The following is a 226,630-nucleotide window of genomic DNA, read 5'->3' as shown; positions in this document are numbered from 1 at the left end:
GTGCGCCGCGTCGGCCGCGACGAATCGCGCATGTTCATCGAGGCGAACAAGCCGGTGTCGGTGCATGACCTCGTCTACGGGATGATCATCCAGTCGGGCAACGACGCCGCGATCGCGCTGGCCGAACTCGTCGGCGGCAGCGAAGGGCAGTTCGTCACGATGATGAACGACGAGGCGCAGCGCCTCGGCATGAAGGGCACGCACTTCGCCGACGTGAACGGCATGCCCGACCCGAACCACTACACGACGGCCGGCGACCTCGCGAAGCTGTCCGCGCACCTGATTCGCGATTTTCCGCAGTACTACGGGATCTTCTCGGAGAAGGAGTTCAAGTACAACAACATCCGTCAGGGCAACCGCAACCGGCTGCTGTGGCTGGATCCGACGGTGGACGGCCTGAAGACCGGGCATACGCAGGCGGCGGGCTTCTGCCTGATCGCATCGGCGAAGCGCGCGATCCCGGGTGTCGACGGCCAGCGTCGCCTCGTGTCGGTGATGATGGGCGAGCAGAAGGAAAACGACCGCACGCAGGACAGCATGAAGATGCTGAACTACGGCTACAGCGCGTTCGACGCGGTGCGCCTGTTCAAGGGCGGCCAGGCGATGTCGACGCCGCGCGTGTACAAGGGCAAGGAGAACACCGTGCAGGTCGGCGTGAAGGGCGACCAGTGGGTGACGGTGCCGCGCGGCCTCGGCGACAAGGTCAAGACCGAAGTCGACGTCAACGCGCCGCTGATCGCGCCGCTCGCGGAAGGCCAGCAGGTCGGCACCGTGAAGATCGTCGCCGACGGCAAGACGCTGTCGGAGTTCCCGGTCGTCGCGCTGCAGGCAGTGCCGGAAGCGGGTATCTTCGGACGTATCTGGGACTCGATCCTGCTGATGTTCAGCAAGAAGAAGTAAGCGCGACGGGCCTTTGTTTTCACGACTTCATCCCCATCTGGTATAGCCATGAGCCAAGCCGAATTCGAACCGATCGTCTACCTCAGCGTGTCGTCGCAGGAGGAACTGGTGCCGCTGTCGCAAGCCCGTGTGCCGGTGCTCGACCGCGGGTTCATCTTCGGCGATGGGGTGTATGAAGTTGTCCCCGTTTATGCGCACGACGGTGCGCACGTGCCGTTCCGGATCGAACAGCATCTGGACCGGCTCGCGCGCAGCCTGAAGAAGATCGGCATCACCGACCCGCACGATGCGGCCGGCTGGCGCGCGCTGATCGAGCGCGTGGTAGCCGCGAACGCGGAAGGTCTTGCGGGCGGCCACGCGCTCGTCTATCTGCAGGTGACACGCGGCGTCGCGAAGCGTGGTCACGCGTTTCCGGCGAACGCGGTGCCGACGGTGTTCGCGATGACGAGCCCGCTGCGGCTGCCGTCGGCGGACGAGCGCGCCAAGGGCGTGCGCTGCGTGACGGCCGAGGATCGCCGCTGGCTGCATTGCGACATCAAGTCGATCTCGCTGCTCGGCAACGTGCTGATGGCGCAGCATGCGGCCGAACGCGATGCGTTCGAGACGATCCAGCTGCGCGACGGCAACGTGACCGAAGGGTCGTCGTCGAACGTGTGGGTCGTGAAGAACGGCGAACTGTTCGCGCCGCCGCGCAGCAACAGGATTCTCGAAGGGATCCGCTACGCGCTGGTCGAGCAGCTGGCCGACGAATGCGGCATTCCGTTCGTCGCGCGCGAGATCGGCGAGGTCGAGCTGCGCGCTGCGGACGAGATCATGATCACGTCGGCCACGAAGGAAATTCTTCCGGTCACGTCGCTCGACGATCTGCCCGTGCAGGGCGGCAAGCCGGGCCCCGTGTTCGCGGCGTTGTACGACGCGTACCAGCGTGCGAAGGCACGCGAGTTTGAACAGTTTGACCTAACCCGGAGAAAGTGATGAGCGAACCGACCAAAACCATCGAGGTCACCGGCGCGGTCGATGCCCGGAAGGAGTCGCTGCTGGAGTTTCCGTGCGATTTCCCGATCAAGATCATGGGCAAGGCGCACCCGGAGTTCAAGGACACGATCTTCAAGGTCGTGGCCGTCCACGACAACGAGATCGACGTCGAGAAGATCGAAGAACGCGCATCGAGCGGCGGCAACTACACCGGCCTCACGATCACCGTGCGCGCGACGAGCCAGGAACAGCTCGACGACATCTATCGTGCACTGACCGGCCATCCGATGGTCAAGGTCGTGCTGTAACGGGCCGTTGCGGCTGTCCGGGGATCAGCGCAAACGGCCGCTGATCCCTTTCCATCCTCCGTCCAGCGCGCACTCGGCCGGGCATTTCCCCGCCGCGCGTCGCGCATCCAGTTCGTCGCAGAGCTTCTTGAACTCCGCGACTTCCTCGAGAATCCACGTCCTGAACGCCTGCACGCGCGGCGTATCGAGCAGCGGCGGCGGGCACACGAAAAAATAGTGCCACGGGCTCTGCCCGTCGATGTCGAACAGGCGCACGAGGCGCCCGTCGAGCAGGTCGTGCACCGCGAGCGAGCGACGTACCAGCGCGATACCCTGGCCTTCGATCGCGGCCAGCAGCAGGTTCGACGAATCCTGATACAGAATTCCCCGTTTCGGCTCGGTCAGCGTATCGACCCCGGCTGCGTCGAACCACGGGCGCCACAGCTCGTCGTCAGAGCGCAGCAGGTTGTAGTGGACGAGATCGGCGGGCGTTTGCGGCAGCTTGCCGCCGTTCAGCGCCGGCGAACACGCCGGAAAAAACACCTCGTCGAACAGCGGCTCGACGTGCAGCCCCGGATAGCTGCCGGAACCGAAGCGGATCGCGAGGTCGACGTCGTCGCGCGCGAAATCGGTCAGCGAGTTGGTGGACTGCAGTTCGACGTCGATTTCCGGATGCCGCTCGATGAACGTGCCGATGCGCGGCGTGATGAAGCGCGCGGCGAACGACGACAGCATCGACACCACGAGCCGCCGTCCGCGGTCGCTCGCGCGCACGTCGCGTGTCGCGTCGGCAATCACCATCAGCGCGGTGCGGATCTGCTGCGCGTAGCGCATGCCGGCGTCGGTCAGGCATAGCCGCTTGCCGTTGCGCGTGAACAGCTGCACACCCAGTTCCTCCTCGAGCGCGCGCACCTGGTGGCTGACCGCGCCGTGCGTGACGTAGAGCTCGTCGGCGGCGCGAGAGAAGTTCTCGTGCCGCGCGGCGGCTTCGAATGCGCGAATGGCGTTGAGCGCAGGCAGCTGGCGGAGGTCCATTTGCTAATTTTCCTCACATCGACGTGAAAAATGGTCGTTTGGTCGGATGCCTTGGGGTGACTACGATTGTAGCCATCGAAGCACGTATTGGCGGAGTCGATCATGCAAGAAATTTCCTCAAGCATCACGTTCGAAATCCCCGCAGGCGAAACCGTACCGATGAAGGTCCAGCACAGCACGCGCCTGACTGTGCAGTGCGGGCCGGTGTGGGCGACGCGCAGCAACGACGTCGAAGACTACTTCCTCGTCGACGGCGAGACGCTGAAGCTGCGCCGCGGCGAGCGGCTGTGGCTCAGTGCGGAAAGCGGGCGGGGCGCGCACGTCGCGTTCTCGGTGTCGCGACCGGCTCGGGACGTCGCACGCGGTGCGCTCGCGCGGCTGCGCGAGCGCGTGAATGCGCTGCTTCACGACGGCTGGCGCACCGTCTGACGCGGCTTTCGTCCGACGGATGCCTGCCATCCGTCCCTTTTCCCTGCCCGGCGAGACCGATGGGTTTTCGGTAAACTGACGGCCATGTCCGTCTCGCCGGTTGCCATCGTGTCCACGCCTGTCGCTGTTTCCGCATCGCCCGCCGGGGCTCCGGTCGAGTCCGTCGTGCCGGTGACCGTGCGCTGGCGCGGCAGCGAGGCCTACCAGGCGAGCTTTGACGCGATGCGCGCGTTCACCGACACGCGCACGGCCGACACCGGCGACGAAATCTGGGTCGTCGAGCATCCCCCCGTCTACACGCTCGGCCAGGCCGGCGACCCGGCTCACCTGCTGGTGGCCGACAGCGGCGTGCCGCTCGTGAAGGTCGACCGCGGCGGACAAATCACCTATCACGGCCCCGGCCAGATCGTCGTCTACCTGCTGCTGGACTTGCGCCGCCGCAAGCTGATGGTGCGCACGCTCGTGACGAAGATCGAGGAGGCCGTGATCGAAACCCTCGCGGCGTATAATCTCGCTTCGGTCCGCAAGGCGGGCGCGCCCGGTATCTACGTGGCGTCCGGCGCGCACGAAGGCGCGAAGATCGCGGCCCTCGGCCTGAAGATCCGCAACGGCTGCAGCTATCACGGGCTGAGCCTGAACGTGAAGATGGATCTGCGCCCGTTTCTCGCGATCAACCCGTGCGGCTACGCCGGACTGGAAACCGTCGACATGGCGAGCCTCGAGGTTGCCGCCGACTGGAACGACGTCGCCCGCACGCTCGTGGGGCGCCTGATTGCCAACCTCGATGGCGCATCCGCGGCCGCCGACAAGCCGCAGGCACTGGAACATTCGAATGACTGACGTTACCGCTTCTCCCGCACCGGCCGATTCGGCCGCGACCGCTGCCTACGATCCGACCGCCAAGCAGAAGGCGCAGGCGAAGACGGCGCGCATTCCGATCAAGGTCATTCCGATCGAGAAGCTGAAAAAGCCGGAGTGGATCCGCGTGAAGGCGGCCACCGGCAGCTCGCGCTTCAACGAGATCAAGACCATCCTGCGCGAGCACAACCTGCACACCGTGTGCGAGGAAGCGAGCTGCCCGAACATCGGCGAGTGCTTCGGCAAGGGCACTGCGACGTTCATGATCATGGGCGACAAGTGCACGCGCCGCTGCCCGTTCTGCGACGTCGGCCACGGCCGCCCCGATCCGCTCGACGCGGACGAACCGAAGAATCTCGCGCGCACGATCGCCGCGCTGAAGCTCAAGTATGTCGTGATCACGAGCGTCGATCGCGACGATCTGCGCGACGGCGGTGCTGCTCACTTCGTCGAGTGCATTCGCGAAGTGCGCGAACAGTCGCCGGACACGCGCATCGAGATCCTGACGCCGGACTTCCGCGGCCGTCTCGACCGTGCGCTGTCGATCCTGACCGCGGCGCCGCCGGACGTGATGAACCACAACCTCGAAACGGTGCCGCGCCTGTACAAGGAAGCGCGCCCGGGTTCGGACTACGCGCATTCGCTGAAGCTGCTGAAGGACTTCAAGGCGCTGCATCCGGACGTCGCGACGAAGTCGGGGCTGATGGTCGGCCTTGGCGAAACGGAAGAGGAAATCCTGCAGGTGATGCGCGACCTGCGCGCGCACGACGTCGACATGCTGACGATCGGCCAGTACCTGCAGCCGTCCGAGCACCATCTGCCGGTGCGCGCGTACGTGCATCCGGATACGTTCAAGATGTACGAGGAAGAGGCGTACAAGATGGGCTTCACGCACGCGGCCGTCGGCGCGATGGTGCGCTCGAGCTATCACGCCGATCTGCAGGCGCATGGGGCGGGGGTGGTCTGATTGCTCGCTGAGTTGAACGCACAAAAACCCGCGGCGCGGTATTTTGTTCGTTTTTTCCGATATCCCGCGAAATCGCGGTTTCTCGCGGCTCAAATAATCAGGTACGAGAAGATGTCACGCGTTTCACGAACGCGCCAGAAATGCTTTGACCCGATTCATTGCCTCGGAGCAGTCCTTTTCTCTAAACAAGCGCGACGCCATTTGGGCTGGGTCACCGAAGAAGAAGCGTTCATATAGGATTTGGCGCCCGCCAAATGCCGAGATCGCCGTGTCCCATGCCAACCGGTACAGCGCGATCCGATCATAGGCATCCATGCGGGCTACCTCGTAATAGCGTCTAATGTCTGCAGCAAGCGGTCCAGTGAGAGATATCGTGGCCGGCATCGAAACGAGGCCGCTGGCTCCGAGTTGCTGAATGATCTCGACCATTCTGGGATAGAGACGAGGATACAGATTTCTAGCGGCGTCGAGCGGGTCCCAGGCCGGAACGAGCATCCCGAAGGCATTGTTATGGGCGCCGGCTTCGGCTGCATGTCTGAAGGCCTTCAAGGTTTCAAGATTGACCCAGACTTCCGCCATTTTTTCATGAACGTGCTGAAATTTTTCCAGCCCGGATCCTTCTATCATCAGGGAGACCAGGCCGAGGAGAAACTCGGTCTTGACGATATTCTTGCAAACTACTTGGTAAGCCATGTGTGCGGTTGCACCGGTGGCCATATAGGCCATATTGCAAATATCGATGTCTCGATAGCAAAAGACGCGTTCCCACGGAACAAACACATCATCAAAGATCGCGACCGCGTCCATTTCTTCGAATCGGGCGCTAAGCGGGTGATCCGCCGCGCCGAATCCGTAATCTACCGAGTCGCGGCAGACGAAGCGCAGGCCGGGCGTCGCGGTCGGGAGTGCACAGCCAAATGCGTATGACTTTGATCGATCAGAATGATCCATCAAGCGCGCGGGAAAGAGTGCAATCTCGTCGGCGAATGGCAGAGTCGCAAGCAGACGTGCGCCGCGTATTACGATACCGTCATCCCGTTCCTCGCACACGTGAGTGGCAACCGCCGCATCAACCTGGAGCGCTGGGCCAACCAAGCGGTCAGGGCGTGGATTGAGCAGTGTGTGAGTCAACGATAGGTCGTTTTCACGAATGAAATCGTGGTATCGAATAGCATTTGCGCCATATGCTCGATCGGAAGTGCTGAACAAGGCTGCACTTCCCGAGAAAGAGGATATTGCACGATTCAGATACGCGGGCTCGCGCCCGAGCATCCCCATACTGTATTGGGCGCTATGCTGAAGAGCGTTGCCAAGCGAAACGAGGTCTGAGGGGGTGCGGGGAATACCGAATGAGCGATTGACCACCGTTCCCCGGGGACCCTTCTCGAGCAGGATATCCTCAGCGTTCCATTGGTAATCGTAGAGCCCGGCCAAGGTTGCCACTCCATTCTTGAATGCCGGATCGGTGGTAACGTCGGCGATCCGCGCACCACGATGCCAGATTTCTGCAGGATGCCTACGCAAGCGCTCGATAACATCGGCACTATGTCGAGCACCGGTGAATTGGTGGTTTGTCGTTAGAGAATCATTCATGTTTATCAAGAGTAGTGATAAATTGATTGCAGGAAGTCTGAACGCATGGCTATTCGTGATTCGGTTGATCCGCCGTTATTCCACTTTCTCGATGCTTTTCGTCATAGCAAAGCGCTGCTATCTGCCACCGATCGTCGCAGATTAGCCACAGCTCTAGAAAATCAAACATGGTAAGTATTCTTCCATCGCGTCGCATCGAGCCGGTGCCGGAAAACGACGCCCATTGCTGTTTTTCAGAGATTTTCGTGATTTCGTCGTGGACGTACATACCGAAATTACACCAACTCTGCTCGAGCAGATGTCGTTGTATATAGGATATTTGTTGGGATTTCGTCGATATTCTGCCTCCTCGCTTTACGAAGAAATGAGGGCTTTCGACGAAATTAAGTTGATCGACGTCCCCATTCATATAGGCGTCGATCCAGACGTCTCTCATTTGCAATAGACTGTATCTTGGCTTCATGAGATTTTGGTGAATTGAATATTTTATGGTGTTTATCGATATTTTGTGCTGATTTGGTAATTGGGCAGGGTAAACGCCGGGCGTCGTTTTTTGTGAATTGTGATGACGTTTTTCATGCATTCTTCTATGTCAATCTCTCGGATTGCATTAATTATATTCTCTCTAAAAATATAAAAATCAGCTGAGTCTGGGTCGAAATTGATGGTGCCGCGAAAAATTTCGCTAAGTCCAAGTTGATTGGCTATGGCGTGAATGATATCCAATTTTCTCGGAAAATCGAGGCCAAATGTTATGTGCAACGAGTGGGCTGAGATGGTTTGGACGTTGTGCCAGTAGCCGGAAGGGAGATATAGGCTGGATCCTGTTCGCAGGTTTTCAAGGAGATCAGGTGAGCCGGTTGGCGGATCGAGATAGAAGCTCTTGTCTCGTCTGTTTGGTGAAATATATGTCGGATTATAGATGTGCCAACGCTTTTCACCGGACAGCTGCACTGAAATGATGTCGTGGTCGTCAAAATGGCACCCGAAACTAGTCCCGGATTGAGCGGAGATATAGAGGTTCGCCCACGACTGGCATTTCAGGATGTGTTCGATTTCAGTAGTCAATGCTAAGACAGGTGGAAAGTAATCCTGGCATCCGTCGATGATAATGGTGCAACCATCATCCAGCGCGCGATACAGAAGGTCAGGCATAATTGTCGCGAACCTGCCGCCGCGTGGATTCGAGCTGTATCTTAGAAATCCGCAGTATCCGCGCGGATATTCCGTGTCAGCGCTACTAATTCTGATTCTGGGGTAGTCGAGCAACCCACTTTCTAGTAGAGCGTTTACGGTGCTCCAATTAGGTAGATTTTGGCGCATCACGGGACCAAGCAGATGTGGGTGCATGTGTAGCACATGCTTGGTGAAGAATTCGAGATCGAAGTTCGAGAAGAGGGAGTTAGTCACGAATAATCTCCAGCGTTTTCAGATCGGAATTCGCCGCGAGGACGAAGGCATTGAGCGGAGTGCTCGAGGTGTCGAATAATTGGCGAGGATCCTGATGCAGAATGAGGAGGACGTAGACGCGATTCGACAAATCCGCAATTAACGAGGCCAAGCTGATCACGCCGGCAGTGTCCAACCCGGCAAACGGCTCGTCGAGAATAATCAGGTCAGCATTTTGCAAGAGCGCTCTGGCGACTCCTAGTCGCTGCCGTTCGCCTCCGGATAATAGCCCCCCTTTTTCACCGACGACAAAATCCAGACCATCTGCGGTGCAAAATTTACTCAACCCGACTGACGATAGCGTTGAAATCAATTCGCTATCGTGGGCATCGGGATTGCCGTAGAGAAGATTGTTGCGGATGGATTCATTGAAAATGATACTTTCTTGCGATGTGGAGGAAATCGACTGGAGCAAGGAGTCGCGCTCGACAGACGACATGTCGATGCCGCATAGAAATATCTTCGAGGTAGGAGGAGTGATTTCGCCTCTCATGATACGCGCGAGCGTGCTTTTGCCGATCCCGCTGTCCCCTCTCATCGAATTGATGTGACCTTTTAGAATGACGATATCACCCGTAACGGGGTAGGATTGCCTGTCTTGATGGTCAAATAAAATGAGATTATCAATTTTGTAGTGGATATTTTCAGTTGTTCGGATATTAATCGTGATCAGCTCTCGTTGAGCTACATTCGCTTGAGTGAGTGCGTCCGATATTCGCTCAATATCGATTTTGGCGCGCAGGATGTTTCTGTAATTGAATCCGAGTGAATTGATCTGTGAAATCATATGGGCTAATCCAGTGGAGAGCATGATCGTGGTACCTATGCTTCCAATTTTGTCGCCGTCGAACCACGAGAGCGCGACGTACGCCATACCCCCGCAAAGTACGGCTGCCCAGATGCTGTCTTTCAGGAGCTCCTTTGAGTGATAAAACCGTTTTTTTGCCAACGTCGTCAAGAGCAGTGCATGTTTCCGAGCGCGCACCGAGATTGCCTCGGATGAAATCGGTCCGGCGTTGATGAAACTGTCATGCATGAAGGCAGAGCACGCCGCATCTGCTTCGGAGATGTTTCGAATGAGCGGCACGCGAGTGCGAGTAACCTTGATAATATAGATTGAATAAATCACACCGCATAGTACGAGCGCCAGACTCGCACTTGGTCCGATCAAGAAGAGCGTAAACGCAATGATCGAAATAAATTCGAGAGTGATGGATAGCGTGGAGCGCAATGTGTTGTTCAGAAACGAGCGGACGGACCCGATGGCGTCTTGAAGTCTCTTCTGCAACTCTCCGGAGTTTTTTTGTCTTGACGAACTTGAGTCCAGATTGATGACGTGTTTGTACCATGCGTCTCTGATGTCATTTTCCAACCTCACCGCAAGGATGTTGGACGAGAATGTCGAGATTCCGCCGCAAACGGGAAGCAGCAGACGTTGAATCGAGAAAAACAGTACGAATAAGTAGATGCCGTGTGCGCTGTTGCTCTGAATGCTTTCCGTTAACCATTTCAAAAGTGCACCCAATGAGGTATTGAGTGCCGAAGTGGCGGCAGATGCGATGAAAATGACGAAAAGCAGGCCACGATATCGATTTATCAACAATGGCAGGCGAGACGCATTTTTATGTTTCTTTTCAAGATAGGTGCAATGAGAAGGATTGCCGGTCGGGGGAGGCGCCATGAACGAGACACGGCACCATGCGGTCGTGCTGACGGGCAATGAGTGGAGCCGTCGCTTACGACTTGCTAGAACCGAACGGTTTGTCCATGACGCGCATTGAAATCGTGATCGACGATTCGTCGATCAGGAATACAAACTCTTGTTCGAGTTGCATGAGCAATAGACGCCGCAACCGTGCCCACCACAGTACATGGACGGATTCTGTCGCTGGATGATTCCTTCGATCAATTCAGTCGGCGTTAAGGATCTTGCTGCTTCGGGATCCATTGGCGAGCCGATGTGAACGAGATCTTCGTGGTAAACCGGGCGCTGGAGGGCGTTGAGTTTTTGTAGCGAATAGGAATTGCCGAACTCGACATACCATTTTCTTACGGTTTCGATGCCGAAGGTCTCGTGGATGATATCGATTTGCTGCTGAAGCCGAATCCTCTTGTATTCGGATAGGGTGATTCCGTGAGACGAGAGATCTCTGATTTTTTCGATTAGATGCGCTCTGCAGAAGGGAGTGTGATGTAGCATCCTCCCAAAAAATGCATCGCAGAACTCGGAGTATTCTTTGGTGAAAAGAATAAAGGTGTGCCACATCTTATCGATGATGAGAACGGACTCGTCGATTTCGAAGGTGATGCAGTGCCTCTGTGCATGATCCGCTAGGAAAACGAATTTCTTGGTTTCCTCGAAGATGTCGCTGGCGGCTTGCTCGCTTACACTCCATTTGTCCCGAAATTTCTTGATGACGCCATCGTTTCGGTATTTGATGAGTTCTGTTGGGAGGCAGAAAGGCGTACTGTTTGGATTGGACGCTGAAGTGGATTGATACATCTGAGTTGCATTTTTCATGGTTCCTCGCGATGTTGAGGTGCATGCATCTTTTTAAGTGACTTTTATCGAACCGAGTGTCAAACGATTCTTCGTTTGATATGGAAAGCTAACGTTTACTTTGTCGAATTGATATGGGACGTGTACGAAATTTTTTCTGGCGAGAATGGCGTGTTTTCTGGCGATATGCGAAATGGATCGGTGGGCCATCTAAGTCATTCGATCTGAAAAATCGGAGCTTTGGCGAGAATCGGAAATCTAGTCTAAATTTTTGTTTTGATGGCCCCGCGGAGAATTTACATTCTGGTCTGTCTCGCTTGTCACCGCTTAGACCCGGTGGCCCCCTGCATGGGGCGACACTCGCGGTCGGTCGACGCGATACAAAGGACGTACGGCATCAGTATCCACACGCGTCTGAGAGAGTTGCCGAGACACCAGCGATTGTTTCTGTCGTCGCGTCGAAGGCGAACTGCGATCGCATGTCTCCACGCACTGATCGCCGCTCAATCGACGATCACATGCAATAAAGCATGAAAAGCAAAGCCGAAACGGCATCGATAGCTTCGCACGATAAGTTCGCTCCCGCCGCAAGCAAAGCTCGTAAAGTCGGCTCTCCGCTTGCAACACCCGCATTCCGAAGGAGAGCCGCATGTCCCGTTTCAGCTTCATCCGCCGCGCGCTCGTCGCGCTGACCGCCTTTGCCGCGCTCGGCGCAGCACACGCCGAATCGCGCGAAGTCGTGATCGCGTATCAGGACATGGTCGTGCCGTGGCGCTACGCGCAGGCAAGCGGTGAAGTCGAGAAGGCAACCGGCTACAAGGTCACGTTCCGCAAGCTCGACAGCGGCGCCGACGTGATCCGCGCGCTCGCGTCGGGCTCCGTGCAGCTCGGCGAGGCCGGCTCCAGCCCGATCGCGGCCGGCCTGTCGCAGGGCCTCGACATCTCGCTGTTCTGGGTGCTCGACAACATCAACGACGCCGAGGCGCTCGTCGCGCGCAACGGCTCCGGGGTGACCAGCGTCGCCGGGTTGAAGGGCAAGAAGATCGGCGTGCCGTTCGTGTCCACGTCGCACTTCCATACGCTCGTCGCGCTGCAGGCCGCCGGCGTCAATCCGAACGACGTGAAGATCGTCAACCTGCGTCCGCCCGAAGTCGCGGCCGCATGGACGCGCGGCGACATCGATGCGACCTATATCTGGGATCCGGTGCTCGCGAAGGTCAAGCAGTCGGGCACCGTGCTGACGACGTCCGGCCGGGTTGCGAAGGAAAGTGGCAAATCGACGTTCGACGGCTTCGTTGTCAGCCGCAAGTTCGCGCGCGAGAACCCCGAGTTCGTCACGCGCTTCGTGAAGGTTCTCGCGTCGGCAGACGCCGACTATCGCGCGCATGCGGCGGCCTGGAAGGTCGGCTCGCCGCAGGTTGCGGCGGTCGCGAAGGTGTCCGGCGCGAACGCGCAGGACGTGCCGGCCAGCCTCGCGCTCTACGCGTTTCCGACGGTGGCCGAACAGGCTTCGCCGACGTGGCTCGGCGGCGGCGCGCAATCGGGCGCCGCGAAGTCGCTCGCGGCCACCGCTGCATTCCTCAAGTCGCAGGGCACCATCCAGACGGTGCTCGCCGATTATTCGGCCGGCGTCGATCCGCAGTTCGTGCAGAAGGCCGCGCGCTGAGCCCGACCATTCAGCCCACTCGTCGCGGAGCCCTTCGATCATGAGCACGCTGGAAGTCCGTCACGTATCGGTCGCGTATCCGGGGGAGCGCGGCAGACCGACGACGCAGGCGCTCGCGCGCGTCGACCTGCGCATCGATTCCGGTGAATTCGTCGTCGCGCTCGGCGCCTCCGGGTGCGGGAAGACGACGCTGCTGAACTGCATGGCCGGCTTCGTCGCGCCGACGACCGGCGACGTGCGCATCGACGGCGTGCCGGTCACCGGCCCCGGCGCCGATCGCGGCGTCGTGTTCCAGAAATACGCGCTGTTGCCGTGGCTCGACGTGCTCGACAACGTCGCGCTCGGGCTGCGCTTCGCGCGCGTGTCGAAAGCCGAACGCGAAGCGCGCGCGACAGAGATGCTCGCGCTCGTCGGCCTCGAGCGCCATGCGCATGCGCGCGTGTATGAACTTTCCGGCGGAATGCAGCAGCGCGTCGGCATCGCGCGTGCGCTCGCGAGCGATCCCCGCGTGCTGCTGATGGACGAGCCGATGGGGGCGCTCGATGCGATGACGCGCGGCACGATGCAGTCGCTCGTGCTTAACGTGTGGGCGCGCACCGGCAAGACGGTGTTCTTCATCACGCACGACGTCGAGGAGGCGCTGTTCCTCGCCACGCGTCTCGTCGTGATGACGCCGGGCCCCGGCCGGATCGCGGAAACCTTCGAGCTGCCGTTCGCGCGGCGTTACGTCGCTTCCCGCGATGCGCGAGCGGCGAAGTCGTCGCCGGAATTCATTGCGTGGCGCGAGCGGCTGATCGCATATCTGCATCGCGACGACGCGGCCGCGGAGGCCGCGTGATGCATGAGTTCGCGCGGCACGGCGCATCCGTAGGACGCGGGCGGATCAGTACTTTGGACAAGCAGGGCGACATGAGCACGCAGGATTCTTTGGCGGCCGAGCGCGCGGCCGCGCCGTCCGCGCAGGACGATCACGCCGTACGACGACGCGACGCAGCCCGTCGGGCCCGTGCGTCGCATCGCTACCGCTTGCCGGGGCAGGGGACGACGGCCGCGCTCAGCGTAGCGACGGCCGGGGCGCTGGCCGTGCTGTGGTGGGTCGCGACGCATCTGCAGTGGCTGCCGCCGCTGTTCCTGCCCGCACCTGAAGCGGTGTGGATCGCGTTCGTCGACGCATGGCACGGCCGTATCCAGGGCGGGCTGCCGTTGTCCGAACACCTGCTGTGGAGCGCAGCGCGCGTGTTCGGCGCGTTCGTGTTCGCGACGGCGATCGGCGTGCCGGCCGGCATTCTGATGGGCGTGAGCCGCATCGCGCGCGGCGTGCTCGATCCGCTGCTCGAGTTCTACCGGCCGCTGCCGCCGCTCGCGTACCTGCCGCTCGTCGTGATCTGGTTCGGCATCGACGAAACGGCGAAGCTCGTCGTGATCTTCCTCGCATGCTTCGCGCCGATCGCGATGGCCGCACGCGCCGGCGTGCGCGCGGCGACGGTCGAGCAGATCAACGCCGCGTATTCGCTCGGCGGCAGCTTCGCGCAAATCGTGCGGCACGTGGTGCTGCCGGCCGCGCTGCCGGAAATCCTCACCGGGCTGCGGATCGCGATCGGGTTCGGCTGGACGACGCTCGTCGCGGCCGAGATGGTCGCCGCGACGGCCGGGCTCGGGCAAATGGTGCTCAACGCGTCGAGCTTCCTGCGTACCGATATCGTGGTGATGGGGATTTTGATCATCGGCGCGATCGCGTGGCTGTTCGATCTCGCGATGCGGTGGGTCGAGCGGCGGCTGGTGCCGTGGAAGGGGCGCGGGTGATGCGGCACGGGCACGCGCGAATGCTTCGCGCGGCCGTTCACTCGCCCATCGCCACTCCTTCCCGCCGCGGATCCGCGCCACCGAACCACACCGTCTGCCCCTGCACGTTCAGCCGCTGGATCCCCTGCACGCCCGAGTTCATCTCGACGACCTTCACGTCGTGCCCGCGCCCCTTCAATCCGTCGACGAGCGCATTCGACACGCGCCCGCGTTCGAGCTGCGTCGGCCCGTTCATCGATCCGAAGTTCGGCAGCGCGATCGCCTGCTGCATCGTCATCCCCCAGTCCAGCACGCCGATCATCGTCTTCGCGACGTGGTTGATGATCGCGGGCCCGCCGGCCGAGCCGACGATCATCGTCACCTGCTTCGTCTTCTGGTCGAACACGAGCTCCGGCGACATCGCGGAGCGCGGCCGCTTGCCGGGCTGAACGCGATTCGCGACCGGCCGCCCGTTCTCGCTCGACACGAATGAGAAGTCGGTCAGCTGGTTGTTCAGCATGAACCCGCGCACCATCAGCCGCGAACCAAACGCGTCCTCGACGCTGGTCGTCATCGACAGCGCCTGGCCGTAGCGGTCGATGATCGCGAGGTCGGACGTCGAAGGCAATTCGGGGCTGCGGTCGTCGGCGAACGCGAGCGTCGCGCCCTGCGGCGTGCCGGCCTGCGCGACGCCCATGCTCGTGTCGCCGATCAGCCGTGCGCGCTGCGCGAGATACGACTTGTCGGTGAGGCTCGCCCAGTTGCCGCCGGGCAGCGGCACGAAATCGGGATCGGCGACGTAGCGCGCGCGGTCCGCATACGCGAGGCGTCCGGCCTCGCTGAACAGGTGTGCGGCGAACGGCGTCGGCTCGTAGCCGACGTCGTTGCGCACCGGCTTCTGCGCGCCGATCTGCTGCCAGTCCGGCATCGCCTCGAGGATGCCGAGCATCTGCGCGATCGCGAGGCCGCCCGACGACGGCGGCGGCATCCCGCACACGACCGAACGCCGGTAGTCGGTGCATAGCGGCGCGCGCACCTTTGCCTTGTAGCGCGCAAGATCCTGCAGCGACAGCAGCCCCGGATTCGTCGGGTGCTTGCGCACCTTCGCGACGATGTCGCGCGCGATCGCGCCGGTGTAGAACGCGTTCGCGCCGCGATCGGCGATCTGGCGCAGGACCGTGGCGAGCGCGGGGTTCTTCAGCACCGTGCCGGCCGCCTTCGGCGTGCCGTCCTTGTTGTAGAAGTACGCGCGCGCGGCCGGATCGTTCATCAGGTACTTGTCGTTCGCGATCAGCATCGCCAGACGCGGGCTGATCGTGAAGCCGTGCTCGGCGAGCCGGATCGCCGGCTGGAACAGCCGCCGCCACGGCAGCTTGCCGTGCGCGCGATGCGCGGCGTCGAGCATGCGCAGCACGCCCGGCGTGCCGACCGAACGCCCGCCGACCACGCCCTCGTAGAAACTCATCGGCTGGCCGGTCGGGCCGTAGAACAGCCGGTCGGTCGCGGCGGCCGGCGCGGTTTCGCGGCCGTCGTAAGCCTGCGTCGCCTTGCCGTCGAAGTAGAGCATGAATGCGCCGCCGCCGATGCCCGACGACTGCGGCTCGACGAGCGCGAGCACCATCTGCGTCGCGATTGCCGCGTCGATCGCAGTGCCGCCCGCTTTCAGCATTTCGTAGCCGGCCTGCGTCGCGAGCGGGTTCGCGGCCGCGATCATGAAGCGCTGCGACGTCCAGCCGGGCTTGTCGGTCCAGCCGGACGACCGCTCGGGCGCGTGCGCGCCCGGCAGCGGCACTGCGGCGTCCGATGCGGCGGCGACCGGTATGACGGCGTTCGATGGTGCGGACGGCGACGTGCAGCCGGCCCCGAACGTGACCAGCGCGGCGAGCGCGAGCGTGGCGGCGAGCGTCCGGGGACGCGAAGGCGGACGAATCCGGTCGAACATTGAACCCTCGGCAACGGTGAATTCGAAGGAGGCGGCGGCGCCGTGCGCACGCGGCGCGCTATTGTCGCCGCGCGGCCGCCGGGTTGTCATCAGACAGGAAACCCTGACGCATCCCGCCCGGCCCGCCGCGGCCGGTCTTTCCGGCCTGTTCGAGGATGAACTCTATGAAGGTCTGGGTCGCGCGCGTGTGGTGCCGGTTCGGCATGTACAGCATGTACATGTGCGTGCCGAAGATGCTGAGCCGATAAGCGTCGAGCGACGTGACGACGGCGCCGCTGCGGATGTCGTCCTGCATCACGTAGTCGGGCACGATGCCGACGCCGATTCCCGCGAGGATGGCCTCGCGCAGGAACAGGAAGTTCTCCGAAATCAGCGTGGGCTCGAGCAGCACCTCGTGGCGCTCGTCGCCGAGATACGCGGCGATCCGCAGCTGCCGGCCCAGCACCGTCGCGGTGACGACCGGCGCGGCGGCCAACGCGCCGAGGCTCGCCGGCATCCCGTGCTCGGCCGCGAACGCGCGCGACGCGCACGCGACGTAGCGCACGGCGCCCATGTCGCGCGCGACGAGATTCTGCGGCGGCTCGGACATCACGCGGATCGCGATGTCGACTTCGTCGCGCATCAGATCCTCCACGCGATTCTCGAACACGACATCGAGCACGATGCCCGGATGCAGCCGCTTGAACGCGAGCAGCCACTCGGACATCACCATCTGCCCGTAGCCGCTCGGCACCGACAGCCGGACGCGGCCCTGCAGGTCCTGGCCGAGCGTCGTCACCGATTCCTGCGCTGCAAGCAGCTCGTTGCGAATGCGCCGGCCGTGCTCGTACAGCTTCAGCCCGATCTCGGTCGGCTCGATGCGGCGCGTCGTCCGGCGCACGAGCTGCTGGCCGATCGAGCGTTCGAGCTGGTTCAGCCGATAACTGACGTTCGCGCGGCTCATCTTCAGCCGCTGCGCGGCCTTGCTCAGGTTGCCGGCGTCGAGGATCTCGACGAGCAGCGTCAGCGCGTTCAGGTCCATCCGCGGTGTCTCCTGATCCGTCCCGTTTAACCTGCCGAAACGGTTCGAAAGCATTCAATGTCAAGTCGGACTTGACAGCTTGTAAAGGCGGGCGGGAATTGTCAATGAATCTCGATCAATCGAGAATCCCACCGATGGCTGGCCACCGCGCCGGATCCGTTTCCCGCCCACGCGGAACCACGCTCGCGAGCCGGCATCGACCGCCGACGCGGGCGCGGTCCTCCGCGCACGGCGCACCGCACCTGGAGACACGATGAATTCATCCGCTTCCCCCGAGACACCGGCGAGCGGCACCGTCACGCGCGAACGGCGCGACAAGGTGCTCGTCGTCACGGTCGACCATCCGCCCGTCAACGCGCTGTCTGCCGACGTGCGGCGCGGCCTCGCCGACGCACTCGACGCCGCGCAGGCCGATGCCACCATCCGCGCGGTGCTGATCGTCGGCGCCGGCCGCAACTTCATCGCGGGCGCCGACATCCGCGAATTCGGCAAGCCGCCGGTGCCGCCGTCCCTGCCCGACGTGTGCGAGCGGATCGAGTCGAGCGCGAAGCCGGTCGTGGTCGCTCTGCACGGCGCGACGCTCGGCGGCGGCCTGGAGGTCGCGCTCGCCGCGCATTACCGGATCGCGGTGCCCGGCGCGAAGCTCGGGCTCCCCGAAGTGACGCTCGGCCTGCTGCCGGGCGCGGGCGGCACGCAGCGCGCGCCGCGCCTGATCGGCGCAAAGGCCGCGCTCGACCTGATGCTGACCGGCCGCCACGCGAGCGCCGACGAAGCGCTCGCGCTTGGCCTCGTCGATCGCGTCGCGCACAGCGACGACACGCTCGCCGAAGGGCTCGCGTACGCGCAGGAACTCATGTCGCTCGGCGCGCCGCCGCGGCGCACGCGCGATGCGCAGGGCCTCGCCGATCGAGCGGCCGCGCAAGCCGCGATCGATGCGGCGTGCGCCGAGTTGCCGAAGAAATCGCGCGGGCTGTTCTCGCCCGCGAAGATCGTCGACGCGGTCGAGGCCGCGCTCACGCTGCCGTTCGACGCGGGAATGAAGCTCGAACGCAGCCTGTTCCTGCAATGCGTCGACAGTCCCCAGCGCGCGGGCCTGGTGCATGCGTTCTTCGCGGAACGCGAGGCCGCGAAGGCGCCCGAGGCGCGCCGCGCGAGCGCGCGCCCGGTCGAGCGGATCGGCGTGGTTGGCGGCGGCACGATGGGCGCGGGTATTGCGGTCGCCGCGCTCGACGCCGGCTTGCCGGTGACGATGATCGAACGCGACGACGCGTCGCTCGCGCGCGGCCGTGCGCATGTCGAGAAGGTGTACGACGCGCTCGTCGCCAAGGGCCGGATGACGCCGGCCGCGCACGCGGCGCGGCTCGCGCGCTTCAAGGGCAGCACGTCGTACGACGCGCTCGCGCAGGCCGACGTCGTGATCGAGGCCGTGTTCGAGGACATGGCCGTGAAGAAGGCCGTATTCGGCGAACTTGCGCGCGTATGCAAGCCGGGCGCGGTGCTCGCGACCAACACGTCGTATCTCGACATCAACGAGCTGGCCGCCAGCATCGACCGGCCGGCCGACGTGATCGGCCTACATTTCTTCTCGCCGGCGAACGTGATGAAGCTGCTGGAGATCGTCGTGCCGGCGCGCGTCAGTGCCGACGTCGTCGCGACCGCGTTCGCGCTCGCGAAGCAGATGAAGAAGACGCCGGTGCGGGCCGGCGTGTGCGACGGCTTCATCGGCAACCGGATCCTGGCCGTCTACCGCACCGCGGCCGATTACCTGATGGAAGATGGCGCATCGCCGTACCAGATCGATCGCGCGGTGCGCGAGTTCGGATTTCCGATGGGACCGTTTCAGGTCGTCGATCTCGCGGGCGGCGACATCGGCTGGGCGACCCGCAAGCGGCGCGCGGCGACGCGCGATCCGAACGCACGCTATGTGGAGATTTCGGACCGCCTGTGCGAGCGCGGCTGGTTCGGCCAGAAGACGGGGCGCGGCTACTACCTGTATCCGGAGGGCGCGCGCGTCGGCACGCCGGACCCGGAAGTCGAAGCAATCGTCGCGGAAGAACGGGCGAAGAAGGGCGTCACGCCGCGCACGTTCACCGACGACGAGATCCTGCGCCGCTACGTCGCCGCGATGATCAACGAAGGTGCGAACGTCGTGCACGAGAAGATCGCGCTGCGCCCGCTCGACGTCGACGCGGTGTTCCTGTACGGCTACGGCTTCCCGCGCTATCGCGGCGGGCCGATGCATTACGCGGACACGGTCGGCCTCGACAACGTGCTCGCCGACATCCGCGCGTTCGCGCACGAAGATCCGCTGTTCTGGAAGCCGTCGCCGCTGCTCGTCGAGCTGGTCGAGCGCGGCGCGAACTTCGCGAGCCTGAACCACATCGGCTGAACGTCAATCGCATACGCAACGGACCCACGATGGACCTCAATTTCACTCCCGAAGAGGAAGCGTTCCGCAACGACGTGCAGCGCTTTCTCGCCGCCGAACTGCCGGAACGCATCGCGCGCAAGGTGAAGGGCGGCCTGCGCCTGACGCGCGACGACATGCGCGAATGGCACGCGATCCTGAACGCGCGAGGCTGGCTCGCGAGCCACTGGCCGCGCGAGTACGGCGGCCCCGGCTGGAGCGTCGCGCAGAAGTTCCTGTTCGACAACGAATGCGCGCTCGCCGGCGCGCCGCGCATCGTGCCGTTTGGCGTAAACATGCTCGGCCCCGTGCTGATCAAGTACGGCAGCGAAGCGCAGAAGCGCTACTGGCTGCCGCGCATTCTCGACGGCACCGACTGGTGGTGCCAGGGTTATTCGGAGCCGGGCGCCGGCTCCGATCTCGCGTCGGTGAAGACGACCGCGGTACGCGATGGCGATCACTACATCGTGAACGGCCAGAAGACGTGGACGACGCTCGGTCACTACGCGAACATGATCTTCTGCCTCGTGCGCACCGCGACCGACGTGCGCAAGCAGGAGGGCATCAGTTTCCTGCTGGTCGACATGAACACGCCGGGCGTCGAAGTGCGCCCGATCATCACGCTCGACGGCGAGCACGAAGTGAACGAGGTGTTTTTCACCGACGTGCGCGTGCCCGCGGCAAACCTGGTCGGCGAAGAAAACCGCGGCTGGACTTACGCGAAATACCTGCTCACGTACGAGCGCACGAACATCGCGGGCATCGGCTTCTCGACGGCCGCGCTCGAGCGGCTGCGCGCGGTCGCGGCGAAGGTCACGAAGAACGGCCGGCCGCTTTTGGATGATCCGTTCTTCGCGGCCCGCGTCGCGCGCGTCGAGATCGAACTCGAGAACATGCGCACGACCAACCTGCGCGTGCTGGCCGCGGTCGCGGGCGGCGGCGCGCCGGGCGCGGAAAGCTCGATGCTGAAGATCCGCGGCACGCAGATCCGCCAGGAAATCACCGCGTTGATGCGCCGCGCGATGGGGCCGTATGCGCTGCCGTTCATCGAGGACGCACTCGATGCCAACGACGCGCAGGACAGCGAACCGGTCGGCCCGGTCGAAGCGGCGAGCGCCGCGCAGCAGTACTTCAACAACCGCAAGCTGTCGATTTTCGGCGGCTCGAACGAGATCCAGAAGAACATCATCGCGAAGATGATGCTCGGGCTGTGACGAGGGACGCGACGATGGATTTTCAGCACACGGAAGACCGGCGGATGCTTGCGGATACGTTGAACCGCTTCATCGCCGAACAATACGCGTTCCCGGTGCGCGACCGCATCGCACAATCGGCCGAAGGCTTCGACCGCACGATGTGGCGGCGCTTTGCCGAGCTTGGCGCGGTCGGCGCGCTGTTCTCCGAAGCGGACGGCGGCTTCGGCGGCGCAGGTTTCGACATCGCCGTGGTGTTCGAATGCGTCGGGCGCGGGCTCGTCGTCGAGCCGTTCCTCGGCGCGCTGCTCGCAGGCCGCGCGCTCGCGCTCGCCGGCGGCGACGCGCATCGCGCGCGGCTCGCCGCGCTGATCGACGGCAGCGCGAGCGCCGCGTTCGCGCACGACGAGCCGGGCTCGCATTACGAGCTGACCACCGTGCGCACGCGCGCCGAGCGCGCTGGCGACGGCTGGGTGCTGACGGGTGCGAAGGGCGTCGTCGACCAGGCCGCGCAAGCGGCGTTCTTCGTCGTCAGCGCGCGCGTGTCCGGCCATGACGACGACGCGGCCGGCATCGGCCTGTTCGTCGTGCCGGCCGATGCGCCGGGCGTGTCGCTGCGCGACTACCGCAAGATCGACGGCGGCCGCGCGGCCGAAGTGCGCTTCGAACGTGTCGTGCTGCCGGCCGATGCCGCGCTAGGCGGGTCCGAAGCGAACGGCGGCGAAGCAGGGGCCGCATTGCTCGAGCGCGTGCTCGGCTACGGGCTGCTTGCGCTGTCGGCGGAAGCGCTCGGCGCGATGGACGTCGCGAAGGAAGCGACGCTCGACTATCTGCGCACGCGCAAGCAGTTCGGGATGCCGATCGGCAGCTTCCAGGCGCTGCAGCATCGAATGGCCGACCTGCTGCTCGAAGTCGAGCAGGCGCGCTCGGCGGTGATCAACGCGGCCGCGCAGCTCGATGCGCCGCGCGCGGTGCGCGAACGCGCGCTCGCGGCGGCCAAGTACACCATCGGCCGGATCGGCACGCTGGTCGCGGAAGAAAGCATCCAGCTGCACGGCGGGATCGGGATGACGTGGGAGCTGCCGCTGTCGCATTACGCGAAGCGGCTCGTGATGATCGATCACCAGCTCGGCGACGAGGATCACCATCTCGCGCGCTACATCGCGCTGTCCAAACAATAAGAGACGGACGGCGCGAATGGAGGAGACAACGATGACGAACGACACGCGCGCGCTGCCGCTGGCCGGTGTGAAAGTGCTCGATTTCTCGCGCGTGCTGGCAGGCCCGTGGAGCGCGATGGTGCTCGCGGATTTCGGCGCGGAAGTGATCAAGGTCGAGCACCCGGCGCGGGGCGACGACACCCGCGACTGGGGGCTGCGGATCGGCAACACGGAGACGACTTACTTCAACAGCGTGAACCGCAGCAAGCGGTCGATCTGCATCGACCTGCAGACGGACGAAGGGCGGCGCATTGCCCGCGAGCTGGCCGCGCACGCGGACGTGCTGGTCCACAACTTCAAGTGCGGCGGCGCGGAGAAGCTCGGGCTCGGCTACGACGCGCTCGCCGCGCTCAATCCGCGGCTCGTGCATTGCGCGATCTCCGGCTACGACCGGTCGGGCCCGGAAGCCGCGCGCCCCGGCTACGACCTCGTCGTGCAGGGCGAGGCCGGGCTGATGGCACTGAACGGCGAGGCCGGCCAGCCGCCGCTGAAGTTCGGCGTCGCGGCGGTCGACCTGTTTACCGGCATGTATTCGGCGCAGGCGATTCTGGCCGCGCTGTACGAACGCCATGCGACCGGCCGCGGGCGGCGCATCGAAATGGCGCTGTTCGACTGCGGGCTGATGATCACCGCGTACTACGGGCTCGATGCGCTGCTGATGGGCGAGGATCCGCCGCGCTACGGCAACGCGCATCCGTCGATCGTGCCGTACGGCGTGTTCGACGCGGCCGACGGCCCCCTCGTGATCACGGTCGGCAACAACACGCAGTTCGCGCGCTTCTGCGATGCGATCGAGCGGCCCGAGCTTGCGGCCGACGAACGCTACAAGACCAACCTCGGCCGTTCCGAAAATCGTGCCGCGCTGCTGCCGGAGATCCGTCGCGAACTCGCGCGGCGGCCGCGCGCGACGCTGCTCGCGGCGCTGGCGGGGGCCGGCATTCCGTGCGGCGAAGTGCTCGGGCTGCACGAAGCGCTGACGTCGGAGCGTGCGGCGCGCGCGGGACTCGTCACGCGGCAGCCGCATCCGGTCGCAGGCGGCGTCGACGTGCTTGCGCCGCCGTATCGCTTCGACGGCGCGCGGCTGCCGGTGCGCGGCGCGCCGCCGGTGCTCGGCGCCGATACCGGCGACGTGCTCGGCGACTGGCTCGGGATGTCGGCGGAAGACGTCGCGCGGCTGCGGGCGGATCGCATCGTGTAGCGGACTGCATCGGTTGCCGCCGCGGCGCGGGCGGCGCAATGGACGCGCGCCGATGTTCCATACAACACACGTCGCGTAACGACGAGAAGATATTGGAGACACCATGGAGCTTTCCGTCATCGAATCGGTCACGGCGCGCCGTGACTACCAGCAGCTCGTGCGTGCACGGCGCCGCTTCAGCTTCACGCTGACGGCGCTGATGATCGCCACGTACTACGGCTTCATCCTGCTCGTCGCGCTCGCGCCGCATGTGCTGGCCGCGCCGCTCTACCGCGGCGCGACGACGACGGTCGGGATCGTCGCGGGCGTCGCGATCATCCTGGTCGCGATCGGCCTGACCGCGTGCTACGTGCTGCGCGCGAATCGTGCGTTCGACCGCCGCGTCGACGCGATCCTGCAACGTTCGTGACGGAGGCCTGCATGCGAGTCATTTCGCGCGCACTCGGCGCGCCGGCCGTTTTCGTGTCCTCCATCGCTCACGCGACCGGCGTCGCGGGGCCGATGCCCGACAAGGTCGAGCTGAACCCGGTCGCGATCGCGATGTTCTTCGCGTTCGTGTTCGCGACGCTGGCGCTCACGCGCTGGGCCGCACGCCGCACGCGCTCGACCCGCGACTTCTATACGGCCGGCGGCGGCATCACCGGGCTGCAGAACGGGCTCGCGATCGCGGGCGACTACATGTCGGCCGCGTCGTTTCTCGGGTTGTCGGGGATGGTGTTCATGTTCGGCTTCGACGGGCTGGTCTACTCGATCGGCTTCCTGGTCGGCTGGCCGTTCGTGATGTTCCTGATTGCCGAGCCGTTGCGCAACCTCGGCAAGTTCACGTTCGTCGACGTCGTCGCGTACCGCTTTGCGCAGCGGCCGATCCGGCTGCTGACGTCCGCGAACGCGCTGACGATCGTCGTGCTGTACCTCGTCGTGCAGATGGTCGGCGCGGGCAAGCTGATCCAGTTGCTGTTCGGGCTGTCGTACGGCACGGCGGAGCTGATCGTCGGCGTGCTGATGGTCGTCTACGTGTTCTTCGGCGGGATGACGGCGACTACCTGGGTGCAGGTGATCAAGGCCGTGCTGTTGCTCGCCGGCGCGACGCTGCTCGCGTGGCTCGCGCTCGGCGAGTTCGGGTTCAGCGTCGACGAGATGTTCCGCCGCGCGGTGGCGGTGCATCCGGGCGCGCTGTCGATCATGGGGCCCGGCAAGCTGATCCGCGATCCGGCCAACGCGCTGTCGCTCGGCATCGCGCTGATGTTCGGCACGGCCGGCTTCCCGCACATCCTGATGCGCTTCTTCACGGTGCCGAACGCGAAGGAGGCGCGCAAGTCGGTGCTGTACGCCACCGGCTTCATCGGCTACTTCTACCTGCTGACGTTCGTGATCGGCTTCTCGGCGATCGTGCTGCTCGCGCAGCATCCGGAATTCTTCCGGCTCGGCGCGAACGGCACGTTCAACCTGACGCACGACCTGCTCGGCGGATCCAACATGGTCGCGGTGAAGCTCGCGCAGGCGGTCGGCGGCAACTGGTTCTACGGGTTCATCGCGGCCGTCACGTTTGCGACGATCCTCGCCGTGGTCGCCGGCCTGACGCTCGCCGGCGCGACGACGATCTCGCACGACCTGTATGCGCAGATGTGGGCGCGCGGCAAACCGGACGAACGGCTCGAGATGCGCATCTCGCGCGCGGCGACGATCGGGCTGTCCGCCATCGCGATCGCGCTGTCGATCCTGTTCGAACACGTGAACGTCGCGTTCATGGTCGGCCTCGTCGCGGCGGTGGCCGCCAGCGCGAATTTCCCGGTGCTCGCGATGTCGATCTTCTGGCGCGGAATGACGACGCGCGGCGCGGTGCTCGGCGGCGCCCTCGGCCTCGCGTCGGCGGTAGTGCTCACCGTGCTGTCCAAGTCGGTGTGGGTGGACGTGTTGCACCACGCGCACGCGCCGGTATTTCTCGACAACCCGGCGCTCGTGTCGGTGCCGCTCGCGTTCATCGGGATCGTTGTCGGTTCGCTTGCCGACCGCGGCGAGCGCGCACGCCGCGAGCGCGAGGCGTTCGAGCGGCAGGAGTTCTACGCGCAGTCGGGCGTGCTCGCGAGCCGCGCCGTCCAGCACTGATTCATCCGATGAAACGATGCATCCGTCCGGATCGCCGGACGGATATTTTCCGGAAATCCGGAATCCCGGATTTCCTTGCGTGCCGCATTATGAGAAATACAATGAAAACAACGGCTTGAGGGGTTCCGGAAACCTGGCATCGACCTTGCGATATGAAAAGCACGGCCGCCCCCCCGGCCCGACTATTAAACCAAGGAGACAATCGATGACCAGCGCCTTCCTCCCCTGTCGGATGTTCTGAGGCATCGCTTGTTGCGGCACGGCAGCCGCGCGGGCGAATGCCTTCTCCCCCGAGACATTCGCCTGCGCGCGTGACGCCGTTTCCACGGCTCATCTACTTCAGCAGGAACCATCGTGAAGAAGAAACCCTTCTACAAAGTGCTCTATGTGCAGGTGATCTTCGCCATCATCGTCGGCGTGATCCTCGGCCACTTCTATCCGGCGCTCGCCACCGACATGAAACCGCTCGGCGACGGCTTCATCAAGCTGATCAAGATGGTGATCGGTCCGATCATCTTCTGTACGGTCGTCACCGGCATTGCCGGCATGGAGGACATGAAGAAGGTGGGCCGCGTCGGCGGCAAGGCGCTGCTGTACTTCGAGATCGTGTCGACCTTCGCGCTGCTGCTCGGCCTCGCGGCCACGCACCTGCTGCGTCCGGGCGTCGGCTTCAACATCGATCCGGCGACGCTGAACGGCAAGGAAGTCGCGTCGTACGCGGCGAAGGCGCACGGGCAGTCGACGGTCGACTTCCTGATGCACATCATCCCGAACACGATGGTCGATGCGTTCGCGCAGGGCGAAATCCTGCAGATCCTGCTGATCGCGCTCCTGTTCGGCAGCGTGCTCGCGCACCTCGGCGAGCGCGGCAAGGTCGTGACCGACTTCATCGACGGCCTGACGCGCGTGCTGTTCGGCATCGTCCATATCGTCACGAAGCTGGCGCCGATCGGCGCGTTCGGCGCGATGGCGTTCACGATCGGCAAGTACGGCGTCGGCTCGCTGGTGCCGCTGCTCAAGCTGATCGGCACGTTCTATCTGACGTCGGTCGTGTTCGTGCTCGTCGTGCTCGGCGCGATCGCGCGCTTCACCGGCTTCTCGATCATCCGCTTCGTGTCGTACATCAAGGAAGAGCTGCTGATCGTGCTCGGCACGAGCTCGTCGGAAGCCGCGCTGCCGCAGTTGATGGAAAAGCTCGAAAAGGCCGGCTGCTCGCGTTCGGTCGTCGGCCTCGTCGTGCCGACCGGCTACTCGTTCAACCTCGACGGCACCAACATCTACATGACGATGGCCGTGCTGTTCATCGCGCAGGCGACCAACATCGAGCTCACGTGGATGCAGCAGCTCACGCTGCTGGCCGTGGCGATGCTGACGTCGAAGGGTGCGAGCGGCGTTACCGGCGCGGGCTTCATCACGCTCGCCGCGACGCTCGCGGTGGTGCCGACGATCCCGCTGTCGGGCATGGTGCTGATCCTCGGCATCGACCGCTTCATGAGCGAATGCCGCGCGCTGACGAACATCGTCGGCAACGGTGTCGCGACCGTCGTCGTGTCGGCGTGGGAGAAGGAGCTCGACCGCAACAAGCTGCGCCAGGCGCTGAAGGGCGGTAGCGAAGTCACGCCGACCGAGACGGCCGGCGTCTGACGCGATGAACGAGCAGGCGGCGGCGCCGCCCGTCGGCCGGGCGGGCCGCGGCGACCGGGGCAGCGATGCGGAGGCCTATGACACAATAGGCGATCCGCATCGTCAGGAAGCCTCGACCGTGACGCGCCACCTGCTCATCTTCGCCGTGCTTGCCGCCGCGCTCGCCGCGGCATGCGCGCTGACGTGGACCATCACATGGCAGCGGGGCGTCGCCGAGCTTCAGCGCAATGCCGCGGTGCGCGTCGACCGCACCACCAACGCGCTCAAGAGCACGCTCGACCGTTACGAATCGCTGCCTTATCTGCTCGGCAGCCATCCGTACGTGCAGGATTTGCTCGCCGAGCCCAACCGTGCCGATTTCACCGCGCGCGCGAACCGTTACCTCGAAGACCTCAACGAACACGCGCACGCGACCGTCACCTACGTGATCGGCGCGGATGGCCTGTGCGTCGCCGCGAGCAACTGGCGCGCGCCCGACAGCTTCGTCGGGACCGAATATCGTTTCCGTCCATATTTCCTCGATGCGATGAACGGGCAGGTCGGCCGTTTCTTCGGCATCGGCACGATCTCGCGGGATCCCGGCTATTACATCTCGCAGCCGGTATGGCGCGACGGCCGGATTGCGGGCGTCGTCGTCGTGAAGCTCAATCTCGAATGGTTCCAGGGCGCCGACGCGTCCGAGCCGCTCGTCGTCGCGGACGATCACGGCGTCGTGTTCCTGTCGTCGGTGCCCGCATGGAAGTACCACACGCTGCGACCGCTCACGGGGCCCGTGGCGGCGTCGATCTACGAGACGCGCCAGTACGCGCAGCAGCCCGTCACGCCGCTGCCGCTGCGCGTCGAGCAGGTGCTCGGCGCCGATGCGGAGATCGTGCGGCTTGGTCCCGGCCGGCGCGCGCCGCGCTTTCTCGCGAGCAAACGGCGGATCGGGGAACCCGACTGGCTGCTGGTCACGCTTGCACCGATCGCCCCGGTCGACGCCGACGCCCGCAACGCGACGATCGTCACGGGTTTCGGGTTCGTGTCGGTGGCGCTGCTCGCGTTCTACTGGCGGATGCGCCGCGCGCGCGTGCGCGAGATGATTCGCGGCCGCGCGCTGCTGCAACAGGCGTATGCGGAGCTGAACCGGCGCGTCGAGGAGCGTACGGCCGACCTGTCGGAAGCGAACGAGCAGTTGCAGAAGGAAGTCGGCGACCGGATCCGCGCGGAACAGGAACTGCGCGCCGCGCACGACGAACTGATCCAGGCGAGCAAGCTCGCGGCGCTCGGCCAGATGGCCGCCGGCATCACGCATGAACTGAACCAGCCGCTCGCGGCGTTGCGCAGCTTCTCGGACAACACGCGCGTGCTGCTCGATCGCGGCGAACAGGCGGCCGCGCGCGAGAACCTGGAAGCGATCGCCGCGCTGACCGAGCGAATGGGCAAGATCACGAACCAGCTGAAGCTGTTCGTCGGCCGCGCAAAGCCGCGCAACGAGCAGGCGCTCGTCGTGCGCGCGCTGCGCAGTGTGCTGTCGCTGCTCGGCGAGCGCCTGCGCGGCGTCGCGCTCACGCTGACGCTGCAGGACGCGACCGTGTCGCCTGCACAGGATGCGCCGCTCGACCTCGCGCGCGACTATCCGGAACTCGTCGCGCGCTGCGAGGACCTGCGCCTCGAGCAGGTGCTGATCAATCTGCTCGGCAACGCGCTCGACGCGGTCGCCGGCGTCGCGGCGCCCGCGATCGAAGTGACGATCGCGGTGTCCGTCGCGACGGTCGCGATCGAAGTACGCGACAACGGTCCGGGCATCGCGCCCGACCTGCTGCCGCGCCTGTTCGAACCGTTCTTCACGACCAAGGAAATGGGGCGCGGGCTCGGGCTCGGCCTTGCGATCTCGTCGTCGATCGCGAGCGACGCCGGCGGCGCGCTGACCGCGCGCAACGCGCCGTCCGGCGGCGCGCTGTTCGTCTTGACGTTGCGGCGCGCACGCACGCATCATCCGGACGCCGTGTCCGAGCCGGCGGGTTCGCGCTAGCGCCCCGCCGGCCGGCATCAACGAGAGCCGCGCGCGATTGCGCCGCGCGGCCTGTCAGGAGCAAGTGACTACGATGGCCAACCGGCTGCAAGTGATTTATATCGAAGACGATGCGCTCGTTCGCCGGGCGAGCGTGCAGAGCCTCCAGCTCGCGGGGTTCGACGTCGCCGGGTTCGAATCCGCGGAGGCGGCCGACAAGGCGATCGTCGCGGAAACCGCCGGCGTGATCGTCAGCGACATCCGGCTGCCCGGCGCGAGCGGGCTCGATCTGCTCGCGCAGTGCCGCGAGCGCGTGCCCGACGTGCCGGTGATTCTCGTCACCGGTCATGGCGACATCTCGATGGCCGTGCAGGCGATGCGCGACGGCGCGTACGACTTCATCGAAAAGCCGTTCGCGGCCGAGCGGCTGATCGAGACGGTCCGTCGCGCGCTCGAGCGGCGCGAACTCGTGCTCGAGAACCATGCGCTGCGGCGCGAGCTGGCCGGGCAGAACATCGTCGCGCCGCGCATCATCGGCCGCAGCCCGGCGATCGAACAGGTGCGCAAGCTGATCGCGAACGTCGCACCCACCGATGCATCGGTGCTGATCAACGGCGACACCGGCGCCGGCAAGGAGCTGATCGCGCGCAGCCTGCACGAGCTGTCGCCGCGTCGCGACAAGCCGTTCATTGCGGTGAACTGCGGCGCGCTGCCCGAGCCGATGTTCGAGTCCGAGATGTTCGGCTACGAGCCGGGTGCGTTCACCGGCGCCGCGAAGCGGCGCGTCGGCAAGCTCGAGTACGCGTCCGGCGGCACGCTGTTCCTCGACGAGATCGAAAGCATGCCGCTCGCGCTGCAGGTGAAGCTCTTGCGCGTGCTGCAGGACGGCGTGCTCGAGCGGCTCGGCTCGAATCAGCCGATCCGCGTGAACTGCCGCGTCGTCGCGGCCGCGAAGGGCGACATGAGCGAGCTCGTCGCGGCTGGCACGTTCCGGCGCGACCTGCTGTACCGGCTCAACGTCGTGACGATCGCGCTGCCGCCGCTCGCCGAGCGCCGCGAAGACATCGTGCCGCTGTTCGAGCACTTCATGCTGGATGCCGCCGTGCGCTACGGGCGGCCGGCGCCGGTGCTGACAGACCGGCAGCGTGCGAGCCTGATGCAGCGCGATTGGCCGGGCAACGTGCGCGAGCTGCGCAATGCCGCCGACCGTTTCGTGCTCGGCGTCGCGGACATGCCGCAGCACGCGGGCGCGAACGACGACGCGGCGGAGAACGACCAGACGCTGAAGGAGCGTATCGAGCAGTTCGAGCGCGCGGTGATCGCCGAGGCGCTGAACCAGACGGGCGGCGCGGTCGCCGCGACAGCCGATCGGCTGCACGTCGGCAAGGCGACGTTGTACGAGAAGATGAAGCGCTACGGGCTGTCGGCGAAAGGCGACGGCGAGCGCTGAAAAACGAACGGACCGCAGTGCGGTCCGTTGTGCGGAGCAGCGCGCCGTCTGGCGCGCTGCGAGTCTGTCGGGCGGTAACGGCGCGCGGGGCTCAGGCCGCGTTGCCGTCGAGCGCCTTCTTCAGCAGCGCGTCGAGTTCCGCGAATTGCGGGGCGCCGACGTAGCGCTTCAGGATCTTGCCGTCCTTGTCGACGACGAAGGTCGTCGGCGTGAGTTGCACGTTGCCGAACTGCTTCGCGACGCTGCCGTCGTCCAGCGCGACCTTGAACGGCAACTGGCGCGTCTGCGCGTAGTTCGCGACGTACATCGGCGGATCGTAATTCATCGCGACCGCGACGAATTCGAGCCCCTGGCCTTTGAAGCGGTTATAGGTCTCGACCATCTGCGGCATTTCCTGCATGCAGGTCGCGCAGCTCGTCGCCCAGAAGTTCACGAGGTAGACCTTGCCTTTCAGGTCGCCGGCCGTCGACACCTTCTGACCCGACAGCAGCGTGAAGGTGGCGTCCGGCACGGTGGACTTGCCGTTGAACGCGAAGAAGCCGGCGACGGCGATCGCGGCGACGACGACGGCTGCGGCGATATAGCGGGCGGGCCCGGTGCGGCGCCGGGCGGGAGGCGTGGTGTTCATCTGCGGTGCTCTCGGAGTCGGTCGATCGCGCGGATCGATGCAAAGGACGTCGAAATTCGGCGCCTATTTTAGCGCGAATGCGGCGCGCGCACCGGCGGTGCCCGCGCATCTCGGGTGTCGGCTTCAGCGGATAATGGCGGTTTTGCCTGCCCGTCACCGCCATGCCGAAGGAAGCCGTCGATTCATTGCGTCCCCTTTTTCGTTTACTGCGACACTTCGCCGCGCTCGCGTGTGTGGGCGCGGCGCTTGCCGCGTGTTCGCCGTCGTATGACTGGCGCACGCTGCACAACGACGCCGGCTATACGATCGACCTGCCGGCGAAGCCGACCGTCGAGGACCAGCCGGTGGCGGTCGGCGGCGCGTCGATGCCGATGCGGATGCAGGCTGCGCACGTCGACGGGGCGGTGTTCGCGGTCGGCACGCTGACGTTGCCGGACGACCGCGACGACACGCGGCGCGCGGCGCTGGAATTTCTGCGCACGGGGCTGTCGCGCAATCTCGAAGGCGCGCCGCAGACGGCCGCCGTGGCGGTGCCGCTTGCGGCGGGCGGCGCGGTGGCCGGGCTCGAGTTGCGCGTCGCGGGCGCGGCCAGCGGCGGCGACCATGCGCACAAGACGATCGTCGCGCGGCTCGTCGCACGCGGCCGGCACGCGTACCAGGCGGTGGTGATCGCCGACGGCCCGCTCGCGCAGGAGCAGTTCGACCAGTTTTTCGGCTCGTTCAAGCTCGACTGACAGGGCCGGTGACGCGTGCCGACACGCTGTGACAACTGAAAGTTCGTTCGCAGCTTTCGACGCTAATCGACGGATTTTGCGGGGATTTTTGGGCTATCCACAGCGGATGTGGATAACTTTGTTGAAAAGTCGGGCTCATCTCCCGCAGAGCCGCGCCGGACGGCTTTCCGGTATTTTTAACGGCTTCCGGCCCTTTCGATAAAAGTCAATTAAAACAAAGAGATAGAGATTCTGCGCGAATTCGGTCGTGGCGACGTCGGCGCCGGCCCCGGATTCGCGAAATTGTGCATAAGTCAAGTCTTGACAGCCGTATTTTGTCCTCCGAGGGCGCTCACAGTGCGGTGAGCGCCCGCCGGTAGCGGATCGCTTCGGCGATCTGCGCGGCTGTCGGCATCGGGTCGCCGGCCAGATCGGCGACCGTCCGTGCGACCTTCAGCACGCGGAAATACGCGCGCGCCGACCAGCCGAACCGCTCGCCGGCCTCGCGCAGCAGTCGCTCGCCGTCGTCGGTCGGCCGGCACAGGTCGTCGGTTTCACGGCCGCTCAGCATGTGATTCGTCTTGCCCTGACGCTCGAGCTGCAGCGCCCGCGCGTGCGCGACCCGCGCGGCGACCGCGGCGCTCGGCTCGCCGGGGGCCGTCGCGCGCGACGCGAGTTCGGCCGGCGACAGCGCGGGCAAGTCGATCTGGATGTCGATCCGGTCCAGCAGCGGCCCGGACAGCTTGCGCAGGTAGCGCGCGGCGGCGTCCGGCGTGCAGCGGCAGCGCCCGGAAGGGTCGCCGTGCCATCCGCACGGGCACGGGTTCATCGCGGCGATCAACTGGCATGCGGCCGGGAAGTCGGCCTGCTGCGCTGCGCGAGAGATCGTGATGCGGCCCGCTTCCAGCGGCTCGCGCAGCATTTCGAGCACGTGGCGGTCGAACTCGGGCAACTCGTCGAGGAACAGCACGCCGAGGTGCGCGAGCGTGATCTCGCCCGGCTGCGGCGGATTACGGCCCCCGACCAGCGCGGCCGCGCTCGACGAATGATGGGGGGCGCGGAACGGCCGCCGGCGCCACTGCGCGGGCGAGAAGCCGAGCCGGCTCGCGGAAAGCAGCGCGGCCGACGTGAGCGCTTCGTCGTCCGTCAGCGGCGGCAGCAGGCCGGGCAGCCGCGCGGCGAGCATCGACTTGCCGGCGCCGGGCGGCCCGACCATCAGCATGTGGTGGCCGCCTGCCGCGGCTACTTCGAGCGCGCGCCGTGCGCCGCGCTGTCCGACGACGTCCGCGAGATCGGGAGCGGCGGGCGCCGGCACGCCGTCGACGCACGGTGCGGCAACCGGCACGAGGCGCGCGTCCGGCGCACCGGCGAGGTGCGCGCACAACGCGGGCAAGTCGGATGCGCCAAACACGGTGACGCCGGGCACGAGCGCGGCCTCGGCCGCACTGTCGAGCGGCAGGTAGAGCTCGGGTGGACGGGACCGGGCCGTCGCGCTGGCGGCTGCGCAGCAATCGGAGGTGCCAGGAAGACCCGCCGCGAGGCCGCTATCGGCACCAAGACGCGCGCCGGAATCCAGGTTCGGGCCGAAGCCATCCGCGCCTTCACTCGCGCGCCAATCGCGCGCCGCACCGCACGCCATCGCGAACGCGCCGCGCATCGGCCGCAGCGCGCCGGTCAGCGACAGCTCGCCCGCGAATTCGCGCCCGGCCAGCGCATCGGCCGGGATCTGGCCATTCGCCGCGAGGATGCCGAGCGCAATCGGCAGGTCGAAGCGGCCCGACTCCTTCGGCAGGTCGGCCGGCGCCAGATTGACGGTGATGCGCCTGACCGGGAAGTCGAATCCGCAGTTCTGCAGCGCGGCGCGCACGCGCTCGCGGCTTTCGCGGACTTCGAGATCGGGCAGGCCGACGATCGAGAACGACGGCAACCCGTTGGCGAGATGGACTTCGACGGTGACGTCCGGCGCGCGGCCGGCCGCCGGCGCGCGACTGCGCACCACAGCAAGCGACATGGCGAGGCTCCTGCAAATGGAATCGGTCGGGCACGACGGGGGGCCGCATGCCACGGGAATCGGAGGAATCGGTGCGCGCGTGCCGGCGTGGCGCGGGAAAGAACGAGGTACAGCGAAGAACGACGAACAGCGAAGAACGGGGGACTGCGAGGAACGACGGAGCGGCCTGCCGCATGGCTTGCCGACATCCGCGTGGCAGGCGCGGGCCGCACGGGGCGGCCCGCGCCCGGACCGTCAGGTCGGGTGAGGCGTCAGGCCTGGGATGCGGCGAGTCGCTGCTCGAGTTCGGCGACGCGCTTCTCGAGCTCCTCGAGACGCACGCGGGTGCGGGCGAGCACCTGTGCCTGCGTGTCGAACTCCTCGCGCGTGACGAGATCGAGCTTCGAGAAGCCTTGCGACAGCATGGCCTTCACATTGCGCTCGACATCCTTCGCCGGCGAGTTTTTCAGCAGGTCGCTGACGCGCGACTGCAGATCGTTGAAAACATCGCTGGGTTGCTTCATGAGATATCCCTTCCTTGCACAAAAAATGTGCATCTTCAGTTGCGTACGTGCCCATGATGCACACATGACCGGAAATGGTGCGCCAGTAGCGCGAAATCCGGGCATGGCGCCCGCATGGGTGAATGGCCCGGTGAGCCGGGACGTGCGTGCACTCTAGCAACGATCCTTTCGGCGCGCCAGCAAACCGGGCCACGTTGGCCATTCGGCCGGGCTTCCGCACCTTTCAACGGACGATGCGACCCCGCTTCGAAGCCATTCGACGCGGTGCTCGCGCAAACATGGCATGCGAGTTGCTGAGGAGAGAACCGTTACAACATTCCAACCAATTCGACGGGACCACCCAGCGAGAGGACTTCATGAAACTCATTACCGCAATCATCAAGCCGTTCAAGCTCGATGAGACCCGAGAAGCGCTGTCCGCGCTCGGCGTCTCCGGCATCACGGTGACCGAGGTGAAAGGGTTCGGGCGCCAGAAGGGGCACACCGAGCTGTACCGGGGCGCCGAATACGTGGTCGATTTCCTGCCGAAGATGAAGATCGAGGCGGCCGTGTCCGACGATCTCGTCGACCAGGCGGTCGAGGCGATCGAGCGGGCGGCGCGCACCGGCAAGATCGGCGACGGCAAGATCTTCGTCACGCCGATCGAACAGGTGATCCGGATCCGGACCGGGGAGACAGGCGCTGACGCGCTGTAACAAAGACAAGCGACAAGAGGAAACCTGAGATGCGCAAACTTCTGATGTCCCTGCTGATGACCGGCTCGCTGATCGCGGCCGGCGTTGGCCCCGCGCTCGCCGACGACGCGGCTTCCGCCGCGGCCGCGTCCGCGCCCGCTGCAACGGCTTCCGACGCAACGGCATCCGCGCCGGCTGCTTCGGCGCCTGCCGCCACCGACGCATCGGCAACCGCCGCCGCCGCACCCGCTTCGGGCGCCGCGGACGCATCGGCCGCCGCCGCCGCATCCGCGCCTGCCGCACCTGCGGCCCCGACCGCGCCGTTCTCCGTCGACTCGTCGAAGATCAGTGCCGGCGACACCGCGTGGATGCTCACGTCCACCGCGCTCGTGCTGTTCATGACCGTCCCCGGCCTCGCGCTGTTCTATGCGGGCATGGTCCGCAAGAAGAACGTGCTCGCGACGGTGATGCAGAGCTTCGCGATCACCGCGCTGATCACGGTGCTGTGGACGGTGATCGGCTACAGCCTCGCGTTCACGCCGGGCAACGGCTTCATCGGCGGCCTGTCGCGCGTGTTCCTGCACGGCATGAACTACATCAAGGGCGACAAGGCGACCACGCTGACCGTCAGCCACCTCGCGACGACGATCCCCGAGTCGGTCTACTTCGTCTACCAGATGACGTTCGCGATCATCACGCCGGCGCTGATCTGCGGCGCGTTCGCCGACCGGATGAAGTTCTCGGCGATGCTCGTGTTCATGACGCTCTGGTCGCTGATCGTCTATGTGCCGATCGCGCACATGGTGTGGGAGCCGACCGGCTGGCTGTCGGCAGACGGTGTGCTCGACTTCGCGGGCGGCACGGTCGTGCACATCAACGCCGGTATCGCGGGCCTGATGTCGTGCCTGGTGCTCGGCAAGCGCGTCGGCTACGGTCGTGAATCGATGGCGCCGCACAACCTGGTGCTGACGATGATCGGCGGCTCGATGCTGTGGGTCGGCTGGTTCGGTTTCAACGCGGGTTCCGCGGTGGCGGCCGACGGCCGTGCCGGCTTCGCGATGCTGACGACGCAAGTCGCGACGGCGTGCGCGGCGCTCGGCTGGATGTTTGCCGAGTGGATCGCCAAGGGCAAGCCGTCGGTGCTCGGCATCGTGTCGGGCGCGGTCGCCGGTCTCGTGGCGATCACGCCGGCAGCCGGCTTCGTCGGTGTGGCGGGCGCGCTCGTGATCGGTGTCGCGGCGGGCGTGATCTGCTTCTGGTCGGCGACGTGGCTCAAGTCGAAGCTCGGCTACGACGATTCGCTCGATGCGTTCGGCGTGCACGGCGTGGGCGGGATTCTCGGCGCACTGCTGACCGGCGTGTTCGCGGTCAAGGACATCGGCGGCGCCGACGGCAGCCTCATGCTGCAAGCGAAGGGCGTGCTGATCACGCTGGTCTACAGCGGCGTGCTGAGCTTCGTGCTGCTGAAGCTGATCGACCTGACGATCGGCCTGCGCGTGACCGAAGAGGAAGAGCGCGAAGGTCTCGACGTGATCCTGCACGGCGAGCATGTCGAATAAGTCATGAGATTGAACGCGGGCCGCCGCGCAGACGGCGCCCGCCCCGAATGAGCGCAGCGACTTCGGCCCGCCCACCCGGCGGGCTTTTTTTCTCCTGCTGCGTGCTGCCGGAGCGGATGACCCTTCACTCTATCGGGTCAATAGCCGAAAACTTCCTCCATATCCTTGTGAAGCCGGGAACAATCCCCAAATGGGCAGGGCAATTGCTCTACAATCTTCATTCTCCCGCTCGCGAGTGATTCATGGTTCCCCACCTCGTTACCGCGTTGAACGGTCCGCTGCTCGAACTCGAGCAGAAGATCCTCGACGCGACGCCTGCGATCGAACGCTGGTTCAGGCTCGAATGGCAGGAACACACGCCGCCGTTCTATTGTTCGGTGGACCTGCGCAACGCCGGCTTCAAGCTGGCGCCCGTCGACGCGAACCTGTTTCCCGGCGCATTCAATAATCTGCCGTCCGAAGTGCTGCCGCTCGCCGTGCAGGCCGCGATGGCCGCGATCGAGAAGATCTGCCCGGACGCGAAGAACCTGCTCGTGATTCCCGAGTTGCCGACCCGCAACGCGTTCTACCTGGAAAACGTCGCGCGGCTCGCGACGATCATGCGTCAGGCCGGCCTGAACGTGCGCTTCGGCTCGCTCGATTCGAGCATCACCGACATCACGCCGATCACGCTCGCCGACGGCCAGAAGATCGTGCTCGAGCCGCTCGAGCGTTCGCAGCGCCGCCTCGGCCTGAAGAATTTCGATCCGTGCTCGATCCTGCTGAACAACGACCTGTCGGCCGGGATCCCGGCCGTGCTCGAAAACCTGCACGAGCAGTACCTGCTGCCGCCGCTGCACGCGGGCTGGGCCGTGCGCCGCAAGTCGACGCACTTCTCCTGCTATGACGACGTCGCGAAGAAGTTCGCGAAGATGGTCGGCGTCGATCCGTGGATGGTGAATCCGTATTTCGCGCACGTCGAAGGGGTCGACTGGCAGGCGCATGAAGGCGAGCAGGCGCTCGCCGACGCGATCGACGGCGTGCTGAAGAAGATCGCGCGCAAATACCGCGAATACGGTATCAGCGAAAAGCCGTACGTCGTCGTGAAGGCCGACGCGGGCACCGCCGGGCGCGGCGTGATGACCGTGCACGACGCGGCCGAGATCGGCCGCATGTCGAAGGCCGAGCGTGCGCAGATGGCCGAGTCGAAGGCCGGGCTTGCGGTGCGCGACGTGATCGTGCAGGAAGGCGTGTATACGTTCGAGCGCGTCGGCGACGAAGTTGCGGAGCCGGTCGTGTACATGATCGACCGCTACGTGGTGGGCGGTTTCTACCGCACCCACGGCGGCCGCGAGCGCGACCAGAACCTGAACGCGCCGGGCATGCACTACGTGCCGCTCGGCTTCGAGCACACCGCATTGCCGGATGCCGGCGCGAAGCCGGGCGCTGCGCCGCCGAACCGTTTCTACATGTACGGCGTCGTCGCGCGCCTGTCGCTGATCGCGTCGTCGATCGAACTGGAAAAGACCGATCCCGAAGCCATCCAGGTGTAACGGCTTCGCTACGTACAGGACCCGCATGGACATTCTCTTTATCGCCGACCCGCTCGAGCGCTTCAAGATCTACAAGGATTCGACCTACGCGATGATGGCGGAGGCCGCGCGGCGCGGGCATGCGATCTACACATGCCAGCCGCACCAGCTCGCGTGGACGGGCTCGGGCGTCGAGGCGGACGTGCAGCGCGTGACGATCGTCGGCGACACTGCCGACCTGCACCGCTACCCGTGGTACGAGGCGGGCGCGCACGAATCGCGCCGGCTGACGTCGTTCGGCGCGGTGCTGATGCGCAAGGATCCGCCGTTCGACATGGAATACGTGACGGCCACGTGGATGCTCGAGCTGGCCGAGCGTGCGGGCACGCGCGTGTTCAACAAACCCCAGTCGATCCGCGATCACTCGGAGAAGCTCGCGATCGGCGAGTTCTCGCAGTTCGTCGCGCCGACGCTCGTGACCCGCGACGCCGCGCGTTTGCGCGCATTCCACGCGGAGCATGGCGACGTGATCGTGAAGCCGCTCGACGGGATGGGCGGGATGGGCGTGTTCCGCGTGAAGGCCGACGGGATGAATCTCGGCGCGATCATCGAGATGCTCGGCCATGACGGCACGCGCTCGCTGATGATTCAGAAGTTCATTCCCGAGATTACCGCCGGCGACAAGCGGATCCTGCTGATTGCGGGCGAGGCGGTTCCGTATTCGCTCGCGCGGATTCCGCAGGGTAGCGAGGTGCGCGGCAATCTGGCCGCGGGCGGGCTCGGCGTCGCGCAGCCGCTGACGCCGCGCGACCGCGAGATCGCCGAGACGCTCGGGCCGGTGCTGGCCGCGCGCGGGCTGCTGCTGGTCGGGCTCGACGCGATCGGCGACTGGCTGACCGAGGTGAACGTGACGAGCCCGACCTGCTTCCGCGAGATCATGGAGCAGACGGGCTTCGACGTCGCCGCAATGTTCATCGACGCGCTGGAGCGGGCGGCCGCGTAGCCCGTTTCGCGCGCAAGCCCGGCGGCGGCCGCGCAGGTCCCCCGTCGCCGGAGCGGTTCGATCGGCCTGCTACAATGCCCGCTTGCCCGGTGCCGCGACCAGCGCGCCGAAGGCCCGGCGGTCGGGCCGAAACCGTTGCAAGGCTGAACATGAAACGCTTCCCTCACTCGCTATGCTCGTTGCCCCGCCGCGGGGCGTCGGCCCGCCAGCCGCGGGCGGGAGCACGCTGACATGGCCGGGATCCTGATCATCGCGCACGCGCCGCTCGCCACCGCGCTGCGCGACTGCATCGCGCACATCTATGGCGGCGTGCCCGCGCGCATCGGCTGTATCGACGTGCTGGCGGATAGCGATCCGGCCCAGGTGATGGCATTCGCTCACGCGGAACTCGCGCGGCTCAGGGAAGACAACGGCGTCGTCGTCCTGACCGACATGTACGGCGCGACGCCCGCGAACATCGCGGGCCAGCTCGCGAAGCTCGACAACGTGCGCGTGCTCGCCGGCGTGAACCTGCCGATGCTCGTGCGCGCAGTCTGCTACCGCACCGTGCCGCTCGACAAGCTCGTCGACAAGGCGCTGTCCGGCGGCGCGAAGGGCGTTCACGAAGTGGCGGCCGGCACGCCGCCGCCGCCGACCGAAGTCGGCTGCGGCCAGTGCGCGCCGATTCCGCCGGAGCCGCAACCGCGCACCGAATCGCACTGACCGGCCCGTTTTTCCTGTTTTAGACCGATCCGCCGACGCCCGTCGTCGGCGGCCGCGACCGACCCGACCGAGAATCATGCTTCAACAAGAAACCACGATCGTCAATAAATTGGGGCTCCATGCACGCGCGTCCGCCAAGCTCACGCAGCTGGCCGGCAACTTCCAGTCCGAAGTCTGGATGACGCGCAACGGGCGCAAGATCAACGCGAAGAGCATCATGGGCGTGATGATGCTGGCGGCCGGTATCGGCAGCACGGTGACGATCGAGACCGACGGTCCCGACGAGAAGGAAGCGATGGACGCGCTGCTGAAACTGATTGCGGACAAGTTCGGCGAAGGCCAGTGATGCCCGCACGGGATCATTGTCGTTTCGATGCAGAATGCCGCGTTTTCCGCGGCATTTTTTTCGTCCGTAACATTGATGCGAAACGCGCAATGCTGCGCTGCATGCAGTCAGCGGGCACGCGCGGAATTTATAATCGACAACCGGGGTCATAAGCGCATCGCAGCAGTGTGCCGCGGCTTTACATGTACAGAGGAGGTGCGCGTGTCGTTCACGCTGCATGGCATTCCCGTCTCACGTGGTATCGCGATCGGGCGAGCGTATCTGATCGCGCCGGCGGCGCTCGACGTCGCGCATTATCTCGTCGACGCCGACCAGATCGATGCCGAAGTCGAGCGGTTCCGTACCGCGCGCGAGGTCGTGAACCGCGAGCTCGACGCGCTGCGCGCCGACCTGACCGACGACACCCCGACCGAAGTGGGCGCGTTCATCGACGTGCACGCAATGATCCTGAACGACGCGATGCTCGTGCAGGAAACGATCGACCTGATCCGCACGCGCCGCTACAACGTCGAATGGGCGCTGACCGAGCAGCTCGAGCTGCTCACGCGCCACTTCGACGATATCGAGGACGAATACCTGCGCGAGCGCAAGGCCGACATCGAGCAGGTGGTCGAGCGTGTGCTGAAGGCACTCGCCGGTGCGCCATCCGCGTCGCAGGCGCTCGATGGCGCGGCCGCGCGCGGCCAGAACGAGATGATCGTCGTCGCGCACGACATCGCGCCGGCCGACATGATGCAGTTCAAGTCGCAGTCGTTCCAGGCGTTCGTCACGGATCTCGGCGGCCGCACGTCGCACACGGCGATCGTCGCGCGCAGCCTCGGCATCCCGGCCGCAGTCGGCGTTCAGCACGCGAGTTCGCTGATCCGACAGGACGACCTGATCATCGTCGACGGCGACCAGGGGATCGTGATCGTCGATCCGGCGCCGATCGTCCTCGAGGAATATTCGTATCGCCAGTCCGAGAAGCTGCTCGAGCAGCGCAAGCTGCAGCGGCTGAAATTCTCGCCGACGCAAACGTTGTGCGGCACCAAGATCGACCTGTACGCGAACATCGAGCTGCCGGACGACGCGAAGGCGGCCGTCGAGGCCGGCGCAGTCGGCGTGGGGCTGTTCCGCTCCGAATTCCTGTTCATGCATCAGAAGGAGATGCCCGAGGAGGAAGAGCAGTTCGCCGCCTACAAGCGCGCGGTCGAGTGGATGAAGGGGATGCCGGTGACGATCCGCACGATCGACGTCGGCGCGGACAAACCGCTCGACGCGCTCGACGAAGGCTACGAGACTGCGCCGAATCCGGCGCTCGGGCTGCGCGCGATCCGCTGGAGCCTGTCCGAGCCGCAGATGTTTCTCACGCAGCTGCGTGCGATCCTGCGCGCGTCCGCGTTCGGGCAGGTGAAGATCCTGATCCCGATGCTCGCGCACGCGCAGGAGATCGACCAGACGCTCGACCTGATCCGTGAGGCGAAGCGCCAGCTCGACGACGCGGGGCTCGCATACGATCCGAACGTGCGCGTCGGTGCGATGATCGAGATTCCGGCGGCCGCGATCGCGCTGCCGCTGTTCCTGAAGCGCTTCGATTTCCTGTCGATCGGCACGAACGACCTGATCCAGTACACGCTCGCGATCGATCGTGCGGACAACGCGGTCGCTCATCTGTACGACCCGCTGCATCCGGCGGTGCTGCACCTGATCGCCTATACGCTGCGCGAAGCGAAGCGCGCGGGCGTGTCCGTGTCGGTGTGCGGGGAGATGGCGGGCGACCCGGCGCTTACGCGGCTGCTGCTCGGGATGGGGCTCACGGAGTTCTCGATGCATCCGAGCCAGCTGCTGGTCGTGAAGCAGGAGATTCTGCGCGCGCACCTGAAGTCGCTCGAGAAGCCGACGGCCGACGTGCTGGCCGCGTTCGAGCCGGAGGAAGTGCAGGCGGCGCTCAAGCGCCTAGCGGTCGCGGAGCCGCGCGCGGACGCTGCGGCCTGAACCGCTGCACCGCACATTCGCCAATGTAGCGAAACGTCATGCATGCGCGCTTGCGCGCATGCATTGCGCGCGTCAGTGCCGCCGCTGGCACACGGGGCAATCGGCCTGTCGCGCGATCTTCATCGTCGTCCATTCCATCCGCAGCGAATCGAGCATCATCAGCCGGCCGCTGAGCGTCGTGCCGATCGCGCCGATCACGCGCAGCGCTTCGGCCGCCTGCATCGCGCCGATGATCCCGACCGTCGGCGCGAACACGCCCATCGTCGCGCACGCGACTTCCTCGAACGGCTGGTCTTCCGGGAACACGCACGCGTAACAGGGCGCGGCAGGGTCGCGGAAGTCGAACGTGCTGATCTGGCCGTCGAAGCGCAGCGCAGCGCCGGACACGAGCGGCACGCCGTGCGCGACGCACGCGCGATTGATCGCATGGCGTGTCGCGAAATTGTCGGTGCAGTCGAGCACGACGCTCGCGCGCGGCACGTGTTCGTCGAGCCACGCGTCGTCCACGCGTGCGGCGACCGCATCGATCGTCACTTCCGGGTTCAGCCGCATGAGCGTGTCGCGGCCCGATTCGACCTTGCTGCGGCCGACCGACGCCGTCGCGTGCAGGATCTGCCGCTGCAGGTTCGTGAGGTCGACCGTGTCGGCGTCGACGAGCGTGATCGTGCCGACGCCGGACGCCGCGAGATACATCGCGGCCGGCGAGCCGAGTCCGCCCGCGCCGACGACGATCGCATGCGCGTCGAGGAAGCGCTGCTGCGCCTCGATGCCGATTTCGTCGACGAGGATGTGACGGGAATAGCGGAGGAGTTGATCGTCGTTCATGGGGAAGTCGGGCGATGCAGGCCGCCGGCGGCGGCGCGGGCGCGTTTCGCGTGTGTCTGCGTATTCTAGGCGCACATGAAAAACGGGCCATCGCGGTCTTCCCGCGATGGCCCGTCGGATGCCGGCCGGCGCTTACTGCGGCGCCGACGCGGCCTTCGGTGCGGCGGCCTTCGCGCCCGACGCCTTCGCGGCGGACGCGGCCTTCGCCGCAGGGCTCTTGGTCGTGCTCTCGGCGAGCAGCGACTTCGATTCCTGCACCGGCTTGCCCTCGAGCTTGTTCAGCGCCTGTTGCATCATGAAGTCGTCGGCGCTGCCGAACTCGATCGGCTTGCGATCGCGATCCTTCTGGCGTTGCTCCGGCGTCTTCTTGTCGTTCTGCTCCTCGAGGACGCGCAGCTGATCCATCCGGCGCTGCTCGCGCTCTTCCTGTTCCTTCTTCTCGTTCGGGTCCTGCGTGTTCGCGAGGTGGTTCGTGTAGTCGACCTCGCGCGTCACCAGCACGTCGTCCGGATCGCCGTCCGCGTACTGATCGACCGGCACGTCGGGCGTGATGCCCTTGTTCTGGATCGATCGGCCGCTCGGCGTGTAGTAGTAGGCGGTCGTCAGGCGCAGTGCGGTATCGGCCGTCATCGGGCGAACCGTCTGCACCGAGCCCTTGCCGAACGTCGTCTTGCCCATGATCTGCGCGCGCTTCGAATCCTGCAGCGCGCCGGCGACGATTTCCGACGCGGACGCCGAATACGCGTTCGTCAGCACGACCATCGGCACGGTCTTGAAGATCGGCGGCAGATTCTTCAGCGGATCGCCGTCGAAAGACGGCAGGCGATAGTTGTCGTAGGTGTCGCGGTAGACCTGCTTCGAATCGGGAATCTGGCCGTTGGTCGACACGACGACGGAGTCGGGCGGCAGGAACGCGCCGGCGACGCCGACCGCGCTCTGCAGCAGGCCGCCGCCGTTGTTGCGCAGGTCGAGGATCAGGCCCTTCAGGTTCGGCTGCTGGCGTGCGATGTCCTGCAGTCTTGCGGCGAGATCGGGCGTCGTGCGCTCCTGGAAGCTCGTGATCCGGATGTATGCGTAGCCCGGGTCGAGAATCTTCATCTTCACGCTCTGGACCTTGATGATCGCGCGCGTGACCGTGATCGGGAACGTGCGGTCGTCGCTCTTGCGGAAGATCGTCAGCGTGACCTTGGTGCCCGGCTCGCCGCGCATTTGCTTGACGGCCTTGTCGAGCGTCATCCCGCGCACCGGCTTGTCGTTGATGCGCGTGATCAGATCGCCCGGACGGATGCCGGCGCGGAACGCGGGCGTGTCCTCGATCGGCGAGATCACCTTGACGAGGCCGTCTTCCTGCGAGATCTCGATGCCGAGACCCGCGAAGCGGCCCTTCGTCTGCTCCTGCAGCTCGTCATAGTCGGTCTTGTCGAGGAACGACGAGTGCGGGTCGAGGCTCGACACCATGCCTTTGATCGCCGCCGTCAGCAGCTTCTTGTCGTCGACCGGCTCGACGTACTCGCGCTTGATCTGGCCGAACACTTCCGCGAAGAGGCGGAGCTGGTCGAGGGGAAGCGGCGCGGTGACGGTCTGCTCGGCAGACGCCGAGATCTGCAGCGTCGCGAATACGCCCGTGGCGAGGCCCGCGGCAATCAGGCCGATGTTCTTCAATTTCATTCGCATAGAGAGTCTGGTGCGGTCGGGAAGCGCGTGGCGGTAGCGGGGATGTAGCGGACAAGTATAACTGTTCGTCCGAATACTCAGTGGAACGGCGCGAAAAGCGCCGGAGGCCCGGTCCCGGGGCCCGGCGGGTGCCGCCGGATGTGCGGCGAAGTCGAAAGCGGTTTCGACAGCATCGGAGCCGTGAAGGTTCGCGCCGCGCGCCGACGCGGCCGGCGGCAGGCCGCGCGAATGGCGGCCTGCCCGCCGCGACGGGCGTCAGCCCGCCTTGCCCTGCTTCGCGACGGCGGCCTGCGCCTTCGCGATTGCTTCCTGATCGCCGAGGTAGTAGTGCTTGATCGGTTTCAGGTTCTCGTCGAGTTCATAGACGAGCGGCACGCCGTTCGGGATGTTCAGCCCGACGATGTCGCTATCGGAAATGCCGTCGAGATACTTGATCAGCGCGCGCAGCGAGTTGCCGTGCGCGGCGATCAGCACCTGCTTGCCCGCGCGCACGGCCGGCGCGATCGACTCGTTCCACAGCGGCAGCACGCGCGCGACCGTGTCCTTCAGGCACTCGGTGAGCGGCAGCTGCTCGCGCGGCACCTTCGCGTAGCGCGGGTCGTTGAACGGCGCACGTTCGTCGGTCGGCTCGAGCGCGGGCGGCGGCGTGTCGTAGCTGCGGCGCCACACGAGCACCTGCTCGTCGCCGAATTTCGCGGCCGTTTCCGCCTTGTTCAGGCCCGACAGCGCGCCATAGTGGCGCTCGTTCAGGCGCCACGAGTGGACGACCGGCAGGTACATCAGGTCCATCTTGTCCTGCACGTGCCACAGCGTGCGGATCGCACGCTTGAGCACCGACGTGTATGCGATGTCGAACGTGTAGCCGGCTTCCTTGAGCAATTCGCCGGCCTGGTAGGCCTCGTTGCGACCCTGTTCGGTCAGGTCGACGTCGACCCAGCCGGTGAAGCGGTTTTCCTTGTTCCACGTCGATTCGCCGTGGCGGATGAGAACGAGTTTGTACATGGATCTTGCGGTCGGTAGTGAGAGGGAAGCGGGGCGCGGCGCGCGGCGCCCGGTCCGGGCCCGCCATCGCGCAAGACGGTTATTTTATAATGGCGGGATTGTCCTTTTCCGATTTCTCTTTTTCCGGCGGCTTTCCGTGACGTTCTTTACCAATTACACGAACCTGGCCCTTATCGCGATCCTGCTGGTTTCCGGCGGCCTGCTTGCGTGGCCGGCCCTGCGCCGCGGCCGCGGCGGCCTGTCGGCTGCGGAAGCGACGCAGCTCATCAATCGCCGCAACGCGGTCGTGATCGACCTGCGCGCGCCGTCCGACTTCGCCGCTGGCCATCTGCCGTCCGCGCGCCAGGTCGCGGCCGGCGAGATCGGCGCGAAAATTGCGCAGGTTGCGAAGAACAAGAGCACCCCCGTGCTGCTCGTTTGCCAGAACGGTCAGCAGTCGCAAAAGGCGGCGCGCGAGGTCGAGGCGGCGGGCTATGCCGAGGTACACGTGCTGGAAGGCGGCGTCGCCGCCTGGCAGCAGGCCGGGATGCCGGTCGTCAAACAAGGAGTGGCGAAGTGAACAAGGTTCTGATGTACAGCACGCAGGTGTGTCCGTATTGCATGCAGGCCGAGCGCCTGCTGAAGCTGCGCGGCGTCGAGCAGATCGAAAAGGTACTGATCGACCGCGATCCGGCCCGCCGCGAGGAGATGATGGCGCGCACGGGCCGGCGCACGGTGCCGCAGATCTATATCGGCGACACGCACGTCGGCGGTTACGACGATCTGTCGAAGCTCGACCGCGAAGGCGGCCTCGTGCCGCTTCTGCAAGCGGCCTGATTAGGGCAGAATGGCCGCCGGCCGCGCCGCGGCTCTGGGCGCACAGGATCCAACCGGGGTGGCCGGCATGAAGCCGGCCGCCTCGCCACCATTTTTAGGGAAACACCATGTCCGACGTCGAAAACCAACCGTTCTTCAACATTCAGCGCGTCTACCTGAAGGATATGTCGCTCGAGCAGCCGAATTCGCCGGCGATCTTCCTCGAGCAGGACATGCCGTCGGTTGAAGTCGAAGTCGACGTCAAGGCCGAGCGCCTCGCGGAAAGCGTGTTCGAGGTCGTCGTGTCGGGCACCGTCACCGCGAAGGTGAAGGACAAGGTCGCGTTCCTGATCGAAGCGAAGCAGGCCGGCATTTTCGACATTCGCAACATTCCGGACGAACAGCTCGACCCGCTCGTCGGCATCGCGTGCCCGACGATCCTGTTCCCGTACCTGCGCTCGAACATCGCGGACGCGATCACGCGTGCGGGCTTCCCGCCGATCCACCTGGCGGAAATCAACTTCCAGGCGCTGTACGAGCAGCGTCTCGCGCAGCTTCAGCAGCAGGCCGGTGCGGCAGCCGCACCGAACGGCGCGCCGAATGGCACGACGCTGAACTGACGTTTGACTCCGGACCGGTGCTGGGTATGAAAGTAGCCGTTCTCGGCGCCGGTGCCTGGGGCACCGCGCTCGCGGGCCATCTGGCCGCGCGGCACGATACGCTTCTGTGGGCGCGCGACGCCGCGCTGATCGCCGGGCTGCAGGCCCGGCACGAAAATTCCCGCTATCTGGACGGCATCGCGTTGCCCGATGCGCTGCGCTACGACGCCGATCTCGGCGCCGCGCTCGCGCATGGCGCCGCGGACGACGCATTGTGCGTAATCGCCGCGCCGGTGGCCGGCCTGCGCACACTCTTCGGCGCAATGCGCGACGCCGGCTGCGTGCCCGCGCACGTCGTGTGGGTCTGCAAGGGCTTCGAAGCCGACACGCATCTGCTGCCGCACCAGGTAATCGCGGCCGAGCTGCCCGGCCAGCACAGCAACGGCGTGCTGTCGGGGCCGAGCTTCGCGCGCGAGGTCGGGCTTGCGCTGCCCGTCGCGCTGACGGTCGCGAGCGCTTCCGCCGAATGCCGCGAGCGCACGCTCGCCGCGTTTCATCACGGCGCGATGCGGATCTATACGGGCGACGACGTCGTCGGCGTCGAGGTTGGCGGCGCGGTGAAGAACGTGCTGGCGATCGCGACCGGCATCGCCGACGGCCTCGGTCTGGGGCTGAACGCGCGCGCTGCGCTCATTACGCGCGGCCTCGCCGAAATGTCGCGCCTCGGCGTCGCGCTCGGCGGCCGCGCCGAAACTTTCACGGGCCTCACGGGCCTCGGCGATCTGATCCTCACCGCGACGGGCGACCTGTCGCGCAATCGCACGGTCGGCCTGCAACTCGCGGCCGGCCGCTCGCTGAACGACATCCTCGGTGCGCTGGGCCATGTGGCCGAGGGCGTGCGGTGTGCGCAGGCCGTGCTCGCGCTGGCGCGCGCGCAGGCAATCGAAATGCCGATCACCGAGGCCGTGTGCGGCGTGCTGTTCGACGGCGTTGCACCGCGCGATGCGGTGAGCGGGCTGCTGCGGCGCGACGCACGCGCCGAATGACCGCCGGCGGACCGGGTTCACGGATCGCAGACCGGTGACGCAGCCGTCAGCGCTGGTGCTCCGCATGCGCGCGACGCCAGTACGGTTGACGAACATCATTCGGGCTGTTGCAGCCGCGCGTTCGCGCAAAGCACGCGGCGCCAAAGCGCACTACGCTTGAAGCATCTCCGGCGCTTCGCGAGGGTGTCATGCTCCAGATCGGTTCCACCACGCTCGACGCGCAACTCGTCGACATCACGACGCTCGACGTCGACGCGATCGTCAATGCCGCGAACGGTTCGCTGCTCGGCGGCGGCGGGGTCGACGGCGCGATCCATCGCGCGGCCGGCCCGGGCCTGCTGGCGGAGTGCCGCACGCTCGGCGGCTGCGAGACCGGCGACGCGAAGCTCACGCGCGGCCACGCGCTGCCGGCACGGTACGTGATTCATGCGGTCGGCCCGGTATGGCACGGCGGCGCGCGCGGCGAGCCCGACCTGCTTGCCGCGTGCTACCGGCGCGCGATCGAGCTGGCCGAGGACGTGGCGGCGACGTCGATTGCCTTTCCCGCGATCAGTTGCGGCATCTATCGCTATCCGGCCGACGAGGCCGTCGACATCGCGGTCGGTACGGTGATCGAAACGCTTCCGCAGGCGCCGAACCTCGCGCGCGTGATATTCGCGTGCTTTTCGTCCGACATACACGACCTGTATCGCGCGCGGCTAGCGGGCCGCTAGCGGCGCTTTCCGGCGCCGCGCCGCAGTAGCGTGCGCGTCAGGCGCCGCCTTCGAAGCCGGCCTGGCGCCACGCCTCGAACACGACCACGGCCACCGTGTTCGACAGGTTCAGGCTGCGATTGCCCGGCCGCATCGGCAGGCGCACGCGCTGTTCGTTCGGAAAGCGCTCGAGCAAGTCGGCCGGCAGGCCGCGCGTCTCCGAGCCGAACACGAACCAGTCGCCGGGCACGAACGCGTGGTCGTGAAAGCGCCCGGAACCGCGGGTCGTGAACGCGAACATCCGCGCGGGATCGGGCGTTTCGGCCGCGACGAACGCGTCCCAGTCGCGGTGCACGCGCATTTCCGCATATTCGTGATAGTCGAGGCCGGCGCGGCGCATTTTCGCGTCGTCGAGCGGAAAGCCGAGCGGCTCGATCAGGTGCAGGCGCGCGCCGGTGTTGGCGCACAGGCGAATCACGTTGCCGGTGTTCGGCGGAATTTCGGGGGCGACGAGGACGACGTTGAACATGGTTGGGTCTGGCTGGGCCGGCCGGGGCGGAGCGACATCTGCTCGTTCCCGGCCGGCCGGTTCGTGACGGCCGCGTCCGCGTGCGGACGGCCTCTCTACTGTCTATCTAATTAATCCCTGGCGGTGCGCAGCGCAACCAGATTCGTCACGCGCGCGGCACCGGCCGCCTTCAATGCTTGCGCGGCCGCCGCGAGCGTCGCGCCGGAGGTCATCACGTCGTCGACGAGCGCCACGTGACGGCCGGCGACATCGCCTGTCACCGCGAATGCCGCGAGCACGTTGTCACGCCGCGCGCGCCGGTCCAGCCGCGACTGCGGCGCAGTGTCGGTCACGCGCGCGAGCAGCGCCGCGTCGGCGTGCACGCCGAGCCGGCGCGCGAGCGGCCGCGCGATCGCCCACGCCTGGTTGTAGCCGCGGGCGACGAGCCGTGCGCGCGACAGCGGCACCGGCGCGATTACGTCGAGGCTGCCCGCGGCGCGTATCGCGTCAGTGTCGTCGACCTGCCGCGCGAGCCGCGCGGCGAATTCCGCGCCGAGCGCGAGCCGCGCATGAAACTTCAGGCCGCGTGCGAGCGCGTCGAGCGGGGCGCGGTAATCGGCGAGCGCCAGCGTCGCATCGAACGGCGGCGGAGTCGCGCGGCACGCATCGCAACGGTACGCGGACGCACGCCCGTCGCCCGCGTGCGGGCCGCTCGCCGCGCGCGGCCGCGGGGTGCGGACGCTCAGCGGCACCGCGCAGACGTCGCAGCGCAGCCGCGTTTCATTCCAGTACGCGCCGTCGCACGGCACGCAAATCACCGTGTGTGACAAATTGCCGCACAACGCGCATCGATTCGGCAACGCCAGTGCGCCGATGCGCGCAGCGAGCATGCCAATCTGCGACAAAACGACGCGCAGCGGGCGCGGGGCGGAACTGCGATCCATCGCGAACACTCCTGACGGGCCCGCCTCGCTGAAGGCTGCGAGGCGAGCGAGTATACTTCGGGCTCTTCGCCAGTGTGCCCGACATGTCCCCAGCTTCGACTTCAACCGGCCGTCCGGCCAATGACGCCCGGCGTTTGCGGCGCATCTTCGATCGCCGTGCCGCCACGTTCGACGCGGTCGCGTTCCTGCCGCGCGAGATCGCGCAGCGGATGAACGAGCGCCTCGAATACATCAAGGTGAGCCCCGCGGCCGTGCTGGACGCGGGCTGCGGCCCCGGCGACGACCTGCCGGCGCTGCGCGCGCGCTTCCCCGAGGCGCCGGTGTTCGGCGTCGATCTGTCGGGTGCGATGCTCGCGCGGGCCGGCGAACGCGAGGTCGAGCAGACGAGCTGGCGCCGCTGGCTGCCTGCGTCGCTCGGCCGGGCGCTGGGCCAGCGCGGCCCGCGGGTCGCGCAGGCCGATTTCTCGGTGCTGCCGTTCGCGGCCGGCGCGTTCGACCTGATCTGGTCGAACCTCGCGCTGCACTGGCATTCGCGTCCCGATACCGTCTTCCCGGAGTGGCAGCGCGTGCTGCGCGTCAACGGCCTGCTGATGTTCAGCACGCTCGGCCCCGACACGCTGCGCGAGCTGCGCGCAGCCTGCGCGGATGCCGAAGCGGCCCTCGGCATCGCACCGGCGGCCGCGCGCGTGATCGATTTCGTCGACATGCACGACCTCGGCGACATGCTCGTCGAGAGCGGCTTCGAGATACCGGTGATGGACCAGGAAGTGCTGACCGTCACGTACAAGACCCCCGATTCGCTGCTGGCCGACGTGCGCCGCTGGGGCGCGTATCCGTTCGACCGTACGGTGCCGGCGCACGCGATACGACGCTTTCGCGCGGCGCTCGGCGACGCGCTGGAGGCGCGGCGGCGCGCGGACGGCACGATCGCGCTGACGTTCGAAGTGATCTACGGCCACGCGTGGAAAGCGGTGCCGCGTACGACCGCGGAAGGGCACGGGATCGTGCGCATCGAAGATATCGGAAAGGGGCGTCCGAAGAATCGGTAAAGCGGTAAAGAGGGGTTTTGTTATGTCCGAAATTAGCGGCGCAAAGCGGGGTCGAATTGATGCGAAAAATGGCCGGGAAGCTTGTGGCGCTTGGCTCGCGGGCCGATAGCCGCTTGCTTGTGGATGCCATTGAACCCGCCTATAATGCGTCAGCTTGTCGTCCCGGGGTCCCCGCAATACGGGCCGACGAGTCCGATGCAGGCATGCATCGCATGCCATTCGCGTGAGGCGGCGATGGAAGCAGCGAGGGTGTTGGCGGAGACGACGAACAGCGAACCGGTCCTCGCGGACTGGCTGATGAAACGCAACTGTTCGGTGTCGCCGCGCCAGTTCATGCTGTTTTACGCGTCGCTCGCGGGCTTCTCGCTGGTGATCGCGGCATTGCTGATGTGGCGTGGGGCCTGGCTCGTCATGCCCTTTACCGGAGTCGAATTGCTGGCGGTCGGAATCGCGTTTGCGATCTATGCCCGTCATGCGGTCGACTACGAGCGCATCAGGCTGTTTCCGCACCGGCTCGTGATCGAGCGGATGGATGCGGAGCGGTTCACGCAGATCGAATTCAACCCGCGCTGGGTGCGGGTCGAGCCGGGTGCGACGCCGCGCGATCCGATTCGACTGGTATCGCGTGGGCAGACCGTCGTAATCGGGCAGCATCTCGCGCAGTACAAGCGTGCGCAGTTCGCCGACGAGCTGCGCGTGTCGCTCAGGCGCTGCGGCTGACGAAGCGCGGGCACCGGCCGGAACGGGCGGGCGGCTTGCGACGGGGGAGGGTTTGAATGGAAATTTTGGGTAAGGATGCTATGAAAACAATCAAGCGAGCCCTCACGGGCGTGCTGGCATGCAGCGGATTGCTCTTTGCCGGCGCTGCTCTGGCGGTCGGTGATAGCCCGGGCGGCCCCCGCGTCAACGAGATCAACTTTCAGCCGCCGGTCACGAAGATCGCCGAGGAGCTCTACGATCTCCACACGATGATGCTGATCCTGTGTACGGTGATCTTCGTCGGCGTGTTCGGCGTGATGTTCTATTCGATCTTCGCGCACCGCAAATCCAAAGGCCACAAGGCTGCCAATTTCCATGAGAGCACGACCGTCGAAATCATCTGGACGATCGTGCCGTTCATCATCGTCGTGCTGATGGCGCTGCCGGCCACGAAGGCCGTCGTCGCGATGAAGGACACGACCAACGCCGATCTCACGATCAAGGTCACCGGCTACCAGTGGAAGTGGGGCTACGACTACGTGAAGGGCCCGGGCGAGGGCATCGGCTTCCTGTCGACGCTGACCACCCCGCGCGACGAAGTGATGGGCAAGAAGGCCATCACCGAAACCTATCTGCAGGAAGTCGACAACCCGCTCGTCGTGCCGGTCAACAAGAAGATCCGCATCATCACGACCGCGAACGACGTCGTCCACTCGTGGTACGTGCCCGCGTTCGGCGTGAAGCAGGACGCGATCCCCGGCTTCGTGCGCGACACGTGGTTCAAGGCCGACAAGGTCGGTACGTTCCGCGGTTTCTGTACCGAGCTGTGCGGCAAGGAACATGCGTACATGCCGGTCGTCGTCGAAGTGCTGTCGGAAGACGACTACGCGAAGTGGGTCACCGCGCAGAAGGCGAAGCTCGCCAGCGCATCCGTCGATCCGAACAAGGTTTACACGATGGCCGAACTCGTCGCGCACGGCGAGGAAGTCTACAAGGCGAACTGCGCGGCCTGCCACCAGGTGAACGGCAAGGGCCTCGGCGCGTTCCCCGCGATGGACGGCAGCCCGATCGTGAACGGCCCGATCGCCGGCCACGTCGAGCGCGTGCTGCACGGCAAGGGGGCGATGCCGTCGTGGGCGTCGCTGTCGGACCTCGACATCGCGTCGGTCATCACGTACGAGCGCAATTCGTGGGGCAACCACAAGAACGACCTGCTGCAGCCGAAGCAAGTGGCTGACGCGCGCAACGGCAAGATGCCGGAAGACGCCGCGGGCGCGGCGGCGCCGGCCGAAGCGGCGCCTGCGCAAGCGGCATCGGGCGCGGCCGAGCAGCCGGCGGCAGCGTCCGCGTCGGCCGCGGCGGCACTGTCGACGATCTACTTCGAAACGGGCAAGAGCGTGCTGCCGGCCGACGCGAAAGCGGCGATCGCAGCGGCGGCCGACTATGCGAAGGCACATCCGGACGCGAAGCTCGCGCTGTCGGGCTTCACCGACAAGACGGGCTCGGCCGACGCGAACGCCGAACTCGCGAAGCATCGCGCACAGGCCGTGCGCGACGCGCTGAAGGCAGCAGGCGTGGCGGAAGACCACATTATTCTCAAAAAGCCGGAAACGATCACGGGCGGGGCTGACGCCAAGGAAGCCCGGCGTGTCGAGATCGGGCCGGCGGCTTGACGTGTCGCTGAGTTAGTCGACGTATTCGCATTAGGAGATTCTCATGTCTAGCATCGGGCACGACGTAGCCGCGGGCCACGCGCACGACGACCACGCGCACGAAGCGCCGCACGGCTGGCGCCGCTGGCTGTTCGCCACCAACCACAAGGACATCGGTACGCTGTACCTGCTGTTCTCGTTCATCATGTTCCTGTCGGGCGGCGTGATGGCGCTCGGCATTCGCGCCGAGCTGTTCGAGCCGGGCCTGCAGATCATGCGTCCGGAGTTCTTCAACGAACTCACGACGATGCACGGCCTGATCATGGTGTTCGGCGCGATCATGCCGGCGTTCGTCGGCTTCGCGAACTGGATGATTCCGCTGCAGATCGGCGCGTCCGACATGGCGTTCGCGCGGATGAACAACTTCAGCTTCTGGCTGCTGCCGGTCGCGGCCGTGCTGCTGGTCGGTTCGTTCTTCGCGCCGGGCGGTGCGACGGCTGCCGGCTGGACGCTGTACGCACCGCTGTCGACGCAAATGGGCCCGGGCATGGACTTCGCGATTTTCGCGGTCCACATCATGGGTGCGTCGTCGATCATGGGCGGGATCAACATCGTCGTGACGATCCTGAACATGCGCGCGCCGGGCATGACGCTGATGAAGATGCCGATGTTCGCATGGACCTGGCTGATCACCGCGTACCTGCTGATCGCCGTGATGCCGGTTCTGGCAGGCGCGATTACGATGGTGCTGTTCGATCGCCACTTCGGCACGTCGTTCTTCAACGCGGCAGGCGGCGGCGACCCGGTGATGTACCAACACATCTTCTGGTTCTTCGGCCACCCCGAGGTGTACATCATGATTCTGCCGGCGTTCGGGATCGTGTCGCAGGTGATCCCCGCGTTCGCACGCAAGACGCTGTTCGGCTATAGCTCGATGGTGTACGCGACCGCTTCGATCGCAATCCTGTCGTTCATGGTCTGGGCGCACCACATGTTCGCGACGGGCATGCCGGTCACCGGCCAGCTGTTCTTCATGTACGCGACGATGCTGATCGCGGTGCCGACGGGCGTGAAGGTGTTCAACTGGCTCGCGACGATGTGGCGCGGCTCGATGACGTTCGAAACGCCGATGCTGTTTGCGATCGGCTTCCTGTTCGTGTTCACGTTCGGCGGCCTGACGGGCCTGATGCTGGCGATGGCGCCGCTCGACATCCAGTACCACGGCACGTACTTCGTGGTCGCGCACTTCCACTACGTGCTGGTGGCCGGCTCGCTGTTCGCGCTGTTCTCGGGCTGGTACTACTGGTCGCCGAAGTGGACGGGCTGGATGTACAACGAGACGCGCGGCAAGATCCACTTCTGGTCGTCGGTGATCTTCTTCAACCTGACGTTCTTCCCGATGCACTTCGTCGGTCTCGCGGGCATGCCGCGCCGCTATGCGGACTACCCGGCGCAGTTCACGGACTTCAACCAGGTCGCGACGATTGGCGCATTCGGCTTCGGCCTCGCGCAGGTGTACTTCCTGTTCGCAGTCGCGCTGCCGGCATATCGTGGCGGCGGCGAGCTGGAAAAGGCGTCGGACAAGCCGTGGGACGGCGCGACGGGCCTCGAATGGACGGTGCCGAGCCCGGCTCCGTTCCACACGTTCGAGCAACCGCCGCACGTCGAATAAGCATCACCGTGCGCTCCGCCGCTGCCTGCCGTGCAGGCAGGCGCGGCGGGCGCCGGATCGATGGACCAGCGAAGTTTCAGCGAAGTTTCAGATGAACCGGAATCCACAAGAAAGACGAACGCCCGAGCAGATTCGCGCGGGCAACAAGCGGCTCGGCCTCACCCTGCTCGTCATCGCCGCCGTTTTTTTTGTGGGTGTCGTGATCAAGCAGTGGTGGCTGTCCACTCACTGATGCAGTAACTGACGCAGTAGCGAGGATGTAGTCGTATGTCGAAGCCGGAAGAGGGCGCCGTCGATCGGGCGTTCAATCGTTCGATGCTGGTGAAGCTCTTCGTGGTGGCCGCGCTGATGTTCGGCTTCGGCTTCGCGCTGATTCCGATGTATCGCGCGATCTGCCAGATCACCGGCATCAACAATCTGGTGCAGCGCGATGTCAGCGAACGCGAGGCGAAGAGCACGCAGGTCGACTACAGCCGCACCGTGTCGGTCGAGTTCGATGCGAATGCGCGCGGCCCGCTCGGTTTCAAGCCCGAGCACAATAGCCTCGACGTGCATCCGGGCGAACTGACGACGATCGTCTACGACGTGACCAACGGCCAGGGCCGGCCGGTGGTCGCCCAGGCGATTCCGAGCTACGCGCCGAAGCAGGCGACGGAGTTCTTCAAGAAGATCGAGTGCTTTTGCTTCACGCAGCAGACGCTGGCCGCGAACGAGTCGCGCAAGATGCCGGTGGTGTTCGTGATCGATCCGAAGCTGCCGAAGGACGTGAAGACGATCACGCTGTCGTACACGTTCTTCGAGCTGAATACGCCGGCCGCGCCGGCGCCCGCACCGCGCAAGACGGCGGAGCAGGGCGCGGCGAAGCCGGCCGCATGACGACGGAGACGGGGCGATGACGGAAACCAAGCGGGGCGGGTCGTTCGGCCAGGCGTTGCGAGCGGTGTTGTGGTCGTTCTTCGGCGTGCGCAAGCGGCGCGACCTGGAGGCCGATGCGACGCAGCTGAATCCGCTGCACGTGCTGATCGTCGCGTTGATCGCGGCCGGCGTGTTCATCGGCGTGCTGATCCTGATCGTGCGAGCGGTCGTCGGCTGAGGCCGGAGCCGCGAAAGAATGCAGTGCGCAGCGCCCCGGCGCTGCGTGCGGGAAAGAGCGGCGGCCGTCGCGCCGCGCAAGAAATACAGCCGGAGCGGTTTCCGGTACACAAATTGGACTGAAGTGGAGAATCAAGCATGAGCGGTCAAAACCAGACCCCGTACTATTTCGTGCCGCATCCGTCGCAGCATCCGATCAGCGCGGCCGTCGGCCTGCTGGTCATGCTCGGGTCGGTGGCGCTGTGGATCAACGGTCACGACTGGGCTCCGTACACGGCGCTGCTTGGCCTGCTGTGGTTGCTCTTCACGCTGTATCACTGGTTCGGCGACGCGATCGCCGAATCGGAAGGCGGTCACTACGGCAAGAACGTCGACAAGTCGTACCGCTGGAGCATGAGCTGGTTCATCTTCTCCGAAGTGATGTTCTTCGGCGCATTCTTCGGTGCGCTGTTCTATGCGCGCGAAATCGCGCTGCACCAGCTCGGCAGCCTCGACTACAAGCTGATCTGGCCGGACTTCTCCGCCGTGTGGCCGAACGAAGGCCCCGCCGCGCTCGCCGGGCACTTCAAGACGATGGGCCCGTGGCCGGTCCCGACGCTGAACACCGCGTTCCTGCTGGCATCGGGCGTGACGCTGACGGTGTCTCACCACGCGCTGCGCGACGATCACCGCAAGAAGGCCATCGCATGGCTCGCCGCGACGCTCGTGCTCGGTATCTGCTTCCTGTTCATGCAAGGCTTCGAGTACTACCACGCGTACAACGAACTGAACCTGACGCTGAACTCGGGCGTCTACGGCTCGACGTTCTTCCTGCTGACCGGCTTCCACGGTTTCCACGTGTTCCTCGGCGGCACGATGCTCGCGGTGGTGCTGGTGCGGATGATCCGCGGCCACTTCAAGCCCGATCACCACTTCGCATTCGAAGGCGCCGCGTGGTACTGGCACTTCGTCGACGTCGTCTGGCTCGGCCTGTACGTCGTCGTCTACTGGCTGTAAATGCAACGACGGCCCGCGCAGCGATGCGCGGGCCGTTTTCATTGGCGGGGACGGGGCAGCGGCCGGCTGCCCGTGCTCAACGCCACCGGCGCCGCCGCGACTCAGTCAGGCGGCGCTTTTGCTTGGTGGCACCGCTGTGCGGCGAAATGTCACAGCGGCGGCGGATGTATCAACGCCCGATCGGCAGGCCGGTCGAATGGATCCAGCCCATCCAGTTCGCGAACAGGATGAACAGGAACAGCGACACCGACAACCCGACGCGGGTGGCGAGCGACCAGACCATGCGTTTCGTATGGCCGCGGTCGTGCATCATGAAATACAGCGCCGAGCCCATGCTGGCGATGATCAGGACGAAGGCGATGGGAACGAGTATGTGCATGACACGAACCGGACGACGGCAATTCGAAAGGAAGAGGATAATTATCGCACTTCGCTTTCGCGAATGCGTTTCGCGGGCAGCCCGATGAAGATTCGCTGGCTGCCTGCGCTGCTGGTTCTCGTCGTCGTCGCGGGCGCGATACGCCTCGGTTTCTGGCAGCGCGACCGCGCGCACCAGAAGGAAGCGCTGCAGGCGAACATCGTCCGCTTCGAGCACGCGGCGCCCGTCGACGTCGGCGCGGAGCCGATCCCGCTCGCGTCGATCGAGTTCCACCGGGTGCGGGCGAGGGGCCGCTTCGTGCCCGAGCAAGCGGTGTTCCTCGACAATCGGCCGTATAACGACCAGCCGGGTTTTTACGTCGTGATGCCGTTTAAACTCACGGGCGGCGGCGCCGTGCTGGTGAACCGGGGCTGGCTGCCGCGCAACATCGCCGATCGCACGGCGATCGAGCCGTTCGCGACGCCCGCGGGCGACATCGAGATCGAAGGCATCGCGCGCGCCGACGCGTCCCGTGCATTCGAGCTCGGCGAAGGCGGGTCGGCTGCGCACCAGAAGATCCGGCAGAACCTGGATGTCGCCGCATATGCGAAGGAAACGGGGCTGCCGCTGCAGCCGTTCGTGATCCAGCAGACGAGCGACGACGGCGACAAGCTCGTGCGCGACTGGCCGGCGGCGACGACCGGCGTCGAGCGCAATTACGGTTACATGTTTCAGTGGTGGGGCATCGCGGCGGCCGCGCTCGGTTTCGGCCTGTACGCCGCGCGGCGTGCGGCGAAGAAGTCGGCCGGCGCGTGAGCGCAGCCCCGACGCGGCGGCAGCGCCGCGGGTTCGTTTCGAGAGGTCTGATTTGTCCATGCAATCTTCCCGTCAGAGTCCGGCCGCGTCGCCGGTTTCACCGGCGGCCCGCAAGCGCGGCCGCTGGATGCTCGTACTGCTCGGGCTCGTATGCGCGGCGCCGATCATCGCGTCGTACTTCACCTACTACGTGATCAAGCCGAAGGGCGGTTCGACCAACTACGGCACGCTGATCGAGCCGCAGCGGCCGATCCCGGCGGATCTGCAGGTCACCGACGAAACGGGCAAGACGGTGCCGCTGTCGTCGCTGCGCGGCGTGTGGCTGTTCGTGATGACCGATCGCAGCGCGTGCGACGACGCGTGCGCGCAGAAGCTCTATTTCATGCGCCAGATCCGCGTCACGCAGGCCGGCGAGCGGCACCGGATCACGATGGTGTGGCTGCGCAGCGATGCGGGCGCGATCCCGCAGAAGGTGCTCGACGCGTATCCCGACACGCGCCGCCTCGTCGCGGATCCGGCCGCGGTCGCCGCGTGGCTGCCGGCCGACACCGGCACGAAGGACAGCGACCACCTTTACATGGTCGATCCGAACGGCAACCTGATGATGCGCTTCCCGAAGAATCCGAATCCCAGCAAGATCAAGGCGGACGTGACGAAGCTGCTGAAGTGGTCGAGCATCGGCTAACGCGAGACGACGAGGCAACCATTCGATGTCGTATCTACTGCAACTCGGCCTGATCGGCTTGTGCATTGCGCTGCTGCCGCTGTCGTACGTGTGGGTGAAGGCCGACGACGACAAGTTTCGCAAGCTGGTGTGGATCACCACGTTCCTGACCCTCGACCTCGTGATGTTCGGCGGCTTCACGCGGCTCACCGATTCGGGCCTCGGCTGCCCGGACTGGCCGGGCTGCTACGGCACGTCGTCGCCGTTCATCGCTCACGCGGCGATCACGGCCGCCCACCAGGCGATGCCGACCGGCCCCGTCAGCATGACTAAGGCATGGATCGAGATGATCCACCGCTATTTCGCGATGGCGATCGGCGTGCTGATCATCGCGCAGGTCGTGATCGCGTGGTCCGCGCGGCTGCGCCGCCGTCCGCTGCACGTGTCGCCTTGGTGGCCGACGAGCCTGTTGCTGTTGATCGTCGTACAGGGCGTGTTCGGCGCGTGGACGGTCACGATGAAGCTGCAGCCGGTGATCGTCACGACCCATCTGCTGCTCGGGCTCACGCTGCTCGGCACGCTCGGCTGGCTCGCGGCGCGGCAGACGCCGCTGCCGTCGCATGATCCGGAAGCCGGCCGGTACCGCGCGGCCGCGCTCGCGGCGCTGGTGCTGCTGGTCGTGCAGATCGCGCTCGGCGGCTGGGTGAGCACCAACTACGCGGTGCTGGCCTGTACCGATTTCCCGACCTGCAACGGCCAGTGGATCCCGCCGATGAACTTCGGCCAGGGCTTCCACCTGTGGCGCGCGCTCGGAATGACGAAGGACGGCGAGGCGATCACGCAGGACGCGCTGGTCGCGATTCACTGGACTCACCGCACGTTCGCGTTCGTCGTCGTCGCGTATCTGGTCGCGTTCGCGCTGAAGATGCGCCGTTTCGAGTCGCTGCGGCGTCCGGCGAACGGTGTGCTGCTGGTCGTGCTGGTGCAGTTCCTGACGGGCCTGACCAACATCGTGCTGCAGTGGCCGCTGCCGGTTGCCGTCGCGCACAACGGCGGCGCCGCGGTCCTGCTGCTGCTCGTCGTCATGTTAAACTTTCGCATCCTTTCAAGCCGCCCCGGCCGTGTCGTGCAGCCCGCGCGCGACGCCGCCCCGGCGTGACCGTCCCCATGCAAAGCACCCTTTCCCAATCGCCCGGTAGCCGGTTTTCGCAGTACATGGCGCTGACGAAGCCGCGTGTCACGCAGCTCGCGGTGTTCTGCGCGGTGATCGGCATGTTTCTCGCGACGCCGGGCATGGTGCCGTGGCACGTGCTGATCGGCGGCACGGTCGGCATCTGGCTGCTGGCCGGCGCCGCGTTCGCGATCAACTGCCTCGTCGAGCAAAAGGTCGACGCGATGATGCGCCGCACCGCGTGGCGACCCTCCGCGCGCGGCGAGATCACGACCCCGCAGATCCTGCTGTTCTCGGCCGTGCTGGGCAGCGTCGGCGCATGGACGCTCTATACGTTCACGAACCCGCTGACGATGTGGCTGACGATCGCGACGTTTGTCGGCTACGCGGTGATCTACACGCTGCTGCTCAAGCCGATGACGCCGCAGAACATCGTGATCGGCGGCGCGTCGGGTGCGATGCCGCCGGCGCTTGGCTGGGCGGCCGTCACCGGTGCGGTGCCGGGCGATGCGTGGATCCTCGTGCTGATCATCTTCGTGTGGACGCCGCCGCATTTCTGGGTGCTCGCGCTCTATCGCCGCAAGGACTACGAGAATGCGGGGCTGCCGATGTTGCCGGTCACGCACGGCGAGAAGTACACGCGGCTGCACATCCTGCTGTATACGGTGATTCTGTTCGCGGTTGCGCTGATGCCGTTCATTTCCGGGATGAGCGGCGCCGTCTATCTGACGAGCGCGGTGCTGCTCGGCGCGGTGTTCCTCGCGTATGCGTGGAAGATCTACCGCGACTATTCGGACGAACTCGCCCGCAAGGCCTTCCGCTACTCGATCGTCTACCTGTCGCTGCTGTTCGCCGCGCTGCTCGTCGATCACTATGCACGCCCGCTGCTCGGCGTGTAACCGCACGGTTTGAACGCAATGCTCCAATCATGGTTCGGGCGCCGCGCGCGCCAAGGCTGGATGCTCGCGTGCGCACTCGCGGCAGCCGCGCTGCTCACGGGCTGCGACAACGCACCGAAATTCCAGAATCTCGACATCACCGGCAACACGCAGTTCGGCAGCGACTTCGCGCTGCCCGACACGACCGGCAAGGTGCGCACGCTCGCCGACTTCAAGGGCCGTGCCGTCGTGATGTTCTTCGGCTATACGCACTGCCCGGACGTGTGCCCGACGACGATGGCCGAACTGTCCGAAGCGCTGAAGCAGCTCGGGCCCGACGCGTCGAAACGCGTGCAGGTGCTGTTCGTGACCGTCGATCCGGAGCGCGACACGCCCGCGCTGCTCGGCCAGTACGTGCCCGCGTTCGATCCGTCGTTCATCGGTCTGCGCCCGGCCGACGAAGCGCAGCTCAAGAAGGTCACGAAGGATTTCCGCGTGTACTACGCGAAGGTGCCCGGCAATACGCCCGGCAGCTACACGATGGATCACACGGCCGCGAGCTACGTGTTCGATCGCGACGGCAAGCTGCGCCTGTTCGTGCGCGACGGCCAGGGCCCCGGCCCGTGGGTCCACGACCTGAAACTGCTGGTCGACTGAGCGGCGCACGCCGCATGAACGCGCGGGCGCCGGCCCGGCGACACGCGTGACGGGGCTGCGCCGTCACGCATTCCTCCTGCTTTCCGACGATTTCTGATACGCCGCTTGTCGCGCGCCCGGGCATGCACGCGCGCGACGTTACGGCAGCGCCGGCACGTTGAAGCCCTGCGCGGCCCGCGTGATCCTGAACTCGGTCACGCGATAGGTTGCGAGCCCTTCTGTCACGAACGGGTCGGTCTGGAGAATCGCGTCGAGTTCGTCGCGATCGATGCGCGCCGCGAGAATCATGCCGCCTTCGCGCGGCACCTTCGGGCCCGCCGCAATGAAAATCCCGCGTTCCAACAGCGGCTGCAGATACGCGCGGTGGCGTTCGAGTGCATCGTCGATGCGCTCGAGCGACGCGGTGTAGTGGATGTCGATGACGTACATGAATGGCCCCGGAATGTCGCCGGCGCATCGCGCACCGGCCAGCCGATCTTTGTAGCACAGCGGCCGTTCGATGTGGTGTCGCGCGTGGCACGCGCGCTGCGCGCATCGGGTGCGTGTATTCAAGTTGAAAGCCTCGCTGCCGTAAATACGGAAGCAACCGTTTGCGCGCGACCGGCCGTGCGCGCGCAACGCGGGCAAAGACTTCGACTTCAAGGCACGCAGATGAGCAGAATGAGTTTGAACCGCAAGCTGTGGCTCGCGCTTGCGCTGGTATGGATCGGCCTACTCGGCGTCGGTGCATGGAGTGCGTACGAGACGCGCTCGACGATGCTCGCTGAACGCAAGGAAGGCATCGCCAACCTCGTCGACTCGGCGGCCGGCATCGTGAAGGCGTATCACGCGCTCGCGCAGGCCGGCACGCTGTCCGAGGCCGATGCGAAGCGCGACGCGCTCTCGAGCCTCGCCGCGATGCGCTACGGTGAGTCCGGCTACGTATTCGTGATGGATTCGAAGCCGGTCGTGCTGATGCACCCGACGCTGCCGAAGCTGGTCGGCACGCAGGTCGGCGACTATCTCGATTCGGACGGCAAGCCGCTGTTCGTCACGATCCTGAACGCCGCGAAGGCGAGCGGCAGCGGCTTCGCCGAGTATCGCGGCCGCCTCCCGCACAGCGAGACCGCGGTGCCGAAGATCAGCTACGTCACGCGCTTCGCGCCGTGGGACTGGAACATCTCGAGCGGCGTGTTCCTGAAGGACATCGATACCGTCTACTACCGCACGCTGTTCGGCCACCTTGCGGTCGTGCTCGTGATCGGCTTCGTGATCAGCGCGGCGATGCTCGTGATCATCCGCAACGTGCGCGGCAGCCTCGGCGGCGAGCCGGACGAAGCAGCCGCGCTGGCGACGCGCATCGCTCAGGGCGATCTCACGCGGCCGGTACCGGTGCGAGCCGGCGATCGCACGAGCATGATGGCGGCAATGCGCGACATGCAGGCGCGGCTGCAGGCGACGATCGGCGGGATCCGCCAGTCGGCCGAGTCGATCGCGTCGGCGAGCCGCGAGATCGCGTCCGGCAACGACGACCTGTCGCAGCGCACCGAGGAGCAGGCCGCGTCGCTCGAGGAAACGGCTGCGAGCATGGAGCAGCTGACCGCGACGGTGAAGCAGAATGCCGACAACGCGCGGCAGGCGAGCGGGCTCGCGAACAATGCCTCGGAGATCGCGCGGGCGGGCAATGACGTCGTGAGCCGCGTGATCGGCACGATGGGCGAGATCGACGACAGTTCGCGCAAGATCGCCGACATCATTGGCGTGATCGAAGGCATTGCATTCCAGACCAACATCCTCGCGCTGAACGCGGCGGTCGAGGCCGCGCGCGCCGGCGAGCAGGGCCGCGGCTTCGCGGTGGTCGCGGGCGAGGTGCGCTCGCTCGCGCAACGCAGCGCGACGGCCGCGAAGGAGATCCGCGCGCTGATCGTCGATTCGGTCGAGCGTGTGCGCAACGGTTCGACGCTGGTCGGGCAGGCCGGCACGACGATGGGCGAGATCCTGCAGGCGGTCGCGCGCGTGACCGACATCATGGGCGAGATCGCGGCCGCGTCCGAGGAGCAGGCGAGCGGCATCACGCAGGTCGGGCGCGCGGTCACGCAGATGGACCAGGTCACGCAGCAGAACGCGGCGCTGGTCGAGCAGGCCGCGGCGGCGGCCGCGTCGCTGCAGGAGCAGGCCGGGAAACTGCGCGACGCGGTCGGCGCATTCCGGGTCGCCGAAGCGGGCGGCGGCGCCCGTTGAAATGCAACCGATCGCCGGGTCGCGCGGGCGCACCCGGCACCGTCGCAGTGCATACCCATATGAGCGGGATGTATTTCACTTCCGGCCGATCCTGTGACACCATTTGCGCCTTCGTGCGAGTCCGGGCATACCCGTATCGCGCCCCATTTTTCAGTTAGCAAGAAAGCGAGAAACAGATGAAGCGTCGCAGTCTCCTGAAGGTATTTTCCGTGCTGGCCACCGGCGCAGCGCTGACGCTGTCGGCGGGCGCGCACGCCGACGACAAGGTGATCAAGGTCGGCACGGTCGCCGGCCCGGATGCGGAAGTGTGGCAGGTCGTGCAGAAGGTCGCGAAGGAGAAGGAAGGCCTGAACGTGAAGGTCATCGAGTTCAACGACTACGTGCAGCCGAACGCGGCGCTCGACGCGGGCGACCTCGACGCGAACAGCTTCCAGCACCAGCCGTACCTCGACAGCCAGGTGAAACAGCGCGGCTACAAGATCGTCAGCGCGGGCCTCACCTACATTTCGCCGATCGGCGTGTACTCGAAGAAGTTCAAGTCGCTGAAGGATCTGCCGCAAGGCGCGAAGCTCGCGGTGCCGAACGATCCGTCGAACGAGAACCGCGCGCTGCTGCTGCTTCAGACGCAAGGCGTGATCAAGCTGAAGGCGGGCGCGGGCACCGGCGGCAACAATGCGACGGTGCTCGACATCGCCGAGAACCCGAAGAAGCTGAAGATTTCCGAGCTCGACGCCGCGCAACTGCCGCGCGTGCTGTCGGACGTCGACGCGGCCGTGATCAACACGAACTACGCGCTCGCCGCGAACCTGCAGCCGACCAAGGATGCGATCGCGCTCGAATCGCTGACGAGCCCGTACGCGAACCTGATCGCCGTGCGCGCGAAGGACAAGGATCAGCCGTGGGTGAAGAAGCTGGTCAAGGCGTACCAGTCGCCGGAAGTGAAGGAATTCATCAAGAAGCAGTTCAAGGGCTCGATGGTCGCGTCGTTCTGAACGCCGCACCGTTGTCCGACCGCTGAAACGAAAGGGCCTGCATCGCGCAGGCCCTTTTTCATTGCCGTGTCCGGCGTTCAGCGCGCGCTCACATCTCGCCGCGCCGCGAGCAGATCGCCATGATCTGCTGGATCGCATAGTTGTCGCGCACACCCGGCAGCGATTGCACGACGCACTCGTGAAAGCGTCGCTCGCGCGGCAGCAGCATCGCGTTGTTGCGGTACAGCGCGTCGCACGAGCGCTGGATCAGCTGCGCGGCCACGCCGTTGCGGCTCTCGCGCAGCGCGCCCAGCATGCAGTCGTCGTATTGCGCGTTGCCGTCGGTCAGCGCGAGCGCCGCGCCCGGCAGCGCCAGCGTCAGCGCGGCAACCGCCTCGGCAACCGCACGGAACCCCCGTTTCATACGCCCTCCGATGGCATGGACTGGGTCGGCCGACAGCATAGCGTAAAGCGGCGCGGGCGGCTGGCGCGTTGCATCGAAGCGGGCTGCAAAGGGCTGCCGGCCGGGCTTTCGGCGGATTGTGCGGGCGCGCCCGCACGCGGCGGCCGTGCTGGGCGCGAAAGCGTTCAGTCAGGCGGTGGTCTGCGGAAATGGTATCCTCGTGCGTTCGCCGCCGCGCGCCTTCCCGGGGCCCGCGCGGGGCCGCTGCCGCCTCCGCCGTCACCCGGCTACGCGCGCTCGGCACCTGCATGACGGCGGCGGGAATCCATCATCCAGAACCGACACAAATACGGGGGAGACTCACCCATGAAGCGTTTCAAGACTTTCGCGATCCGTTCGATCACGGCCGGCGTCGCTGCGCTCGCGCTGGCGGGCGCCGCGCACGCGCAGACCGTCAAGGTGCTGTCGATCGTCGATCACCCGGCGCTCGATGCGATCCGCGACGGCGTGCGCGCGGAACTGAAGGCCGAAGGCTACGGCGACGACAAGCTCAAGTGGGAATACCAGAGCGCGCAGGGCAACACGGGCACGGCTGCGCAGATCGCGCGCAAGTTCGTCGGCGACCAGCCGGACGTAATCGTCGCGATTGCGACGCCGGCCGCGCAGGCGGTCGTCGCGTCGACCAAGAGCGTGCCGGTCGTGTATTCGGGTGTGACCGATCCGGTCGCGGCGCAGCTCGTGAAGGGCTGGGGTCCGTCGGGCGCCAACGTGACCGGCGTGTCCGACAAGCTGCCGCTCGACCGCCAGGTCGCGCTGATCAAGCGCGTCGTGCCGAAGGCAAAGACGGTCGGCATGGTGTACAACCCGGGCGAGGCGAACTCGGTCGTCGTCGTGAAGGAGCTCAAGGAGATCCTCGCGAAGCAGGGGATGACGCTGAAGGAAGCGGCCGCGCCGCGCACCGTCGACATCGGCCCGGCCGCGAAGAGCCTGATCGGCAAGGTCGACGTGATCTATACGAATACCGACAACAACGTCGTGTCCGCGTACGAAGCGCTCGTGAAGGTCGCGAACGAGGCGAAGATTCCGCTCGTCGCCGGCGACACCGACAGCGTGAAGCGCGGCGGCATCGCGGCGCTCGGCATCAACTACGGCGACCTCGGCCGGCAGACCGGCAAGGTCGTCGCGCGCATCCTGAAGGGCGAGAAGCCGGGCGCGATCGCGTCGGAGACGAGCAGCAACCTCGAGCTGTTCGTGAACACGGGCGCGGCCGCGAAGCAGGGCGTCACGCTGTCGCCGGACCTCGTGAAGGAAGCGAAGACGGTCATCAAGTAAGCCGCGGCCGGCGATCGCCGCGCGCGGCCGGCCCGATCCGGGCCTGAACGAAACCGCCGGACGGGCGGCTCTTACCCGGGCCGCCCGTCCGTTTTGCCGGCCATACATGCCCGGCCGTACACGTCCGGCCGGCAAGCAACAGGATTTCCCCATCATGTCTCTGTTCTCGTTTCTGGGCGCGCTGGAGATCGGCCTGATCTTCAGCCTCGTCGCCCTCGGGGTGCTGATTTCGTTCCGCATCCTCAACTTCCCCGATCTCACGGTCGACGGCAGCTTTCCGCTCGGCGGCGCCGTCGCCGCAACGCTGATCTCTGCCGGCCACGACCCGTTCACGTCGACCGTGATCGCGATCGTTGCCGGCGCGCTGGCGGGCTTCGTCACCGGCTGGCTCAACGTGCGGCTGAAGATCATGGACCTGCTCGCCAGCATCCTGATGATGATCGCGCTCTACTCGGTGAACCTGCGGATCATGGGCCGGCCGAACGTGCCGCTCATCACCGAGCCGACCGTCTTTACCGTACTGCAGCCGGACTGGATGCCCGACTACGTGCTGCGCCCGGCGCTGCTCGCGATCGTCGTCGTGGTCGCGAAGCTCGGCCTCGACTGGTTCTTCTCGTCGCAGCTCGGCCTCGCGATGCGTGCGACTGGCGCGAACCCGCGGATGGCGCGCGCGCAAGGCATCGCGACGGGGCGGGCGACGCTCGCCGGGATGGCGCTGTCGAATGCGCTCGTCGCGCTCGCAGGCGCGTTGTTCGCGCAGACGCAGGGCGGTGCGGACATCTCGATGGGGATCGGCACGATCGTGATCGGGCTGGCCGCCGTGATCATCGGCGAGACGCTGCTGCCCGCGCGCCGGCTCGTGCTGACGACGCTCGCCGTCGTGCTCGGCGCGATCGTCTACCGCTTCTTCATCGCGCTGGCGCTGAACAGCGAATTCATCGGCCTGAAGGCGCAGGACCTGAACCTCGTGACGGCCGCGCTCGTCACGATCGCGCTGGTGCTGCCGGCGACGCGCAAGAAGCTGTTCGCGCGCAAGAACGGAGGGGCATGACATGCTGTCCGCACAAGACCTCAAACTCACGTTCAATCCCGGCACGCCGATCGAGACGCGTGCGCTGCGCGGGCTGTCGCTCGAGATTCCCGACGGCCAGTTCGTCGCGGTGATTGGCTCGAACGGCGCCGGCAAGTCGACCTTCCTCAATGCGGTCAGCGGCGACCAGCGCGTCGATTCGGGGCGCATCGCGATCGACGGCATCGACGTCACGCGCCAGCCGGCGTGGGACCGCGCGCCGCTCGTCGCGCGCGTGTTCCAGGATCCGATGGCCGGCACCTGCGAGGCGCTGACGATCGAGGAGAACATGGCGCTCGCGATGGCGCGCGGTGCGCGGCGCGGCTTTCGCGCGGCGCTCGACCGGCCGTCGCGCGAGCTGTTTCGCGACAAGCTGCGGCTGTTGAACCTTGGGCTGGAAAACCGGCTCACCGACCGGATCGGGCTGCTGTCGGGCGGCCAGCGGCAGGCGGTGAGCCTGCTGATGGCGTCGCTGCGGCCGTCGCGGATCCTGCTGCTCGACGAGCATACGGCCGCGCTCGACCCGAAGACGGCGGCGTTCGTGCTGGAACTGACCGCGCGCATCGTCAACGAAAGCAAGCTGACGACGATGATGGTCACGCACAGCATGCGGCAGGCGCTCGATTACGGCGACCGCACGGTGATGCTGCACCAGGGCCAGGTCGTGCTCGACGTGTCGGGCGATGCACGCCGCGGGCTCGACGTGCCCGATCTGCTGCACATGTTCGAGAAGGTGCGGCACGAGCAGCTCGACGACGACGCGTTGCTGCTCGGGTAACGGGCGGGAAGCGGGCCGCCGGCACGGGATGCGGGGTGCGTGCCGCCGTGGCGGTTGGCTTGCGTCGCGCGCCCGTGCGGGCCGGTTCGCCGGTGTTTTCGACGCCGGACGATGGCGGTGGGCGCTCGCGGGGCGTTCGCCCTGCCCGAGGCGGGCGCGGCAGGCGCGGTGTACCGTAACCGGACGCAGGCGCCTCCTTTCCGGCTCTCTCTAGTCTGACGAAAAGCCGGTTTCGTCCCAGTACTGTGCGGCACGAGCGCATTGCCATATACTGTATATCCATACAGTTGTGGGTGGCGTCATGCTCGCATCCTCCATTTCCCCCGAATCCCTTCATCCCTCTCTGTGGCGAGGCTCGCAGCTCGCGCGCGGCGGCCCGCGCACGATCGACACGGGCTTCGCGCCGCTGTCCGCCGAGCTGCCGGGTGGCGGGTGGCCCGTCGGCGGGCTCGTCGAACTGCTGGCCGCGCAACCTGGCTGCGGCGAGATGCGGCTGCTCGCGCCCGCGCTTGCGCGCACCGTCAGCGCGCGGCGTCCGCTTGCGCTCGTCGCGCCGCCGCACGCACCGCATGCGGCCGCGCTCGCCAGCCTCGGCGTGCCGTCCGATGCGCTGCTGTGGCTGCGCGCCGGCAGCCGCACGGATGCCTTGTGGGCCGCCGAGCAGGCGCTCAAGGCGGGCTGCTGCGGCGCGCTGTTGCTCTGGCAGGACGCGCGGCCCGATGCGCTGCGGCGCCTGCATCTCGCGGCCGCGCGCACCGGCGATACGCTGTTCGTGATGCTGCGCCCGCTGTCGGCCGCGCGGCAGCCGTCGCCGGCCGTGCTGCGCGTCGCGCTGCACCCGGTGCCGGGCGGCGTGTCGCTCGACATCGTCAAGCGTCGCGGGCCCGCGCGCAGCGAGCCGCTCGAGCTCGATTTGCCGTCGCCCATCGTGGAGAGCCGCTATGCGCGTCTTGCTCGGCATCCATCTGCCGCGCCTGCCGCTCGACGTGTGCGCCGCGCCGCCGTCTGACGCAGCGGCCGGCGAGGCCGGCTGTGCGGTGCTCGAGCAGGGCGTCGTGCTGATCGCCGATGCGGCTGCGCGCCGGCAGGGCGTGCGTGCGGGCATGAAGCGCGGCGGCGTGCTGACGCTCGCGCCCGACACGCGGCTCGTCGAACGCGATCCCGCCCGCGAGGCCGATGCACTGCGCGCGGTCGCGCTCGCGTTGCTGCGCTTCTCGCCGTGCGTCGCGCTCGACGACGAAGCGACGCTGATCGTCGACGTCGGCCCGAGCCTGCGCCTGTTCGGCGGGCTGCCGGCGCTGTGCCGCCAGGTGCGGGCAACACTCGCGGCGCTCGGCTATGCGGCACGCCTGTCCGCCGCGCCGACCGGGCGCGGCGCGTGGCTGCTCGCACGCACGTCGGCGCGGGCGCGCATCCGGCGCCGCGTGGCTGCGCCGGCTTCGCTCGTCCGCACGCTCGACCGGTTGCCGTGCGTGCTGCTGCCCGATGCGCGTCCGTATGCAGGCTGGTTCGACGGCCTCGGCTGCCGCACGCTCGCCGATCTGCGAGGCCTGCCGCGCGCGGGGCTGCAGCGCCGCTGCGGTCCGGCGCTGCTCGCCGCGCTCGATCGCGCGTACGGCGATGCGGTCGAGCCGCTCGCATGGATGGCGGTGCCGCCCGTGTTCGACGTACGGCTCGAGTTGCCGGAGCGCGTCGAATACGCGGAAGCCGTGCTGTTCGCCGCGCGGCGGCTCGTCGTGCAGCTCTGCGGGTGGCTTGCCGCGCGGCAGCTGTCGCTTGCCGCGATGACGTTCGATCTCGAGCACGAGCGCGGCCGCCAGGCCGTGCCGCCGACGCCGCTCGAGCTTGCGTTCGCGGCTCCGGTGCGCGACGAAGCGCACTTCATGCGGCTGCTCGGCGAGCGGCTCGCGCGCGTCGAGTTGCCGGCCGCGGTAATCGCGGTGCGGCTGAAGGCCACGCGCGTCGAATCGGTCGCGCCGCCGGCCGACGATCTGTTTCCCGAGCCGGGCGGCACGAAAGAGACGCGCGAGCGCTTGCTCGAACTGCTGGTCGCTCGGCTCGGCGCGGACAACGTGCTGCGCGCGGCGCCCGTCGCCGATTACCGGCCGGAGGCCGCGAACCGCTGGCTGCCGCTCGATGCGCAGGCAGGCAAGCCGGCCGGCGGGCTGCCGGCCGCGCCGCCGCGCCCCGCGTGGCTGTTGGCCGAGCCGTTGCCGCTGCTGATGCGCGGCGAGCGGCCGGTATTTCATACGCCGCTGCGGATGATGTCGTCGACGGAGCGGATCGAGGCCGGGTGGTTCGACGGTCAGCTCGCTGCCCGCGATTACCACGTCGCGCAGGACGAAGCCGGTGCGTGCTATTGGGTGTTCAGGGAGCGAGCGGGGAGCGAGTCCGAACCGCACTGGTTCCTGCACGGGCTGTTCGGGTGAACGAAGATGGTTGCGCAATTCAGTCTGCTGCCCGATTACGCGGAGTTGTTCTGCCGTTCGAACTTTTCGTTCCTGCATGGCGCGTCGCATGCGGAAGAACTGGTCGAGCGGGCGGCGGAACTCGGCTATCGCGGGATCGCGATCACCGACGAATGCTCGCTCGCCGGCGCGCCGCGCATGCATGTTGCCGCGAAGGCGAAAGGATTGCCGCTCGTCATCGGTTCGTATTTCGAGGTCACGCCGGATGAAGCCGCACCCGGCCACGATCCGGGCCCCGGCGCGTTCGGGTTCGTGTTGCTCGCGCAGAACCGCGAAGGGTACGGCAACCTTTCCGAGCTGATTTCGTGGCGGCGCATGGCGTCGCCGAAGGGCACTTATACGCTGACGTCGCGGATGCTGTCGGCGCCGCCGGCCCAGTTCGCCCATTTGCGCGGCATGCCCGACTGCTTCGCGATTCTCGTGCCGACGTATCCGGTGCGGGCGGACGTGCTCGATGCACAGGTCGCATGGTTTCGCGCAACGTTCGGCGAGCGTGCGCGGCTCGGGCTCGTGCAGTTGCAGCGCGCGCTCGACGGTGCGCAGCGCGAAGAGATCCGCGACGCCGGCGAGCGTCGCGGTGTGCGCGTCGTCGCGCTCGGCGACGTGACGATGCATGTGCGCTCATGCAAGCCGCTGCAGGACGTGATGACGGCGATTCGCGTCGGTATGCCGGTTTCCGAATGCGGGTATGCGCTTGCGCCGAATGCGGAGCAGCATCTGCGTTCGCGCGGGCGGATCGCGAAGTTGTTCGCGCCGGCCGAGATCGCCGAGACGTGCGCGATGCTCGACGCGTGCGATTTCGAACTCGATTCGTTGCGCTACGAGTATCCCGACGAAATCGTGCCCGACGGCCACACACCGACGAGCTACCTGGAACAGGAAACGCGGGCGGGCGCGGCCGCGCGTTATCCGCAGGGCATTCCGGAGAAGGTCGAAAAGCTGATCCGCCATGAACTCGAGCTGATTGCAAAACTGAGCTACGAACCGTTCTTCCTGACCGTCTATGACATCGTCAAATACGCACGCAGCCAGAACATCCTGTGCCAGGGCCGCGGCTCGGCCGCGAACTCGGTCGTCTGCTATTGCCTCGGTATCACCGAGGTCGATCCCGACCAGAGCACGATGCTGTTCGAGCGCTTCATCAGCGAAAAGCGCGGCGAGCCGCCCGACATCGACGTCGACTTCGAGCATCAGCGCCGGGAAGAAGTGATCCAGCATATCTACGAAAAATACGGCAAGGATCGCGCCGCGCTCGCGGCCGCGGTATCGACGTATCGTCCGCGCGGCGTGCTGCGCGAAACCGGCAAGGCGCTCGGCGTCGATCCGATGCTGGTCGATCGCGTCGCGAAGGGGCATCGCTGGTTCGACGGCAGCCGCGATCTGCTGCAGCAATTCTCGTCGACCGGGCTCGACCCGCACACGCCGCTGATCCGCACGTGGGCGGAACTCGCCGCGCGCTTGCTCAACTTTCCGCGTCACCTGTCGCAGCACTCGGGGGGCTTCGTGATCAGCCGCGGCAAGCTCACGCGGCTCGTGCCGGTCGAGAACGCGGCGATGGACGGGCGGCGCGTGATCCAGTGGGACAAGGACGATCTCGAGGCGCTCGGGCTGATGAAGGTCGACGTGCTCGCGCTCGGCATGCTGTCGGCGCTGCATCGCGCGTTCGACCTGCGCACCACGTGGCGCGGGCCGGAGAAGAACGGCGAACCGTTCACGCTGAAACACATTCCGCAGGATGACAAAGCAACCTACGACATGATCTGCCGCGCCGATACGGTCGGCGTATTCCAGATCGAATCGCGTGCGCAGATGTCGATGCTGCCGCGGCTGAAGCCGCGCAATTACTACGATCTTGTCGTCCAGGTATCGATCGTGCGGCCCGGCCCGATTCAGGGCGGCGCGGTGCATCCGTACCTGAAGCGGCGCAGGATCGTGGCCGGTGAAGAGGAGGGTGAGATCACGTATCCGAGCGACGCGCTCAAGGAAGTGCTCGAGCGCACGCTCGGCGTGCCGATCTTCCAGGAGCAGGTGATGCAGATCGCGATCGTCGCCGCGGGTTTCACACCCGGTGAAGCGGATGACCTGCGCCGCGCGATGGCCGCGTGGAAGCGCAAGGGCAACCTCGAGAAGTATCACGACAAGATCATCAGCGGGATGCTCGAGCGCAACTACACGCGCGAGTTCGCCGAGCAGATCTTCGAGCAGATCAAGGGCTTCGGCGAATACGGTTTTCCCGAGAGTCATGCGGCCAGCTTCGCGAAACTCGCGTACGCGAGCAGCTGGCTTAAATGCCACGAACCGGCGATCTTCGTCGCCGCGCTGCTGAACAGCCAGCCGATGGGGTTCTACGCGCCCGCGCAACTCGTACAGGACGCGAAACGCCACGGCGTGAAGGTGTTCCCGGCCGACGTCACGCGCAGCGGCTGGGAGGCGTCGCTCGAAGCGCTGCCCGGCCAGCCGCCGCCGCACGGCCAGCCCGCGGTGCGGCTCGGCCTGTCGCTCGTGCGCGGTCTCGGCGAGGCCGCCGCACGGCGCATCGAGGCCGCGCGCGCGGCCGGCCCGTTCGAGAACGTCGATGCGCTCGCGCGCCGCGCGCAGCTCGAACGGCGCGATCTCGAAGCGCTCGCCGCCGCGAACGCGCTCGCGACGCTCGCCGGCCATCGCCGCGATGCATTGTGGCGGGCCGTCGCCGCGGCGCCCGAGCGCGACCTGCTCGCCGCCGCGCCGATCGACGAGGCGGAGCAGCCCGCGCTCGACGCGCCATCCGAAGCCGACGACATCCTCGCCGACTATCACGCCACCGGCCTCACGCTGAACCGCCATCCGGTCGCGCTGCTGCGGCCCGCGTTGCGTGCGCAGCGATTGTCGTCCGCGGCAGAGCTGCGCGACCGCCCCGACGGCCGCCTCGCACGCGCGTGCGGGCTCGTGATCGCGCGACAGATGCCGGGCACCGCGAAGGGCGTGATGTTCATGACGCTCGAGGACGAAACGGGCTGCGTAAACGTGATCGTGCGGCCCGAACTGCTCGCGCGGCAGCGCCGCGAAACGCTCGATTCGCGGCTGCTCGCAGCATCGGGCGTGTGGCAAGTCGTCAGCGACGTGAGGCACCTCGTCGCGCAGCATTTCGAGGACCTGACGCCGCTGCTCGGCGGCCTGCGCACGTCGAGCCGCGAGTTTCACTGACGTGACGCGCGCCGGACGCTTTCCGGGCGCCCGGCCGACGATGCATACCAGTTACGCGAACTGGTTCTATTCAGGTGTCGATTTCGTCCCTTTCAAGCGGCCGGATGCGCCGCCGGAACTGTCCCCTTGCATACCAATCCGGGTAAATCCCTATCCCGCATCGCATTGTAAACAAAGGCTTTTCGTTTGCTAAAACGCTTGCCGGACAAGGCTTCCCGCGATTTTGCTCCAGCTAATACCAGTTCGTTGACTGGTATTATGGTGGTTATATAATGCGTTCACTTTCGACGGTCCGAGATCGTCGTCCGACACGCGGAGGCACATGGAAACCGGCTGGTCCGAACTGGCGCCCGATCCCCTCGACGACACGCCGCTGTATCTGCAGCTTGCCCGCAATCTAACGAGCGCGATTCATGCCGGCGCGTGGCGGGCAGGCGAGGCGCTGCCGTCGGAGCGGCTGTTGTCGGCGTCGGTCGGCGTGTCGCGGATCACCGCGCGCCGCGCGCTCGCGCTGCTGGTCGAGCAGGGGCTGATCAAGCGGGCGCGTGGTGCGGGCAGTTTCATCACGCCGCGCGTCGCCGATCCGCTGTCGCGGCTCGTGGGCTTCACCGCGAAGATGCAGCAGCGCGGTTTCGTGCCCGATTCGGTGTGGCTGTCGCGCACGCTGCGCGCCGCCAGCCGCGACGAGCTCACGCGGCTCGGGCTCGCGCCGGGCGCGACGGTCGCACGGCTCGAGCGGCTGCGCCGCGCGGACGGCATCGTGATGGCCGTCGAGCATTCGACGCTGCCGGCCGCGGTGGTGCCGGATCCGCAGGCGCTCGGCGCGTCGCTGTACGAGTACCTCGACGCGCGCGGGATGACGGTCGTGCGCGCGCTGCAACACTTTCGCGCGGCGAACGCGACGCACGACGTCGCGAAATGGATGGCGGTGAAGCCGGGTTCCGCACTGCTCGTGATCACGCGCATCGGCTACGGCACCGACCAGCGCGCGATCGAAGTGACCGAAACGTATTGCCGCGACGATTACTACGACTTCGTCGCCGAACTGAAACGCTGACGCGCGAGGCTGCGCGCACGCCGCGCGACACGCAATGGAACGCAATCGCGCGCAATGAATCGCAACGAATTTGCAAAGCGCGACGCGGATGTCCGCGTCACCCGCTCATCAAGAGAAACGTCATGCTGACTGGAAACATCCTGACCCCCGACGGCTGGATTCACGGCTCGATCGACAGCGAAAACGGCCGCATCGCCGCGCTCGACGGCACCCCTGTGGAGCCTGCGAAGAACGACGCGCCGTACATCCTGCCCGGCTTCATCGACCTGCACGTGCATGGCGGCGGCGGCGCCGACGTGATGGAAGGCGGCGACGCGATCGACACGATCGCGCGCACGCACGCGCAATTCGGCACGACGAGCCTGCTCGCGACGACGATGACCGCGCCCCGCGACGAACTGATGGAAGTCGTCGCGAACCTCGGCATCGCGGCGCGCACGCGTACGCCCGGCGCCGCGCGCGTGCTCGGCGTTCACCTCGAAGGCCCGTACATCAACCCCGGCAAGCTCGGCGCGCAGCCCGACGCGGCGGTGTCGGCCGTACTCGACGAAGTGCTGAAGTACCTGTCGATCGCACCGATCCGCGTCGTCACGCTCGCGCCGGAAATCGCCGGCCACATCGAGATCATCGGCGAGATGGCCGCGCGCGGCGTGCGCGTGCAGCTCGGCCACTCGCTCGCGACTTACGACGACGCCGTCGCCGCGCTCAAGCATGGCGCATGCGGGTTCACGCACCTGTTCAACGCGATGTCGCCGCTGCATCACCGCAATCCGGGCCTCGTCGGCGCGGCGCTCGCGCATGCCGAGTACGCGGAAATCATCCCCGATCTGCTGCACGTGCATCCCGGCGCGATCCGCGCTGCGCTGCGCGCGATCCCGCGCCTGTACGTCGTGACCGACAGCACGTCCGCCACCGGCATGCCCGACGGCGAATACCGGCTCGGCAGCCAGCATGTGACGAAGTGTCTCGGCGGCGTGCGGCTCGCCGACGGCACGCTCGCCGGCAGCACGCTGACGATGGATCAGGCGCTGCGCAATCTCGTGTCGCTCGGCCTGCCGATCGCCGACGTTTCGAACCGGATGTCGCGCTATGCGGCCGACTATCTCGGCATCGCCGATCGCGGGCGCCTCGAGCGCGGCGCGTGGGCCGACCTCGCGGTGTTCGATCGCGACCTGAACCTCACCGCGACCTACGTCGAAGGAGAATCGATTGTCGAATATGCTTAAGGAAGCGCGCGAGTCCGCTCAGGTCGTCGCCGCGCAACTCGCCGACACCACGCGCGTCGAAGCGCTCGCCGGCCAACTGCTCGATCATCCGCCGGCCGTCGCGCTGACGGTCGCGCGCGGCAGCTCGGATCACGCCGCCAGCTATTTCGCGAGCCTGACGATGAGCCGCCTCGGCGTGCCCGTCGCGTCGCTGCCGATGTCGGTCGCGACGCTGCAGCAGGCGCCGCTGAAGGTGCAGGACCAGCTCGCGCTTGCGTTCTCGCAGTCGGGCAAGAGCCCCGATCTCGTCAACACGATGGCCGCGCTGCGCGAAGCCGGCGCGCGCACCGTTGCTGCCGTGAACGTGCTGCCGTCGCCGCTCGCCGACGCGTGCGAGCACCAGCTGCCGCTCATGGCCGGCCCCGAACTGTCGGTTGCGGCGACCAAGAGCTATATCGCGATGCTGTCGCTGTCCGCGCAGATCGTCGCGTACTGGCAGCGCGACGCCGCGCTGGCGACCGCGTTGCGCGGCCTGCCCGACGTGCTCGCGCAGGCCGGCCGGCTCGACTGGTCGCCGGCCGTTGACGCGCTCGCGGGTATCGAGCGGATGATCGTGATCGGCCGCGGCCTGGGCCTCGCGATCGCTCAGGAAGCCGCGCTGAAGCTGAAGGAAACGTCCGGGATCCAGGCCGAGGCGTTTTCGAGCGCCGAGGTCCGTCACGGCCCGATGGAACTGATCGACCGCGACTATCCGTTGCTCGTGTTCGCACCGCCGGGGCCGGAGCAGGCCGGGCTGCTGCAGCTCGCTCACGACATGCGTGCCCGCGGCGCCGCCGTGCTGCTCGCGGCGCCCGCCGGCACGCCGGGCGTGTCGGGCACCGTGCTGCCGCTTGCGCAATCCACGCATTCGGCGCTCGACCCGATCGCCGCCATTCTTTCGTTCTACGTGATGGCGGCCGAGCTTGCCGTCGCGCGCGGGCGCAATCCCGACACGCCGCGCCACCTGAACAAAGTCACCGAAACGCACTGATAGCCGAGACAGCCGATGAGACGCGCCGAGGAGTCCCAGTTGAAGAGTTCCACCCATGATCAGATTGTCCTGCTCAGCCCGTTGACGGGGCCGATCGTCGCGCTCGCCGATGTGCCCGATCCGGTGTTCTCCGGCGGGATGTTCGGCGACGGCATCGGCATCGATCCGCTCGCAGGCAAGCTCGTCGCACCGTGTGCCGGCATCGTGTCGCATCTCGCGCGCACCGGCCATGCGGTGACGATCACGACGCCGCAGGGCGCGGAAGTGCTGCTGCATATCGGCATCGATACCGTCGAGCTGAACGGGCAGGGCTTCACGGCGCGCGTCGAAGCCGGCGCGCGAGTCGATGCGGGCGACCTGCTGATCGAGTTCGACCAGGATGCGGTCGCGCGCAGCGCGCATTCGCTGGTGTCGGTCATCGCGATCGCGAACTCCGACGCGTTCGACGTCGTCGAGCGCGCGAGCGGTTTCGCGACGGCCGGCGAGACGCCGCTCCTGACGCTGCGCGGGAAAGGGGAAGCTGCGGCGCAAGCGGCGCAGGCGGGCGCCGCCGCGATGAACGAGGTGCGCCGCGAAATCGTGCTGACGCAGCCGGGCGGCCTGCATGCACGGCCGGCCGCGCGCGCACGCGAGTCGGTGCGCGGTTTGGATGCGACCGTCGACGTGCAATTCGAAGGCCGCAAGGCGTCGATCGCGAGCGTCGTGGGGCTGCTCGGCCTCGGCGCTGGCGAAGGGACGACGATCGAGCTGATCGGGCGCGGCGCACAGGCGCGGCAAGCGGTCGACGCGGTCGAACGGGAACTGCTGCGCGAAGCGCACGGCGAGGTCGAGGAGAAGCCGGCGCGGCTGCGCTCGCCCGCACCGCAGACGGTCGCGCGCGACACCGGCGCGCCCGCCGATCCGGACACGCTCGCGGGCGTGTGCGCGGCGCCGGGCATCGCGGTCGGCGCGCTCGTGCGTCTCGACGATGCGGACATCGTGCCGCCCGAACAGGCTGCCGGCACGCCTGCGTCCGAAAGCCGCCGGCTCGATCAGGCACTGAAGGCGGTCGACGCCGAACTCGACGACACGGTGCGCAACGCTTCGGCGCGCGGTGCGGTCGGCGAAGCGGGGATCTTCGCGGTTCATCGCGTACTGCTGGAGGACCCGACGCTGGTCGATGCGGCGCGCGACCAGATCAGTCTCGGCAAGAGCGCGGGCTTCGCGTGGCGCGCGACGATCCGCGCGCAGATCGACACGCTGTCGAAGCTCGACGACGCGCTGCTCGCCGAGCGCGCGGCCGACCTGCGCGACATCGAGAAGCGCGTGCTGCGCGCGCTCGGCCACACGAGCGGCGCGACGCGCGCGTTGCCGGACGAGGCCGTGCTCGCCGCGGAGGAATTCACGCCGTCGGACTTGTCGTCGCTCGATCGCCAGCGCGTGACCGCGCTGGTGATGGCGCGCGGCGGCGCAACGTCGCACGCGGCGATCATCGCGCGTCAGCTCGGCATTCCGGCGCTGGTGGCGGTCGGCGACGCGCTGTATGCGATTCCGGACGGCACGCAGGTCGTCGTCGATGCGAGTGCTGGCCGTCTCGAACACGCGCCGACCGCGCTCGACGTCGAGCGGGCGCGCCACGAGCGCCAGCGTCTGGACGGCGTACGCGAAGCGAACCGGCAGCTGGCCGGCGTTGCGGCCGCGACCATCGACGGTCGCGCGATCGAGGTCGCCGCGAACATCGCGACGCTCGACGACGCGAACACCGCCGTGGACAACGGCGCGGACGCGGTCGGCCTGCTGCGCACCGAATTGATGTTCATTCATCGCCAGGCCGCACCGACCGTCATCGAACACCAGCAGAGCTACCAGTCGATCGTTGACGCGCTGCAGGGCCGCACCGCGATCATCCGCACGCTCGACGTCGGCGCGGACAAGGAAGTCGACTACCTGACGCTGCCGCCCGAGCCGAACCCGGCGCTCGGCCTGCGCGGCATTCGCCTCGCGCAGGTGCGCCCCGATCTGCTCGACGATCAGCTGCAGGGCCTGCTCGCGGTGAAGCCGTTCGGCGCGGTGCGCATCCTGCTGCCGATGGTGACCGACGCGGGCGAGCTCGTGCGGTTGCGTAAGCGCATCGACGAATTTGCGCGCGCGCAAGGCCGCACCGAGCCGATCGAGGTCGGCGTGATGATCGAGGTGCCGTCGGCGGCGCTGCTTGCCGATCAGCTGGCGCAGCACGCGGATTTCCTGTCGATCGGCACCAACGACCTCACGCAATACACGCTCGCGATGGACCGCTGCCAGGCCGATCTCGCCGCGCAGTCCGACGGTCTGCATCCGGCCGTGCTGCGTCTGATCGACATCGCGGTGCGCGGCGCCGCAAAGCACGGCAAGTGGGTCGGCGTGTGCGGCGCGCTGGGCGGCGATCCGCTCGCGGTGCCGGTTCTCGTCGGCCTCGGCGTGACCGAACTGTCGGTCGACCCGGTATCGGTGCCGGGCATCAAGGCGCGTGTGCGCCGTCTCGATTACCAGCTGTGTCGCCAGCGTGCGCAGGAACTGCTCGCGCTCGACTCGGCACAGGCGGTAAGGGCAGCAAGCCGCGAGGTCTGGCCGCTCGACTGAACGTCGACGGCGGGCGCGCGACCCGTTTCACTACGAAAGCAATTAGGTCAACGACGCTTAACGACGAGACATGGATTGGAGGACTGAATGGACGGGAATCCGTTTCTGAAGATACAGGGCCTGGGCCGCGCGCTGATGCTGCCGATCGCGGTGTTGCCGGTCGCCGGCATCCTGCTGCGGCTCGGACAGCCGGACGTGTTCAACATCAAGATGATCGCCGATGCCGGCGGCGCGATCTTCGACAACCTGCCGCTGTTGTTCGCGATCGGCGTGGCGGTCGGCTTCGCGAAGGACAACAACGGCGTGGCGGCGCTTGCGGGCGCGATCGGTTATCTGATCGAAACCGCGATCATGAAGGACATCGATCCGAAGCTGAACATGGGGGTGCTGTCCGGGATCATCGCGGGCGTGGTCGCGGGCTTGCTGTACAACCGCTACAAGGACATCAAGCTGCCCGATTACCTCGCGTTCTTCGGCGGCAAGCGGTTCGTGCCGATCATCACGGGGCTGGCGTGCGTGATACTCGGGATCGTGTTCGGATACGTATGGCAGCCGATCCAGCATGCGATCGACGCGGCCGGCCAGTGGCTGACGACGGCGGGCGCGATCGGTGCGTTCGTGTTCGGCTTCCTGAACCGGCTGCTGCTCGTCACGGGCCTGCATCACATCATCAACTCGCTTGCGTGGTTCGTGTTCGGCAACTTCACGCCGCCGGCCGGCGGCGAGATCGTGCACGGCGACCTGCACCGCTTCTTCGCCGGCGATCCGACCGCGGGCGCCTTCATGGCCGGTTTCTTCCCGATCATGATGTTCGGCCTGCCGGCCGCGTGTCTCGCGATGCTGCATGAAGCGCCGAAGGAGCGCCGCGCGATGGTCGGGGGGCTGCTGTTCTCGATGGCGCTCACGTCATTCCTGACCGGCGTGACCGAGCCGATCGAATTCAGCTTCATGTTTCTCGCGCCGGTGCTGTACGTGATCCATGCGGTACTTACCGGGCTGTCGCTCGCGATCTGCCAGATCCTCGGCGTGAAGCTCGGCTTCACGTTTTCGGCCGGCGCGATCGACTACGTGCTGAACTACGGGCTGTCGACGAAGGGCTGGATCGCGATTCCGCTCGGTATCGCGTATGGCGTCGCGTACTACGGGCTGTTCCGCTTCTTCATTCGCAAGTTCAACATGGCGACGCCGGGCCGCGAGCCGGCGTCGGCCGATGCCGCGGCGCAATCGTACGCATCGGGCGGCTTCGTCGCGCCGGCGGCCGATGCCGCAGCGGTCGCGCCGCGCGCGCAGCGCTACATCGCCGCGCTCGGCGGTGCGGGCAACCTGACGGTCGTCGACGCATGCACGACGCGCCTGCGCCTGACCGTCGTCGATCCGGAGAAAGTATCCGAGCCGGAACTGAAGTCGATCGGCGCGCGCGGCGTGCTCAAGCGCGGCGGCAACAGCGTGCAGGTGATCATCGGGCCGGAGGCCGACATCATCGCCGACGAAATGCGTGCGGCAATCGGTAGCGGCGCGACCGGTGCTGCCGCGCCGGCCGCGGCTGCCCCCGCGCAGGCTGTCACCGGCGCGGCGGCCGGGCCGCTCGACCCGGATCCGCTGCGCTGGCTTGCGGTGTTCGGCGGCGCGACCAACGTCGCATCGCTCGACGCGATCGCGACCACGCGTTTGCGTGTCGTCGTGCGCGATGCGACGGCGGTCGATCGGGAGCGGCTCGGCGCGCTCGATGTCGCGTGGGTGTCGGCCGACACGTTCCACATCGTCTGCGGCAGCGCGGCCGTGCGCTATGCGGAACAGCTCGGCGCGCGCCTGCCGTCGGCGGGTGGCGGCGCGGCCGCGCAACCGGCGTGATGCGATGAAACGCGCCCGAGCCGCATGGCGGGTCCGGGCCGCCGGACGGTAGAACGAAAACGGCTTGCGACGGATGTGTCGCAAGCCGTTTTTCTTTGTGGGCGCGCGATGCGCTCAGCCGCATCGCGCACCGCCTGCGCCATTGATTCGGATCAGCCGCGCAGCCGTTTCGTCGTCCGATCGTTCAAGGATTCGTCAGCGTGAAGGTCGGCTTCCGGTAGCCGATCCCGGCCCGGTCGAGCTTCGGCAATTCGCGCTGCGTGACGAGCGTCGCGAAGCCGGCCCAGTCGCGCTGCAGCGCCGCCGTGTCGACATGATGCGTGTCGCCGCGCTTGTAACGCACGCCGGCCGCATACGGCAGCTCCCAGTCCGCCCGGTGCCACGCGCGCTCGGCGAGTGCGAGCAGCCGCGGATAGACCATGTACTCGAGGAACGTGTCGTTGCGCATCACCTCGCCCCATGCCTGCCCCTGAATCCCTTCGATGCGCGGTGCGGCGCCCGTGCCGGTGACTTCGAATGCGTTGCCGTCGCGATCGCCCATCACCTCCGCGTTCTGCGGCAGGTTCTCCGGCGCGAGCGAGAACACCTTGTACTCGTCGGTGGCTTGCGAGCCCCAGTAATAACCGCGCTCGCGCGGGTTCAGCGTGTACGGGAAGTCGAAGTACAGGTAGTCGGGCAACGCGAGCACCGTCAGATAGCCCTTGTTGCTCAGGTCGCGCGCGCTGTCCGAAGCGCCCCAGAAGATCGTGTCCCACAGCGACACCATCACGCGCCGCGTGCTGAAGTCTTGCGGCCCGTTCGCGTGCTTGATGCCATCCTGCCACGCGGCCATCGTGCCGATCCCGTTCGCATCGACCGCCGCGCTCACCTGCTTCGCGAAGCGCGTCGGCAACTCGTCGATCGACTTGATCTCGCCGCGCTGAAGCAGTGCCGTGCACGCGGGCGAGCGCGCCCACGGCTTGTCTTGCGCGGCCAGATCGATGCGCCCCTTGTTCGGGTCGGTGCCGTTCAGCGGCTGGAAGCCGCCGCCGAGCAGGATGTTCTTCGCTTCGTCGCCGCCGTAGTGCCAGATGCGCAGCGGAACCTGTGCGTCCGCATGCATCGCCGCGATCTCGCGGATCACTTTCGATGCGAAATTCAGCGCGCCCGGCACGCACGGATTCAGATCGCTGCGCCGGTCGTAGAACTGCACGGTCGTCAGGTTCGACGTGTCTTGCGGATCGAGCAGCCGGTACGCATTCGCTTGCTGGTCCCGGCCCGCCGCGTGCAGCCTCCGGTAGCGCGCTTCCATCGACACGACGGCCGCGCGCGCGTGCGCGGGCATGTCGATTTCGGGAATCACTTCGACGAAGCGGTCGGCCGCGTAGCGCACCAGCTCGACGTAATCGGAACGCGTCAGGTAGCCGCCGCCCGAGCGGTTGTCGGGACCGGAGCCGAGTTGCGGCAGCAGGCAGCGCGTCTCGCCCGGATCGTGGCAGCGGCGCGCGCCGATATCGGTCAGCTCCGGCAGGCCCGGGATCTCGATGCGCCAGCCTTCGTCGTCGGACAGGTGCAGGTGCAGGCGATTGAGCTTGTACGCGCTCATCTGGTCGATCAGGCGGCGCAGGGTCGCCGGATGCTTGAAATTGCGCGCGAGATCGACGTGCATCCCCCGGTGCACGAAACGCGGCGCATCCTCGACGAGCAGCGCCGGGATCGTGCCGCCGCCGGCCGGCGCGAGCGAGAACAGCGTCTGCACGCCGTAGTACACGCCCGCGCGATCGTAGCCTTCGATCAGGACGCCGCGCGGCCCGATCGCGAGCCGGTAGCCGCCCGGCTTCGCGATATCGGCCGGCAGCCGGCGCGGGGCCACCGCGCCGCGCACCGGTACGCGTGCGCCGTCGAGACCCAGCGTCGCCGCGCGCTCGCGCAGCGCCGCGACCTGCGCGTCGGGCAGGTCGGACAGCCCGAATTCGACGCCGCGCAGGTCGAGCGCGCCGGGCAGCGGTTGCTCGCGCTTCACGCTCGGCAGCGCGCGGCTCGCATCGGGGCGCGCGGCCACCGGCGGCGCATTGCCGGTCGAGCTGTTCTGCGCGTCGGCCGGCAGCGATTCGACGTAGCGCAACTCGTCGTCGGTGTCGTTGTAGCGCAGCACGGCAGGCGGCGCGCCATCGACGACGACGTACGGCCGCGGAATCACGTCGCTGTAGCGCCGTAGCCAGTATTCGGCGACGAACGGCAGCTCGATGCGTTCGCCGGGCCCGAGCCGGACGGCGCCCGGCTGCGGTGTCAGTTCGTACAGGTCGCCCGTGAGCCGCCGCAGCGCGAAGTCAGGCCGGTCGATCCGCAGCAGGCGGCGGATGCTGTGCAGGTAGAGCTTCCAGCCGCCGTCGGCGATCGGCTGGTGGCCGCGATTCTGCAGAAACAGGCGTCCGGTCGCGCAGGCCGCACCGTCGGCGCCGAGATCGGCGCATGGCACGCCGGCTGCGGCCGCGTGATTGTTGTCGACGACCACGCGCAGCGCGAGACCGTTCGCGAGCACTGCGGCCAGGTCGGCCGGCTGCATGGCCGGCCGCGCGGTGCCGGCGAGCGCACCCGCAGCGGATTGCGCAGGCTCGGCGCAGCTTGCCGCCGGCAGCAGTGCCGCGATCAGCAAGCCGGTCAACAGGGAAGGCAACGTGTGTTTCATTCGAACTCCTCAGAAAAAAGGGGCGTAGCGGCCTCGCGAGACGACGTCGCTGCGGTCTGGGCTTTCAACGGAGCTGCGGGGGACATCGATGTCCGGCGTGACGAGGGGAGCCGGACGTGTTCGACACGCTGATGACGCGCGTTACGGCCCCGGAGTCGAGTACGCGTGCCGATCGGATCGGCGCGAGCGCCGGAACGCGTTCATCGGGGCGGCGCGCGGACCGCTGCGATACGGACGCGACAATCGCGAGCACCGTCCGGCAGGTATCGCCGGCCGGCGGGGGCGCGCGGCCGGCCGGGAACGGCCGCTGCACGCGAACGGCGACGCGGTGCGACGGCGCGCAGCAGACACGGAAATCGCATGTCTCCCCCACTGAATGGAAACGGCCTGTCAGCGGCCGTGTGGAAAGATCTTATGAAACCTTTTATTGGTATTCAAGTGGTATCAATCTGGCGCTAAATTGGCATCGGTCTGTGAACCGCGGCCGGCGTGACGACGACGAAAAAAAACCTCGCATGAAGCGAGGTTCGTTCCGGCGATGCGACGGCGCGGCGAGGGCTGCGGCATGGGTGCCGGCCGCGCGCGCCGCGCATGTATCGCACGTCAGTCGCGGCGTGCGCGCACCGACGCTTCCTGCGATTTCTGCCGCGCTTCGAGCCACATCGCGTTGACGATGCCGAACGACAGTGCGACGCCGATACCGAGAATCCAGCTGAAATACCACATGATCCGACTCCTTGCGAAACGGTGGCGAAGGGCGCGTATGCGCCCCCGGCCGGGTTCAATACATCGAGTGCTTGTTCTCTTCGAGCGATTGATGCGTGACCTTGCCGCGCATCACGCGATAGACCCAGCCCGTATAGAGCAGCACGATCGGCAGGAACACGACCACCGCGAACAGCATCACCTGCAGCGTCATGTGGCTCGACGTCGAATCCCATACGGTGAGGCTGCTGCGCGGATCGAGCGACGACGGCATGATGAACGGGAACATCGAGAAGCCCGCGGTCAGGATCACGCCGGCGATCATCAGGCCCGTGCAGAAGAACGCCGTCTTTTCCTGCTTCGAGCCGGCGAGCAGCAGCGCGAGCAGGCCGCCGGCGATGCCGACCACCGGCGCCGCGATCATCCACGGATATTCGCCGTAGTTTGCGAGCCAAAACCCCGAGCCGGCCGCGACGTCCTTCAGCAGCGGGTTCGCGACCGTGTCGTTCGGTGCGGCGTGGGTGATGTGGAAGCCGCCGATGGTCGACGCGACGAGCACGCCTGCGAGCACGAACAGCACGACCGCGACGAGGGCCGACACGCGCAGCGCGATCGACGCGCGGCGAGCGATCGCGCCGTCGGTCTTCATCTTGATGAACGCGGCGCCGTGCGCGACGAGCATCGCGAGGCTGACGAGCCCGCAGAGCAGCGCGAACGGGTTCAGCAGCGCCCAGAAGCCGCCGTAGTAGGTCACGCGCAGGTCGCTGTCGAACTTGAACGGCACGCCCTGCAGCAGGTTGCCGAATGCGACGCCGAACACCAGCGCCGGCACGAAGCCGCCGACGAACAGGCCGCAGTCCCAGCCGGCGCGCCAGCGCGGGTCGGGCCGCTTGCTTCGATAGTCGAAGCCCACCGGCCGGAAGAACAGCGCGAACAGCACGAGCAGCATCGCGAAGTAGAAGCCCGAGAACGACGCGGCATAGACGAGCGGCCACGCGGCGAACATCGCGCCGCCGGCCGTGATAAGCCATACCTGGTTGCCTTCCCACGTCGCGCCTACCGTGTTGACGATGATGCGGCGCTCGTCGTCGGTCTTGCCGAGAAACGGCAGCAGCGCGGTCGCGCCCATGTCGAAGCCGTCGGTGACGGCGAAGCCGATCAGCAGCACGCCGACGAGCAGCCACCAGATCAGCTTGAGAGTTGCGTAGTCCATAGCGATTCCTTGTTCCGTTGCGGGGGCGTGCTCAAACCGCGGCGCGCTCGCCGGCTGAGGCGAGTTCGTGGTGATAGCGGCCGGTATGCAGCGACGACGGGCCGAGGCGCGCGTACTTGAACATCAGCTTGATCTCGATGACGAACAGTGCCGTGTAGAACGCGATGAAACCGGCGAGGCTCAGGTACAGGTCCGTCGACGTCAGGCTGGACGCGGACAGATGCGTCGGCAGGATGCCCGCGATCGTCCACGGCTGGCGGCCGAGCTCCGCGACGACCCAGCCGAATTCCGCGGCGAGCCACGGCAGCGGGATCGCCCACACCGCATAGCGCAGGAACCAGCGGCGGTTGTCATCCAGCAGCTGCCGGCGCGCGCAGAACCAGAACGCTGCGATGAAGGTCGCGAGGAACAGGAAGCCGAGGAACACCATGATCCGGAACGAGAAGAACACGGGCGCGACCGGGGGGATCGTCTTCTTCGCGGCGGCCTTGATCTGCTCCGGCGTCGCATCGACCACGTTCGGCGTGAATTGCTTGAGCATCAGCCCGTAGCCGAGATACTGCTTGTGCTGGTCGAACAGCGCGCGGGTCGCGGCGCTCGTGTCGCCTTGCTTGATCTTCTGCAACGCGCCGTACGCGACCATCCCGCTCTGGATGTGTTCCTCGCTGTGCTTCGCGAGTTCGCGCAGGCCGACCACCGGCTCGTCGATCGAGCGCGTCGCGATCAGGCCGAGCGCGTACGGGATCTTGATCGCGTAGTCGGTGCGCTCTTCCTTCTGGTTCGGGATGCCGATCAGCGTGAACGAGGCCGGCGCGGGCTGGGTTTCCCATTCGGATTCGATTGCGGCGAGCTTCATCTTCTGCACTTCGCCGGTCGTATAGCCGGATTCGTCGCCGAGCACGATCACGCACAACGTGGCCGCGAGGCCGAAGCCCGCCGCGACCGCGAACGAGCGCAGCGCGAAGTCGGTGTCGCGCTTCTTCAGCAAGTACCATGACGAGATGCCGAGCACGAACATCGCCGCCGTCACGTAGCCGGCCGACACGGTGTGCACGAACTTCACCTGGGCGACCGGGTTGAACAGCACGTCGAACAGGCTCGTCAGCTCCATGCGCATCGTCTGGTAGTTGAACTCGGCGCCGACCGGGTTGTTCATCCAGCCGTTCGCGACGAGGATCCACAGCGCGGACAGGTTCGAGCCCAGCGCGACGAGGAACGTGACGATCAGGTGCTTCACCTTCGACAGGCGGTTCCAGCCGAAGAAGAACAGGCCGACGAACGTCGATTCGAGGAAGAACGCCATCAGGCCTTCGACCGCGAGCGGCACGCCGAAGATGTCGCCGACGTAGTGCGAGTAGTACGACCAGTTCGTGCCGAACTGGAATTCGAGCGTGATGCCGGTCGTCACGCCCATCGCGAAATTGATCCCGAACAGCTTGCCCCAGAACTGGGTCATGTCCTTGTAGACCTGCTTGCCGGTCATCACGTACACGGCTTCCATGATGACGAGCAGCCAGGACAGGCCGAGCGTCAGCGGCACGAACAGGAAGTGGTAGAGCGCCGTGATGCCGAACTGCAGACGCGACAGATCGACGACTTCGCTACTTATCATGGTGGTCTCCCTCGGAGGATGCAGGCGCCGGCACCGAGAGCAGCTTCTCGGCGACGACGGCAGGCGGCAGCGACATGTGCTGGGCCTGCGGATGATTGAAGAATGCGTATTTGAGCGACATCAGCAGGATCAGCTTGACGATCAGCACCAGCGTGATGTCGCGCACGAGCGTTGGCCCGCGGGCCCACGCGACGATGCGCGCGCGCCAGCCGACCGTGCCGTCGGCACGCGGGGAACGCGCGGCAGGCTCTTTATTGATCGAGATCAAGGCGATAATCCTGAATCGATTTACGTGGTTTGGGGCGACTTTACGTCGGATTTATGACGGCGGTTAAGCTGTTTTTTTAATCCTTTTAAGCCGACGTGCCAATTTTAAAATGCCGGCTTCCCGCTGCCGAGTGCCGCGCTGCGGCAGACCGTCGCGAACGGCGGGTGAAAACTTGAGGCAGATCAAGGTTATACGGAAGGAGGCGGAATCCGTCCGATACCCGATCAATAAGGTCAGTCAATAAACGACGCGTGACGCGAAATGACAGGCGAAAAAAAACCGCTGCCGGGCGGGGCAGCGGTTTTGGGGGGAACGCTCTGAATTGCGCTTATGCGTATTCGGCGAGTGCGGTGCGCATCTTCTTCATTGCGCTCGCTTCGATCTGGCGGATGCGTTCCGCCGATACGCCGAATTCGGCCGCGAGGTCGTGCAGCGTCGAGCCGCCCGAGCCGTCGTCGTCGACGTTCAGCCAGCGCGCCTCGATGATCCGCCGGCTGCGCGCGTCGAGCGCGTCGAGCGCCTGCGCGATGCCGTCCGTCTGCAGCATGTCGCGCTGACGCGCGGCCAGCACGGCGGTCGGCTCGTTGTGCGAATCGGCCAGGTAGGCGATCGGCGCGTACGCCTCTTCGCCGTCCTCGACTTGGCCCTCGAGCGCGATGTCACCGCCCGACAGGCGCGTTTCCATCTCGGTGACTTCCTCGCGCTTGACGTTGAGCTCCTGCGCGAGGCCGTCGATTTCCTCGGGCGTCATCGCCTGCATGCTCTTCTTGTGGCTGCGCAGGTTAAAGAACAGCTTGCGCTGCGCCTTCGTCGTCGCGACCTTCACCATCCGCCAGTTGCGCAGGATGTATTCGTGAATCTCGGCCTTGATCCAGTGAATCGCGTACGACACCAGGCGTACGTTTTGCTCCGGATCGAAGCGCTTTACCGCCTTCATCAGGCCGATGTTGCCTTCCTGGATCAGGTCGCCATGCGGCAGCCCGTAACCGAGATAGTTGCGCGCGATCGACACGACGAGCCGCAGGTGCGACAGCACGAGGTGGCGCGCCGCGTCCAGGTTGTTGTGTTCGCGGAATTCGGTCGCGTACTGGCGTTCTTCCTCGGCGGTCAGCAGCGGGATCCGGTTGACGGCCTGGATGTACGCGTCGATGTTGCCAAGCTGGCCCGGCAACATCGCGTGGGTTGCGAGCGCCAGCGAGCCTGCCGATTCGGCCTTGGCCGGCGTCGGGCTCAGGGTGTTCGGAAGGGTCAGGGCGTGGCTCACTAAAAACTCCTTTGGAATCAGGGACAAACCCGTAGTCTCGGATGAGATTCCGGGGCCCATCTTAGCACTCCGGCAATCCGAGTGCTAATTCCTTAGAGGGCACGGGGGCATCCAAGTTCCCGTTTTTCTATCGACTTGCTGGAGTCGATAGTCTAATTTGCGACCTGTGCGGTGTCGCCGAGTTCCGTAAGTCGTTGTTTCAGATAGTAATCAGTAGACGTTTTCGATTTTTGTAGTTTTGGAAGCAAACAATTTCGCTTCCTGATGCCGATCCGAAAAGTCCTTTACCATACCATTCAGTTCGCTCGGGCCCAGCCGCTGCGGCGAGGCTCCATTCAACCCACAAAGTTGGAGTGTCAGATGAACAATAAGAAGAACCGCCGGCCTCGTACCCGGCTTGCGGTGCATGCGCTGGTGGCGGCGTCGCTGCTCGGCGGATCGGGCGCCGCGTTTGCGGATCGGTGGGGCATCCAGGCGGGAGGCGGGTTTTCCGATCGCCACGGGATCGACAAGGCCGATCTCGGTGTGGTGTGGGATCCGGGCTGGAACTGGTGGGAAATCGGCGGCTGGCACTTCGCATTCGTGATGGAAGGCCATGTCGGCTACTGGCACACCGGCGGCAACGTGCACGCCAATATCGGCGAATTCGGCGCGACGCCGATGTTCCGTTTCATCAAGAGCGCGGGCCAGGTGCGCCCGTTCGTCGAAGCCGGCGCCGGGATCCGGTTCCTCACGCATCCGACCATCTCGAACAACCTGTCGCTGTCGACGTCGTTCCAGTTCGCGGACGTCGTCGGTGTCGGCGCGCAGTTCGGCGAACGGCAACAGTATCAGCTCGGCTACCGTTTTCAACATGTGTCTAACGCGGGTATCAAAGAGCCGAATCCTGGTATAAATTTCCACCAGTTCTACGTGCAGTACAACTTCTGATCCGCACGCCGGCGCACGGCGGGCGCGTTGCCGAGGAGTCAGGCGATGGCGAAGGTGGTCGATGCGATTCGCGCACTCGAGCGCGATCGGTTCCGGGCGATGGTCGACGGGGACGGCGAGGCGCTCGACGCGCAATTGTCCGACAAGGTTTTCTTCGTGCACACCAACGGCAAACGCGAAACCAAGCAGCAGTTCATCGACGCCATCGTCGCCGGCCGCCGCCGCTATCGCCAGATCGAGATCCAGTCGCAGGACTTGTTGCCCGTCGGCGATGCAACCTGCGTGGTCACCGGGCGCGCATTGATCGAGATGGAAACGAACAACGGCGGCCTCGTGTTCCCGATCGCCTATACGGCCGTGCATACCCACGAACACGGCGAATGGCGGCTGCTCGCGTGGCAGGCGACGCGGTGCGCGACCGAGACGTGAGCGCGCGTGGCGCTCGTTTTCACGTCCCAATCGAAGCGGCCTTCTGGGCCGCTTCTTGTTGGCCCGTGCACCGCGGATCGCGCGGTGCACGGGCGGTCACACACCGCTCGCTGACATTCCGACCATGAAATGCAACTCGCCGGTCAGGCCGCCGCACGGCGGTCGGCGCAGTGCCAGGCCGAGCGGTTGATCGCGCTGACGACCGCATCGAGCGCTGCACTCGCCGGATCGTCGTGTACGCCCACGCCGTGGCGCAGCGGCGCATCGCCGATCCGGCAGCCGACCGACACCGCGATCCGGCCATCCGCCGTGCGCACGTGCTCGCACGATGCGACGTCGACCGTCGTGCCGGCTGCCGCCGCGAACGCCGCGGCCGCGCGCTGCACCGCGTCTTCGGGTGCGGTACCGGCCGGCGCCGCGCCCGCGATGTCGCGGTTCTGCCAGCGCGCGCCGTTGCCATGGCGTGACGCCGGCCCGTCGGCCTCGAAGAATTCGCGGGCGAACAGTGCGCAGATCGCATCGCCGGTCACTTCCTCGCCGGATGCGTCGGCGAGCGTCTGCACCGCATGGCTGAACTCGATCTGAACGCGGCGCGTCGGCGTGAAGCCCATCCCGCGCTCGAGCAGGAACGTCGCGCCGCCCTTGCCGGACTGGCTGTTGACGCGGATCACCGCATCGTAGCTGCGGCCGAGGTCGGCCGGGTCGATCGGCAGGTACGGCACTTCCCACACCGCATCGGGACGCTGCTGCGCGAAGCCCTTACGGATCGCGTCCTGGTGCGAGCCCGAGAATGCGGTGAACACGAGGTCGCCCGCGTACGGATGACGCGGATGCACCGGAATCTGGTTGCAGCGCTCGACAACGCGGCGCACCGCGTCGATGTCGGAGAAGTCGAGGCCCGGGTCGATGCCCTGCGTGTAGAGGTTCAGCGCGAGGGTCACGAGATCGACGTTGCCGGTGCGCTCACCGTTGCCGAACAGGCAGCCCTCGATCCGGTCGGCGCCCGCGAGCAGTGCGAGTTCGGCGGCCGCGACCGCGGTGCCGCGGTCGTTGTGCGGATGCACCGACAGCACGATGCTGTCGCGATACGCGAGGTTGCGGTCCATCCACTCGATCTGGTCGGCGAACACGTTCGGGCTCGCGGCTTCGACGGTCGCCGGCAGGTTGACGATCATCTTGCGCTCGCGTGTCGGCCGCCACATTTGCGCGACCGCGTCGCACACCTCGCGCGCGAACGTGAGTTCGGTCATGCTGAACGTTTCCGGCGAGTACTGGTAGGTCCAGTGCGTGTCCGGGCGAGCCGCCGCGTGCTCCTTGATCATGCGCGTGCCGTTCACCGCGAGCGCCTTGACGTCGTCCTTCGACATCCCGAACACGATGCGCCGGAACGACGGGCAGATCGCGTTGTACAGATGCACGATCGCGCGCGGCACGCCCTCGAGCGCGTCGAACGTGCGGGCGATCAGGTCTTCGCGCGACTGCACGAGCACTTCGATCGTCACGTCGTCGGGAATCCGCTTCTCGTCGATCAGCTTGCGGACGAAATCGAAGTCGGTTTGCGACGCCGACGGAAAACCGACTTCGATCTCCTTGAAACCGATCGCGACCAGCATGTCGAAGAATTCGAGCTTCTGCTCGATGCTCATCGGCTCGATCAGCGACTGGTTGCCATCGCGCAGGTCGGTGCTCATCCAGACCGGCGCGCGCTCGATGGTGCGGGTGGGCCAGCGGCGGCCGTTGATGCGGACGGGCTCGAACGGACGGTATTTGTCTTGCGGGTTGCGCTTCATCTTCTGGACCTCGGGTCTCAAGTCGCGAGCGAAGACGGGCGGCAAGGGCGACGGGTGGCGCTGCCTCGCACCGTGGCGCGGGAAACGCGCTGCGGGTGCGGATGATCTTCGCGAATCGGCCGCCGGATAGACGGACGAATGCTGACGACTTCGGGTTGTAAAAACTGCGAGAAGGGTGCTGCGAGGAACTGCTGGAGGGACCGTGCGGACAGCACACGGCGCTAAGACAGCCTTAGGCTAGTCGTAGCGATAGCGACCGCGCTAGGCGGCCGGAGGTAATTCGGAGGGTGTTCGGAAAGGAACGCATGGCGACAACTCTATGCCAGGATGCGTGCGCGTGTCAAATGGTCAGTCGGAAGGCCGGCGCGACAGATGCGCGGCGCGCGCGGCGGGTCACGCCGCAATCCGGACGATTCGCACGATCGTCTCGACCTGCCGCGCGAGCGTGTCCGGCACCGGAATTTCACCGCGCAGCACGGCGTCCGTCCACGCGGCCGTGGTTGCCGCGTCGCGCGACTCCGGCAGCGCGACGGGCGGCGCGTCGCTCGACGAGCGCTCGGCCTCGATCAGCGTATCGCACACGCCGTCGTGCAGCCAGTCGACCTGCACCTGACGCCGCGTATCGGCCACCGCCTCGCCTTCGGTGCCGCGCGCAAGCAGTGCGCCGCCGAGCGCGGCGTCCGGATGGTCGCGGAAGAGTGCCGCGAGGCTGTCGCGATAGGGTGGATGCGTGTAGTTGACGAGCCGCAGCCCGGCCGGCGCGAACGGCTGCAGAATCTTCACGAGCGTGTGGGTGGAATTGCGCACGCCGAGCACGCTGCGCAGTGCGAGCAGGCGCGCGATGCGCGGCGCGAGCGCGTCGATCGGCGCGAACGCGACGCGGCGTTCGGCAAGCGTGTCCTCGATCGCGTCGTGCGACGTCGACGGCGCGATCGACAGCGCGGCGAAAATTTCCGCGCTCGTCACGCGGCCCGGATCGCGTTCGACGCCGTGCACGAGCACCGGCACGCCTTCGCGCGCGAGCAGCAGCGCAAGCAGCGGCACCAGGTTCGGCTGCTTGCGCGCGCCGTTGTAGCTCGGAATCGATACCGGCCGGAACGCTGCGTCCTGCACGTGCACGGGTTCGAACGACGCCTGCGCGGCGGCCAGCATCGCGGCCAGTTCGTCGGCCGTTTCGCCCTTCAGGCGATACGCGATCAGGATCGCGCCGAGTTCGACGTCCGACACGCGCGCATCGAGCATCGCGCGATAGAGTTCGAACGTGTCTTCGGCGGATAGCGCGCGTGCGCCGTGCGGGCCGCGGCCGATTTCCTTGATGAAGCGGGCGCAAGGGAACGGCGAAGCTGCGAAATCGTGGGAAGCGGTCATCGGAGCGTGGGGCGGCGGCCGGCATCGGGCCGCACTGTGAGCGATCGGGAATGCCCCGAGTATCGCACGGGCGCGCCGCGGCCACGCGCGCCCCGCTCGTGTGCCGACGCGGCGCGCCGCGCTAAACTCGGGTTCCCGGCGGTGCGGCGCGCGCATGGCGGCTCTCCGTCCCCCGCCCGCCGGCCGAATATCACTACGAGAGACACCCGATGAAGCTCTACAGCTATTTCCGCAGTTCCGCGTCTTACCGCGTGCGGATCGCCCTGAATCTGAAGCAGCTGCCGTTCGACACGGTCCCGGTCCACATGCTGCGCGACGGCGGTGAGCAACTGAAGGACGCGTACCGCGCACTGAATCCCGACGCGGTCGTGCCGACGCTCGTCGACGGCGACGCGACGCTTCAGCAATCGCTCGCGATCATCGAATATCTCGAGGAAACGCACCCGGAGCCGGCGCTGCTGCCGAAGGACCCTGTCGATCGCGCGTACGTGCGCGCGATCGCGCTGCAGGTCGCATGCGAGATCCATCCGTTGAACAACCTGCGCGTGCTGAAGTACCTGAAGCACACGCTGCAGGTTCCGGAGGACGCGAAGAACGCGTGGTACCGGCACTGGATCGAGGCAGGCTTCGCGTCGCTGGAGACCCGCCTCGCGAACGATCCGCGCACCGGCAAGCTGTGCTTCGGCGACTCGCCGACGCTTGCCGATATCTGCATCGTGCCGCAGGTGTTCAATGCGAACCGCTTCTCGATCGACACGACGCGCTTCCCGACGATTCAGCGGATCGCCGATCATGCGTCGACGCTCGATGCATTCAAGGCCGCCGCGCCGGGTGTGCAACCCGACGCCGAGTGACGTTGCGGCCGCCGGCCGCACGGTGTGCGGCCGCGCATGAAAAAGGGCGCCCGAAAGCGCCCGTGACGATGCGGCAGGCGGTGTTCAGCCGAGCAGCGCGTCCGCGAATTCCAGGGCGCTGAACGGCTGCAGGTCCTCGACCTTCTCGCCGACGCCGATGAAGTACACCGGCACCGGGCGCTGCCGCGCGATCGCGGCGAGGATTCCGCCCTTCGCAGTGCCGTCGAGCTTCGTGACGATCAGCCCGGTGAGCCCGAGCGCGTCGTCGAATGCCTTCACTTGCGTAAGCGCGTTCTGTCCCGTGTTCGCGTCGATCACGAGCAGCACCTCGTGCGGCGCGCCGTCGTGCGCCTTCGAGATCACGCGCTTCACTTTCTTCAGCTCTTCCATCAGGTGCAGCTGCGTCGGCAGGCGGCCGGCCGTGTCGGCCATCATCACGTCAATCTTGCGCGCGCGCGCGGCGCTCACCGCATCGAAGATCACCGCGGCCGGGTCGCCGCTTTCCTGCTGGACTACCGTCACGTTGTTGCGCTCGCCCCAGACCGCCAGTTGCTCGCGCGCGGCTGCCCGGAACGTGTCGCCCGCGGCCAGCAGCACCGATTGGTCGAAGCTCTGCAGGTGCTTCGCGAGCTTGCCGATGCTGGTGGTCTTGCCCGCGCCGTTCACGCCCGTGATCATCATCACGAGCGGCTGCGCGCGGCCGAGCATCAGCGACTTCTCGAGCGGTTTCAGCAGTTCGACGAGCAGGTCGTGCAGCGCCCCCTTCACTTGCTGCGGATCGGTCAGCCGGCCCGCGCGCACCTTCTCGCGCAACGCGCCGAGCAGATACTCGGTCGCGTCGACGCCGGCATCGGACATCAGCAGCGCCGCCTCGAGTTCTTCATACAGATCCTCGTCGATCTTCGTGTTGACGAACACGCCGGTGATGCTCGAGCCCGTCTTTGCGAGCCCCGACTTCAGGCGCTCGAGCCACGATTTCTTCGCCGATGCGTCCTGCGTCGGCGGCGGCACGATCTCGACCGTCTCGACGACGTCGTCGCTGCCGTCGTTGGCCGGCGTGACCGTCATCACGACGGCGGGCGCGGCCGGTTGCGGTTGCGCGGGCGTTTGCGGTGCGTCGGCCGCCGGGCGGGGCTCGGCAACGGGCGCGTCGGCCGGCGCGGCCGATTGCTGCGCATTGGCCGATTGCGATTCCGCGGAGTCGGACTCCTGCGTTTTCTTGAACCGTTTGAAGAAGCTGAACATGGTCTGACGTCGGGAAGAGGGCGGGGCGCCGCGAGGGCGGAGCGCCGGAGTGGCCGTCGCGTGTGCGCACGACGGCCGAAACCGTGCATTTTATCAGTGCGGCGCGGCACTCGCGTCAGCCGGCGCCGCCGCTGTGGTAACGTGCGCGTGTTTGGCGGTGCGCCCCCGTGCGCACCCGGTCCCTCCGTCGTCGATACTCCGTATGTCCCGTTCCTCTTCCGGCCGCCCGGCGGCCTCCGCCAGCCGCGGCAAGCCGCACACGATCCGCATCATCGGCGGTGACTGGAAACGCACGCCGCTCGCCGTGCTCGATCTCGACGGCCTGCGCCCGACACCCGATCGCGTGCGCGAGACGTTGTTCAACTGGCTCGGCCAGGAACTCGACGGGCAGCGCTGCCTCGACCTGTTCGCCGGCACCGGCGCGCTCGGCTTCGAGGCCGCGTCGCGCGGCGCGGCGAGCGTCGTGATGGTCGAACGCCACCCGCGCGCCGCGCAGCAGTTGCGCGCGATCAAGGACAAGCTCGGCGCGCGTTCGGTCGAAGTCGCGGAAGCCGACGCGCTGCGGCTCGCGGCCGGGCTGACGCCAGGCGCGTTCGACGTCGTGTTCCTCGATCCGCCGTTCGGCGAGCCGGCCGTGCTCGAGCGCGCGCTCGCGCTCGCGGCGCCGCTCGTCGCGCCCGATGGCGCGCTGTACGTCGAAACGGGCGCCGAGCTGGAACCGGGCGCTCACGACGCGCTGGCCGGCTGGCAGGTGGTGAAGCACGGCAAGGCCGGTGCGGTTCACTATCATTTGCTGCGGCGCGAAAATGATGAATAATGCGCGTTCCATACGAGGCGGCGCGCCGCAACGGCGACGCACGCCCATCTCGGCAGCGGCGTGCGCGTCGCACGGCTGCCACCCCGATTGCGTGATGACAGGAGGAGCGACATGGTAGTCGCCGTGTATCCCGGTACGTTCGATCCGCTGACCCGCGGGCACGAAGACCTCGTGCGGCGTGCGTCGAGCATTTTTGATACGCTGGTGGTCGGTGTCGCCGACAGCCGCGCGAAGAAGCCGTTCTTCTCGCTCGAAGAACGTCTGAAGATTGCGAACGAGGTGCTCGGCCATTATCCGAACGTGAAGGTGATGGGCTTCAAGGGTCTGCTGAAGGACTTCGTCCGCACCAATAACGCGCGCGTGATCGTGCGCGGCCTGCGCGCCGTGTCCGATTTCGAATATGAGTTCCAGATGGCGGGGATGAACCGCTACCTGCTGCCCGACGTCGAGACGATGTTCATGACGCCGTCCGATCAGTACCAGTTCATCTCGGGGACGATCGTGCGCGAGATCGCGCAGCTGGGCGGCGATGTCAGCAAGTTCGTGTTCCCGTCCGTCGAGAAGTGGCTGACCGAGAAAGTCGCTGCGATGGGAGGCCCGGCCGCGTGACGCGGCGCCGGCCGGTTTCGATCCGAAGCCGGCCGCTGGCCTTAAGAAGTGAGATCAGTATGGCTTTGATGATTACCGACGAGTGCATCAATTGCGACGTATGCGAGCCCGAGTGCCCGAACGGCGCGATTTCGATGGGCCCGGATATCTACGTGATCGACCCGAAGAAATGCACCGAGTGCGTCGGTCATTTCGACGAACCGCAGTGCCAGCAGGTGTGCCCGGTCGAATGCATTCCGCGCGATCCGCAGCATGACGAATCGCACGCGCAGTTGATGGAGAAGTATCACGCGTTGATCGCCGCGAAGGGCGACGACGCGCAGTGACCGTGCGGTGACGCCGCAGGTGTCACGACGTCATGGTTTCCTCGGCCGGCGCCGTTCGGCGCCGGTTTCGCTACAGCTGTGACTACAGCCGTAGCTGCCTCTTCCGCTATCGTTTCAGCCGAGCACGTCGCGCAATGCCGCGACGAGCGCGTCGCATTCGGCGTCGGTGCCGACGGTGATGCGCAAGTGCTGGTCGATGCGCGGCGCGCGGAAGTGCCGCACGAAAATTTCCCGCTCCTTCAGCTTCGCCGCGATCGCCGCGGCATCGTGCGCGGGGTGGCGCGCGAACACGAAATTCGCAGCCGACGGCACGACGTCGAAACCCAGCGTTTGCAGCGCATGCGTGAGCCGCGCACGGCTGTCGATCACGCGGCGGCAGGTCGCGCCGAAGTAGTCGGTGTCTTCGTACGCCGCCTGTGCGGCCGCCTGTGCGAGCCGGTCGAGCGGATAGGAATTGAAGCTGTCCTTCACACGATTGAGCGCGTCGATCAATGCCGCATCGCCGAACGCGAAACCGACGCGCATCCCGGCGAGCGAGCGCGCCTTCGACGTCGTGTGTACGACGAGCAGGTTCGGATGGCGGTCGATCAGCGCGATCGCCGATTCGGCGCCGAAATCGACGTACGCTTCGTCGATCAGCACGACCGACGACGGGTTCGCGGCCGCGATGCGCTCGATGTCCGCGAGCGGCAGCGCGCGGCCGGTCGGCGCATTCGGGTTCGGGAACAGTACGCAGCCGGCGTCGTCGAGATAGTCTTCGACCCGGATCGAGAAATCGTCCGCGAGCGGCACGATCGTCGTCTCGACGCCGTACAGGCGCGCGTAGGTCGGATAGAAGCTGTACGAGATGTCGGGAAAGCGTAGCGGCCGGTCATGCTTGAGCAGCGCCTGGAACGCGTGCGCAAGCACCTCGTCGGAACCGTTGCCGACGAAAACCTGCTCGGGCTTGATCCGATGATGGGCCGCAACCGTCTCGCGCAGTGCGCGCGCGAGCGGGTCGGGATAGCGGCGCAGCGAGTCGCCGGTATTGCCGAGTTCGCGTGCGATCGCCGCGACGACGCGCGGCGAAGGCGGATAGGGATTCTCGTTGGTGTTCAGCTTGACGGGGTGCGCGAGCGCGGGCTGTTCGCCCGGCACGTAAGGCACGAGTTGCTGAACGACGTCGCTCCAGTAACGGCTCACCGCTTGGCTCCTGACGGGCAAAAAACGACCAGATTACCGCATGTCGGCGTTGCAGTGCGCAGTTGCGCGGCACGGCGAGGCCGCGCGTGACGGCCGGGCGGTCCGCTGCCGCATGCCGTTGCGGGCGGATCAGTTGCGATGCAACTGCATCGTCGCGCGGTCGAGCTCACCCTTGACGACCATCGGCATCACCGCGAGCGCGCGTTCGATCGACGCGTCGATCACCTCCTGCTCCTCGCGGCGCGGCGGCTTCAGCACGAAATTCGCGACGTCCGGTTTCGCGCCGGCGCGTGCGCCTTCCGGGATCAGGTCGCGCGGATGACCGATGCCGATGCGCAGCCGCCAGTACTGCTGCGACGACAGGTGTGCCGAGATGTCCTTCAGACCGTTGTGCCCGCCGCTGCCGCCGCCGAGCTTGAGCTTCACGGTGCCGGGCGGCAGATCCAGTTCGTCATGCGCGACGAGAATCTGGTCGGGCAGGATCTTGAAGAAACTCGCTAGCGCGACCACGGATTGGCCCGAGCGGTTCATGTACGTCTGCGGTTCGAGCAGATGGACTTCCTCGCCGTGCAGCCGGGCTTTCGCGTAGAAGCCGTGGAAGCGGCGCTCGTCGCGCAGCGTCGCGCCGGCTTCGCGGGCAAGCTGGTCGATCAGCCAGAAGCCGGCGTTGTGGCGCGTCGCGGTGTATTCCGCCCCGGGATTGCCGAGGCCGACGATCAGTTTGATCATGACGTTTCGTAGGCGGCAGCGGCCGCCTGGGCGCAGAAAAAGAAAAACCCGCCGGGCAAGCCGCGGCGGGTTGCGTCGACCGTTTTCGTGAAACGGATCGAATGGCGTGTAGGCAGCCGCTTACGCAGCCGGCGTTTCGCCTTCGCCTGCTGCGTCCGACACGGCGCCAGCCGGGACCGTCGCCGATGCGACGACCGGGTTTTCCGCGTCGACGTGCGCGACCAGCGTCACGCCCTTCGGCAGTGCGATGTCCTTCGCGTGCACCGACTGACCTGCTTCGATCTTCGACAGATCGACTTCGAGGAATTCCGGCAGAGCCGACGGCAGGCACTCGACTTCGATTTCCGTCGCGACGTGCGAGACGATTGCGCTCGACAGCTTCACTGCCGGGCTGACTTCGGCGTTCAGGAAGTGCAGCGGCACCTTCGTGTGCAGCTTCTTCTTCGCGTCGACGCGCTGGAAGTCAACGTGCAGCACGAGTTGCTTGAACGGATGGTATTGCACGTCGCGCAGCAGAACCTGTTGCGACTGGCCAGCGATTTCCAGGTCGAGGATCGACGAGTGGAAGGCTTCCTTCTTCAGTGCGTGCCACAGCGCGTTGTGATCCAGTTCGATCTTTTGCGGGGCTGCTTCGCCACCGTAGACGATACCCGTGGTCTTACCGGCGTTGCGCAGGCGGCGGCTCGCACCCGTACCTTGCTGTTGGCGCTCGAAAGCGACGACTTTCATGTGATTCTCCGATTGCTGCCCGCGACCAGGCAGTAAAACGGGGCCGGCGAAATGGCGGCCCCCGATGAAACGAACGGGGTTTCGTCTATCCCGTCCGATTGTGCAAAAAGCGAAGCGTTGCCGCTTCGCTTTCCGCGCATGCTAAATCGTATCGTTCCGCGATCAGGATTCCGCGAACAGCGACATCACCGAGTCGCCGCGGCGGATCCGCGAGAACGTTTCTGCCAGCAGGCTCGCGCTCGTCAGCGAGCGGATCTTCGAGCAGGCCAGCGATTCGGCCGACAGCGGGATCGTATCGGTGACGACCAGCTCGTCGAGTGCCGACGCGGCGATACGCTCGGCGGCGCCACCCGACAGAACCGGGTGCGTCGCGTACGCGAACACCTGTTTCGCGCCACGATCCTTCAGCACTTGCGCGGCCTTGCAGAGCGTGCCGGCCGTATCGACCATGTCGTCCATGATCACGCAGGTGCGGCCTTCAACTTCACCGATGATGTTCATCACTTCGGCGACGTTCGCCTTCGGGCGACGCTTGTCGATGATCGCGAGATCGCAGTTCAGCTGCTTCGCGAGTGCCCGGGCGCGAACCACGCCACCGACGTCCGGCGACACGACGAGCAGATCCGAATAGTTCTGCTTGCGCAGGTCGCCCAGCAGGATCGGCGTTGCGTAGATGTTGTCGACGGGGATGTCGAAGAAGCCTTGAATCTGGTCGGCGTGCAGATCCATCGTGATGATCCGCTCGACGCCGGCGATTTCCAGCATGTTCGCGATGACCTTCGCCGAGATCGCAACACGCGCGGAGCGCGGGCGACGGTCTTGACGGGCATAGCCGAAGTAGGGGATGGCGGCGGTGATCCGGCCGGCGGACGCACGCTTGAGCGCGTCGACCATGATCATCAGTTCCATCAGGTTGTCGTTCGTCGGCGCGCACGTGGATTGCAGGACGAAGACGTCCTTGCCGCGCACGTTTTCCTGGATCTCGACCTGGATCTCGCCGTCGGAGAAACGGCTGACCATTGCTTTGCCGAGGGGGATACCAAGGATATTGACGACTTCCTGGGCCAGCGCGGGATTCGCGTTGCCAGTAAAGACCATCAGGCCATCATGGCTGTGGCTGCTCATCGTGCACCTGCTTCAGGCTTAGGCGGGAAATGCGGGAAAATTTTTGGCAGGGGAGGAAGGACTCGAACCCTCGCATGCCGGAATCAAAATCCGGTGCCTTGACCAACTTGGCGACTCCCCTACACTTAACTGATAACTTCACCGGACACGTAGGCCATCCGGCAAAGCAAAACTTCATGACGCGAAAGCGAAGAGCGGATGCTCGTTCAGGCTTTCGGCAACTGCACCGTTCCAACCGGTGGGCAGCTTGGCTTTCGCCGCTTCTGCCTCGTGCTTGCTGGGAAATGCTGCAAACGCGCTAGCTCCGGAGCCGGTCATCCTCGCGGGGGTCACATTATACAACCATTTGACCACCTGCGCAACTTCCGCGTACTTACTTGTCACAACTTGCTGCATATCGTTCCGGCCGAAGCTGTCTGGCCATCCCGCATCGCTGTTTTGCCGTGCAAGAAAGTCAGCAATTGTGACTGGCTTTGTGTCCCTTGTCAACAACTCATCTGAAAAAATTTCAGCGGTTGGGACATGAACTCGCGGCGTCACAACCAGGAACCAGCGAGTCGGCAATTCTACCTCAGCTAATTCCTCTCCGATACCCTCTGCGAACGCATTTTTTCCAAAAACAAAAAACGGAACGTCGGCGCCGAGTTTTACCGCGAGCGATTGCAATTCCGCGCGCGGCAAGTCGAGTTGCCACAGACGGTTCAGCGCGAGCAGCGTCGTGGCCGCGTCGGAGCTCCCGCCCCCAAGGCCCGCGCCCATCGGCAGGCGCTTGTCGATTTCGATGTCTACGCCGGCCGCAGCGCCCGTATGCGCTTTCAGCAGATTGGCCGCGCGCACGACGAGATCGCTTTGTTCGGGTACGCCGGGCACGTCGGTGACGCGTGCGACGCGGCCGTCGTCGCGCAGCGTGAAGTGCAGCGTGTCGCCCCAGTTCAGCAGCTGGAACACGCTTTGCAGATCGTGATAGCCATTCGGCCGGCGGCCGGTGATGTGCAGGAACAGGTTGAGTTTCGCGGGCGCGAGGCAGTTGCGCAGCGAGCGGGTCGAATCGGTCATGCGTAGGTCGGAGCTAGGTTCGCGTGCTTACTGGTCGAGCACGAGCTTGATGTCGAGCGGCGGCGTTGCGCGCACGAGGTTCACACGTTTGACACCGGTGGCCGGTGCGTCCGCGTAGGCGAGGTAGTCGATCGTCCAGCCGTCCTGGCGGATCTGCTTCACGCGCGTCGCGTCGGCGGGGTCGCGTACCGTCTGCGCGGGCGTCGCCGGGGCCGCCGTCGGCAGCAGCCAGTAGCGCAGGCCGGCCAGCGGCAGCGAGAAGCCGAGCGTGTTCTGCATCAGTTCGCCGACGTCCGTCGCGTATTGCGGTTGGCGGTTCGGCAATTCGAGCGACGCGGCCTGCGGCGTCGATTTGACGACCGCAAGCGTCTGCCCGAGCGGGCTGCGCAGTTCGAGTGACACGTCGTCCCCCTGTTCCTGCCAGTCGAAGTTGCCGTACACGTTCTGTTGCCGGCCAAAGCGGTCGTTGTACTGCACCGCGAAGCGGCCGTGATAGGCGTGCGTCGCGGCCGTCTGCAGCACGGCGCCCGGCGCATTCGCCGACGGCGGCGTGCTCGCGCAGCCGGCGAGCGCGAGCGCAGCGCCGGCCGCCGCCAGCGCGCGCCGCGCACGGGAAGACAGGAGAGGCATCGGGAGCATCCGCATCAAAGGCCGTTGATCTGCAAGCGCTTCAGCGTCTGCACGAGCGTTTCGTTGTCGGGCTCGAGCTTCTGCGCGGCACGCCACGCGGTGCGCGCGTCGTCCTGCGCGCCGCTCTTCCACAGCACCTCGCCCAGGTGCGCGCCGATCTCGGCATTCGGCTGCAATTCGTACGCACGCCGCAGCACCTTCGCCGCGCCCGCCGAATCGCCCATCCGGTACTTCACCCAGCCGAGGCTGTCCATGATGTACGCGTCGTTGGGCGCGAGCGACAGCGCCTTGTCGATCAGCTTGCTGGCCTCGGGCAGGCGCTGGTTGCGATCGGCGAGCGAATAGCCGAGCGCGTTGTATGCCTGCGGGTTGTCCGGCTGCGTGCGGATCAGCTCGCGCAGCTGCTTTTCCATCGTCGCGTAGTGGCCCGTCTTTTCCGCCGCCATCGCGTAGTCGTAGCGCAGGTCCGGATCGTCCGGGAAGTCCTCGACCGCGCGACCGAGCCGCGCCTCGGCTTCCGAATAGCGTTTCGCGCTGAACAGGATCGACGCATCGGTGCGCGCGACGACGGCCGCGTCGCGCGGATCGCTGATCGGCAGATCGTCGAGCACCTTGCGCGCCTCGTCTGTCTTGCCCTGCTTCTGCAGCAGCTGCGCACGCGTGATCTGCGCCGGCAGGTAGTGCTGGCTCGTCTGGTCGACCTTGTCGAGCCACTGCGACGCCTGCGCGTCGTTGCCCTGTTCGATCGCGATCTGCGCAAGGTAGATGTAGCCCTGGCCGACGTCGAGGTTCGGCTGCTTGTCGCCGAGCTGCACGTACTGCTTCAGGTACGCGCTCGCGTCGTCGAGCTTTTTCTGCTGGATCTTGATCAGCGCGAGCGCCATCAGCGGCGTCGGATCTTTCGCATCGAGCTTGCGCATCGTCTCGAACTGCTTCTGCGCGTCGTCGAGGCGATCGTCGGCGAGATAGAGCTGCGACAGCGCGAGCCGTGCGTCGCGCGACTTCGGATTCTGCTGAACATATTTCTCGAATGACACGATGCCGGCAGCGCGCTCCGCAGGCCCCATCTGCGACAGCATCAGTGCTGCCGGCAGGTAGTCGGGGCGAATCTGCAGCGCCTGTTTCAGCGACTGTGCGGCGCCTTCCTTGTCGTCGACCGCCAGTTGCTGCCGCGCGATCGCGAGGTGCGCCTCCGGGCGGTTCATGTCGTTCTTCAGCATGTCCTTCAGCACCGCGAGGCCGCCGACGCGGTCGGAGCCGCGCACCAGCAGCGCCTGCAGCGCGAGGATCGCGGGGCCGCGCGTTTCGCCCGTCGCGCGGGCCAGCTCGCGCGCGAGCATCGGCTGCGCATCGGCCGGCTTGCCGGCGAGCACGAGCAGCGCGGCGTCGACTTGCGATGCGCGGTTCGAATCGGGTGCGTACTGGCGCCACAGATTGGCTGCGGACAGCGCATCGGCCGGGCTTTGCGCGCCGAGCGCGATCTCGGTCGCACGCTGCGCCATGCGCGGGTCGCGCGTGTCGCGGGCAAGCGCGAGATAGGTCTGGTACGCGGGTGCCGGCTGGTTGCGCTGGAGCGCGACCTCCGCGGCGAGCACCTGATAGACGATCTGGCTCGTCAGCGGGACGCCCGGGAGATCCTTTTTCTCGTCCGACATGACGTGTTCGAACGCGCCCTGCGGCTCCGTGTCGTCCGATGCCGGACCTTGCGCGTGAGCCGGGAGGGCGGTGAGGGTCCAGGCGGCGAACAGCGCTGCGCCGAGCGCACGGCGGACCGGGAAGGCACGCGCGCCGCACGCAGCGGCGGGGCGCTTCAGAAGCATCTTCGAGGGCAGGGTCATGGAAATCCGTTCGGTGTTTCAACCGATTGTAACGCGCTCGCTACAATACACGCACGATCGTGGTAGGGTCCGTTTACATATGGAACGCACATGCGAATGCCCGAAATCGCCTGCATGGCAAGAAGCGACGAGCGTCGTTTGGCGAACCGAACAAGCGCCGAGCGACGCCGCGATGCGGGCGATTTCGGGCATTCCCCCGACATAAACTTCTCGATTCGGGGTTGCCGCGGGAACGACCGCTCGCCGCGTGGCGCTCCGTGCGAGTACGTCAGTATTCGCGGCGTCGCGCGTCTCGCGAGCGGCCGTTCTCGCGGCAACGCATGCGCGTTCCGTACGTAAACAGATCCTCGTCTCAGACCCGCAAAACATGCCAGAGTTGCCAGAAGTCGAAGTCACGCGCAGGGGCATCGCGCCCTTTGTCGCGGGCCGCCGCGTCGAGCGTGTCGACGTCCGCACCGCAATGCTGCGCTGGCCGGTGCCGGCCGGACTCGCCGAGCAATTGCGCGCACGCGAGGTGCTCGCCGTCGAGCGTCGCGGCAAGTACCTGCTGTTCGAGGTCGACGCCGGCTGGTTCATCGTCCATCTCGGGATGACGGGCACGCTGCGCGTGCTGCCCGCGGCCGGCGTGCCGGTTGCCGCGAAACACGATCACATCGACTGGATCTTCGACGAATTCGTGCTGCGGTTCCGCGATCCGCGCCGTTTCGGCGCGGTGCTGTGGCACCCGCGCGAAGCGGGCGACGTGCACGCGCATCCGCTGCTCGCAAGCCTCGGCGTCGAGCCGTTCTCGTCCGCGTTCACCGGTGCGCTCCTGCATGCACGCACGCGCGGCCGCACGGTATCGGTCAAGCAGGCGCTCCTCGCCGGCGACATGGTTGTCGGCGTCGGCAATATCTATGCATCGGAGAGCCTGTTTCGCGCCGGCATCCGGCCGACGACCGCCGCCGGCAAGGTTTCGCTGCCGCGCTACGAGCGGCTCGCCGACGCAGTGCGCGCGACGCTCGCCGATGCGATCGAGCGCGGCGGCAGCACGTTGCGCGATTTCGTCGGCAGCAACGGCGAAAGCGGCTATTTCCAGCTCGACTGCTTCGTCTATGACCGCGCCGGACTGCCTTGCCGCGTGTGCGGCACGCCGATCCGTCAGATCGTGCAGGGTCAGCGTTCGACCTATTTCTGCCCGACCTGCCAGCGTTGAGTTCGGCGCTGCAACCTTTTACAAAGATTCGAACACTTGAAGCCGCCCCGCATCGCCCCCGCTCCGTTTCCCGTCACGCCGCTGCATCGTTCGTTCTCCACGCGCCTGATCGCGTGGCAGCGCGAGCACGGCCGCCACGACCTGCCGTGGCAGAACACCCGTGATCCATACCGGATCTGGTTGTCGGAAATCATGCTGCAGCAGACCCAGGTCTCGACCGTCATTCCGTATTACACGCGCTTTCTCGAGCGCTTTCCCGACGTCGCCGCGCTTGCGGCCGCGCCGGCCGACGACGTGATGGCGCTATGGGCCGGCCTCGGCTATTACTCGCGCGCACGCAACCTGCACCGCTGCGCGCAGGTGGTTGCTGCCGAGCATGGCGGCGTATTCCCGTCGACGCCTGACGCGCTCGCGGAACTGCCGGGCATCGGCCGCTCGACGGCAGCGGCGATCGCATCGTTCGCGTACGGAGCGCGCGCGACGATCCTCGACGGCAACGTGAAGCGCGTGCTCGCGCGGGTGTTCGGCATCGAAGGTTTTCCGGGCGAGAAGCGGGTCGAGAACGACATGTGGGCGCTGGCCGAATCGCTGCTGCCGGATGCCGCGAACGCAGCCGACGTCAGCGCGTATACGCAGGGGTTGATGGATCTCGGCGCGACGCTGTGCGTGCGCGGCAAGCCGGATTGCGCGCGTTGCCCGTTCGCGGGCGACTGCGTCGCGCAGTCCACGGGCCGGCAGCGCGAACTGCCGGCCGCACGGCCGAAGAAGGCCGTGCCCACGCGCAAGACCTGGATGCTGGTGCTGCGCGACGGCGACGCGGTGCTGCTCGAGCGGCGCCCGCCAGCTGGCATCTGGGGCGGGCTGTGGTGCCTGCCGCAAGCCGACGGCGATGCGGCACTGGCCGAACTCGCGCGCGGCTTCGGCGGCGGCGGCCCGGTGCCGCTCGCGGCGTTTACGCATACGTTCACGCATTTCCGGCTCGAGATCGAGCCGCGGCTGAGCGACCTGAAGAACGACGGCACGCCGCCCGCGCGCGCGCAAGACGCCGAGACCGCGTGGGTGCCGCTCGCCGCGCTCGACGCGTATGGCGTGCCGGCCCCCGTGCGCAAGCTGCTCGATGCGTTGAGCGGGCCGCTGCTGTAACGAAACGGGAAGCGGGGCGCGCTCACGCGAATGCAGCGCGGCCCAAGCGTGTTTTGCCGCTCGAACGGAGCAACCGAGCACCCGGACGATGCCGGTGCGACGCGAAGCAACAGCGGGCGCCTACAGCCACCCGTGCCGGTCAAGGACGTGGTGCACGGCATCGATCCGCGCACCGACGTCGGGAAACTCCATCAGCTTCTGCCGTGCGCGCAGGTCGAGCGGCAGAAGCTCGGCAAGCCGGTTCGACACCCAGCTCGGATCGTCGAGACGGAACGGTTCGATGAACGGCATCTTGTCGGGTTCGCTCTTCTTCAGCGCTTCGATGATCCGCTCGAGCACCTCCGCGCACGAGCCGAATTGCGCGAGCGCCTGTTCCCCTTCCAGCGGAATATCGTCGGGCAGCGGCTCGGCGATGCCGACCAGCAGCCCGTTCGCTTCGACGCGATACGACAGCAGCTCGAATCGCTGCGTGCCGACCGCCTGCAGATACAGCATCCCGAATTCGCCGGTGTCGCACTCGGTGATGCGCGCCATGCAGCCGATGGTCTCGGGCACCGACACGGCGCCGTCCTGCGCGACTTCCGGGCCGCTCTTCAGCAGGCATACGCCGAACGGCGCATCGTCGCGCAGGCATGCGCGGCACATGTCGAGATAGCGCGCCTCGAACACCTTGAGCGGCAGCCAGCCACCTGGAAACAGCACCGTGTGCAGCGGGAACAGCGGCAAGTCGATCAGGGTCGTCGATAGGGTAGACATGGCGCGCCGGCGAGAGGGCGGGTGTCGCTAAGGTCGGTCGACCTCGGTGACGAGCCGCGACGACGCGTCGACATCCACGGGCGCGTCACGATGCCGCACGATCACGTTCGCATCGTGCGCGAGGCGCGCGGCGAGCGTTTCCGCGATGAACACCGAGCGATGCTGGCCGCCCGTGCAGCCGATGGCGACGGTCAGGTAGCTGCGGTTGTCTTCGCGAAAGTGCGGCAGCCATTTCATCAGGAACGCATGGATGTCGTCGATCATCTGGTGGACGATCGGCAGTGCGTCCAGAAACGCGATGACCGGCTGGTCGAGCCCGGTGAGCGGGCGCAGCTCATGGTCATAGTACGGATTCGGCAGCGCGCGCACGTCGAACATCAGGTCGGCGTCGAGCGGCACGCCGCGCTTGAAGCCGAACGACTCGAACATCACCATCAAGTCGTTGTTCTTCTGCTCGATGAAGCGCTTGACCCAAGTGCGCAGCACGTTCGCGCGCAGCGTGCTCGTATCGATCTGATGACCGAATTCGGCGAGCGGCGCGACGAGTTCGCGTTCGCGCTCGATCGCTTCCTCGAGCGACGACAGCAGCCCGACGTTCGCGTCGTGCGACGGCGAACCGGACAACGGGTGGCGCCGGCGCGTTTCGGAGAAGCGCTGGATCAGCGCCTGCGTGCTCGCGTTGAGGAACAGCACGCGGACATCGTGCTCGAGCGACAGCGCGCGAATCAGGCCGGGCATTTCGTCGAGCGACGCGCTCGACCGCGCATCGATCGCGACCGCGAGCCGATGCTGGCCGCCCTCGGCAAGATAGCGGGCAAGTTCGGGCAGCACGTGCGGCGGCAGGTTGTCGACGCAGTAGTAGCCTGCGTCCTCGAGCGCGTTCAGCGCGACGGACTTGCCAGAGCCGGAGATGCCGGTGATGAGGACGATGCGCATGGGAAGCAGAGAATCCTGACGTTTCATCATAGCACCGGCTCGACGCGTCGGCGCTGCGAGGCCGGCGCGGGAAAGTTACACGAGCTTGCCGGGGAACTGACTGTCGGGATCCTGCATCGCGAGCCGTTGCCGATCCATGAAGTCGCGCAACGTGTCGATGCCGCGCAACTGCAGGATCGTGTTGCGTACGGCCGCCTCGACGAGCACCGCGAGGTTGCGACCGGCCGCCACCTGGATCGTGACCTTGCTGATCGGCAAACCGAGCACGTCGACCGTCTGGCTTTCGAGCGGCAGCCGCTGGAATTCGCCGTCCGGGCGGCGCACGAGCTGGACGATCAGCTTCAGCTTCATTTTCCGGCGCACCGCGGTTTCACCGAAGATCGTCTTGATGTCGAGCAGGCCGAGGCCGCGCACTTCGAGCAGGTTCTGCAGCAACGGCGGGCAGCGGCCTTCGACGAAATCGGGGCCAAGTCGGACGAAGTCGACCGCGTCGTCGGCGACGAGGCCGTGGCCACGGCTGATGAGTTCGAGGCCGAGCTCGCTCTTGCCGAGCCCGGAGTCGCCGGTAAGCAGCACGCCCATCCCGAGGATGTCGAGGAACACGCCGTGCAGCGTCGCGCGCGGCGCGAGAATGCGGGACATGTAGAGCCGCAGGCTGTCGATTACCGCGGCGGCCGACATCGGCGTCGTAAACAGCGGGGTAGACGAGCGCGTGCAGCGCAGCACCAGCTCGGGCGGCGCGGCGGCGCCGCCGGCGACGACGAGAAACGGCGGCTCGAGCGCGATCAGCTCGGCCATGTGGCGCGAACGGTCTTCGTCGGTCTGCCGCTGGTAGTAGTCGATTTCGGCTTCGCCGAGCACCTGGATCCGGTTCGGGTGGATCAGGTTCAGGTGGCCGACGAGGTCGGCACTCGACGTTGCATTGCCGACGGTGTCGGCCGAGAAACCGCGCTCCCAGCCTTCATGCCCCGTCAGCCAGCTCAGCTTCAGCGTGGCCGCGTTGTCGTCGAAGATGCTCTGGGCGTTGATGCTGGACGTATCCATGACTCTCGTCACTCCATTGAGCCGGTGCATGCGCGCGGCGACGGGCGTCGCCATGCCGGACCGGCGCCGGGCGGCCCTGGATGGCGGCGCGTGCCGCCTCGTTCGGGAAAATAATCCGCCCGGATCAACTCAAGGTTGCCACTGAGTGAGCAGGCGATGCAACTCGGCGATATCCGTTTCGTTGTGCAGACGCTCGCGCGCGTCGCGATCGGACAGCAGTTGCGCGATTTCCGACAGGATTTCGAGGTGCTGCTGGGTGGCTTGCTCGGGGACGAGCAGGAAAATCAGGAGACCGACCGGCTGGCCGTCGGGTGCTTCGAACGGGATCGCGTCCGCAAGCCGCACGAACGCGGCGAGCGGGTGCTTGAGCCCCTTGATGCGCCCGTGCGGAATCGCGACGCCTTCGCCGAGCCCGGTCGAGCCGAGGCGCTCGCGCGCGAACAGGTTGTCCGTGACGGTGCTGCGGGCGATGCCGTTCTGATTCTCGAAGATCAGCCCGGCTTGTTCGAAGACGCGTTTCTTGCTGGTGACGGAGAGGTCGATGACGACGTTCTCTATGGGCAGGATTTTGGCTAGGCGATTCATGTTGACAGGCGATTGGGCGGCCTGGGGTCTCCTTGCGGCGGCAGACTGATCTTCCATGTTCGGCGATGTCGAGGCGTTCGGCACGGGAGGCCAGCAACGCAGCGATGGCACCCGATGCCCCCCGGCGATAACCGGGACATTATAGAGCACAGCCGCGCGCGTGGCGCAGCACGGACGGACCGGTCGCACCACGGCCGCGCGGACCCAAAAAAAACGCCCGGCGAACCGGGCGGCGTGCGTATTGCGTTGACCGTTATTGCGGCGGCAATTCGATCTGGTCGATCGACGGCTGCAGCTTGATCGGGTCGTGCGCATGGGTTTGCAGACGTTCCATGTGCTTGACGACCTGGCGATCCAGCTTGTCGATCAGCAGATCGATCGCAGCGTACAGGTTGCCGTTTGCGCTTTCGACGAAGATGTCCTTGCCCTTCAGGTGCAGATTGATTTCTGCGCGCTGCTGCTTGTCCTTTTCCTTGTGGTTGTCGACCGAGAGGATCACAGTGCCATCGATCACCTGATCGCTATGGCGTAGCACCCGGTCCAGCTTGGTGATCACGTATTCGCGAATTGCAGGCGTGACTTCCAGATGATGTCCACTGATCTTCAGGTTCATAGTGCTTCTCCAAGCGAGTGACCACCCGGCCGCATCGAGGCGGCGCTCCGGTCGACTTGCCCGCGCCGCACGCGGCGGCGGAATCGCGGACAGGTCGCCCGGCCTGTTCCCCGTGTGCGCGGTGGCCGGAACACGCCTGCCGCCGGGCAGGCAGCAGGCTTAAAGAGACTTGCGCAGATTCACTGCCGGGATCTTGAGGGCTTCGCGATACTTGGCAACCGTGCGGCGCGCGACCACGAAACCCTGTTCTGCCAGCAGCTCGGCAATGCGGCTGTCCGAAAGTGGCGATTTTGGGTCTTCAGCTCCTATCAGTTGCTTGATCAGGGCTCGGATGGCGGTCGACGATGCGGCGCCTCCGGTGTCGGTCGAAACGTGTGATCCGAAGAAGTACTTAAATTCGAGCGTCCCGAACGGGGTCAGCATGTACTTGCCGGTTGTCACACGGCTGACAGTCGACTCGTGTAGGCCCAGCGTATCAGCTATTTCCCGCAAAACCAAGGGGCGCATGGCAATTTCACCGTGCGCAAAGAAATTCTTTTGACGCTCGACAATCGCCTGCGCGACACGCAGGATCGTGTCGAATCGCTGCTGGATATTCTTGATCAGCCACCGTGCCTCCTGCAGCTGCTGTTTCAGCGAACCGGCCGCCGGATCGCCGCGGCTGTTGCGCAGGATGTTCGCGTAGAGGTTGTTGATCCGCAGGCGCGGCATCACCTCCGGATTGAGTTCCGCGAGCCAGCCCTGGCCGGCCTTCTTCACGATGATGTCGGGCACGACGTAGTCGGCCTCGGCCTTGCCGTATGCAGCGCCCGGGAACGGCTCGAGCGAGCGGATCAGCGCATGCGCGTCGCGCAGTGCGTCGTCGGTCGCCTTCAGGTGCTTGCGCAGCCGCGTGAAGTCGCGCGCGGCGAGCAGTTCGAGATGCTGCGACACGATTTCCAGCGCGAGCGTCCGAGTCGGGGACGGATCAAGGCGCAGCAGCTGCAGCTTCAGGCATTCGGACGCCGAGCGGGCACCGACTCCGGGCGGGTCGAAACTATGCAGCAGCGCGAGCGCGGCATTCAGCTCGTCGCCGTCGATCTCCAGTTCCGGCGGGAGGTCGGCGAGCACCTCGTCGAGCGACGCCGTCAGGTAGCCGTCGTCGTCGAGCGATTCGATCAGGAACATCACGAGTGCGCGGTCGCGCGGGCTGGCCTGCGTGACGCGCAATTGCGCGGACAAGTGGTCGCGCAGCGACGTCGCCGCTTCCTGCACCTGCAGCGGCGGGAGGTCGTCGTCGTCCGATGCGCCGCTCGAACGGCCGAATTCGTCGAGATTCCACTGCGGGCCGTCGCCGGCGTCGCCGGACGCGTAGCCGTCGTATTCGTCGGCGCCGGCAGGTTCGTCGCGTTCGGCGCGATCGCTTGACTGGGTGCTGCCGTTGGACGCGCTCGGTTCGGCATTCTGGCCGGCAGGCGTCTGCGCGATCAGCGATCCGTCCGCGGCGACCCGCAGCGGACTCGCGATCCATTCGTCATCGTTCTCGAGCAGCGGATTCTGCGCGACGGCCATCGCGACTTCCTGCTGCAGTTCGAGCGTCGACAGCTGCAGCAGCCGGATCGACTGCTGAAGTTGCGGGGTCAGCGCTAGATGTTGCGACAGGCGGAGTTGAAGGCTGGCTTTCATGGCAATGAGGGAGTCATACCGGCAGTTTGCCACGACCCAGGCGCATTGAGCCATCCGCGATTACGCGCGGCGCGGCGCCCGGCCGCGCACAGGCCGCCGCGCGACGCGTGCGCGCGCCACCGCACGGCGATGCCGCGCAGGCGGCAGCCAGCGAAGAGGGGAGTTACATGCGGAAGTGTTCGCCGAGGTACACGCGGCGCACGCTTTCGTTTTCGATGATTTCGCTCGGCGCGCCGGCGGCGAGCACCGAACCGTCGCTGATGATGTACGCGTGGTCGCAGATGCCGAGCGTTTCGCGCACGTTGTGATCGGTAATCAACACGCCGATATTGCGCTGCTTCAGGAACTTGACGATCTTCTGGATCTCGAGCACCGCGATCGGATCGACGCCGGCGAACGGTTCGTCGAGCAGGATGAAGCTCGGATTCGTTGCGAGCGCGCGCGCGATTTCCACGCGGCGGCGTTCGCCGCCCGACAGCGACAGCGCCGGGTTCTCGCGCAGATGGCCGATCTGCAGTTCGTCCAGCAGCGCCTCGGTGCGCGACGCGATCGCGTCCTTCGACAGCCGCTTGCCATCTTCGCCGTGCTGCAACTCGAGCACCGCACGGATGTTTTCCTCGACGGTCAGCTTGCGGAACACCGAAGCTTCCTGCGGCAGGTACGACAACCCGAGCGACGCGCGCTTGTGGATCGGCAGCAGGCTGATCGAGCTGCCGTTCAGCGAGATCTCGCCCGCATCGAGCGGCACGAGGCCGACGATCATGTAGAACGACGTCGTCTTGCCGGCGCCGTTCGGGCCGAGCAGGCCGACGACTTCGCCGCTCTTCACGTCTAACGACACGTCTTTCACGACGGTGCGCGAGCCGTAGCGCTTCTTCAGGTTGCGGACGACGAGCGAGCTCGTGGTGCCGGCCGGCTGGCGGTTCGGGAGCGCGTTCATTGACCCGGCGCTCCCTGGATCGTGGTCGACGGCGACAGCTTCGCCGGCGCGCCGTTCAGCGGCCCGGCGCCGCCGTTCTTCGGCGACAGCATCGCGCGCACACGGCCGTTCGGGTTACCCGGCGCCGCGACGTCCTTGCCGCCCTTCGCGGTGTAGAAGTCGTGCTGGCCGTCGTACGTGATCACGCTGCCGTGCACGGTGTCGGCGATCGTCGACGTGCCCTGCAGGCGGCGCACGGTCGCGGCGGTCGTCAGCGTCGTCAGGTCCTGCTTGCCGTCGTAGTCGATGCGCTCGGCGTCGCCGTCGATGTATTCGTCGAGGCCCTCGCGCTTCTGGCGGAACGTCGCGTGCTTCTTGCCGCTGCCGAACGACGTCGCGTACTGATAGCCTTCCGGATCCTGGCGCACTTCGACGCGATCGCCCTTGATGATGATCGTGCCCTTCGTGATCACGACGTTGCCGGTCGCGACGGTCACCTGCTTCAAGTCGTCGTAGGTCAGGTTGTCGGCCTCGACGTTGATCGGCTTGTTCTGGTCGGCCTTCTCGGCATGGGCGAGCGGCGCCAGCCCGACCAGCGGGAGCGCCACGAGCGTCGCGGCGAGCGCGGCGCGGACGGCGCGCGCAGCGCCGCCGGAATTCTGTCGAGGGAACGGTTCGTTCATGCAGTCACGTGAGGGATGCGTCACTTCGGTTGGCCTTTCGAGCCGCCGGACGTGTCCGCCGCGGCGATCGTGCCGCGCACGTTGCCGTAAAGCTCGATGACCCGGGTGACGTTGTTGTACTTCATGCCGTCGGTCGCGTTGACGAGCGACAGGCCGCGCTGAAGTTTAACCGGCTTTTCGGTCTGGATCACATCGTCATTGACGAAGATCCGGAAATGCTGGGAATCGGCCTGCATCTGCGGATCGCCGCCGCCGGCCATGCGCACGATGCGCGCGTCGTCGTACAGATCGACGATCGTCACGTCGCCGTTGACCGTGCCGCGCTTCGCGGTGGTCGTCACGACGGGCTTGCCGGGCTGGAACGCGCGCATGGCCGGATCGGTCAGGTCGCTGCTCTCCGTGTCTTCGTAATGGATCAGCTTCGCGGCGGTGAGCCGGTACTGCGTCGTGCCGGTCTGGTCGAGTTCGGTGACCGAGAAGTTGTCGGCGAAATAGTCGGGCGTGTGGCGCTTCGGCTGCGCGGCGCCCTCGCCGGGCGGCGGCAGCGTCGCCTGCAGCAGCCACCATGTGATGCCCGCGAGCGCGGCCACCGCGACGAGCGGCAGCAGTTGGGTCCAGCGAAAATGCGTGTTCATCCGTCAGGCTCCGCAGGCAGCCGCGAGCAGCGCATCGTAGCGGCGCTGCGCGCGCAGGATCGCGTCGCACACCTCCCGCACCGCGCCGTGACCGCCGCGGGCCTCTGCCACCCAGTGCGCGCGGGCGATCACCTCGGGGTGCGCGTTGGCAGGCGCGGCCGCGAAGCCACAGCGCAGCATCACCGGCAGGTCGGGCCAGTCGTCGCCCATGTAGCCGCACGCGTCGGCGCCGATGCCGAGCGATGCGATCAGATCGGCGAACACGGCGAGCTTGTTCTCGACGCCCTGGAACATGTGCGCGATCTTCATTTCCTTCGCGCGCGCCGCGACGATGTCCGAGCGGCGGCCGGTGATGATCGCGGTCGCGATGCCGGCCTCGCCGAGCAGCTTCACGCCATGGCCGTCGAGCGAATTGAACGATTTCATCGCGTCGCCGGCCGCCGTAAACAGCAGGCCGCCGTCGGTCAGCACGCCGTCGACGTCGAAAATCATCAGCTTCACGCGGCTCGCGCGTTCGGCCGCTGTCAGCGCTGCGCTCATCAGATCACCTTCTTCGAAAACAGGTCGTGCATGTTGAGCGCGCCGATCAGCGCGCCGTCCGCATCGACCACGAGCATCTGGTTGATCCGGTGGCGCTCCATCAGTTCCACGGCTTCGACCGCGAGCTGGTCCGGGCCGATCGTGCGCGGTGCGCGCGTCATCACGTCGGCGATCGGCAGCGTGCGGAAATCGCCTTCGCGCGCGAGCACGCGGCGCAGGTCGCCGTCGGTGAAGATGCCGGCCACGCGGCCGTCGGCCCCGATCACGGCGGTCATGCCCATCCGCTTCGCGGTGATCTGGAACAGCGCATCGGATAGCGTCGCGTCGAGCCCGACGCGCGGCACGTCGTCGCCCGACCGCATCACGTCGCGCACGTGCGTGAGCAGGCGGCGGCCGAGCGCGCCGCCCGGATGCGAGCGCGCGAAGTCCTCGGAACCGAAGCCGCGCGCGTCGAGCACCGCGACCGCGAGCGCATCGCCGAGCGCGAGCGCGGCGGTCGTGCTCGCGGTGGGCGCGAGGTTCAGCGGGCACGCTTCCTTCGAGACCGCGGCGTTCAGGTTCACGTCGGCGAGGGTGCCGAGGCTCGATTCCGCACGGCCCGTGATCGCGATCAGCTTCGCGCCGATGCGCTTGACGAGCGGCAGGATTGCGACGAGTTCTTCCGACTCGCCGGAGTACGAGATGCCGATGAAGACGTCGTCGGAGGTGACCATGCCGAGGTCGCCGTGGCTGGCCTCCGCAGGATGGACGAAGAAGGCCGGCGTGCCGGTGCTTGCCAGCGTCGCCGCGATCTTGCGGGCGATATGCCCCGATTTGCCGATGCCGGATACCACGACGCGCCCGCGGCAGCCGAGCAGCAGCGCAACGGCGTGGACGAAGTCGCCGTCGAGCTGGTCGCGCAGCGCGCGCACGGCGTCCGCCTCGATGTCGAGCACGTCGCGGGCGAGCGCGAGCGCCCGATCATCATTGATTTTCGCTATCATGCGCGGAGTATAGCAAAGGCGTTTGTTCGCCGTGCCGCACCTTCGGACGCGTGCCGAGGTTGCCGGCCCATCGCCACCACCCGCGCCCGCATTGCCGCGGCCCCGACGAACGAGGACGCTTCGCCCGTGATTTCCCCGCTCGAAATGACCCTGCTGCTGCTGCTGGCCTCGGTGGTGGGCGTCGTCGTATTTCGCTCGCTGAACCTGCCGCCGATGCTCGGCTACCTGACCGTCGGCATCCTGGTCGGCCCGCACGCATTCGGCGTCGCCGCGGATCTCGAACGGGCCGAGCATCTTGCGGAATTCGGCGTGGTGTTCCTGATGTTCTCGATCGGCCTCGAATTCTCGCTCGCGAAGCTGCGGGCGATGCAGCGGCTCGTGTTCGGCCTCGGGCTGCTGCAGGTGGTCGCGACGCTCGCGGTCGCAGTCGTGCTCGGCGCGCTGTTCGAGCGCTGGGTGCACATCACGTGGCAGGGCAGCGTCGCGCTCGGCGGCGCGCTCGCGATGTCGTCGACGGCGATCGTGTCGAAGATGCTTGCCGAGCGGCTCGAGATCGAGACCGAACACGGCCGCAACATCTTCGGCGTGCTGCTGTTCCAGGATCTCGCCGTGGTGCCGCTGCTGATCGTGATCGCCGCGTTCGGCGCCGAGTCGTCGAAGGACCTCGCGCTCACGCTCGGCTTCGCGGCGGTGAAGATCGTGATCGCGCTCGCGTTGCTGCTCGTCATCGGCCAGCGGTTCATGACGCGCTGGCTCAACGTCGTCGCGCGGCGCCGCTCGCAGGAACTGTTCGTGCTGAACCTGCTGCTCGTCACGCTCGGCGCCGCGTTCATCACCGACCGCTTCGGGCTGTCGCTCGCGCTGGGCGCGTTCATCGCCGGGATGCTGATCTCCGAGACGCCGTTCCGCCATCAGGTGGAGGAGGACATCAAGCCGTTCCGCGACGTGCTGCTCGGCCTGTTCTTCGTGACGACGGGGATGCTGCTCGATCCGCGCGTGATCTGGGAGCATCCGCTGATCGTGCTCGGCTTCTTCGTCGGGCAGATCCTGTTCAAGGCGACGATGATCGCGGGGCTCGCGCGCCTGTTCGGCGCGACGCCGGGCGTCGCGATGCGCACCGGTATCGGGCTCGCGCAGGCAGGCGAATTCGGCTTCGTGCTGCTGAATCTGATCCTCGACCGGCATCTGGTCGACTCGACGCTGCTGCAGGCGATCCTCGCGTCGATGCTGCTGTCGATGCTTGCCGCGCCGTTCCTGATCCAGAACGCGGACCGGATCGTAATGCGGCTGTCGTCGACGGAATGGATGCAGCAGTCGCTGCAAATGACGCGGATCGCGACGCAAAGCCTGAAGCAGCGCGGCCACGTGATCATTTGCGGCTACGGGCGCGCGGGCCAGAACCTGGCGCGCATGCTCGAACAGGAAGGCATTTCGTACGTCGCGCTCGACCTCGACCCCGATCGCGTGAGCGCGGCCGCGACGGCCGGCGAATCGGTCGTGTTCGGCGACGCCGCGCGCCGCGAGTCGTTGCTCGCGGCCGGCATCCATCGCGCGGCGGCCGTCGCGATCACGTATGCGAACACGCCGTCCGCGCTGCGCGTGCTGCATCACGTGCATGAACTCGAGCCGACGCTTCCGGCGATCGTGCGCACGGTCGACGACGCCGATCTCGAGAAACTGCTCGCGGCCGGTGCGACCGAAGTGATTCCGGAGATCGTCGAGGGCAGCCTGATGCTTGCGTCGCACACACTGGTGCTGGTCGGCGTGCCGATGCGCAAGGTGGTGCGGCGCGTCGAGGAGATGCGCGACGAACGCTACAGCTTGCTGCGCGGCTATTTCCACGGCGCGGACGATGCGGACGACGACGACCACGAGCAGGTGCGGCTACAATCGGTGCCGGTCGATGCGCGCGCGGACGCGGTCGGACGCTCGCTGGAGGAACTGGGGCTGTACGCGCTCGGGCTGGAAGTCACGGCGATCCGCCGGCACGGCATCCGCGGCGTCGAACCCGATCCGCAGACGAAGCTGCGCGCAAGCGATATCGTCGTGCTGCGCGGGCTGCCGGAAGCGCTCGCGCTTGCCGAGGAGCGGCTGTCGCGCCACCGGCGCGAACCGCCCGCTGCGGTCGCATGACGCCCGGTCGGATCGACCAGCCGATTCAATAACCTGACCCGTATTTGCTCGAAACGGTGCCCGATCTTCGCGCACCGTTTTTTTCGGAGAGTTTCATGCCGCATTCGTCGTCGGGCGCACCGCTCGATCCGGTCGCCTTCATCCATAGCCAGATCCGCACGGTGCCGGACTGGCCGCAGCCGGGCGTGATGTTCCGCGACATTACGACGCTGCTGCAGAGCCCGAAGGCGCTGCGCATCCTCGTGGATCTGTTCGTCGAACGCTATGTCGATGCGAAGCTCGACTACGTCGCGGGGCTCGACGCGCGCGGCTTCATCATCGCGCCGATCGTCGCGTATGAGCTGAGCGTCGGCTTCGTGCCGATCCGCAAGGTCGGCAAGCTGCCGTACAAGACGCGCTCGGAATCGTACGACCTCGAATACGGCAGCGCGACGGTCGAGATCCACGAAGACGCATGCCGCCCCGGCGACCGCGTGATCATCATGGACGACCTGATCGCGACCGGCGGCACGATGATGGCGGGGCGCAACCTGTTGCAGCGGCTCGGCGCGGTCGTGGTCGAGGGCGCGGCGATCATCGATCTGCCGGATCTCGGCGGCTCCGCGCTGCTGCGCAATGCGGGGTTGCCGGTCTACACCGTCACCGAATTCGCCGGCCACTGAACCGGTGAGCCACTGAACGCCGCCCACGCCGCGAGGTCACGATGCCCAATTTCATGCTGTTTCTCGCCACGTCGATCGCAATCACGTTCGCGCCCGGTCCGGACAACCTGCAGGTGCTCGCACGCGGGATCTCGCAAGGGCGCGCGGCCGGTTTCGTCGCGGCGCTCGGCTTCACGGCCGGGATCCTGTTCCATACGACACTCGCGGCGCTCGGCGTCGCGGCCGTGCTGCGCTCGTCGCCGGTCGCGTTCCAGGCGCTGAAGCTCGCGGGCGCCGCGTATCTGATTTGGATTGGCATCAAGGCGCTGCGCAGCCACGGCCTCGCGAATGCCCATGAGCGGCCGCCTCAGCCGCTCGGTGCGATCTTCCGGCAAAGCGTGATCGGCAACCTGATGAACCCGAAGGTCACGCTGTTCTTCGTCGTGTTTCTGCCGCAGTTCGTCGATCCGCGCGGCACGCAGGGCGTGACGCTGCAGATGTTCGAGCTCGGCGCGCTGTTCATGCTGCAGACGGCCGCCATCTTCTCGTTGTTCGGCGTTGGCGCCGGTGCGATCGGCGCATGGCTGAAGCGTCGCCCGAAGGCCGGCGTGTGGCTCGACCGGATCGCAGGCGCGACGTTCATCGCGATCGGCATTCGCGTTGCCCTGAAGGACTGAAGCCGATGACGTTTCCGTGCATCGCTGCTGCGCGCCGCTTCGATCGGGCCGCGCACCTGCGCTTCGAGATCGCCGGCCGACAGGTCGGCTGGGTGCGGCGCCGGGACGTCGCGAAGCTCGTGCGCTGGCCTGACGTGTTTGAACTGACGGACGAGCGCGTCGTGCTGTCGGCACGCTACGACACGGTCGACGCGCGCAGCATGGCGCTCGCGAGCGCGATCGGCGCGCTCGCGGCCGAAGGCGCGATTCCGGGCTGGCGCGACGAAATCTACGCGATCCGCAACCGCTTCGACGATCCGCCGCTCGCGTATATCGAGCGCGCCGCGTCGCGCTTCTTCGGCACGCAGACTTATGCGGTGCATCTGAACGGCATCGTAGAATATGCGGTTGCACCGGGTTCGCCGGCCGCGCCGCAGATGTGGCTCGGCCGCCGCAGCGCGACCAAGTCCACCGACCCCGGCATGCTCGACAACGTCGTCGCGGGCGGCATCGGTTGGGGGCTGGGCGTTCAAGAGACGCTCATCAAAGAATGCTGGGAAGAGGCCGGCATGCCGGCGGAACTCGCGGCGCGCGCGATCGCGGGCCGCGCGGTGCAGGTGTTGTGCTCGCTGCCGGAAGGCACGCAGTCCGAACTGATCTTCGTGTACGACCTGCCGTTGCCGCGCGACTTCGCGCCGCACAACCAGGACGGCGAAGTAGCAGAGCATCTGCTGGCCGGCGTGCCGGAAGTGATCGCGTGGCTGCGCGAAGGCCGCGCGACGATGGATGCGAGCCTCGCGATGCTCGACACGCTGCTGCGCCATCGCTGGCTCGCGGCGGCCGATGCCGAGGGCATCGACGCGCTGTTCGCGCCGGCCGCATAACGCGCCGCATGCGAGGCCGTGGCCGAGGCCCGCGCCTCGCGCGCGGGAGGCGGCCGAACGCGCGCCATTTGACGAATACCGAAACGAAGGAGTAGCGGTCATGTCGACCGATCACAGCTTTATCTTGAAACTGTCGTGCCCCGACCGGCACGGCATCGTCCACGCGGTCTCGGGCTTCCTGTTCGAACGCGCCAACAACATTCTCGATTCGGCGCAGTTCGGCGACAGCCGTACCGGCGAGTTCTTCATGCGCGTGCACTTCGTGCAGGACGGCGGCGGCGCGGATGCCGCGTCGGCGCTCGACACGCTGCGCCAGGAATTCGCGCCGCTCGCCGAGCAGTTCGCGATGCGCTGGGAGATGCACGACGCGGCGGTGAAGCCGCGCGTCGTGATCATGGTGTCGAAGATTGGCCACTGCCTGAACGACCTGCTGTTCCGCTATCGCACCGGCCAGCTGCCGATCGAGATTCCGGCGATCGTGTCGAATCACAAGGAGTTCTACCAGCTCGCCGCGAGCTACAACATTCCGTTCCATCACTTCCCGCTCGTCGGCGGCTCGTCCGAGGCGGCGAAGGCCGCGCAGGAAGCGCGCGTGCTGGAGGTGATCGACGAGCACCAGGCCGATCTCGTCGTGCTCGCGCGCTACATGCAGATCCTGTCGCCGAACATGTGCCAGCGGCTCGCCGGCCGCGCGATCAACATCCACCATTCGTTCCTGCCGAGCTTCAAGGGCGCGAAGCCGTACTACCAGGCGTTCGACCGTGGCGTGAAGCTGATCGGCGCGACCGCGCACTACGTGACGACGGACCTCGACGAAGGCCCGATCATCGAGCAGGAAGTCGAGCGCGTCGATCACAGCATGACGCCCGACCAGCTCACCGCGATCGGTCGCGACGTCGAGTGCGTGACGCTCGCGCGCGCGGTGAAGTGGCACGTCGAACACCGGATCGTGCTGAACGGGACGAAGACGGTCGTGTTCCGCTGATCGCGGTTCGCGTCGGGCGGCCCGTGCCGCGCGCCGGCCGCTGAAAGCAAGAACGCCGCGCTCGACGGAGCGCGGCGTTTTTGTTTGGATGACGAGTGGGGCGGCGGCGCGCGGCCGTCAGATCAGCCGCAGCATGTACAGCTCGCGCTTCAGGTACGCATAGAAGATCGGCGCGGCGATCACGCCCGGCAAGCCGAACGCGGCTTCCATGATCAGCATCGCCAGCAGCAGCTCCCACGCGCGCGACTCGATCTGCCCGCCGATGATTTTCGCGTTCAGGAAGTATTCGAGCTTGTGGATGATCACGAGGAACGCGAGCGACGCGATCGCGGTGCCCATGCTGACCGACAGCGACACCGCGACGATCAGCGTGTTCGAGATCAGGTTGCCGATCACCGGCAGCAGGCCGACGATGAACGTGACGAGCACGAGCGTCTTCGACAGCGGCAGCCGCTGGTGAAACACCGGCAGCGCGACGAGCAGGTAGATCGCGGTGAATGCCGCGTTGATCGCCGAGATCTTGATCTGCGCGAACACGATCCGGCGGAAAGACTCGGCGAAGCGCGACACGCGCGTGACGAGCGCGGTCGACAGCGGCCGGCGCACCTTGCCGTGCTCGACGCCGATCGCGATCATCGCGCCGATGATCATCCCGAACAGCACGTGGCCGAAGCCGCGCGCGACGCTCTTGCCGCCTTGTTGAAGCTGATCCATGTGCGAGTGCATCAGCAGCGCCGCCTTGGCCTTCATCTGTTCGACGTCGACCGGCAGCAGGTTCGCGATCCAGGCCGGCGTGCGTGCGCGCGTCTGCTCGACGATCTGCATCAGCTGGTCGAGCAGGCTCTGCAGGTTCGGCACCGTGTGCTCGAAGTGCTCGATGATGCCGATCGTCAGGCCGGTGAGCCCGCCGACGATCGCGATCGACAGCAGCACGACGGCGACCCAGCGCGCGCGCATGCTTGTCGTGTGGCGTTCGATGACCGGCGCGATCGTATGGATCAGCTGATAGACGAGCAATCCGGCGAGCAACCCGCCGAGCAGCTTGAGCTCGATGACCAGCACCATCGCGACGAGGGCGAACAGATAACTGCCGATCTCGATCGCCGACAGCTTCGGCAGGCTGAAGTCGCTCGTCAGCCGCACGCTGCGCAGGTGCGGCTCGCGGCTTTGGGCGTCGCGCGACTCTTGTTGCTTCTCCATCGTGGATTCCTGTCGTTCGGGTGTCGTGACGCGCGGTACGCGGCAGGACGGCGGTCGGCCGGCGCCGCACCGGATTGGTGCGGATGGCGAACCTTACGACCGTAAAGTATAGCTGCCATTATGGTCCGCCTCGGGACAGTTTGGCTCGTGGTGTAAACGCAGAGGGGAAAACCGCGGGAGGGAAAACGATGACGCCGGGGCTGCCGCGAATTCCGTTCCCGCGCGCGGCCGGCAGCCACGCGCGGGAACGGCGGTCGTCAGCCGGCCGCAGCCTTGCGGGCAGGACGCTTGAGCAGCGGCGCGAGATACTTGCCGGTAAAGCTCGCCTTGGTCTTCGCCACCTGCTCGGGCGTGCCCTGCGCGATGATCTGGCCGCCGCCGGCGCCGCCTTCGGGGCCGAGATCGATCACCCAGTCGGCCGTCTTGATCACGTCGAGGTTGTGCTCGATGATCACGACCGTGTTGCCCTGGTCGCGCAGCCGGTGGATCACCTCGAGCAGCAGCGCGATGTCGTGGAAGTGCAGGCCGGTGGTCGGCTCGTCGAGGATGTACAGCGTGCGGCCCGTGTCGCGCTTCGACAGCTCCAGCGACAGCTTCACGCGCTGCGCCTCGCCGCCCGACAGCGTCGTGGCCGACTGGCCGAGGCGGATGTAACCGAGGCCGACGTCGAGCAACGTCTTCAGCTTGCGTGCGATGACCGGCACCGCGCTGAAGAATTCGTATGCGTGTTCGACCGTCATGTCGAGCACTTCACTGATGTTCTTGCCCTTGTACTGCACTTCGAGCGTTTCGCGGTTGTAGCGCTTGCCGTGGCACACGTCGCACGGCACGTAGACGTCCGGGAGGAAGTGCATCTCGACCTTCAGCACGCCGTCGCCCTGGCACGACTCGCAGCGGCCGCCCTTCACGTTGAACGAGAAGCGGCCCGGATCGTAGCCGCGCTCCTTCGCGGTCGGCACACCCGAGAACAGCTCGCGGATCGGCGTGAACAGGCCGGTGTACGTGGCCGGGTTCGAGCGCGGCGTGCGGCCGATCGGCGACTGATCGACGTTGATTACCTTGTCGAAGTGCTCGAGGCCCTCGATCGCCTCGTGCGGCGCGGGCTCCGCCGACGACCCGTACAGGTGGCGCGCGACCGCGTGGTACAGCGTGTCGTTGATCAGCGTCGACTTGCCGGAGCCCGACACACCCGTGATGCAGGTCAGCAGGCCGACCGGCAGTTCCAGATCGACGTGCTTCAGGTTGTTGCCGTGCGCGTCGACGATGCGCAGCATCCGTTCGGGATCGGGCGCGATCCGTTCGTCCGGATACTCGATCGTGCGCTTGCCGACCAGATATTGGCCGGTGAGCGACTGCGGGTTCGACTGCACCTGCTTCGGCGTGCCTTCGGCGACCACGACGCCGCCGTGCTCGCCCGCGCCCGGGCCCATGTCGACGACGTAGTCGGCCGTGCGGATCATGTCCTCGTCGTGCTCGACGACGATCACCGAGTTGCCGAGGTCGCGCAGGTGCTTGAGCGTGGCAATCAGCCGGTCGTTGTCGCGCTGGTGCAGACCGATCGACGGCTCGTCCAGCACGTACATCACGCCGGTCAGCCCCGAGCCGATCTGCGACGCGAGCCGGATCCGCTGCGCCTCGCCGCCGGACAGCGTCTCCGCGCTGCGCTCGAGCGACAGATAATCGAGCCCGACGTTGTTCAGGAAGGTCAGGCGCGCGACGATTTCCTTGATCACCTTGTCCGCGATTTCGCGCTTCGCGCCGTCGAGCGACAGGCCGTCGAAATAGCCGAGCGCGTCGCGCAGCGGCCAGCCGCTGATTTCATAGATGCCGCGCGCGTAGTCGCCGGTGCCGACGCGCACGTGGCGCGCTTCGCGGCGCAGCCGCGTGCCGTCGCACGACGGGCACGGCTGGTTGTTCTGGTATTTCGCGAGCTCTTCGCGCACCGCGACCGAATCGGTCTCGCGGTAGCGGCGCTCGAGGTTCGGGATGATCCCTTCGAACACATGCTCGCGGATCGTCGTGCGGCCGCGCTCGTTGATGTACGAGAACGGGATCGTCTGCTTGCCTGAGCCGTACAGCAGCACCTTGCGGATCTTTTCGGGGAGATCTTCGAACGCCGCGTCGATGTCGAATTCGTAGAACGCCGCAAGGCTCTGCAGCATCTGGAAGTAGAACTGATTGCGGCGGTCCCAGCCTTTCACGGCGCCGGCGGCGAGCGACAGCGACGGGTGCGCGACAACCCGCTTCGGGTCGAAGAACGTGATCTGGCCGAGGCCGTCGCATTCCGGGCACGCGCCCATCGGATTGTTGAACGAGAACAGGCGCGGCTCGAGCTCCTGCAGCGAGTACGAGCAGATCGGGCACGCGAACTTCGAGCTGAACAGGTGTTCGCGGTCGGTGTCCATCTCGAGCGCGATCGCGCGGCCGTCGGCGAGGCGCAGGGCGGTCTCGAACGATTCCGCGAGGCGCTGCTTCATGTCCGGGCGCACTTTAAGGCGGTCGACGACGACGTCGATCGTGTGCTTGTCGTTCTTCTTCAGCTTCGGCAGCGACTCGACCTCGTAGATCTTCGCGACGCCTTCGTTCGCGGTGCCGCCGCCCGAGCGCACGCGAAAGCGCACGAAGCCCTGCGCCTGCATGTCCTCGAACAGCTCCGCGTGCTCGCCCTTGCGGTTCGCGACGACGGGCGCGAGGATCATCAGTTTGGTTTCCTCGGGCAGCGCGAGCGCCGCGTCGACCATCTGCGAGACGCTCTGCGCCTCGAGCGGGATGTCGTGGTCCGGGCAGTACGGCGTGCCGACACGTGCGAACAAAAGTCGCAGGTAGTCGTGGATTTCGGTGACCGTGCCGACGGTCGAGCGCGGGTTGTGCGACGTTGCCTTCTGCTCGATCGAGATCGCCGGGGACAGGCCTTCGATCAGGTCGACGTCGGGTTTCTCCATCAGCTGCAGGAACTGGCGGGCGTACGCGGACAGGCTTTCGACGTAGCGGCGCTGACCCTCGGCATAAAGGGTGTCGAACGCAAGCGACGACTTGCCCGACCCTGACAACCCGGTAATCACGATCAGCTTGTGGCGCGGCAGGTCGAGATTGACGTTTTTCAGGTTGTGGGTGCGTGCCCCACGGATACGTATCTGTTCCATGAACCTGGCGAAAATGGAGGGAACCAAACCTGCTACTATAACGGCTTTTCGAGGCCGTCGTTGGGGGCCCCCAGCCTTTGCAGCAGCTGGCAGCAACGCGGCGCGCACGCCGGCGAAAAGCGGCCGCGCCGCCCGGCCCGAGGCGGCCTGCGGGCCGCCGGCACCGCGTGCCGGCAAGCACGCCGGGAAGCGCCTGCCACGCCCCCCCGCGCCGGTGGCCCTGATCTTCCGCCGCCCGCCGTCGGGCGGACATTCCGATCATTCGAAATTCATTCCCGATGTCCAATCCGTCCGCCACGTCTTCCCGCATGAGCGCGCCCGAACTGCGCGCGACCACGTCGCTCGCGGCGATCTTCGCGCTGCGCATGCTCGGCCTTTTCATGATCATGCCGGTGTTCTCGGTCTACGCGAAAACCATTCCGGGCGGCGACAACGTGCTGCTCGTCGGGATCGCCCTCGGGGCCTACGGCGTCACGCAATCGCTGCTGTACATCTTCTACGGGTGGGCGTCGGACAAGTTCGGCCGCAAGCCCGTGATCGCGACGGGGCTGCTGATCTTCGCGCTCGGCAGCTTCGTCGCCGCGTTCGCGCACGACATCACGTGGATCATCGTCGGCCGCGTGATCCAGGGGATGGGCGCCGTATCGTCCGCGGTGCTCGCGTTCATCGCGGACCTGACCTCCGAGCAGAACCGCACGAAGGCGATGGCGATGGTCGGCGGATCGATCGGCGTATCGTTCGCGGTCGCGATCGTCGGCGCGCCGATCGTGTTCCACTGGGTCGGGATGAGCGGGCTGTTCGCGATTGTCGGCGTGCTGTCGATCCTCGCGATCGGCGTCGTGGTGTGGATCGTGCCCGACGCGGCGAAGCCCGTGCATGTGCCGGCGCCGTTTGCCGAAGTGCTGCACAACGGCGAGTTGCTGCGCCTGAACTTCGGCGTGCTCGTACTGCACGCGACGCAGACCGCGCTGTTCCTCGTCGTGCCGCGCCTGCTGGTCGACGGCGGGCTGCCGGTCGCCGCGCACTGGAAGGTGTACCTGCCGGTAATGGGGCTCGCGTTCGTGATGATGGTTCCGGCGATCATCGTCGCGGAGAAACGGGGCAAGATGAAGCCGGTGCTGCTCGGCGGCATTCTGGCTATCCTGATCGGCCAATTGTTGCTCGGCAGCGCACCGCATACCATCCTGATTGTGGCTGCGATCCTGTTCGTGTACTTCCTCGGCTTCAACATCCTGGAAGCGTCGCAGCCGTCGCTCGTGTCGAAGCTCGCGCCAGGTTCGCGCAAGGGTGCGGCCACGGGCGTTTACAACACCACGCAATCGGTCGGGCTCGCGCTCGGCGGCATCGTGGGCGGCTGGCTGTTGAAGCACGGCGGCGCGAACACCGTCTTCTATGCATGCTCGGGGCTCGTCGCGGCGTGGCTTATAATCGCGGCCAGCATGAAAGCGCCGCCGCGCAAGGCCTGAACTCACTTTTCGGGCGCGCAAGCGGCGACGCTTGCGGGCTTGCCCGGCGGGCTGCTCCGGCGACATTCGCGGGCGGCCCGGCATCGAATTTACTGGAGAAACACATGGCATCCGTCAACAAGGTCATCCTCGTCGGCAATCTCGGCGCCGATCCTGAAGTCCGTTACCTGCCGAGCGGCGACGCGGTTGCGAACATCCGTCTCGCGACCACCGACCGCTACAAGGACAAGGCGAGCGGCGATTTCAAGGAAATGACCGAGTGGCACCGCGTCGCGTTTTTCGGCCGTCTGGCCGAGATCGTCAGCGAATACCTGAAGAAGGGTTCGTCGGTCTATATCGAAGGCCGCATCCGCACGCGCAAGTGGCAGGGCCAGGACGGCCAGGATCGCTATTCGACCGAGATCGTCGCCGACCAGATGCAGATGCTGGGCGGCCGCGGCGGTTCGGGCGGCGGCGGTGGCGGTGGTGACGAGGGCGGTTACGGCGGCGGCTATGGCGGTGGCGGCGGCGGCGGCCGCGGCGGCGAGCAGATGGAACGCGGCGGTGGCGGCGGGCGTGCCGGCGGCGCCGCACGGGGCGGTGCAGGCGGCGGCCAGAGCCGTCCGAGCGCGCCGGCAGGCGGCGGCTTCGACGAGATGGACGACGATATTCCGTTCTAAGCCCAACGTCGGTTCCTGCCGAAACGACAGGCCCGAACGTCTACGCAGAATCAGTAGTTCAGCGTGGACCTTCGGGTCTTTTTTCGTTTACGCGTCGTTCGATCGGGCCCCAACCGTTGTGCGTGGGGACGGGGGCGTGCACGTCGACGGCGCCGCCGGGCGGCGCAGACTTGAGGGCTCTCCGCGGCAGCGCAGGCCGGCGGGATCGTCCGCTGGCCGCCCGTTTCGGATGGCCCGAAAAAACGAAACCCGTTACGCTTCCGTCACGATCGCAACGAGATTGCTGACGCGCTCGACCGATTTCCCGCCCTTCGGCCAACGGACCAGCGCGTCGCCGCCGTGAATCGACAGGATCACGCCGTCGCTGCGATCCACAGCGCCCGTAAACGTGACACGGTTAACTTTTGCGGCGGGCGAGAACGAACCTGCACGGCGGCCCGGCAGCAGATCCATCAGGAACGAAAATACGGGGTACACAACCACTCCTTTACAGGCTTGACTAAGGGTTTTCCCGTATTTTAACTGCAACAATGTTGCGCCGCAACATGGCACCTTTTTTCGGCGCTTGTCGTGCGCGGGGCCCGACGTCATTGCTCTTCACTGCACCCATTTCCGCATCGGAACGCATATCTGACCGATGTCATGCGGCCGCCACGATTGACCGGCTAAGCTGATTCTTTCGGCATTTCGAGCGAAGGAGACGCAATGCGGCGGGTCGTATTCAACCAGAAGGGCGGCGTGGGCAAGTCGACCATCGTCTGCAACCTGGCGGCGATCAGCGCGCACGAAGGGCTGCGCACGCTCGTGATCGATCTCGACGCGCAAGCGAACTCCACGCGCTACTTGCTCGGCGACCGGGCGACCGACGCGCAGCCGGGCGTGGCCGACTTTTTCGAGACGGCGCTGACGTTCAACTTCCGGCCGGTCGACGTCGCATCGTTCATCCATCCGACGCCATTCGACGGCCTCGACGTGATGCCCGCGCATCCGGACCTCGACACGCTGCACGGCAAGCTCGAGTCGCGCTACAAGATCTACAAGCTGCGAGACGCGCTGAACGAGCTCGATGCATACGATGCCGTCTACATCGACACGCCGCCCGCGCTGAACTTCTACACGCGCTCGGCGCTGATCGCGGTCGAGCGCTGCCTGATTCCGTTCGACTGCGACGACTTCTCGCGCCGCGCGCTTTACACGCTGCTCGAGAACGTGAAGGAGATCCAGCAGGACCACAACGCGGCACTCGAAGTCGAAGGGATCGTCATCAACCAGTTCCAGCCGCGTGCGAGCCTGCCGCAGCGGCCGGTCGACGAACTCGTCGACGAAGGGCTGCGGGTGCTCGAGTCGCGGCTGTCGGCGTCGGTGAAGATTCGCGAGTCGCATCAGCAGTCGAAGCCGGTCATCCATCTGGAGCCGGCGCACAAGCTCGCGCAGGAGTTTCTCGCGTTGCATCGCGAATTGGCGGCGGGCTGAACGCTTCCACGGCGCAAGCCGCAATTCGTGCGATTATTAAATCGGTTATTGATAATACCGATAACGATTTCAGCACTCTAAAAAACGATTTCCCCCGAATCCTCTGCGCGTAATACGTACATGACTGTATTCCAATAGCGGAAATAATGACGGGGTAAATGTTGCGTCCGGACCGGGTGCGCGATCCCGTAAAAAAGTAAAAACCTTTGAGAATCAAGTCTTAGGCGCGAAGTTGGAACACATGCTGTTTCGGCCCTCCGCCAGCCGGAACGGCATATAAGGGTTTTCACCTAGCATTAATTCAATTTAATTCACAATCAATGCCTCTAGAATGACCTTCCTCGACTTCTCGCATTCAATCGATTTGCGGGTGGCGAATAAGGAAGCGGACCACGATCCGACTTCGATTTTCTTTACGTTATCTCTCGCATTGCTAACAGGAGCGTGACCGATGTCCGTATTTGCCCCCGAAAAATTCGCCGCCGATTACCAGTCCGGCATTGCCGCGTGGTTCGCGATCGCCCGTCCGGCAATCAATGGCTTCGAAGCCGTGGTTGAACTCAACCTGCAAGCGGCCAAGACGGCGCTCGAGGAATACGAGGACAAGCTGAAGAACGCGTTCAATGCGAACAACCCGGTCGCGAGTTTCGCGCAGCAGGTTGCCGCGCCGCAGGAAGCTGCCGGCAAGGCCGTCGCTTACGGCCGCCATTTGTTCGACATCGCGGTGTCCACGCAGGCCGAATGGGCGAAGGTCGCGCAGGCTCAGTACGAGCAGACGGACAAGCGCGTGAAGGACGTGGTCGGTGAGCTGACGAAGCATGCGCCCGCCGGTTCGGGCGCCGTGGTCGCCGCGCTCAACTCGGCGCTGACCGCGGCGACTGCCGCGGCCGATTCAATGCGCGCCGCGACCGGGCAGGCGATCGAGGCCGCGCAAAGCGGTTTCGACGCGGTCACCGAAACGACGGCGCGCAGCGCCAGGCAGACGGCCGCCGCCGCGCGCAAGGAAGCGGCTTCGCGCGACACGGCGGCCTGAGCGCGATTCACGCGACACGACACGACCGAAAGCGGCGCGGGCGGGCGCCGATTGCCGCGTGTGCCACGCGACGATCGATGAAGCGCCCGCCGGCCCAGCGTGACCGGCCGCGGCCCGATCGTGCGGAGGCGTCGCGCGCGCAAGCGTGCGGCCGTTCCTCCGCATTCCCGGCCGCGCGGCGCATCTGCGCCGTCCGGTTCGGGCACGCACACGGATCGACCCACTGACTTCAATGCAGGAACAGAACATGACGGACGTAGTGATCGTATCGGCCGCGCGGACCGCGGTCGGCAAATTCGGCGGCTCGCTCGCGAAGGTTGCGGCACCGGAGCTGGGCGCGACGGTGATTCGTGCGGTGCTGGAGCGTGCGGGCGTGAAGCCCGACCAGGTGAGCGAAGTGATCATGGGCCAGGTGCTGACGGCGGGCTCCGGGCAGAACCCGGCGCGCCAGTCGCTGATCAAGGCCGGCCTGCCGAATGCGGTGCCGGGCATGACGATCAACAAGGTGTGCGGTTCGGGCCTGAAGGCCGTGATGCTCGCGGCGAACGCGATCATCGCGGGCGATGCGGAGATCGTGATCGCCGGCGGCCAGGAAAACATGAGCGCGGCGCCGCACGTGCTGCCGGGCTCGCGCGACGGCTTCCGGATGGGTGATGCGAAGCTGGTCGACACGATGATCGTCGACGGGTTGTGGGACGTGTACAACCAGTACCACATGGGGATCACCGCGGAGAACGTTGCGAAGGAATACGGGATCACGCGCGAGGAGCAGGACGCGTTCGCGGCGCTGTCGCAGAACAAGGCGGAAGCCGCGCAGAAGGCCGGCCGTTTCAACGACGAGATCGTGCCGGTGGCGATTCCGCAGCGCAAGGGCGAGCCGGTGCAATTCGCGACCGACGAATTCGTGCGCCACGGCGTGACGGCAGAATCGCTGGCGGGGTTGAAGCCGGCGTTCGCGAAGGACGGGTCGGTGACGGCGGCGAACGCGTCGGGGCTGAACGACGGCGCGGCGGCGGTGCTGGTGATGTCGGCGCAGAAGGCGGCGGCGCTGGGTCTGACGCCGCTTGCGCGGATCAAGGCGTACGCGAACGCGGGCGTGGATCCGAGCGTGATGGGCATGGGCCCGGTGCCGGCGTCGCGCCGTGCGCTGGAGCGCGCGGGCTGGACGCCGGGCGACCTGGATCTGATGGAAATCAACGAAGCGTTCGCGGCGCAGGCGCTGGCGGTGCACAAGCAGATGGGCTGGGACACGTCGAAGGTGAACGTGAACGGCGGGGCGATCGCGATCGGCCACCCGATCGGCGCGTCGGGCTGCCGGATCCTGGTGACGCTGCTGCACGAGATGGTCAAGCGCGACGCGAAGCGCGGGTTGGCGTCGCTGTGCATCGGCGGCGGGATGGGCGTCGCGCTCGCGGTCGAGCGCGACTGAGCGGGTTCTGAAGGTCATGCACGCGTGCGGCGCCAACCTGCGCCGCACACGCGCGAAGTGCGCTTCGCGCGGGACAAGCTGCGAACAACAAGCGTGATGTTCCGATGCGCGCCGCGTCCGCGTGGCGGGCGGAGCGCGTCGCAGCGGCGGAGCCGGCGGCATCAGCAGTGCCGCCGCTTCGCATCATTGATTAATTTACTTGCCGGTGAATAATAGGATGACTAAGCGAATTGCAGTTGTGACGGGCGGGATGGGCGGTCTGGGCGAAGCGATCAGCATCCGGTTGAGCGATGCTGGCCACCGGGTCGTCGTCACGTATTCGCCGAACAATACCGGCGCCGATCGCTGGCTGACCGAGATGCATGCGGCCGGCCGCGAATTCCGCGCATATCCGGTGGACGTGGCCGATTACGATTCCTGCCAGCAATGCATCGAGAAGATCGTCCGGGACGTCGGCCCGATCGATATCCTCGTGAACAACGCGGGCATCACGCGCGACATGACGTTGCGCAAGCTCGACAAGGTCAACTGGGATGCGGTGATCCGCACCAATCTCGATTCCGTGTTCAACATGACGAAGCAGGTGTGCGACGGCATGGTCGAGCGCGGCTGGGGACGCATCGTCAACATCGCGTCGGTCAACGGCTCGAAGGGCTCGGTCGGCCAGACCAACTACGCGGCCGCGAAAGCCGGCATGCACGGTTTCACGAAATCGCTCGCGCTCGAAATTGCGCGCAAGGGCGTGACGGTGAACACCGTGTCGCCTGGCTACCTCGCGACGAAGATGGTGACTGCGATTCCGCAGGACATCCTCGACACGAAGATCCTGCCGCAGATTCCGGCGGGCCGGCTCGGTCGACCGGAGGAAGTCGCCGCGCTGATCGCGTTTCTGTGCTCGGAGGATGCCGGCTTCGTGACGGGCTCCAACATCGCGATCAACGGCGGCCAGCACATGTGCTGAAGCGCAGCGGCCCGGGCGGCGCTTGCGCGTGTCCGGGCCGTGCTCCCGCTGTATCGAGCGCCGGAGCGGCGCGCGTGCGCGGTGACGGAGCGCGGCGCCGGTTTGCCGCGCACGCGGCAGGCAAATTCGCCCCGCGCTACGGCCAGGCAACCGCTGCACGCGCGCCGCACCGGCTTCGCATTCCGGAGGCGGCATGGGTGAAACCTGGATGGGACTCGCGATCGGCGGCTCGGCGCTGGCCGTCGCGTTGACGATGGCGATCGCGCTTCACTGGCTCGAGCGGCGTCGCGCGCGACTGTTGCGCAACTTCGACCATCGCGATTGCTGGTTCATCGCGTACGGCAAGCGCCTTGCGCGCGGGCCCGCGCGTGGGACGCGTGGCGGCAGCGCGCGATGACGCCGGCGGCGCGGCAGCCGCGCGTTCGGCGTCGTGCCGCATCCCGCGCATCCGCTTGCGGAGCGCGGGACCTTCACGCTCAATCGTTGCGCTTCTGCGTGCCGTCGCCCGAATCGTTCTTGTGAAAGATCCGCTTCGTCGTGCGTTTGGTGGCATCCCAGCCCTCACGCGATGCATGCGCGATACCGTGCCCGACCGCCTTTGCAGCGCTCGCGGTCGCATGGCCGAAGCTGCGCGCGGCTTCGCCGGTCTTGTGCGCGGCTTCCTTCGAGTCTCGCTTGATGTCCTGCTTCACTTCCGACATGTCCGACATGTCCGCGTGCGCGATCGGGCTGATCAGCGCGAGAACGAACGCGGTGCGAATGAACTGACGTGCTTTCACGACCTGGCTTTCCTGGGTTGATTCATCGAGGCTCCGCGCGCCCGGCAGGCGGCGGAACGAATGCGCCGGCGGCCGATGCGTCGAGCATCACCGCGGCGCGGCCGCTGAACAGCACGCGCTCGCCGCAGCGCAGCGCGAAGCCGTACAGCACCGGGCGGTCGTCGCCGCCGACGCGTTCGGCGTCGACGGTCAGCGGCAGCGCGAACGCGTCGAGTCGATCGACGAATGCGTCGACGTCGCGCATGCTCGCCAGATAGCCCACGCGCGGGCGCGCAGGCTCACGCGGCGGTCGCGTTCCCCTTTCAGCCGCTTGCCCGGACACGGCGACTGATTGCCGGTTCATTGCCGGTCCGCGAAGCAATATCTTCGTTCATTACGATTCGCTAAACAATCAGCATGTCATGCGATGTAAACATCTGGTAATTTTCTGCCGGATTATGCAAAATCGCCGCTCCCAAATACTAACTACCGAGGGATCCGGGATGCATATCAAGAAAGCGGCGGCAGCGTGTGGCATGGCGTTCCTGTTGAGCGCATGCGGCGGCGTGCAGAATCTCGACGCGAACAGCCTCACGTCGGCGGGGACCAACCTGTTCAAGGCAGCGACGCTGTCGGACAGCGACATCGCGGCACTGTCGAACGACTCGTGCAAGGCGAGCGATGCGGAATCGAAGATCGCGGCGCCGAACAGCGCGTATGCGAAGCGCCTGACGAAGGTGATGAAGGGCTTCGGCGACATGACGCTGAACGGCCAGAAGATCAACTACAAGGTCTATCTGACCAAGGACGTGAACGCGTGGGCGATGGGCAACGGCTGCGTGCGCGTGTACAGCGGCCTGATGGACATGATGAACGACGACGAACTGCGTGGCGTGATCGGTCATGAAATGGGCCACGTCGCACTGGGTCATTCGAAGAAGGCGATGCAGACGGCGTACGCGGTGAGCGCGGCGCGCACCGCGGCCGGCGCGGCTTCGCCGGGCGTTGCGGCGCTGACGAGCTCGCAGCTCGGCGACATCACCGAGAAGTTCATCAACGCGCAGTTCTCGCAGACGCAGGAAAGCGCGGCCGACGACTACTCGTTCGACCTGATGAAGCAGAAGAACATGAACCAGAAGGGCCTCGTCACCGCGTTCCAGAAGCTCGCGCAGCTCGATGGCGGCAAGAGCTCGATGATGAGCTCGCACCCGTCGTCGACGAGCCGTGCGCAGCATATCCAGGATCGCATCGCGAAGGGCAGCTGATCGCCGGCCGGCGCCGGGGCGACCCGGCAGCCGCGACGACGATGTCCATGCAGAAACCCCCACGCGCTCGCGGGCGTGGGGGTTTCTTTTTTTCAGCGGCCGGGAAAGTGGTGCGCAAAGCGCCGGTCCGCGCCGCCGCGCCGGCGGTTACGGCACCATCCCGGGCAGTACGTATGCCTGCACCAGCGTGATCAAACCGACGATCACCGCGAACAGCAGGCTGTGGCGCACCGTGAAGCGAAACAGCTCGGACTCCCTGCCGACGAGGCCCGTCGCCGCGCATGCGACCGCGATCGACTGGGGCGAGATCATCTTCGCCGTCACGCCGCCCGTCGTGTTCGCGGCAACCGCGAGCGTCTCGGGCACGCCGAGCTGATGCGCGGTCGCCTGCTGCAGCGAGCAGAAAAGCGCGTTCGACGACGTGTCGGAGCCGGTCAGGAACACGCCGAGCCAGCCGAGGAACGGCGAGAAGAACGGGAATGCGGCGCCGGTCGCGGCGAGCATCAACGCGAGCGTCGACGACATCCCCGAGTAGTTCGCGACGAACGCGAACGCGAGCACGAGGCCGATTGACAGAATCGGGCGCGTGAGCTCTTTCAGCGTTTCGCCGAACGTGACGAGCGCGTCGCGCGGCTTCATCCGCAGCAGTGCCATCGAGATCAGCGCGGTCACGAGGATCGCGCTGCCGACCGCCGATACGAGATCGATCTTCATCACCGCATCGAGCGCCTTGGGCGTCGCGGCGATCGGCGCAGTCTTCACGATCAGCTGATCGAGCCCGGCTACGTGGAACTTCAGCACGGTCGATGCGAGCGCGCCGTGCACGGCGAACAGCGCCTTGAACGGCGCGAGGCTCCACACGGTGACGACGGCCGTCAGGATCAGAAACGGCGACCACGCGCGCACCGTCTGCCCGAACGTGTACGGCGACGCGCGGCGGCTCGAGCCCGAACCGCCGTCGCCCGCGCCGAACCCGGCGAGCGCCGCAGCGCCGCCGGACACGACGATCCCGCCTGCCCTCTGCGTCGCACTGCTCGGCTGCCAAATCTTCAGGAACGCCGCGAGCGACACGAGGCTGACGAGCGAAGACGTGATGTCCGGCAGCTCCGGCCCGATGTGGTTCGACGTGAAATACTGCGTGATCGCGAAGCTGCCGCCGGCGACGAGCGCGGCCGGCCACGTCTGCCGCACGCCGCGCAGCCCGTCCATCATGAACACGAGCCAGAAGGGCACGGCGAGCGACAGCAGCGGCAGCTGGCGGCCGGCCATCGCGCCGATGTGGAACGCGTCGAGGCCCGTCACCTGCCCGGCGACGATGATCGGAATGCCCATCGCGCCGAACGCGACCGGCGCGGTATTGGCAATCAGACAGAGCCCGGCTGCATGCAGCGGCTTGAAGCCGAGGCCGACGAGCAGCGCGGCCGTGATCGCGACAGGTGCGCCGAAGCCGGCCGCGCCTTCGAGGAACGCGCCGAACGAGAAGCCGATCAGCAGCATCTGCAGCCGCTGGTCGTCGGTGATCGACAGCACCGACGCCCGGATCACGTCGAACTGGCCGGTTTTCACGACGATCTTGTACAGGAACACGGCCGCGACGATGATCCAGGCGATCGGCCACAGGCCGTACGCGAACCCGAAGCCGGCCGCCGCGAGCGCCTGCGGCACCGGCATCCGGTACGCGAGGATCGCGACGCCGAGCGACAGCAGCAGCGTGATTGCCGCGGCGACGTGCCCCTTCATCCGCAATGCGGCAAGCGCGACGAAAAAGAAGATGATCGGAATTGCGGCGACGAACGCCGACAGCCCGAGGCTGCCGAGCGGCGTATAGATCTGACGCCAAACCTGCATGGGTGTCTCCTCCATGGATTTCTATCGGTACGGGAAACCGCGCACGCGAACGAGGACGCGGCCGTCGAGGCGGCAACCGACGCGAAGCTGCACGAGGCGATTGCGCTCGCATCGCACAACACGATGTTCCTGCATCTGCATACGAGCGTGATCGGGATGCTGCGCGAGCACATTTCGATCAACGTCGCCGGGATGACGACGTGCGACGAGCAGGCGTCCGAGTTGTTGTTGCAGCAGCACCGTGTCGTCTGCGATGCAATCTGCGCGCACCGGCCCGAGGAGGCGCGCACCGCGATGCAGACCCATATCGACTATGTGCGAAGTCATTTCGAGCGAAGTGGCAACACGTCGTGAGATTGGTTGGACCACCGGCGCGCCGAGCTTGCGCGGCGGCCGCGCGGCGGCGCTCTGGCCCGCCGTGCGATTGACCGGTTCATCGGGCGGCTACTAGAATCGGCCGGAACTGCCCGTCAGCCGCGCGCCGCGGCGATCACGTGCCCATTGATCCGATTGTCGAGGAAGCCTCCGTGCTCACGTCTTTGATCCGGCGCGCACCGGCCGCGCTGTCGTGGCGCGCCGTGTGCCGCCCGGCCCGCGCACTGATCGCGTGCGCGCTGCTGCCGCTCGTCGCCTGCGCGACGCACCCGCCCGCCACGTCGCTCGATCGTCCGGTGTCCCACGCGCTGTCGGCCGACAGCGCGACGCCGCTGCGCGACGCGCTGGCGGCGCCGGCGGCCGCGCATCCGGGGCAGTCCGGTTTCCGGCTGCTCGCCGACGGCGCGACCGCGTTGCAGATGCGTATCGCGCTCGCGCGTGCGGCGACGAAGACGCTCGACATGCAGTACTACATCGCGACCGAGGACACGACCGGCAAGCTGTTGCTCGCCGCGGCGCTGTACGCGGCCGATCGGGGCGTGCGCGTGCGGATGCTGGTCGACGACCTGAACTTCCACGACATCGACCGCGTGATGGCCTCGCTGAATACGCACCCGAACATCGAGATCCGCGTATTCAATCCGTTCGGCGCGTCGCAGCGCGGAATGGTCGAGCGCACGGCCAACTTCCTCACGCGCATCGACAGTTTCACGCGCCGCATGCACAACAAGGCGATGATCGCGGACAACCAGCTCGCGATCGTCGGCGGCCGCAACCTCGGCGACGAATACTTCAGTGCGAGCCCGACCCTGCAGTTCCGCGATCTCGACGTGCTGTCGGCCGGGCCGGTGACGCACGACATCTCGAAGAGCTTCGACGACTATTGGGCAAGCGCGAGCAGTTATCCGCTGCGCGTGCTGAATCATCAGAAGTTCGATCCGAAGGATCTCGACGCGACGCGCGACGAGTTGCGCGAGCACTGGCGCAAGAACGCGGATCCGTACAACGCGAAGCCCCTGAACGCGACGCCGCTCGCGCAGCAGATCGCACGCGAGCAGCTCGAGCTCGTGTGGGCGCCGGCCGAATTCAAGGTCGATGCGCCGGACAAGATCGCGCGACCGACCGGCACCTACGTGAGTCCGCCGATGCAGCGCCTGGCCGAACTCGCGCGCGGCGCACGCAAGGAGTTCCTCGCGTTTTCGCCGTATTTCGTGCCGCACGACGCCGGCGTGAAGATCCTCGGCGACACGGCCGCGCGCGGCGTGCGTATCGCGATCGTCACGAATTCGCTGGCCGCGACCGACGCGATCGCGGTGCAGGCCGGCTATGCGCCGTATCGCGTACCGTTGCTGCAGCGCGGCGTCGAGCTATACGAATTCAAGTCGCAGCCGGACCAGGCGCCGCCACGGCTGTTCGGCTCTCGCTCGCGTGCGAGCCTGCATGCGAAAGCATATGTGATCGACCGGCAAATCCTCGTGATCGGTTCGCTGAACCTCGACCCGCGCTCCGCGCACCTGAACACCGAGCTGGCGCTGGTGATCCACAGCCCGGTGCTCGCGGAGCAGGCCGCGGCGATCTTCGCGCGCGTCACGCAGCCCGACGAAAGCTACCGCGTGACGCTCGCGAAGCAGGCGGACGGCAGCCCGCCCGCGCTTGAATGGACGGGTACCGACGACGGCCGCACCACGACCTATCACGTCGACCCGCATGCGGGGCTGCTGCGCAACGTGATGACGGGCATCTTCACGCTGCTGCCCGTCGACGACCAGCTGTAAGGGCGCGAACGACTCCGGCAAAACCCGCGATACCGGCGTGCGGGCAAAGGTGATATCGTTGTGCACGCAACGATATCCATGACGTGACGGTCTCGGCGGCGGCTCGCGCAATGCGGGTCGGAGCCTTGCCGCACGCCGCGCCGCATGCGCCATCCGCGCATCTGGCGCCTGCCGACGATGGACGATGTGCGCCGCACGTGCGGCCGCGCCCGCCCGCAACCGGAGTAGCCCATGCAACGTGTACCGAACCAGCCGTTCACGCGTCCCGCCCGTTTCTCCGAAGCCGAATGGCAGGCGCGCGTGCAGCTCGCGGCCGCCTACCGGATCTTCGACCATCTCGGCTGGACCGAGCTGATCTACAACCATATCTCGCTGCGCGTGCCCGGCGAAGACGGCCATTTCCTGATCAATCCGTTCGGGCTCCATTACCGCGAGGTTTGCGCGTCGAATCTCGTGAAAATCGACATCGACGGCAACGTGATCGGGCATTCCGACTGGCCGATCAACCCGGCGGGCTTCACGTTCCACAGCGCGATCCACGCGGCGCTCCCGGATGCGCATTGCGTGATGCACGTGCACACGACGCCGACGATGGCCGTGTGCTGCTCGCGCGACGGGCTATCGTTCTCGAACTTCTACTCCGCGCAGCTGTACGGAAAGATCGCCTATCACGACTTCGAGGGCATCACCGTGCATCTCGACGAAGGCCGGCGCATCGTCGCCAGCGCCGGCGGGCGACCTGTGCTGCTGTTGCGCAACCACGGGCCGGTGACGATCGGCGCGACGCTCGCGCAGACCTTCTCGCTGATGTGGCTGCTCAATCGCGCGTGTGAGGTGCAGGTCGCAACGCGCGCTATCGGCGACGCATTGCCGATCGAGCCATCGGTACTCGAGGGCTGCGTGCGCGATTCGCTGAATTTCGATCCGAAGCACGGTGCGGGGCAGGACGCATTCGACGCGCTGCAGCGCATCGTCGATCGCATCGATCCGGGCTATCGCGCGTGATGCGCGAGCGTCGCCGCAGCTGCTCGTCACCCGGTCGATTCGTGATGATCGGCGGTTCGCGGTAACCAATCTGCATCCCGAGGCCCGATTCGAGGCGGCGCGGGCAAAAAAAAACGCGGCCGGGCGGCCGCGTGAATACTCGCAGACTCCTTCGGACGAAGGAAACAAGCAACTGTGAGACGAAGTGTAGCGAAAGGCCGCACGCGGATTCAGGGCTTGCGGTGCAAAGGTCTCTTCCTGGTTCCGGCAGGCTGGCGGTTCGCGCATGTGCTGCCGGATCAGCGGCGATCGACTACCATCATGGAGCGCCCCCGGCCGGGCGGCGTCCCAAGTCGTACAAGGAGGATTCATGCTGAAGCTGCGTTTGCTCCAGGCCGTATTGCTCGCAGGCGTCATGGCCGCCGGCAGTGCCGCCGCCGAAACGATGCATCTGTCCGCCAGCCTGCAGCCGTCGAGCGAGGTGCCGCCCACCGCGACGAAAGGCTCCGGCGCGGTCGACGCTACCTACGACACGGCTACCCACATGCTTCGGTGGACGGTGACTTACGATCACCTCACCGGTCCGGCGACCGCCGCCCACTTCCACGGTCCCGCGCCGGTCGGCCAGAACGCGGGCGTGCAGGTGCCGATCCCGAAAGACGGGCTTGCGAGCCCCATCAAGGGCGAGAAGGAGCTCACCGACGCGCAGGTGACGGAGCTGATGAGCGGCAAGTGGTACTTCAACGTGCACACGAAGGAGCATCCGGCCGGCGAAATCCGCGGCCAGCTGATGCCGGCGAACTGAGCCCGGCGAATCCGCGCGCCCGCGTTTGATATGGAGGCTCCGGTCGAGCGGCGTGGCGACGATTGCACGTACCATCGCCACACCGCGACGACGGAGTGTGTTCGATGAGTTGGCAAAGCAAGTTCGCGTGCTGGCTGCTGCGCTGGCAGTTTCGTCCGGAGACCATGCGCCCGGTGCTCGACCCCGCCCGCGCGCGGCGCTTCACCGACCTCAGAATGGTCATCCCGCGGCGTGTGCCGTCGGGCTATCGGCTGCGCGAATGCTACGGGCCCGGCGACGCGCCGCTGCGCGGCGAATGGCTCGAGCGCACCGGCGCGGTCGCGGCGCGCGGCGCCGGCCGCACGCTGCTGTATTTCCACGGCGGCGGCTACTACTTCTGTTCGACGAAAACCCATCGGCCGCTCGTGTTCCGGCTGACCCGGCGCGCGGGCGTGCGCTCGTTCTCGCTCGACTACCGGCTCGCTCCGGAAAACCGCTTCCCGGCTGCGCTCGACGATGCGCTGGCCGCGTATCGCCAACTGCTCGCGCTCGGCACGCCGCCCGAGTCGATCGTGTTCGGCGGCGACTCGGCAGGCGGCGGTCTCGCGCTCGCGACACTCGTCGCGCTGCGCGATCGCGGCGAGCCGTTGCCGGCCGGCGCGATCCTGTTCTCGCCGTGGACCGATCTCGCGGGCACCGGCGACACGATGCGTACCAACGACGGCCGCGACCCGATGTTCTCGGCCGCCGCGCTGCCGAAGGCGGCAAAGCTGTATCTCGGTGATGCACCGGCGACGCATCCGTATGCGTCGCCGCTCTATGCGGATCTTGCCGGACTGCCGCCGCTGTTCATCCAGGCGGGCAGCACCGAGGTGCTGCTCGACGATGCGCGGCGCGTTGCCGACAACGCGAAGGCGGCTGGCGTGCCGGTGGAACTGGAGGTGTGGCCCGACATGCCGCACGTGTGGCAGCTGTACACGCCGATGGTGCCGGAGTCGCGCGACGCGCTCGATCGTGCCGCGGCGTTCCTGCGTCGCGTCGCGGTCGAGCGGGCGATTCAGCGCGCGGGCGAGCCGTCGATCGCCTGATACGCGGCCTTCACCGCAACCGACCCGTACTTGCGCTCGAGCCGGCGCACGGTGAAGTGGCCGTGCGCCATCTGCTGAAAGTGGTCGATGAACAGCGTGTTGACCGTCGCGCCGAGCACCGCGCCGATCGCCGGGATGGACTTCGCGGCCATCTGCTCGGTCACCTGCACCGAAAAGCGCGACGCGACCGTCTGCACCAGCTTGAATACCGCTGCCGAGCCGTGCGCGGTGACGCCCTTCGTCGTGATGTCCGACGACGCCTTCGAAATCGCCTGCGCGAGCGCACCGCGCAGCACGAAATAGCCGAGATCGGCTTCTTCCTCCTGCTTGTCCGGCGCACCGCCCATGCCGAGGACGGCCAGGCACTGCAGCTGCGTATCCACTGAACCGAGATCCTCGCCTTCGCTGCGCGCGATGTCGCACACCGAGCGGAAGATCAGCGTGGTCGTCACCGGCAACTCGACCGGCAACGCGAGGAAGCCGAACGCGCCGCCCGCAGCGCCGGTGGTCGCGACCGCGAGCTTGTGCAGCAGGTTGCTCGGCTTCTCCGGCTCCGCATCGGGCGTCTGCGGCTTGCCGAGCGTGCGCAGTGCGATGTTCAGGCATTTGCGCAGCGCGAGCTGCGTCGCGTCGTTGATCTTCCCGGTCGCGAAATCGGGCAGCCGCGCGATCATTTTCTCGACCGGCGCGCCCAGCACGCCCGTGAGCTTCATCGTCAGCGACGGGCTTTCCAGCACCTGCTTCGCGCGCCGCAGCGCGTCCTGGTCTTCCGGCGACAGCGTCGCCGCGGGCGTGATCGAAATCGGTTCCATGTTTCTCCTTCGCGGCCGGGAACGGGCCCCCGAACGTCGCCGGCCTAGATTACTCCGGCATGCTAGAATTTTGAGATTGCTTGACCCGTCAAAAGTTGCATCAACAAAAAATGGCCGTCCATACTGCCGCCCACCATTCGAGCGGGCAACTGCTGCCGTTCCGTGAATCGTTGCTGGCGATGATCGGGATCTCGTTCGTCACCATGCTGGTCGCGTTCGATCAGACCGTCGTCGGCACCGCGCTGCCGACCATCGTCGCCGAACTCCGCGGTTTCGACCTGTACGCGTGGGTGGCGACCTCGTACCTGCTCAGTTCCGTGATTACCGTGCCGATCTTCGGCCGCCTCGGCGACTATTACGGCAGGAAGCCGTTCGTCATCGCGTCGATCGTCGTGTTCACCGGCGCGTCGGTGCTATGCGGGATGGCCAACGACATGCTGTTCCTGGTCCTCGCGCGCGGCCTGCAGGGGATTGGCGGCGGGATGCTGGTCGGCACTGCGTTCGCGTGCATTCCGGACCTGTTCCCCGACTCGGTCGTGCGGCTGCGCTGGCAGGTGCTGATGAGCTCGGCCTTCGGCATCGCGAACGCGATCGGGCCGTCGCTCGGCGGGTTCCTCACGCAGTCGTTCGGGTGGCGCTCGGTGTTCTACGTGAACCTGCCGATCGGCATCCTTTCGCTGTTCTTCGTGTGGCGCTATCTGCCTCACCTGCGCCACGTCGAGCATCAGCGCAAGATGCGGCTCGACTGGCCCGGTGCGCTGCTGATCGCGTTGTCGCTCGGTGCGCTGCAGCTGTTCGTCGAATGGCTGCCGAAGTACGGCGCGGCGAGCTGGGCGTCACTGCTGCTGGTCGTCGCGGTCGGCGCCGGGATCGGCTTGTGGCATTGGGAAAAGCGCTCGGCGCAGCCGATTCTGCCGTTCGACATGTTCGGCAACCGGGCGCTCGCCGCGCTGTTCGTGCTCGCGATCCTGGCCGGCTTCTCGATGTTCTCGCTGCTGTTCTACGCGCCGCTGCTGTTCCAGGGCGGCTTCGGAATGTCGCCGAAGGAGGCGGGGCTCGTGATCACGCCGCTCGTCGTGTTCATCACGATCGGCAGCATCATGAACGGCCGTGTCGTCACGCGCATCCGCAATCCGAACGCGATGCTGCAGGTCGGGTTCGTGCTGTTCGCCATCGCGTGCGCAGGGGTCGTCGTGGCGACGCACGCCACGCCGGGCTGGATGTTGATGGCGCTGATGGTGGCCGGCGGGATCGGGCTCGGCTTCGTGCTGCCGAACCTGACCGTGTTCGCGCAGCAGACGGCCGGCCGCGAGCATCTCGGTATCGCGACCGCGCTGCTGCAGTCGCTGCGTATGGTCGGCGGGATGATCGGCACCGCGCTGACCGGCACGCTCGTCAACCAGCTGTATTCGAGCGGCGTGCGCGATGCGCTGTCGCGCGATCACGCGCTGCAATGGCATGCGCAGCTCGCCGATCCGCAGATACTAATCGATCGCGCCGCGCAGGGCGGTCTTGTCGCGGAGCTCACGCGCGCCGGGCATAATGGCGCGCTGCTGCTGGAAGCGGCCCGCGAATCGCTGGTCGGCGCGATCCACGTCGGCGTCGCGATGGCGGCCGTCGTCGCCGTGGTATCGGTGTGGCAGTGCCGACGCGTGCCGCCGATCGCGTTGCGGCACAAGATCGAGCCGCACGTCGCGGCCGACTGACCGATTGAACGAACAGAACTGAGCGCATGGAAGAACAGGACCGCGTCGCGATCTTGCAGCAATTCGGACGCACGTATCGCGCGTTCATGACCGCATTTGAGACGCACGTCGGACAGCCGATGCCGCGTTGGCGGATCATGGTCGCACTGCACACGATGGGCGGGCATTCGTCGCAGAAGAAGCTCGTCGAGGTGCTGCGCATCGATCCGGGCGCGCTCACGCGCCAGTTGAAGTCGCTCGACGCGCTCGGCTGGATCGAGCGCGCGTCCGATGCGCGCGACAACCGCGTGACCAACGTCACGCTGACCGCCGAAGGCCGCGCCGCGTTCGACGCGTGTCTGCCGCGCCGCAAGGCGTTCATCGAACAGACGATGGCGCAATTGCCGGATGACGTGCTGACCGCGCTGTCGGGCGCGCTCGCGATGCTGGAGTCGCGGATCGCCGACGTCGGCTCGCCCCCGGCGCCGCACTGAAGCAGCGGGGCCCGACGGGGCGCACCCGTCGGCCGCGCTCAACCGGCGACGCGCAGTGCGCGTACGCCCCTGCACCTGTCGGCGTTTCGCTTACTTCGCATTATTTCAATTCACGCCGGCGCCGTTCAAAGCTCGATGCGCGTACCGAGCAGCGCGAGGAACTGCGCGAGCCATGCCGGATGCGCGGGCCATGCGGGCGCGGTGACGAACGGCGCGTCGGTGACGGCCGCGTCGACCGGGATGTCCGCATATTCGCCGCCGGCGAGCTTCACCTCGGGTGCGCAGGCCGGGTAGGCCGAGATGCGTTTGCCGCGGATCACGTCGGCGGCCGCGAGCAGTTGCGCCGCGTGGCAGATCGCGGCAATCGGCTTGCCGGCTTCCGCGAACGCGCGCACCAGCGAGATTACCTTCGGGTCGAGGCGCAGGTATTCGGGCGCGCGGCCGCCCGCGATCGCGAGCGCGTCGTAGCCCGACGCATCGACGTCGTCGAACGTCGCGTTCAGCGTGAAGTTGTGACCCGGTTTTTCGGTGTAGGTCTGGTCGCCTTCGAAATCGTGGATCGCGGTCTTGACCTTGTCGCCCGCGCGCTTGCCCGGGCAGACCGCGTCGACGTGGTGGCCGACCGCCTGCAGTGCCTGGAACGGCACCATCGTTTCATAGTCTTCGGCGAAATCACCGGTCAGGAACAGGATCTTCTTCGCGGCCATGGCTTTCTCCATTGAACAGCGTTGAGGGTCCGTTCGCGCCGTGTGCGGCAGGCTGGAGCAACGGCGGCGAAGCGGCACCGAGGACGAAAGCGCAGTGTACTCCGGCAGATTGAAGCGCGCGTGACGAACGCCCCGCGCGACGGCGGAGCGCTCACGCGGCGCGTGCGATGCGTCAGAAGAACGTTTCGACGACTTCCGTCACGCGGAACTGCGGATCGAGGACGAGCAGCTGGCGCCACTTGTCGAACGTCAGGCACGGGTGCGAGATGTCGAACGCAACCATGTCGCCGACCTTCACGTCGGCGCCGGGCGGAATCTTCAGGTACGCGTGCTGGTCCATCATCCCGGTGACTGCCCAGCCCTCGCTCGCGGCGACGTCGCGCGGCGCGCTGTCGCGGCCCGGCCGGAAGTGGCGCGCCGGCTCGGGCAAGCCTGCGTCGAACGCCGCGTCGCGCTTGCCGAGCGCGATGATCGCGCGGTCGGCTTCCGGCACGGATTGCACGTACGCCCACAGCTGCAGCGCCGGCAGCAGCCCTTCGCCCATCCGGCGCGCGATCGGGTTGCGCGCAAACACGTCCGTCTGCGCTTTCTTGTAGATGCCGACGTCGTGCGTCAGGTAGCAGCCCGGACGCAGCACGACTTCCGCGAAACCCGCATCGGACGCCTTCGCGAATTCTTCCGCGACCACGTCGTACCACGCCGACCCGGCACCCGACAGAATCGCCGGCGTGCGCGCGAACCGGCCGGCTTCCGCCAGCTCGCGCGTGAACGCGACGGCATCCTGCAGGAACGCGCGGATTTCGCCTTCCTCCTTCAGCACGCCTTCGTAAAGTTCGATGCCCGCGAGCTTCAGCGTGCCGGGATAGCGAGCGATCGCGCCCAGCACGGCCTCACGCTGCGCGGCGTCGCGCACGCCCGCGCGGCCGCCCGGCACGCCGAGCTCGATCAGCACGTTCAACGTCTTGTTCGCGTCGCCGAAGAAGCGGCCGAGCTGGTCGACGCTGTCGGCCGAATCGACGAGGCAGAAGAACTCGAAATCGGGATCGGACAGCAGCCCGGCGATGATCGTCATGTTCTGGCGGCCGACCAGCTCGTTCGCGAGCAGCACGCGCCGCACGCCGCCGTGATACGCGGCCTGCGTCTGATGCGCGGTCGCGAGCGTGATGCCCCACGCGCCTGCCGCGAGCTGGCGGCGGAACAGTTGCGGCGCCATCGTCGTCTTGCCGTGCGGCGCGAATTGCGCGCCGTACTGCTGGACGAACGCCTGCATCCAGTTCAGATTGTGTTCGATGCGATCCGCGTACAGGACGGCGGCCGGCAGGCTTACGTCTTCCGCGAGCAGGTTCCACTCGAGCCGGCCCGCGTCGTCGAGCGGCACGCTCGCGCTCGGCACGTTGCCGAGACCCTTGCCCAACGGATTGATTGTCGGTTCTTGATAGTTTGTAACTTTCATCTCATCCCGCTCCATCATCACGATGCATTGCACTGAAGTTGACACGCAGATGGTACAGAAAGTAGCATCGGCGCGGTGATGTTATTTAGTAACATCGAGCTTCGCGTCCTTTTTCTCAGATGAATACGCCCGTGACTCCGTCCGCTGCATTTGCAGCCGACCCGCCGTCCGCGCCGTTCGCCGCGCCGGTCCTCGATATCGTTGCGCGGATCGCCGAATGCGCGCCAGAGCTGCGTGAAGCCGAACGCAAGGTCGCAGCGTTCATCCTCGCCGATCTCGCGCGCGCCGCGCATGCGAGCATCGGCGCGCTCGCGCGCGACGCGGAAGTCAGCGTCGCGACGGTCACGCGATTCGCGAAGGCCGTCGGCTGCCGCGACGTGCGAGAACTGAAGGTGCTCGTTGCGCAGGCAGCGGCCGTCGGGCAGCGCTTTCTCGCGCCTTCCGGCGAGCATCCCGGCGAAGATGCAAATGCCGCATCGGTCGTCTACGACGAGATCCGCGTCGCGCTCGCGCACAACCACCAGTTGCTGCGCAATACGTCGTTCGACGCGGCCGCCGACCTGCTTGCCGGCGCGAAGATGATTTATGTGTACGGGCAGGGCGGCGGCTCGACCGCGCTCGCCGACGAACTGCGCTTCCGGCTCGTGCGCTTTGGCCGACCGGTCGCGACCTATCAGGACAGCCTGTTGCAGCGAATGGTGTCGGCGACGCTGTCGCGCGACGCCGTGGTCGTCGCGCTGTCGGTGAGCGGGCGCGTGCCCGAGTTGCTCGAAAGTTGCCGCGTCGCGAAGCGTTATGGCGCGACGCTGATCGCGATCACGGCGCCGGCGTCGCCGCTTGCGGCGCTCGCCGATCACCTGATTCCGGTCGTCGCGTTCGAAACCGATTTCATTTACAAGCCTTCGACATCGCGCTACGCGATGATGATGGCGATCGACGTGCTCGTCACCGGGGTCGCGTTGCGGCTCGGGGATGCGGGCCGGGAATCGCTGCGCCGCATCAAGCACGCGCTCGATGCGCACCGCGGCGGCGGAGACCGTCAACCGGTAGGAGACTGACCATGCATTCGCATCCCGAAGCCGCCGATACGCTGATCGTCGGCGCGCAGCTGTACGACGGCACCGGCGCACCGCCGGTCACGCGCGACGTCGCGATCCGCAACGGCTTCATCGCCGCGATCGGCAACCTGTCGAACTGGCTTGCGGAGGCCGTCGTCGATGCGAACGGCCGCGCGCTCGCGCCGGGTTTCGTCGACGTGCACACGCACGACGACACCCACGTGATCCGCGCGCCGCAGATGCTGCCGAAGATCTCGCAAGGCGTGACGACCGTGATCGTCGGCAACTGCGGGATCAGCGCGTCGCCGGTGACGCTGGACGGCGACCCGCCCGACCCGATGAACCTGCTCGGCGATCGCGACGCGTTTCGCTACCCGACTTTCGCCGCCTATGTCGAGGCCGTCAACGGCGCGCACCCGGCCGTGAACGTCGCGGCACTCGTCGGCCACACCGCGCTGCGCAACAACCAGATGGACCGCCTCGACCGCGCGGCGACCGACGGCGAGATCGCCGGGATGCGCACGCAGCTCGAGGAGGCGCTCGCCAATGGCGCGCTCGGCCTGTCATCGGGCCTTGCGTACGGTTCCGCGTTCGCGGCGCCGGCCGAGGAGGTGATGGCGCTTGCCGAGCCGCTTGCGAATGCCGGTGCGCTGTACACGACGCACATGCGCACCGAGTTCGACGCGATCCTCGACGCGATGGACGAAGCGTACCGCGTCGGCCGTCACGCGAAGGTGCCGGTCGTGATCTCGCACCTGAAGTGCGCGGGCCCGTCGAACTGGGGGCGCAGCACCGAGGTGCTCGCGTCGCTCGAACGTGCGCGCCGCTACCAGCCGGTCGGCTGCGATTGCTATCCATACAGCCGCAGCTCGTCGACGCTCGACCTGAAGCAGGTGACCGGCGACATCGACATCACGATCACGTGGTCGGAGCCGCATCCGGAAGTCGCCGGCAAGCTGCTGAAGGCGATTGCCGCCGATTGGGGCGTGACCGAGCAGGAGGCCGCGCAGCGGATTCGTCCGGCCGGCGCCGTGTACCACAACATGTCCGAGGACGATGTGCGCCGGATCCTGTCGCACCCGGCGACGATGGTCGGCTCGGACGGGCTGCCGAACGATCCGCTGCCGCATCCGCGGCTGTGGGGCGCGTTTCCGCGCGTGCTCGGCCATTACGTGCGCGACACGAACCTGCTGCCGCTCGAGGAAGCGATTCGCAAGATGACGTCGCTGTCCGCGCGCCGCTACGGGATCGCGAAGCGCGGCGAAGTGCACGTCGGTTATCACGCGGATCTCGTGCTGTTCGATCCGGCGCGCGTGCTCGATGCGGCCACGTTCGAGAAGCCGCAGCAGCCTGCGCACGGGATCGATGCGGTGTGGGTGAACGGCGTGCTGACCTACGAGAACGGGCGGGCGACCGGCGAGCGCGCGGGCGGATTCATCGCGCGCGGCGAACGCGTGCCGGCGAGCGGCGACGCCGCGTTCTGAACGCGGGCGCATTTCGATATTCCGCGTGCGCCGCGTTCGGCGCACGCATTCGCAACGGAACTGAAACAGGAGTGAAAACGATGAAGCGATATGGCGTGGGCGAAGCGAAGGGCACCGGCGGTCAGGTAATGCCGTTTGCGCGCGCGGTCGAGGCCGACGGCTGGCTGTACGTGTCGGGGCAGACGCCGATGGTGAACGGCGAGGTCGTCGAAGGCGGGATCGTCACGCAGTCGAAGCAGGCGATCGAAAACGTGATCGCGATCCTGAAGGAGGCCGGCTACGGGCTCGAACACGTCGTGCGCTGCGGCGTGTGGCTCGACGACGCGCGCGATTTTGCGTCGTTCAACAAGGTGTTCATTTCGTACTTCGGCGAACACCCGCCGGCACGCGCGTGCGTGCAGTCGAGCATGGTTATCGACTGCAAGGTCGAGGTGGATTGCATCGCGTACAAGCCGCCGGTGAAGTAACGCGGCGAGGGTTTGCATTGCAAAGAGGCCGGCGCATTCGCGTGCGTCGGCCTCTTTGCGTTATGGCGGCGTTGAGGCGCGACCGACCGGAGATGCGCGGGCAGGTGAAGGGCGGCAGGTCAAAATGCCTGCCGGCCTGCGTTCATTCACTGCCGCGCAGTCCGCGCATTATCCGGCATCGGCTGGTTGTAATTGGTCCGGAACGGATTGATGTCGAGCCCGCCGCGGCGTGTATACCGCGCATACACCGCGAGCTTCACCGGTTTGCACGCATGCAGGATGTCGAGGAAGATTCGTTCGACGCACTGCTCGTGAAAGCCCGTGTGATTGCGGAACGAGATGATGTAGCGCAGCAGCCCCGCGTGATCGATTTGCGGGCCGACGTAATGGATCTGCACGCTGCCCCAGTCCGGCTGGCCGGTGACCGGGCAGTTCGAGCGCAGCAGGTCGGACACGAGCGTTTCCTCGACCGGCGCTTCGTCCTCGGCGTCCGCGGCCGACAGCAGCGAAGGATCCGGTTCGTACACGTCGGTGTCGAGATCGAGCCGGTCGAGCGACAGCCCGTCGAGCTCTTCCATCTCGAGCTTGCCGAAATCGTGCGGCGACACGAGCTGCACCGACACGCTTGCGCCGCACGCGGCCGACACGTCGCGCTTGAGCACGTCGCGCACCGCGTCGACCGAGTCGAACTTCGATTGCGCGAACGAGCCGAGATACAGCTTGAACGACTTCGATTCGACGATGTTCGGCGATTCGGCCGGCACGTAGAACGTCGCGATCGCGAGCTGCGGCTTGCCGCGCGCGTTGAGCCACGACAGCTCGTAAGCGTTCCAGATGTCGGTGCCGAAGAACGGCAGCGCCGACGTGATGCCGAGCTGCTCGCGCGCGCCGGCGCGCGGGATCGGGAACAGCAGCGATGCATCGTACTGCGCCGCGTAGACGGTAGCCTTGCCGAGCGGGGATTGTTCGGGGTTCATGGGACGAAGCCTTTACGACAGGAAGAGGCGATAAGCCGGATTGGCACTCTCTTCGACATACGGATAACCGAGCGCCGCGAGGAAGCGTTCGAACTCGGCATGATCGGCCTGCGGCACCTGCAGTCCGACGAGGATCGAGCTGTAGTCCGCGCCCTGGTTGCGATAGTGGAACAGGCTGATGTTCCAGTCCGGCGCCATCGACGACAGGAACTTCATCAGCGCGCCCGGCCGCTCCGGGAATTCGAAGCGGAACAGGCGTTCGTCGAGCGCGAGCGGCGAACGGCCGCCCACCATGTAGCGGATGTGTTCCTTCGACAGCTCGTCATGCGTGAGGTCGACGGTCTTGAAGCCGTGCGATTCGAAATTCGCGGCGATCTCCGCCGATTCGCCGCGCCGTTTGATCTGCACGCCGACGAAGATGTGCGCGGACTTTTCATCCGCGATCCGGTAGTTGAACTCGGTCACGTTGCGGTCGCCGACGAGCGTGCAGAAGCGCTTGAAGCTGCCGCGCTCCTCCGGGATCGTCACCGCGAACACGGCTTCGCGCGCCTCGCCGACTTCGGCCCGTTCCGCGACGAACCGCATCCGGTCGAAGTTCATGTTCGCGCCCGACGTGACCGCAACGAGCGTCTGGTTCTCGATTCCTTCGCGTTCCGCATAGCGTTTCGCGCCCGCGACGGCGAGCGCGCCCGACGGTTCGAGCACGCTGCGCGTGTCCTGGAACACGTCCTTGATTGCCGCGCAAAGCGCGTCGGTGTCGACCGTCACGACGCCGTCGAGGAATTCGCTGCAGAGCCGGAAGGTTTCCTCGCCGACGAGCTTCACGGCCGTGCCGTCCGCGAACAGGCCCACTTCGGGCAGCTCGACGCGCTCGCCCTTCTGCAACGACTGCGCCATCGCGCACGAATCCTCCGCCTGCACGCCGAATACCTTGATCTCGGGGCGCACGGCCTTCACGTAAGCGGCTACGCCGGCCGCGAGCCCGCCGCCGCCGATCGGCACGAAGATCGCGTGAATCGGGCCCTGGTGCTGCCGCAGGATTTCCATCGCGATCGTGCCCTGGCCGGCGATCACGTACGGGTCGTCGAACGGATGGACGAACGTGAGGTCGCGCTCGGCCTGCACCTTCACCGCGTGCGCGTACGCATCGCTGTACGATTCGCCCGCCTGGATCACCTCAACGCTCGGGCCGCCGTGCGCGCGCACCGCGTCGACCTTCACCTGCGGCGTCGTGACGGGCACGACGATCACGGCCTTGCTGCCCATCCGCGCCGCCGAGAACGCGACGCCCTGCGCGTGGTTGCCGGCCGACGCCGTGATCACGCCGCGCGCGAGCGCGTCGGCGGGAATGTGCGCCATCTTGTTGTATGCGCCGCGCAGCTTGAACGAGAACACCGGCTGGTTGTCCTCGCGCTTCAGGTAAACGGGGTTGCGCAGCCGGGCCGACAGATTGCGGGCGGGTTCGAGTTCCGTCTCGAGCGCGACGTCGTAGACGCGCGCAGTGAGGATTTTCTTCAGATAATCGTGGGATGCCATGGGCGCTCGCGTGCGGTGCGGAAGCAGACGGTAAAGGATCAATGATAGCGCCAAGGGGCCGCTCGCACGCAAGCCGCATGCCGACGCGCCGTCGCCGCGCCGCGTGCGTGGCCGTCGTCGGCACGGCGCGGTCTCTTTTTACCGATTTAACCGCATGGTTACCGACCGGACGGACGGCGAATGCCGCCGCGAAACCGCGTCGAACCAGGCCTGGCGCGGGTTGCGGCGAAAGCCCCACGACCTGTCCGGCGTCCCACGCATGGGCCGATCATGGGTTAGAATTCCGTTTTGAATCAAGGATCGGAAGATGCAGAGGCACCCTCGGATCGCCCCGTTGAAGCCGTCGCCGCGCGCAGCCAGCCCCGCGGCGGAACGGCATGCGCGCCGCGCGCGATCGTGCTGATGGCTCCGAGTGCCGCCAGGCCCTGCCGGCCCGGAACGGTGAGTCCTCACCCGCTCCGGCCCCATGCGAGATAGTCGCGCGCCTGGCACAAGAACAGATTTCCCCAAGATTGCGCCCACGCGCTTGCCGACGCCCGTGCACGGTGTATCGGCCCTCCGAGTCGTCCGAACATGAACGCACCACAAGTTTTCGATCCGCATGGCGCGGCCGCCGCCGTCGCCGCCGACCCCGCGCCCCGTCTGCGCGAGATTCCCTACAACTACACGTCGTTCTCCGATCGCGAAATCGTGATTCGCCTGCTCGGCGCGGATGCGTGGTCGGTGCTCGACGAGCTGCGCGCGGAACGCCGCACGGGCCGCTCGGCGCGGATGCTGTATGAAGTGCTCGGCGACATCTGGGTCGTGCGCCGCAATCCGTACTTGCAGGACGACCTGCTCGACAACCCGAAGCGCCGCGCGCTGTTGATCGAGGCGCTGAACCATCGCCTGACCGAGATCGGCAAGCGCCGCCGCGCCGACCTCACCGAGCACCACGACGACGCCGGCCGGGAACGCGCGGAGCGCGTCGAGATGCTCGAGGCCGCCGCGCAGCGCGCCGTCGACGAATTCGCGGACGAATTCGACAAGATGGCCGACCTGCGCCGCCGCGCGACCAAGGCGCTCGGCCGCTGTACGCAGAAGGACAACATCCGCTTCGACGGGCTGTCGCGCGTGTCGCACGTGACCGATGCGACCGACTGGCGCGTCGAATACCCGTTCGTCGTGTTGACCCCCGACACCGAAGCCGAGATCGCCGCGCTGATCAAGGCGTGCTTCGAGCTCGGCCTCACGGTGATTCCGCGCGGCGGCGGCACCGGCTACACGGGCGGCGCGGTGCCGCTCACGCCGTTCTCCGCGGTGATCAACACCGAGAAGCTCGAACAGCTCGGCGCGGTCGAGCTGACCGAACTGCCGGGCGTCGCGCACAAGGTGCCGACGATCTTCTCGGGCGCGGGCGTCGTCACGCGTCGCGTGACCGAAGCGGCCGAAGCGGCCGGCTACGTATTCGCGGTCGATCCGACGTCGCTCGACGCATCGTGCATCGGCGGCAACGTCGCGATGAACGCGGGCGGCAAGAAGGCCGTGCTGTGGGGCACCGCGCTCGACAACCTGGCCTGGTGGCGGATGGTCGACCCGGACGGCAACTGGCTCGAAGTCACGCGCCACGAGCACAACCAGGGCAAGATCCACGACGTCGACGTCGCGCGTTTCGAGCTGAAGTGGTTCGACGGCGCATATGCGCCCGGCGAAAAGCTGCTGAAGACGGAGATGCTCGAGATCGAAGGCCGCCGCTTCCGCAAGGAAGGGCTCGGCAAGGACGTGACCGACAAGTTCCTCGCCGGTCTGCCGGGCGTGCAGAAGGAAGGCTGCGACGGGCTCATCACGTCCGCGCGCTGGGTGCTGCACAAGATGCCGGCGCACACGCGCACCGTTTGCCTCGAATTCTTCGGCCAGGCGCGCGAGGCGATCCCGAGCATCGTGGAAATCAAGGACTACCTGTTCGAGACGTCGAAGCAGGGCGGCGCGATTCTCGCCGGCCTTGAGCACCTCGACGAGCGCTACCTGCGCGCGGTCGGCTACGCGACCAAGAGCAAGCGCAACGCATTCCCGAAAATGGTGCTGATCGGCGACATCGTCGGCGACGACGCCGATGCGGTCGCGCAGGCGACGTCCGAAGTGATCCGGATGGCGAACGGCAAGAGCGGCGAAGGCTTCGTCGCGGTCAGTGCGGAGGCGCGCAAGCGCTTCTGGCTCGACCGCAGCCGCACGGCCGCGATCGCGAAGCACACGAACGCGTTCAAGATCAATGAAGACGTCGTGATCCCGCTGAACCGGATGGGCGAGTACACCGACGGCATCGAGCGGATCAACATCGAGCTGTCGCTCAAGAACAAGCTGCAGCTGGTCGACGCGCTCGAAGCGTTCTTCCGTGGCGGCAACCTGCCGCTCGGCAAGACCGACGATGCGAACGAGATCCCGAGCGCGGAACTGCTGGAAGACCGCGTACAGCAGGCGCTGGAGTTGCTCAAGCGCGTGCGCGCGCGCTGGGAATTCGTGCGCGACCGGCTCGACCAGCCGCTGCGCGAGGCGCAGCACTACCTCGTGCAGCTCGGCTACGAGGCGCTCGCCGAGAAGTTCGCGGACCGCGCGGACGAGCAGCCGGGCGCGACCGTATTCCACGTGACGCAGGACCGCACGGTGCGCATCTCGTGGAAGCAGGAAATCCGTGCGGAACTGCGCGCGATCTTCAACGGCGGCGCGTTCAAGCCGATCCTCGACGAAGCGCAGGCGATCCACAAGCGCGTGCTGCGCGGCCGGGTTTTCGTCGCGTTGCACATGCACGCGGGCGACGGCAACGTTCACACGAACATCCCGGTCAACTCGGACAACTACGAGATGCTGCAGGACGCGCACGCGGCCGTCGCACGCATCATGACGCTCGCGCGCTCGCTCGACGGCGTGATCTCCGGCGAGCACGGGATCGGCATCACGAAGCTCGAGTTCCTGACCGACGACGAAATCGCCGAATTCCGCGCATACAAACAGCGCGTCGACCCGAACGGCCGCTTCAACAAGGGCAAGCTGCTCGACGGCGCCGATTTGCGCAACGCATACACGCCGAGCTTCGGGCTGATGGGTTATGAGTCGCTGATCATGCAGCAGTCCGACATCGGCGCGATTGCGGACTCCGTGAAGGACTGCCTGCGCTGCGGCAAGTGCAAGCCGGTGTGCGCGACCCACGTGCCGCGTGCGAACCTGCTGTACAGCCCGCGCAACAAGATCCTCGCGACGTCGCTGCTGGTCGAGGCATTCCTGTACGAGGAACAGACGCGCCGCGGCGTGTCGATCAAGCACTGGGACGAGTTCAACGACGTGGCCGACCACTGCACGGTGTGCCACAAGTGCGCGACGCCGTGTCCGGTGAAGATCGACTTCGGCGACGTCACGATGAACATGCGCAATCTGCTGCGCAAGATGGGCAAGAAGAAATTCAACGCCGGCAATGCGGCGGGCATGTTCTTCCTGAACGCGACCAATCCGCAGACGATCAACGCCGCGCGCAGCGTGATGATGGGCGTCGGCTACAAGGTCCAGCGCTTCGCGAACGACATGCTGAAGAAGGTCGTGACGAAGCAGACGCAGCATCCGCCCGCGACCACCGGCAAACCGCCCGCGGTCGAGCAGGTGATCCACTTCGTCAACAAGAAGATGCCGGGCAACCTGCCGAAGAAGACGGCGCGCGCGCTGCTCGACATCGAGGACAACAAGATCGTGCCGATCATCCGCAACCCGAAGTCGACGACCGTCGATTCGGAAGCGGTGTTCTACTTCCCCGGCTGCGGCTCCGAGCGCCTGTTCTCGCAGGTCGGGCTCGCGACGCAGGCGATGCTGTGGGAAGCGGGCGTGCAGACGGTGCTGCCGCCGGGCTACCTGTGCTGCGGCTACCCGCAGCGCGGCTCCGGTCAGTACGACAAGGCGGAGAAGATCGTCACCGACAACCGCGTGCTGTTCCACCGGGTCGCGAACACGCTGAACTACCTCGACATCAAGACGGTGGTCGTGTCGTGCGGCACCTGCTACGACCAGCTCGCCGGCTATGAATTCGACAAGATCTTCCCGGGCTGCCGGATCATCGACATTCACGAGTTCCTGCTCGAAAAGGGGATGAAGCTCGACGGCGTGACGGGCACGCGCTACATGTATCACGACCCGTGCCACACGCCGATCAAGACGATGGACCCGGTCAAGCTCGTCAACGAACTGATGGGCGCGGAGAAGGACGGCTACAAGATCGAAAAGAACGAGCGCTGCTGCGGCGAATCGGGCACGCTGGCGGTCACGCGCCCCGACATCTCGACGCAGGTCCGTTTCCGCAAGGAAGAGGAAATCCGCAAGGGCGCTGCGAAGCTGCGCAGCATCCCGGTCGTGGCCGGCGACGCGCCGGCGCCGGCCGCCGCGAGCGCGAACGGCCCGGACGTGAAGATCCTGACGAGCTGCCCGTCGTGCCTGCAAGGCCTGTCGCGCTACAACGAGGACGCGAACCTCGAGGCCGACTACATCGTGGTCGAAATCGCGCGCCAGGTGCTCGGCGAGAACTGGATGGCCGACTATGTCGCACACGCGAACAATGGCGGGATCGAGCGCGTGCTGGTCTAATGCGGGCATGACGACCGCCCGGCGGGGCAACGGATGAGAGCGGGCGCTGGCGCTGATGCACCGGCGCCCGTGCACATGGGAGCGACGATGGAATGCGTGTTTTGCCGTGAAGACGGCGGCGAAGTGCTCTGGCAGGACGACATGCTGCGCGTCGTCCTCGCGACGGGCGAGCACGACTACCCGGGCTTCTGCCGGGTGATCTGGGGCGCGCACGTGGCCGAGTTCTCGGATCTCGGCGAGCCCGAGCGGGCACATCTGATGCGCGTGGTGTACGCGGTGGAGCGCGCGGTGCGCCGCGTGATGCAGCCGAACAAGGTGAATCTCGCGAGCCTCGGCAACATGGTGCCGCACGTCCACTGGCACGTGATCCCGCGCTTTTCGAACGATGCCCATTTTCCGCAGCCCGTGTGGGCGCCGCGCCAGCGCAGCGTGTCCGAGGCGCTGCTGCGCTCGCGCGCGGCGCAAGCCTCGTTGCTGCACAATGCGGTGCGCGAGGAAATTCAACGAACGACCGATTCGAGGCAGCCATGAGCGGTTTGACTTCCACGACGCCGATTCCGTCCGGCGTCGTCGTGCATGCGGTGTCGCGCGTGCTCGAATTGCAGTATCCGAACGGCGAGAACTACCGGATTCCGTTCGAGCTGATGCGCGTCTATTCGCCGTCGGCCGAAGTGCGCGGCCACGGGCCCGGCCAGGAGACGCTGCAGACCGGCAAGCGCGAGGTGACGATCACCGCGCTCGAGGGGGTGGGCAACTACGCGCTGCAGCCGACGTTCTCCGACGGCCATTCGACCGGCATCTACTCGTGGGATCTGCTGTACGAACTGGCGACGCAGCAGGATGCGCTGTGGCGCGACTATTTCGACAAACTAAAGGCGGCGGGCATCGAGCGCGACGCGCCGATGCAGGCGGCGCCCGCGCCGCACGGCCACTGCCACTGAAATCGACGGCGCCCGCTTGGCGCCGTCTTGCCATTTACTGAGGATCAACGCGATGAGCAAAACCCACTTCGGCTTCGAAAGCGTCGAGGAAACTGAAAAAGCGAAGAAAGTGGCGGGCGTGTTCCATTCGGTCGCGAGCAACTACGATCTGATGAACGACCTGATGTCCGCGGGCATGCACCGCGCGTGGAAGGCGTTCACGATCGCGCAGGCGAACGTGCGCCCCGGCTTCAAGGTGCTCGACATCGCGGCCGGCACCGGCGACCTGACGAAGGCGTTCGCGAAGGCGGCCGGCCCGACCGGCGAAGTCTGGCATACGGACATCAACGAATCGATGCTGCGGGTGGGCCGCGACCGGCTGCTCGACAAGGGCATCGTGACGCCGTCGCTGCTGTGCGACGCCGAGAAAATTCCGTTTCCGGACAACTACTTCGATGTGGTCACGGTGGCGTTCGGGCTGCGCAACATGACGCACAAGGACGCCGCGCTCGCCGAAATGCGCCGCGTCGCAAAGCCTGGCGGCCGGGTGATGGTGCTGGAATTCTCGAAAGTCTGGGAACCGCTGAAAAAAGCGTACGATCTGTATTCTTTCAAAGTATTACCGTGGCTTGGCGACAAGTTCGCGAAAGATGCTGAAAGTTATCGGTATCTTGCTGAATCTATCCGGATGCACCCCGATCAGGACACGCTGAAGACGATGATGGAACAAGCGGGCCTCGACGCCGTCAAATATTACAATTTGTCAGGTGGCGTGGTAGCTTTACACCTTGGAACCAAGTACTAAGGGGTTCTTTCCATACATTCGCCTTACATGTGGAGAAGCTGATGTCCGAATCGCGTTCGTTGTTCAACCGTAGCAAGCCGTCGAAGCCGTGGGCTCGACGGGTCGGCACGCTGCTGATGGTCGGCCTGCTCACGGCCGGCACGTTCGCATCGCTCGACGCCGAAGCGAAGCGCATGGGCGGCGGACGCAGCATCGGCCGCCAGAACTCGACCGTCACGCAGCGCCAGGCCACGCCGCCGGCGCAGCAGCCGATGCAGCAAGCCGCGCCGTCCCAGGCGCAGCGCGCGAATCCGGCCGCGCCGGCGCCCGCCGCGCAGCCGAACCGCTCGCGCTGGCTCGGGCCGATCGCCGGTCTCGCGGCCGGTCTTGGCATCGCTGCGCTGCTGTCGCACTTTGGCCTGGGCGGCGCATTCGCGAGCATGATGGCGAACGTGATCGTGATCGCGCTGCTCGCGATGATCGGCATCTGGCTGGTTCGCAAGTTCATGAACCGTCGCCGTCCGCACGAGCCGGCGTACTCGGTTGGCGGTGCGGCATCGTCGTCGGGCGGCTACTCGCAAAGCCCGTCGTTCCAGCAGGGCGCCGTCGGCAACCATGCCGGCAGCGGCAGCAGCTATGCGAACGAGGCGCAGAGCGTGTTCGGCGGCGGCGCGGCAGCCGCGGGCGCGGCCGGCGCGATGGCCGCCGCACCGCTGCAGGTGCCGGCCGGGTTCGACACCGATGCGTTCCTGCGTAGCGCGAAGGTGTACTTCGTCCGCCTGCAGGCGGCGTGGGATCAGGGCAACCTCGCCGACATCCGCGAGTTCACGACGCCGGAAATGTTCGCCGAGATCAAGATCGACCTCGACTCGCGCGGCAACGAAGCGAACCAGACCGACGTCGTGCAGCTCGACGCGGAACTGGCCGCGATCGAGGATCGCGGGATCGAGCAGTCGGCAAGCGTGCGCTTCCATGGTTTGATCCGCGAATCGGCGAACGCGTCGGCTGCGCCGTTCGACGAGGTGTGGAACCTGTCGAAGTCGGGCAGTCAGGGCTGGTTGCTCGCGGGTATCCAGCAGATCAACACGCACTGAGCGTGACGGCGGGCGGCTCGCCCGCCGCCCGCGCCGGGCGCCGCACTGCGACCGCTTGCCGCCCGGGTGCGCGGTTGGCCGCGGCCCGCCGACGATCCGACGTTACAATAGAAACCCGCGTGGGCGCCCGGCCTGCGCGGGTTTTTTCTTTCCCAGCCCGATGACCTTTGCCGCCAAGCCTTTTGCTGCCGCCGTCAATCACCTGCTCGCACGCGAATCGTGGGCGCGCGACCGCCTGATCCCCTACGCGGGCAAGACCGCCCGGCTCGACGTGCCGCCCGTCACGCTGATACTGCTCGTGCAGCCCGACGGCTATCTGTCCGCGGTCGACGCACACGATGCGCGACAGGTCGACGTGTCGATCGCGCTCGCGGGCGACACGGTCGCGGCATTCCTGCAGGGCGGCCAGGCGGCCGTGATGAAGCACGTGAAGATCGAAGGCGACGCGGAGTTCGCGACGCAGATCGCGAAGCTGGCCGAGCATCTGCGCTGGGAACCTGAGGAAGATCTCGCGAAGCTGGTCGGCGACGCGGCCGCGCACCGGATCGCGACGGTCGTGCGCGACGCCGGCGCGCGTGCGCGCCGCACCGGCCGCAACGTGCTCGACTCCGTCGCCGAGTACTGGCTCGACGAGAACCCGCAAGTCGTCCGGCGCACGGCGCTCGGCGGCTTCGATGCCGAACTCGCGCGCGCGCGCGATGCGCTCGCGCGGGTGGAAAAGCGGGTCGAGCGACTCGAACAAAAAATCGGCGCGCGCACGGGTTTCGGCCCGCGCGGCGCGCACTGAGGGCCGCAGGGCATGCGCATTCTCCGTTTCATCAAGATTGTCTACACCGTCATCCGCTTCGGCCTCGACGAAGTGATGCTGTCCCGGATCGACGACCGACGCGTGAAGCTGCTGCTGCGAATCACGACGATCGGCCGCCGCTATTCGTCGCCGCCGGCGGTGCGGCTGCGCCACGCGCTCGAAAGCCTCGGGCCGATCTTCGTGAAGTTCGGGCAGGTACTGTCCACGCGCCGCGACCTGCTGTCGGTCGATTTCGCGAACGAACTCGCGAAGCTGCAGGATCAGGTGCCGCCGTTCGATTCGGCGGTCGCGATCGCGATCATCGAGAAGTCGCTCGGCGCGCCGGTCGACGAGCTGTTCGACGAGTTCGAGCGCGAGCCGGTCGCGAGCGCGTCGATCGCGCAGGTGCACTTCGCGAAGCTGAAGCAGGGCGTGCATGCGGGCAAGGCGGTCGCGGTCAAGGTGCTGCGCCCGAACATGCTGCCGGTCATCGATTCCGACCTCGCGCTGATGCGCGACATCGCGACGTGGACGGAGCGCATGTGGGCCGACGGCCGACGCCTGAAGCCGCGTGAAGTCGTCGCCGAATTCGACAAGTATCTGCACGACGAACTCGACCTGATGCGCGAGGCCGCGAACGGCAGCCAGCTGCGCCGCAACTTCGCGGGCCTCGACCTGCTGCTCGTGCCGGAGATGTTCTGGGACTTCTCGACGTCGCAGGTGCTCGTGATGGAGCGGATGACTGGCGTGCCGATCAGCCAGGTCGAGACGCTGCGCTCGGCTGGCGTCGACATCAAGAAGCTCGCGCGCGAAGGCGTCGAGATCTTCTTCACGCAGGTGTTCCGCGACGGGTTTTTCCATGCGGACATGCACCCGGGCAACATTCAGGTGAGCCTTGATCCGAATACGTTCGGCCGCTACATCGCGCTCGATTTCGGGATCGTCGGTGCGTTGTCCGATTTCGACAAGAACTACCTTGCACAGAACTTCCTCGCGTTCTTCAAGCGCGATTACCACCGTGTTGCGACGCTGCACCTCGAATCCGGCTGGGTGCCGCCCGAGACGCGCGTCGAAGAACTGGAAAGCGCGATCCGCGCGGTGTGCGAGCCGTACTTCGACCGCGCGCTGAAGGACATCTCGCTCGGCCAGGTGCTGATGCGCCTGTTCTCGACGTCGCGCCGCTTCAACGTCGAGATTCAGCCGCAGCTCGTGCTGCTGCAGAAGACGATGCTGAACGTCGAGGGGCTCGGCCGTTCGCTCGACCCCGAACTCGATCTGTGGAAGACCGCGAAGCCGTATCTCGAGCGCTGGATGACCGAGCAGATCGGCTTGCGCGGCTGGTACGAACGCTTCAAGGTCGAGGCGCCGCAGTGGAGCAAGACGCTGCCGCAGCTCCCGCGCCTGATCCACCACGCGATGGCGGCGCGCCACGACGCGCCGCGCGCGGCAAGCGAGGAGCTGATGCGTCAGATCCTCGTCGAGCAGAAGCGCACGAACCGGCTGCTGCAGGCGCTGCTGATCTTCGGCCTTGCCGTTGGCGTCGGGGCGCTCGTCGCGCGCGTGCTGCTCGCGCTCGCGTACGGCGGTTGACCGAAAGGAGCCGTGCGATGCCGGAACCGACGCAACCTTGCCCGCCGAGCGCAGCCGATTTCGCGACGCGCGACCCCGGCAACGCGTCGTTCTGGGACGAGCGTTTCGCGCGCGGCGTGACGCCGTGGGAATTCGGCGGCGTGCCGGAAGGATTCCGCGCGTTCGCGCGGCGGCGCGACCCGTGTGCGGTGCTGATTCCCGGTTGCGGCAGTGCGCAGGAGGCCGGCTGGCTCGCGCAGGCCGGCTGGCCGGTGCGAGCGATCGATTTCGCCGCGCAGGCGGTGGCCATCGCGAAGGCGCAGCTCGGCGCGCATGCAGACGTCGTCGAACAGGCGGATTTTTTCACGTATCGGCCGCCGTTCGACGTGCAGTGGGTGTATGAGCGCGCGTTCCTCTGCGCGCTGCCGCCGAGCCTGCGCAGCGCGTATGCGGCACGAATGGCCGAGCTGCTGCCCGCCGGTGCGCTGCTCGCCGGCTATTTCTTCGTGACGACGAAACCTAAAGGGCCGCCGTTCGGGATCGAGCGCGGCGAACTCGAGGCGCTGCTCGCGCAGCACTTCGAGCTGATCGAGGACCAGCCGGTGACCGATTCGCTGGCCGTGTTCGGCGGGCACGAGCGTTGGCTGACTTGGCGCCGTCGCTGAAGCCCCCGCGCCGCGGTCGTTGCCGGAGCGCGCCGGGGTTTCGGCTATAATTCAAGGTTTTGCAAGCCGTTTCCAGTTTCTGCGGGAAAAATATCATGCCGATCTACGCCTATCGATGCGAAGCGTGCGGTTTCGCGAAGGACGTGCTCCAGAAGATGAGCGACGCGCCGCTGTCGCAGTGCCCCGAATGCGGGAAGGATGCGTTTCGCAAGCAGGTCACCGCTGCCGGTTTCCAGCTGAAGGGTTCCGGCTGGTATGTCACCGATTTCCGCGGCGGCTCGGGCGGCACCAGCGCGCCGGCGACCGGCGACGCGGGTGCGGCAGCGCCTGCCGCGACGCCGGCGGCAGCCGCGCCAGCTGCCGCGAGTTCCGAAAGCACGACGACGAGCGCCGCGCCGGCCCCGGCTGCAGCGCCCGCCGCCGGCAGTTGACAGTCGCGGCCCGTCGGGCCGCGCTCACACCGCGTCTGCGGGCGCGGTTCATTGACGGCAGATGATGAAAAAGACGACCCTGAAAACGGTGTTCTTGACCGGCTTGCTGGTTCTCGTCCCGCTTGCGATCACGCTGTGGGTGCTTGGCCTCATCATCGGCACGATGGATCAGACGCTGCTGCTGCTGCCCGAGTCGTGGCAGCCGGAGCGGATGCTCGGCTTCCACCTGCCGGGGATTGGTGCGGTGCTGACGCTCGCGTTCATCTTCGTCGTCGGGCTGGCCACGCAGAACTTCATCGGCCAGAAGCTCGTCACGTGGTGGAACGCCGTCGTGCGTCACATCCCGGTCGTCGGGCCGATCTACACGAGCGTCAAGCAGGTATCGGACACGCTGCTGTCGAGCAGCGGCAACGCGTTCCGCAAGGCGCTGCTGATCGAATACCCGCGTCGCGGCTCGTATACGATCGCGTTTCTGACCGGCGCGCCCGGCGGCGACGTGGTCAACCATCTGACGGAAGAGTTCGTGAGCGTGTACGTGCCCACGACGCCGAACCCGACGTCCGGCTTCTTCCTGATGCTGCCGAAGAGCGAAGTCATCGAACTCGACATGTCGGTCGATGCCGCGCTGAAGTACATCGTCTCGATGGGCGTCGTGGCGCCTCCGGCGCCTGTTCCGGCGCCCGCCCGCCGCCCCGTCGAGCCGCCGCTGTAAGTAAAGAATCATCGCCCGGGCCGCGCGTTGCGGCGCCCGTTGATCAAACCGAACGAAAGCAAACATCATGTCGATGCGTACTGAATACTGCGGTCTCGTGACCGAACACCTGCTGGGCCAAACCGTGTCGCTGTGCGGCTGGGTGCAGCGCCGCCGCGATCACGGCGGTGTGATCTTCATCGACCTGCGCGATCGTGAAGGCCTCGTGCAGGTGGTGTGCGACCCGGACCGTGCGGAAATGTTCGCGACCGCCGAAGGCGTGCGCAACGAGTTCTGCGTGCAGGTCAAGGGTCTCGTGCGCAATCGTCCGGAAGGCACGGTCAATGCCGGCCTCAAGAGCGGCAAGATCGAAGTGCTGTGTCACGAACTGAACGTGCTGAATGCGTCGGTCACGCCGCCGTTCCAGCTCGACGACGACAACCTGTCGGAAACGACGCGCCTCACGCATCGCGTGCTCGACCTGCGCCGGCCGCAGATGCAGCACAACCTGCGTCTGCGCTACCGCGTCGCGATCGAAGCGCGCAAGTACCTCGACGAGCAGGGCTTCATCGACATCGAAACGCCGATGCTGACGAAGAGCACGCCGGAAGGCGCGCGCGACTACCTCGTGCCGTCGCGTGTGAACGCAGGCCAGTTCTTCGCGCTGCCGCAGTCGCCGCAGCTGTTCAAGCAGCTGCTGATGGTCGCGAACTTCGACCGTTACTACCAGATCACCAAGTGCTTCCGCGACGAGGATCTCCGCGCGGACCGTCAGCCCGAATTCACGCAGATCGACTGCGAAACGTCGTTCCTCGGCGAGCAGGAAATCCGCGACCTGTTCGAGGACATGATCCGTCACATCTTCAAGACGACGATCAACGTCGAACTCGACGCGAAATTCCCGGTGATGCCGTACTCGGAAGCGATGGCGCGTTTCGGCTCCGATAAGCCGGACCTGCGCGTGAAGCTCGAATTCACCGAGCTGACCGACGCGATGAAGGACGTCGACTTCAAGGTGTTCAGCACGCCGGCCAACGCGAAGGACGGCCGCGTCGCGGCACTGCGCGTGCCGAAGGGCGCCGAGCTGTCGCGCGGCGACATCGACGGCTACACGGAATTCGTACGCATCTACGGCGCGAAGGGCCTCGCATGGATCAAGGTCAACGAGAAGGCGAAGGGCCGCGACGGCCTGCAAAGCCCGATCGTCAAGAACCTGCACGACGCATCGATTGCCGCGATCCTCGAGCGCACCGGCGCTGAAGACGGCGACATCATCTTCTTCGCGGCCGACCGCGCGAAGGTGGTGAACGACAGCCTCGGCGCGCTGCGCCTGAAGATCGGCCACTCGGAATTCGGCAAGGCGAACGGCCTCGTCGAGGCCGGCTGGAAGCCGCTGTGGGTCGTCGACTTCCCGATGTTCGAATACGACGACGAAGACGCGCGCTACGTCGCGGCGCACCACCCGTTCACGAGCCCGAAGGACGAGCACCTCGAATACCTCGAGACCGACCCGGGCCGCTGCCTCGCGAAGGCGTACGACATGGTGCTGAACGGCTGGGAAATCGGCGGCGGCTCGGTGCGTATCCACCGCGAGGAAGTGCAGAGCAAGGTGTTCCGCGCGCTGAAGATCGGCGCGGAAGAGGCGCAGGCGAAGTTCGGCTTCCTGCTGGACGCGCTGCAGTACGGCGCGCCGCCGCACGGCGGTATCGCGTTCGGTCTCGACCGCATCGTCACGATGATGGCCGGTGCCGACTCGATCCGCGACGTGATCGCGTTCCCGAAGACGCAGCGCGCGCAGGATCTGCTGACGCAGGCACCGAGTCCGGTCGACGAGCGTCAGCTTCGCGAACTGCACATCCGTCTGCGTCAGCCGGAGCAGCCGCAGGCGTAACGCTTGTTCTGGATCGTGCGCGCGGCGGCGCGTGCACGATGCCCGACGAAAAAGGCGCTTCGTGCGCCTTTTTCGTTTTTTTGCGGTACAGTCGCAGCACTTGCCGCACGTTCGGGCGCAGGCCCGGCGAACGGCCCTGTGCCGCATGAAACAGAGATGACGAAGCCGCCGAAAATTCCCGAATCCGTTCTCGTCGTGATCTACACGCCCGACCTCGACGTGCTGGTGATCAAGCGTGCCGATCAGCCCGATTTCTGGCAGTCGGTGACCGGATCGAAGGACTCGCTTGACGAACCGCTCGCGCTGACGGCTGCGCGCGAAGTGGTCGAGGAAACCGGCATCGCGGTCGGCACGCGCGACGTGCCGGCCACCGCGCTGATCGACTGGCATCATCGGATCGAATACACGATCTATCCGCAGTACCTGCATCGCTACGCGCCGGGCGTCACGCGCAACGTCGAGCACTGGTTCGGCCTCTGCGTGCCGCACCGCGTCGACGTCACGCTGTCGCCGCGCGAGCATGTCGACTATGCATGGCTGCCGTACCGCGAGGCGGCCGCGCGCTGTTTCTCGCCGTCGAATGCCGAGGCGATCCTGCAACTGCCCGTGCGCGTGTCGCTCGCGCGGGCGCCGCAGGGCTCGTCCGCATGAATGCGGAAGCCCGCAAGCGCTTCGCGCAATTGCGGCAGATGTTCCTGCAGGAGCGCGGCTCCGCGTCGCGGCTCGCCTTCACGACCGGCAACACGGTGCGGCTCTGCGAGACCGGCGCCGAATTCTTCCAGGCGCTGATCGAGCGGATCGACGCAGCCCGCGAGCAGGTGATGCTCGAAACCTACATCTTCTGCGACGACGCGGCCGGGCGGCCGGTGTCGGATGCATTGATTCGCGCGGCGCAGCGCGGCGTGCGCGTGCGCGTGATCACCGACGGCGTCGGTACCGCGCGACTGCCGCTGTTCGATACGTGGGCCGAGGCCGGCGTCGAACATTGCATCTACAACCGCTACCTGTTCGGCCGCTTCGGCTTCTCCCGCACGCATCGCAAGCTCGCCGTGACCGATCATGCTGCCGCGTTCTGCGGCGGCATCAACATCGTCGACGACTACACGCAGGGCAGCGCGACGCTGCCGTTTGCGCGCTGGGATTTCGCGGTCGAGATGGCCGGGCCCGCGGTGGCGGACGTGCGCGCCGCATTCGAACTGCAGTGGCACCGGATCCAGTTCGGCCACAAGCCGTATGCGCAGTATGCGGCCGGGCTGCATGGCGGCGAGGCGTTCCCGGACATGTTCCGGCGCTGGATGCGCAGCCACCGCTGGATCAAGGCTGGCGCGCTGCGGGTCGTGACCGAGCCGAGCGTCGCGTTCGTCGCGCGCGACAACGTCGTGAACCGCCGCGCAATCGAGAAGGCGTATCTCGCCGCGATCGGCCAGGCTCGCCAGCAGATCCTGCTCGCGAACCCGTATTTCATGCCCGGGCGCAAGCTGCGTCGGGCGCTGACCGGCGCCGCGCGCCGCGGCGTCGACGTGCGGATCCTGATAGGCCGCAAGGAGTTCACGGCGCTCGATACGGCGGTGCCGTTCCTGTATCACGCGCTGCTGCGCGCCGGTGTGCGCGTCGCCGAGTACGACAAGACGATCCTGCACGGCAAGGTCGCGGTGATCGACGACAACTGGGCGACGGTCGGTTCGTCGAACCTCGACGCGCTGAGCCTGATGCTCAACAACGAAGCGAACGTGGTGCTGGTGCGCTACGACGCGGTGACGACCGAGTTGCGCGATGCGATCGCGGCGGCGTTCACCGAAGGGCGCGAAATCGACCCCGCGCGCTACGCCGCACGGCCACGCATCGAGCGTATGCTGAACTGGCTCGCGTACAACACGTACCGCATCGTGATGAAGGCACTGACGGTCGGCGGTTACGACTAAGCGTTCCCTTCAAAAATCCGTCCGCACGTTCGTGCGGAAAAGCCGCTCCGGCCCGGCCGGAATCGCGCAAAATAGCGGCTCGGTTAGACACCGGTTTCTAATAATTTCCTTGTTTCGCGAGCGGCCGCACTCAATAATAGTACGGCCGTTCGATTTTATTCGAACCCCCGAACGGTTACAGAAAAAGCTATGCGAAAAGGCGAACAGACGCGTGCCGCGATACTCGAAGCTGCTTTGGACCTCGCCAGCCGTGACGGGCTGGAGGGGCTGACGATCGGCCTGCTGGCCGAGCGCATGCAGATGAGCAAGAGCGGTGTGTTCGCGCACTTCGGATCGCGTGAGGATCTGCAGGTCGAGGTCGTCCGCGAATATCACCATCGTTTCGAGAACGAGGTGTTCTTTCCGAGCCTGCGCGAGCCGCGCGGTCTGCCGCGCCTGCGGGCGATGCTGGCGCGCTGGATCGAGAAGCGCATCCAGGAGGTGACGACTGGCTGCATCTACATCAGCGGCGCCGTCGAGTATGACGACCGGCCTGACAGCCCCGTGCGCGAGCAGTTGATCGCGAGCGTGACCGCCTGGCGTGCCGCGTTGCTGCGCGCCATTTCGCAGGCGAAGGAAGAAGGCCATCTGCGTGCGGATACCGATCCGGACCTGATGCTCTTCGAGTTGTACAGCTTCACGCTCGGCCTGCATCACGACGCCCGCTTCCTGCATTCGCCGGATGCCGTGCGCCTCACGTGGGCCGCGCTGGAAAAGACGATCGTTTCGTATCAGAGCGAGAGCCGTTAGCGGCGCGTGATCCGCCCGCCAGGAGCTCGAGCCGTTTTGCCCACCTTTGGAGAGAGTCATGGGACAGTACGCCGCGCCGCTGCGCGACATGCAATTCGTGTTGCACGAGCTTCTGAACGTCGAAGCCGAAGTCAAGCAAATGCCCAAGCATGCGGACCTCGACGCCGACACGATCAACCAGGTCCTGGAGGAAGCGGGCAAGTTCTGCTCCGAGGTGCTGTTTCCGCTGAACCAGGTCGGCGACCGCGAAGGCTGCACGTATGAAGGCGACGGCGTCGTGAAGACGCCGACCGGCTTCAAGGAAGCGTACCAGCAGTACGTCGAGGCCGGCTGGCCGGCGCTTGGCTGCGATCCGGACTACGGCGGCCAGGGCCTGCCCGCGTTCGTGAACAACGCGCTCTACGAAATGCTGAACTCGGCGAACCAGGCATGGACGATGTATCCGGGCCTGTCGCACGGTGCGTACGAATGCCTGCACGCGCACGGCGCGCCGGAACTCCAGCAGCAATACCTGCCGAAGCTCGTGTCGGGCGAATGGACGGGCACGATGTGCCTGACCGAACCGCATTGCGGCACCGACCTCGGCATCCTGCGCACCAAGGCCGAACCGAACGGCGACGGCTCGTACTCGATCAGCGGCACGAAGATCTTCATCTCGAGCGGCGAGCACGACATGTCGAAGAACATCATCCATCTCGTGCTCGCGCGCCTGCCGGACGCACCGCAAGGCACGAAGGGGATCTCGCTGTTCATCGTGCCGAAGTTCATTCCGGACGCATCGGGCGAACCGGGCGAGCGCAACGGCATCAAGTGCGGCTCGATCGAACACAAGATGGGCATCCACGGCAACTCGACGTGCGTGATGAACCTCGACAACGCGAAGGGCTGGATGGTCGGCGAGCCGAACAAGGGCTTGAACGCGATGTTCGTGATGATGAACGCCGCGCGTCTGGGCGTCGGCATGCAGGGCCTGGGCCTCACGGAAGTTGCGTACCAGAACTCGCTCGCGTACGCGAAGGAGCGTCTGCAGATGCGTTCGCTGACCGGCCCGAAGGCACCGGACAAGCCGGCCGACCCGATCATCGTGCATCCGGACGTGCGCCGCATGCTGCTCACGCAGAAGGCCTATGCGGAAGGTGCGCGCGCCTTCACGTACTGGTCCGCGCTGCAGATCGACAAGGAGCTTTCGCACGCCGACGAAGCCGTGCGCAAGGAAGCGGCCGACCTCGTCGCGCTCCTCACGCCGATCATCAAGGCGTTTCTGACCGACAACGCGTTCGAGTCGACCAACCACGCGATGCAGATCTTCGGCGGCCACGGCTTCATCTCCGAATGGGGGATGGAGCAATACGTGCGCGACGCGCGGATCAACATGATCTACGAAGGCACGAACTCGATCCAGTCGCTGGACCTGCTCGGCCGCAAGGTGCTCGGCGACATGGGTGCGAAGCTGAAGAAGTTCGGCAAGCTCGTCACCGAATTCGCGGAAGCCGAAGGTGTGAAGCCGGAGATGGCCGAGTTCATCAACCCGCTCGCCGACATCGGTGAAAAGGTGCAGAAGCTGACGATGGAAATCGGCATGAAGGCGATGCAGAACCCGGACGAAGTGGGCGCCGCCGCCGTGCCGTACCTGCGCACCGTCGGTCACCTGGTGTTCTCGTACTTCTGGGCGCGCATGGCGCGCATCGCGCTCGACAAGGAAGCGTCGGGCGATCCGTTCTACAAGTCGAAGCTCGCGACGGCACGCTTCTACTTTGCGCGCCTGCTGCCCGAAACGGCCGCGACGATCCGCGCCGCGCGCGCCGGTTCGAAGACGCTGATGGAAGTCGACGAATCGCTGTTCTGATGCAAGCCGGGCGGTGCGCATCGCGCGCCGCCCGAACGCAACGGTTCCTGGTACTCACTTCGCCGTGCAGCCTTCCTGACCCGCGCTGCACGACATTATCCGGAGACATCCCGTGAGCAATTTCCTGATTCGCAAGGTCGCCGTGCTGGGCGCCGGCGTGATGGGCGCGCAGATCGCCGCGCACCTCGTCAACGCGCGCGTGCCGGTGCTGCTGTTCGACCTGCCGGCCAAGGAAGGCCCGAAAAACGCGATCGCGCTGAAGGCGATCGAGAACCTGAAGAAGTTGTCGCCCGCGCCGTTCGGCGTGAAAGACGACGCGAAATACCTCGAAGCCGCGAACTACGAAGACGACATCGCGAAGCTCGCCGAATGCGACGTCGTGATCGAAGCGATCGCCGAGCGCATGGACTGGAAGCACGATCTGTACAAGAAAGTCGCGCCGCACATCGCACCGAATGCGATCTTCGCAACCAACACGTCGGGGCTGTCGATCACGAAGCTGTCCGAAGGTTTCTCGGACGAGCTGAAGGCACGCTTCTGCGGCGTGCACTTCTTCAACCCGCCGCGCTACATGCACCTCGTCGAGCTGATCCCGACCGCGCATACGCGTCCGGAAATCCTCGACCAGCTCGAAACCTTCCTGACGAGCGTCGTCGGCAAGGGCGTCGTGCGTGCTAAGGACACGCCGAACTTCATCGCGAACCGCGTCGGCATTTTCTCGATTCTCGCCGTGATCACCGAGGCCGCGAAGTTCGGCCTGCGCTTCGACGAAGTCGACGATCTGACGGGCAGCCGCCTCGGCCGCGCGAAGTCGGCGACGTTCCGCACCGCGGACGTGGTCGGCCTCGACACGATGGCGCACGTGATCAAGACGATGCAGGACAACCTCGCCGACGATCCGTTCTTCCCGGTCTATCAGACGCCTGCCGTGCTCGCCGAGCTGGTGAAGCAGGGTGCGCTCGGCCAGAAGACGGGCGGCGGCTTCTACAAGAAGGAAGGCAAGGCGATCAAGGTGCTCGACGCGAAGACGGGCGCCTACGTCGACTCGGGCGCGAAGGCGGACGAAACCGTCGGCCGCATCCTGAAGCGTCCGCCGGCGGAACGCCTGAAGCTGCTGCGCGAGACCAACCATCCGCACGCGCAGTTCCTGTGGTCGATCTTCCGCGACGTGTTCCACTACATCGGCGTGCATCTCGAGTCGATCGCCGACAACGCGCGCGACGTCGACCTCGCGATCCGCTGGGGCTTCGGCTGGAACGAAGGCCCGTTCGAAGGCTGGCAGGCCGCCGGCTGGAAGCAGGTTGCAGAATGGGTTCAGGAAGACATCGCGGCGGGCAAGGCGCTCGCGAACGTGCCGCTGCCGTCGTGGGTGCTCGAAGGCCCGGTCGCGGAGAAGGGCGGCGTGCACACGGCCGAAGGCTCGTGGGCGCCGGCGTCGAAGCGCTTCGTGCCGCGTTCCGATCTCGCCGTGTACCGCAAGCAGGTGTTCCGCGCGCCGCTCATCGGCGAAGCGGGCGCCGACCCGAAGACGTACGGCAAGACGCTGTTCGAGACCGACGCGGTGCGCGCATGGGTCGACGACCGTGCCGGTGAGGACGACGTCGTGATCGTATCGTTCAAGTCGAAGATGAACACGATCGGACCGAGCGTGATCGACGGCCTCGTGCAGGCGATCGAACTCGCGGAGAAGGACTACAAGGGCGTCGTGATCTGGCAGCCGACGTCGCTGAAGCTCGGCACGCCGGGCGGCCCGTTCTCGGCCGGCGCGAACCTCGAGGAAGCGATGCCCGCGTTCATGATGGGCGGCGCGAAGGGCATCGAGCCGTTCGTGAAGAAGTTCCAGGAAGGCATGCTGCGCGTGAAGTACGCGAACGTGCCGGTCGTGGCGGCCGTGTCGGGCATCGCGCTCGGCGGCGGGTGCGAGCTGATGCTGCACAGCGCGAAGCGCGTCGTGCACGTCGAGAGTTACATCGGTCTGGTCGAAGTGGGCGTCGGCCTCGTGCCGGCGGGCGGCGGCCTGAAGGAAGCGGCGCTGCGCGCGGCGGAAGCCGCCACGGCCGCGAACGCGACCACCGACATCCTGAAGTTCGTCACGAAGTCGTTCGAGAACGCAGCGATGGCGAAGGTGTCGTCGTCCGCGCACGATGCGCGTGCGATGGGCTACGTGAAGCCGTCGGACACGATCGTCTTCAACGTGTTCGAACTGCTGGACACCGCGAAGAAGGAAGCGCGTGCGCTGGCCGACACCGGCTACCGCGCACCGCTGCGCGCGAAGGACGTGCCGGTCGCCGGTCGCTCCGCAATCGCGACGATCAAGGCATCGCTCGTCAACATGCGTGACGGCCGCTTCATCAGCGACCACGACTTCCTGATCGCGAGCCGCATTGCCGAAGCCGTGTGCGGCGGCGACGTCGAAGCGGGCAGCCTCGTCGACGAAGAATGGCTGCTCGCGCTCGAGCGCCGCGCATTCGTCGAGCTGCTCGGCACGCAGAAGACGCAGGAACGGATCATGGGCATGTTGCAGACCGGCAAGCCGGTGCGTAACTGAGCGAGTGCACAGCATGGGACCAGGGTGAGCGCCGACGCGCAAGCACTGGTCGACAGGCCAAGGAGTCTCAAATGAGCAAACAATTGCAAGACGCATACATCGTCGCCGCCAGCCGCACCCCGATCGGCAAGGCTCCGCGCGGTTTCTTCAAGAACACGCGGCCGGACGAGCTGCTGGTTCACGCGATCAAGTCGGCGGTCGCGCAGGTGCCGGGTCTCGACACGAAGGTGATCGAGGACGCGATCATCGGCTGCGCGATTCCCGAAGCCGAGCAGGGGCTGAACGTCGCGCGGATGGGTGCGCTGCTCGCGGGCCTGCCGCAGACGGTCGGCGGCGTGACGGTCAACCGCTTCTGCGCGTCGGGCATCACCGCGCTCGCGATGGCGGCGGACCGCATCCGCGTCGGCGAATCGGACGCGCTGCTCGCCGGCGGGTGCGAATCGATGAGCATGGTGCCGATGATGGGCAACAAGCCGTCGATGTCGCCGCACATCTTCGATCGCAGTGAAGACTTCGGCATCGCGTACGGGATGGGTCTGACGGCCGAGCGCGTCGCCGAGCAGTGGAAGGTGAGCCGCGAAGACCAGGACGCGTTCTCGGTCGAATCGCACCGCAAGGCGCTCGCCGCACAGCAGGCCGGCGAATTCGGCGACGAAATCGCCGCGTACACGATCACCGAGCGCTTCCCGAACCTCGCGACCGGCGAGATCGACGTGAAGACGCGCGAGATCAAGCTCGACGAAGGCCCGCGCGCGGATACGTCGCTCGAAGGCCTCGCGAAGCTGCGCACGGTGTTCGCGAACAAGGGCTCGGTCACGGCCGGCAACAGCTCCCAGACGTCGGACGGCGCGGGCGCGCTGCTCGTCGTATCGGAGAAGGTGCTCAAGGAGTTCAACCTGACGCCGCTCGCGCGCTTCGTGAGCTTCGCGGTGCGCGGCGTGCCGCCGGAAATCATGGGCATCGGTCCGAAGGAAGCGATTCCGGCCGCGTTGAAAGCCGCGGGCCTGAAGCAGGACGACCTTGACTGGATCGAACTGAACGAGGCATTCGCCGCACAGTCGCTGGCGGTGATGCGCGACCTTGGCCTCGATCCGTCGAAGGTCAACCCGTTGGGAGGCGCGATCGCACTCGGCCACCCGCTCGGCGCGACCGGCGCAATCCGCGCGGCGACCGTCGTGCACGGGCTGCGGCGCCGCAACCTGAAGTACGGGATGGTCACGATGTGCGTCGGCACCGGCATGGGTGCGGCGGGCATCATCGAACGCCTGTAAGCGGGACGCAACGAAGAGCGACGACGGTGCGCGGGCCACGAGCTCGCGCACCGTTTTTCATTTCGGTAGGGGCAAGACAAGGAGACGGTGGTGTCCGACATTCAAGTGGAACGCGCCGAAGGCGTGATGACGATCACGATCGCGCGCCCGGCGAAGAAGAATGCGCTGACGGCGGCGATGTACCAAACGATGGCCGACGCGCTCGCCGACGCGCAGGAAGACAAATCGGTTCGCGTAATCCTGCTGCGCGGCAGCGACGGCAATTTCAGCGCGGGTAATGATCTCGAGGATTTCCTGAAGGCGCCGCCGACGGACGAGAACGCATCGGTGTTCCAGTTCCTCGCGCGAATCAGCACCGCGAGCAAGCCGATCGTCGCGGCGGTGCCGGGCGTCGCGGTTGGCGTCGGCGTGACGATGCTGCTGCATTGCGACCTCGTCTACGCTGCCGACACCGCGACGTTCTCGCTGCCGTTCGCGCAGCTCGGCCTGTGCCCGGAGGCCGCATCGAGCGTGTTGCTGCCGCGTCTGGCCGGCCATCAGATCGCCGCCGAAAAACTGCTGCTCGGCGAAGCGTTCGACGCGCTCGAAGCACACCGGATCGGCATCGTCAATCGCGTGCTGCCGGCGGCCGAGCTCGACGCGTTCGCGGCGAAGCAGGCGGCGAAGCTCGCGGCACTGCCGGCGTCGTCGCTGCGTGTGACCAAGGCGCTGCTGAAGGAGACGGGCGGCGTGGCGGTCGCCGCGCGGATGAACGAGGAAGCCGCGCACTTCTCCGCGATGCTGCGCGCCCCCGAGGCGCGCGAGGCGATGACCGCCTTCTTCGAGAAGCGCAAACCGGATTTCCGCCAGTTCGACTGACAACGTCGGCCTGCGCCGGCGGTCGTGCGCGGGCGCGGGCCGCACCGGCCGCATCAGGCCGTGCCGTAATCCACGTGGCCGGTTTCGCGGCAAAAGCTCACGAGCCGCAGGCCGGCCGTCCTCGCGATCGCGATCGCGAGCGACGACGGCGCGGAAATGGTCGCGACCATCGGGATGCCGACTCGCGCCGACTTGCGCACCAGTTCGTAGCTCGCGCGGCTCGACAGGAACACGAACCCGTCGGTGGTGTCGCCGCGCGACAGCACCAGCGAGCCGATCAGTTTGTCGAGTGCGTTGTGGCGGCCGACGTCCTCGAATGCCATCCGGATCGCGCCTGTTGCATCGCACCACGCGGCCGCGTGCAGGCCGCCGGTGAGCTGCGTGAGCGCCTGGTGCGCCGGCAGCGCATGAGCCGCACGCGCGAGCGCGTCGGGCGCGAGGCGCGCGAGGAAGCCGGTGTCGGGCACGCGTTCGGGCGCAAGATCGAGCAGGTCGATGCTTTCGATCCCGCACACGCCGCAGCCGGTGCGCCCGGCGAGCGCGCGGCGCCGGTCCTTCAGCGCGGCGAACGCCTGCTGGACGACTTCGAGATGCACCTCGGCGTGCGGCAGCGGCGCGTCGGCGTGCAGGATCACGTCGATGTCCTTGATGTCGCTGCCGCGCTCGACGATCCCTTCCGAGATCGCGAAGCCGACTGCGAACGCTTCGAGATCGCGCGGCGTGCACATCATCACCGCATGCGAGATGCCGTTGAAGACGAGCGCGACCGGCCACTCCTGGCCGACGTAGTCGTGCGCGGTTTCGACGGCGCCGCGGCGCGCGCGGCGCACGGACAGCTCGATCGCGCCGCGCGGCTCTTCTGTTTCGGTCGGATTCACGAGCACTCCCGTTGATTCGAGGCGGCGGCGGCGATCGCATGCGCCGCTCGCGCGCAGAGGTTCTAAAATACCCCAGGCAGGCCGGCCGCGCCGGCATCGCCATTCAGGTAACGATCATGGGACTCAGCGACGCTCCGCTGCTATTCAATTTCGAACACGATTCGTCGGAAAACCTGACGTACATCCCGATGATCGTGCGCTTCAATCTCGACCGCTTCGGGCTGCGGATTTCCCTCGAGCAGTGGCAGTTGCTGCCGCTCGAGGACCGCAAGCTGCTCGCGCGGTTTCCGGCCGACGACGACACCGCGATCGAGCCCAACTTCGACCATGCGCTGTTCGAAATGCTGCGTACGCATGCCGACCTGGAGCCGTCGTGGTTTCAGCCGGACGAGCAGCCGGGCTGGCGCGCGACCGATACGGTGCCGGACGCGCTCGTGCAGCAGAGCGCGCTGGCCGGGCTGCCGGCGCCGACGCTCGCGCAGTGGCAGCGGCTTGCACCGTTCCAGCGCTACGTGCTGATGAAGCTGTCGCGCAAGCCGACGCTCAATCACGACTTCGTGCCGGCGATGCGCGAGTTCGGGCTGACGGCCACGCACTGATCGGTTCCGGGCTGTGTCGCGGGCGCTGCGGCGCCGGTGCGCGCTTACAGCGGCGGCAGCTGACGGGGCTTGCGGTCGGGGCCGGTCGCGACGTAGGTGAGCGTCGCTTCGGTAACCTTCACGATTTCGCCCATCAGCCGCATGCGCTGCGCGTAGACCTCGACGTCGACCGTCACCGACGTGTTGCCGGTGCGCGTGATGGTCGCGTAGAAGCTCAGCAGGTCGCCGACGAACACCGGCTGCTTGAACACGAACGAATTGACCGCCACCGTTGCGACGCGGCCGTTTGCGCGCTGGCTCGCGGGAATCGAGCCGGCGATGTCGACCTGCGACATGATCCAGCCGCCGAACACGTCGCCGTGGACGTTCGCGTCGTGCGGTTGCGGGACGACGCGCAGCGCGGGCTGCTTCTGCGGGAGTTCGAGGGTCGAATCGGTCATGGCGGGGGCTTTCATCCTGTAATAAATGCGCCGCCGCGCGCAGCCTGGCCGGCGAGGCCGCCGGCAGCGGCGCGTAACGGCTTCTGCGACAATACAACGTTCGCAAATTGTACGAGAAAGCACGCGAGTCGAGCGCCGCAGCACGCGTTTCGCATCGCCGCCGATCCATTCCCCCATGCGCCGATACTCCGCTTCCGGCGAGCCCGCGCCGGCTCCGACCGGGCCTCGCAACGACTGGCAGACCATCCGGTCGCTGCTGCCGTACCTCGTTACCTACAAGTGGCGCGTCGCACTTGCGCTCGGCTGTCTGATCGGCGCGAAGGTCGCGAACCTGGGCGTGCCGGTCGTGATGAAGCGCATCGTCGATCACCTGTCCGCCGTGCAGCAGCTCACCGCGCTCGGCCGCGCCGAGCAGTCGGCGGGGATCGTGCTCGCGGGCGGCGTCGGGCTGCTGGTCGTCGCATATGCGCTCGTGCGGCTGTCGACGTCACTGTTCACCGAGCTGCGCGAGATCCTGTTTTCAAAGGTCACCGAGAGCGCGGTGCGCCAGCTTGCGCTGCAGGTGTTCAGGCATCTGCACGGGCTGTCGTTGCGGTTCCATCTCGAGCGGCAGACAGGCGGGATGTCGCGCGATATCGAGCGCGGCACGCGCGGCATCCAGCAACTGATCTCCTATTCGCTGTACAGCATCCTGCCGACGCTCGTCGAAGTCGGGCTCGTGCTCGGCTTCTTCGTCGTCAAGTACGACGCCTACTACGCGTATGTCACGTTCGCGGCGCTCGTCACGTACATCGTGTTCACGGTGAAGGTCACGAACTGGCGCACGCACTTTCGCCGCACGATGAACGAACTCGATTCGCGGGCCAACTCGCGGGCGATCGATTCGCTGATCAACTACGAGACGGTGAAGTACTTCGGCAACGAGGAGTGGGAAGCGCAGCGCTACGACGAGAATCTGAAGCGCTACCGCAAGGCCGCGATCCGCTCGCAGAACTCGCTGTCGGTGCTGAACTTCGGCCAGCAGGCGATCATCGGCACCGGGCTCGTGTTCATCCTGTGGCGGGCGACGCAGGGCGTGCTGGCCGGCAAGCTGACGCTCGGCGATCTGGTGCTGATCAACACGTTCATGCTGCAGCTGTACATCCCGCTGAATTTCCTCGGCGTCGTGTATCGCGAACTGAAGCAGAGCCTGACCGACATGGACCGGATGTTCGGGCTGCTGTCGGCCGCGAAGGAAGTCGCGGACCTGCCCGACGCACGTCCGCTCGCGGTGTCCGGCGCGCAGGTGCGCTTCGAGCACGTGAACTTCTCGTACGAGGCGTCGCGGCAGATCCTGCACGACGTGACGTTCACGATCGACGCAGGCACGACGACCGCGGTGGTCGGCCACAGCGGTTCCGGCAAGTCGACGCTGTCGCGGCTGCTGTTCCGCTTCTACGATCTCGACCGGCAAACGGGCGGCGCGATTCGCATCGACGGCCAGGACATTCGCGACGTCACGCAGGACTCGCTGCGCGCGTCGATCGGGATCGTGCCGCAGGACACCGTGCTGTTCAACGATTCGATCTACTACAACATCGCATATGGCCGGCCGACCGCGAGCCGCGACGAAGTGATCGCGGCCGCGCGCGCCGCGCACATCCACGAATTCATCGAGAGCTTGCCGAAAGGCTATGACACGCCGGTCGGCGAGCGCGGGCTGAAGCTGTCGGGCGGCGAGAAGCAGCGCGTCGCGATCGCGCGCACGCTGTTGAAGGATCCGCCGGTGCTGTTGTTCGACGAGGCGACGTCCGCACTCGATTCGCGCTCGGAGCGCGCGATCCAGCACGAGCTCGACCAGATCGCGCGGCATCGCACGACGCTCGTGATCGCGCACCGGCTGTCGACGGTCGTGCATGCGCAGCAGATTCTCGTGATGGATCACGGGCGCATCGTCGAGCGCGGCACGCACGACGAACTCGTGCGCGCGGACGGGCTGTATGCGCAGATGTGGGCGCTGCAGCAACAGCGCGCAGCCGCGGGCGGGGAAGCGGCCGAGGCCGCGTGAGCGCGGACGGCGGGCGGCGCTCAGCCCGCCGCGGCACGCAGTCGCGCGTCGAGCTCGCCGAGCTGCGCGGGCGTGCCGACGTTCTCCCAGATGCCTTCATACAATTCGCCGGTCGCGCGGCCGGCTTCGATCGTCGCCTTGAAGTACGGCGACAGCGCGCGGTGCGTGCCGGGCTCGATGTCGCGGAACATTCGCGTGTCGTAGACGCCGATGCTGCCGAACGTGACGCGCGGCGCACCGGTGAGCGCGAGCCGGCCATCTTCACGCAGCACGAAATCGCCGGCCGGGTGGAACGGCGGGTTCGGCACCATCACGAGATGCATCGCGGGCGCGTCGAGCGCGGCCATCTGCGCGGCGCGCGCGGCAAGCGTCCGGTAGTCGAATCCGCAATACACGTCGCCGGCCACTGCGGCGAACACCGTCGGCCGCCCGTCGCGTTCGAGCAGCGGCAGCGCCTTCGCGATGCCGCCCGCGGTTTCCAGCGCTTCGCCTTCGGCCGAATACGCGAGCCGCACGCCCCAGCGCGAACCGTCGCCGAGGGTCGCCTCGAGCTGCTCGCCGAGCCACGCGTGGTTGATCACGATCGTGTCGACGCCCGCGCGTGCCAGCGCCTCGATCTGCCAGACGATCAGCGGCTTGCCGCCGGCTTCGAGCAGCGGCTTCGGGCGGGTGTCGGTCAGCGGGCGCATCCGTTCGCCGCGGCCGGCGGCGAAGATCATCGCCGTGGTCAGGGTAGTGCTCATGTTCGGCTGAAAATGGAGGCGGTGAGGGCGTTCAGAACGTATAGCCGACTTCGGCCGCGCCTTTGCCCTCGAGCTCGTCGAGCAGCTTTGCGAACGGCACGAGCGGGCGGTAGCGCAGTGCGACCTTGCGCGCGTATGCAAGGAAGCGCGGCAGGTCCGCGACGTAATGCGGCTTGCCGTCGCGGTAATTGATGCGCGCGAACAGGCCGAGGATCTTGATGTGGCGCTGCAGCCCCATCCATTCGAGCTGGCGGTAGAACTCGCCGAAATCCGGCTCGACCGGCAGGCCGGCCTTCTTCGCCTTTTCCCAGTAGTACGCGAAGCAGTCGAGCTCGAACTCCTCGTCCCAGCTGATGAACGCGTCGCGCAGCAGCGACACGACGTCGTACGTCAGCGGCCCGTACACGGCGTCCTGGAAGTCGAGCACGCCCGGGTTCGGCTCGCACACCATCAGGTTGCGCGGCATGAAATCGCGCAACATGAAGCCCTGAGGCTGCGCATGCGCGCTGGCGACCAGCAGCGCGAACGTGCGGTCGAGCGTGCCGCGCATCGCGTCGCTGACGGTCTTGCCGAGGTGCCGCCCGATGAACCATTCGGGCAGCAGCTCCATTTCGCGGCGCAGGAACGCCTCGTCGAACGGCGGCAGCACGTCGGGCTTCGAGCTCAGCTGGAAGCGGATCAGCGCGTCGAGCGCGTCGCGCATCAGCGGGCGGGCGGCGGCCGGATCGGCCGGATCGAGCACCGAGATGTACGACTTGCGGCCGAGGTCGGTCACCAGCATGAAACCTGCGTCGAAATCGTGGGCCAGCACGTCCGGCACGTGGTCGCCAGCCGACGCGAGCAGCTGCGCGACCTGGACGAATTCGCGGCACTTCTCGGGCGGCGGCGCGTCGACCGCGATCAGCGAGCCGCCGGGGCTCGTGGCCGATGCGACACGGAAATAGCGGCGGAAACTGGCGTCCGACGATGCGGGCGCGAGGGTCGACAGGTCGAGGGCGTAGCGCTCGGCAAGCGGGCGCAGCCACGCGGTGAGCGCTTCGAGGCGGGCGTCGGGCTGGGATGCGGCGGATGGGGGCGTCATGAAACTCGGCGGAGGGGGGAACGTCTTGCCATATAATACCCCACGACTTTTTTGACGCGCCCCGCGTCAGCTTCCGCCGTGCAGGCCTGTGGCCTGTCGCGCGGCCCGCCCGATCGCCTCCCCGGTTTGCGAAGAGCCGCAGTCGCGGTTCGACGGTGCGGCCCGTCGTGCGCGGATGTGCCGTGCAGATGCGGCTGACAAGGGGCGATTCGCCAAACGATAGATGCCGCCCAAACCGCTATTCCCGAATGTCTTCCCCGGTGACGGGGCGCCGCGCAAACGGCGGCTCGCGCTCGCGCTCCTGGCCGTGCCCGGCCTCGTGCCGGCCGTGTCGCACGCGCAGCTGTCGGGCGCGGCCGCGCAACCGCAGCCGCTCGATTCGCCGTGGGACCTGCGCCTCGCACCACAGCTCGAGGATCATCCGCTGAAGGACGGCGCGAAGCCGGCCGCCTTCGTGATCGCCGACCATACGAGCGGCACGGCCGAGCAGGACATGGCCGCGAAAGGCTCGGCCGAGCTGCGCCGCGGCGAAGCGGTCGTGAAGGCCGACGCGATCCACTACGATCAGGATACCGACATGGCCGATGCGTACGGCCAGGTCAAGGTGATCAACGGCGGTACGTCGTTCGCGGGCCCCGAGGCGCACCTGAAGGTCGAGGCGAACCAGGGCTTCATGACGGCGCCGAAGTACCACTTCAACGTGACGGGCGGGTCCGGCAGCGCGGACCGCGTCGACCTGCTCGACAGCGAGCGCTCGGTGTTCGTCAACGGCACCTACACCGCATGCCAGTGCGCGACGGACCCCGCGTGGTACATCAAGGGCAGCCGCTTCGACTTCGATACGGGCGCCGACGAAGGCACTGCACGCAACGGCGTGCTGTTCTTCCAGGGCGTGCCGATCTTCGCGAGCCCGTGGATGACGTTCCCGCTGTCGGGCGAGCGCCGCAGCGGCCTGCTGCCGCCGACGTTCTCGATCAACTCGAACAACGGGTTCGAGCTGTCGCTGCCGTACTACTTCAACATCGCGCCGAACCGCGACCTGACGATCACGCCGCACATCATCTCGCGGCGCGGCGTGCAGACCGAAGCGACGTTCCGTTATCTGTCGCCGTCGTATTCGGGCACGTTTACGGCCAATTACCTGCCGGACGACCGGCTCGCGCACCGCAACCGCTACGCGATCTACTGGCAGCACCAGCAGAACTTCGGCGGCGGTTTCGGCGGTTACGTCTACTACAACAAGGTCTCGGACAACACCTATCCCGAAGACCTTGGGTCGATGAACCAGTTCGTCAACGGGACGCAGACGCTGTACCAGCAGGAGGCCGGCCTCACGTACAACAACGGCCCGTGGTCGGTGCTCGCGCGCTACCAGCACTGGCAGACGCTGCCGCCTTCGATCGCGCCGTACAGCCGCGAGCCGCAGCTGAACGTGAAGTACACGAAGTACAACGTCGGCGGCTTCGACTTCGGTGCGGAAGCCGACTATTCGCGGTTCCGCATCACCACGGCCGATGCGACCGAAGGCGACCGGATCGTCTTCAATCCGTACATCGCATACGGCGTGTACGGCCCAGGCTACTTCGTCGTGCCGAAGGTCCAGTACCACTTCGCATCGTACGATCTGAACTACCTGTCGCCGAGCACGCCGAACAGCCCGAAGCGCTTCACCGAGTCGATCCCGACCGTGAGCTTCGACTCCGGCCTGATCTTCGACCGCTCGGTGCGCCTGTTCGGCCAGGACTTCATCCAGACCCTCGAGCCACGCCTGTACTACGTGTACACGCCGTATCGCGACCAGTCGAACGCGCCGCTGTTCGACACCGCGGAGTCGGACTTCGGGCTGGCGGAGATTTACCAGCCGAACACGTTCGTCGGCAATGACCGCATCGCCGATGCTAACCGGATCACGGCGGGCCTGACGTCGCGCTTCATCGATCCGCGCACCGGCGACGAGCGTGCGCGCTTCGTGGTCGCGCAGCAGTACTATTTCGCCGACCAGCGCGTGACGCTGGACACCAAGCAGAGCGCGGTGCTCGCGCGCCACTCCGACCTGATCGTCGGCGCCGCGCTGAAGCTCGGCTCGGGCTTCATGTCGGAGACGGCGTTCCAGTACAACCAGAACAACAACCAGCTCGTGAAGTCGAGCATCGGTTTCGGGTTCAGTCCGGGCGAGCGCCGCGTGATCAACGTCGGCTATCGCTATACGCGGACGAACACGACGCTCGACAACCAGCCGATCAACCAGTTCCTGGTGTCCGCGCAGTGGCCGCTCACGCGCCGCCTGTATGCGATCGGCCGCTTCAACTACGACCTGGCAGCCGACCGGGTTGTCGACGGTCTGCTCGGCTTACAATACGACGCGGATTGCTGGGCGCTCGGCGTCGGGGTGCAGCGGTTTGCGAACGGCATCAATACGTCGGGGCAGCAGAACGCGTCGACGCGCTTCATGATGCAACTGACGCTCAAGGGCTTGTCGACGGTCGACAACGGGCTCGTGTCCGCATTCCGCGCCGGAGTGCCGGGGTACACGCCGTTGCCGCCGCCGCCGCCGCCGATGTCCCGCTTCAGCAACTACGAGTAACGCCGGCTTTGTCTGCACCGGTCAGCACGATTTCAATGGAGTATCAGTGGCAATGAAGAAAACCCTTCGTTTCGCGGCAGTCGTGTCCAGCCTCGCCGCGTCCGCCGCGCTGCTCGCCGCTGCGCCGGCCGCGGCGCAGGCGCTCGGTTCGCAAGGCGCGCAGCTCGCCGACGAAGTCGTCGCGGTCGTCAACAACGACGTGATCACCGGCCGCGAACTCGACCAGCGCGTCGGCCTGATCTCGCGCCGGCTGCAGCAGCAGAACGCGCCCGTGCCGCCGGCCGACCAGTTGCGTGCGCAGGTGCTGAACCAGATGGTGCTCGAACGCATCCAGGTGCAGAAGGCAAAAGACGACGGGATCCGCATCGATGACGCGACCGTGCAGGCCACGCTGCAGCGCCTCGCGCAGGCGAACGGGATGACGCTCGACCAGTATCGCGCGCGCATCGTCGCGCAGGGCGTGCCTTGGAACGTGTTCACGAGCGACGCGCGCACCGAGCTGATGCTGTCGAAGCTGCGCGAGCGCGAGGTCGACGGCAAGATCACCGTGTCGGACGCCGAGGTCGCGAACTACATCGCGAGCCAGCGCGGGCCGAACGCGTCGCAACAGCAGGACCTGCGCTTCCAGCACATCTTCATCAAGGCGCCGACCAACGCGCCGCAGGCCGAGATCGAAGCCGCACAGAAGAAGGCCGAAGCGCTGCTGCAGCAGGCGACGTCGGGCGCCGATTTCGAAAAGCTCGCGAAGAACAACTCGGAAGCGAACGACGCGAAGAAGGGCGGCGACCTCGGCTTCAAGGCGCCGAGCGCGCTGCCGGCCGACGTCGTCGAGGCCGCATCGAAGCTGCGTCCGGGTCAGGTCAATCCGACGCTGATCCGCGTGCCGGACGGCTTCGAAATCGTGCGTCTCGTCGACCGTCGCCAGAGCCAGGGCGCGACCGCCGCGGCACCGAAGATCGTCCAGACGCATGTGCGCCACATCCTGCTGCGCGTGGGCGAAGGCAAGTCGGAAGGGCAGGCGCGCCAGCAACTGCAGGACATCCGCCGGCAGGTCGAGGCGGGCGGCGATTTCGCGAAGTTCGCGCGCACGTACTCGCAGGACGGTTCGGCGTCGCAGGGCGGCGATCTCGGCTGGATCAGCCCGGGCGAGACCGTACCCGAATTCGAGCGGGCGATGAACAACCTGCAGGACGGCCAGGTCAGCCAGCCGATTCGTACCGAGTACGGCTATCACCTGATCCAGGTGCTGGAGCGCCGCGAGGCCGAAGGCTCGGTGCAGCAGCAGATGGATATCGCACGCCAGGCGATCGGCCAGCGCAAGGCCGAGCAGGCATATGCCGACTGGCTGCGCGAGCTGCGCGACTCGTCGTACGTACAGTACAAGATCGGCGGCGTCGGCCCGGCGAACTGAGCGAGCGCATGACGGCACCCGCGCTGCAGATCGCGATCACGACCGGCGAACCCGCGGGGGTCGGCCCGGAACTGACCGTGCAGGCGTTGCAGGATGCAGCGCGGCGCTGGCCGGGCGCGCATTTCACCGTGCTTGGCGACGCCGCGCTGCTCGACGCGCGCGCGGCGGCGGTCGGCGCCGACCGTGCAGTGCTGGCGGGCGGCGGCGCGGTGTCGGTCGAGCACCACCCGCTCGCCGTGCCCGCGCAGGCGGGCAAGCTCGACGCGGCCAACGGCCGCTATGTGCTCGGGTTGCTCGATGCGGCGATCGACGGCGCGGTGGCCGGACGGTTCGACGCGATCGTTACCGCGCCGTTGCAGAAGAGCACGATCAACGACGCGGGCGTGCCGTTTACCGGTCATACCGAATACCTCGCGGAGCGCACGCATACGCCGCGCGTCGTGATGATGCTCGCGGGCATCGGCGAACGGCCGCTGCGCGTCGCGCTCGCGACCACGCACCTGCCGCTGAAAGACGTATCGGCCGCGCTGTCGATCGACGGGCTCGTCGATACCCTCGCGATCGTCGATCGTGACCTGCGTCGCGACTTCGGTCTCGCAGCGCCTCGCATCCTCGTGACGGGGCTGAACCCGCACGCGGGCGAGAACGGCTATCTCGGGCGCGAGGAGATCGACGTGATCTCGCCGGCCCTCGCGCAAGCGCAAGCGCAGGGCATCGACGCGCGCGGCCCGTATCCGGCCGACACGCTGTTTCAGCCGCGCCATCTCGAGGGCGCCGATTGCGTGCTCGCGATGTTCCACGATCAGGGCCTGCCCGTGCTGAAGTATGCAACCTTCGGCGAGGGCATCAACGTCACGCTCGGGCTGCCGATCATCCGCACGTCGGTCGATCACGGCACCGCGCTGGATCTGGCCGGCACCGGTCGCGCGGATCCCGGCAGCATGGTTGCCGCGCTGGACACGGCCGTCACGATGGCGCGCCACCGCCGCGCATCCTGACGCACGCAGGCGAGAGCCTGACCTTATTCGTCGTTTTTTCGTTTTTCTCAGTCGATGTCGAACAGCAGACAGCATCAGGGCCATTTCGCGCGCAAGCGCTTCGGGCAGAACTTCCTCGTCGATCACGGCGTGATCGATTCGATCGTCGCGACGATCGGCCCCGCGCGCGGCCAGCGGATGGTCGAGATCGGGCCCGGCCTCGGCGCGCTGACCGAGCCGCTGATCGCGCGTCTTGCAACGCCGGAGTCGCCGCTGCATGCGGTCGAGCTCGACCGCGACCTGATCGGGCGCCTGCAGCAGCGCTTCGGCGCGCTGCTCGAGCTGCATGCCGGCGACGCGCTCGCGTTCGACTTCGGCTCGCTCGCGGCGCCTGGCGACAAGCCTTCGCTGCGCATCGTCGGCAACCTGCCGTACAACATCTCCAGCCCGCTGCTGTTTCATCTGATGACGTTCGCGGGCGTGGTGATCGACCAGCATTTCATGCTGCAGAACGAAGTCGTCGAGCGGATGGTCGCGGAGCCGGGCACGAAGGCGTTCTCGCGGCTGTCGGTGATGCTGCAGTACCGCTACGTAATGGACAAGATGCTGGACGTGCCGCCGGAATCGTTCCAGCCGCCGCCGAAGGTCGATTCGGCGATCGTCCGGATGATTCCGTACGAGCCGCATGAACTGCCGGATGTGGATCCCGTGCTGCTCGGCGAAGTCGTCACGGCCGCGTTCTCTCAGCGCCGCAAGATGCTGCGCAACACGCTCGGCGATTATCGCGAGTCGATCGATTTCGACGGGCTCGGCTTCGATCTCGCGCGCCGCGCGGAGGATGTGAGCGTCGCCGAATATGTCGGCGTCGCCCAGGCGCTGGCGAAGGTGCGCAAGGCCGCGCAATAGCGGCCACGCGCGCCGGTTCGATGCTCACGAGGCTGCCCTTTCGCGGGCAGCCTTTTTATTTTGCCGATCGTGTTCGTTGCATTCGCCCGCTTCGCCGAGACCGGTGCGCGGCACGCGGACGTCACCGGCGCTGCTGCGGCGCGTTCACGAGCGCGATCCCGACGAGCACCAGCGCGGCCGCCGACATGAAGCGCCCGCCGACCGATTCGCCGAGCAGCAGCACGCCGAACGCGACGCCGAACAGCGGCGACAGAAACGTGAACACGGACAGTCGCGACGCGCTGTAGCGCGTGAGCAGCCAGAACCACGACAGATAGCTGACGAACGCGACGATCACGGACTGGTACGCGAGGCTCGCCAGCGCGATCGGCGTGACCCGCGCGAACGACGTCTGGCCGAGCAGCGCAGCAAGCGCGACCAGCACGACGGCCGACACCGCGAGCTGATAGAACAGCGTCTTGCTCGCGCTCGCGCGTGCGAGCGACGTCGAACGGACGACGACCGTCGTCGCTGCCCACATCGCGCCGCCGAGGATCCCGAGCGCGTCGCCGGCCAGTCCGGCCAGGAGCGACGCGCCGGGCGCGCGCGGCTTCAGGAAGCCGTCCGCGAACGCGAGCGCGATGCCGGCGAATGCGAGCGCGACGCCGGCCCACTGCACGCGCCGCAGCCGTTCGCCGGGCGTGAACAGGTGCAGGCCGAGCGCGGTGAAGCACGGTGCGGTGTACAGGAAGATCGCCATGTGCGACGCGCTCGTCAGCGTCAGCCCGAAGAACACGCAGATGAACTCGCCCGCGAACAGCGCGCCTGCTGCGATACCCGCGCCGAGCGTGCCGTCGGCGCGAAACAGCGGCGTGCCGCGGGAGCGCGCCCAGCCCCACAGCAGCAGCGCGGCGATCACCGAGCGCAGTCCGGCCTGGAACATCGGCGGGATCGCCGCGTTCGTGCTCTTGATCGCGACCTGCTGGAAGCCCCAGATCGCACACAGCAGCAGCATCACGCCGACGGCGCGCGCGTCGAGCGCGCGGCGCACGGGCGACCCGGCGAGCGCGGTCATCGGCGGACCTCGCCGGCGTGGACGGAGGCAGCTAAGGACATCGGCAGCGGCGGCTGAACGGCGCAGCCGGCACGCTCGAATCGGCGATTTCGCACGGCAGGGAGGTGGCTGAATGGGAAAGTGGTCGCGCTCCGGCGGCAGACGGGATGCCCGCTTTTGGTGCGAAGTGGGACGATGTTACCCGATCGGCGGAGTTGCCGGGGCATTCAGCGTGGCGATGTCGGCCTGCGGCCGCTTTCGGCGCCGTTGCGCGGACGGTCGCGGATCTCACCGGGCCGCCGACGGCGAGATCTACCCGACTCCGGTAGAATTTCCGGTTCCGGAAAGTCCCCACAGGAGTACGACACATGCGTTTGCTGCATACGATGTTGCGAGTCGGCGATCTCGACCGCTCGATCAAGTTCTACACCGAATTGCTCGGCATGAAGCTGCTGCGCCGCGAGGATTATCCGGAAGGCAAGTTCACGCTCGCGTTCGTCGGCTATGAAGCGGAAAGCACGGGCACCGTGATCGAGCTTACCCATAACTGGGATACGCCGTCCTACGATCTCGGCAACGGCTTCGGCCATCTGGCGGTGCAGGTCGACGATGCGTACGCGGCCTGCGAGAAGATCAAGGCGCAAGGCGGCAAGGTGACGCGCGAAGCGGGCCCGATGAAGCACGGCACGACCGTGATCGCGTTCGTCGAGGATCCGGACGGCTACAAGATCGAGTTCATCCAGAAGAAGACGCACTGAGCGCCGGCTGAGCGGCCCGGGCGCATGGATGCGCGGCGGGCACGAAAAACGGGCGATGCGGAGGGTTCCGTATCGCCCGTTTGTTTTTGCCGGCGCGGCCGATCGCGTTACAGCGACGGCAGCAATTCGGGCGGGTGGTGCTTGAGCGTATGCCGCGCTTCGCGGAATTCCGGGAAGATCGATTCGACGGTCTGCCAGAACGCCGGGCTGTGGTTCATTTCGCGCAGGTGCGACAGCTCGTGCGCGACGACGTAGTCGATGATCGACATCGGGAAGTGGATCAGCCGCCAGTTCAACCGGATCTTGCCGTCGCTCGAGCAGCTGCCCCAGCGCGTTGCGGCCGACGACAACGCGTACATCGAATACGTGACGCCGAGCCTTTCCGCGTAAACCGCGAGGCGTTCGCCGAAAATCCGCTTCGCTTCGCCCTGCAGCCAGCCCTGCACGCGATCCTTGATCTGCTGCGTGTCGGCTTGCGCGGGCAGCGGCAGCGACAGCCGTTGCGTGTCGGCGTCGAACGCGACGGCACCCGCGCCGAGCGCGATCGTGATCGTCTTGCCGAGATACGGCAGTTGCGCGCCGTCGCGCCAGTCGATCTGCGGCAGCGCGCGCTGTTCGGTGCGGGTCTTCCATTCCGCGAGCTTCGCGAAAATCCAGCGCTGCTTTTCGGCGATCGCCGCTTCGATGTCGGCGAGCGTGACCCAGCGCGGCGCGGTGATCGACAGCCCGCTGCCGTCGATCGTGAAGCCGATCGTGCGGCGCGCGGAGCGCTTGAGCCGATACTCGAGCACGCGGCTGCCGACGGCGAACGTACGGACGCGGGAACGATCGGGCGCAGGGCCCGGATCGAGCGGCGCCGCGGGGACGGACGGCGCCGCAGCGGCTTCAGGCGGCGACGGCGGTGTCGATGGCGCGGACGGCGCCGGCGACGCCGCTGCGGGCCCGTCGAAGAGCGGCAGGTCCATCTGGCGATGATCGAGGGCCACGACGGCAGGCCGTGGCCGCGGACGCTTTTTCATCAGTTCGCTTCTTTTCGTCGTACGCAACGGCTGCAATCCGGGTGATTCAGACGCGCGCGGCATCGCGCGCGCCGGCATTGCCCGGCTGCCGATAGGCATCGGGATCGATGCGGCGCATTTCCGCTTCGATCCATGCTTCGACTTGCGAGTTCAATACGTCGGGCGTCTTGCCTTCGACCGGAATCGGCTTGCCGATCGACACGGTCACGACGCCCGGGAACTTCGTAAACGAATTGCGCGGCCACACATGGCCTGCATTGTGCGCGATCGGCACGACCGGCGTGCCGGTTTCGATTGCGAAGCGCGCGCCGCCCGTCTTGTACTTGCCTTGCTTGCCGACCGGCGTGCGCGTGCCTTCCGGGAACATGATCATCCATGCGCCTTCCGACAGCCGCTTCTTGCCTTGGCGGATTACCGACGCGAACGCGTTCTTGCCTTCCTTGCGGTTGATGTTGACCATGTGCAGCATGCCAAGCGCCCAGCCGAAGAACGGCACGTACAGCAACTCGCGCTTGAACACGTAGCAGAGCGGCTTCGGCATCAGCGCGGGAAACGCGAGCGTTTCCCATGCGGACTGGTGCTTCGACAGCAGCACGGCCGGGCCGTCGGGGAGGTTTTCCATCCCTTCGATCCGGTAGCGGATACCGTTCAGCCAGCGCACGACCCACAGCGTGGACTTGCACCAGCCGGCCGCCATCCAGTAGCGTGCGTCGGGACGCATGAACGGGAACGCGATGAAGCACGCGGTCGCGTACGGCACCGTGTACAGGATGAAGTAAATCAGCAGCAACAGGGAGCGGACGAAGCGCATCGGCGTGGGTCTGGCTGTAAGGAGGATGCGCGCAGCAGTCGCATCACTCGTATTCGTGTGAAAGGAAATCGAGCGCGAATGCGCGCAGATCGTCGTGCACCTTCGTGCCGTCCGGCAGATTGCCCGCCGCGAGCGTCTTCTTGCCCTTGCCGGTCAGCACGAGGTGCGGCTGGAAGCCGACCGCGACGCCGGCGAGCAGGTCGCGCAGCGAATCGCCGACGACCGGCGTGTGCGCCGGTTCGATCTCGAAGCGCTCGGCGATCATCTGCATCATGCCGGGTTTCGGCTTGCGGCAATCGCAGTGATCTTCCGACACGTGCGGACAGAAGAACACCGCGTCGATACGCGCGCCAACCGCGGCTGCCGCGCGATGCATCTTCAGGTGCATCGCGTTGAGCGCGGCCATGTCGAACAGCCCGCGGCCGATGCCGGACTGGTTGGTCGCGACGACCACGCGGTAGCCTGCGTGATTGAGCCGCGCGATCGCCTCGAAGCTGCCCGGCAGCGCGATCCACTCGTCGGGCGACTTGATGAACGCATCCGAATCGACGTTGATCACGCCGTCGCGGTCGAGGACGACGAGCTTGCGGTTGGGGCTGATCGGCATCGTGCGGCCCTTATGCGGCGAGCTTCGAGATGTCGGCGACGCAATTCATCTGCTGGTGCAGCGCGGCCAGCAGCGCGAGACGGTTCGCGCGCAGCGCAGGATCCTCCGCGTTGACCATCACGTCGTTGAAGAACGTGTCGACCGGCGCGCGCAATGCGGCCAGCGCCGACAGCGCGCCCGTGTACGCGCGCGCCTCGAGCTGCGACTGCACGTGCGGCGTCACGGCCGCGAGCTGTTCGTGCAGCGCCTTTTCGGCCGCCTCGACGAGCAGCGTCGGCTGCACCGCGCCGTTCGTGCCGCCTTCGGATTTCTTCAGAATGTTCGAGATCCGCTTGTTCGCAGCCGCGAGCGCTTCGGCTTCCGCGAGGCGCGTAAACTCGCGCACCGCATCGAGGCGCGCGACGAGATCGTCGACGCGCGTCGGGTTCAGGCTCAGCACCGCGTCGACTTCGCCGGCCGAGTAGCCGCGTTCGCGCAACAGGCCGCGCAGGCGGTCCATGAAGAACGCGAAGATCGCGTCGGTCGATTCGGCGACGCCCGGCACACCCGCGAAGCGTGCACGGGCGGTGCGCAGCAGCGACACGAGATCGAGTGGAAGCTGCTTCTCGAGCAGCAGGCGCAGCACGCCGAGCGCATGGCGGCGCAGCGCGAACGGATCCTTCTCGCCGGTCGGCGCGAGCCCGATGCCCCAGATGCCGACGATCGTCTCGAGCTTGTCGGCGAGCGCGACCGCGGTGGAGACCGGCGTGGTCGGCAGCGCGTCGCCGGAGAAGCGCGGCTGGTAGTGCTCGGCGCACGCGAGCGCGACGTCGTCGGGTTCGCCGTCGTGGCGCGCGTAGTACGTGCCCATCGTGCCCTGCAGTTCCGGGAACTCGCCGACCATGTCGGTCAGCAGGTCGGCCTTTGCCAGGCGCGCGGCGCGCTTCGCATGCGCGGCGTCGGCGCCGATCGCCGGGGCGATCTCGCCCGCCAGCGCCTCGAGGCGCTCGACGCGCGCAAGCGCCGAACCGAGCTTGTTGTGATAGACGACGTTCGCGAGCAACGGTACGCGCTCGGCGAGCGGCTTCTTCTTGTCCTGCTCGAAGAAGAATTTCGCATCGGCAAGACGCGGACGCACGACGCGCTCGTTGCCCTCGACGATCTCGCCCGGCGTCTTCGTCTCGATGTTCGATACGATCAGGAAGCGCGAGCGCAGCTTGCCCGCGATGTCGGTCAGCGCGAAATACTTCTGATTCGTCTGCATCGTGAGGATCAGGCACTCCTGCGGCACCTGCAGGAATTCGTCCTCGAAGCGGCACGGGTAGACGACAGGCCATTCGACCAGCGACGTCACTTCGTCGAGCAGCGCCTCGGGCATCACGACGGTGTCGCCGTTCGCATGTTCGTTCAACTGCGTGCGGATCGTTTCGCGGCGATCGGCGAAGTGCGCGATCACGCGGCCCTTGTCGCGCAGCGTGTCCGCATACGCGTGCGCATGCTGGATCGCGACGAGGCCGTCGGACAGGAAGCGGTGGCCGAGCGTGGTGTCGCCGGCATCGACGCCGAACGCGGTGACGGGCACGACGCGATCGTCGTGCAGCACGGTCAGGCGGTGCACCGGGCGCACGAATTTCACGTCGGAGCCGTCCGGGCGCTGGTAGGTCATGACCTTCGGGATCGGCAGCTTCTCGAGCGTCTCGTCGAGCGCGGCCTGCAGCCCGTCGGCGAGGGTCGCGCCGGCCGCCGAGTAATTGACGAAGAACGCTTCGGCCTTGCCGTCCTGCGCGCGCTCGAGATCGGCGATCGTCAGGTTCGGGTGGCCGAGCGCCGCGAGCTTCTTCGCGAGCGGGGCGGTCGGCTTGCCTTCGGCGTCGAGTGCGACCGACACGGGCAGCACCTTTTCGCGGACCTGTTTTTCGGGTGCGACGGCGCGCACGTTCTGCACGACGACCGCGAGGCGGCGCGGCGTCGCATAGCGTTCGAACACGAGTTCGCCTTCGACGAGGTCGCGCGCCGCGAGGCGTTGCGCGAGACCTTCGGCGAATGCGTCGCCGAGGCGGGCGAGCGCCTTCGGCGGCAGCTCTTCGGTCAGCAGTTCGACGAGCAGGGGGGCGGGATGATTGTGCGTCATGTGTGGAATAAGTCTCGTCTCGTCAGTCCTGATCGATCTTGCGTTCGACCTTCAGCGGCGGCGCCCATGCCGGCTGCGCGGCGTCCTGGGCGTCGGTGGTGAGGCCCGGCACGCCCGGCGGATTGCCGAGCATCGGGAAGCCGAGCTTCTCGCGCGAGTCGTAGTAAGCCTGCGCGACGAGACGCGACAGCGCGCGAATGCGACCGATGTACGCCGCACGTTCGGTGACCGAGATCGCGCCGCGCGCGTCGAGCAGGTTGAACGTATGGCCGGCCTTCAGCACGAGCTCGTATGCGGGCAGCGCGAGCTGCGCGTCGATCATCTTCTTCGCTTCCGCTTCGTAGCTGTTGAAGAACGTGAACAGCAGGTCGACGTTCGCGTGCTCGAAGTTGTAGGTCGACTGCTCGACCTCGTTCTGGTGGTACACATCGCCGTACGACAGGCGGCGCAGCTCGGGGCCGTTCGGGCCTTGCTCCTCCCACTCGGTCCACACGAGGTCGTACACGTTCTCGACCTTCTGCAGGTACATCGCGAGGCGCTCGAGGCCGTACGTGATCTCGCCGAGCACCGGCTTGCAGTCGAGGCCGCCGACCTGCTGGAAATACGTGAACTGCGTGACTTCCATCCCGTTCAGCCACACTTCCCAGCCGAGGCCCCACGCGCCGAGCGTCGGGTTCTCCCAGTCGTCCTCGACGAAGCGCACGTCGTTCTGCTTCAGGTCGAAGCCCAGCGCTTCGAGCGAGCCGAGGTACAGGTCGAGGATGTTCTCCGGCGCCGGCTTCAGCACGACCTGATACTGGTAGTAGTGCTGCAGGCGGTTCGGGTTCTCGCCGTAGCGGCCGTCCTTCGGGCGGCGCGACGGCTGCACGTACGCGGCGCGCCACGGCTCGGGGCCGACCGCGCGCAGGAACGTGTGGACGTGCGACGTGCCCGCACCGACTTCCATGTCGATGGGCTGGAGCAGAGCGCAACCCTGCTTGTCCCAGTAGGACTGCAGCGTCAGGATGATTTGCTGAAACGTAAGCATGAAGAGCCTTCGTGGCGCTGGCGCTCCGTTGCGGACGGCGCTCCGGGCAACGCCCGGAGGGTCGGCTCGCGCGGCGGCGCGGCTTGTTAGTGTGCTGAAACGTGCAATTTTACCGGATCGGCGACCGGATGCGGCCGGAACGCGGATGAACGGGCCGCCGGCGGCATGGGGACGGCCTCTGCGCGCCGCTGCACGGCCGTTGCGAAGCCTGGGCGCGACGAGTCGCGTGCCCGTCGCATGCGTCGGCGCCGCGTCGCGACGCGCCGGTCGAGTCGCTTGCCGCGTCGCGTGGCGCGGGCGTTAAGATGCGCGTATCGCGGCGCGCGCGACCGCCGCCGCACGACCGCCAGCCCACTCCGGACCGCATGGACGATTCGAACGACTTCCTCATTCCGCTGATGCCGCCGCTGCTCGCATTGCTCGGGCAGGCGGCCGATGCACGCGCGCGCGGCGAACACGCTGCGCACGCGCTGTGGCTCGCCGCGGCCGGCCATCTGCATGCGGTCGACATGGCCGCGCTCGCGCAGCTCACCGCGACGCTCATCGCGCGGCAGCGCGCGGGCGATGCGCTCGCGCTGGCCGAATGCGCGGCGCGCGTGCATCCGGGCGCCGATGCCCGCTTCAATCACGGCTACGCGTTGCAGATGCTCGGCCGCCATGCCGATGCGATCGCGCCGTACCGTGCTGCCCATGCGCTCGATCCGGGCTGGCCGTCGCTGCGCAACAACCTCGCGATTGCGCTGCGGCTGTCGGGCGGCGATCGCAGCGAAGAAATCGCGCTGCTGGAGACGGCCGTCGACGCCGATCCGCACGACGTACAGGCGTGGATCAACCTGGTCGTCGCGCGCCTCGCGACGCAGGACCTCGACGGCGCACTCGTGTGTGCGGCGCGGCTCGCGGAGATCGCGCCCGACAACGCGCTCGCGCTGAACAACATCGCGATGGCGATGAAGGAGGCGCAGCGCTGGGACGACGCCGAGCGCTACGCGGCGCGCGCGTGCGAGCTTGCGCCTGACGACGCGTCGTTCCGTTTCAACCTTGCGATCATCCAGCTCGTGCGCGGCAACTACGCGGCCGGCTGGCGCGGCCACGAGGCGCGCTGGGACGGCGCGGGCGAATTGCGCGGCCGCCGGCCGGCGCTGCCCGGGCCGCGCTGGCACGGCGAGCCGCTCGCGCGCAAGACACTGCTCCTGTGGGGCGAGCAGGGGCTCGGCGACGTGCTGCAGTTCGCGCGTTTCGTCGCGCCGCTCGCCGAGCGTGTGCACCGCGAAGGCGGGCGACTCGCATGGAACACGTTTCCGCAGGTCGCCACGCTGATGCAGCGCAGCCTCGGCGCGCACGTGGACGCATTCAGCGCGGGCGGCGGTGTCGACGAATTGCCCCGGTTCGATTGCGAAGTGCCGCTGATTGGCTTGCCGCTGATGCTCGGAATGGAGACGTCGACGCTCGGCGCGTCGGTGCCGTACCTGCATGCCGATCCGGCCCTGAGTGACGCGTGGCGTGCGCGGCTCGCGGGAGAAGGCCGGCTGAAGGTCGGTCTCGTGTGGACGGGCAGTGCCGGGCATCAGCGCAATCCGTTCCGCCGCGTCGGCCTCGAACGCTATGCCGATGCGTTTCGCGGCGTCGACAACGTCGCGTTCTATTCGCTGCAGCCTGGCGCGGACGCGGACGTGGCCGCGGCGCGCGCGGCCGGGTTCGCGATCGAGGACTTCACCGCGGAACTGCGCAGTTTCGACGACACAGCCGCATTCATCGGCGCGCTGGACCTGGTGATCACGGTGTGCACGTCGGTCGCGCATCTGGCGGGCGGCCTTGGCGCACGCACGTGGGTGCTGCTCGACGTGAATCCACACTGGCCGTGGCTGCTCGAACGCACGGACAGCCCGTGGTATCCGACCGCGACGCTGTATCGGCAGCCGCGGTTCGGCGATTGGGACGCGGTGTTGGGGGCGGTGACCGGCGGTTTGCGACGACTGATTGCAACGCGGACATGATCGACCGCGCCGGGGATAGTGCGATCGCCATCAGCCGCGCGGGGAATGCTCCGGAAACGATCAATCGCTCCGGAATTCAACCGCGCCGGCGCAACCCCGGCCCGAACGCGAACCCGAATGCGAGCAGGATCAACGACATCGCGAGCACGACGCTGTTACCGCTCGTCACATAAGGCGTGAAGCCGCTTGTGCCTTCGATCCGCACGTCGAGCGAGCCGATCGTAAACGGCTTCAGCTGGCCGAGCACGCGGCCGCGCGCATCGATCGCAGCCGTCATCCCTGTATTGGTCGAACGCAGCATCGGCCGCCCCGTTTCGAGCGCGCGCATCCGCGCGATCTGCAGGTGCTGGTCGAGCGCGATCGTGTCGCCGAACCACGCGAGGTTCGTCACGTTGACGAGCACGCCGGGCGGCTGCGGATTGTCGCGAATCGTCGCGGCGATTTCCTCGCCGAACAAGTCCTCGTAGCAAATGTCGGCCATCACCGGCTGGTTGTGCACGAGGAACGGCTTCTGCACCGGCGCGCCGCGCGCGAAATCGCCGAGCGGCATCTTCATCAGGTCGACGAACCAGCGAAAGCCCCACGGAATGAATTCGCCGAAGGGCACGAGGTGGTGCTTGTCGTAGTGGTATATGTCGCGCGAGTGCGGCGTTACGCCGTACAGGCTGTTCGTGTAATCGACGTAACGGCCGTCGGGCGTGACGGATGCGCCGACCGCGCCGAACAGCACGGCCGAGCCCGTCGTGTCGCTGAACTTGCGGATCGCGACGGCGAACGGCTCGGGAAGCTCCTGGATCATTACCGCAATCGCGGTTTCCGGCGTGACGATCAGGTCGGCCGGTTTCTCGACGATCATCTGCGTGTACATCTTGATCGCTGCGTCGATGCCTTCCTGCTCGAACTTGATGTCCTGCTTCACGTTGCCCTGCAGAAGCCGCACCGTGAGCGGCGCATTCGCGGGCACGGTCCATGTCGCCTGCGACAGCGCGACGCCGGCCGCGACGAGCGCGACCGCGATGCAGGCCGGCGCGATCGTCCGCACGCGCGCATTGCCGGCGGCGCCGCGTTCGACCGCGGGTGCGCGCCGCGCGGCGACGAGCGCCTGCACGACCAGCGCGGCGAACAGCGCGAGCACCCACGCGATTCCGTATACGCCGACGATCGGCGCGAAGCCGGCGAACGGGCCGTCGACCTGCGGATAGCCGCTGGCGAGCCACGGAAAGCCGGTGAATACGGTGCCGCGCAGCCATTCGCCAAGGGCCCATGCACTTGCGAATGCGAATGCGCCGTGCCAGCTCGGCGAGAACGGCCGCGGATCGCGCTCCCGGCGATGCCACGCGTGGCCCGCGCAGAACGACCACAGCCCCGCGGAGAACGCCGGATACAGCGACAGATACAGCGCGAACAGCACCAGCGCGCCGCCGGCGAGCGGCGCGGCCATCTCGCCGTACACGTGCATGCTGATGTAAAGCCACCAGATGCCGCTGATGAAGTTGCCGAAGCCGAACGCGCCGCCGGTGAGCGCGGCGCCGCGCCAGCTCGACGTGCGCGTCAGCTGCGCGAAAAACCAGACGAATACGACGAGCTGCAGCCAGCCGCCGTGCGGGGTCGGTGCGAAGCTGAGCGTATTGGCCGCGCCCGCGAGCAGTGCGGCCGGATAGTGCCAGCGCGGCAGCGCGCGGCCGGGCGCCGGCGCGAGAAGCCCGCCAGCCGGGCGGGACGGAATCGGTTCGTCCATGTGAAGCGAGAGGGGGCGAGCGGTTGAGGGAGACGCGACCGGCGCGAGACGATCAATCCTCGTGCGAGGTTTCGGCGCGGCGGCTCGCGAGCGGGTTGCGGCGCACCAGCAGCACGTGGACCTGGCGCGCATCGCCGCGCTGGATCTCGAATACCAGATTGCCGAGCTGCAGCTTCTCGCCGCGGTGCGGCACGCGGCCGAAGTGATGGGTGATCAGCCCGCCGATCGTGTCGACTTCGTCGTCGGAAAAGTCGGTGCCGAACGTCTCGTTGAACTGCTCGATCTCGGTCAGCGCACGCACGCGGTAGCGGCCGTCGGGCCCCGAGATGATGTTGCCGGCTTCCTCGTCGAAGTCGTATTCATCCTCGATGTCGCCGACGATCTGTTCGAGCACGTCCTCGATCGTGATCAGGCCCGCGACGCCGCCGTATTCGTCGACGACGATCGCGAGATGGTTGCGGTTCACGCGGAAGTCGTGCAGCAACACGTTCAGGCGCTTCGACTCCGGAATGAACACGGCCGGGCGCAGCATCCCGCGTACGTCGAATTCCTCTTCGGCGTAGAAGCGCAGCAGGTCTTTCGCGAGCAGCACGCCGATCACGTTGTCGCGGTTCTCCTCGTACACGGGGTAGCGTGAGTGCGCCTTCTCGAGGACGAACGGGATGAAGTCTTCGGGTTTGTCGGCGATATTGATCGCGTCCATCTGAGCGCGCGGCACCATGATGTCGCGCGCGCACAGATCGGACACCTGGAACACGCCCTCGATCATCGACAGCGAATCGGCGTCGATCAGGTTGCGTTCGTGGGCGTCCTGGAGAATTTCCAGCAGCTCGGTCCGGGATTCCGGCTCGGGCGAGATGAAGTCGGTCAGGCGCTCGAGCAGCGAGCGCTTTTCTTGCGGTTTGTCGGTGAGCTTACGACTGGGATACGAATCGTTCATGGTGGTGCGCCCGGGTCATGCCGGGGCGCGCGGTCACGGAGTAGGCAAGGATACACCAAGGGCATGGCGCGGCCGTGTCACCCCGCCGTCCGGCCGAGGGCACGCGGCGCGTTCCGGCCCCGCTCGGGAACGGCCGCGCGCGGCGCGGCGGTGTCCGTCGGGTCCATCCTATCTCAGAAAGGCGCGGCGGGGCAGCGGTGGCAAAAAAGCGGCGCGCAACGGCGCCCGGCCGGCGCCCAGCGGCATTTGGTCTCGCGCGCGCAGGCGGGGCGGCCAGTGTGCGCGCGGGCCGGAGACGCGCTGGGCAACCGAAATTCCGGAATTCAGAAGCGCATGCCGGCCGAGCAGCCGCCGGCGGCCGCGCCGTTGGTCGCGGCGCCGCCGCAGCCGAAGATCCCGCAGCCGGACAGCGCGACGCTCGCGAAGACGAGCAGCGCAGCCAGCGCACCGCGCGATCGGAGTGACGGTTTCATGAGTAACGGTTCTCCTTCGAACGCCGCGGCGCGGCGGCCCGCGTCGCGCAAGCGTGTGTGCCGCGCGTCACCGGCAGCGCGCGAGCAGCGCTTCCAGCGCGCGATCGGGGATCCCGCTCGCGCGCAGTGCATCGACGGTGCGGCTCACGTAATCGAGCGTCGTGCCGTAGCGGCCGGCAGCGCAGCTGAATACTTCCTTCACGACGGGGTCGGGCAGCTTGCCGGTGTAGGTCGGTGCGTCGCGCCGCATCACGAATGCGAGCGCGGTCACGCGTTCGCCGGTTTCGAGCGTGCACGGCAGCCACGCAGGCCGGTACGAGCCCATCGGCATCTCGCGCTTCCACAGCGTCTCGAGATGCGGCTGCGCGGTCGGTCCCGCGAGCCGGAACGCGATGCCCGAGCACGAACCGCCGCGATCGAGCGCGAGCACGAGGCCCGGGCGTTCCGGCGTGCCGCGGTTCACGCGCGACCACAGGTAGAGCCCGCGATGATACCCGTGCACCTTGCCGCGCACCGCGGCGACGGTCGGCAGCCCCGGATTCCAGATCAGCGACCCATAGCCGAACAGCCAGAGATCCTGCCGGCCGTCCCAGTCGCGCATCGTGTGCGCGAGCGACGCCGCGAGCTCGTCTTCGGTCAGCAGCCGTCCGTCGCCGATCGACGGCGGGTAGGCGGGCGGCTGCATCGCGGCGTGGGGCATGGAACGGACAACGTTTATTGGTACGGGTTCGGGAAGCCCAGCTTCGCCAGAATGTCGACTTCGAGCGCTTCCATTTCGGCCGCGTCCTCGTCGCTCGTTTCGTGATCGTAGCCCTGCGCGTGCAGCGCGCCGTGCACCAGCAGGTGCGCGTAATGGGCCGTGAGCGGCTTGCCCTGTTCGTGTGCTTCCTTCTCGACGACCGGGCAGCACAGCACGAGGTCGCCGATCACGGTGCCGTCCGGCGCAGGGTCGTACGCGAACGTCAGCACGTTGGTCGGGTAGTCCTTGTGGCGGTAGCCGGCGTTCAGCGTGCGGCCTTCCTCCTCGCCGACGAAGCGCACCGTGATCTGCGCGCTGGCGAACAGCGCGGGCTCGATCCATTCGGCGATCAGCTTGCACTTCGGCAGCGTCTTGCGCACGTCGGCCGTGATCTCGTCGCCATACTGCACCGACAGGTCGAGCTCCAGTTCGCGCAGCCCTTCCTCCAATTCCTCGTCGCGCGGCGCGGGTTCGGCGCCGACGTGGAGCGTCACGCTGTCGTAGTGCTCGGGTTGCAGCGCGAGCTTCGCGCGCATCGCCGGATCGTTGTGCTGCGCGACGATCGCGACGGCTGCGTCGCCCGAGCTGCCCGACAGGTCGAACATCAGGCTGCGGCCGTCCGGGAAGTCGATTCGCAGCCCCTGCGCGTTGACGGTCCGGGCCTTGCCCTTCGCATCGAACAGCGAAAGACGGGGAGATTGGGGCGCGGCGGACTGCGCGCGCCCCGACTTGCGAGAACGGGAAGATTTCATGACCGGTACGGCGATTGGAACGCGTTGAGGATACACCAAACAGCCGATCGCGCCCGAATTCGGACCGGGCCGCGCGCGGCCGATAAAAAGCCCGGCGCGCCGTCGGGCGGGCCGGGCCTTCGGACGCCGCGGCGCGCGCGGCGCTGCATGCGGCTCAGGCGTGCGGGGTCACGCGTCCTTGTGCTGCGCGTGAAAGTCGTCGTACGCTTCGACGATGCGCGCGACGAGCGGATGGCGCACGACGTCCGCGCTCGTGAAGCGCGTGAGCGCGATGCCGCGCACGCCGCCCAGCACCTGCTGCGCCTCGACGAGCCCGCTCTTGTGTCCGCGCGGCAGGTCGACCTGGCTCGTGTCGCCGGTGACGACGGCTTTCGAGCCGAAGCCGATCCGCGTGAGGAACATCTTCATCTGCTCGGGCGTCGTGTTCTGCGCCTCGTCGAGGATGATGAACGCATGATTCAGCGTGCGGCCGCGCATGTACGCGAGCGGCGCGATTTCGATCATCTGGCGCTCGAACATCTTCGCGGTCTTGTCGAAGCCCAGCAGGTCGTACAGCGCGTCGTACAGCGGCCGCAAATAAGGATCGACCTTCTGCGCGAGGTCGCCCGGCAGAAAGCCGAGCCGCTCGCCGGCCTCGACGGCCGGGCGCGTCAGCACGATCCGCTTGACCTGGTCGCGCTCGAGCGCGTCGACCGCGCATGCGACCGCGAGGTAGGTCTTGCCGGTGCCAGCCGGCCCGATGCCGAACGTCACGTCATGCGACAGGATCTGTTTCAGGTATTCGCGCTGCGCGGGCGTGCGGCCGCGCAGGTCGGCCCGCCGCGTGTAAAGCTTCGGCGCCGGCTCCTCGTCGGGGCCTGCGTCGTCGAGCTGCGCGACCGGTTCGTCGAACGGATGATCGGGGTCGCCGCGGAAACGCACGTCGAGCGCGTCCTGACGGCCGTTGCCGGCGGTGTGACGCACTTCGACCAGCGCAAGCTGGATATCGTCGACCGACAGCGGATCGCGCGCGCGGTTGTAGAAGTTTTCGAGCGCGGCGAGTGCCAGTTTCGCGCCGCGCCCGCGGATCGCGATCCGGTGGCCGCGCCGCGCGAGCGTGACGTCGAGCGCCTGTTCGATCTGCCGCAGATTCTCGTCGAGCGGGCCGCAGAGGTTGGCAAGGCGCGCGTTGTCGTCGCGCGGCGCGGTGAATTCCAGTGCTTGGACGGTCTTCAAAGTAGCGTCGGGCTCCTGTTCAGCGTCAGTCGTCAGTGGGTGACCGTGCTCGCGTCGTCGCTGACGAGCAGCAGCTCGCCGCGCAGCGAGTGCGGGTACGCATGGTTGATCTTCACGTCGATCATCTGGCCGATCAGGCGCGGGTGCGACGCGAGAGGCGCCGGGAAATTCACGACCCGGTTGTTCTCGGTGCGGCCGGACAGTTCGTTCGGGTCCTTGCGCGACGGGCCCTCGACGAGGATCCGCTCGACTTTCCCGACCATCGACTGGCTGATGCGCGCGACGTTTTCCTCGATCGTCGCCTGCAGATGTTGCAGGCGTTTGAGCTTCACTTCGCGCGGCGTGTCGTCGTGCAGGTTCGCGGCCGGCGTGCCGGGGCGCGGGCTGTAGATGAACGAGAAGCTGGTGTCGTAGCTCATCTCGTGCACGAGCGCCATCATCTTGTCGAAATCCTCCTCGGTTTCGCCGGGGAAGCCGACGATCATGTCGGTCGACAGCGACAGGTCGGGGCGGATCGCGCGCAGCTTGCGGATCACCGACTTGTATTCGAGCACCGTGTAGCCGCGCTTCATCGCCATCAGGATACGGTCGGAGCCGTGCTGGACCGGCAGGTGCAGGTGGCTCACGAGCTTTGGCACCTTCGCGTACGTGTCGATCAGGCGCTGCGTGAATTCCTTCGGGTGCGACGTCGTGTAGCGGATCCGCTCGATGCCCGGGATGTCGGCGACGTATTCGATCAGCGTCGCGAAATCGGCGATGTCGGACGAGCCGGCCGTCAGCGCGCCGCGGTAGGCGTTCACGTTCTGGCCGAGCAGCGTGACTTCGCGCACGCCCTGGTCGGCGAGGCCGGCCACTTCGGTCAGCACGTCGTCGAGCGGACGCGATACTTCATCGCCGCGCGTGTACGGCACGACGCAGTAGCTGCAGTACTTCGAGCAGCCTTCCATGATCGACACGAACGCGCTCGGCCCCTCGACGCGCGCGGGCGGCAGGTGGTCGAACTTCTCGATCTCGGGGAACGTGATGTCGACCTGCGCGCGGCCGCTGGCGCGGCGCGCGTCGATCATCTGCGGCAGGCGGTGCAGCGTCTGCGGGCCGAACACGAGGTCGACGTACGGCGCGCGCGACACGATCGACGCGCCTTCCTGGCTCGCGACGCAGCCGCCGACGCCGATCAGCAGCCCCGGTTTCGCTTCCTTCAGCTCGCGCACGCGGCCGAGGTCGGAGAACACCTTCTCCTGCGCCTTTTCACGCACCGAGCACGTGTTGAACAGGATGATGTCCGCGTCTTCCGGAGTGTCGGTCTTTTCGAGGCCTTCGGCCGCATTGAGCACGTCCACCATCTTGTCCGAGTCGTACTCGTTCATCTGGCAGCCGAAGGTCTTTACGTAAACTTTTTTCGTCATGGGGATTCGCCGTTCGCAGTGGTTGACCTGGGGGCGTCGTCAAAGGTGAATCGGGACGGCTGCTGCCGGTGCAGCGGTGCGGGCCCGTGCCATCGCTGCGCAAGGGCGAACCGGCGCGCGTGCCGCGCGCACGTGAAAAGCCGTCGGGAAAGCCTTCCATTATAGCTTCACGCGCTGCGCCAGGCGGTCCGCCGGTTGCGGGCGCGCGACGGCGCAGCGCGGCTTCCGACCCTGAAACGATGCCGCGCGAGCCGTCAGCGGCACGCGTTCAGCAAGTCGTCGAGCGCCGCTTCCTCGCGGGCAAAACGTTCGACGAGGAAGTCGAGCAGCACGCGTACGCGCGGCGCCATGTAGCGCTTGCCGTGATAGATCGCGTGCAGCGGCGCGTCCTGATGCCGCCAGTCGGGCAGCAGCACGCGCAGTCGGCCCGCGCGCACGTCGTCGGCGATGTCCCATAGCGACTTCAGCGCGATTCCGTGGCCGCGCAGCGTCCATTCGCGGGTGAGGCCGACATCGTTGGTTTCGAACGCGCTCGACATGGGCACCGTGTGAGTCTGCACTTCGTCGCCGCGCGTGAAACGCCACGTGTTCATCGGACCCGACGCAATCGTGATCACGTTGCACGGAAAGCGGGCCAGATCGTGCGGATCGGCCGGCACGCCGTGACGCTGGACGAACGACGGCGCCGCGCACAGCACGCGGCGGTTCGCGGCGAGCGGCCGCGCGATCAGCGCGCCGTCGGGCGGTGCGGCAAAGCGTATCGCGAGGTCGATCTCGTCCTGCCACAGGTTCGACGCCGAATCGGACGCCGTCAGCGAGAACGTCACGCCCGGATGCAGTGTAGTGAATTCGTGGAGCCAGTCGAGCAGCTGGCGGCGGCCGAAATCGGACGTCGACGACAGCCGCACCTTGCCGGCGACGACGTTGCGGCCTTGCTGCAGCAGCGCGTGTGCATCGTCGAGCGCCTGCAGCGCCTGGCGGCAGCAGCTCAGGTAGAGCCGCCCTTCGTCGGTGAGCCGCAGCTGCCGCGTGGAGCGCTCGAACAGCCGTGTCGCGATGTTCGCCTCGAGCTTCGCGAGGCGCGCGCTCGCAGCGGCCGGCGTCAGATTCAGCTTGCGCCCGGCCGCGGACAGGCTGCCGAGGTCCGCGGCTTCGACGAACAGCCGGATGTCGCCCAGTCGGTCCATCTGATTTTCCAAAATTTTTTGAAAATGATTCAAGTGCCACGCCAATTATCAAAGATAGTCGTATTCGGGACAATGCGCGCACCTCGTGCTTTTTTGTGCGGTGCGGCACCCCACCGGGCGCCGCGTCCGCCGTCCAACGGAGAACGTCATGCCCATTCCGCTCCTGGCGCTCGCGATCAGCGCGTTCGCAATCGGCACCACCGAATTCATCATCATGGGACTCCTGCCCGAAGTCGCGCGCGACCTCGCCGTGTCGCTGCCGTCGGCCGGGCTGCTGGTGACCGGCTACGCACTCGGCGTCGCGGTCGGCGCACCGTTGCTCGCGGTGCTGACGAGCCGCATGCCGCGCAAGGCCGCGCTGGAGTTGCTGATGGCGATCTTCATCGTCGGCAACGTGCTGTGTGCGATCGCGTCCGGCTACGCGATGCTGATGGTCGCGCGCGTCGTCACGTCGTTCGCGCACGGGTCGTTCTTCGGAATCGGCGCGGTGGTCGCCGCGTCGCTGGTGCCGGCTGACAAGCGTGCGAGCGCGATCGCGCTGATGTTCACGGGACTCACGCTGTCGAACGTGCTCGGCGTGCCGTTCGGCACGTTCGTCGGCCAGCTGCTCGGCTGGCGCGCGTCGTTCTGGATCGTCGCGGCACTCGGCGTGCTGTCGCTCGGCGGTGTTGCGCTGCTCGTGCCGAACCGTCATGACAGCGGGCCCGTCGGCCTCGGTCACGAGGTGCGCGTGCTGAAGGACCCGCAAGTCTGGCTCGCGTTGCTGATGACCGTGCTGGGCTTCGGCGGCGTGTTCGTCGTGTTCACGTACATCGCGCCGATTCTCGAAACCGTCACCGGCTACTCGCCGCGCGCGGTCGCGCTGATCCTCGTGCTGTTCGGCGCCGGGCTGACGGTCGGCAACATGCTCGGCGGCAAGCTCGCCGATCGCGCGCTGATGCCGTCGCTGATCGCGATCCTCGTCGCGCTGATGGCCGTGATGGCCGCGTTCGCGAAGACGAGCCACTTGCCCGTCGCGGCGGCGGTCACGGTATTCGTCTGGGGGATCGCAGCATTCGCAACGGTGCCGCCGCTGCAGGCGCGCGTCGTCGAGAAGGCCGCGAGCGCGCCGCACCTTGCGTCGACGCTGAACATCGGCGCATTCAACGTCGGCAACGCGGCCGGTGCGTGGCTCGGCGGCGTCGCGCTCGCGCATGGCTTCGCGCTCGATGCGCTGCCGTGGGTCGCCGTCGCGGTGACCTTCGCGGCGCTCGTCGTCACGTGGCTCGCGATGCGGCTCGATGCGCGCGGCCCGGCACGCGGCGCGGCGCCTGCCGCGCATTGAACGCTGCATCGCCTCGGGCTGCGCGGCGCGCGGCGCCGGCGCGATAGCGACACGCAAAGGTTCGCGAGAAACGCATTCCTCCGCGATGCTGATAACGGTGTGAAGATAACTTCGTTTGCCGGCCCGGGGCTGGGTGATAGCGTCTCGATACGCGCCGTTCGTGGCGCAATCCGATTCCGGCTTACCCCATTCGCAGGGCCGCATCGCGGCCCGGAGGCCATGCTATGTCTTCACCCCTGGCGCTGGTGCGCGACGTGTCTTCCTTCGAGTCCGGCGATACGGGCGACGCGCGGACGTCCGTTCCGCTCGACGCGCTCGAGCAGGTCGTCGGCGTGAATCTCGCGCGTCTGCGCGCGGAGCGGCAACTGTCGCTCGATGCGCTTGCGCGGCTGTCCGGCGTATCGCGCGCGATGCTCGCGCAGATCGAATCCGCGCGCAGCGTGCCGTCGATCAAGGTGCTGTGCAAGATCGCCGCCGCACTGAAGGTGTCGGTCGCCGCGTTCCTGCGCCGCCATGCGGTGAACGGCTTCGAGCATCTGGCGGCCGAGCGCGCGGCGCGTGTGGTCAGCTCGAACGGCCGTTTCTCCGCGCGTGCGTTGTACCCGGAAGGCGAGCCGGCCGCGGCCGAGTTCCACGAGTTGCGGATCGCACCGTTGCACACCGAACCCGGCACGCGCCGCGCGCCCGGCACGACGGTCAATCTGGTCGTCAGCGAGGGCACGCTAGAAGTCAGCGTGCACGATCGCCGTCAACTGCTCGCGACCGGCGACGCCATCGTGTTCGACGCCGACCAGCCGTACAGCCTGCGCAACCCCGGCGACAGCGAGGCACGCGCGTTCCGCGTCACGGTGAGCGCCGAAGTGCCGCCGCGCTGGCTCGTGCGCGATGCCGCGCACGCGGGCGGCTGAACGCACCGTTGACCGCGTCGCGCCGGTTCCGGCCGCGGCGGTCGCGCAAGCACGGCGCCGGCCGTTCGGGCGATGCCGTTAGACGATACCGTCAGTAAGGTTTTGAGTGTGATCGGCTGCGTGGCGAGCGCGGCTGATGTATGCTTGGCCCGCCGGCGTCGGGGTGGATCCCCGGCCGGCAATCAGTGCGTCTTCAGGGCGGGGCGAAATTCCCCACCGGCGGTAGGCTGGCGAAAGCCGGCGAGCCCGCGAGCGCCCGCGCATCCGCGCGGGGTCAGCAGATCTGGTCGAATGCCAGAGCCGACGGTTACAGTCCGGATGAGAGAAGATGTGCAGATAGTCATGTCCGTCAGGGCCGCTTCGCCGTGTGTGCGAAGCGGGTTGTCGTTCTGTCTGTTTGCAATGCCCTGGAACGTTTTTCGCCCAAATCGTAATCGCGAGGAGCGTTTCACATGTCCTTCAAGTCCGTTTCGTCGGCACCCGCCGATGCCTTTGCCGATCTCCCGTTGCTGGATTCCGAACCGGTGCCGCCGCGCATCGCCGCCGCGCTCGACGCATTGCGCGCGGGCCGCGCGGTCGTGTTGCAGGACGATCACGACCGTGAAAACGAGGCCGACCTGATCGTCGCCGCCGAACGCATCACGCCCGAGACGATGGCGCTGCTGATCCGCGAGTGCAGCGGCATCGTGTGCCTGTGCCTGACCGACGACAAGGTGCGCGCGCTCGAGCTGCCACCGATGGTGCAGACCAACGAAAGCCGCAACGGCACCGCGTTTACCGTGTCGATCGAGGCACGTGAAGGCGTGCATACGGGCGTGTCCGCGGCCGATCGTGTGACGACGATCCGCGCGGCGATCGCCGACGATGCGAAGCCGTATGACATCGTGCGCCCCGGCCACGTGTTTCCGCTGCGCGCGCAGCCGGGCGGCGTGCTCGCGCGCCGCGGCCATACCGAAGGGACGGTCGATCTGTCGATCCTCGCGGGGTTGAAGCCGGCCGGCGTGCTGTGTGAACTGATGAATCCGGACGGCACGATGACGCGCGGCGACGACGTCGAGCGGTTCGCGCGGCTGCATGGGCTGCCGATGCTGACGATCGCGGAGCTGGTCGAATTCCGCGAAGCGCTCGCGGCCGCGCGCGAGCGCTGCTGCGAACCGGCCTGACGGGGCGGCTGCTGCGCGCCGGTGCGCGCGACGCGGCCTGCGGGCGGCATCGCGCACCGGGCGGCCTGGCCGTTCCGGGCCGGCCTCGGGCGGCCGGCCGTCAGGACTGCACGTCGCCGAACTCGCCGCGCAGGCCGGCGGCGACGAGCGCCGGCAGTTCGTCCATGTTGCGCATGATCCGCGTGATGCCCATCGCGCGCAGCGCGTCCGCGTAGTTGTCGGGGATGTGGCTCGCGCCGACGAACGCGATCGTCTTCATCCCCGCGGCGCGCGCCGCGTTCAGGCCCGACACGCTGTCCTCGACCACGATGCAGCGCGCCGGCGCGACGCCGAGCGTCTTCGCTGCGTGCAGGTACACGTCCGGGTAAGGCTTCGGCCGCGCGACCTGCTCGGAGCTGAACACGCGATCGCCGAAAATTTCGGTGAGCGATGCGCGCTTCAGCGAGCTGCGCACGCGCGCGAGCCGGCTGTTCGACACCACGGCAGCGGGCAGCTCGACCTTCAGCAACGCGTCGCGCACGCCGGTGATCGGCGCGAGCGATTGCGCGAGGCCGGTCTCGATGTTGTGCTCGATGGTGTCGATGAAGTTCTCGGGCATCCGGATCCCGAAATGCGCTTCGAGCCCGGCGAGAAAGCGCGACGTCTGCTGGCCGAAGGCGGATTTCGCGGCGTCGGCGAAATCGAGGTGCGGAAACGTCGCGGACAGCGTTTCGAACAGCACGCGGTCGGCAATGACTTCGCTGTCGACGAGTACGCCGTCGCAGTCGCAGATGAGATGATCGAGCATGGTGGTGAAGAAGCAGAGTGCCGGCGACGCCGGGCATCCCGCCATGATACGTGCTTTCGCAACCGCGCCGCGCGACGCTCGGCGAGCGGTTCGCGACGCATACGGCAAACCGGTTCGCCCGCCGGGCCGCTCCGGCGTATCGGATTCGCGCGCGCTTTCCGACGCGGCGATGGCGACTGCGGCATGCCGCCGCCGGCCGCCGCCACGTCCATTGCGCATCGACCATGCGCCCCGGCTGTCACGACGTCATCGCAGTCTCGGCCGGTTCGCGCGGCGAGCCCGTCATCGATCGTCGTCCTGACTGAAGTCGAGGTCGCGAGTGGCGGCCGCGGGCGATTGCCGGCGGCGCTCGGTGAAAAGGGAAGGGGCAGGGCGCGCGGCAACCGCTGCCGCGCGCTCAGGCGCCGACCCGGGCTGGCGTTGCGGCCCGAGGTCGAATGGAACGCCCGATCACGCCATCGCGTGCAGGCGCAGATACAGGCCGGCTGCCGCGGCGCCGCCGAGCAGCGGGCCGATCACCGGCACCCACGCGTAGCGCCAATCGCTGTCGCGCTTGCCCGGGATCGGCAGCAGCGCATGCATCAGCCGCGGCGACAGGTCGCGCGCCGGACTCATCGCATATCCGGTCGGGCCGCCGAGCGAGATGCCGATGCCGAGCACGAGCAGGCCGACGGGCAGCGCATCGAGCGCGCCGAGGCCGACCTGCGGCGACGCGAGATACAGCACGCCGAGGATCAGCACGAACGTGCAGATCGCTTCGGTCAGCACGTTGTGCGTGGTGCTGCGGATCGCGGGCGCCGTGCAGAACACGGCGAGCTTCAGGTCCGCATCGACTTCCTTCGCGAAGTGTTGCCGATACGCGAGCCACACGAGCAATGCGCCGGCCATCCCGCCGAGCATCTGCGCAACGATGTAGCCGCCGACCTTCGACCAGGCGAACTTGCCCGCGAGCGCGAGGCTGATCGTGACGATCGGGTTCAGGTGCGCGCCGCTGAACGACGCGGTCACGTACACGGCGACGAACACGGCCATCGCCCAGCCCATCACGATCACGATCAGGTCGGCGCCCTTGCCCTTGGTCTTCGCAAGCAGCACGTTCGCAACCGCGCCGTTGCCGAGCAGCACGAGAATGGCGGTGCCGATGAATTCTGCAATATAAGGTGACATGTTTGTCTCTCGTAGATCGCGGCGGACTCGCGCGTTGCGCGGTCCGCCGGCGTTGTTGTATTTCGTTCGGATTGCTTGAGTGACTGCTTCGCCCTTTACTGAGCGTCGTCGGCCCACGCCTTCGCGGCGCGCACCGCACGCTGCCAGCCGGCCATGCAGCGCTCGACCTGGTCCTTCGGCATCGACGGCGAGAAGCGGCGATCGAGCTGCCACTGGCTGCGCACTTCGTCGAGGTTCTTCCAGTAGCCGATCGCGAGGCCCGCAAGGTAGGCCGCGCCGAGGGCGGTCGTTTCGGTGATCTGCGGACGCACCGCGTCGACGCCGAGCAGGTCCGCCTGGAACTGCATCAGCAGGTTGTTCGCGCTCGCGCCGCCGTCGACGCGCAGCTCGCCGATGCTGATGCCCGAGTCGGCTTCCATCGCGGCCAGCACGTCGAGCGACTGGTATGCGATCGCGTCGAGCGCCGCGCGCGCGAGGTGCGCGGACGTCGTGCCGCGCGTGACGCCGAATACCGACCCGCGTGCGCGTGCATTCCAGTGCGGCGCGCCGAGGCCCGCGAACGCCGGCACGAGATACACGCCGTCGGTGTGCGGCACGCTCGCCGCGAGCGCTTCGATTTCGGCGGCGGTCTTGATGATGCCGACACCGTCCCGCAGCCACTGCACGACCGCGCCTGCGATGAAGATGCTGCCCTCGAGCGCGTATTGCACGTCGTCGCCGATCTGCCATGCGATCGTCGTGACGAGGTTGTTCTTCGATTCGATCGGCTTGCTGCCGGTGTTCATCATCAGGAAGCAGCCGGTGCCGTAGGTGTTCTTCACCATGCCCGACGTCGTGCACATCTGGCCGAACAGCGCCGCGTGCTGATCGCCGGCGATCCCCGCGAGCGGGATCTTAGACGCGAACACCGTGGTTTTCGTGTGGCCGTAGATTTCCGACGACGCCTTTACTTCCGGCAACATGCTGCGCGGGATGTCGAGCAGTTCGAGCAGCTCGCTGTCCCACTCGCGCGTATGGATGTTGAACAGCATCGTGCGCGATGCGTTCGTCACGTCGGTCACGTGCAGCTCGTGCTTCGTGAAGTTCCACACGAGCCAGCTGTCGACCGTGCCGAAGGCGAGTTTGCCTTGACGCGCCTTGTCGCGCGCGCCCGGCACGTTGTCGAGGATCCAGCGGATCTTCGTCGCGGAGAAATACGAGTCGATCGGGAGGCCCGTCTTCGCGCGCACCTTCGCCTCGAGGCCCTGCTTCTTCAGCGAATCGCAGAAGTCGGCGGTGCGGCGGTCCTGCCACACGATCGCGTTGTAGACGGGCTGGCCCGTCTCGCGATCCCAGACGATCGTCGTCTCGCGCTGGTTCGTGATGCCGATCGCGGCGATCGACGTGCCGTTCAGGCCGGTGCGCGTGACGGCCTCGGCGGCGACGCCCGCTTGCGTCGACCAGATTTCCTGCGGGTCGTGCTCGACCCAGCCAGGTTGCGGGTAGATCTGTTCGAATTCCTTCTGGGCGATCGAAACGATGTTGCCCTGGCGATCGAACAGCATTGCGCGGGAGCTCGTCGTGCCCTGGTCAAGCGCGAGGATGTACTGGTCCTGCATGTCTCTCATCTCCATCCGTGGATTGGCGTAGTTGTGATGCGCGCCGCATGTTACGCGGCGCGTCGGTGAATCAACGTCGGTCAGGCGACTGCAACTGCAAACGCATTAGAACTGCGACTGCGAACGCATCACGCGTGCGGCGCATGCGCGGCGGCGAACCACGCATCGACCGCGGCCGTCACCGCGTCGAGCGTGCCCGGCGCGACGTGCAGGCCGAGCTTCGAACGGCGCCACAGCACGTCCTGCGCGCAAGTCGCCCATTCGACGTCGCGCAGATAGCGCAGTTCGGCGTCGAAGAGGCCGGGCGCGACTTCCGTGCCGAGCTCGGCGAGCGACGTCGCGCCTTCGATCACGCGTTCCGCACGCGTGCCGTATGCACGCGCATAGCGGCGTGCGAGCGCGGCGGGCAGCCACGGGTGACGTTTCGCGAACGCGTCGGCGAACGCGTCGAACTTCGCGTTCGCGATATCGCCGCCGGGCAGCGGCGCACCCGCCGTCCACGTTTTCGCATCGCGGCCGAGCGCGCGGCACAGCAGGTCGCCGGCTTCCTCCGCGAGCTTGCGGAACGTCGTGATCTTGCCGCCGAACACCGACAGCAGCGGCGCGCCCGCGCCGTCGTCCATCTCGAGGCGGTAGTCGCGCGTGACCGCCGACGCGTTCGCCGCGTTTTCGTCCTCGAGCAGCGGGCGCACGCCCGAGTAGGTCCAGTGCACGTCGGCCGGCGAAATCTTGCGCTTGAAATAGCGGTTGATCGACTCGCACAGATACTGCGTCTCGTCGCGATCGATCGCGACTTTCGCGGGATCGTTCGTGTATTCGACGTCGGTCGTGCCGATCAGCGTGAAGTCGTGTTCGTACGGAATCGCGAAGATGATCCGCTTGTCCGGGTTCTGGAAGATGTATGCGTGATCGTGCTCGAACAGGCGTCGCGTGATGATGTGGCTGCCCTTCACGAGCCGCACGCTGTGGTGCGCGCCGCGGCCGAGTGCGCCATGCAGCACGTCGCCGACCCACGGGCCGGCCGCGTTCGCGACCGCACGCGCATGCACGACGCGGATCGATCCGTCCGCGTGCTGCAGCCGCGCTTCCCATTCGTCGCCGCGGCGTTCCGCCGACACGAGCTTCGTGCGGGTGAGGATCTCGGCGCCGCGCTCCTTCGCGTCGAGCGCATTCAGCACGACGAGGCGCGCGTCGTCGACCCAGCCGTCCGAATACACGAAGCCGCGCTTGATCGAGTCGATCAGCGGCTTGCCGGCCGCATGGCGGCGCATGTCGATGCCGCGCGAGCCGGGCAGCAGCTCGCGTTTCGCGAGGTGATCGTAGAGGAACAGGCCGATGCGGATCAGCCACGCCGGCCGCAGGTTCGGCATGTGAGGCATGACGAAACGCAGCGGCCACATGATGTGCGGCGCCGCGCGCAGCAGCGTCTCGCGCTCCTGCAGCGCTTTGCGCACCAGGCCGAATTCGTTGTACTCGAGATAGCGCAGGCCGCCGTGAATGAGCTTCGTGCTGGACGACGACGTGTGCGATGCGAGGTCGTCCTGCTCGCAGAGCAGGACCGACAGGCCGCGGCCGGCCGCGTCGCGCGCGATGCCCGCGCCGTTGATGCCGCCGCCGACGACGAGCAGATCGTAGCGATTCGGTTGGGTCACCCTGCTGTCCTTATCGTCTGATGGAAATGGGCGAACATGAAATGTTCGAATTCGAAATTTAACGAACGAAATCGAAAAAGTAAAGTTCGAAAAAGCGGGCCAGTAGCGCGCAGCGCGATCCCGGACGATACTGGCGGCATCGATCGTCTCGCGAGGTGAATCATGCGTATTGGGATGTGGGCCGGCGCGTGCGCCGTCGTGCTGTCGGCGTGCAGCGCCGGCACGCCGCCGCTGGCCGGCAACTGGCGTGCGCCGTCGTTCGTCGACCTGCAGACGGCGTGCGGCGGCGCCGCGCGCGACTGGGGTGCGGACGCGCAACCGGTGTATTCGGCGCTGTACGACGCGTACGTTGCGAAGCGGTATCGCGGATTGACGCAAGCGAACTATTGCACGTTCGTAAACGAACTTTCGGCGCACTATGCGGCGCCGGACGCGGCCGGGCGCGCCGGCTGGGTCGCCTATTTCAACGGCGCACGTGCCCAGGCGGTCAGCTGGCGGGCCGCGGTCGATCCGACGCTGCGCGGCGGCTGACGCGGTACGGCTGCGAGGGGCGGGAAAGGCGTGACAGGCGGAGAAAGCGGCGCGGCCGGGAATCCGGCCGGCGCGCTCGGGTCAGGACCAGCGGAACTTCACGAATAGCGGTATTTGATGGATCGCAGTGCGGCGTCGCCCGTCTCGGTCACGCAGTATTTGCGCCCCGATCCAAGTCCTTCCAGCCGGACAAGCTGCTGCTCGAGCAGCGCGTCGAGTTCATCCCTGTCCATGTCGCCCTGGTCGGGGGCGTCCTTCACAAGCAATAGCGTGGCGAATTCATGCGGGCTCAGCATCGTTCTCTCCATGGCAATCGGTCTGCCCGCGCGGCCGGCGCGGGCGCCGGCGCGCGATACCCCGCGGGGGTATGGCTTGGGGGGAAAGCTGTATTCGCCGGCCTTCGGATTCGCCCACGCCTTGGCACGGGCGGGTCGAGCGAACGGGCCGGGGAACTGGAGTCTAGTCGAGCGCGCGGGCAACGACAAATCGCGCCCCGTTAATTTTCAGTTTGACAGGCGCACGGCCCTGAAGCGGTTCGGCCGGCGCGTCAACTTCTTGATTTCACTTGAAGTTTCGGGTGCGGCGCAGCATCGGGGCGATCATTCCGCGACGTACACCTGGGTGCCTGCGGCGGCGACCGTGTCGGCCATCTCCGGCGGCAGCGGCTTGTCGGTGAAGAGCGCATGCACCTGGCTCAGGTGCCCTTGCCGCACCAGCGCCGGGCGGCCGACCTTCGAATGGTCGGCGACGAGATAGACGGTGCGCGCATGCTGCATGATCGCCTCGGCCACCCGCACCTCGCGCGTGTCGAAGTCGCGCAGCGTGCCGTCGGCCTCGATCGCCGACGTGCCGATGATCGCGTAATCGACCTTGAACTGGCGGATGAAGTCGATCGCGAGCTCGCCGACGATGCCCTTGTCCCACGGCCGCACGATGCCGCCCGTGATCAGCACCTCGCAGTCGGGGTAGCCGCTCATCATCGACGCGACGTTCAGGTTGTTCGTGATCACGTGCAACCCGTGATGGCGGTTCAGCGCGCGAGCGACTTCCTCGGTCGTCGTGCCGAGATTGATGAACAGCGACGCCTGGTCGGGAATGTGCGACGCGGCGAGCGCCGCGATGCGCCGTTTCTCGTCGTGAAACATTCGCTGGCGTGCCGTGTACGACACGTTCTCCGAACTGGTCGGCAGGCTCGCGCCGCCGTGATAGCGGCGCAGCAGGTTCAGGTCGGCGAGCCAGTTCACGTCGCGGCGGATCGTCTGCGGCGTGACCGCGAAGTGCGCGGCGAGATCGTCGACCGTCACGAAACCGTCGCGCTGCACCCATTCGAGCAATTCCTGCTGGCGCGCGTTGAGGGTGAGGCGGGGATCTCGGGTCATGGCTCGGCGGTCGGATCGGGAGATGAAGCCGGTATTGTAAGGGCGGGAAGGGCGTCCCACCCGGCGCGCGGTGCACAGCGGCCGTTTATTCATGCGGCAAACGTATGGATTCATGTAATAAATGAATTTGTCCGATTGCGCGGATCGCGCTGCAATGGCGGACTGTCCGCGCGCGAATCGTGCGTGTCGCGCGGTGATTGAGCTTTCGACGAGGTAGCCCCCGATGACTGGCTTCAACTGGCACAACCCGTATCCGACGACCCGCATTCCGGTGTTCGCGCGCAATGTCGTGTCGACGTCGCACCCGCTCGCCGCGCAGGCCGGGCTGCGGATGCTGTGGAAGGGTGGCAACGCGGTCGATGCGGCGCTGGCCGCCGCGGCCGCCATCACGGTGGTCGAGCCGGTGTCGTGCGGGCTCGGCGGCGATGCGTTCGCGCTCGTATGGGACGGCGAACGGCTGTCCGGGCTGAACGCGTCGGGCGTCGCACCGGCTGCGTGGAACCCCGACTACTTCCGCCGGCGCCACGGCGAGGACGCACGCGGGATCGCGAACAAGCCGACGCGCGGCTGGGACACCGTCACGGTGCCGGGCGTGATCGCCGGCTGGGAAGCGTTGCATGCGAAGTTTGGCTCGCTGCCGTTCGCGGACCTGCTCGAACCGGCGATCGATATAGCCGAGCGCGGCTATTCGGTGTCGCCGATCGTCGCGCACAAGTGGGCGGCGGCCGTGCCCGAACTGCAGGGCCTGCCGGGCTTCGCCGACACGTTCATGCCGCGCGGGCGCGCGCCGCTCGTCGGCGAACGCATGCGCCTGCCGGGCCACGCGCAGACTTTGCGCACCCTTGCCGAGGACGGCCCGCGCGCGTTCTATGAAGGCGCGCTCGCGACTCAGCTCGCTGGCTTCGCACGCGAAGGCGGCGGCGCGCTGACCGAAGCCGACCTGCGCGCGTACCGGCCGGAATGGGTCGAGCCGATCGGCAAGCGGTTCGGCCATCACACGATTCACGAGATCCCGCCGAACGGGCAGGGTATCGCCGCGCTGATCGCGCTCGGCATCGCCGAGCATGCGGGCGTGATCGATTGGCCGGTCGATTCGGTCGACTCGCAGCATCTGCAGATCGAGGCGATGAAGCTCGCGTTCGCGGACGTCTACCGCTACGTCGCCGATCCGCGCGCGATGGACGTGACGCCCGAGCAGATGCTCGACGACGCATATCTCGCCGAACGCGCGAAGCTGATCGACCGCACGCGCGCGACGCACTTCGCGGCCGGCCGCCCGCATGCGGGCGGCACGATCTATCTGTCGGCGGCGGACGAACGAGGGATGATGGTGAGCTTCATTCAGTCCAACTACATGGGTTTTGGCTCGGGGCTCGTCGTGCCCGGCACGGGCATTGCATTGCAGAACCGCGGGCACGGCTTCTCGATGGATCCGGCGTCGCCGAATGTCGTCGCAGGCGGCAAGCGGCCGTTCCACACGATCATCCCGGCATTCGTGACCGAGGAAGCGAACGGCCGCACCGAGGCCGTGATGAGTTTCGGGGTGATGGGCGGAGACATGCAGCCGCAGGGCCATCTGCAGACCATCGTGCGGATGCTCGGTTACCGGCAACAGCCGCAGGCCGCGTGCTGCGCGCCGCGCTGGAAGGTCAATCGCGACTTCACGCTCGACGTCGAGGCGACGATGAATCGCGAGACGGTCGACGCGCTCGCCGCGCGCGGCCATACGATCAAGTCGATCGACGATCCTTACATGGATTTCGGTTCGGGGCAGTTCGTATGGCGGCTCGATCCGGACGATCCCGAGCGCGGTTACGTGGCCGCGAGCGACAGCCGCCGGGACGGTCTGGCGGCCGGATTCTGACGGAACCCTTCCAGTGTGGTGCGTCGACGGGCGGCCTGAAGGCCGCCCGTCCCGCTTGTGGCCGCGTCGTTCGTCGGGCGCGCGCGGCCGGTTCGACGAACCTGTCTAACGAACCGCAACATGGACGGTGGAACTGCGCGTGCGGGGCACGGTCAGTGCTTGAAGCACGAACATAAAAGTCCGGCTAAGATGCCAGGATGGTTCGGCCGGACCCATTCACTATAAATGCAAGCAAACGCCGCCTGCGGGTGCCGGGCCAGTGCGAAACGCACATGGGCCGGACGCCCGCGCGACGACTGGGAGCGCAACACCATGCATACTGAAACGACGCATGTCATGCCGTGGCGTATCGAGGACATCGACCTGAACCGGATCGATCGTCAGCGCGCCGCGGCGAACGAGGATCTGCTGCTGCTGCTGTGCGCATCGTCATTCATCGAGAGCGGCTCGGATCTCTACACGAGCAACCTGAGCGAGTTCTTCAACGACGATCCGGAAGTTTCCGCGTGGCTCAACAATGCGTGGGAGCACGAAGAATTGCAGCATGGCCGCGCGCTGAAGGCATATATCGCGCACGTGTGGCCCGAGTTCGACTGGGACACCGCGTTCGCGAATTTCTTCGCCGAGTATTCGAAGACCTGCTCGGTCGAAGCGTTCGAGAAGACTCGCGCGCTTGAAATGGTCGCGCGTTGCGTCGTCGAGACGGGCACGGCCACGCTCTACCGCGCGATCAACGAATGCTCGGACGAGCCGGTGCTGAAAGAAATCACCGACAACATCCGCTCTGACGAAGTGCGCCACTACAAGCACTTCTTCAAGTTCTTCAAGAAGTACAACAAGCTCGAAGGCAACGGCCGGCTCGCGGTGCTCGGCGCGCTGATGCGCCGCGTGATGGAAATCAAGAACGAGGATTCGGAAATCGCGTTGCGCCACGTGTTCGCGGTCCGCTATCCCGATCGCATCGGCGACGATCAATACAACCGCGAGCGTGCCGCGCGCATCAGCTCGCTCGTGCGACGCAACCTGTCGGCCGACATGTGCGTGAAGATGCTGCTCAAGCCGCTCGATCTGCCCGCGAAGATCCAGCCGAGCGTCCACTATCCGCTGACGAAGATCACGCGGCACGTGTTCATGCGCTGAGCGTCGTCGCGCGGCTCAACGCGCGTATGCTGCGGCATCGCCATCCGCTTTTCACCGGGCCGCCATCATGACCGAATCCCATCGCCACGCGCTCGAACAATGGACGTTCGACGCGTGGCCGCCGGCCGTCGTCGCCTTGTTCGACGGCACCGCGCTCGAACGCCATGCGGACCTCGCCGCGTCGCTGATCGTTGCAACTGGCGACGGCCAGCTGCGCACGACGCTGCTCAGCGTCGGCGAGATTTTCGCGCGGGACGCGCGCACGCTGTTGCTCGTGCTGTGGCCGCAATCGCGCGCGGCGCGCGCGCTCTTGCAACGGCGCACGGCCGCGCTGACGCTCGTTGCGGACGGCGCATTCTTTCAGGCACAACTGGTGATCGAGCCGCTCGAAGGGGACTTCGGCGGCCTGGCCGGATTCGCTGCGACGATCGCGCATGGCGATGCGCAGCGGGTCGGCTATGCGCATCTCGCGACGGGCGTCACGTTTGCGCTGGAAGGGGAGGGGCGCGCCGACGTGCTCGCGCGCTGGCAGCGCCAGGTCGAGCACCTGCGGCGCGCGGCCGCGCGGCTTCAGTGACCGCGCTGGCCGCTGCGCGACGAACGGTTGCGGTTCGCGTGCGCGGCATTGCCGTTCGCGGGACGCGCGCCGTTGCCGGCGCCGGACGGGCGACCGCCGCCGGTGGCGTTACCGCCCGTGCCGGCGGCCGCGCGCGGCTTGGCCGGCTTCGCCGCCTTCGGCTGCGCATTGCCATCGCGCTTCGCGGCCGGCTGGCCTGAGCCGCCCGCACGCGGCTGGCGATTGCCGCCGCCACTGCCGCCACCGCCGCGCGGCTGCTGGCCGCGACGCTGCTGGATCGGCTCCGGTTTCGCATTCGGATCCGGTTCGAAGCCCGCGATCACTTCTTGCGGAATCTCGCGCTTGATCAGCCGCTCGATGTCGCGCAGCAGCTGCTTCTCGTCGACGCACACGAGCGACACCGCTTCGCCGGTCGCGCCCGCGCGGCCCGTGCGGCCGATCCGGTGCACGTAGTCTTCCGGCACGTTCGGCAGGTCGAAGTTGACGACGTGCGGCAACTGGTCGATGTCGATCCCGCGTGCGGCGATGTCGGTTGCGACGAGCACCTGCAGCGTGCTGTTCTTGAATTCCGCGAGCGCACGCGTGCGCGCCGACTGGCTCTTGTTGCCGTGGATCGCCATCGCGCTGATGCCGTCCTTCGTCAGCTGCTCGGCAAGCCGGTTCGCGCCGTGCTTGGTGCGCGTGAACACGAGCACCTGGAACCAGTTGTGTTCGCGGATCAGGTGCGTGAGCAGCTCGCGCTTGCGATCGCGGTCGACCGGGTGGATCTTCTGCGCGACGCTTTCCGCGGTGGTGTTGCGGCGTGCGACTTCGATCAGTGCCGGCGAATCGAGCAGGCTGTCGGCGAGCGACTTGATTTCGTCGGAGAACGTGGCCGAGAACAGCAGATTCTGGCGCTGCGGCGGCAGCTTCGCGAGCACGCGCTTGATGTCGTGGATGAAGCCCATGTCGAGCATCCGGTCCGCTTCGTCGAGCACGAGGATGTCGAGATCCGACAGATCGATCGTCTTTTGCTGCATGTGGTCGAGCAGCCGGCCCGGCGTCGCGACGACGATGTCGACGCCGCGCTTGAGCGCATCGATCTGAGGATTGATGCTGACGCCGCCGAACATCACGGTCGAGCGCAGCTTCAGGTACTTGCTGTACGCACGCACGCTTTCCTCGACCTGAGCGGCCAGTTCGCGCGTCGGCGTGAGAATCAGCGCGCGCACCGCGCGCTTCGCGCCGCGGTGCTCGGCGTAGAACGTGTGCAGGCGCTGCAGGATCGGCAGCGTGAAGCCGGCGGTCTTGCCCGTGCCGGTCTGTGCGCCGGCGAGGAGGTCGCCGCCGCCGAGGACGGCGGGGATCGCCTGCTGCTGGATAGGAGTCGGCGACGTGTAGCCGAGCTCGTTGACCGCCTTCACAAGCGGTTCGGCCAGGCCGAGAGATTCGAAAGACATAGATACCACTCTTGAGTTTTATGATCGGCGACGCCTCGCGCGGCCCGCGCGGGGAACTGGCGTCGCGAAAAAGCAAAGGGGCGCGGCTGCGGTTTCCCGCAGCCGCGCCCCCGTCTTGTGTCGCGCGTTATTTAGTCAAGCGGCGCGGAACGCAGGTCGCTCACCTGTTGCGGCGAGATCGGCGTACCGTTGTTGCCCCACGACATCCGGATATACGTGACGACCGCAGCAACTTCCTGGTTCGACAGCGACTGCGCGAACGGCGGCATCCCGTACGGGCGCGGATTCTTGAACGTGCTCGGCGGATAGCCGCCATTCAGCACCATGCGGATCGGGTTGACCGCCGATTCCATCACGATCGAATGGTTGCCCGCGAGCGGCGGATAGGCCGGCGGCTTGCCCGCGCCGTTTTCGGCGTGGCAGGTCGCGCAGTTGTCCGCGTAGATCTTCTTGCCCTGGTCGAACAGCGCGTTGCCGAACTGCTTCGACGGCTCGTACTGCATGTTCTTCGGCGCTTCAGCCTTCTGCGGGATCGACTTCAGGTACGTCGACATCGCGCGCGTATCCTCGTCGGTCATGTACTGCAGGCTGTTGTGCACGACGTCGGCCATCGGGCCGAACACCGCGCCCTTGTTCGACACGCCGGCTTGCAGCAGGTCGGACAGCTCCTGCACGTGCCAGTCGCCGAGGCCGAGCTCCTTGTCGTTCGTCAGCGACGGCGCATACCAGTTCTGCAGCGGGATCAGGCCGCCCGCGAAGGCCGCCGAATTCACCGGGCCGCCCATCATGTTGATCGACGTGTGGCACATCGAGCAGTGGCCGAGACCTTCGACGAGGTAAGCGCCGCGGTTCCATTCGACCGACTTGGTCGGATCCGGCTTGTACTCGCCTTCCTTGAAGAACAGCGTGCGCCAGCCGATCAGCAGGTTGCGGTTGTTGAACGGGAACTTCAGCTCATGCGGACGGCTCGGCACCGAAACCGGCGGGACCGAACGCAGGTACGCGTAGATCGCGTCCGAGTCGGCGCGCGTGACCTTCGTGTAGCTCGCGAACGGGAAGCCCGGGTACAGCAGGCTGCCGTCCTTCGAACGGCCGGTGTGCATCGCGCGATAGAAGTCGTCCGACGTCCACTTGCCGATGCCGTCCTTGTCGTCCGGCGTGATGTTCGGCGTGTACATCGTGCCGAACGGCGTTGCCATCGGCAGGCCGCCCGCGAACGACTTGCCGCCGCGCACGGTGTGGCACGCGATACAGTCGCCGACGCGCGCGAGGTATTCGCCCTTCTTGATCAGCGCGGCCTGGTCGGCCGGCGTGGCCGCGACGGCGGAAGCGCCGTGCAGCGTGTCGTTGCCCGGCCACAGAACCGGCACGAGGGCGGCGGCCGCGACGATCGCGACAGCCGAGAGTGCAAACAGGGACTTGCGTTTCATTGTGTCTGTCTCCCTTGCCTTATTGCGGTTCGCTGCCGCAGGCGAGCGGAGTCTTCATCGAACGCGCCGGTGCCGGCACGGGGTTGGCGGGCGCCGGTTGCGCGGCGAGCCATGCGGTCACGACCGTCACGTCTTCATCCGACAGCTTCGATGCGATGTCGTGCATGCAATCCGGTGCCTTCGCGTGACGGTTGCCCGAGCGCCATGCGCCGAGCTGCGCGCTCAGGTAATCGGCATGCAGGCCGACGAGGCCCGGGATCGCCGGCTGCATGCCGGTCAGACCCGCGCCGTGGCAGGCCACGCAGGCCGGCAGCTTGCGGGACGGATCGCCTTGCGTGACGAGCTGCTTGCCGCGCGCGAGCGTTGCCGCCGGCAGCGTCGGCTTGGCCGGCGCCGGGTACGGCGGGCGCTCGGCCGAGAAGTGTTCGGCGATTTCCTTCAGGTAGTCGTCGTTCAGGTACGTCAGCAAATAGTTCATCGGCGGGTACTTGCGCCGGCCGTCACGGAAGTTGACGAGCTGGTTGTACAGGTACTCGGCCGGCTTGCCGGCAAGCCGCGGGAAGTAGTCGTTGTCCGTGCCCTGGCCGTGGACGCCGTGGCATGCGGTACAGCCGCGCACGCGCTCGGCCATCGTATCGGGTGCCTTGAGCGGCGCCTGCTGGGCGTGCGCTTGCTCCGTGGGCTTGGTCTGCGCTTGGGCAGCGCTCGTAAGGCCCGCTCCGCCGATCAACAGAACGGCGAGCAGCGGACGGAAGAGGCGTCTTGAAGACACACGAGACTCCATGTTTATTCGTCGGGGACCTGTCCGGGCTACGATCGGCTCGGCGCATGGACGGCAGGACAGCCGGGCTGCTGCGACGCGGCATTCTATCATCGATGGGTAATGACGGCTATTTGGCGAAAGGACATCGGTTCCTGTCTGTTTGCGACTTGCGACAATTTGACGCGCCGCGCGTCGCTGCCGTGTGAACCGACGTGCGCTGTGGCCATCGAAGACCGTACACTCGCGGGTCGCGCGGCGCCGCCTCCGCCGCAGATCCAGACATTTCTCCCGTTTCCGGATTCATCGATGACGTTTTCTACCGTGCCGTTGCCGTCTTTCCGCCGTTCTTGCACTTGCCGCCGCGCCGTCGGCCGGCCGTTCGCGGGAGGGCGCGCGCAATGAGGATCGACAGCTTGTGGGTCGGACAGGTCGCGCTCGCGGCTCTGATGGATGCGACGTTCGCGATGGCGGTCGGCTCGGCGCTGCTCAAGGCGTGGCTCGGCAAGGACGGCGCGCGGCCGGTCGTCGCGCCTGCGCATCCGGCGTGGATGCGCGCCCAACATTCGCTGGTCGCGGCGGCGCTGGCGCTCGTGCTTGCCGATCTCGGCTGGCTGCTGTACGAAGCTGCGTCGATGAGCGGCACCGGTCTCGGCGGCGGGTTCGCCGCGATTCCGACGGTGCTGATGCAGACTCACACGGGCTTCGCATGGAGCGTCGCGTTCGCGGGCGCCGCGGTGCTTGCGATCGTCGCGCTCGCGAAGCCCGAAGGGCCGCTCGCGCACGCGGTGCTGTGGCTCGCGGTGATCGCGATCGCGGCCGGCAAGGCGTCGCTCGGCCATGCGGCCGATACGGGCCCGCTGTCCGCCGCGGTCGGCGTGCAGACGTTGCACCTGCTCGCGACCGCGGTGTGGGGCGGCCTCGTGCTCGCGGGCGGGCTCGCGGTGCTGCCGCTGCTCGGCTCGTCGGTCGCACGCGGCGCGCTGATCCGGATCGGCCAGCAACTGTCGCGCACGTCGGTGATCGCGGTCGTGTTCGTGCTCGGCACCGGCGTGCTCAACGCGCTGCGCGGGCTCGGCGGCTCGCTCGCGCCGCTCGACGGCAGTACGTGGGGGCGCGTGCTGTTGCTCAAGCTGCTGCTCGTCGCGCTCGCGCTCGTGCTCGGCGGGTTGAACCGTTTCTCCGCGCTGCCGCGCCTGCGCCGCACCGCGTCGACCGAGGACGCGCATACGTTCCGCAACATCCTGCATCTCGAGGCGCTGACGATGATCGGCGTGTTCGTCGCGGCTGCCGTGCTTTCGTTCAGCGTGCCGGGGTTCGCGGCGCTCGGCTGACGGGCGACCTGCGGGGCGTGCGTCGCGCGCCCCGGGTGCGCGCCGTGCGAGGCCCGCATGCAGAAACGGCCGCCTTGCCGGGGCGGCCGTGTCGAGCGCGTTGCGCGGCACGCGTGCCGCGCAGTTTTTCCTGCCTCAAGCGTTCATCACCATTCGGCGACGCTGCCGTCCGCATGGCGCCACACCGGATTGCGCCAGCGGTGGCCGGTCTTCGCCATCTCGCGCACCTTTTCCTCGTTCACGTCGATGCCGAGGCCCGGGCCTTGCGGAATCGCGACGAAGCCGTCTTCGTAGCGGAACACCTCGGGATTGCGCAGGTAGTCGAGCAGGTCGTTGCCCTGGTTGTAGTGGATGCCGAGGCTCTGTTCCTGGATGAACGCGTTGTAGCTGACCGCATCGAGCTGCAGGCACGCGGCCAGCGCGATCGGCCCGAGCGGGCAGTGCAGCGCGAGCGCGACGTCGTAGCTTTCCGCGAGCGTCGCGATCTTGCGGCACTCGGTGATGCCGCCCGCGTGCGACGCATCGGGCTGGATGATGTCGACGTAGCCGCCCGCGAGGATGTGCTTGAAATCCCAGCGCGAGTAGAGCCGCTCGCCAAGCGCGATCGGCGTGTTGGTCTGGTTGACGATGTCGCGCAGCGCCTCGGCATTCTCCGACAGCACCGGCTCCTCGATGAACATCAGCTTGTACGGATCAAGCTCCTTCGCGAGCACCTTCGCCATCGGCTTGTGGACGCGGCCGTGGAAGTCGACGCCGATTCCGACGTGCGGGCCGACCGCATCGCGCACCGCCGCGACGTTCGCGATCACCTGCTCGACCTTGTCGTAAGTGTCGACGATCTGCAACTCCTCCGAGCCGTTCATTTTCACGGCCTTGAAGCCGCGCTCGACCACCGCGCGCGCGTTGTTCGCGACGTCGCTCGGCCGGTCGCCGCCGATCCACGAATACACCTTGATGCGATCGCGCACCTGGCCGCCGAGCAGCGCGTGCACGGGCACGCCGTGATGCTTGCCCTTGATGTCCCACAACGCCTGGTCGACGCCCGCGATCGCGCTCATCGTGATCGGGCCGCCGCGATAGAAGCCGGCGCGGTACATCACCTGCCAGTGATCTTCGATCAGCAGCGGATCCTTGCCGACGAGGTAGTCCGCGAGTTCGTGCACCGCGGCCTCGACCGTGTGCGCGCGACCTTCGACGACCGGCTCGCCCCAGCCGACGATACCCTCGTCGGTTTCGATCTTGAGGAACAGCCAGCGCGGCGGGACGACGAAGGTTTCGAGGCGGGTGATTTTCATGTCGCGAGTCTCCAGGTGGACCGGCGCGCGCGTGCGGATGCGGCGCGGGTCGAATACATGACGGATATCCTAGCGCAGCGCATTAAAAAATAGTATTAATAGCACTATTGTGCAGATAGTGGGCAACCGCCGGGATGCCTGCGCAACGGAGAACGATCATTCAACGCGACCTGCATGGACAGACGGCTTTCCGGCTGGCGACGGCGATTCTGCGCGGCGACTATCCGCCCGAGACGCTGCTGCCGCGGGAGCCGGACCTGATGGAGATGTTCGGCGTGAGCCGCACGGTGCTGCGCGAGGCGCTGCGCACGCTGACGTCGAAGGGGCTGGTCGAATCGCGGCCGAAGGTCGGCACGCGCGTGCGGCCGCGCCGTGCGTGGAACCTGCTCGACGCCGATCTGCTCGACTGGTACGCGCGCGTCGCGCCGCCGCTCGCGTTCGCGCTGAAGCTGCAGGAGATGCGCGAGATGATCGAACCGCACGCGGCGGCACTCGCCGCGCGCGCACACGGGCCCGGCGCATTCGACGCGATCGAGGACGCGGTGCGCGCGATGGCTGCCGCGCGCACCGTCGACGAATGGGTGCGCGCGGATCTGCGCTTTCACCTGAGCGTGCTGGAGGCCGGCGGCAACGAGCTGCTGGTGCCGCTCGG

General features: G+C 66.7%; 206 protein-coding genes, 1 tRNA gene, 2 pseudogenes and 1 riboswitch (2 of these 210 running past the window's edge). Of the genes and pseudogenes, 124 read left to right on the top strand and 85 right to left on the bottom strand.

Annotated features, from left to right (window positions below):
• The 3 genes in view from WK25_RS13985 to WK25_RS13975 are tightly spaced (at most 48 nt apart) and all read left to right on the top strand, a layout consistent with a single transcriptional unit that may run on beyond the window.
• A protein-coding gene (locus WK25_RS13985; protein WP_040142188.1) for a D-alanyl-D-alanine carboxypeptidase family protein crosses the window boundary here: on the top strand, positions 1-900 show its 3' portion. The gene continues 414 nt to the left of window position 1, outside the view; only the last 900 of its 1,314 coding nucleotides appear in the window; its start codon lies off the left edge, out of view; it ends in the stop codon at positions 898-900.
• Between the two features lie 48 nt (positions 901-948).
• On the top strand, positions 949-1,875 hold the full coding sequence (locus WK25_RS13980; RefSeq protein ID WP_069241792.1) for a D-amino acid aminotransferase: 927 nt from the start codon (positions 949-951) through the stop codon (positions 1,873-1,875).
• Positions 1,875-2,183 carry a YbeD family protein gene (locus tag WK25_RS13975; RefSeq protein WP_040142184.1) on the top strand — a complete coding sequence of 103 codons (309 nt, stop codon included), beginning with the start codon at positions 1,875-1,877 and terminating at the stop codon, positions 2,181-2,183. Before WK25_RS13980 ends, WK25_RS13975 begins: the two co-directional genes overlap by 1 nt.
• 24 nt (positions 2,184-2,207) lie before the next feature.
• Here the strand turns inward: WK25_RS13975 and WK25_RS13970 are convergent, their stop codons facing one another.
• A complete protein-coding gene (locus WK25_RS13970) occupies positions 2,208-3,197 on the bottom strand; it encodes a transcriptional regulator GcvA (protein ID WP_040142181.1) in 990 nt (329 codons plus the stop codon).
• Between the two features lie 102 nt (positions 3,198-3,299).
• Here WK25_RS13970 and WK25_RS13965 point away from each other — a divergent pair, with 102 nt between their 5' ends.
• The 3 genes from WK25_RS13965 (at position 3,300) to lipA (ending at position 5,451) form a co-directional block, all read left to right on the top strand.
• Positions 3,300-3,626: a DUF2917 domain-containing protein gene (locus WK25_RS13965; protein WP_040144804.1), complete on the top strand. Its 327-nt coding sequence runs from the start codon at positions 3,300-3,302 to the stop codon at positions 3,624-3,626.
• 84 nt (positions 3,627-3,710) lie between these two features.
• Positions 3,711-4,466, top strand: coding sequence for a lipoyl(octanoyl) transferase LipB (gene lipB / locus WK25_RS13960; RefSeq protein WP_040142179.1), 756 nt, complete (start codon positions 3,711-3,713; stop codon positions 4,464-4,466).
• Positions 4,459-5,451, top strand: coding sequence for a lipoyl synthase (gene lipA / locus WK25_RS13955; RefSeq protein ID WP_040142177.1), 993 nt, complete (start codon positions 4,459-4,461; stop codon positions 5,449-5,451). Before lipB ends, lipA begins: the two co-directional genes overlap by 8 nt.
• Positions 5,452-5,574: 123 nt before the next feature.
• On the opposite strand, the gene hpaB is transcribed toward lipA, so the two are convergent.
• From hpaB to WK25_RS13935, 4 genes are all read right to left on the bottom strand, one after another.
• On the bottom strand, positions 5,575-7,044 hold the full coding sequence (gene hpaB, locus WK25_RS13950) for a 4-hydroxyphenylacetate 3-monooxygenase, oxygenase component (protein ID WP_059544678.1): 1,470 nt from the start codon (positions 7,042-7,044) through the stop codon (positions 5,575-5,577).
• 495 nt (positions 7,045-7,539) lie between these two features.
• A complete protein-coding gene (locus WK25_RS30365; protein WP_083252986.1) occupies positions 7,540-8,454 on the bottom strand; it encodes a JmjC domain-containing protein in 915 nt (304 codons plus the stop codon).
• Positions 8,447-10,174: an ATP-binding cassette domain-containing protein gene (locus WK25_RS13940; RefSeq protein WP_156789029.1), complete on the bottom strand. Its 1,728-nt coding sequence runs from the start codon at positions 10,172-10,174 to the stop codon at positions 8,447-8,449. Before WK25_RS13940 ends, WK25_RS30365 begins: the two co-directional genes overlap by 8 nt.
• 123 nt (positions 10,175-10,297) lie before the next feature.
• Entirely contained in the window at positions 10,298-11,014 is a 717-nt protein-coding gene (locus tag WK25_RS13935; RefSeq protein WP_069241789.1) for a glycine-rich domain-containing protein, read from the bottom strand.
• A gap of 628 nt (positions 11,015-11,642) precedes the next feature.
• Between WK25_RS13935 and tauA the strand changes: the two genes are divergently transcribed.
• Genes tauA through WK25_RS13920 form a run of 3 tightly spaced genes read left to right on the top strand, consistent with a single transcriptional unit; the run spans position 11,643 to position 14,462 of the window.
• Positions 11,643-12,659: a taurine ABC transporter substrate-binding protein gene (tauA, locus tag WK25_RS13930; RefSeq protein WP_059544684.1), complete on the top strand. Its 1,017-nt coding sequence runs from the start codon at positions 11,643-11,645 to the stop codon at positions 12,657-12,659.
• Positions 12,660-12,699: 40 nt separating this feature from the next.
• A complete protein-coding gene (locus WK25_RS13925; protein ID WP_069241788.1) occupies positions 12,700-13,497 on the top strand; it encodes a taurine ABC transporter ATP-binding protein in 798 nt (265 codons plus the stop codon).
• On the top strand, positions 13,497-14,462 hold the full coding sequence (locus tag WK25_RS13920; protein ID WP_059544688.1) for an ABC transporter permease subunit: 966 nt from the start codon (positions 13,497-13,499) through the stop codon (positions 14,460-14,462). The genes WK25_RS13925 and WK25_RS13920 overlap by 1 nt, the downstream gene beginning before the upstream one ends.
• A gap of 37 nt (positions 14,463-14,499) precedes the next feature.
• On the opposite strand, the gene ggt is transcribed toward WK25_RS13920, so the two are convergent.
• Positions 14,500-16,383, bottom strand: coding sequence for a gamma-glutamyltransferase (gene ggt / locus WK25_RS13915; protein WP_059544740.1), 1,884 nt, complete (start codon positions 16,381-16,383; stop codon positions 14,500-14,502).
• 58 nt (positions 16,384-16,441) lie between these two features.
• Entirely contained in the window at positions 16,442-17,404 is a 963-nt protein-coding gene (locus WK25_RS13910) for a LysR family transcriptional regulator (RefSeq protein ID WP_059544690.1), read from the bottom strand.
• 253 nt (positions 17,405-17,657) lie between these two features.
• On the opposite strand from WK25_RS13910, the gene WK25_RS13905 reads away from it, so the two are divergent.
• The 9 genes from WK25_RS13905 (at position 17,658) to WK25_RS13865 (ending at position 30,615) form a co-directional block, all read left to right on the top strand.
• The gene (locus WK25_RS13905; RefSeq protein WP_069241787.1) at positions 17,658-19,793 is read left to right on the top strand and encodes a 3-hydroxyacyl-CoA dehydrogenase NAD-binding domain-containing protein; all 2,136 of its coding nucleotides are present in this window, start codon (positions 17,658-17,660) and stop codon (positions 19,791-19,793) included.
• 29 nt (positions 19,794-19,822) lie between these two features.
• The gene (locus WK25_RS13900; RefSeq protein ID WP_069241786.1) at positions 19,823-21,025 is read left to right on the top strand and encodes an acyl-CoA dehydrogenase family protein; all 1,203 of its coding nucleotides are present in this window, start codon (positions 19,823-19,825) and stop codon (positions 21,023-21,025) included.
• Positions 21,026-21,039: 14 nt separating this feature from the next.
• Positions 21,040-22,185 carry an acyl-CoA dehydrogenase family protein gene (locus tag WK25_RS13895; RefSeq protein ID WP_069242000.1) on the top strand — a complete coding sequence of 382 codons (1,146 nt, stop codon included), beginning with the start codon at positions 21,040-21,042 and terminating at the stop codon, positions 22,183-22,185.
• A gap of 31 nt (positions 22,186-22,216) precedes the next feature.
• Positions 22,217-23,422 carry a CaiB/BaiF CoA transferase family protein gene (locus WK25_RS13890; protein WP_040144801.1) on the top strand — a complete coding sequence of 402 codons (1,206 nt, stop codon included), beginning with the start codon at positions 22,217-22,219 and terminating at the stop codon, positions 23,420-23,422.
• Between the two features lie 103 nt (positions 23,423-23,525).
• Entirely contained in the window at positions 23,526-23,831 is a 306-nt protein-coding gene (locus WK25_RS13885; protein ID WP_059544695.1) for a DUF485 domain-containing protein, read from the top strand.
• 11 nt (positions 23,832-23,842) lie between these two features.
• Complete coding sequence (gene actP / locus WK25_RS13880; RefSeq protein ID WP_069241785.1) at positions 23,843-25,528, top strand: cation/acetate symporter ActP; 1,686 nt, start codon at positions 23,843-23,845, stop codon at positions 25,526-25,528.
• Between the two features lie 354 nt (positions 25,529-25,882).
• Entirely contained in the window at positions 25,883-27,172 is a 1,290-nt protein-coding gene (locus WK25_RS13875) for a dicarboxylate/amino acid:cation symporter (RefSeq protein WP_040142157.1), read from the top strand.
• Between the two features lie 4 nt (positions 27,173-27,176).
• Positions 27,177-29,186: a sensor histidine kinase gene (locus tag WK25_RS13870; protein ID WP_069241784.1), complete on the top strand. Its 2,010-nt coding sequence runs from the start codon at positions 27,177-27,179 to the stop codon at positions 29,184-29,186.
• A gap of 73 nt (positions 29,187-29,259) precedes the next feature.
• The gene (locus WK25_RS13865) at positions 29,260-30,615 is read left to right on the top strand and encodes a sigma-54-dependent transcriptional regulator (RefSeq protein ID WP_069241783.1); all 1,356 of its coding nucleotides are present in this window, start codon (positions 29,260-29,262) and stop codon (positions 30,613-30,615) included.
• 91 nt (positions 30,616-30,706) lie between these two features.
• Here the strand turns inward: WK25_RS13865 and WK25_RS13860 are convergent, their stop codons facing one another.
• On the bottom strand, positions 30,707-31,243 hold the full coding sequence (locus WK25_RS13860; RefSeq protein ID WP_040142151.1) for a TlpA disulfide reductase family protein: 537 nt from the start codon (positions 31,241-31,243) through the stop codon (positions 30,707-30,709).
• A gap of 161 nt (positions 31,244-31,404) precedes the next feature.
• On the opposite strand from WK25_RS13860, the gene WK25_RS13855 reads away from it, so the two are divergent.
• Positions 31,405-31,977, top strand: coding sequence for a hypothetical protein (locus tag WK25_RS13855; RefSeq protein ID WP_040142149.1), 573 nt, complete (start codon positions 31,405-31,407; stop codon positions 31,975-31,977).
• A gap of 331 nt (positions 31,978-32,308) precedes the next feature.
• Here the strand turns inward: WK25_RS13855 and WK25_RS13850 are convergent, their stop codons facing one another.
• Together WK25_RS13850 and WK25_RS13845 are read right to left on the bottom strand one after the other, a co-directional pair.
• Positions 32,309-33,967 (bottom strand): YifB family Mg chelatase-like AAA ATPase, encoded by a 1,659-nt coding sequence (locus WK25_RS13850; protein ID WP_069241782.1) that lies wholly within the window; start codon positions 33,965-33,967, stop codon positions 32,309-32,311.
• Between the two features lie 251 nt (positions 33,968-34,218).
• The gene (locus WK25_RS13845; protein WP_040142145.1) at positions 34,219-34,470 is read right to left on the bottom strand and encodes an accessory factor UbiK family protein; all 252 of its coding nucleotides are present in this window, start codon (positions 34,468-34,470) and stop codon (positions 34,219-34,221) included.
• Positions 34,471-34,826: 356 nt separating this feature from the next.
• Here WK25_RS13845 and WK25_RS13840 point away from each other — a divergent pair, with 356 nt between their 5' ends.
• From WK25_RS13840 to ptsP (WK25_RS13810), 7 genes are all read left to right on the top strand, one after another.
• Positions 34,827-35,165 (top strand): P-II family nitrogen regulator, encoded by a 339-nt coding sequence (locus tag WK25_RS13840; protein ID WP_006398175.1) that lies wholly within the window; start codon positions 34,827-34,829, stop codon positions 35,163-35,165.
• A 29-nt stretch (positions 35,166-35,194) separates the two neighbouring features.
• The gene (locus tag WK25_RS13835) at positions 35,195-36,703 is read left to right on the top strand and encodes an ammonium transporter (protein WP_069241781.1); all 1,509 of its coding nucleotides are present in this window, start codon (positions 35,195-35,197) and stop codon (positions 36,701-36,703) included.
• Positions 36,704-36,945: 242 nt separating this feature from the next.
• A complete protein-coding gene (gene gshA / locus WK25_RS13830; protein ID WP_069241780.1) occupies positions 36,946-38,235 on the top strand; it encodes a glutamate--cysteine ligase in 1,290 nt (429 codons plus the stop codon).
• 25 nt (positions 38,236-38,260) lie between these two features.
• Positions 38,261-39,217, top strand: coding sequence for a glutathione synthase (gshB, locus tag WK25_RS13825; protein ID WP_040142140.1), 957 nt, complete (start codon positions 38,261-38,263; stop codon positions 39,215-39,217).
• A gap of 231 nt (positions 39,218-39,448) precedes the next feature.
• On the top strand, positions 39,449-39,919 hold the full coding sequence (locus WK25_RS13820) for a PTS sugar transporter subunit IIA (protein ID WP_040142137.1): 471 nt from the start codon (positions 39,449-39,451) through the stop codon (positions 39,917-39,919).
• 76 nt (positions 39,920-39,995) lie between these two features.
• Positions 39,996-40,265, top strand: coding sequence for an HPr family phosphocarrier protein (locus tag WK25_RS13815; RefSeq protein ID WP_006763311.1), 270 nt, complete (start codon positions 39,996-39,998; stop codon positions 40,263-40,265).
• Positions 40,266-40,466: 201 nt separating this feature from the next.
• Entirely contained in the window at positions 40,467-42,239 is a 1,773-nt protein-coding gene (gene ptsP / locus WK25_RS13810; protein ID WP_040144800.1) for a phosphoenolpyruvate--protein phosphotransferase, read from the top strand.
• Between the two features lie 72 nt (positions 42,240-42,311).
• Here the strand turns inward: ptsP (WK25_RS13810) and WK25_RS13805 are convergent, their stop codons facing one another.
• From WK25_RS13805 to gpmA, 3 genes are all read right to left on the bottom strand, one after another.
• Positions 42,312-43,064 (bottom strand): HesA/MoeB/ThiF family protein, encoded by a 753-nt coding sequence (locus WK25_RS13805; RefSeq protein WP_040142134.1) that lies wholly within the window; start codon positions 43,062-43,064, stop codon positions 42,312-42,314.
• Between the two features lie 132 nt (positions 43,065-43,196).
• The gene (locus WK25_RS13800) at positions 43,197-44,738 is read right to left on the bottom strand and encodes a S41 family peptidase (protein WP_040142132.1); all 1,542 of its coding nucleotides are present in this window, start codon (positions 44,736-44,738) and stop codon (positions 43,197-43,199) included.
• Between the two features lie 255 nt (positions 44,739-44,993).
• Positions 44,994-45,740 (bottom strand): 2,3-diphosphoglycerate-dependent phosphoglycerate mutase, encoded by a 747-nt coding sequence (gene gpmA / locus WK25_RS13795; RefSeq protein ID WP_040142130.1) that lies wholly within the window; start codon positions 45,738-45,740, stop codon positions 44,994-44,996.
• Positions 45,741-45,876: 136 nt separating this feature from the next.
• Between gpmA and WK25_RS13790 the strand changes: the two genes are divergently transcribed.
• From WK25_RS13790 to WK25_RS13770, 5 genes are all read left to right on the top strand, one after another.
• Positions 45,877-46,299: a rhodanese-like domain-containing protein gene (locus WK25_RS13790; RefSeq protein ID WP_040142128.1), complete on the top strand. Its 423-nt coding sequence runs from the start codon at positions 45,877-45,879 to the stop codon at positions 46,297-46,299.
• Complete coding sequence (gene grxC, locus WK25_RS13785) at positions 46,296-46,556, top strand: glutaredoxin 3 (protein WP_040142126.1); 261 nt, start codon at positions 46,296-46,298, stop codon at positions 46,554-46,556. Before WK25_RS13790 ends, grxC begins: the two co-directional genes overlap by 4 nt.
• Before the next feature lie 107 nt (positions 46,557-46,663).
• Positions 46,664-47,155, top strand: coding sequence for a protein-export chaperone SecB (gene secB / locus WK25_RS13780; protein ID WP_040142124.1), 492 nt, complete (start codon positions 46,664-46,666; stop codon positions 47,153-47,155).
• Positions 47,156-47,181: 26 nt separating this feature from the next.
• Entirely contained in the window at positions 47,182-48,180 is a 999-nt protein-coding gene (locus WK25_RS13775) for an NAD(P)H-dependent glycerol-3-phosphate dehydrogenase (RefSeq protein ID WP_040142122.1), read from the top strand.
• Positions 48,181-48,368: 188 nt separating this feature from the next.
• Positions 48,369-48,893 (top strand): O-acetyl-ADP-ribose deacetylase, encoded by a 525-nt coding sequence (locus WK25_RS13770; protein WP_040142121.1) that lies wholly within the window; start codon positions 48,369-48,371, stop codon positions 48,891-48,893.
• Positions 48,894-48,930: 37 nt separating this feature from the next.
• Here WK25_RS13770 and trmL read toward each other — a convergent pair whose 3' ends face one another.
• Positions 48,931-49,401: a tRNA (uridine(34)/cytosine(34)/5-carboxymethylaminomethyluridine(34)-2'-O)-methyltransferase TrmL gene (gene trmL, locus WK25_RS13765; RefSeq protein WP_040142119.1), complete on the bottom strand. Its 471-nt coding sequence runs from the start codon at positions 49,399-49,401 to the stop codon at positions 48,931-48,933.
• Positions 49,402-49,511: 110 nt separating this feature from the next.
• Positions 49,512-50,324: a ComF family protein gene (locus WK25_RS13760; protein WP_069241779.1), complete on the bottom strand. Its 813-nt coding sequence runs from the start codon at positions 50,322-50,324 to the stop codon at positions 49,512-49,514.
• Between the two features lie 83 nt (positions 50,325-50,407).
• Between WK25_RS13760 and WK25_RS13755 the strand changes: the two genes are divergently transcribed.
• The 8 genes from WK25_RS13755 (at position 50,408) to WK25_RS13725 (ending at position 57,484) form a co-directional block, all read left to right on the top strand.
• Positions 50,408-51,373, top strand: coding sequence for a methyltransferase domain-containing protein (locus WK25_RS13755; RefSeq protein WP_040142115.1), 966 nt, complete (start codon positions 50,408-50,410; stop codon positions 51,371-51,373).
• Between the two features lie 195 nt (positions 51,374-51,568).
• Complete coding sequence (locus WK25_RS13750; RefSeq protein ID WP_052111011.1) at positions 51,569-52,093, top strand: DUF2244 domain-containing protein; 525 nt, start codon at positions 51,569-51,571, stop codon at positions 52,091-52,093.
• Positions 52,094-52,149: 56 nt separating this feature from the next.
• On the top strand, positions 52,150-53,745 hold the full coding sequence (coxB, locus tag WK25_RS13745; protein ID WP_040142111.1) for a cytochrome c oxidase subunit II: 1,596 nt from the start codon (positions 52,150-52,152) through the stop codon (positions 53,743-53,745).
• A 43-nt stretch (positions 53,746-53,788) separates the two neighbouring features.
• Positions 53,789-55,396, top strand: coding sequence for a cytochrome c oxidase subunit I (ctaD, locus tag WK25_RS13740; protein ID WP_069241778.1), 1,608 nt, complete (start codon positions 53,789-53,791; stop codon positions 55,394-55,396).
• Between the two features lie 91 nt (positions 55,397-55,487).
• Positions 55,488-55,628, top strand: a complete 141-nt coding sequence (locus tag WK25_RS31715) for a cytochrome oxidase small assembly protein (RefSeq protein WP_006752059.1) — start codon at positions 55,488-55,490, stop codon at positions 55,626-55,628.
• 35 nt (positions 55,629-55,663) lie between these two features.
• Positions 55,664-56,272: a cytochrome c oxidase assembly protein gene (locus WK25_RS13735; RefSeq protein ID WP_040142108.1), complete on the top strand. Its 609-nt coding sequence runs from the start codon at positions 55,664-55,666 to the stop codon at positions 56,270-56,272.
• A 16-nt stretch (positions 56,273-56,288) separates the two neighbouring features.
• A complete protein-coding gene (locus WK25_RS13730; RefSeq protein ID WP_040142106.1) occupies positions 56,289-56,489 on the top strand; it encodes a DUF2970 domain-containing protein in 201 nt (66 codons plus the stop codon).
• A gap of 137 nt (positions 56,490-56,626) precedes the next feature.
• Entirely contained in the window at positions 56,627-57,484 is an 858-nt protein-coding gene (locus WK25_RS13725; RefSeq protein WP_040142103.1) for a cytochrome c oxidase subunit 3, read from the top strand.
• 169 nt (positions 57,485-57,653) lie between these two features.
• Here the strand turns inward: WK25_RS13725 and WK25_RS13720 are convergent, their stop codons facing one another.
• A complete protein-coding gene (locus WK25_RS13720) occupies positions 57,654-57,863 on the bottom strand; it encodes a twin transmembrane helix small protein (protein ID WP_006752055.1) in 210 nt (69 codons plus the stop codon).
• A gap of 84 nt (positions 57,864-57,947) precedes the next feature.
• On the opposite strand from WK25_RS13720, the gene WK25_RS13715 reads away from it, so the two are divergent.
• From WK25_RS13715 to WK25_RS13695, 5 genes are read left to right on the top strand one after another with little or no spacing between them, the layout of a single operon-like run.
• Positions 57,948-58,658 carry an SURF1 family protein gene (locus WK25_RS13715; protein ID WP_040144799.1) on the top strand — a complete coding sequence of 237 codons (711 nt, stop codon included), beginning with the start codon at positions 57,948-57,950 and terminating at the stop codon, positions 58,656-58,658.
• 58 nt (positions 58,659-58,716) lie between these two features.
• The gene (locus WK25_RS13710) at positions 58,717-59,343 is read left to right on the top strand and encodes an SCO family protein (protein WP_069241777.1); all 627 of its coding nucleotides are present in this window, start codon (positions 58,717-58,719) and stop codon (positions 59,341-59,343) included.
• A gap of 25 nt (positions 59,344-59,368) precedes the next feature.
• Entirely contained in the window at positions 59,369-60,481 is a 1,113-nt protein-coding gene (locus WK25_RS13705) for a COX15/CtaA family protein (RefSeq protein ID WP_040142099.1), read from the top strand.
• Between the two features lie 8 nt (positions 60,482-60,489).
• Positions 60,490-61,392 (top strand): heme o synthase, encoded by a 903-nt coding sequence (gene cyoE / locus WK25_RS13700; protein ID WP_040142097.1) that lies wholly within the window; start codon positions 60,490-60,492, stop codon positions 61,390-61,392.
• Positions 61,393-61,410: 18 nt separating this feature from the next.
• Positions 61,411-62,028: an SCO family protein gene (locus WK25_RS13695; protein WP_069241776.1), complete on the top strand. Its 618-nt coding sequence runs from the start codon at positions 61,411-61,413 to the stop codon at positions 62,026-62,028.
• A 138-nt stretch (positions 62,029-62,166) separates the two neighbouring features.
• Here WK25_RS13695 and WK25_RS13690 read toward each other — a convergent pair whose 3' ends face one another.
• Complete coding sequence (locus tag WK25_RS13690) at positions 62,167-62,457, bottom strand: YciI family protein (protein WP_040144798.1); 291 nt, start codon at positions 62,455-62,457, stop codon at positions 62,167-62,169.
• Positions 62,458-62,679: 222 nt separating this feature from the next.
• Between WK25_RS13690 and WK25_RS13685 the strand changes: the two genes are divergently transcribed.
• Positions 62,680-64,248: a methyl-accepting chemotaxis protein gene (locus WK25_RS13685; protein ID WP_069241775.1), complete on the top strand. Its 1,569-nt coding sequence runs from the start codon at positions 62,680-62,682 to the stop codon at positions 64,246-64,248.
• 176 nt (positions 64,249-64,424) lie between these two features.
• Positions 64,425-65,240, top strand: a complete 816-nt coding sequence (locus WK25_RS13680) for a MetQ/NlpA family ABC transporter substrate-binding protein (RefSeq protein WP_040142089.1) — start codon at positions 64,425-64,427, stop codon at positions 65,238-65,240.
• A gap of 88 nt (positions 65,241-65,328) precedes the next feature.
• Here WK25_RS13680 and WK25_RS13675 read toward each other — a convergent pair whose 3' ends face one another.
• Positions 65,329-65,643 carry a VF_A0006 family four-cysteine protein gene (locus WK25_RS13675; RefSeq protein ID WP_040142087.1) on the bottom strand — a complete coding sequence of 105 codons (315 nt, stop codon included), beginning with the start codon at positions 65,641-65,643 and terminating at the stop codon, positions 65,329-65,331.
• A 345-nt stretch (positions 65,644-65,988) separates the two neighbouring features.
• On the opposite strand from WK25_RS13675, the gene WK25_RS13670 reads away from it, so the two are divergent.
• From WK25_RS13670 to nagE, 11 genes are all read left to right on the top strand, one after another.
• Positions 65,989-66,954 carry an ABC transporter substrate-binding protein gene (locus WK25_RS13670; RefSeq protein ID WP_069241774.1) on the top strand — a complete coding sequence of 322 codons (966 nt, stop codon included), beginning with the start codon at positions 65,989-65,991 and terminating at the stop codon, positions 66,952-66,954.
• Between the two features lie 154 nt (positions 66,955-67,108).
• Positions 67,109-68,005 (top strand): ABC transporter permease, encoded by an 897-nt coding sequence (locus WK25_RS13665; RefSeq protein ID WP_040142082.1) that lies wholly within the window; start codon positions 67,109-67,111, stop codon positions 68,003-68,005.
• Position 68,006: 1 nt separating this feature from the next.
• Positions 68,007-68,801: an ABC transporter ATP-binding protein gene (locus tag WK25_RS13660; protein ID WP_059544716.1), complete on the top strand. Its 795-nt coding sequence runs from the start codon at positions 68,007-68,009 to the stop codon at positions 68,799-68,801.
• Between the two features lie 301 nt (positions 68,802-69,102).
• Positions 69,103-69,810 (top strand): translesion DNA synthesis-associated protein ImuA, encoded by a 708-nt coding sequence (gene imuA / locus WK25_RS13655; protein WP_040142078.1) that lies wholly within the window; start codon positions 69,103-69,105, stop codon positions 69,808-69,810.
• Positions 69,743-71,230: a Y-family DNA polymerase gene (locus tag WK25_RS13650; protein ID WP_069241773.1), complete on the top strand. Its 1,488-nt coding sequence runs from the start codon at positions 69,743-69,745 to the stop codon at positions 71,228-71,230. Before imuA ends, WK25_RS13650 begins: the two co-directional genes overlap by 68 nt.
• Positions 71,231-71,236: 6 nt before the next feature.
• On the top strand, positions 71,237-74,452 hold the full coding sequence (locus WK25_RS13645) for an error-prone DNA polymerase (RefSeq protein WP_069241772.1): 3,216 nt from the start codon (positions 71,237-71,239) through the stop codon (positions 74,450-74,452).
• Between the two features lie 322 nt (positions 74,453-74,774).
• Positions 74,775-75,509, top strand: a complete 735-nt coding sequence (locus tag WK25_RS13640) for a GntR family transcriptional regulator (RefSeq protein WP_040142071.1) — start codon at positions 74,775-74,777, stop codon at positions 75,507-75,509.
• Positions 75,510-75,631: 122 nt separating this feature from the next.
• Positions 75,632-76,735 (top strand): N-acetylglucosamine-6-phosphate deacetylase, encoded by a 1,104-nt coding sequence (gene nagA / locus WK25_RS13635; RefSeq protein WP_069241771.1) that lies wholly within the window; start codon positions 75,632-75,634, stop codon positions 76,733-76,735.
• On the top strand, positions 76,728-77,744 hold the full coding sequence (locus tag WK25_RS13630) for an SIS domain-containing protein (protein WP_040142067.1): 1,017 nt from the start codon (positions 76,728-76,730) through the stop codon (positions 77,742-77,744). Before nagA ends, WK25_RS13630 begins: the two co-directional genes overlap by 8 nt.
• A 15-nt stretch (positions 77,745-77,759) precedes the next feature.
• A complete protein-coding gene (gene ptsP, locus WK25_RS13625) occupies positions 77,760-80,342 on the top strand; it encodes a phosphoenolpyruvate--protein phosphotransferase (RefSeq protein ID WP_040142065.1) in 2,583 nt (860 codons plus the stop codon).
• A gap of 87 nt (positions 80,343-80,429) precedes the next feature.
• Positions 80,430-82,193: an N-acetylglucosamine-specific PTS transporter subunit IIBC gene (nagE, locus tag WK25_RS13620; RefSeq protein WP_069241770.1), complete on the top strand. Its 1,764-nt coding sequence runs from the start codon at positions 80,430-80,432 to the stop codon at positions 82,191-82,193.
• A gap of 184 nt (positions 82,194-82,377) precedes the next feature.
• Here nagE and WK25_RS13615 read toward each other — a convergent pair whose 3' ends face one another.
• The 6 genes from WK25_RS13615 to rpoH all read right to left on the bottom strand — a co-directional run bounded on the left by WK25_RS13615 (position 82,378) and on the right by rpoH (position 89,923).
• Positions 82,378-84,861 (bottom strand): family 20 glycosylhydrolase, encoded by a 2,484-nt coding sequence (locus WK25_RS13615; protein ID WP_069241769.1) that lies wholly within the window; start codon positions 84,859-84,861, stop codon positions 82,378-82,380.
• A 603-nt stretch (positions 84,862-85,464) separates the two neighbouring features.
• Positions 85,465-85,587, bottom strand: a complete 123-nt coding sequence (cydX, locus tag WK25_RS13610) for a cytochrome bd-I oxidase subunit CydX (RefSeq protein ID WP_069241768.1) — start codon at positions 85,585-85,587, stop codon at positions 85,465-85,467.
• A 55-nt stretch (positions 85,588-85,642) separates the two neighbouring features.
• A complete protein-coding gene (gene cydB / locus WK25_RS13605; RefSeq protein ID WP_069241767.1) occupies positions 85,643-86,779 on the bottom strand; it encodes a cytochrome d ubiquinol oxidase subunit II in 1,137 nt (378 codons plus the stop codon).
• Positions 86,780-86,810: 31 nt separating this feature from the next.
• Positions 86,811-88,391 (bottom strand): cytochrome ubiquinol oxidase subunit I, encoded by a 1,581-nt coding sequence (locus tag WK25_RS13600; RefSeq protein ID WP_069241766.1) that lies wholly within the window; start codon positions 88,389-88,391, stop codon positions 86,811-86,813.
• Positions 88,381-88,659, bottom strand: coding sequence for a cytochrome oxidase putative small subunit CydP (gene cydP / locus WK25_RS13595; RefSeq protein ID WP_040142053.1), 279 nt, complete (start codon positions 88,657-88,659; stop codon positions 88,381-88,383). Before cydP ends, WK25_RS13600 begins: the two co-directional genes overlap by 11 nt.
• A 328-nt stretch (positions 88,660-88,987) precedes the next feature.
• Positions 88,988-89,923, bottom strand: a complete 936-nt coding sequence (gene rpoH / locus WK25_RS13590) for an RNA polymerase sigma factor RpoH (protein WP_040142051.1) — start codon at positions 89,921-89,923, stop codon at positions 88,988-88,990.
• A 360-nt stretch (positions 89,924-90,283) separates the two neighbouring features.
• On the opposite strand from rpoH, the gene WK25_RS13585 reads away from it, so the two are divergent.
• Positions 90,284-90,853 carry an acyloxyacyl hydrolase gene (locus WK25_RS13585; protein ID WP_040142049.1) on the top strand — a complete coding sequence of 190 codons (570 nt, stop codon included), beginning with the start codon at positions 90,284-90,286 and terminating at the stop codon, positions 90,851-90,853.
• 45 nt (positions 90,854-90,898) lie between these two features.
• On the top strand, positions 90,899-91,282 hold the full coding sequence (locus WK25_RS13580; RefSeq protein ID WP_040142047.1) for a nuclear transport factor 2 family protein: 384 nt from the start codon (positions 90,899-90,901) through the stop codon (positions 91,280-91,282).
• Positions 91,283-91,425: 143 nt separating this feature from the next.
• Here WK25_RS13580 and leuA read toward each other — a convergent pair whose 3' ends face one another.
• Together leuA and ybiB are read right to left on the bottom strand one after the other, a co-directional pair.
• Positions 91,426-93,072, bottom strand: coding sequence for a 2-isopropylmalate synthase (leuA, locus tag WK25_RS13575; protein WP_069241765.1), 1,647 nt, complete (start codon positions 93,070-93,072; stop codon positions 91,426-91,428).
• A 393-nt stretch (positions 93,073-93,465) separates the two neighbouring features.
• Complete coding sequence (gene ybiB / locus WK25_RS13570; protein ID WP_040142044.1) at positions 93,466-94,440, bottom strand: DNA-binding protein YbiB; 975 nt, start codon at positions 94,438-94,440, stop codon at positions 93,466-93,468.
• 209 nt (positions 94,441-94,649) lie between these two features.
• Here ybiB and maiA point away from each other — a divergent pair, with 209 nt between their 5' ends.
• Positions 94,650-95,294: a maleylacetoacetate isomerase gene (gene maiA, locus WK25_RS13565; protein ID WP_069241764.1), complete on the top strand. Its 645-nt coding sequence runs from the start codon at positions 94,650-94,652 to the stop codon at positions 95,292-95,294.
• A gap of 84 nt (positions 95,295-95,378) precedes the next feature.
• Here maiA and ftsY read toward each other — a convergent pair whose 3' ends face one another.
• Positions 95,379-96,539 (bottom strand): signal recognition particle-docking protein FtsY, encoded by a 1,161-nt coding sequence (gene ftsY, locus WK25_RS13560; protein WP_069241763.1) that lies wholly within the window; start codon positions 96,537-96,539, stop codon positions 95,379-95,381.
• 202 nt (positions 96,540-96,741) lie between these two features.
• Here ftsY and rsmD point away from each other — a divergent pair, with 202 nt between their 5' ends.
• The 3 genes from rsmD to WK25_RS13545 all read left to right on the top strand — a co-directional run bounded on the left by rsmD (position 96,742) and on the right by WK25_RS13545 (position 98,291).
• A complete protein-coding gene (gene rsmD, locus WK25_RS13555; protein WP_040142038.1) occupies positions 96,742-97,356 on the top strand; it encodes a 16S rRNA (guanine(966)-N(2))-methyltransferase RsmD in 615 nt (204 codons plus the stop codon).
• Positions 97,357-97,467: 111 nt separating this feature from the next.
• On the top strand, positions 97,468-97,965 hold the full coding sequence (gene coaD, locus WK25_RS13550) for a pantetheine-phosphate adenylyltransferase (protein ID WP_006398238.1): 498 nt from the start codon (positions 97,468-97,470) through the stop codon (positions 97,963-97,965).
• Positions 97,966-98,024: 59 nt separating this feature from the next.
• Complete coding sequence (locus tag WK25_RS13545; RefSeq protein WP_040142035.1) at positions 98,025-98,291, top strand: YfhL family 4Fe-4S dicluster ferredoxin; 267 nt, start codon at positions 98,025-98,027, stop codon at positions 98,289-98,291.
• Between the two features lie 114 nt (positions 98,292-98,405).
• On the opposite strand, the gene hisC is transcribed toward WK25_RS13545, so the two are convergent.
• The 3 genes from hisC to WK25_RS13530 all read right to left on the bottom strand — a co-directional run bounded on the left by hisC (position 98,406) and on the right by WK25_RS13530 (position 100,877).
• Positions 98,406-99,473 (bottom strand): histidinol-phosphate transaminase, encoded by a 1,068-nt coding sequence (hisC, locus tag WK25_RS13540; RefSeq protein WP_069241762.1) that lies wholly within the window; start codon positions 99,471-99,473, stop codon positions 98,406-98,408.
• A gap of 129 nt (positions 99,474-99,602) precedes the next feature.
• Complete coding sequence (gene pth / locus WK25_RS13535; RefSeq protein ID WP_040142032.1) at positions 99,603-100,202, bottom strand: aminoacyl-tRNA hydrolase; 600 nt, start codon at positions 100,200-100,202, stop codon at positions 99,603-99,605.
• Positions 100,203-100,322: 120 nt separating this feature from the next.
• Positions 100,323-100,877, bottom strand: coding sequence for a 50S ribosomal protein L25/general stress protein Ctc (locus tag WK25_RS13530; protein WP_315854980.1), 555 nt, complete (start codon positions 100,875-100,877; stop codon positions 100,323-100,325).
• Between WK25_RS13530 and WK25_RS32330 the strand changes: the two genes are divergently transcribed.
• Positions 100,821-100,967, top strand: coding sequence for a ribose-phosphate pyrophosphokinase (locus tag WK25_RS32330; RefSeq protein WP_319000772.1), 147 nt, complete (start codon positions 100,821-100,823; stop codon positions 100,965-100,967). The two genes, WK25_RS13530 and WK25_RS32330, sit on opposite strands and share 57 nt — an antisense overlap.
• A 126-nt stretch (positions 100,968-101,093) precedes the next feature.
• Here WK25_RS32330 and WK25_RS13525 read toward each other — a convergent pair whose 3' ends face one another.
• From WK25_RS13525 to WK25_RS13505, 5 genes are all read right to left on the bottom strand, one after another.
• On the bottom strand, positions 101,094-102,056 hold the full coding sequence (locus tag WK25_RS13525) for a ribose-phosphate pyrophosphokinase (RefSeq protein ID WP_040142028.1): 963 nt from the start codon (positions 102,054-102,056) through the stop codon (positions 101,094-101,096).
• Between the two features lie 44 nt (positions 102,057-102,100).
• Positions 102,101-102,177 (bottom strand) — tRNA-Gln (locus tag WK25_RS13520).
• A gap of 53 nt (positions 102,178-102,230) precedes the next feature.
• Positions 102,231-103,112, bottom strand: coding sequence for a 4-(cytidine 5'-diphospho)-2-C-methyl-D-erythritol kinase (ispE, locus tag WK25_RS13515; RefSeq protein ID WP_069241761.1), 882 nt, complete (start codon positions 103,110-103,112; stop codon positions 102,231-102,233).
• 27 nt (positions 103,113-103,139) lie between these two features.
• The gene (gene lolB / locus WK25_RS13510; RefSeq protein WP_040142024.1) at positions 103,140-103,757 is read right to left on the bottom strand and encodes a lipoprotein insertase outer membrane protein LolB; all 618 of its coding nucleotides are present in this window, start codon (positions 103,755-103,757) and stop codon (positions 103,140-103,142) included.
• Positions 103,757-105,580, bottom strand: a complete 1,824-nt coding sequence (locus WK25_RS13505; protein ID WP_069241760.1) for a tetratricopeptide repeat protein — start codon at positions 105,578-105,580, stop codon at positions 103,757-103,759. Before WK25_RS13505 ends, lolB begins: the two co-directional genes overlap by 1 nt.
• 367 nt (positions 105,581-105,947) lie before the next feature.
• Between WK25_RS13505 and mutM the strand changes: the two genes are divergently transcribed.
• Both mutM and mutY read left to right on the top strand, forming a co-directional pair.
• On the top strand, positions 105,948-106,775 hold the full coding sequence (gene mutM / locus WK25_RS13500) for a bifunctional DNA-formamidopyrimidine glycosylase/DNA-(apurinic or apyrimidinic site) lyase (RefSeq protein WP_040142018.1): 828 nt from the start codon (positions 105,948-105,950) through the stop codon (positions 106,773-106,775).
• A gap of 36 nt (positions 106,776-106,811) precedes the next feature.
• Positions 106,812-107,918 carry an A/G-specific adenine glycosylase gene (gene mutY, locus WK25_RS13495; RefSeq protein WP_040142016.1) on the top strand — a complete coding sequence of 369 codons (1,107 nt, stop codon included), beginning with the start codon at positions 106,812-106,814 and terminating at the stop codon, positions 107,916-107,918.
• Between the two features lie 120 nt (positions 107,919-108,038).
• On the opposite strand, the gene WK25_RS13490 is transcribed toward mutY, so the two are convergent.
• The 11 genes from WK25_RS13490 to kdsD all read right to left on the bottom strand — a co-directional run bounded on the left by WK25_RS13490 (position 108,039) and on the right by kdsD (position 117,277).
• On the bottom strand, positions 108,039-108,674 hold the full coding sequence (locus WK25_RS13490; protein WP_040142014.1) for an LON peptidase substrate-binding domain-containing protein: 636 nt from the start codon (positions 108,672-108,674) through the stop codon (positions 108,039-108,041).
• 27 nt (positions 108,675-108,701) lie between these two features.
• Complete coding sequence (rapZ, locus tag WK25_RS13485) at positions 108,702-109,610, bottom strand: RNase adapter RapZ (RefSeq protein ID WP_040142012.1); 909 nt, start codon at positions 109,608-109,610, stop codon at positions 108,702-108,704.
• 75 nt (positions 109,611-109,685) lie between these two features.
• Positions 109,686-110,654 (bottom strand): HPr(Ser) kinase/phosphatase, encoded by a 969-nt coding sequence (gene hprK, locus WK25_RS13480; RefSeq protein WP_006483133.1) that lies wholly within the window; start codon positions 110,652-110,654, stop codon positions 109,686-109,688.
• Positions 110,655-110,783: 129 nt separating this feature from the next.
• A complete protein-coding gene (locus tag WK25_RS13475) occupies positions 110,784-111,296 on the bottom strand; it encodes a PTS sugar transporter subunit IIA (RefSeq protein ID WP_040142010.1) in 513 nt (170 codons plus the stop codon).
• 196 nt (positions 111,297-111,492) lie between these two features.
• Positions 111,493-111,852, bottom strand: a complete 360-nt coding sequence (hpf, locus tag WK25_RS13470) for a ribosome hibernation-promoting factor, HPF/YfiA family (protein WP_006477786.1) — start codon at positions 111,850-111,852, stop codon at positions 111,493-111,495.
• A gap of 159 nt (positions 111,853-112,011) precedes the next feature.
• Positions 112,012-113,517: an RNA polymerase factor sigma-54 gene (locus WK25_RS13465; RefSeq protein ID WP_040142008.1), complete on the bottom strand. Its 1,506-nt coding sequence runs from the start codon at positions 113,515-113,517 to the stop codon at positions 112,012-112,014.
• A 163-nt stretch (positions 113,518-113,680) separates the two neighbouring features.
• Entirely contained in the window at positions 113,681-114,457 is a 777-nt protein-coding gene (lptB, locus tag WK25_RS13460) for an LPS export ABC transporter ATP-binding protein (protein WP_040142006.1), read from the bottom strand.
• Positions 114,454-115,119, bottom strand: coding sequence for a lipopolysaccharide transport periplasmic protein LptA (lptA, locus tag WK25_RS13455; RefSeq protein ID WP_040142004.1), 666 nt, complete (start codon positions 115,117-115,119; stop codon positions 114,454-114,456). The genes lptB and lptA overlap by 4 nt, the downstream gene beginning before the upstream one ends.
• 20 nt (positions 115,120-115,139) lie before the next feature.
• The gene (lptC, locus tag WK25_RS13450; RefSeq protein WP_040142002.1) at positions 115,140-115,754 is read right to left on the bottom strand and encodes an LPS export ABC transporter periplasmic protein LptC; all 615 of its coding nucleotides are present in this window, start codon (positions 115,752-115,754) and stop codon (positions 115,140-115,142) included.
• 3 nt (positions 115,755-115,757) lie between these two features.
• On the bottom strand, positions 115,758-116,294 hold the full coding sequence (locus WK25_RS13445) for a KdsC family phosphatase (RefSeq protein ID WP_069241759.1): 537 nt from the start codon (positions 116,292-116,294) through the stop codon (positions 115,758-115,760).
• Positions 116,294-117,277 carry an arabinose 5-phosphate isomerase KdsD gene (gene kdsD / locus WK25_RS13440; protein ID WP_069241758.1) on the bottom strand — a complete coding sequence of 328 codons (984 nt, stop codon included), beginning with the start codon at positions 117,275-117,277 and terminating at the stop codon, positions 116,294-116,296. Before kdsD ends, WK25_RS13445 begins: the two co-directional genes overlap by 1 nt.
• Before the next feature lie 126 nt (positions 117,278-117,403).
• On the opposite strand from kdsD, the gene WK25_RS13435 reads away from it, so the two are divergent.
• The 5 genes from WK25_RS13435 (at position 117,404) to purU (ending at position 122,576) form a co-directional block, all read left to right on the top strand.
• Positions 117,404-119,410 carry a monovalent cation:proton antiporter family protein gene (locus tag WK25_RS13435; protein ID WP_040141996.1) on the top strand — a complete coding sequence of 669 codons (2,007 nt, stop codon included), beginning with the start codon at positions 117,404-117,406 and terminating at the stop codon, positions 119,408-119,410.
• Positions 119,411-119,505: 95 nt separating this feature from the next.
• Positions 119,506-120,072: an adenine phosphoribosyltransferase gene (locus WK25_RS13430; RefSeq protein WP_040141994.1), complete on the top strand. Its 567-nt coding sequence runs from the start codon at positions 119,506-119,508 to the stop codon at positions 120,070-120,072.
• Positions 120,073-120,113: 41 nt separating this feature from the next.
• On the top strand, positions 120,114-120,728 hold the full coding sequence (locus tag WK25_RS13425; protein WP_069241757.1) for a LysE family translocator: 615 nt from the start codon (positions 120,114-120,116) through the stop codon (positions 120,726-120,728).
• 5 nt (positions 120,729-120,733) lie between these two features.
• Complete coding sequence (locus tag WK25_RS13420) at positions 120,734-121,591, top strand: NUDIX hydrolase (RefSeq protein WP_069241756.1); 858 nt, start codon at positions 120,734-120,736, stop codon at positions 121,589-121,591.
• 100 nt (positions 121,592-121,691) lie between these two features.
• The gene (purU, locus tag WK25_RS13415) at positions 121,692-122,576 is read left to right on the top strand and encodes a formyltetrahydrofolate deformylase (protein ID WP_040141987.1); all 885 of its coding nucleotides are present in this window, start codon (positions 121,692-121,694) and stop codon (positions 122,574-122,576) included.
• A gap of 117 nt (positions 122,577-122,693) precedes the next feature.
• Here the strand turns inward: purU and WK25_RS13410 are convergent, their stop codons facing one another.
• A complete protein-coding gene (locus tag WK25_RS13410; protein WP_040141985.1) occupies positions 122,694-123,776 on the bottom strand; it encodes an AI-2E family transporter in 1,083 nt (360 codons plus the stop codon).
• A gap of 257 nt (positions 123,777-124,033) precedes the next feature.
• Positions 124,034-126,919, bottom strand: coding sequence for an excinuclease ABC subunit UvrA (gene uvrA / locus WK25_RS13405; protein WP_040141983.1), 2,886 nt, complete (start codon positions 126,917-126,919; stop codon positions 124,034-124,036).
• Positions 126,920-127,197: 278 nt separating this feature from the next.
• Between uvrA and WK25_RS13400 the strand changes: the two genes are divergently transcribed.
• Together WK25_RS13400 and WK25_RS13395 are read left to right on the top strand one after the other, a co-directional pair.
• Complete coding sequence (locus WK25_RS13400) at positions 127,198-128,385, top strand: MFS transporter (protein WP_040141981.1); 1,188 nt, start codon at positions 127,198-127,200, stop codon at positions 128,383-128,385.
• Between the two features lie 104 nt (positions 128,386-128,489).
• Entirely contained in the window at positions 128,490-129,044 is a 555-nt protein-coding gene (locus tag WK25_RS13395) for a single-stranded DNA-binding protein (RefSeq protein WP_069241755.1), read from the top strand.
• A 252-nt stretch (positions 129,045-129,296) separates the two neighbouring features.
• On the opposite strand, the gene WK25_RS13390 is transcribed toward WK25_RS13395, so the two are convergent.
• Positions 129,297-129,521, bottom strand: coding sequence for a hypothetical protein (locus tag WK25_RS13390; RefSeq protein WP_040141977.1), 225 nt, complete (start codon positions 129,519-129,521; stop codon positions 129,297-129,299).
• 228 nt (positions 129,522-129,749) lie between these two features.
• Between WK25_RS13390 and WK25_RS13385 the strand changes: the two genes are divergently transcribed.
• The 5 genes from WK25_RS13385 (at position 129,750) to WK25_RS13365 (ending at position 134,337) form a co-directional block, all read left to right on the top strand.
• On the top strand, positions 129,750-130,517 hold the full coding sequence (locus WK25_RS13385) for a ParA family protein (protein WP_069241754.1): 768 nt from the start codon (positions 129,750-129,752) through the stop codon (positions 130,515-130,517).
• Between the two features lie 451 nt (positions 130,518-130,968).
• Positions 130,969-131,550 carry a TIGR01841 family phasin gene (gene phaP / locus WK25_RS13380; protein WP_059544732.1) on the top strand — a complete coding sequence of 194 codons (582 nt, stop codon included), beginning with the start codon at positions 130,969-130,971 and terminating at the stop codon, positions 131,548-131,550.
• Between the two features lie 247 nt (positions 131,551-131,797).
• Positions 131,798-132,979 (top strand): acetyl-CoA C-acetyltransferase, encoded by a 1,182-nt coding sequence (locus tag WK25_RS13375; protein WP_069241999.1) that lies wholly within the window; start codon positions 131,798-131,800, stop codon positions 132,977-132,979.
• Positions 132,980-133,196: 217 nt separating this feature from the next.
• On the top strand, positions 133,197-133,940 hold the full coding sequence (gene phbB, locus WK25_RS13370; RefSeq protein ID WP_069241753.1) for an acetoacetyl-CoA reductase: 744 nt from the start codon (positions 133,197-133,199) through the stop codon (positions 133,938-133,940).
• A 193-nt stretch (positions 133,941-134,133) separates the two neighbouring features.
• Positions 134,134-134,337 carry a hypothetical protein gene (locus tag WK25_RS13365; protein ID WP_040141967.1) on the top strand — a complete coding sequence of 68 codons (204 nt, stop codon included), beginning with the start codon at positions 134,134-134,136 and terminating at the stop codon, positions 134,335-134,337.
• Positions 134,338-134,416: 79 nt separating this feature from the next.
• Here the strand turns inward: WK25_RS13365 and WK25_RS13360 are convergent, their stop codons facing one another.
• Both WK25_RS13360 and WK25_RS13355 read right to left on the bottom strand, forming a co-directional pair.
• Positions 134,417-134,719, bottom strand: a complete 303-nt coding sequence (locus WK25_RS13360) for a hypothetical protein (protein ID WP_069241752.1) — start codon at positions 134,717-134,719, stop codon at positions 134,417-134,419.
• 22 nt (positions 134,720-134,741) lie between these two features.
• A pseudogene (locus tag WK25_RS13355) lies at positions 134,742-134,993 on the bottom strand (3-hydroxylacyl-ACP dehydratase); the annotation flags it as partial.
• Positions 134,994-135,201: 208 nt separating this feature from the next.
• Here WK25_RS13355 and WK25_RS13350 point away from each other — a divergent pair.
• Positions 135,202-135,963, top strand: a complete 762-nt coding sequence (locus tag WK25_RS13350) for a M48 family metalloprotease (RefSeq protein ID WP_040141963.1) — start codon at positions 135,202-135,204, stop codon at positions 135,961-135,963.
• Between the two features lie 147 nt (positions 135,964-136,110).
• Here the strand turns inward: WK25_RS13350 and WK25_RS13345 are convergent, their stop codons facing one another.
• Positions 136,111-137,811, bottom strand: coding sequence for a lactate permease LctP family transporter (locus WK25_RS13345; RefSeq protein WP_069241751.1), 1,701 nt, complete (start codon positions 137,809-137,811; stop codon positions 136,111-136,113).
• A gap of 33 nt (positions 137,812-137,844) precedes the next feature.
• Here WK25_RS13345 and WK25_RS13340 point away from each other — a divergent pair.
• The 5 genes and pseudogenes from WK25_RS13340 to WK25_RS13320 all read left to right on the top strand — a co-directional run.
• Positions 137,845-138,165 (top strand): annotated as a pseudogene (locus WK25_RS13340) (FadR/GntR family transcriptional regulator); the annotation flags it as partial.
• Positions 138,166-138,338: 173 nt separating this feature from the next.
• Complete coding sequence (locus WK25_RS13335) at positions 138,339-139,961, top strand: phospholipase D family protein (protein ID WP_069241750.1); 1,623 nt, start codon at positions 138,339-138,341, stop codon at positions 139,959-139,961.
• A gap of 231 nt (positions 139,962-140,192) precedes the next feature.
• Positions 140,193-140,966, top strand: a complete 774-nt coding sequence (locus WK25_RS13330; protein WP_040141956.1) for a class II aldolase/adducin family protein — start codon at positions 140,193-140,195, stop codon at positions 140,964-140,966.
• A gap of 349 nt (positions 140,967-141,315) precedes the next feature.
• A complete protein-coding gene (locus WK25_RS13325) occupies positions 141,316-141,750 on the top strand; it encodes a CHRD domain-containing protein (protein ID WP_040141954.1) in 435 nt (144 codons plus the stop codon).
• 104 nt (positions 141,751-141,854) lie between these two features.
• The gene (locus tag WK25_RS13320) at positions 141,855-142,817 is read left to right on the top strand and encodes an alpha/beta hydrolase (RefSeq protein ID WP_040141952.1); all 963 of its coding nucleotides are present in this window, start codon (positions 141,855-141,857) and stop codon (positions 142,815-142,817) included.
• On the opposite strand, the gene WK25_RS13315 is transcribed toward WK25_RS13320, so the two are convergent.
• Positions 142,787-143,629, bottom strand: coding sequence for an EcsC family protein (locus WK25_RS13315; protein ID WP_069241749.1), 843 nt, complete (start codon positions 143,627-143,629; stop codon positions 142,787-142,789). The two genes, WK25_RS13320 and WK25_RS13315, sit on opposite strands and share 31 nt — an antisense overlap.
• A 110-nt stretch (positions 143,630-143,739) precedes the next feature.
• Here WK25_RS13315 and WK25_RS13310 point away from each other — a divergent pair, with 110 nt between their 5' ends.
• Together WK25_RS13310 and WK25_RS13305 are read left to right on the top strand one after the other, a co-directional pair.
• On the top strand, positions 143,740-145,335 hold the full coding sequence (locus WK25_RS13310; protein ID WP_069241748.1) for an MDR family MFS transporter: 1,596 nt from the start codon (positions 143,740-143,742) through the stop codon (positions 145,333-145,335).
• A 26-nt stretch (positions 145,336-145,361) separates the two neighbouring features.
• Positions 145,362-145,808 (top strand): MarR family winged helix-turn-helix transcriptional regulator, encoded by a 447-nt coding sequence (locus tag WK25_RS13305; RefSeq protein WP_040141948.1) that lies wholly within the window; start codon positions 145,362-145,364, stop codon positions 145,806-145,808.
• 125 nt (positions 145,809-145,933) lie between these two features.
• On the opposite strand, the gene WK25_RS13300 is transcribed toward WK25_RS13305, so the two are convergent.
• A complete protein-coding gene (locus WK25_RS13300) occupies positions 145,934-146,515 on the bottom strand; it encodes a DJ-1/PfpI family protein (protein ID WP_040141946.1) in 582 nt (193 codons plus the stop codon).
• A 172-nt stretch (positions 146,516-146,687) separates the two neighbouring features.
• Positions 146,688-147,968, bottom strand: a complete 1,281-nt coding sequence (locus WK25_RS13295) for an amino acid deaminase (protein ID WP_069241747.1) — start codon at positions 147,966-147,968, stop codon at positions 146,688-146,690.
• Positions 147,969-148,087: 119 nt separating this feature from the next.
• Between WK25_RS13295 and WK25_RS13290 the strand changes: the two genes are divergently transcribed.
• From WK25_RS13290 to WK25_RS13280, 3 genes are all read left to right on the top strand, one after another.
• The gene (locus tag WK25_RS13290; RefSeq protein WP_069241746.1) at positions 148,088-149,026 is read left to right on the top strand and encodes a MurR/RpiR family transcriptional regulator; all 939 of its coding nucleotides are present in this window, start codon (positions 148,088-148,090) and stop codon (positions 149,024-149,026) included.
• Between the two features lie 2 nt (positions 149,027-149,028).
• Positions 149,029-150,510 carry an N-acyl-D-amino-acid deacylase family protein gene (locus WK25_RS13285; RefSeq protein ID WP_040141941.1) on the top strand — a complete coding sequence of 494 codons (1,482 nt, stop codon included), beginning with the start codon at positions 149,029-149,031 and terminating at the stop codon, positions 150,508-150,510.
• An 80-nt stretch (positions 150,511-150,590) separates the two neighbouring features.
• Complete coding sequence (locus WK25_RS13280; RefSeq protein WP_040141939.1) at positions 150,591-150,977, top strand: RidA family protein; 387 nt, start codon at positions 150,591-150,593, stop codon at positions 150,975-150,977.
• Between the two features lie 146 nt (positions 150,978-151,123).
• Here WK25_RS13280 and queF read toward each other — a convergent pair whose 3' ends face one another.
• A complete protein-coding gene (queF, locus tag WK25_RS13275) occupies positions 151,124-151,954 on the bottom strand; it encodes an NADPH-dependent 7-cyano-7-deazaguanine reductase QueF (RefSeq protein ID WP_059548686.1) in 831 nt (276 codons plus the stop codon).
• Positions 151,955-151,966: 12 nt separating this feature from the next.
• Positions 151,967-153,490: a threonine ammonia-lyase, biosynthetic gene (ilvA, locus tag WK25_RS13270; RefSeq protein ID WP_069241745.1), complete on the bottom strand. Its 1,524-nt coding sequence runs from the start codon at positions 153,488-153,490 to the stop codon at positions 151,967-151,969.
• Between the two features lie 573 nt (positions 153,491-154,063).
• Here ilvA and WK25_RS13265 point away from each other — a divergent pair.
• The 18 genes from WK25_RS13265 to WK25_RS13180 all read left to right on the top strand — a co-directional run bounded on the left by WK25_RS13265 (position 154,064) and on the right by WK25_RS13180 (position 176,155).
• Positions 154,064-158,089: a DUF3683 domain-containing protein gene (locus WK25_RS13265; RefSeq protein ID WP_059548683.1), complete on the top strand. Its 4,026-nt coding sequence runs from the start codon at positions 154,064-154,066 to the stop codon at positions 158,087-158,089.
• A gap of 87 nt (positions 158,090-158,176) precedes the next feature.
• The gene (locus WK25_RS13260) at positions 158,177-158,620 is read left to right on the top strand and encodes an HIT family protein (RefSeq protein WP_040141930.1); all 444 of its coding nucleotides are present in this window, start codon (positions 158,177-158,179) and stop codon (positions 158,618-158,620) included.
• Positions 158,617-159,030, top strand: a complete 414-nt coding sequence (locus tag WK25_RS13255; protein WP_040141927.1) for a gamma-butyrobetaine hydroxylase-like domain-containing protein — start codon at positions 158,617-158,619, stop codon at positions 159,028-159,030. Before WK25_RS13260 ends, WK25_RS13255 begins: the two co-directional genes overlap by 4 nt.
• Positions 159,031-159,082: 52 nt before the next feature.
• Positions 159,083-159,814 carry a bifunctional demethylmenaquinone methyltransferase/2-methoxy-6-polyprenyl-1,4-benzoquinol methylase UbiE gene (gene ubiE / locus WK25_RS13250; RefSeq protein ID WP_040141925.1) on the top strand — a complete coding sequence of 244 codons (732 nt, stop codon included), beginning with the start codon at positions 159,083-159,085 and terminating at the stop codon, positions 159,812-159,814.
• Between the two features lie 41 nt (positions 159,815-159,855).
• Positions 159,856-160,887, top strand: coding sequence for a Tim44 domain-containing protein (locus WK25_RS13245; protein ID WP_069241998.1), 1,032 nt, complete (start codon positions 159,856-159,858; stop codon positions 160,885-160,887).
• A 160-nt stretch (positions 160,888-161,047) separates the two neighbouring features.
• Complete coding sequence (locus WK25_RS13240; protein ID WP_040141920.1) at positions 161,048-161,674, top strand: ubiquinone biosynthesis accessory factor UbiJ; 627 nt, start codon at positions 161,048-161,050, stop codon at positions 161,672-161,674.
• 12 nt (positions 161,675-161,686) lie between these two features.
• Positions 161,687-163,264, top strand: a complete 1,578-nt coding sequence (ubiB, locus tag WK25_RS13235) for a ubiquinone biosynthesis regulatory protein kinase UbiB (RefSeq protein ID WP_040141914.1) — start codon at positions 161,687-161,689, stop codon at positions 163,262-163,264.
• Positions 163,265-163,281: 17 nt separating this feature from the next.
• On the top strand, positions 163,282-163,908 hold the full coding sequence (locus WK25_RS13230; RefSeq protein WP_040141912.1) for an SAM-dependent methyltransferase: 627 nt from the start codon (positions 163,282-163,284) through the stop codon (positions 163,906-163,908).
• A 95-nt stretch (positions 163,909-164,003) separates the two neighbouring features.
• Entirely contained in the window at positions 164,004-164,339 is a 336-nt protein-coding gene (locus WK25_RS13225; protein ID WP_040141911.1) for an FmdB family zinc ribbon protein, read from the top strand.
• Positions 164,340-164,400: 61 nt separating this feature from the next.
• Positions 164,401-165,051 (top strand): DUF502 domain-containing protein, encoded by a 651-nt coding sequence (locus WK25_RS13220; RefSeq protein WP_040141909.1) that lies wholly within the window; start codon positions 164,401-164,403, stop codon positions 165,049-165,051.
• 67 nt (positions 165,052-165,118) lie between these two features.
• Complete coding sequence (gene aspS / locus WK25_RS13215) at positions 165,119-166,921, top strand: aspartate--tRNA ligase (protein ID WP_040141907.1); 1,803 nt, start codon at positions 165,119-165,121, stop codon at positions 166,919-166,921.
• A gap of 156 nt (positions 166,922-167,077) precedes the next feature.
• On the top strand, positions 167,078-167,572 hold the full coding sequence (gene nudB / locus WK25_RS13210; protein WP_040141906.1) for a dihydroneopterin triphosphate diphosphatase: 495 nt from the start codon (positions 167,078-167,080) through the stop codon (positions 167,570-167,572).
• The gene (clsB, locus tag WK25_RS13205) at positions 167,569-168,843 is read left to right on the top strand and encodes a cardiolipin synthase ClsB (protein ID WP_069241744.1); all 1,275 of its coding nucleotides are present in this window, start codon (positions 167,569-167,571) and stop codon (positions 168,841-168,843) included. The genes nudB and clsB overlap by 4 nt, the downstream gene beginning before the upstream one ends.
• Before the next feature lie 189 nt (positions 168,844-169,032).
• Positions 169,033-169,632: a TetR/AcrR family transcriptional regulator gene (locus WK25_RS13200; protein ID WP_040141903.1), complete on the top strand. Its 600-nt coding sequence runs from the start codon at positions 169,033-169,035 to the stop codon at positions 169,630-169,632.
• 58 nt (positions 169,633-169,690) lie between these two features.
• Complete coding sequence (locus tag WK25_RS13195) at positions 169,691-171,478, top strand: acyl-CoA dehydrogenase C-terminal domain-containing protein (RefSeq protein ID WP_059548678.1); 1,788 nt, start codon at positions 169,691-169,693, stop codon at positions 171,476-171,478.
• A 112-nt stretch (positions 171,479-171,590) separates the two neighbouring features.
• Positions 171,591-174,026, top strand: coding sequence for a 3-hydroxyacyl-CoA dehydrogenase/enoyl-CoA hydratase family protein (locus WK25_RS13190; protein ID WP_040141900.1), 2,436 nt, complete (start codon positions 171,591-171,593; stop codon positions 174,024-174,026).
• Positions 174,027-174,097: 71 nt separating this feature from the next.
• Positions 174,098-175,297, top strand: a complete 1,200-nt coding sequence (locus WK25_RS13185; RefSeq protein ID WP_069241743.1) for an acetyl-CoA C-acyltransferase — start codon at positions 174,098-174,100, stop codon at positions 175,295-175,297.
• A gap of 90 nt (positions 175,298-175,387) precedes the next feature.
• Positions 175,388-176,155: an enoyl-CoA hydratase gene (locus WK25_RS13180; protein WP_040144794.1), complete on the top strand. Its 768-nt coding sequence runs from the start codon at positions 175,388-175,390 to the stop codon at positions 176,153-176,155.
• A gap of 53 nt (positions 176,156-176,208) precedes the next feature.
• Here WK25_RS13180 and fdhD read toward each other — a convergent pair whose 3' ends face one another.
• Positions 176,209-177,039, bottom strand: coding sequence for a formate dehydrogenase accessory sulfurtransferase FdhD (fdhD, locus tag WK25_RS13175; protein ID WP_156789028.1), 831 nt, complete (start codon positions 177,037-177,039; stop codon positions 176,209-176,211).
• Positions 177,040-177,149: 110 nt separating this feature from the next.
• On the opposite strand from fdhD, the gene WK25_RS13170 reads away from it, so the two are divergent.
• Positions 177,150-177,632 (top strand): nitrate reductase associated protein, encoded by a 483-nt coding sequence (locus WK25_RS13170; protein WP_040141897.1) that lies wholly within the window; start codon positions 177,150-177,152, stop codon positions 177,630-177,632.
• Between the two features lie 44 nt (positions 177,633-177,676).
• Here the strand turns inward: WK25_RS13170 and WK25_RS13165 are convergent, their stop codons facing one another.
• Entirely contained in the window at positions 177,677-178,072 is a 396-nt protein-coding gene (locus WK25_RS13165; RefSeq protein ID WP_040141895.1) for an acyl-CoA thioesterase, read from the bottom strand.
• 175 nt (positions 178,073-178,247) lie between these two features.
• On the opposite strand from WK25_RS13165, the gene WK25_RS13160 reads away from it, so the two are divergent.
• On the top strand, positions 178,248-180,119 hold the full coding sequence (locus WK25_RS13160) for an ABCB family ABC transporter ATP-binding protein/permease (protein WP_059548675.1): 1,872 nt from the start codon (positions 178,248-178,250) through the stop codon (positions 180,117-180,119).
• A gap of 20 nt (positions 180,120-180,139) precedes the next feature.
• Here the strand turns inward: WK25_RS13160 and murU are convergent, their stop codons facing one another.
• Positions 180,140-180,862, bottom strand: coding sequence for an N-acetylmuramate alpha-1-phosphate uridylyltransferase MurU (murU, locus tag WK25_RS13155; RefSeq protein WP_040141891.1), 723 nt, complete (start codon positions 180,860-180,862; stop codon positions 180,140-180,142).
• Positions 180,863-180,893: 31 nt separating this feature from the next.
• Positions 180,894-181,943, bottom strand: coding sequence for an aminoglycoside phosphotransferase family protein (locus WK25_RS13150; RefSeq protein ID WP_069241742.1), 1,050 nt, complete (start codon positions 181,941-181,943; stop codon positions 180,894-180,896).
• Positions 181,944-182,166: 223 nt separating this feature from the next.
• On the opposite strand from WK25_RS13150, the gene WK25_RS13145 reads away from it, so the two are divergent.
• From WK25_RS13145 to rsmA, 4 genes are read left to right on the top strand one after another with little or no spacing between them, the layout of a single operon-like run.
• Entirely contained in the window at positions 182,167-184,527 is a 2,361-nt protein-coding gene (locus tag WK25_RS13145; protein WP_069241741.1) for an LPS-assembly protein LptD, read from the top strand.
• 52 nt (positions 184,528-184,579) lie between these two features.
• The gene (locus WK25_RS13140; protein WP_040141885.1) at positions 184,580-185,938 is read left to right on the top strand and encodes a peptidylprolyl isomerase; all 1,359 of its coding nucleotides are present in this window, start codon (positions 184,580-184,582) and stop codon (positions 185,936-185,938) included.
• An 8-nt stretch (positions 185,939-185,946) separates the two neighbouring features.
• The gene (gene pdxA, locus WK25_RS13135; RefSeq protein ID WP_040141883.1) at positions 185,947-186,936 is read left to right on the top strand and encodes a 4-hydroxythreonine-4-phosphate dehydrogenase PdxA; all 990 of its coding nucleotides are present in this window, start codon (positions 185,947-185,949) and stop codon (positions 186,934-186,936) included.
• 54 nt (positions 186,937-186,990) lie between these two features.
• Positions 186,991-187,821, top strand: coding sequence for a 16S rRNA (adenine(1518)-N(6)/adenine(1519)-N(6))-dimethyltransferase RsmA (rsmA, locus tag WK25_RS13130; protein WP_040141881.1), 831 nt, complete (start codon positions 186,991-186,993; stop codon positions 187,819-187,821).
• Between the two features lie 121 nt (positions 187,822-187,942).
• Here rsmA and WK25_RS13125 read toward each other — a convergent pair whose 3' ends face one another.
• Complete coding sequence (locus WK25_RS13125; protein WP_059548670.1) at positions 187,943-188,875, bottom strand: DMT family transporter; 933 nt, start codon at positions 188,873-188,875, stop codon at positions 187,943-187,945.
• A gap of 347 nt (positions 188,876-189,222) precedes the next feature.
• Between WK25_RS13125 and gloA the strand changes: the two genes are divergently transcribed.
• A complete protein-coding gene (gloA, locus tag WK25_RS13120) occupies positions 189,223-189,612 on the top strand; it encodes a lactoylglutathione lyase (protein WP_040141877.1) in 390 nt (129 codons plus the stop codon).
• Positions 189,613-189,719: 107 nt separating this feature from the next.
• On the opposite strand, the gene WK25_RS13115 is transcribed toward gloA, so the two are convergent.
• The 5 genes from WK25_RS13115 to glyQ are packed head-to-tail and all read right to left on the bottom strand — an operon-like array spanning position 189,720 to position 195,186.
• Complete coding sequence (locus WK25_RS13115) at positions 189,720-190,631, bottom strand: M48 family metallopeptidase (RefSeq protein ID WP_069241996.1); 912 nt, start codon at positions 190,629-190,631, stop codon at positions 189,720-189,722.
• Between the two features lie 46 nt (positions 190,632-190,677).
• Positions 190,678-191,442, bottom strand: a complete 765-nt coding sequence (locus tag WK25_RS13110; protein WP_040141876.1) for a lysophospholipid acyltransferase family protein — start codon at positions 191,440-191,442, stop codon at positions 190,678-190,680.
• A 43-nt stretch (positions 191,443-191,485) separates the two neighbouring features.
• On the bottom strand, positions 191,486-192,049 hold the full coding sequence (gene gmhB, locus WK25_RS13105; protein ID WP_040141874.1) for a D-glycero-beta-D-manno-heptose 1,7-bisphosphate 7-phosphatase: 564 nt from the start codon (positions 192,047-192,049) through the stop codon (positions 191,486-191,488).
• Positions 192,050-192,059: 10 nt separating this feature from the next.
• The gene (gene glyS, locus WK25_RS13100; protein ID WP_069241740.1) at positions 192,060-194,159 is read right to left on the bottom strand and encodes a glycine--tRNA ligase subunit beta; all 2,100 of its coding nucleotides are present in this window, start codon (positions 194,157-194,159) and stop codon (positions 192,060-192,062) included.
• 22 nt (positions 194,160-194,181) lie between these two features.
• Positions 194,182-195,186 carry a glycine--tRNA ligase subunit alpha gene (gene glyQ, locus WK25_RS13095; protein ID WP_080294533.1) on the bottom strand — a complete coding sequence of 335 codons (1,005 nt, stop codon included), beginning with the start codon at positions 195,184-195,186 and terminating at the stop codon, positions 194,182-194,184.
• Positions 195,187-195,551: 365 nt separating this feature from the next.
• Between glyQ and WK25_RS13090 the strand changes: the two genes are divergently transcribed.
• Positions 195,552-197,180, top strand: a complete 1,629-nt coding sequence (locus WK25_RS13090; RefSeq protein ID WP_069241995.1) for a tetratricopeptide repeat protein — start codon at positions 195,552-195,554, stop codon at positions 197,178-197,180.
• Positions 197,181-197,256: 76 nt separating this feature from the next.
• On the opposite strand, the gene lnt is transcribed toward WK25_RS13090, so the two are convergent.
• From lnt to WK25_RS13055, 8 genes are all read right to left on the bottom strand, one after another.
• Complete coding sequence (gene lnt / locus WK25_RS13085) at positions 197,257-198,918, bottom strand: apolipoprotein N-acyltransferase (protein ID WP_069241739.1); 1,662 nt, start codon at positions 198,916-198,918, stop codon at positions 197,257-197,259.
• Positions 198,919-198,970: 52 nt separating this feature from the next.
• Positions 198,971-199,858, bottom strand: a complete 888-nt coding sequence (locus WK25_RS13080; protein ID WP_040141864.1) for an HlyC/CorC family transporter — start codon at positions 199,856-199,858, stop codon at positions 198,971-198,973.
• A 323-nt stretch (positions 199,859-200,181) separates the two neighbouring features.
• The gene (locus WK25_RS31710; protein ID WP_167432647.1) at positions 200,182-200,331 is read right to left on the bottom strand and encodes a hypothetical protein; all 150 of its coding nucleotides are present in this window, start codon (positions 200,329-200,331) and stop codon (positions 200,182-200,184) included.
• 67 nt (positions 200,332-200,398) lie between these two features.
• Entirely contained in the window at positions 200,399-201,031 is a 633-nt protein-coding gene (locus tag WK25_RS13075; protein WP_059548663.1) for a gamma-glutamylcyclotransferase, read from the bottom strand.
• A 14-nt stretch (positions 201,032-201,045) separates the two neighbouring features.
• Positions 201,046-201,822 carry an rRNA maturation RNase YbeY gene (ybeY, locus tag WK25_RS13070; protein ID WP_069241738.1) on the bottom strand — a complete coding sequence of 259 codons (777 nt, stop codon included), beginning with the start codon at positions 201,820-201,822 and terminating at the stop codon, positions 201,046-201,048.
• Between the two features lie 168 nt (positions 201,823-201,990).
• Entirely contained in the window at positions 201,991-203,037 is a 1,047-nt protein-coding gene (locus tag WK25_RS13065; RefSeq protein ID WP_040141857.1) for a PhoH family protein, read from the bottom strand.
• 32 nt (positions 203,038-203,069) lie between these two features.
• Complete coding sequence (gene miaB / locus WK25_RS13060) at positions 203,070-204,443, bottom strand: tRNA (N6-isopentenyl adenosine(37)-C2)-methylthiotransferase MiaB (RefSeq protein WP_040141856.1); 1,374 nt, start codon at positions 204,441-204,443, stop codon at positions 203,070-203,072.
• 254 nt (positions 204,444-204,697) lie between these two features.
• Positions 204,698-205,630 (bottom strand): LysR family transcriptional regulator, encoded by a 933-nt coding sequence (locus tag WK25_RS13055; protein WP_069241737.1) that lies wholly within the window; start codon positions 205,628-205,630, stop codon positions 204,698-204,700.
• A gap of 148 nt (positions 205,631-205,778) precedes the next feature.
• Here WK25_RS13055 and WK25_RS13050 point away from each other — a divergent pair, with 148 nt between their 5' ends.
• From WK25_RS13050 to ribB, 3 genes are all read left to right on the top strand, one after another.
• On the top strand, positions 205,779-206,954 hold the full coding sequence (locus tag WK25_RS13050) for an MFS transporter (protein WP_040141852.1): 1,176 nt from the start codon (positions 205,779-205,781) through the stop codon (positions 206,952-206,954).
• Positions 206,955-207,178: 224 nt separating this feature from the next.
• Complete coding sequence (locus WK25_RS13045; protein WP_069241736.1) at positions 207,179-207,862, top strand: helix-turn-helix domain-containing protein; 684 nt, start codon at positions 207,179-207,181, stop codon at positions 207,860-207,862.
• 185 nt (positions 207,863-208,047) lie between these two features.
• Positions 208,048-208,196: riboswitch (FMN riboswitch) on the top strand.
• 118 nt (positions 208,197-208,314) lie between these two features.
• Positions 208,315-209,025, top strand: coding sequence for a 3,4-dihydroxy-2-butanone-4-phosphate synthase (gene ribB, locus WK25_RS13040; protein WP_069241735.1), 711 nt, complete (start codon positions 208,315-208,317; stop codon positions 209,023-209,025).
• A 100-nt stretch (positions 209,026-209,125) separates the two neighbouring features.
• Here the strand turns inward: ribB and WK25_RS13035 are convergent, their stop codons facing one another.
• The 4 genes from WK25_RS13035 to glpD all read right to left on the bottom strand — a co-directional run bounded on the left by WK25_RS13035 (position 209,126) and on the right by glpD (position 214,229).
• Positions 209,126-209,812, bottom strand: a complete 687-nt coding sequence (locus WK25_RS13035) for an HAD family hydrolase (RefSeq protein WP_040141846.1) — start codon at positions 209,810-209,812, stop codon at positions 209,126-209,128.
• A 450-nt stretch (positions 209,813-210,262) separates the two neighbouring features.
• Positions 210,263-210,979 (bottom strand): MIP/aquaporin family protein, encoded by a 717-nt coding sequence (locus tag WK25_RS13025; protein WP_040141841.1) that lies wholly within the window; start codon positions 210,977-210,979, stop codon positions 210,263-210,265.
• A 95-nt stretch (positions 210,980-211,074) separates the two neighbouring features.
• Positions 211,075-212,577 carry a glycerol kinase GlpK gene (gene glpK / locus WK25_RS13020; RefSeq protein WP_040141840.1) on the bottom strand — a complete coding sequence of 501 codons (1,503 nt, stop codon included), beginning with the start codon at positions 212,575-212,577 and terminating at the stop codon, positions 211,075-211,077.
• 128 nt (positions 212,578-212,705) lie between these two features.
• A complete protein-coding gene (gene glpD, locus WK25_RS13015; protein ID WP_059548657.1) occupies positions 212,706-214,229 on the bottom strand; it encodes a glycerol-3-phosphate dehydrogenase in 1,524 nt (507 codons plus the stop codon).
• Positions 214,230-214,391: 162 nt separating this feature from the next.
• Here glpD and WK25_RS13010 point away from each other — a divergent pair, with 162 nt between their 5' ends.
• Entirely contained in the window at positions 214,392-214,760 is a 369-nt protein-coding gene (locus WK25_RS13010) for a hypothetical protein (RefSeq protein WP_040141836.1), read from the top strand.
• A 98-nt stretch (positions 214,761-214,858) separates the two neighbouring features.
• Here WK25_RS13010 and WK25_RS13005 read toward each other — a convergent pair whose 3' ends face one another.
• Both WK25_RS13005 and WK25_RS13000 read right to left on the bottom strand, forming a co-directional pair.
• Positions 214,859-215,056 carry a hypothetical protein gene (locus WK25_RS13005; protein ID WP_040144790.1) on the bottom strand — a complete coding sequence of 66 codons (198 nt, stop codon included), beginning with the start codon at positions 215,054-215,056 and terminating at the stop codon, positions 214,859-214,861.
• Positions 215,057-215,359: 303 nt separating this feature from the next.
• The gene (locus WK25_RS13000; protein ID WP_040141834.1) at positions 215,360-216,139 is read right to left on the bottom strand and encodes a DeoR/GlpR family DNA-binding transcription regulator; all 780 of its coding nucleotides are present in this window, start codon (positions 216,137-216,139) and stop codon (positions 215,360-215,362) included.
• Positions 216,140-216,362: 223 nt separating this feature from the next.
• Between WK25_RS13000 and WK25_RS12995 the strand changes: the two genes are divergently transcribed.
• The 3 genes from WK25_RS12995 (at position 216,363) to WK25_RS12985 (ending at position 219,720) form a co-directional block, all read left to right on the top strand.
• Positions 216,363-218,003, top strand: a complete 1,641-nt coding sequence (locus WK25_RS12995) for a gamma-glutamyltransferase family protein (protein WP_069241733.1) — start codon at positions 216,363-216,365, stop codon at positions 218,001-218,003.
• Between the two features lie 312 nt (positions 218,004-218,315).
• Positions 218,316-219,143, top strand: coding sequence for a ferritin-like domain-containing protein (locus WK25_RS12990; protein ID WP_040141830.1), 828 nt, complete (start codon positions 218,316-218,318; stop codon positions 219,141-219,143).
• A 67-nt stretch (positions 219,144-219,210) separates the two neighbouring features.
• Positions 219,211-219,720, top strand: a complete 510-nt coding sequence (locus WK25_RS12985; protein WP_069241732.1) for a hypothetical protein — start codon at positions 219,211-219,213, stop codon at positions 219,718-219,720.
• Here the strand turns inward: WK25_RS12985 and WK25_RS12980 are convergent.
• The 3 genes from WK25_RS12980 to WK25_RS12970 form a co-directional block, all read right to left on the bottom strand.
• Entirely contained in the window at positions 219,714-221,159 is a 1,446-nt protein-coding gene (locus tag WK25_RS12980; RefSeq protein WP_069241731.1) for a DEAD/DEAH box helicase, read from the bottom strand. The two genes, WK25_RS12985 and WK25_RS12980, sit on opposite strands and share 7 nt — an antisense overlap.
• A gap of 131 nt (positions 221,160-221,290) precedes the next feature.
• On the bottom strand, positions 221,291-222,589 hold the full coding sequence (locus WK25_RS12975) for a c-type cytochrome (RefSeq protein ID WP_040141823.1): 1,299 nt from the start codon (positions 222,587-222,589) through the stop codon (positions 221,291-221,293).
• A gap of 19 nt (positions 222,590-222,608) precedes the next feature.
• On the bottom strand, positions 222,609-223,373 hold the full coding sequence (locus WK25_RS12970) for a c-type cytochrome (protein WP_069241730.1): 765 nt from the start codon (positions 223,371-223,373) through the stop codon (positions 222,609-222,611).
• A gap of 377 nt (positions 223,374-223,750) precedes the next feature.
• Here WK25_RS12970 and WK25_RS12965 point away from each other — a divergent pair, with 377 nt between their 5' ends.
• Complete coding sequence (locus WK25_RS12965; protein WP_040141819.1) at positions 223,751-224,683, top strand: CopD family protein; 933 nt, start codon at positions 223,751-223,753, stop codon at positions 224,681-224,683.
• 146 nt (positions 224,684-224,829) lie between these two features.
• On the opposite strand, the gene dgoD is transcribed toward WK25_RS12965, so the two are convergent.
• Positions 224,830-225,978, bottom strand: a complete 1,149-nt coding sequence (gene dgoD, locus WK25_RS12960) for a galactonate dehydratase (RefSeq protein WP_040144789.1) — start codon at positions 225,976-225,978, stop codon at positions 224,830-224,832.
• 134 nt (positions 225,979-226,112) lie between these two features.
• Between dgoD and WK25_RS12955 the strand changes: the two genes are divergently transcribed.
• Positions 226,113-226,630, top strand: partial view of a FadR/GntR family transcriptional regulator gene (locus WK25_RS12955; protein ID WP_040141817.1) — the 5' portion only. It continues 187 nt past the right edge of the window; 518 of the gene's 705 nt are visible here — the first part of the coding sequence; its start codon is at positions 226,113-226,115; the stop codon falls past the right edge of the window.

Source organism: Burkholderia latens, assembly GCF_001718795.1.
GTDB lineage: Bacteria > Pseudomonadota > Gammaproteobacteria > Burkholderiales > Burkholderiaceae > Burkholderia > Burkholderia latens_A.
Note: the sequence above shows the minus strand (reverse complement) of the source record. Positions and strands in the feature narration are given on the sequence as shown.

Bases quoted from the DNA above. Each gene is read 5' to 3' on its own strand.
- WK25_RS13980 (WP_069241792.1), top strand. From the start codon at position 949: ATGAGCCAAGCCGAATTCGAACCGATCGTCTACCTCAGCGTGTCGTCG.
- WK25_RS13975 (WP_040142184.1), top strand. From the start codon at position 1,875: ATGAGCGAACCGACCAAAACCATCGAGGTCACCGGCGCGGTCGATGCC.
- WK25_RS13970 (WP_040142181.1), bottom strand. From the start codon at position 3,197: ATGGACCTCCGCCAGCTGCCTGCGCTCAACGCCATTCGCGCATTCGAA.
- WK25_RS13965 (WP_040144804.1), top strand. From the start codon at position 3,300: ATGCAAGAAATTTCCTCAAGCATCACGTTCGAAATCCCCGCAGGCGAA.
- lipB (WP_040142179.1), top strand. From the start codon at position 3,711: ATGTCCGTCTCGCCGGTTGCCATCGTGTCCACGCCTGTCGCTGTTTCC.
- lipA (WP_040142177.1), top strand. From the start codon at position 4,459: ATGACTGACGTTACCGCTTCTCCCGCACCGGCCGATTCGGCCGCGACC.
- hpaB (WP_059544678.1), bottom strand. From the start codon at position 7,044: ATGAATGATTCTCTAACGACAAACCACCAATTCACCGGTGCTCGACAT.
- WK25_RS13940 (WP_156789029.1), bottom strand. From the start codon at position 10,174: ATGGCGCCTCCCCCGACCGGCAATCCTTCTCATTGCACCTATCTTGAA.
- WK25_RS13935 (WP_069241789.1), bottom strand. From the start codon at position 11,014: ATGAAAAATGCAACTCAGATGTATCAATCCACTTCAGCGTCCAATCCA.
- tauA (WP_059544684.1), top strand. From the start codon at position 11,643: ATGTCCCGTTTCAGCTTCATCCGCCGCGCGCTCGTCGCGCTGACCGCC.
- WK25_RS13925 (WP_069241788.1), top strand. From the start codon at position 12,700: ATGAGCACGCTGGAAGTCCGTCACGTATCGGTCGCGTATCCGGGGGAG.
- WK25_RS13920 (WP_059544688.1), top strand. From the start codon at position 13,497: ATGCATGAGTTCGCGCGGCACGGCGCATCCGTAGGACGCGGGCGGATC.
- ggt (WP_059544740.1), bottom strand. From the start codon at position 16,383: ATGTTCGACCGGATTCGTCCGCCTTCGCGTCCCCGGACGCTCGCCGCC.
- WK25_RS13910 (WP_059544690.1), bottom strand. From the start codon at position 17,404: ATGGACCTGAACGCGCTGACGCTGCTCGTCGAGATCCTCGACGCCGGC.
- WK25_RS13905 (WP_069241787.1), top strand. From the start codon at position 17,658: ATGAATTCATCCGCTTCCCCCGAGACACCGGCGAGCGGCACCGTCACG.
- WK25_RS13900 (WP_069241786.1), top strand. From the start codon at position 19,823: ATGGACCTCAATTTCACTCCCGAAGAGGAAGCGTTCCGCAACGACGTG.
- WK25_RS13895 (WP_069242000.1), top strand. From the start codon at position 21,040: ATGGATTTTCAGCACACGGAAGACCGGCGGATGCTTGCGGATACGTTG.
- WK25_RS13890 (WP_040144801.1), top strand. From the start codon at position 22,217: ATGACGAACGACACGCGCGCGCTGCCGCTGGCCGGTGTGAAAGTGCTC.
- WK25_RS13885 (WP_059544695.1), top strand. From the start codon at position 23,526: ATGGAGCTTTCCGTCATCGAATCGGTCACGGCGCGCCGTGACTACCAG.
- actP (WP_069241785.1), top strand. From the start codon at position 23,843: ATGCGAGTCATTTCGCGCGCACTCGGCGCGCCGGCCGTTTTCGTGTCC.
- WK25_RS13870 (WP_069241784.1), top strand. From the start codon at position 27,177: ATGAACGAGCAGGCGGCGGCGCCGCCCGTCGGCCGGGCGGGCCGCGGC.
- WK25_RS13865 (WP_069241783.1), top strand. From the start codon at position 29,260: ATGGCCAACCGGCTGCAAGTGATTTATATCGAAGACGATGCGCTCGTT.
- WK25_RS13860 (WP_040142151.1), bottom strand. From the start codon at position 31,243: ATGAACACCACGCCTCCCGCCCGGCGCCGCACCGGGCCCGCCCGCTAT.
- WK25_RS13855 (WP_040142149.1), top strand. From the start codon at position 31,405: ATGCCGAAGGAAGCCGTCGATTCATTGCGTCCCCTTTTTCGTTTACTG.
- WK25_RS13850 (WP_069241782.1), bottom strand. From the start codon at position 33,967: ATGTCGCTTGCTGTGGTGCGCAGTCGCGCGCCGGCGGCCGGCCGCGCG.
- WK25_RS13845 (WP_040142145.1), bottom strand. From the start codon at position 34,470: ATGAAGCAACCCAGCGATGTTTTCAACGATCTGCAGTCGCGCGTCAGC.
- WK25_RS13840 (WP_006398175.1), top strand. From the start codon at position 34,827: ATGAAACTCATTACCGCAATCATCAAGCCGTTCAAGCTCGATGAGACC.
- WK25_RS13835 (WP_069241781.1), top strand. From the start codon at position 35,195: ATGCGCAAACTTCTGATGTCCCTGCTGATGACCGGCTCGCTGATCGCG.
- gshA (WP_069241780.1), top strand. From the start codon at position 36,946: ATGGTTCCCCACCTCGTTACCGCGTTGAACGGTCCGCTGCTCGAACTC.
- gshB (WP_040142140.1), top strand. From the start codon at position 38,261: ATGGACATTCTCTTTATCGCCGACCCGCTCGAGCGCTTCAAGATCTAC.
- WK25_RS13820 (WP_040142137.1), top strand. From the start codon at position 39,449: ATGGCCGGGATCCTGATCATCGCGCACGCGCCGCTCGCCACCGCGCTG.
- WK25_RS13815 (WP_006763311.1), top strand. From the start codon at position 39,996: ATGCTTCAACAAGAAACCACGATCGTCAATAAATTGGGGCTCCATGCA.
- WK25_RS13805 (WP_040142134.1), bottom strand. From the start codon at position 43,064: ATGAACGACGATCAACTCCTCCGCTATTCCCGTCACATCCTCGTCGAC.
- WK25_RS13800 (WP_040142132.1), bottom strand. From the start codon at position 44,738: ATGCGAATGAAATTGAAGAACATCGGCCTGATTGCCGCGGGCCTCGCC.
- gpmA (WP_040142130.1), bottom strand. From the start codon at position 45,740: ATGTACAAACTCGTTCTCATCCGCCACGGCGAATCGACGTGGAACAAG.
- secB (WP_040142124.1), top strand. From the start codon at position 46,664: ATGTCCGACGTCGAAAACCAACCGTTCTTCAACATTCAGCGCGTCTAC.
- WK25_RS13775 (WP_040142122.1), top strand. From the start codon at position 47,182: ATGAAAGTAGCCGTTCTCGGCGCCGGTGCCTGGGGCACCGCGCTCGCG.
- WK25_RS13770 (WP_040142121.1), top strand. From the start codon at position 48,369: ATGCTCCAGATCGGTTCCACCACGCTCGACGCGCAACTCGTCGACATC.
- trmL (WP_040142119.1), bottom strand. From the start codon at position 49,401: ATGTTCAACGTCGTCCTCGTCGCCCCCGAAATTCCGCCGAACACCGGC.
- WK25_RS13760 (WP_069241779.1), bottom strand. From the start codon at position 50,324: ATGGATCGCAGTTCCGCCCCGCGCCCGCTGCGCGTCGTTTTGTCGCAG.
- WK25_RS13755 (WP_040142115.1), top strand. From the start codon at position 50,408: ATGTCCCCAGCTTCGACTTCAACCGGCCGTCCGGCCAATGACGCCCGG.
- WK25_RS13750 (WP_052111011.1), top strand. From the start codon at position 51,569: ATGCAGGCATGCATCGCATGCCATTCGCGTGAGGCGGCGATGGAAGCA.
- coxB (WP_040142111.1), top strand. From the start codon at position 52,150: ATGGAAATTTTGGGTAAGGATGCTATGAAAACAATCAAGCGAGCCCTC.
- ctaD (WP_069241778.1), top strand. From the start codon at position 53,789: ATGTCTAGCATCGGGCACGACGTAGCCGCGGGCCACGCGCACGACGAC.
- WK25_RS31715 (WP_006752059.1), top strand. From the start codon at position 55,488: ATGAACCGGAATCCACAAGAAAGACGAACGCCCGAGCAGATTCGCGCG.
- WK25_RS13735 (WP_040142108.1), top strand. From the start codon at position 55,664: ATGTCGAAGCCGGAAGAGGGCGCCGTCGATCGGGCGTTCAATCGTTCG.
- WK25_RS13730 (WP_040142106.1), top strand. From the start codon at position 56,289: ATGACGGAAACCAAGCGGGGCGGGTCGTTCGGCCAGGCGTTGCGAGCG.
- WK25_RS13725 (WP_040142103.1), top strand. From the start codon at position 56,627: ATGAGCGGTCAAAACCAGACCCCGTACTATTTCGTGCCGCATCCGTCG.
- WK25_RS13720 (WP_006752055.1), bottom strand. From the start codon at position 57,863: ATGCACATACTCGTTCCCATCGCCTTCGTCCTGATCATCGCCAGCATG.
- WK25_RS13715 (WP_040144799.1), top strand. From the start codon at position 57,948: ATGAAGATTCGCTGGCTGCCTGCGCTGCTGGTTCTCGTCGTCGTCGCG.
- WK25_RS13710 (WP_069241777.1), top strand. From the start codon at position 58,717: ATGCAATCTTCCCGTCAGAGTCCGGCCGCGTCGCCGGTTTCACCGGCG.
- WK25_RS13705 (WP_040142099.1), top strand. From the start codon at position 59,369: ATGTCGTATCTACTGCAACTCGGCCTGATCGGCTTGTGCATTGCGCTG.
- cyoE (WP_040142097.1), top strand. From the start codon at position 60,490: ATGCAAAGCACCCTTTCCCAATCGCCCGGTAGCCGGTTTTCGCAGTAC.
- WK25_RS13695 (WP_069241776.1), top strand. From the start codon at position 61,411: ATGCTCCAATCATGGTTCGGGCGCCGCGCGCGCCAAGGCTGGATGCTC.
- WK25_RS13690 (WP_040144798.1), bottom strand. From the start codon at position 62,457: ATGTACGTCATCGACATCCACTACACCGCGTCGCTCGAGCGCATCGAC.
- WK25_RS13685 (WP_069241775.1), top strand. From the start codon at position 62,680: ATGAGCAGAATGAGTTTGAACCGCAAGCTGTGGCTCGCGCTTGCGCTG.
- WK25_RS13680 (WP_040142089.1), top strand. From the start codon at position 64,425: ATGAAGCGTCGCAGTCTCCTGAAGGTATTTTCCGTGCTGGCCACCGGC.
- WK25_RS13675 (WP_040142087.1), bottom strand. From the start codon at position 65,643: ATGAAACGGGGGTTCCGTGCGGTTGCCGAGGCGGTTGCCGCGCTGACG.
- WK25_RS13670 (WP_069241774.1), top strand. From the start codon at position 65,989: ATGAAGCGTTTCAAGACTTTCGCGATCCGTTCGATCACGGCCGGCGTC.
- WK25_RS13665 (WP_040142082.1), top strand. From the start codon at position 67,109: ATGTCTCTGTTCTCGTTTCTGGGCGCGCTGGAGATCGGCCTGATCTTC.
- WK25_RS13660 (WP_059544716.1), top strand. From the start codon at position 68,007: ATGCTGTCCGCACAAGACCTCAAACTCACGTTCAATCCCGGCACGCCG.
- imuA (WP_040142078.1), top strand. From the start codon at position 69,103: ATGCTCGCATCCTCCATTTCCCCCGAATCCCTTCATCCCTCTCTGTGG.
- WK25_RS13650 (WP_069241773.1), top strand. From the start codon at position 69,743: ATGCGCGTCTTGCTCGGCATCCATCTGCCGCGCCTGCCGCTCGACGTG.
- WK25_RS13645 (WP_069241772.1), top strand. From the start codon at position 71,237: ATGGTTGCGCAATTCAGTCTGCTGCCCGATTACGCGGAGTTGTTCTGC.
- WK25_RS13640 (WP_040142071.1), top strand. From the start codon at position 74,775: ATGGAAACCGGCTGGTCCGAACTGGCGCCCGATCCCCTCGACGACACG.
- nagA (WP_069241771.1), top strand. From the start codon at position 75,632: ATGCTGACTGGAAACATCCTGACCCCCGACGGCTGGATTCACGGCTCG.
- WK25_RS13630 (WP_040142067.1), top strand. From the start codon at position 76,728: ATGCTTAAGGAAGCGCGCGAGTCCGCTCAGGTCGTCGCCGCGCAACTC.
- ptsP (WP_040142065.1), top strand. From the start codon at position 77,760: ATGAGACGCGCCGAGGAGTCCCAGTTGAAGAGTTCCACCCATGATCAG.
- nagE (WP_069241770.1), top strand. From the start codon at position 80,430: ATGGACGGGAATCCGTTTCTGAAGATACAGGGCCTGGGCCGCGCGCTG.
- WK25_RS13615 (WP_069241769.1), bottom strand. From the start codon at position 84,861: ATGAAACACACGTTGCCTTCCCTGTTGACCGGCTTGCTGATCGCGGCA.
- cydX (WP_069241768.1), bottom strand. From the start codon at position 85,587: ATGTGGTATTTCAGCTGGATTCTCGGTATCGGCGTCGCACTGTCGTTC.
- cydB (WP_069241767.1), bottom strand. From the start codon at position 86,779: ATGGACTACGCAACTCTCAAGCTGATCTGGTGGCTGCTCGTCGGCGTG.
- WK25_RS13600 (WP_069241766.1), bottom strand. From the start codon at position 88,391: ATGATAAGTAGCGAAGTCGTCGATCTGTCGCGTCTGCAGTTCGGCATC.
- WK25_RS13585 (WP_040142049.1), top strand. From the start codon at position 90,284: ATGAACAATAAGAAGAACCGCCGGCCTCGTACCCGGCTTGCGGTGCAT.
- WK25_RS13580 (WP_040142047.1), top strand. From the start codon at position 90,899: ATGGCGAAGGTGGTCGATGCGATTCGCGCACTCGAGCGCGATCGGTTC.
- leuA (WP_069241765.1), bottom strand. From the start codon at position 93,072: ATGAAGCGCAACCCGCAAGACAAATACCGTCCGTTCGAGCCCGTCCGC.
- ybiB (WP_040142044.1), bottom strand. From the start codon at position 94,440: ATGACCGCTTCCCACGATTTCGCAGCTTCGCCGTTCCCTTGCGCCCGC.
- maiA (WP_069241764.1), top strand. From the start codon at position 94,650: ATGAAGCTCTACAGCTATTTCCGCAGTTCCGCGTCTTACCGCGTGCGG.
- ftsY (WP_069241763.1), bottom strand. From the start codon at position 96,539: ATGTTCAGCTTCTTCAAACGGTTCAAGAAAACGCAGGAGTCCGACTCC.
- rsmD (WP_040142038.1), top strand. From the start codon at position 96,742: ATGTCCCGTTCCTCTTCCGGCCGCCCGGCGGCCTCCGCCAGCCGCGGC.
- coaD (WP_006398238.1), top strand. From the start codon at position 97,468: ATGGTAGTCGCCGTGTATCCCGGTACGTTCGATCCGCTGACCCGCGGG.
- WK25_RS13545 (WP_040142035.1), top strand. From the start codon at position 98,025: ATGGCTTTGATGATTACCGACGAGTGCATCAATTGCGACGTATGCGAG.
- pth (WP_040142032.1), bottom strand. From the start codon at position 100,202: ATGATCAAACTGATCGTCGGCCTCGGCAATCCCGGGGCGGAATACACC.
- WK25_RS13525 (WP_040142028.1), bottom strand. From the start codon at position 102,056: ATGAGCAGCCACAGCCATGATGGCCTGATGGTCTTTACTGGCAACGCG.
- ispE (WP_069241761.1), bottom strand. From the start codon at position 103,112: ATGACCGATTCGACCCGCTCGCTGCGCAACTGCCTCGCGCCCGCGAAA.
- lolB (WP_040142024.1), bottom strand. From the start codon at position 103,757: ATGCGGATGCTCCCGATGCCTCTCCTGTCTTCCCGTGCGCGGCGCGCG.
- WK25_RS13505 (WP_069241760.1), bottom strand. From the start codon at position 105,580: ATGACCCTGCCCTCGAAGATGCTTCTGAAGCGCCCCGCCGCTGCGTGC.
- mutM (WP_040142018.1), top strand. From the start codon at position 105,948: ATGCCAGAGTTGCCAGAAGTCGAAGTCACGCGCAGGGGCATCGCGCCC.
- WK25_RS13490 (WP_040142014.1), bottom strand. From the start codon at position 108,674: ATGTCTACCCTATCGACGACCCTGATCGACTTGCCGCTGTTCCCGCTG.
- rapZ (WP_040142012.1), bottom strand. From the start codon at position 109,610: ATGCGCATCGTCCTCATCACCGGCATCTCCGGCTCTGGCAAGTCCGTC.
- hprK (WP_006483133.1), bottom strand. From the start codon at position 110,654: ATGGATACGTCCAGCATCAACGCCCAGAGCATCTTCGACGACAACGCG.
- WK25_RS13475 (WP_040142010.1), bottom strand. From the start codon at position 111,296: ATGGAAGATCAGTCTGCCGCCGCAAGGAGACCCCAGGCCGCCCAATCG.
- hpf (WP_006477786.1), bottom strand. From the start codon at position 111,852: ATGAACCTGAAGATCAGTGGACATCATCTGGAAGTCACGCCTGCAATT.
- WK25_RS13465 (WP_040142008.1), bottom strand. From the start codon at position 113,517: ATGAAAGCCAGCCTTCAACTCCGCCTGTCGCAACATCTAGCGCTGACC.
- lptB (WP_040142006.1), bottom strand. From the start codon at position 114,457: ATGAACGCGCTCCCGAACCGCCAGCCGGCCGGCACCACGAGCTCGCTC.
- lptA (WP_040142004.1), bottom strand. From the start codon at position 115,119: ATGAACGAACCGTTCCCTCGACAGAATTCCGGCGGCGCTGCGCGCGCC.
- lptC (WP_040142002.1), bottom strand. From the start codon at position 115,754: ATGAACACGCATTTTCGCTGGACCCAACTGCTGCCGCTCGTCGCGGTG.
- WK25_RS13445 (WP_069241759.1), bottom strand. From the start codon at position 116,294: ATGAGCGCAGCGCTGACAGCGGCCGAACGCGCGAGCCGCGTGAAGCTG.
- kdsD (WP_069241758.1), bottom strand. From the start codon at position 117,277: ATGATAGCGAAAATCAATGATGATCGGGCGCTCGCGCTCGCCCGCGAC.
- WK25_RS13430 (WP_040141994.1), top strand. From the start codon at position 119,506: ATGCCGCATTCGTCGTCGGGCGCACCGCTCGATCCGGTCGCCTTCATC.
- WK25_RS13425 (WP_069241757.1), top strand. From the start codon at position 120,114: ATGCCCAATTTCATGCTGTTTCTCGCCACGTCGATCGCAATCACGTTC.
- WK25_RS13420 (WP_069241756.1), top strand. From the start codon at position 120,734: ATGACGTTTCCGTGCATCGCTGCTGCGCGCCGCTTCGATCGGGCCGCG.
- purU (WP_040141987.1), top strand. From the start codon at position 121,692: ATGTCGACCGATCACAGCTTTATCTTGAAACTGTCGTGCCCCGACCGG.
- WK25_RS13410 (WP_040141985.1), bottom strand. From the start codon at position 123,776: ATGGAGAAGCAACAAGAGTCGCGCGACGCCCAAAGCCGCGAGCCGCAC.
- uvrA (WP_040141983.1), bottom strand. From the start codon at position 126,919: ATGGAACAGATACGTATCCGTGGGGCACGCACCCACAACCTGAAAAAC.
- WK25_RS13400 (WP_040141981.1), top strand. From the start codon at position 127,198: ATGTCCAATCCGTCCGCCACGTCTTCCCGCATGAGCGCGCCCGAACTG.
- WK25_RS13395 (WP_069241755.1), top strand. From the start codon at position 128,490: ATGGCATCCGTCAACAAGGTCATCCTCGTCGGCAATCTCGGCGCCGAT.
- WK25_RS13385 (WP_069241754.1), top strand. From the start codon at position 129,750: ATGCGGCGGGTCGTATTCAACCAGAAGGGCGGCGTGGGCAAGTCGACC.
- phaP (WP_059544732.1), top strand. From the start codon at position 130,969: ATGTCCGTATTTGCCCCCGAAAAATTCGCCGCCGATTACCAGTCCGGC.
- WK25_RS13375 (WP_069241999.1), top strand. From the start codon at position 131,798: ATGACGGACGTAGTGATCGTATCGGCCGCGCGGACCGCGGTCGGCAAA.
- phbB (WP_069241753.1), top strand. From the start codon at position 133,197: ATGACTAAGCGAATTGCAGTTGTGACGGGCGGGATGGGCGGTCTGGGC.
- WK25_RS13365 (WP_040141967.1), top strand. From the start codon at position 134,134: ATGGGTGAAACCTGGATGGGACTCGCGATCGGCGGCTCGGCGCTGGCC.
- WK25_RS13350 (WP_040141963.1), top strand. From the start codon at position 135,202: ATGCATATCAAGAAAGCGGCGGCAGCGTGTGGCATGGCGTTCCTGTTG.
- WK25_RS13345 (WP_069241751.1), bottom strand. From the start codon at position 137,811: ATGCAGGTTTGGCGTCAGATCTATACGCCGCTCGGCAGCCTCGGGCTG.
- WK25_RS13330 (WP_040141956.1), top strand. From the start codon at position 140,193: ATGCAACGTGTACCGAACCAGCCGTTCACGCGTCCCGCCCGTTTCTCC.
- WK25_RS13325 (WP_040141954.1), top strand. From the start codon at position 141,316: ATGCTGAAGCTGCGTTTGCTCCAGGCCGTATTGCTCGCAGGCGTCATG.
- WK25_RS13320 (WP_040141952.1), top strand. From the start codon at position 141,855: ATGAGTTGGCAAAGCAAGTTCGCGTGCTGGCTGCTGCGCTGGCAGTTT.
- WK25_RS13315 (WP_069241749.1), bottom strand. From the start codon at position 143,629: ATGGAACCGATTTCGATCACGCCCGCGGCGACGCTGTCGCCGGAAGAC.
- WK25_RS13310 (WP_069241748.1), top strand. From the start codon at position 143,740: ATGGCCGTCCATACTGCCGCCCACCATTCGAGCGGGCAACTGCTGCCG.
- WK25_RS13305 (WP_040141948.1), top strand. From the start codon at position 145,362: ATGGAAGAACAGGACCGCGTCGCGATCTTGCAGCAATTCGGACGCACG.
- WK25_RS13300 (WP_040141946.1), bottom strand. From the start codon at position 146,515: ATGGCCGCGAAGAAGATCCTGTTCCTGACCGGTGATTTCGCCGAAGAC.
- WK25_RS13295 (WP_069241747.1), bottom strand. From the start codon at position 147,968: ATGAAAGTTACAAACTATCAAGAACCGACAATCAATCCGTTGGGCAAG.
- WK25_RS13290 (WP_069241746.1), top strand. From the start codon at position 148,088: ATGAATACGCCCGTGACTCCGTCCGCTGCATTTGCAGCCGACCCGCCG.
- WK25_RS13285 (WP_040141941.1), top strand. From the start codon at position 149,029: ATGCATTCGCATCCCGAAGCCGCCGATACGCTGATCGTCGGCGCGCAG.
- WK25_RS13280 (WP_040141939.1), top strand. From the start codon at position 150,591: ATGAAGCGATATGGCGTGGGCGAAGCGAAGGGCACCGGCGGTCAGGTA.
- queF (WP_059548686.1), bottom strand. From the start codon at position 151,954: ATGAACCCCGAACAATCCCCGCTCGGCAAGGCTACCGTCTACGCGGCG.
- ilvA (WP_069241745.1), bottom strand. From the start codon at position 153,490: ATGGCATCCCACGATTATCTGAAGAAAATCCTCACTGCGCGCGTCTAC.
- WK25_RS13265 (WP_059548683.1), top strand. From the start codon at position 154,064: ATGAACGCACCACAAGTTTTCGATCCGCATGGCGCGGCCGCCGCCGTC.
- WK25_RS13260 (WP_040141930.1), top strand. From the start codon at position 158,177: ATGGAATGCGTGTTTTGCCGTGAAGACGGCGGCGAAGTGCTCTGGCAG.
- WK25_RS13255 (WP_040141927.1), top strand. From the start codon at position 158,617: ATGAGCGGTTTGACTTCCACGACGCCGATTCCGTCCGGCGTCGTCGTG.
- ubiE (WP_040141925.1), top strand. From the start codon at position 159,083: ATGAGCAAAACCCACTTCGGCTTCGAAAGCGTCGAGGAAACTGAAAAA.
- WK25_RS13245 (WP_069241998.1), top strand. From the start codon at position 159,856: ATGTCCGAATCGCGTTCGTTGTTCAACCGTAGCAAGCCGTCGAAGCCG.
- WK25_RS13240 (WP_040141920.1), top strand. From the start codon at position 161,048: ATGACCTTTGCCGCCAAGCCTTTTGCTGCCGCCGTCAATCACCTGCTC.
- ubiB (WP_040141914.1), top strand. From the start codon at position 161,687: ATGCGCATTCTCCGTTTCATCAAGATTGTCTACACCGTCATCCGCTTC.
- WK25_RS13230 (WP_040141912.1), top strand. From the start codon at position 163,282: ATGCCGGAACCGACGCAACCTTGCCCGCCGAGCGCAGCCGATTTCGCG.
- WK25_RS13225 (WP_040141911.1), top strand. From the start codon at position 164,004: ATGCCGATCTACGCCTATCGATGCGAAGCGTGCGGTTTCGCGAAGGAC.
- WK25_RS13220 (WP_040141909.1), top strand. From the start codon at position 164,401: ATGATGAAAAAGACGACCCTGAAAACGGTGTTCTTGACCGGCTTGCTG.
- aspS (WP_040141907.1), top strand. From the start codon at position 165,119: ATGTCGATGCGTACTGAATACTGCGGTCTCGTGACCGAACACCTGCTG.
- nudB (WP_040141906.1), top strand. From the start codon at position 167,078: ATGACGAAGCCGCCGAAAATTCCCGAATCCGTTCTCGTCGTGATCTAC.
- clsB (WP_069241744.1), top strand. From the start codon at position 167,569: ATGAATGCGGAAGCCCGCAAGCGCTTCGCGCAATTGCGGCAGATGTTC.
- WK25_RS13200 (WP_040141903.1), top strand. From the start codon at position 169,033: ATGCGAAAAGGCGAACAGACGCGTGCCGCGATACTCGAAGCTGCTTTG.
- WK25_RS13195 (WP_059548678.1), top strand. From the start codon at position 169,691: ATGGGACAGTACGCCGCGCCGCTGCGCGACATGCAATTCGTGTTGCAC.
- WK25_RS13185 (WP_069241743.1), top strand. From the start codon at position 174,098: ATGAGCAAACAATTGCAAGACGCATACATCGTCGCCGCCAGCCGCACC.
- WK25_RS13170 (WP_040141897.1), top strand. From the start codon at position 177,150: ATGGGACTCAGCGACGCTCCGCTGCTATTCAATTTCGAACACGATTCG.
- WK25_RS13165 (WP_040141895.1), bottom strand. From the start codon at position 178,072: ATGACCGATTCGACCCTCGAACTCCCGCAGAAGCAGCCCGCGCTGCGC.
- WK25_RS13160 (WP_059548675.1), top strand. From the start codon at position 178,248: ATGCGCCGATACTCCGCTTCCGGCGAGCCCGCGCCGGCTCCGACCGGG.
- murU (WP_040141891.1), bottom strand. From the start codon at position 180,862: ATGAGCACTACCCTGACCACGGCGATGATCTTCGCCGCCGGCCGCGGC.
- WK25_RS13150 (WP_069241742.1), bottom strand. From the start codon at position 181,943: ATGACGCCCCCATCCGCCGCATCCCAGCCCGACGCCCGCCTCGAAGCG.
- WK25_RS13145 (WP_069241741.1), top strand. From the start codon at position 182,167: ATGCCGCCCAAACCGCTATTCCCGAATGTCTTCCCCGGTGACGGGGCG.
- WK25_RS13140 (WP_040141885.1), top strand. From the start codon at position 184,580: ATGAAGAAAACCCTTCGTTTCGCGGCAGTCGTGTCCAGCCTCGCCGCG.
- pdxA (WP_040141883.1), top strand. From the start codon at position 185,947: ATGACGGCACCCGCGCTGCAGATCGCGATCACGACCGGCGAACCCGCG.
- rsmA (WP_040141881.1), top strand. From the start codon at position 186,991: ATGTCGAACAGCAGACAGCATCAGGGCCATTTCGCGCGCAAGCGCTTC.
- WK25_RS13125 (WP_059548670.1), bottom strand. From the start codon at position 188,875: ATGACCGCGCTCGCCGGGTCGCCCGTGCGCCGCGCGCTCGACGCGCGC.
- gloA (WP_040141877.1), top strand. From the start codon at position 189,223: ATGCGTTTGCTGCATACGATGTTGCGAGTCGGCGATCTCGACCGCTCG.
- WK25_RS13115 (WP_069241996.1), bottom strand. From the start codon at position 190,631: ATGAAAAAGCGTCCGCGGCCACGGCCTGCCGTCGTGGCCCTCGATCAT.
- WK25_RS13110 (WP_040141876.1), bottom strand. From the start codon at position 191,442: ATGCGCTTCGTCCGCTCCCTGTTGCTGCTGATTTACTTCATCCTGTAC.
- gmhB (WP_040141874.1), bottom strand. From the start codon at position 192,049: ATGCCGATCAGCCCCAACCGCAAGCTCGTCGTCCTCGACCGCGACGGC.
- glyS (WP_069241740.1), bottom strand. From the start codon at position 194,159: ATGACGCACAATCATCCCGCCCCCCTGCTCGTCGAACTGCTGACCGAA.
- glyQ (WP_080294533.1), bottom strand. From the start codon at position 195,186: ATGCTTACGTTTCAGCAAATCATCCTGACGCTGCAGTCCTACTGGGAC.
- WK25_RS13090 (WP_069241995.1), top strand. From the start codon at position 195,552: ATGGACGATTCGAACGACTTCCTCATTCCGCTGATGCCGCCGCTGCTC.
- lnt (WP_069241739.1), bottom strand. From the start codon at position 198,918: ATGGACGAACCGATTCCGTCCCGCCCGGCTGGCGGGCTTCTCGCGCCG.
- WK25_RS13080 (WP_040141864.1), bottom strand. From the start codon at position 199,858: ATGAACGATTCGTATCCCAGTCGTAAGCTCACCGACAAACCGCAAGAA.
- WK25_RS31710 (WP_167432647.1), bottom strand. From the start codon at position 200,331: ATGAAACCGTCACTCCGATCGCGCGGTGCGCTGGCTGCGCTGCTCGTC.
- WK25_RS13075 (WP_059548663.1), bottom strand. From the start codon at position 201,031: ATGCCCCACGCCGCGATGCAGCCGCCCGCCTACCCGCCGTCGATCGGC.
- ybeY (WP_069241738.1), bottom strand. From the start codon at position 201,822: ATGAAATCTTCCCGTTCTCGCAAGTCGGGGCGCGCGCAGTCCGCCGCG.
- miaB (WP_040141856.1), bottom strand. From the start codon at position 204,443: ATGACGAAAAAAGTTTACGTAAAGACCTTCGGCTGCCAGATGAACGAG.
- WK25_RS13055 (WP_069241737.1), bottom strand. From the start codon at position 205,630: ATGGACCGACTGGGCGACATCCGGCTGTTCGTCGAAGCCGCGGACCTC.
- WK25_RS13050 (WP_040141852.1), top strand. From the start codon at position 205,779: ATGCCCATTCCGCTCCTGGCGCTCGCGATCAGCGCGTTCGCAATCGGC.
- WK25_RS13045 (WP_069241736.1), top strand. From the start codon at position 207,179: ATGTCTTCACCCCTGGCGCTGGTGCGCGACGTGTCTTCCTTCGAGTCC.
- ribB (WP_069241735.1), top strand. From the start codon at position 208,315: ATGTCCTTCAAGTCCGTTTCGTCGGCACCCGCCGATGCCTTTGCCGAT.
- WK25_RS13035 (WP_040141846.1), bottom strand. From the start codon at position 209,812: ATGCTCGATCATCTCATCTGCGACTGCGACGGCGTACTCGTCGACAGC.
- WK25_RS13025 (WP_040141841.1), bottom strand. From the start codon at position 210,979: ATGTCACCTTATATTGCAGAATTCATCGGCACCGCCATTCTCGTGCTG.
- glpK (WP_040141840.1), bottom strand. From the start codon at position 212,577: ATGCAGGACCAGTACATCCTCGCGCTTGACCAGGGCACGACGAGCTCC.
- WK25_RS13010 (WP_040141836.1), top strand. From the start codon at position 214,392: ATGCGTATTGGGATGTGGGCCGGCGCGTGCGCCGTCGTGCTGTCGGCG.
- WK25_RS13005 (WP_040144790.1), bottom strand. From the start codon at position 215,056: ATGCTGAGCCCGCATGAATTCGCCACGCTATTGCTTGTGAAGGACGCC.
- WK25_RS13000 (WP_040141834.1), bottom strand. From the start codon at position 216,139: ATGACCCGAGATCCCCGCCTCACCCTCAACGCGCGCCAGCAGGAATTG.
- WK25_RS12995 (WP_069241733.1), top strand. From the start codon at position 216,363: ATGACTGGCTTCAACTGGCACAACCCGTATCCGACGACCCGCATTCCG.
- WK25_RS12990 (WP_040141830.1), top strand. From the start codon at position 218,316: ATGCATACTGAAACGACGCATGTCATGCCGTGGCGTATCGAGGACATC.
- WK25_RS12985 (WP_069241732.1), top strand. From the start codon at position 219,211: ATGACCGAATCCCATCGCCACGCGCTCGAACAATGGACGTTCGACGCG.
- WK25_RS12980 (WP_069241731.1), bottom strand. From the start codon at position 221,159: ATGTCTTTCGAATCTCTCGGCCTGGCCGAACCGCTTGTGAAGGCGGTC.
- WK25_RS12975 (WP_040141823.1), bottom strand. From the start codon at position 222,589: ATGAAACGCAAGTCCCTGTTTGCACTCTCGGCTGTCGCGATCGTCGCG.
- WK25_RS12970 (WP_069241730.1), bottom strand. From the start codon at position 223,373: ATGGAGTCTCGTGTGTCTTCAAGACGCCTCTTCCGTCCGCTGCTCGCC.
- WK25_RS12965 (WP_040141819.1), top strand. From the start codon at position 223,751: ATGAGGATCGACAGCTTGTGGGTCGGACAGGTCGCGCTCGCGGCTCTG.
- dgoD (WP_040144789.1), bottom strand. From the start codon at position 225,978: ATGAAAATCACCCGCCTCGAAACCTTCGTCGTCCCGCCGCGCTGGCTG.